The organism is Allobaileyella intestinalis, assembly GCF_009695865.1.
In the GTDB taxonomy this organism is placed as follows: Bacteria; Bacillota; Clostridia; order Peptostreptococcales; family Anaerovoracaceae; genus Allobaileyella; species Allobaileyella intestinalis.
Genome location: NZ_VUNB01000001.1, coordinates 57,672 through 288,357, shown reverse-complemented (window position 1 = coordinate 288,357; position 230,686 = coordinate 57,672). Strand labels below are relative to the sequence as shown.

Here is a 230,686-nt window from a genome sequence, read left to right as displayed (position 1 = left end):
CATGATGACCTCTCATGTACCCCGTGGAGTAAAGAGAGGTGAGTATCCACAGGCTTGATGATACACAGGCGAAAACCATTCCTGCCGGGTCCGGATTAAAGGCCAGTTCAACTCCTTTCACGATTTCCAGAATGGAAAAGCGCATTTCCTCTCCGGCAAGAACGGCCGGCACAAGGGACATGATAAGGGCGCAGTTCAGGAAGGCTGCTATGAAGGTTATGGCCTCCCTGGCATTTCTGTGAATATGATCTCCTGTTATAAAAATCAGTGCCGAGGCTGCCATAGTAACGGCAACAGCCAGGACAGGTCTGATGGCGGGATTAAAAATAATCATATGAATCATAATCCCACCTCCGAAATGCTCTGCATAAGAACATTGAAAACAGCTACATTAAATATTCCGATCAGGATTATTGCGGCGGCGCAGACAACTATGGCAATAGTCATGTTCCACGGCACCTCCCCTGCCTGTCCCGTCAGCCTGTCAGGAAGCTTTTTATCCTTTGCCATGAACATCTTCTCAAAGAGTTTGAAGAAGTACACTGCGTTAAGCAGGGAGCTGATGACCAGCACAAAAAGATATACCAGATGGTGGCTTTCTGCAGCACCAAGTCCTATATACCATTTGCTGAAAAACCCTGCCAGAGGCGGTATTCCCACCATTGAAAGTGATGCCGTCACAAGGAGAAAAGACGTAAGAGGCATTTTCCTGTAAATATATCCAAGGTCGTCCAGCTCCATAGAGCCGTATTTCTGCCTGATGGCGCCGGTTCCGAAGAACAGGCCGCTTTTCATGAAGGCATGAGCCAGCATGTGCATGAAGCCACCTGCAATTCCTGCAGGACAGCCTGTAGCAAAGCCAAGACTTATGTATCCGATCTGAGCGATACTCGAATATGCAAGCATTTTTCTCAAATCAGTCTGAGCCATTGCCCTGATTGATCCGTAGATTATTCCCGCACAGGAAAGAATACCAGTTACAAGCAGGAACTTGTCAAGAAGTCTGAACTCCGTGCCATATACGCAGAACAGATAACGGAACAAAGCATATGCCGGGATTTTTCCCATGACTCCTGCAATAAGAGGCCTTGCTCCAGCCTCTGCATGAGCATAGGCCGAGGGCTGCCATCCGTGGAATGGGAAAAGAGCCATCTTAATGCCGAAAGCGGCAATAAAGAATATCATGGCCGCTGCCTGAGCTTCCGTACTTACCCCTGCAGCCAGCAGCCTGTGCATATCTCCCATATTGAGGGTGCCCGTCTGAGAATAAAGGATGCCTGCTCCAAGAAGATAAAAAGTTGCTGCTACTGTTCCCACAAGCATGTATCTGAAAGCTGCCACCAGCCCCCGGCTTCCTCCAAGGGCGATGAGACAGTATCCTGAAAGGGAGGTTATCTCAAGGAAAACATACAGGTTGAAAATGTCACCTGTGGAAGTCATTCCTGCCATGCCTACAACAAGCAGTGCCAGCAGGGTATATCCTCCTCCGATTTTGATTCTGTTTCCGTCCTTTGCCTCGAAGCTCATGCAGAACAATGCAGTGGAAAGGCCAATGGTAAAAATCATGACAAGCATGACCGCACTTATGCTGTCAATGCGAAACTCAATTCCGTAAGGTACTGCGTATCCACCAAACCTGTAACTGACAGCACCTTTATGGATTACCTGTTTCAGCTGAATCACAGACAGCACTAAAGACGCCCCTAGGGAAAGGAGTACCAGATCCCTTCCCAGACGCCTGTGAACAAGAGTAAAAGCCATACACAGGAGAGCTGCACTGAGAGGCAACAGAACTATTAATACTGGTATGTTGCTCATCTGAATTTATTCTCCCCTCTGATAATCTCTTCCTCTTCAACTGATCCGTATTTCTCTTTTATCCTTGTGAGAAGAGCAAGGCCTACACCGGTTGTACCGAGAGACACTACAATAGCCGTAAGCATAAGTCCGTGTGGAAGAGGATTTATGTAATGTCTTGCTCCAAGGAGTCCGTTAACTTGTACAGGAATAGTCCCTCCTGTCTTCTGCCCGAAGCAGAGAAAAAAGAATATTACAGCAACCTGCATGATATTCATGCAGATCAGCTTCTTCATGTAGTTTTTGCAGCTTATCATTCCGTAAATTCCCAGAGAAAGAAGGACAGCCGTAAGGAAATAGATTCCCTTTGATGCCAGGAATGCCGTCAGGCCGGCCATGCTAAATGTCATCGTCAAACCTCACTCTCTCCATGATTCCGTTCAGGATAGTAATTATTGTTGCCATTACCCCGATAGTAACACCAATCTCCACCAGCAGAATTCCTGTGGAATGCTTTTCAGCGAAGCTCATTGGGAACGGAAGTTTCCCGTACTCCAGGAAAATTCCTCCTCCTGCCAGCGTAAGTATTCCGGTAAATGTGTAAATAAACGTTCCCGCACCTGCCAGTGCCACCGATCTCTCCTTTGGAAGTTTTATAAGAGAAACCGTTGACGGAGACACCATTGTATCCAGAATGTATACCATTCCGATCAGCGCCCCAGCCTGGAAACCTCCTCCAAGGCTTACCTCGCCGTGGAAAAGAACATAGACCGCATATATCAGTATTACAGGTTCAAGGACCTTTATCATTACATCCTTGTTAACTGACTGATATGCCGGGGTGCCCAGGTGCACTCTTCTTTCTATATACCTTCTTGGTCTGATAATCCTGGCACTTGCGTCCGGCTTACTTGCCAGAAGAACTACTACCCCCAGGCCTGCCAGGAACATTACAGTAGTCTCCAGCATTGTATCGAAGGCTCTGTAATCTACGATTACTGCGGTAACGTAGTTTGGAGAATTTGTATCTTTTACACTGTGCTCAATGTAATAATCAGATGTTCGGACATGGGCAGGATCATCTGGGTTCCCGATTTGGGGGAGAAAACTGAACTTAACAAAAACTGCCGCCAGGCCCGCAACAATAAGAATAATCGGAAGTGCCTTTTTCATGACTACCTGCACCTCCTGTCTATTGTCTTAAGAGCTATCACAAAGAAAATCGTGGAGATAACACCGATAACAGCCTCTGTAAAAGCAACGTCCGGCGCTCCCATTACGATATAAAGGAACATTGTGATAAAGCTGAATGCACAATATGTTACAACCACTGCCATCAGGTCCTTGTCAAATATTACTGTCAATGTAATGGCGATAAGAGCCAATAGCAGCACAGCCTCAAGAATAAGTGAATGCATTACTCCTCCCTGTTTCTGTTCTCTTCAGGTTCTTTCTCGTTATAGTCCAGAAAATCCCGTTTTCTGACTGCCGCAAGCATTATCATGTTGGTTCCCAGCGGGTTTGCAACCAGAAGCACAATGAAAATTATCAGCAATTTTACGGACATCAGATTCAGACCGGTCATAAACATCAGTCCTATAGTCAGCAGCATGGCCCCCAGGGTTTCTCCTACTCCTGAAGCGTGAAGCCTGCTGTAGAAATCCGGAAACTTGATTACTCCAATGGCCGCAACAATCAGAAAAATTGTTCCTGCTGCAAGAAAAACAGCAGATAATACGTGATAGATATTCATCTGCGGCCTCCTATGTATTTTGCAAGAATAACTGTTGTAACGAAACCAAGGATGCTGTAGCTCATGGCGATGTCAATATACATAGCCATTCTTCCATCAATGAAGCCAAAAATCAGTATCATGAAAACTATGTTTGTGTTCATAACGAACATAGCGTTCATCTTGTCGTAAACCAGTTTTCCCCGAAGCATGAACACCAGCATGGCAATGACTACGCAAACCAAAGCTATCAATATTACCGAAAACAATAGTGTCATTTTCATCTGGACAGCCTCCTGATACTATATTTTTCTCTTGAATATTTTTTCTGCAAGAGATGGATCCGGTTCTTTTCTTCTATTTCCTGACGGGACTCTTCCTCTGCAGCAATAACCTCATAGCTGATGTTCTCATTAAAGACTCCTGCGACCTTTTTCTGCATTTCACCGTTAAGAAGGCCCTGGGCAGCACCGTTTGTCAGGGCGTGAACAGAATATATTCCGTCATCGTAAATATCCATGGTCACTGTTCCCGGAGTCAGTGTTATGGAGTTTGCCAGCAGAGCCCTGGCAGCAGGGTTGTCGTAGTCCGCCCTGAACCAGACTATCTGCTGTTCAATTGCTCCCTTTCCGGAAAAAATCACCTTTGTAACATCAAGGGAACTGATTACTATCTGTCCAAGAAGCCAGATGAAATACCCGAGGAATTTGAAAATATTGATGTGAAGAATAAAGTATCTCTTGTTGGATTTGATTCCATCCATGGCAAGAGAATCCAGACAGAACAGGGAAATGATCAGGCTGGATAAGAAGCCGAAAATAATGAATTTTTTTTCGTGGAAAATCTGTGACATGATGAACCACATCACAAGTATAGGAATAAATAACTCCAGCCAGTTAAGATATGGATTAGAGGCAAGCCGCTTATCAGTGAAGAATTTTCTCATTTTTCTTTGGATCCACTCTGTGTCAGTTACCAGTGATAGCTTATAATTTCAACGATAAATAGACGTCTTTCCTTTAAAATCAAACTATTTTAATAAATTATACAATATCGTAATGAATAACAAAAGGTTGTAAAACCATTACTTATGGTTACGCTTGTCTATATAATATCATTCATGGACAAAAATATTACTGTAGTGATATACTAAATCACTGAAAATAAAGGAGTAATTGCCTTATATACTGAGGAGTTTTAAATAATGACAAGTTTAGATATACCAGAACGTAATGATCAGCGTGCAGCAGACAGGAAGCTTCCGCCGCTCATCAGCACAAAAGGACCTACAGTAACCATGTTTGCACCTTATGACTGTAACAACAGCTGTCCGTTTTGTGTTAACAAGAAGGAATACAGAGACACTTCCAGCTTCAGCATCAAGAGATGTTATGACGCCCTGAACATTATGGACAGAATATTTCCTGAAAATGACGTTGTGCTTACAGGCGGAGAACCTCTGGCAGACCTGGACGCTCTCCAGGGAATACTTGATCATATCAAGCCCTCACATCACGTATACATCAATACTACCCTTCCTACCAACGAGAAAAATACTGAGGAAGTAGTAGCAGCCTTTCTGAACAGAAACGCCAGCAAGATTTCGTGCGTAAACGTAAGCCGGCACCTGAAGCACTATGTAAAAGAATGTTCAGATGATATTTTCTCCATGCTCAAGGTAAGGCACAGAATAAACTGCGTGGTTTTTGATGACACCACCAAGGAGAAGCTTTCTGCATTTCTGGACAGATTCAACGGTCATGAGGTGCAGCTCCGTGCCAACTACTCAAAGCTCACTCTGGACAACGTATTCCGCACAGAAGATGACGACCTTTTTCATCTGATAGAATCGATCTGCAAGTATGAAGGTCAGCTGGAAAAGGAACTCTTCCGCACCGGCTTTGTCTTCAGTTATAAAGACAGCCGCATAACCTATCACAAGACTCTTCCATACAGCAAGATAAACGGAAGAATCGGAGATATTATAATCAGACAGACAGGATTCATTTATGATGACTGGAACGACTACGGTCAGGAACTTAATATTAATGATCTGATCAGATAATAATTTATGAATTGACCCCGGCGGATAATGAACATGCGTTCTTGATTTCCGCCGGGTTTTCCTATATACTCCTTACAAGAAGTGGATTTCAGAGGGATCTGCAAGATCCGTCCATCTTACTCTCAAGGAGAACCGACCATGAAGAAATGCGAAGACAGACAGAAGGCAATTCTCAAGTTCATGAAGAAGACCGTTCAGACAAAGGGCTTCCCGCCGACTGTCAGAGAAATATGCACTGCTTTGGGGATAAAGTCAACCTCTACAGTATACAGTGATATTAAAGCTCTGGAGGCTGCAGGCCTTGTTAAGAAAGACCCCAGCAAACCCCGGGCTCTTATGATAGTGGATAAAGACAAGGGCCGCAAGAATGCAGGATCCGACACTTCCATCCAGAGCAGCAGGAAAGGTGCAAATAATCAGAGAACATCCTCTACTGTTCCTTCCCAGCAAATCTCAGGTCAGGAGGTTGTAGAACTGCCTGTTATCGGCAGGGTTGCCGCCGGTACACCAATCCTTGCTGAACAGAATATAGAGGATTCTTTCCCTGTCCCTTCCCGTTTCATTGGAAGAGGAAATAATTTCATGCTGGTAGTTCATGGAAACAGCATGATAAATGCGGGAATTAATGACGGCGATTATATAATCGTAAACGAAGATCCTTCTCCTGCTAATGGAGAGATTGTAGTTGCCATGATTGCAGGTGAGTATGATCAGGAAACGACAGTCAAGACTTTTTACAGAGAGAATGGACACATCCGCCTTCAGCCGGAGAACGATACAATGGACCCTATTATCATCGACAGCAGCAAGGAAATTCATATCGTCGGTAAGGTCAAGGGTGTGTTCAGATATATTAACTAAGGAGAAACTATGCCAGCACATTATGCCCACTTTGTTTTCGGCTTGAAGGTAACACGCAAGCTGCCTGATCAGGCCAAGGCATTAATCGGCAGCAGCCGCGAGACACTAGATTCATATTTTCTCGGCTTTCAGGGCCCTGACCCTCTGGCTTTCTACAAGCCATGGAGACCTGGAGAGATAAACCACGAAGGAGAGATTCTCCACGCACGCTCCGGAAGATTCTTTTTCTCAAGAGCCCTGGTTTATGAGAAGGAAGAGCCGTGCGAGGCAAGAAGAGCATATCTTCTAGGCTTCATGTGTCACTACATGCTGGACTCCTCCTGCCATCCACTAGTTACTAAATACATGAAGGAAGAAGGAATAACCCATTCTCTAGTTGAAAGAGAATTCGACAGCATGCTCATCAGAAAAGACGGGAAGGACCCGATAGGTCTCAATCTTGATATGATTATTCCAGATGAGCCTTCCATGGGCGAGATTATTTCGCCTTTTTATCACTCAGCCGGTGCAGAGAAGATTCAGGAAAGCATTGTTTCCATGAAGAGAATACTGGAGCTCATGTCCTCTCCTGATCCAAAATTCAGAAAAAGAGCCTACAAGATGATGACCATGATTCCTCCAGCCAGAAGCCATGCTGACATGATAGCTAAAGAGAAGGCCTCTCCTTTTACTAGAGAGAGCAATGCAGCCCTCCTTCAACGCCTTGAAGAAACTGTCGATCCATGCGTCACAGAGATCGAGGGTCTCATGGAATCCATGGAAGAGGATAAACACCTTAGCAAACGCCTTAACCTGAACTTCATGGGAAGAACGGTGTAAGCCGGATTTCAGAGTTACAGAGTTACAAAATACAACGCCTGCTCTGCTGTCATTTGCATCTGATACACGCAAATAAAACACCTGCCATCAGTTGATTTTCGTATCATCAGCCGATGGCAGGTGTTCTTTATTTTATTTATAATTTCTGCTGTTCAAAACCTAAACCAGCAGTTCTGCTCCGTATGTAATGAAGGAAACGATTGCTCCAGCGATCAAAACCCCCAGAATCACAGCTGGAATGGATTTCTTCACATCCATCTCCAGAAGAGCAGCAACCAGGCACCCGGTCCATGCACCTGTGCCAGGAAGAGGTATTGCCACCAGCAACACCAGCCCCCAGAATTCATATTTGTCTATAACATCCTTTTTGCTCATCCCCTTCTGCTCCATCTTTACAACAAGACGGTCAAGCTTTGGGCTCTTTGTCCTGAGCCATGCAAAAACCTTTGTTGTGAAGAGAATCAGAAATGGAACAGGAAGTATATTTCCTATCAGAGCGCAGGTAAGGGCTGTTTTTACCCCTAATCCTGCAACCACTCCGTATGGTATGCCCCCTCTCAGCTCAATAACCGGAAGCATAGACACGAGTATTGTCATTAATACTGATTTCACAGTTTATCTCCTTTGAGGCTATATAAAACTTAAGCGTTTTTCAGGAATGCCTCGTATCCCTTCTCTGCCTCATACAGATCTGACTTGCTTACAGCTTCCCATGGAGCATGCATACTGAGAACAGCGATTCCGCTGTCAACTACTTCCATTCCATAGAGGGAAAGGATGTATGCAATAGTACCGCCGCCGCCTACGTCAACTTTGCCAAGTTCAGCTGACTGGAACATTACGTTGTTATCGGAAAAAATCTTTCTGAGATGGCCCAGGTATTCGGCATTTGCGTCGTTGGAACCACTCTTGCCACGTCCACCTGTATACTTGTTAAATACAATGCCCCTTCCGAACTGAGCAGCATTGGCCTTGTCGAAGCGGTCTGCATAAAGGGGATCATAGGCAGCACTTACATCTGATGAAAGCATTCTGCTTCCTCTCAGCACTCTTCTCAGATTCAGCTCAGAATAGATGCCCATGCGGTCAAGAATCTCTCTAAGAGTATCCTCAAAGAAAGCGGATCTCATGCCTGTAGCTCCTACGCTGCCGATTTCCTCTTTATCCACAAAAAGGCCGCATGCAGTCTTTAAAGGAGATTCCACATTCATCATAGCCAGGACCGAAGTATAGGCACAGCACCTGTCATCGTGACCATAGCCCAGAATCATAGAACGGTCAAAACCTGCTTCCCTGGCATTTCCTGCAGGTACTATTTCCAGCTCTGAAGACCAGAAATCGTCCTCCTCGATATCGTATTTCTCTTTCAGAAGTTTAAGCACATTTGCTTTTACGCTGTCCTTGCTGTCGCCGTCCATCGGGATGGTTCCTGCTATAATATCAAGAGCCTCTCCCTCAACTACAGATGAGGCCTTTTTTTCCATCTGGTCCTGAGCCAGATGAACCAGCAGGTCTGTCACAAAGAAAACTGGATCTCCAGGCTCCTCACCAATCCTGATCTTTACAGTGGTTCCGTCTTTCTTGGCAACGACGCCATGGATGGCAAGAGGCATAGTTACCCATTGATATTTCTTGATTCCACCGTAGTATTGAGTGTTCAGAAAAGCATATTCGTCGCTTTCATACAGAGGATTCTGCTTCAGATCCAGTCTCGGTGAGTCAATGTGGGCTCCAAGGATGTTCAGTCCGTCACGAAGAATGTCTTCTCCTATATTGAAGAGGACTACAGCCTTATGCATGTTTACTGCATATACCTTGCTGCCCTTTTCCAGCTTTTCACCAGCGGCAACGATATCCTCAAGGTTTCTGTATCCGTTTTTCTCCGCCATCTCAACGATAGCATCTGTACATTCTCTCTCGGTTTTTCCATTATCCAAAAAGTTCATATATCCAGAACTTATCTGTTCAACTGCCTCCAGGTCTTTTTCAGAATAACCTGTCCATGCATTTATTTCTTTCATTAATATCCTCCTGTTAGTAGAGTAAATAGAAACCGTGATATGCGGTTATCTCTGCCATATCATCAATGCAACGGCGTAATTCTATCATATTGCCGTGTATTATTCAAAAGCCCTCATAGACTCTTCATGTAAAAAGGAATTTTTCTTAAACAGCAAAAAAACGGGTACTCCCGTCAATTGACAGAAGCGCCCGTCTCTGCATGCTTTGATTATGATGTAATCAATCTATTATTGATTGACTCTTCTCTTTACATATGATGTGTGGAGAGCGTGGTGAGCCTTTTCACTTCCAGGTTCACCGAAGTAGTCCTCGTACATCTTAACGATAACTGGATTCTCATGAGATTTTCTGAGAGGAGCATTCTTGTCAAGAGTGTAGAGGCCCTTTGCCCTTATTGCTCTTACATCGTTGAAGTTCCTGATCTTTGCTGGAACATGAGGCTGGCCACCGCCGTTTACGCATCCGCCAGGACAAGCCATGATCTCGATAAAGGTGTAATCTCCTTCACCGGCTCTTACCATATCCATGACCTTACGGGCATTAGCAAGACCTGATGCAACAGCAACTTTTACAGTTGTTCCGTTCAGATCATAAGATGCCTCCTTGATGCCCTCTGTACCTCTTACATCCTTGAACTCCAGATCAATCAGTTCCTCACCGGTGATCTTCTCTACAGCAGTTCTGAGAGCAGCTTCCATTACTCCGCCTGTTGCTCCGAAAATAACTCCGGCTCCTGTATACTCACCCAGAGGGTTGTCATATGGTTCTTCAGGAAGATTTACGAAGTCGATTCCGGCCTCCTTAATCATCCTTGCCAGCTCTCTTGTAGTCAAAGCATAATCTACATCCTGGTAGCCTGCAGCTGCCTGATCATCTCTTCCAAGCTCAAACTTCTTGGCTGTGCAAGGCATTATGGAAACTGAAACGATCTTTTCTACAGGAATACCCATGGTTTCTGCATAGTACGTCTTTGTAACTGCGCCGAACATCTGCTGAGGGGACTTGCAGCTGGACATATGAGGCAGAAGATCCGGATAGTAATGCTCACAATACTTGACCCATCCTGGTGAGCAGGAAGTGAACATCGGCAGCACTCCGCCGTTCTGAACTCTCTCGATCAGCTCATTTGCTTCCTCAACTATAGTCAGGTCTGCAGAGAAATTGGTATCGAACACCTTGTCAAATCCAAGTCTGTGCAGTGCTGCTGACATCTGGCCTTCACACTCAGTTCCAATAGGAAGTCCGAAACATTCTCCAAGACCTACTCTTGTGGAAGGAGCTGCCTGTACGATTACAACCTTGTCTGGATCCTCTATGGCTGCTTTTACCTCAGCAGTTGAATCTTTTTCATAGAGGGCTCCAACAGGGCAGGCAACTATGCACTGTCCGCAGTTTACGCAGCTTGTTTCTGAAAGAGGCATTCCGAATGCACTTCCAACATATGTATCAAAACCTCTCTCGTTGGTGCCGATAGCAGTGATTCCCTGAAGATTAGTGCATGCTCCGATGCAGCGGCGGCAGAGTATGCATTTGTTATTGTTTCTGACAATAGATGGGGAGCTGGAATCTATTTCATATTCGTTCTTCTTGCCATCATAGTAATGGCTCTGCTCAACACCATATCTTGTACAGAGTTCCTGAAGTTCACAGCTTCCGCTTCTTCCGCATGCCAGACAGTCCTGATCATGGTCTGAAAGGATAAGCTGGAGAGTGGTTCTCCTGGACTGTACCACCTTATCTGTGTGGGTATGAGCTACCATTCCATCGGTGCACGGATATACGCAGGAAGTAACCAGACCTCTGGCGCCTTCAACTTCACAAAGGCACATCCTGCATGCACCTATTTCATTGACGCCTTTCAGGTAGCAGAGCGTCGGGATGTCGATTCCTGCCACATGGGCAGCCTCATACAGAGTGGTGCCCTCAGGAACCGTAACATCTATATTATCAATTGTTACTCTAATATCTCCCATGATCTAACCTCCACTACTTCCTAGAAATTGCGCCAAACCGGCAGCTGTCCATACATGCTCCGCACTTGATGCATACTGCTGTATTGATCACATGCGGTTTCTTTACTTCGCCTGAAATAGCGTTAACAGGGCAGTTTCTTGCGCAGAGAGTGCAGCCCTTGCACTTATCAGGATCAATCTCGTATCTCAGGAGTGCCTTACATACTCCTGCAGGACATCTCTTCTCCTTGATGTGTGCAACGTATTCATCTCTAAAGTACCGCAGAGTTGAAAGAACAGGGTTTGGTGCTGTCTGTCCCAGTCCGCACAGTGAGTTGGCCTGAATGTATTTAGCCAGGTTCTCCAGCTTGTCCAGGTCTTCCATTTCACCCTTGCCTTCTGTAATCCTTGTCAGAATCTCCAGCATTCTTCTGGTACCGATACGACATGGAGTACATTTTCCGCAGGACTCACTTACTGTAAATTCCAGGAAGAATTTGGCGATATCCACCATGCAGTTGTCTTCGTCCATTACGATCATTCCGCCTGAACCCATCATGCATCCGATGCTCTTCAGGTTCTCGTAATCGATAGGAATGTCATAGTATGTATAAGGAATGCATCCGCCAGAAGGTCCTCCAGTCTGAGCAGCCTTGAATTTCTTTCCGTTAGGAACGCCTCCGCCAATATCTTCAATAACTTCACGGAGAGTAGTTCCCATAGGGATCTCAACCAGTCCTGTGTTGTTAACCTTGCCGCCCAAGGCAAATACTTTTGTTCCCTTTGATGTCTCAGTGCCCATGCTGGCGAACCAGTCAGCACCCTTGTTAATAATCTCAGGGATGTTTGCATATGTCTCAACGTTATTCAGGATTGTAGGGCTCTGGAAAAGTCCCTTAACTGCAGGGAACGGAGGCCTTGGATGAGGTTCTCCTCTGTTTCCTTCTATTGATGTCATCAGAGCTGTCTCTTCGCCGCATACGAAGGCTCCTGCGCCAAGACGAAGCTCAATTCTGAAATTAAATCCTGAATCGAAAATGTTGTCGCCCAGGAGGCCGTATTCTTCAGCCTGCTTAATGGCAATCTGAAGTCTCTTTACAGCAATAGGATATTCAGCTCTTACGTAAATGTATCCCTGATCTGCGCCAATTGCGTATCCTGCAATTGCCATGGCTTCAAGAACTGAATGAGGATCTCCTTCGAGGACAGATCTGTCCATGAATGCACCAGGGTCTCCTTCATCGGCATTGCAGCAAACATATTTCTGGACTTTTCCTCTGTTTCCAGACGCAAACTTCCACTTCTTTCCTGTAGGGAATCCAGCTCCGCCTCTTCCTCTTAATCCGGAGTCCAGAATTACCTGGATAACCTCATCAGGAGTCATCTCTGTCAGGCACTTTCCGAGAGCCTCATATCCTCCGGTTCCAATATATTCTCTGATATCTTCAGGATTGATGAGTCCGCAGTTTCTCAGAGCAATTCTTACCTGCTGCTTATAGAAATTACTGTCGTTAATGGAAAGGGACTTTCCTTCTTCTGTTGTTTCTTCAGTAAGAAGGTATTTCTCAACAACACGTCCCTTGATGATGTGCTCATCTGCAATTACAGCAGCCTTTGCAGGAGTGACTTCCTGATAATAAACTGCTCCCGGATGAACAACTACAATAGGTCCTTTGGCGCACAGTCCCTGACAGCCTGTGGCCACAACCTGAACCTCATCTTCAAGTCCCGCATTCTTTATTTTTTCCTTGAAGGTCTCGATGACTTCACCACTGTGATTGGAATCACAACCTGTTCCGCCGCAGACCAAAACGTATGTATGAAACATCTTACGACCTCCTAAATATCAACATCGCTCAGGGTGTACTGGCTGATTGGTTTTCCACCTACGATATGCTTCTCCACAACCTCGTCCGCCTTGTCCGCAGTCATGCGCACATATGTTACTTTATTTTTTCCAGGCTCGAAAACCTCGACGATAGGCTCATATTCGCACATTCCGATACATCCGGTCTGCTCAACAACCACGTTCTTGAGTCCCTTCTCATTTACATCTTTAACCAGCTCATTCAGTACAGGTCTGGCTCCGGCTGCAATTCCGCATGTAGCCATTCCAACAACAATCTTTGTAGTGTCGTCATCCTCCGAGCGCAGCCCTATCTGTCCCTGCATGCTCTCACGGATAGCCTTCAGCTCTGCCAATGATTTCATTATCTTTCCTCCATTATTTCTCCCTTGTCGACAGCTTCCTGGTTCTCGTCAAGGAAGGATCTTATGAATGCCGATACCCGAGGCTCACTGAAAGGAACGCCTTCCAGAATTTCTCTCAACTCTCTGGTATCCAGCTGGAAACTTCTTTCATCCACTTCATAGGTATACACAAAATCCACTTTTTTCTCTTCTGAGGTGGTGATCAGCATCAAAATGCTGGAATTTATATCACCCAGGGGCATGCAGTCAATATGGTCTGTATGGAACAGCGCATCCACTACAGTACCCTTTCCCTCTTCTGACCGTATATTAAAGGTTCCGCCAGTGCATTCGGCTTCCTGCTTGAGGAATGGCACTCCCAGGCCAACCCTGCGGGTAGTTCTGGAGGTAAAAAAAGGATCTTCAACTTTCGAAAGCTGCTGGGGGTTCATTCCTGAACCATTGTCTGCTATCGTCAGCCTCAGGGTCTTTTTCTGATCATCAATTCTGACTGTGATCTGAATCAGAGAAGCGCCTGCCCTTATTGAATTCCTGGCAATATCTATTACGTTAAGTGAAATTTCGGTTAACATACCAGAAATCCTTATTTATATTTCTCGATAATGTCGTGGACCTTGTCTGGTGTGGCTTTACCGTAAACGTCTCCATTTACAATGAAAACAGGTGCAAGTCCGCAGGCTCCCACGCAGCGACAGGTATCTAAAGAGAACTTACCATCACTTGTGCACTGACCGTCCTTTATGCCCAGCTCTTTTTCCAGAGCATCAAGCACATCTGCAGCACCCTTTACATAGCAGGCAGTACCAAGGCATACAGAAACCTCATTTTCACCCTTAGGTGACATGGTAAACTGCGCATAGAAAGAAGCGACGCCATAAACCTTCTCGATTGGAATTCCCGTGCCATCTGAAATCATCTTCTGGACTTCATATGGCAGATAACCGTAGATATCCTGGGCCTTCTGCATGATAGGCATAAGCGAGCCCTTCTCATCCTTATGGGCTTCGATAACCTTCTGGAGCTTAACTTCCTGCTCACGAGTGCCCTTGAAAGGAACTGTTGAAACTTTCATGGGTTCATACCTCCTTAACTGATAGTCACTTTTGTACATAATTATACTGTCGTGCACGATGCATTTCAATACAGGAAGGTCGTTTAATACCTGTCAAACGAGGGGTGTAATGGACTTCTACTCCTTGCAATTGCAGTATTGTTAAAAGAATATTTATACGTTTTCTCCCCAGAATTTCAACTTTGATTGCACCTTTAACTTTGATCCATACCATGATAAAATAATCACGCAGGAATAATTTTTTTTGGATTTATTAACAGGGAGGCCTGTATGACTTTGAGGGAAATCCAGCAACTTCTGGATGGTCGCATTCTGACAAAAACTAAAAATCTGGACGTTGAGCTGAACAGTGCATTTTCATCGGATATGATGAGTCACGTTCTGGCATATGCCAATGACAAATCCATACTCATCACAGCTCTCTATAATCCACAGGTTTTGAGAACAGCCGATCTCATGGGTATCACCTGTGTAATTTTCATTGGAAAGAACAAACCAGAACCTGAAATAATTGCTCTTGCCAATTCTCTGGGCATAACCATACTGCAGTCTCCATATTCTATGTATGTTACCTGTGGTCTCCTCTTTTCAAACGGACTGGAAGGAACGAGTCAGGATGTGTAATCACGATCAATGTATACATCTCACATATCAGGTATCGGGAGATGATTTCACCCGGGCCGGGGAAGCCAGCAGCAGCTTCAAGAAGAAGCTCAAGGACCTTGGTGTCAGCAGAGACAGTATCCGCAGGGTGTCAATAGCTATGTATGAGGGTGAGATTAATATGGTCATCCATGCAGAGGGCGGCGTCATAGATGCGTATATCTGCTCTGACCATGTGGATCTTATTCTGGTTGACAAAGGTCCTGGAATTCCCGATATACCTCTGGCAATGCAGATGGGTTACAGCACTGCCCCTGCTCAGATTCAGGCTCTGGGCTTCGGTGCCGGAATGGGACTTCCGAACATGAAGAACAATTCTGATGAAATGAACATTGAAAGTGAAGTTGGTGTCGGAACCACTGTAAAGATGCGGATTAACATCGAGTAAAGACCTGATAAACAGTTGAAAGAGATTCAGTGGAAATGAAATAAGTATTGCGGCGGGCCTTCAATTATTGTGAAAGCCCGTTTTTGTGTGTGCAAAATCCTCCTAAAGCTAATATAATATCAGAAGGTGTATTGATGAAAATACAATGAAGCCTGATCTTCGGGAGGATGTACATGAATGTTCATGGACTTATTGAGAAGCTTGATTTTGAGATAATCAACGAAGGCAGCAATATTGACGAAGAAGTTACTTCTGTGGAATGCTGCGATCTGCTGAGCGTTGCAATGGGAAACCTTCCTTCCGGCTGTGCCTGGGTGACAGTGATGTCAAATATTAACACCCTTGCCGTCGCCTCTCTTACCGACGCAGCCTGCGTAGTCCTGGCCCTGGATACTCAGGTTACACCAGAATTTACAGAAAAAGCAATGGCAACAGGTATTACCGTGCTCAGAAGCCACGACAGTATTTTCAAAACTGCTCTCTGGATACATGAATCTCTATGAAAAGAATTACCTATGACCTTCATATTCACTCATGTCTGTCACCATGCGGAAGCGATGACAGCACACCTGCCAACATTGTAGGAATGGCAATTGTAGCTGGTCTTGACGCAATTGCAATCACTGACCACAACAGCTGCCTTAATGTTTCTGCGGCTATGGAGCTGGGAGAGGCATACGGTGTTACCGTAATTCCCGGAATGGAACTTACCACTTCTGAGGAAGTTCATGTCCTCTGCTACTTTAAGGAATTGGAAAAAGCAATGGCCTTCAGCCGCTACGTTTCCGAAAACACTCCAGCCATTCAGAACAAACCGGAATTCTTCGGCCACCAGCTTGTAGTGGATTCTGACGACAATGTAATCAGAGAAGAAGATCAGCTGCTCACAGTAGCCAGCAATATTTCATTTGACTACGTGCAGCGCATACTCAATGATTATGATGGACTGATGGTTCCAGCCCACATAAACAAAGCTACTACAAGTCTGCTCAGCAACCTTGGAATGCTTCCTGAGAATCCTGATTTTACTGCAGTTGAGATACAGACGACGGACAAGATTCCAGAACTGACCGAAAACTATCCATATCTGCAGAAATGTCACATCCTGACCAGTTCCGATGCCCACTATCTTAAGGACATTCAGAATCCGGTTCACGTTCTCCACGCAGAAGAAAATACAGCTGAAAGCATTGTAGACGCCCTCAGCTGTTGCATTCAGTAATAATATTAATTTCGAATAATTTCGGTACAAACGGCAGAATCACCTTATCTGCCGTTTATTTTGCAGATCTAGTCCAGAACCATCTCCAGACTTCCTCTTCCATCCTCCACTGTAACGGTGGCATGTGCTCCATTGATCATTGTGAAGCAAGGTTTCACGTGTCCCAGATCTGCGTTGAAAACCACAGGTACTGACAGGTGCTGACTGAGCTCCATCAGGTAATCATCATCAGAGGACATGCCCGGGAACATTACTCTTCCGATTATTATTGCTGCAGCATTCCTCAGATATCCGCAGTACTCCATTTGTGTAAGGAACCTTAGCAGTGATGGCCCGTCCATTGCGAAATCATCCAGGTACCAGATAATCTGCTCATCCCGGTATCTCTCGAGAAATTCTTTTGTTCCATCGAAAGGCGTTCCTATCAGATTTAAAATACAGTCACTGCATCCGCCAATCAGTCTGCCTGTTACAGAAAACTCTTCATCTGATTCGGTGAGAAGATCTGAACCTGCCGGTATAACAGTTTTTCCAGCCATTGACAGGCTATTTTTTCCCGGTCTCAGCAACCTCCATCTGACCGGAGAATCCAGTATAACTTCATCCGAATCAAAGGATCTTGAGCCCTGATACATCTCAAATGAATTTTGTTTTATGAGTTCCCCCTTCAGAATCCTCACTGCGTTTTCCTGAAAGGGATGAACTGGTTCCCAGTCAAAGGTTCCTGCATTAAACCCATACATGGTGGCAATATCAAGTTTTGTGGTAACGTAATAAAGAATATTTGTAGGATCGCTGGCTCCTGTTATCCACTTTGGGTTTTCAGCTAAAAGCTTCTCATCTATATACGGCAGCATCTCATTATTGTATTCTCCCCCTGAAGCTGAAATCACAGCCTTAACGCTTTTGTCAGCAACGAGCTGATTAAACTCACTTCCTCTTACATGAGCTCTGGCTGAGCGGATATCATCCTGTCTGACGCTGTTAGTCTCAATGATGTGAAAACCTTTTTTCCTGAGAAAAGAAATGGATCTGTCAAAAGATTCCAGTTTTCTGCCAACTCCGGCGCTTGGTGCGCATATTCCTATGGTGTCACCTTCACCAGGAAAATCCGGGTAAATCATCTGTTTCTCCTTATCAGTTGTATCATCCTGGCGCCCTAAGGTCAGGCCAGGTGCTTCTTGAAGTTTCCTACTACAGTCTCACCTTCGTCTACAGTCATGAAAGCATGGGGATCGATATTCTCAACGATTTCTTTCAGATGTGGAATCTCATACTTGGTTACCGCAACCATGAGAATCTGAATATCATCGCCGGTAAAGCTTCCTGTTCCCGTCCATTCAGTGACACCGCGGCCCATCTCTTTGTTTATTGACTCCGCAATGCCATTTTTCTTGGTAACTATAATTGCCTTGGCGTTAATGTTCTGTGTATGCATCCTGTCCATAAAGGTTGACCGGATGGTAGTGTATATAAATGAATATATTGCTATCTGGACGTTAAAAAGGAACAGACAGGTGAGATAAACGAAGGCATTGAACAGTATGTTGACGGTGCCCACACTGAGATTTGGGTGGGTCTTGGCCATGCAGACGCCTATGATGTCCGTGCCTCCGGTAGAGCTGCCTCCCCTGAGAATCATTCCCGAACCTACTCCGCCGATAACACCGGCAATAACGCAAGCAGACAGATAGTCATCAAACACTGGTTTTACAGGTACAGGGACTATTGTCAGGCACAGGGAGGAAATTCCTATGGAAAGAAGTGACTTTAAAGAAAATTTGATTCCAACGCTCTTGTAAGCATAGTAAAAAAGCGGGCAGTTCATCAGAAAATAGATTATTCCCGTGATGTCGAAGTTTGCCGGGAGATTGATTCCCAGTCCATTTGCAAGTCCATATCTGAAAAGCTGCGCCGTGCCGAGAAACCCTCCGTTATACAGGTTCATCGGGGTAATGAGAATATTGATGCTTATAGCATAAATAATATTTCCTGCAATGATCCAGATAAGGTTGGCAAGAGTCTTGAACTCTTCTTCGAATTTGTATAATCGACCCATTGTTATTTCCTGTTCAATTCACATGAATCAGCTTTCAGCAATAGATTCTAACACATCACAACAATGCATAACCAAAGTATACTCGCATTATTGTATACAATTTATTTTTTGTAAAAAATAACAGGAGATCCTGTAGGATCTCCTGTTAAAGTCATTATTTTCCAGGGTATGCGGCCGCTTCCGGTTCTTAATTCCCCGTTGTTCGTAAGACTACTTGTTTCTGACAGCAGCCTGTGCAGCAGCAAGTCTTGCGATTGGAACTCTGAATGGTGAGCAGGATACGTAGTTAAGTCCTGTTCTGTGGCAGAAATCAATAGTTGCAGGATCTCCGCCGTGCTCTCCGCAGATTCCCAGGTGAATGTCAGGACGTGTCTTCTTTCCACCCTCTACAGCCATCTTTACCAGCTTGCCCAGTCCGTGCTGATCGAAGCTCTGGAAAGGGTCATTCTCAAGAACACCTTTTGCGATGTACTCCTTAATGATCTTTCCAGTATCGTCTCTGGAGAATCCGAATCCCATCTGAGTCAGATCGTTTGTTCCGAATGAGAAGAACTGTGCATCTTCAGCGATTTCATCAGCAATAAGTGTTGCTCTAGGAATCTCGATCATGGTACCAACCAGGTACTCAAGTCTCTCTCCTGCTTCCTGGAAGCACTTCTCGGCAGTTTCATCAATAACCTTCTTAACACACTTCAGCTCGTTAGCAATTCCAACCAGCGGAACCATGATCTCAGGCTTGATGTTGTATCCTGTTTCCTTCTTTACTTCCAGTGCAGCGCCGATAATGGCCTCTGTCTGCATCTCAGCAATTTCAGGATATGTAACTGCCAGTCTGCATCCTCTGTGACCAAGCATCGGGTTGAACTCGTGAAGCTCGATAGTCTTGTTTACAATCCTCTCATAAGGAATGTTGAACTGCTCTGAAAGCTGTCTCATCTCTGCTTCTGTGTGAGGCAGGAACTCATGGAGAGGTGGATCCAGCAGTCTGATTGTTACTGGTTTCTCACCCATTACCTTGTAGAGTCCCTTGAAGTCAGCCTTCTGATATGGCAGCAGACCAGCAAGTGCTTCTCTTCTTTCTTCCTCAGTATCAGCAAGGATCATTCTTCTGATCTTAGGAATTCTCTCTTCTTCGAAGAACATGTGCTCTGTTCTGCAGAGGCCGATTCCCTCGGCTCCGAACTCTGCAGCCTGCTTTGCATCTCTTGGATTATCTGCGTTAGTTCTTACTCCCAGTGTTCTGATCTCATCAGCCCATTTCATGATGGTGCCGAAATCACCTGAAAGCTCTGGAGCTACTGTCTTGATGGATCCGATGTAAACGCTTCCGTCAGATCCGTTGATGGAAATGTTCTCACCTTCTCCATACTTTACTCCGGCAATCTCCATTGTCTTCTCAGCTGCATTTACAGTGATGGCGTTACATCCTGTAACACAGCACTTGCCCATTCCTCTGGCAACAACTGCGGCATGGGATGTCATTCCGCCTCTGGCAGTGAGAATACCCTGTGCAGCAACCATTCCTGCAAGGTCTTCCGGTGAAGTCTCTTCTCTTACCAGGATTACTTTCTTTCCTTCCTGAGCAGCTGCTTCAGCATCATCTGCATTGAATCTGATCTCACCTTCTGCTGCTCCAGGGGAAGCCGCAAGGCCCTTAGCTACAGGCTCAAACTTCTTCAGCTCTTCTTCATCAAATGCCGGGTGAAGCAGCTGATTGATCTGGTCTGGCTCAATCCTCATGATGGCGGTCTCTTTGTCGATAACGCCTTCGTTTACCATATCTACTGCAATCTTTACAGCTGCAGCTGCTGTTCTCTTTCCTGTTCTTGTCTGAAGCATGAACAGCTTGTTATCCTCAACGGTGAACTCCATGTCCTGCATGTCGAGATAATGGTTTTCCAGAATTCTTGCAATGTCCTCAAACTTTGCATAAACCTCTGGGAAAGCTTCCTTCATCTGGTTAATAGGCTGAGGAGTTCTGATTCCTGCAACAACATCCTCGCCCTGAGCGTTAACCAGGAACTCACCGAAGATTCTGTTCTCTCCGTTAACAGGGCTTCTTGTGAAAGCTACACCTGTACCAGAAGTCTCGCCCATGTTTCCGAATACCATCAGCTGAACGTTTACAGCTGTTCCAAGAGAAGAAGGAATATCATTCAGCTGTCTGTACAGAATCGCTCTGTCATTGTTCCAGGATCTGAATACGGCTTTAACAGCCTCCATCAGCTGATCCTTTGGCTCCTGTGGGAAGTCTCTTCCCAGCTCATCCTTTACTACCTTCTTGTATCCTTCAATGATTTTCTTCAGATCTTCAGTAGTAAGGTCAACATCGAACTCAGCGCCAACAGCTTTTTTCTGTCCGTCGAACACTTCATCGAACTTGGATTTGCTTATCTCCATTACTACATCGCCGAACATCTGGATGAATCTTCTGTAGCTGTCGTAAGCAAATCTCTCATTACCTGTACGTGCAGCAAGGCCCTTTACAGCATCATCATTAAGTCCCAGGTTCAGGATAGTGTCCATCATGCCAGGCATGGAAACAGGTGCTCCTGATCTTACTGATACCAGCAGAGGATTCTCTGTGCTTCCGAACTTCTTGCCGGACACCTGCTCCAGCTCTGCCAGGTGCTCATAAATCTCCTGGATCATTCCGTCGCTCAGCTGTCCGCCATTATCGTTGTAATACTTGCAGGCATCTGTAGTTACTGTGAAACCGAATGGAACGGGAAGACCGATCTTGGTCATTTCCGCAAGGCCGGCACCTTTGCCGCCCAGAAGGCTTCTCATATCTTTGGAGCCCTCGTTGAAAGAGTAAACAAATTTTTCCATGTTTCCTTCTCCTTGATTAGAAAATCAGCTTTTCTTCAATATATTCCCTAACGTCAGCAAGAGGCAGACGAACCTGCTCCATCGTGTCTCTGTGACGAATAGTGACTGTGTTGTCCTCCGGTGTCTGGAAGTCTACGCAGATGCAAAAAGGAGTTCCTATTTCGTCTTCTCTCCTGTATCTCTTGCCAATAGATCCGGATGTATCGTAATCAGTGCTGAAATACTGACTGATCTCTTCGTATACCTTGAAAGACTCCTCCTTCAGCTTGTTTGAAAGAGGAAGAACTGCAACCTTGTATGGTGCAAGAGCAGGGTGAAGTTTCATTACTACCCTTGTATCCTCCTTGCCCTTTGCATCTGTCACTGTCTCTTCGTGGTATGCGTCCAGCAGGAATGCCAGCGCTACTCTGTCAGCACCGAGAGATGGCTCAATGCAATACGGAATATACTTCTCATTGGTTTCAGGATCCATGTAGGACATATCCGCCCCTGAATGATCCATGTGGCTCCTAAGGTCATAATCTGTTCTATCTGCAATTCCCCAGAGCTCACCCCAACCAAATGGGAAGCGGTATTCCAGATCAGATACAGCCTTGGCGTAATGTGCCAGTTCTGCCTTTTCATGATCTCTTATTCTGATGTTATCCATGTTCATTCCAAGAGACTTGAGGAAGTTAACTGCATAGTCTTTCCAGAATCCGAACCACTCAAGATCTGTGCCCGGCTTGCAGAAAAACTCCAGCTCCATCTGCTCAAACTCTCTTGTCCTGAAGGTGAAGTTGCCAGGGGTAATTTCGTTTCTGAAGGACTTTCCTATCTGACCTATTCCGAATGGAATTTTTTTCCTTGCGGATCTCTGGACATTCTTGAAGTTTACGAAAATACCCTGGGCAGTCTCAGGCCTCAGATATATTTCTGCTGAAGAATCTTCTGTAACGCCCTGGAAAGTCTTAAACATTAGGTTGAATCTTCTGATTGGAGTGAAGTTGTGCTTTCCGCAGTCAGGGCACGGAATATTGTGCTCATCAATGTAAGCGGAAAGTTCCTGGTTGCTCATTCCCTCGCAGACTACTGGCTCAAGACCATTTGCCTCCACGAACTCCTCGATGAGCTTGTCAGCCCTGAATCTGGATTTACATTCCTTGCAGTCAACCAGCGGATCAGAGAAGTTTCCCACATGTCCGGAGGCTACCCATGTTTCAGGATTCATCAGAATTGCAGCATCAAGTCCCACGTTGTATGGACTCTGCTGAATGAACTTTTTCCACCAGGCTTTCTTGATATTGTTCTTGAACTCCACACCTAAAGGACCGTAATCCCATGTGTTGGCAAGACCGCCGTAAATCTCTGAACCTTGGAAGATATATCCTCTTCCCTTGCAGAGAGCGATCAACTTATTCATGTCAATAGTGTTCTGGTTTTCCTGGTTATTATTATCTGCCATAAAAAATATATCCTTTTTGCAATATTTACTCAGGCTTATCATAAACCTGATTTCAGCGTCCCGGACCTGCCGGGACGCCACACGTCAACAATTAGTTATCTGAACCGGAAATCTCCTGTTCAACTTCATCGAGAACCTGGCTGACCTCATCAGAAACGGGCTCTTCTTCCTGTGATGCTTCATCGCATGCGTGCATTACAGGCTCCTCACTTGCTTCATCACAGGCATGGTCGTTATCTCTCACCTTGTTAAAGAGTTCTTCTCCCTTTGCCTTAATAGAGCCCAGATTATCCTTAAGATCCACATCCTTGAATCTTCCAATGGCATCTTCACTCTTCTCTCTGATGTCGCTGTAAACGTCAGTTTCCTTAATCTTGTTCAGAGCATCTTCCCCTTTTCCCTTCAGGTTGGAATAAATATCTGAATCTTTCAGCTTACCCAGCTGATCGTCGGCCATCGTCTTGTACTCCTGGCCTTTAGCTTTGGCCTTTCCGTATCCTTCGACTACCTTGCCGTTTACATCTGTTGTCTCGCCCTTATCGTTAACGAACTCAATTCTGCAATTAAATCCAACTGCAGCAATAAGACCGAAAATAACTCCCCACGGTGCAATAACTGCACCAAGAATACTTACTGTGAGAGGGAAGTTAAGAAGCACTTCGTCTCCCTTCTTCACAACGATTCTGGACATGTTGCCCTTGCTGGCAGTTTCCTTGATCTTCTCAAAGAGTTCGTTATCCTTGAAGCTTCCCTTTCCAGATGTCTTAGGCTCCTCAGTATCGTAATCTGCCGATTCTTCAATATCAATAATGGCATCAACAACACTGCCGCCGGCAGCTTCCAGGGCCTCCTTAGCCTCTCTATAAGTAACCCCTGTCCTGTCCTTGACAAGCTCGATTTTCTCCAGTGTGATTTCCATGGTTACACCTCCTGCAATAATGCTGTCATTTCAGAGCTTCCTCATCAAGAATATCTATGCTGAGGTAATAGTTCAAATATGACGAAATGATATGTCTGATCCGGTCTCTGTATTCCGGTCTCAGACTGATTTTGGAAAAGGTCTGGAACGGCCTTTTTGCAAAATACTGCATCACCCCAACTATATCAAAATCAACGGTGAAAAGCAATTCACGGGCCTTCGGCACAGCCTTTTTTCTTCTAACTGAACCGGCCGGATAACCCTTCTGCCTCTCTGCACTCTCCACCTCCATCTGGAAGCAGTTTTTGCACAGAATTCCCCCCGCTTCAATAGAAAAGAAATGGGGCGGCTCCGGCTCCACCTCTTTGCCGCAGTTGGCACAGCACTTCAGCTCTGGCATGATTCCAAGAATGGGCAGGGTCTTTACAATAAAAGCATAAAGCATCATATTGCAGTCACCTGAAGCTGTTTCAAGGGCTTCAAAGAATTCCATAGTAAGATCGAACAGTGCCGGCTGAGGCTGCTCCTCCAGAAGGATCTTCTCCAGGTATTCAAGGGCTCTTGATCCTGCCATGAAACGGTCCAGATTCTCACCAATAGAGAAAAAACTTCTCTTTACCGACGCATTGTTTATATTGTAATAACCCCGGTTCTTGAATATCTCATACTCGGCAAAGGTAAAGGGCCTGAGAGCCAGGGCGGACCTGTTCTTCCCCCGTTCGTTCATTGCCGTTCCCGCCTGAATTCTTCCGTATCTTCTGGAAAAAATAGTTATCATCCTGCGGTTGCCTGCGATTTTGTGCTGCTTCAGGACGATGCCTTCTGTACTTATCAGCATTCTATTCGTCCTTATATCCCAGGCTTCTGATCATTCTGTCTGAATCACGCCAATTCTCTCTGACCTTAACCCAGAGCTGCAGATACACCTTGGTTCCCAGCAGATCCTGGATTTCCAGCCGGGCGCTTTTCCCAACGCCTTTCAGCTTTCTTCCGCCTTTTCCTATGATAATGCTCTTGTGTGATTTTTTCTCACAGTATATCACCGCGCTGATATCCGTAATATCTTTTTCCTCTTTAAAGGATTCTATTTCTACGAAAACTCCGTGAGGCACCTCATCATCCAGGTAGGTCAGGAGCTTCTCACGGATTATCTCGCTGACGAGAAATCTCTCCGGATCGTTTGTAACCATATCTTCAGGGAAGAACATCGGCCCCTCTGGCATAAAGCCCTTGAGACATTCAAGGAGTTCTTTGACCCCGGTTCCCTTAAGAGCTGATACTCCGTAAACATCCTGGAACAGGCCTGTCTCCATGTATTTGTTATAAAGATTCAGGTATTCCTCTGGCTTCATGAGATCCATCTTGTTTATGGCCAGGATTCTTGGAACGTCTGTCTCTTTCAGCATGTCCAGAATATACTTGTCCCCGTTGGAAAACTCCCTGCTTCCGTCTGCAATCAGAAGAATCACGTCAACTCCCTTAAAGGTATTTACAGCCGTCTCGTTAATTGCATCCCCTAATTTGTTTCTCGATTTATGAATTCCCGGAGTATCCAGGAAAACCATCTGAAGCCCCTCTCCTCCGTCGGCCTCAAGGTCTGTGTATATTCCGGTTATTCTGTTTCTGGTAGTCTGGGGTTTAGCCGATGTTATGGCTATTTTCTCCCCGAGAATTCTATTCAAAAACGTTGACTTGCCTACATTTGGCCTTCCTGCTATGCCTATGAATCCTGATTTCATCTTGTACCGTCTTTCTATGTTGTTATGTTTTCGTTTCTATTTATCACCACCATCTTCATGGGTGGAATTGTTTTTCACTGTATGCAGAGGAGCCAGAGCAAAAGAGTCAGGAAGCAGCTGATTTAGTGCTCTGACCTTTATGTGATCTTCTCCATCTCCTGTAACTACTGCCATGTCCCTGGAAAATTCAGACAGGAACTGGCGGCATATTCCGCAAGGCTCTGCAGTTCCTTTTTCAGATGCTACAGCAATTGCTGCAAACTCCCTCTCTCCCTCAGACACTGCCTTGACTGCTGCCGTTCTCTCCGCACAAACAGCACATCCGTAGGATGAATTTTCCACATTGACGCCGGTGAAGATCTTTCCTGATGTGGTCATGAGGGCTGCTCCTACCCTGAAGCCGGAGTAAGGAGCATATGCTTTTCCAATAGACTCAGATGCCCTTCTGTAAAGGCCTCTGTAATCCACCGGGGTTTTCAGCTCCTGGGGAAGACCTATTCCTGTCATAATCTGTTCCTCGTGACGGCGCATGATCTTTCGCTCTCCATCATCCATGTGATCATATCCAAGTAAGTGGAGCATGCTGTGAACAAACAGATATGCCAGTTCTCTCTCCCAGCTGTGTTCATATTCTTTGGCCTGTTCCTCAACTCTGGTCCAGCAGATTACCACGTCTCCAAGGAGGACATCCATTCTGCCGATTTCCGAGTCCTCTTCTCCTTCGGCACTTTGAAGTGCCTGTATTATGTCATACTTATCTTCGTATTGAGGGAAGGAAAGCACATCTGTAACGGAATCAACGCCTCTCATATCCCTGTTGATTTCCTGGATTTCCTCAGCCGACACGAGTGTGACACTTACCTCTACCGGAATTTCCCAGGCTTCTGCCGGTTTCATGTCGTCGCAGCTCAGTATTGGTGACAGTTCATCTCTCAGCACCTTGTCTGCTGCAGTGTTAAGAAGGTCTTTCATTTCACTGGTCAGATGACCGTGATCGTCTGAATAAATGATGTTCATTTCTTTCGCCTTTCCTGATTAACTTACTGTCATAAACTGACCGGGAACAAATTGAATTCAGCTTTATGGTTGCTTTACAGTTGCCTGATAGTATGGCGGTTTCCCTACCTCTTGTCCTCAAATTCATTGTATGCCCTGATAATAGCCTTTACCAGAGGATGTCTGACCACGTCAACCTCAGACATCTGGCAGAACTCTATGCCTTCAATACCTCTGAGCACCTTTCTGGCTTCGAGGAGGCCAGAGCCCTTGCCTTTTGGAAGGTCTATCTGTGTCACATCTCCTGTGATGACCACCTTAGAGTTGAAGCCCATTCGGGTAAGGAACATCTTCATCTGTTCCCTTGTGGTATTCTGGGCTTCGTCAAGAATAATAAAGGAGTTATCAAGGGTGCGGCCTCTCATGTAGGCAAGGGGAACCACTTCCACAGTTCCCTTTTCCTTGAGCCTTGAAGCTGTTTCCCTGCCGAGAATTTCAAACAGTGCATCGTAAAGGGGCCTGAGATACGGGTCCACCTTTTCCTGAAGATCTCCCGGGAGAAATCCAAGACTTTCACCTGCTTCTATTGCTGGTCTTGCCAGTATTATTCTTTCGACCTCTTTATTCTTCAAGGCTGTAACAGCCATTGCGCATGCCAGATATGTTTTCCCCGTCCCGGCAGGACCTACTCCGAACACCATGTCGTTCTTCCTGATCATGTCAACATAAATGCTCTGTCCCTTCGTCTTCGGTCTCAGTGGTTTTCCCTGACAGGTATAGCATATTATCTGGCTGTTAGAAGGAATAATCTCGTTCTTGTTTCCACCCTTCTCCATATCCATTATGTAGTCAAGTCTCTGACTGTCCAGTCTGGGATTGTGGCGCAGAGACTCTATCATGGAGTTCAGAATCTCCTCTGCTTCACGGCAGTTCTCCCCGCGAATAATAAGGTCTTCATCTCTGGCAATGATAGTAGTGCCAGTGGCCTTCTCAACTTTTCTGATATTGGAATCCATGGTTCCAAAAAGTTCTCTTCTGTCTGACTCCTGATCCAGGTGGAGTCTGATGACCGTCTTGTCTTCTTCCTTCATTTTCACCTCTGAATAGTTTTCTTCAGTGTTGATTATAACCTCTGAGCAGATGCAGAACAACTTAACATCCCAATATATATTAAAAGACAGGGCCTTCGCCCTGCCTTCTCAAGTCTGTTTATTACGGATCACTTATTACTTTCCTGACAGATACTCTTTCACTACCTTGGAAACTGCAGATCCATCTGCCTTGCCCTTAAGCTTGGCCATGGTTGTCTTCATCAATGTTCCCATGCTCTTCATGTTTCTGTCTATTCCAGCTTCTTCTGCAATCTTCTCTACAGCCTCCCTGATCTTGTCCTCAGACATCTCCTCAGGAAGATATCTCTTGAGAACCTCAATCTCCTTGTTGTAGCTTTCGAGCAGATCCTTCCGTCCTGCCTTCTCAAAGTCAGCAAGAGCATCGGTACGCATCTTCAGCTGTTTCTTGATTATTGGAATGATGTCCGCATCATCCTCCAGTTTAACCTGCTGGTCAATTTCATGCTGCTTGATGGCAGCTCTAACCAGATTAACGGTTTCCTTAGTGGATGTATCCCGGGCCTTCATAGCCTCTTTGTAATCCTCTAAAAGCTTTTCCTTAAGACTCAATTTCATCAACTCCTTGGGAATTAATACTTCCTGGCCTTCTTTCTGGCTGCTTCAGACTTCTTCTTGCGCTTTACGCTTGGCTTCTCGTAGTGCTCTCTCTTTCTGAGCTCAGCCATAACGCCATCTCTTGCGCAGCTTCTCTTGAATCTCTTCAGAGCGCTCTCTAAGCTTTCGTTCTCTCTAACAACGACCTGTGCCATATCGCATTTCACCTCCTGTCATATATAGAGTGATGCTTGGAACTTACGCCCATAACATTCGGTATTATATCATCTGTATATTCTTATTACAAGATATTAATTCTCAGGGGCAAAATTCACCTGATCTTTTAGAAAATATTGTCCGCAATATCTCCTGCCATCATCTTTCTCTCGCCGTTTTTTGTTCTGGCAAATCTTTCTGCTGCTCTTCCGTGAAGCATTACGCCGTACAGCAAACTGGTATTCAGGCTGTTACCCTGAGCGGCCAGGGAGGCAACTGTTCCGGTTAGCACATCTCCAGATCCTGCAGTAGCCAGTCCAGAGTTTCCAATGGTATTGATATAGAGCTGCTGGCCATCTCCGTCAATAAGTGAAACAATTGAAACATCGTTCTTCGCCACCATGCTCACCCCGTACTTCTGGGAAAATCTTTTTACAAAGCCGATTATATTCTTCTCTACTACCCCGATGTCCTCTCCGCAGAGTCTGGCAAGTTCTCCAATATGAGGTGTTATTACGCACTGGCACCTGCGCTTCCTGAAGGATTTTGAATTCCTGGAAATCAAATTCAGAGCTCCTGCATCAATAACTGCCGGTGTGGAATTGCTGAACACCACATCCAGAATCTGGCGGCCATATTGATTTTCTGCCAGCCCCGGCCCTACAACAGCTACTCCTATTTCCTTAAGGAATTTTTCAGCCATCTCCTGGGCTTCCTCAGACCTGTAAGGGATTACCACAGCCTCAGGAATGGAAATATTGAAGTATCCCATGAATTTCCTTGGGCAAAGGATCTTCACCAGCCCGCATCCTGCTCTATAGGCAGCCCTGGCCGCAAGCATGCTTGCCCCCATCATGCTGCCCTGGCCTACCAGAATTCCTACTGTACCAAAGGTACCTTTGTGAGATTTCTCCAGTCTCGGCACCAGAGCTCTGTCCGCATTCTGGCTGAAGTACTTGTTATCACAGACAATCAGCTTATCCTCAACCAGATCGTACCCAGATGACGCAAGGCCTATATCCGCTACAGTCACCTTGCCGCAGCAGGCCCTTCCATCACCCATGAGCATGCCGATCTTATAGCTTCCAAAGGTCACAGTCTCATCAGCCATGAAAAGTGCATCCATATTCTGTCCTGTGGTTGCGTTCAATCCTGACGGAATGTCTATTGCAATCTTATAAGCCTTGCGGCTGTTAATATATTCTATAAACCTTATGTAATTGAACCCCAGCCTTCTGTCCAGACCAGTTCCGAACAGGCCGTCAACAATAACGTCATAAGAGGCCTCCAGAGCATCTGCATCTCTTTCATCCCCTTCAAGGCCGCCGATAAAGGCATCAGGAAATGTTTTTGTAAAAATATTCATCTGCCTGAGGAACTCTTCTGAGGTCCTGTCAGGGTTTCCCGCAAAGTAAAGTACCGTATGGTAACCGAGATGGGTCAGCCACCTGGCCACACAAACAGCATCTCCCCCGTTATTCCCAGATCCGCAGAGTACAAGTATCCTGGTTTTTCTTTCAGGGAAGCGGCTGCAGATAAGGTCCACTACTGCTTTTGAAGCATTTTCCATGAGGACCGGCGACGGAACTCCAAGACTCATAGTATGTTTATCTATAAAACGCATGCCCTTTGCAGTTAAAGCGTACATATTTTCCACCTCTTTATCTGAATGCATAAAAATACATAATGATTTTACCACCGAATCCCCGGGGTTACAATCTCAAGCCTGCAGACAAAGACCTCCCATGATTCACATAGGTTTACATAGGTTTTTATTTGGGGTAACATATCACAGTATGATTTTATTGTTTCAGGCGGTTCCCAGCAGCGACGGTCTCAGGTCGCAACTGACAGCAGCCAGTTGAAAACAGGTAAACGAATTGCACTACACTGACGAAGAAATAATCGAAATACTGATAGCACAGAAGAAAGCCAAGCTGCGCAAAGAGCGGAGACGTAAACGGCGGAACAACCTGATCATGCTGTCAATTGTTCTTGTCCTGTTTATGGTCCTCATGGGCATACTCATAAAGGTTACAATTAACTATGTTTCCGAAAACAGAGAAAAGGCCAGAGCACAAGCAGCGGCTGAGCAAAGCGCAGAGGATGAGAGCAAAGCAGTAAAAAACGGTGGCGTCATCTTCATAGATCCAGGCCACGGCGGAAGCGATCCGGGAGCGGAAACCAGCAAGCGCCAGGAAAAGAAAGATACTCTGAAGATTGCCAGGCTGCTGAAGGAAGATCTGGAAAAGAAGGGATACAAGGTCTACATGAGCCGCTCCACTGATACAGACGTGGACAGGCAGACCCGGGGAAAGATGGCCAACAATAAGAACGCCGATCTGTTCGTTTCAATCCACAGAAACACCGGTGATGCAGGCTCTGAAACTGCAGCTACTGCTTCAGGGACTGAGGTCTGGATAAAAGCATCTAATCAGAACAAGAGCAGACTTCTTGGATCCATGCTTCTTAATGAACTGGATAAATCTGATACCATCGGAGCCCGCCAGGTTAAAGCAGGAACTCTGACTGACAGAAACGACGACTACTACGAGAACTCAGTTCCTTCAATGCCATCCTGCCTCATAGAGCTGGGATTCATGACAAACAAAAAGGATAATGAAGCCATTGACAAAAAAGCTGACCGTGTGGCTGCCGCCATGGCATCAGGAATTGATAAAACCTATAAAGCCATAAAGACAGACAAGGTAAACAGCTACAGCAAGTTAATGGATAAATACAGACCTGATGATGAGTAAACAAAAGCTCCCTTCCAGGCTGCAAAGGGCCATGCCCATGCAAGTCAGGAAGAGAGCTTTTTTATTATTCAAACATAGGGGCAATCTCAGATTGAATGCCTGCACTTACCGGTCATTGAGGAAAACAAATTTCCCGTCCTTTAGAGATAGAGGTGTTTGTCGCTGGCAAGGGCATCACAGTAAATGCACCTGTAAAGTCTTTTTTCAGGATCCACCAGGCGGAACTTCTGAGGCAGCTCTGCCTCAATAGTTGTGATACATCTTGGATTCTTGCAGTGAAGCACGTCAACAAGGGTTTCCGGAAGGGATACATGAGTTTTCTTCTCGAGTTTCCCGTCTTTTACGATATTGACCGTAATGTTAGGATCTACAAAACCTATAGCATCGAAATCCAGGTCAATAATCTGATCAATCTTGATTATATCCTTGCGGCCATACTTCTCGCTTTTTACATTCTGAATAACTGCAACGCTGCAGTTCAGCTTCTCTAATCCCAGAAGCCTGTAAATTATCATGGATCTTCCTGCATTGATATGATCAAGTACAATTCCGGTGCTCACACCATCTATGTTCATCTAGTCCTCCTTCCATCCCAGCAACGTAAGTATCAGGGCTTTACGTACATCTTTTCCGTTTCTTACCTGCTTGAAATATACGGCCCTCGGGTCATCATCCACATCTATTTCAATTTCATTCACTCTAGGAAGCGGATGCATCACAATCATATCCTGGGAAGCAGCAGACAGCTTCTCCTCGTCAAGAATATATATGTTCTTCAGCCTTATGTAATCTTCTTCGTTGAAAAATCTTTCTTTCTGAACCCTTGTCATGTAAAGCACATCCAGTTCCGGAAGTGCATCTTCCATGCTTCTGATTTCATGGAATTTGACTCCGGCAGCTTTCATCTGGTCTCTTACATAGTCTGGAAGCACCAGCTCTTCTGGTGAAATAAGCCAGTATTCAACATTTTCATATCTGAGAAGGGCTTCAATAAGAGAATGAACAGTACGGCCGAACTTCAAATCTCCGCAGAATCCTATCTTAATGGAGTCCAGTCTTCCCTTCTCCCGCCTGATAGTAAGCAGGTCTGTCAAAGTCTGTGTAGGATGGTGGTGGCCGCCGTCTCCAGCATTAACCACCGGAATGTCACAGCTCCTGGCAGCTACGTATGCAGCACCTTCCTTAGGGTGTCTTACTGCAATAATATCTGAGAAGCAGGAAATAACCTTCATTGTGTCGTGAACCGTTTCTCCCTTTGAAACAGATGTGGATTTTGCATCGGAAAAGCCTATTACGTTTCCTCCCAGTTCATACATTGCCGCCTCAAAGCTGAGCCTGGTTCTGGTTGAAGGCTCATAGAAAAGCGTTGCCAGTTTTTTGTGGGCACAGGCATCCTGGTATGCAGCCGGATCAGCTGTGATTCTGTCTGCCAGATCCAGTATTTCATCGATTTCCTGCACTGAAAGATCTGTAATACTGATCAGATCTCTTTTAGCCATCTGATTATCTCCTCTCCCTCTCCTGTTTTGATATAGTTTTCCTTCTCTGCCTCGTCAATCAGCGTTCCGATAGTACAGAGGCTTCTGTGGTCAACATCTGCATCCTTGAAGTTTTTCTCAGCCTTGTTTGTGCTGTAAGTAAAAATGCTGACTATGCCAAGCACATCTGCCCCGGCCTCTCTTAGAGCGTTAACTGCTTCTATGGAAGATCCCCCTGTTGAGAAAAGGTCCTCAATGACAACCACCTTGTCTCCCTTGTTAAGAGCTCCTTCAATCCTGTTGTTTCTGCCGTGGGACTTTGAGCTGCTTCTCACATATCCCATTGGCATTCCAAGAATATGGGCGGCAATTGCTGCATGAGCTATTCCTGCAGTTGCTGTTCCCATAAGCTTCTCACATTCCGGATAAAACTCTTTGATAGTCTCAGCCATTTCCTTTTCCACCAGATCCCTTACATCAGGAGCTGTGAGAACCAGTCTGTTATCACAGTAGATAGGGCTTTTGATTCCGCTGGCCCAGGTAAAAGGCTCATCTGGCCTGAGGAATACTGCTTTAATCTTCAGAAGTCCTCTGGCTATTTCTCTTTCCTTCATTTCATCTCTTGCCACAACGCATCCTCCATTTCTTATCTGCACCGTCTGTAAGCTTCAGACGGATCATCAGCTTTCGTTATGCTCCTTCCGATCACCATGTAATCGCTTCCGTAGTTCCTGGCATCTTCAGGAGTCGTCACTCTTTTCTGGTCTCCCTTTGAGTCTCCCGGCAGTCTTATTCCGGGAGTTACGGTCAGGAAGTCAGCTCCTGCAACACCGTGTATCATCTGGGCTTCAAGAGGAGAACAAACTACTCCGTCCAGTCCTGCTGCCTTAGCGTTTCTGGCGTATTCTGCAACAGCACTTTCAACTCTTCCCGGAATCAGGATTTCTTTGTTCATAGTTTCCTGATCTGTTGATGTGAGCTGGGTCACTGCAATGATATAAGGTCTTTTTCCACTTCTTCCAGAAGCCTTCCATCCCTCTTCAAGGCCCCTGACTGCAGCCTCCATCATCTTAATGCCTCCGGCAGCGTGAACATTGACCATATCCACTCCAAAACCGGCCAGCACCTTCATAGCATTGCCGACTGTGTTTGGAATGTCGTGTAATTTCAAGTCAAGGAAAACCGAATAACCTCTCTTCTTTACCTCTCTCACAATGTCCGGCCCTTCGCTGTAGAACAGCTCCATTCCTATTTTTACAAAAGGCTTGTCATCACCTGTGTCCAGGTTGTCCAGGAAACCCAGGGCCTCTTCTGCCCCGGGAAAGTCAAGGGCAATCATAATATCATTATACTCTCTCATCTAAATCACTCCTCTTATCTCATCCAGACTTGAAATTCCCAGTTCTTCCATTCGCTGAGGCAGCTTCTGTATGATTTCCGGGCACGCCCACGGGTCAATGAGATTAGCTGTTCCCACCTGAACTGCCGATGCACCCGCCATGACCATTTCCAGCACATCATCGGCCTTGGATATTCCGCCTATTCCGATTACAGGAATGTTCACTGCATGGTATACCTCGTTTACCATTCTAAGAGCAATAGGCTTAATTGCCGGTCCTGATAATCCCGCATACTTAACAGCAGTGACAGGCTTTCTGGCCTTGAGATCAATTTTCAGCGCCCTGAAATTGTTAATCAGGCTGATTCCATCTGCCCCTCCTGCTTCACAGGCCCTTGCTATCTCTGTAATATCTGTAACATTTGGTGTAAGTTTTACGAACACAGGAAGAGAGGTGTTCTTCTTTACTTCTTCCGTGATCTTTCTGCTCATTTCCGGGTCAGAACCGAAGGCTGATCCCCCTTCTTTTACATTAGGACAGCTTATGTTAACTTCTATAGCTGCAACCTGCTCCTGTCCATCTACGGCCGCTGCCAGTCTGCCGAATTCCTCCGGTGAAAAACCGCTGATGTTTGAGATAATCGGTCCGTAGTAACATTCTCTCAGATGAGGCAGATCTTCGTTTATGTAGTGTTTGATTCCCGGGTTCTGGAGGCCTATGGAGTTCATCATTCCCTGGCTGCATTCTGCTATCCTTGGAAGAGGGTTTCCATATCTGGGCTCCTCAGTGACGCTTTTTGTCACTATTGCCCCCAGAAGGCTCAGGTCATATACCTCTTTATACTCCTGTCCATATCCGAAAGTACCGCTGGCAGGCATAACAGGATTTCGCAGATCAATTCCTGCCAGGCTGACGCCTATATTGCATTTCATATATGATTCCTTTCATTTTCACAAACTGTTGATTACCGTCAGTCACTGATCAGATTGTCCCACTTCAGGATGTTCTTGGAAAATACCGGTCCTTCCTTGCATACTCTCATGGAGCCTTCTTCTGTATTTATGGAACATCCCATGCAGGCTCCAAATCCGCAGCCCATTCTGGCCTCCAGGCTGAACAGCCCCTGGTCTGTCTTAGGGGCCAGCGCCTTCAGCATCGGCAGAGGTCCGCAGGCACATGCAAAATCAGCATGATCAAAGGCATCTGTTACGAACCCCTTTTTTCCTGCGCTTCCGTCAGCAGTCATTACTGTTACGTCTTCTGCCAGGTCTCTGAACTGATCCAGAAGGAATATCTCTTTCTCGCTGTTGTAGCCCAGAATTACCTTGCACTTCTTTCCGTTCATTATCAACGCCCGGACAAGGCCCAGCATCGGAGGAATTCCGATTCCTCCGCCGATAATATACGCACCATCAGGTATTCTTTTTACGTCATAGCCGTTTCCCAGACCAGTGAGTGCGTCCACCTTCTGGCCTGCCTCCAGGGTGCTCATTATTCTGGTCCCTTCTCCTGCAACTCTGTAAACCAGAGTATACCGGTCCCCGTCGTAGCGGCAGACAGAAATTGGCCTTCTGAGGAATTTGCCCGGCACCTGAACCATGGCGAACTGCCCTGGATTGCTGAATTTACTGCCTTCTGTTTCAAGCATCATGCAGAATATGCCAGGAGCTATTTCCTTGTTGCTGTAAATGGTGCTGATTGTTTTCTGCATATGTTCCTCCCTGCTCATTTATCTGTGCTGTGGTCATAGACCAGCCTGTCTCCGCAAATCGTGTAAAGTATTTTTCCGTATAATTCTTGTCCGTCAAAAGGTGTTGTTTTGCCCATTGAACGGAACCGGCGGCTGTCCAGAACGAAAGGATTGTCCAGGTCTGCAACGGTCCAGCCGGAGTCTGCAGGAATGCCGAAGCGGGTGCGCGGATTAACGGCCATTATCCTGATCAAGGTATCAAATGGTATGATTCCGGTTTTGACAAGGCCTGTATATACTGCAGGAAATGCGCATTCAAGGCCTGTTATTCCGTTCATGCTCTTAAGGAAGCCTCTGGATTTTTCTTCGCTGCTGTGGGGAGCATGGTCTGTTGCCAGCATGTCCACCGTTCCGTCAAGAACTCCTTCTATCAGTGAATTCTTATCTTCTGGTTCTCTGACAGGAGGATTCATTTTGTACTTTCCGCCTTCTTCAGGGCAGGCAGAAATTTTCTCAGCTATTATCCTGCTGTCCAGAAGCAAATAGTGGGGAGCGGTCTCACAGGTTACATCTACGCCGCTTTTCTTTGCCTCGCGGATTATTTCCACACTTTCCTTTGTTGAAATGTGGCATACATGGTATGAAGCTCCTGTAATATCTGCCAGTTTCACGTCCCGCTCTATCTGGCGCCATTCGCTTTCTCTTGATTTACCCTGGGCAAGAAGTTCCTCATCCTCGCAGTGAGCGACAATTATTTTTCCAAGAGCCCTGGCAGTTTCCATGGCAGCCTTCATAAGTCCCGCATCCTGCACCCCTACTCCATCATCGGAAAAAGCGATAACATGTGGTGCCATTTCTTCCATGTCTGAAAGCTGGCCTCTTCCCTTCTGTCCACGGGTAATTGTTCCATATGGATGAACGTGTATCTTCTCTGCAGAAGGGACTTCGTTTATTGCCTTAAGCTGGACATCCAGTGACTCCATATCTGATGGTGCCGGTTTCAGGTTAGGCATGGTGCAGACATCTGTATATCCCCCTGCAGCTGCTGCTCTGCTTCCCGTTCTGATGGTCTCCTTGTACTCCTGTCCAGGTTCACGAAAATGCACGTGAACGTCGCAGAAAGATGGCAAAATAAAAGAGTTACCAACTTCGATAACTCCATCCTGTCCACCAATATCAACAAAGCCGCCATCAGCGGCATTGTTCTTTCCGCTTATCTGGAGGTTGTCTTCGAAATGGCCGTTTCTGTATATGCTTCCGCCTTTCAGAATCACTTCACTGTCCTCCGTTCAAATTACATGGCCCTCTCGGAAGGCCTTTCTTTCAACAATCTACCTTTTCATTTTACCATCAGCTGGATGGTAATTGGTGTATGAAACATGAAAAAAGCCACCGGCGATGGTGGCCTTTAATAACCGATTATTTAACAACAGTTACATTTACAGCTCTCTGCTTTGATGGATTCTTAGGATCATCCTCAACATCGAAGGTAACCTTCTCTCCATCTTTAAGAGACTTGAATCCCTCACTCTGAATTGCTGAGTAATGAACAAAAATATCTGCTCCGCCTTCGCTGTTCTCAATAAATCCGTAACCCTTGCTGTTGTTGAACCACTTTACTACACCTGTGCTCATAAATTCCTCCTGTCCAAATACCCTTAATAACCCCACGTACCTTCACGGGATTAATATTCTTTCACATTCTACGCTGTGATTTGTTTGTTGTCAATACAAAGCAGGTGCGTGTTTTGTTGGTTGAGAATAAAAAGCCCCTGTCTCACCTGGCCAAGCCCCTTGCTCTGTATAAAAAAGACGGACCAGAGCCGGTCCGTCTAGTGAAATAATCCTACAGATCGCTCTCCTCATCAGGCTTAAAGTCCTTGATTTCCGGAGGCAGCTCCTTGTTGTTCTTCTTGTAATAGTCTACCAGAGCAGCCTTGATAGCTTCCTCTGCCAGTACTGAGCAGTGAATCTTGTGTGTTGGCAGACCGTCCAGGGCTTCAACAACAGCCTTGTTGGACAGTTCCAGAGCTTCCTTTACAGTCTTGCCTTTGATCATCTCTGTTGCCATTGAGCTTGTTGCAATTGCAGATCCACATCCGAAGGTCTTGAACTTGCAATCAGTAATAACATCATTATCGATCTTGAGATACATCCTCATGATATCTCCGCAGACTGGGTTTCCTACTTCGCCAACACCGTCAGCATTCTCGATCTCGCCTACATTTCTTGGATGCTCGAAGTGATCCATAACCTTTTCGCTATATAACATGTTCTCTTACTCCTCTCTCAAGTTCATCCCAGAATGGGCTCAGCTCTCTGAAATGATTAACAACTGAATGTACCTTCTCAATAATATAGTCAACTTCTTCCTCGGTGTTGTCTGCAGACAAGCTGAATCTCAATGATCCGTGAGCCGCCTCAACAGGAAGTCCTATTCCCATAAGCACGTGGCTTGGCTCCAGTGACTGGCTTGAGCAGGCAGATCCGGAAGAAACTTCGATTCCATACATATCCAGAGCCAGCAGCAGGGACTCGCCTTCTGCGCCCTCGAATGAATAGTTAACATTTCCCGGAAGTCTTTTAGTTCTGTGACCATTCAGCTTTGAATGAGGAATGTCAGAAAGTCCCTCAATCAGTCTGTCTCTCAGCGCGATGGTCTTTGCATTGTCTTTCTCCATGTTTGCCACACCCTCTTCCAGGGCTGCTGCCATGGCTGCAGCTGCAGGGGCATTTGATGTACCTGCTCTCTTTCCTCGCTCCTGAGCTCCGCCGCAAATTACATTTACAAGCTTAACGCCCTTTCTTGCATAAAGAGCTCCGATTCCCTTAGGGCCGTGGAACTTGTGGCCGGACATTGAGAGCATGTCAATGTTCATGGCCTGTACATCTATAGGCAGATGGGCAGTTGCCTGAACTGCATCTGTGTGGAAGAGTACGCCCTTCTCATGGCACATTTTTCCGATTTCAGCTATAGGCTGGATGGATCCAATCTCGTTATTTGCAAACATGATGGACACCAGTGCTGTATCAGGTCTGATTGCGTTCTCGATATCCTTAATATCAATGATTCCATCAGGCTGAGGATCCAGGATTGTAACATCAAAGCCTTCCTTCTCCAGCTTCTTCATTGTGTTCAGAATAGCATCATGTTCAATGCTCATGGTAATCAGGTGATTCTTACCCTTAACCTTCTGTCCTCTTGCTGCAGAAATCAGTGCCTGGTTGTCAGCTTCACTTCCTCCTGATGTGAAGTAAATCTCATTAGGATTTGCTGCATTGATAGCCTTTGCAACCTTTGCTCTAGCATCTTCCAGTACTTCCTTTGCAGCCTGTCCCTCTGAATGAAGGCTGTTAGGATTACCATTGGCGTTCTTAAGGCAATCCACCATCACCTTCATCGAGGTTTCACTCATGTAAGTTGTGGCTGCGTTATCAGCATATACTCTCATGTTACCCTCCTGTTTATCAAAAGCCCGCTTCATCTCTTCACGAGCATGTTCTCATTATCTCTTGAGGCTCTTTTCATGGATTAGTTTACTCTTAATTCCTATCGTGTCAATAGGAATTATCAACTATTCATTGTGCATAAATCAGTGCAATCTGTATTCATAGGTACAGTATGATTTCCAGACTTCGTCAGTCTCTTAATGACTGTCATACAAACTGTCCCGTAAAATATTCTGTAAGCCTATCTGTTATTATCCAGGCCAGCAGCCTTTCTCTTGTGGAGACAGGTCTCCTTGTAATTAGCCATCTCAATTTCCTGAGGCAGAATCTTGTTCATATTCCCGTCAATAAGGTCCTGAAGAGAAATATTGCCAAGATAATCATCTATCACCTTGTCAAGGCCCAGCCACAGCGGCAGGGTGTAGCAGGACCCCGCTTTATCACAGGACATGTGGCCGTTTTTAAGACATTCTACTGGAGCCAGGCTTCCCTCTGTTATCTCCAGTATCTCTCCAATATTGTATTCCTCCGGCTTTCTTGCCAGGTGATATCCTCCGTTCTTTCCCCTGAGACTCTTGACGAGGCCCCCCTTGTTCAGCATAGACACCACGATCTCAAGGTATTTCATCGATAGATTCTGTCTCTCCGCAATATCACTGAGAGAAATATAACCGTCTCCCTCATTTCTGGCCAGATCGATCATTACTATAAGGGCGTAACGTCCCTTTGTTGACACCATCATAGTTCTATCCTCCTGTATATTCTGTCTGCATTGAAATTACCCTGCAGCGTAATTCCTAGTATATCACAGGGAAATAAAATGACAATGGATTTTTTCTCAGCTAACAGATTGTACAACGTCCCTGTTGTTTCAGGGTTTTCATTTTATCATCTGTTATTTTTTCCCTTCTGTCCTCTGCCCCTGAAATTTCCTGGAGATAACATCAGGTCCTGCTCGTTGCCGTACCGGTCCACCACAGCTCTTTTTCCATTACTTCCGCCGTATTTTACATCGAAGAAGCCATCGTCCCGGTACTTTATATACGTATATACTGCAGGTGCCGTCTTCGTCTTCGTACTTACCTCATATATTCCAAGACACTCCACACCGGCTTCCCTGTTATCCTCAGTATAGAACAGATATTTATCCGTATTTCCATAGATGTCTACGCCGTATATGCTCGGCCCGAAAATCGCATCGTTGTTGTAGTCCAGCACCCAGAAGTGATTATTTTTATCCATGACCAGTGCATATCCTACTTTAAGGCAGTAGAGGTCCTTATATTCGCAAGGAATAAGCTCTCTTCCCTCAGAATCGCAGGCCCCCACCTTAAGCTCTCCGTTTTTTCCAACTACGGATACCTGATATATTTCCCTGGTGTAATCAGCCAGGTGGACATATCTGTATTTTGCCGGCACTTTTACGTTCCCGGCTTCATCAGCAATACATTCCCAGGTAACTCCGTTACTGATATTTCTCAGTCTCTGTTTATAGCTCCCTCTGGTCATAGGAACTTTTTCGGAGCTCAGCACAACATAGGCGCCATTTACTATTTCTACAGGTTCTATGGAAAAAAGGAGTTTACTTTCTTTGTTGCTGTACGAAATCCGAAGGGCCTGTGCTGTAGAGGTTTTTTTCACTCCTGAACCCTGGCGATAATCTCCTGTCATTTTGTCGCCAAATAGAAACACAGCAGTTCTCGATCCGTTTCTTCCTCCAGGATAAACAGCTAGCAGAGCTTTTCCAAAAATGCCTCTGCAGCCTGCCATGAAGTTTTCTTTTCTTCCAAAAGTATCCTGGCCTCCTAAGCGCATTTTGCAGCGTCCTTCTCTGTTAAACCAGATGGATAAGCCGTTTTTCTCAAAGAACAAATTACAAAAGCCCTGGCTGCTGTCTCCACTGATGCTGGTGATCCACTGTCCCCTAAGTGTGTTCGAGTATTCTGTCAGGATCTCTCCAAACTCCCTGGCAGACTCAGATTCTCTTCCAAACCATTCATCGTAGGAAACACCATCTATGATTTTAATATTATTACCATCTGTCTTCTGAATGCTCATTTTCACTGACCGAACCTTTCCCGCCTGCTCTTTGCCGTATCCAGACTATCCTTTTAATTATAGAGCCTGTATCCAGTTAATTGCAATCGTGCCGGAAAAGGGGATGTTTTCCTGAAAATACCCTGAAAAGTCTAAAAAACCGGCAATGTCAAAAATCTTTGATGGATATTTTCTTCATTCTGGTGTTTCATAAGTGCAGGAGGTTAGAGTATGGATGCCAGGCGCCGTGGCCTGACTCATCCAAGGCTCATAGGCTTTCTAGCAAGCGGCGGCCACCAGGGAGAAGGTCTGCTGGTATGATTGCTGCTATCCGCATAGTCTGTCCATTATCATTTTTTTGTCCTGCCTTTTGGATCGAAGGCGGCGTCCATAAATGCCAGAAGATTCTTTCTCATCTGCTCATCGTCCTTCAGGCCTTCTTCTCCACAGTAGATCTTCAGCCTCTCTTTGTAATAGGGGCAGGCATATGAAAACTGAAGGGTGGTAAGCAGGTTGTCGAAGAAAAAAGCCAGATATTCAACATTCACATCTGAACGGATTTCGCCCTTCCTTGCTGCCTCTCTTATAGTTTTCTTATATGCGGAAGAACTGATGGACTCTATCTTCCGGGCCAGCGAACCTGCCATTTTATTTCCGGAGCTTGAGGTTATTTCGTTATAGAGACGGATAACCTCTATGTTTTCTCTCGAATAAGACTGCACTGCCCTGATCAGTCTGTCTGCCCTGGTCAGCAGCGGAACATCACCAGCCGAGGCTTCCATCAAGGCAGTTTCCAGGTCTTTCATGGCCTGTTCCAGGCACGCAGTGAAGAAATTCTCCTTAGTTCCAAAGTAGTTGTATATGGTACCCACACTTACTCCGGCTTTTCTTGCGATAACATTTATGTTTGCACCATCCAGTCCCTTGGAAGCAAACTCGCTGATACCAGTGTTCCTGAGGGCCTGCAGCTTTTCCTCTGGAATTTTTTTCTGCATGTTATGAGATACCTTCTCCTTTGTTCATATGTTCATATCACGGAAATTCTTCATGTTGGTCTCGTACAGCCTCTTGAACACCTGATAGTTTCTGTCGTAAATCTGCTTTTTCTCCATATCCGGGGTGAAGGAGGACCTGACTTTTATCAGTTTCCTGATCTGGTCCAGATCACTGATAAGGCCGAGGCCCAGGGCAGCAACTGCAGCTGCTCCGATGGCCCCGACATTCTGAGGATCCTCAACTATCTCGATATGGTGTCCTGTTATGTCCGCCAGAAGCTGCCCGGTTACATCTGAAAGGGCGCCGCCCCCTACAAATCTTACGGTCTGGCTTATCTGGACCTTTTCCTTCTCACACTCCAGCATCCATCTCTGGTGGTAGCAGATACCTTCCACCACAGCTCTTATCAATTCTGTCTTACCTGTTTCCAGAGTGATGTTAAAGAACATTCCAGCCGCCGCAGGATCTTCAAATGGACATCTGTTTCCGTGGAGCCACGGAGTAAAAATCACTCCTCCACACCCCGGCTCTGCCTTTTCAATGGTTTCCATCAGATAGTCGTAGAGGCTCTTATACTTTCCTTCGTATCCGCAGGTAATATCTTTTTTCTCCAGGAAAACTCCTATTTCGTCTAAGGCCAGATGATTTTTTACCCATTCAAGGCATTTTCCGGCAGTTTCCATTTCCGCAAAATAGTTGAAGCGGCCTTTCTGGGCGCCTACGATAGATGCGATCATTTTATTCACATCCAGCTTCTGGGTATCTACCACCGTTGACACCCATCCTGAGGTTCCTGTGTAAATATGGGTGCTACCCACCTCTGTTGCTCCGGCTCCCACTGCAGTCAGAGGAGCATCTCCGCCTCCGCCGAACACTTTTATTCCTTCTTCAAGCCCCAGCTGATCTGCGGCTTCCTTGCGAAGCCGGCCGGCAACGTCACTGGAAGAGATTATTTCAGGGAGATGTTCTTTTTTTACTCCATAAAGGCTGCACAGGTCACTGCTCCATCCTTCCCGTCCCGGTCTTGTATCGTACAGCATGGTGGCAAAAGCCGAATCCTCTGTCATTACGAAACTACCAGTACACCGGCATATGAGATATTCTTTTACATCCAGCCACTTATATGCCCTGGCGAAGTTATCTGGCTCATTGTTTTCAATCCATTTATACTTCCACACCGGATCTTTTGCGCTGAGAGAAGCTGCCTTGCAGATTCTCAGGCTTTTGAGGAGCTTGAAAGCATTGGCTCCGGCAATCTTTATTCCGTGGCCAAAACAGTCCTCCAGTTCCCGGCTTCCTCTCTGATCCATGTAACTCATAGGCCTGTGAACAGGTATTCCGTCCCTGTCCACAAGAACCATTCCCTGCATCTGAGAACAGAAGGACAGGCCCATTACCTGATCTGGTGCAACCCCGCTTTTATCCATTACCTCTCTGGTGGACTGGCACATGGCATCCCACCACTCATCACCATCCTGCTCAACACCGCCGTTTTCCATGGTGTAAAGCTTATATCCTCTTGTTGCGCTGGCTTTAAGACCAATGGAAGAATCAATGGAGAAGAGGCATGTCTTTACTCCTGTTGTGCCTATATCATATGCCAAAATATACATCTTCTGCCTCCCGGCATCATTTCACTTTCTTCAGTCCCTTCAGCAAAGACTTGATTTTTCCTGTCCAGTCTGAAGCTTTGTTGTTTTTATCATCCCCTGTTTTCTTCAGTCTCGAATACTTCGTAACGTATACTTCTCTTTCAAGCAGGGCATCTTTACGGCTTACAGGTTTTACATCACCGAAGCTGGCGGCCAGGTGTGCTGCGGCGCAGCCTTTTTCCAGAACAGTGGCAAGGGCCTCTGCGTCATCTGGTTCCTTTCCGGCGCATATTGCACCTGCTCCCTTTACCAGCACAGCATCACTGTTCCTGAGGGCTTTCTTAAGTTCAGAAGTACTGCCTTCAGGCATTACACATTTAATGTTTACTCCTCCAATCTGTGCAAGATCATCGATATAAGGCCTTATGGCCATTCCCTGTCTGCTTACTTTCACTGTATACGGTTTTTTTGACAGGACCACGCACTTATTACCGTTGATCATTGCTTTTCTGGCCCAGGATGGTGCAGAAGTATCTCCCTCCACATACATGCGGCTCTCACCTGCCGGTTCATCAGCCACATCTCCCAGGCAGTATCTGGAATAAAGCTTCTTTGATACTTCCTCCAGAAGCCGGGAAGCATGGAATGCCGAATCAATATCCTCTCCCACACAAACTGCACCGTGATTTCTCATCAGCACAGCTTTTGACCCGGGATTATCTGCAAAAGCTTTCCGGACATTATTTCTCAGCTTCTCCGTTGAAGAAAGGCCGTAGCCGGCGCATGGAATTCTGTCTCCCACGAGTTCACCGGCCTCACTGCTGAGTTCGGAAACATTTTCCACATCAAGTCCTATGATGCTGATTGCTGATGCGTAGAACTGATGGGTGTGTATCACCATGTTTACTTCAGGTCTGTCAAGGTATATGGATGCATGAATTCCTTTTTCGCTGGAAGGCTTAATATCTCCCATCCACGTGCAGTCACTGGCTTTCACAACTACTATCTGGTCAGGGGTCAGAGTATCATAAGCTTTCCCGCTTGGGGTGATGGCAAAAAGTTCGTCGTTTATCCTTGCGCTGATGTTTCCCCAGGTTCTTGCCACAAGGCCTTCATCAACCAGCATCTTACAGGCTTTCAGGACTTTTTCTCTTGCCTCATCCACAATTCCTTCCACAGTATCATGTTGGAGAATTCCTGTTCCTGAATCAAAAGTCATTGGAATGAACTGAGGTTCCTCATTGACGTTCTTCTTTTCTTCAGGAATGTCCAGATTGCTCAATCTGAAATCCGAATCACTCATTTCTATGCTCCTTTACAGTTTTCCGCACTTTGAGAGAACTCTGTCGAATCTGGCAATTACATCATCGATCATCTCTTCATTGTATGCGGCGCTTGTGTACAGTCTTGTTCCGGCAAGGGTGATGATTCCTTCTGCCATATATGCGGCACCCATGTGCTCCATTTCTTTCTGTCTTGCGCTGGTTTCCTTCAGGACTTTCGGAATGTTCCAAGGCTTGCTCCAGTCTATGAAGTAGTGCATGGTTCCAGCATTGTCCAGATGGCAAACTGAACCTTGATTGAAACATACGAAAGGAAGATGATATTTGTCTATTGACTTGTTGATTCCGGCCACCAGTCTGTCAGCCATTCTGCCAGCCTTTTCAATTGCATTTGTTCTTTCAATCTCGCAGATAGTGTAGTATCCGGCAACACATGAAATCGGAGTAGCCGCCATGGTTCCGCCGCACAGCGCCTTCTTTACCTTCTTTCCAGATGAATCCAGCCCTGCGCCCATGTGTGCCATTACATCTCTTCTGCCGCCAACGCCGCCGGCACCAGGATAACCTCCTGCAATAACTTTTCCGAACACAGTCAGATCAGGGTTGATTCCGTAATATCCCTGGGCTCCGCTGAGGCCGATTCTGAACCCGGAAACTACCTCATCTGCTATGAGGAGGGCTCCGTACTTGTGGGCCAGGTACTCACATCCTTTTACAAAGTCCTTAGTTACAGGCCTTGTTCCGCTTTCCGGTCCAATTGGCTCGATATATACAGCAGCCGTGCCTCCGTCCAGCTTGTTTCTCTTAAGCTTCTTCTCAAGGTCTTCCAGATCTCCCGGGAAGAATTCATCTGTATGCCTGAATACATAATTAGGAACGCCCCTTGACTGAAGTCCCTTTGTTCCCGGGATTCTGATGCCATAGGCCAGCTGATCAGACCAGCCGTGATATGCTCCTCCCATCTTCAGAATGTTCTTGTTACCTGTATAGAGACGGGCAATTCTGGCAGCCACCATATCAGCTTCAGTTCCTGAACCAAGCATTCTGAACATGTCAACAGAAGGGACCAGATCGCTTATCTTCTTGGCCAGTTTATATTCATACTCATGGAAAAGTCCTGTTGACGGGCCGCAGGTGTTCAGAAGCTGAATAACTTTCTCCCTTATCTCTACAGGATTGCTTCCAAGAACAGTTGGTCCGCCGGCCTGAAGGAGATCGTAATACTCATTTCCATCAATATCGTACAGCTTTGCTCCGGAGGCCTTCGTTATTACTATGGGGAAAGGATAATTAAATGCCAGGTTGTGTTGAACTCCTCCCGGTATTACTGTCTTGGCCTCGTCTATCATTTCCTTTGACTTAAGGCATTTCTTGTTGAAATACTGATCTTCGTATTCAGCAAGATATTCCGGAAGAATTGAGTAGATAGGACCATCTCTCAGTGCATCCAGCTTTCTGATGATCTCTTCCACATCAGGATATTTGTCAATAGCAAAACCATTATATGCCATGGGTATCCTCCTTTTGTTTACCTTAACCGCCACCGGCACCTTCATGTTGAGTGGCTACTCATCTTAGTAAAATATTATGCTCAGCCACAAATAATGTCAATGGATTCTGTTTGACCTGGCAATGTATACATGGGCGGCAAGTGAATAAGGGATGAATAATGTATTCCCCCATTAATTGAGATTATTTCTGTTTATTACTGTGTACATTTAGTAAAAAGACGTTATAATTATGTCAGACTGCGGTTCAGAAAGCAGTCTGGATTATGGTAATTGCCTGGCTGAAAGCCCGGCTCATATTTGTATCCTATAGGAGGCATTGCGATGGCTATTAAACCTAATGAGGAAAAAGTTCTGAAGTATATGGAAGAGAAGGGATACGATGCTTTTCTCGTCTCTGATCCTACCAATGTACGTTATGTAACCGGATTCACCGCCAGTGACGGAGCTCAGAAAATTCTTTTTACAAAAGGTGAAAAGATCTTCTTTATTACAGACCTCAGATACTCTGAGGACGCTGAGCTCGAGTGCCCTGAGTGCGAAGTTGCTATCTGGAGACTCCCTGGCAAGACTGTCAGCGACATGGTGGAAAAACTTCTGACTGAAACGGGATGCAAGAACGTGGCCTTCGAGTCAGACTTCATGACCCAGAACGAATTCTCTGTTATGGATAAAACCGTATCGGCTGAGAAAATTCCTACTTCCGGAGTTATTGCCGATATGAGAATGATAAAAACACCTGAAGAAATCCAGTATCAGAGGGCTGCATGCCAGATCAGCTGCAGAGCTCTTGAGAGACTTCTTGACGATATTCATGTAGGAATGACAGAAAAGGAACTGGCTGCCCTCCTGTCACTGTACATGGTACAGGAAGGTGCAGACACAATGCCTTATGGAAATATTCTGATTTCCGGAGCAAGAACATCCCTGCTTCACGGAGTGCCTAGCGAAAAAGCCGTTCAGTACGGCGACTTCGTTCTGATGGACTTCGGATGCCAGGTAAACGGATATATGTCTGATATGACACGTACAGTAGTTGTGGGAAAAGCAACTGAAGAGCAGAAGACTGTATATGGGCTGGTTCAGGAGATGTTTGACCGGTGCAACAAGATTACGAAAGCCGGCACCGTGGGCAAGGACATTTATCTTGAATCCCTGAAACCTCTTGAAGGAACACCATACAAGGGCTATGAGTACAACAACATCGGACACGGAATCGGTCTGTTTGTCCACGAAGGTCCTTTCGATTCCATTACCGACGAAACACCGTTCCCTGTTGGAAATGTTCGTACAATTGAGCCGGGTCTTTATATTCCTGGCTGGGGCGGCGTAAGGATTGAGGATCAGATCCTGATCACAGAAGATGGATTTGAGAACATGATCGACTTTACCCACGACCTCATAGAACTGTAACCTGTAATAGCTTTGATTTACTTATGAAAACACCTGCATCAGATTCTAAGTTCTGATGCAGGTGTTTTCGGTTATATTTATTGTCTGAATTTTACTGAGCTATTTTACTGGGCTTTCTTCTCTGATAGCCAGGCCGGATGGCCCTTGGACCCATCTTCGAATTCATCATGAGTGACTGGACACTTGCCGCACTGTTCTGGCATGTGCTGGCCTTTTAACGGACATTCGTTGTCATGATTGGTTCTCTTCTCTATTATCTTGTTGGTGACTACACATCTCTCGAAAGTACGCTGTCCCTTGTCTTCCTGTATTTTCTTGATGTTTCCGTGTTCATCATAAGAAATGATGCTGTCTCCGGTCTTTCTCTTCACGATTCTTGCCGGGGCCCCTACAACAGTAGTGTCATGGGGAACATCTTTAAGTACGAAACTCTCGGCACCTATCACCGCATTGTCTCCTATTTTTACCGGTCCCAAAATAGTGGCTCCTGCACAGATGGTCACGTTGTTTCCAACGGTAGGATGCCTCTTACCACTGTCTTTTCCGGTTCCCCCCAGAGTAACTCCGTGGTACATGCTGACGTTATCGCCGATCTCAGCAGTTTCTCCGATTACGACGCCGTGACCGTGGTCTATGAAAAACCCTTTTCCTATTGTTGCCCCAGGATGTATCTCTATATTAGTCTTTCTGGCAGCTCTCTGAGAAATCCACCTGGCCAGAAAATAATGACCTTTCAGATATAGTTTGTGTGCTCTTTTATACGATCTCAACGCCTGAAAATAAGGATAAAGGAGAACCTCGGCCTTTGAGTGAATGGCCGGGTCTCTCTCCTTTATCACTTCATAATTCTCGTTTAAGTCCTTGAAAAAGCCCATCTGATACCCCACTTTACATTTCGGCTGTTACGATATTTCTCCCCGGAATGGATCTTACAGTGATTTCCGAAAGAGTATACCGCCGCAGTTCTAATTCCCTCAATTCCTATAGGAATTATAACAATTGGACAGCAAATGTCAATGGATAGCAGATCTGAATTAATCCTGAAGCTGCTACAAAAGATGCAGAGAGAAGGAGCTGCCCGCTATATGGAAGGAGTCCCTGCATTACGCAGCTGAAGATGTCCAGCAGGGATGCTGTCCTTCTGCGGTCAATATTGTACTGATCGCTGATGTTCCGGGCCAGGTCTCCTGTTACCAGAATTGCCCTATCCAGAACTTCTCAAGAATCTATTCTGCCACCCTCAAATATCTATAAAATTACAAAAAAAGAGATGGCAATTCTGCCATCTCAAAACATTCCTCTAAGTCAAAATGCCCTGAAAACCTGAGTCTCACTACAACGTATGGTCTATTTTTCAAGACCTGAATATATCTTCTTATTATTCCCGTCTCTGAAAAAAATCTCTCCCGTCTCATCGTTCATGGAATCTATTATTGCCAGTGACTCCAGCTTGTATCCCATATTGCGTATGATCTGTCCTCCAGGCTGAAAGCCCTTTTCAATGGCTATTCCTATTCCTGCTACCCTGGCACCTGCTTCCTGAACTATGGATATGAGCCCCTGCAGCGCACAGCCATTGGCCAGAAAGTCATCGATCAGCAGAACATTCTCTCCTGGAGAGAGAAACTTCTTCTCTACGATCACATTATTGATAGTGCCGTGGGTGAAGGACTTAACCTGGGCAACGTAGGTCTCCCCATCCAGGTTGATGCTCTTGGATTTCTTGGCAAAAACCAAAGGAACGTGAAAATACCGGGCGGCTATGCAGGCGATGCCTATTCCAGAGGCCTCAATCGTAAGGATCTTGTCCACCCCCTGACCTTCAAACCTCCGGCTCCACTCTTTTCCCATTTCGTCAAACAAGTCAATGTCCATCTGATGGTTCAGGAAACTATCCACCTTCAGCACATTTCCAGGCTTAACCTTGCCGTCTTTAATAATCCTTTTTTCCATAAAATTCATAAAGCACACCTTCGAAACACTATAATTCCTGCAATCACTAACATCACTATTCCATCCAGTGCCAGTGGCACTGCAGCCATCTTATATGCCGTCCACTGATCCAGCCTGTAATACAGAACATACAGGACTATGTTTGAAATAAACACCCCTGTCTCAACGGCCAGTAGACCTGCTGTCATTCCCCTGGTGAAGCATTCCGTTCCGTACAGTGCATTCACCGTCACAACCTCCAGTACAAGCCATCCAGTTATGAGAAAAAGTTCCGTAGTCACCGGGCGGTGGAAGGCGAATACTGTCAGGGTCATTATTGCGAAATACAATATTATGCCAGCCATCAGAGGATGAATTCCCGGAATGAAAAATCCGTCACTCTGTACACGGCTGTTTCCAGCTACAGTGAAGACAAGACCTGATAGTCCAGAAATAACTATCAATAAAAGCAATATTCCTGCACCATCAGCAATCCAGTTGTGGGGCTGTTCAGGTTTAAACACCTTGAACCACCAGGGAATATAGATTCCGCAGCACAGAGCCATGAGAATCTGACCGGTCAATATCAGCTTCTCGCCAACTGCAAATCCTGTCATTTTTCCAGATCCTTTATTTTGCACTGTGACTGTCCATGAAGCAGATAATGCCATCTTCCACCTCATATTTCAGATCACTGTAATTGTGGATCTCATGACGGTAACCAGGATAAAGCATGGTCTCAACATCATGGCCTGAATCTATGAGCCAGTTTGCCACCTGCATAACTCCTGTGCCGAACTGTCCTACAGGATCCTGATCACCTGCAATATTGTAAATTGGCAGTGAAACCGGCACCTTTGACGCCCATTCCGGTCCTGTGATGAAGTCCATCATCTGGCAAAAATACAGAAATGCTCTGTTTGAAGTTGGGCGGGTAAACGCGTCAAATGGATCTTCTGCGTGGTCTTTCTGCACAGCTGGATCTGAACAAATCCACTCATTTCCAAGTTTCACTCCTTCTGTGCATCTAGAAAACATCCATCCCATGAGTTTTCCCGGAAGCTCAGGATCGGCTTCCTCACCTTTTCCTTCATCTACCAGTTTCTGGCATGCTGCAATTCCTTCATCAAGGCCTGGCCACACACCTGTAGTTCCGCAAATAGTTGCTCCTGCCAGCTCTTCCCCGTATTTTGAAATATAATCACGTACTATAAAGGATCCCATGCTGTGACCAAACAGGAAATATGGAAGATCCGGATACATTTTTACCGTAAGATCATGGAGCTTATGTTCGTCTTCCATCATGGTGTGAGGGCCCTTTGTTCCCCAGTCACCCCAGGTATTATTTTCGATAGCTGTCTTCCCGTGGCCCACATGGTCATCAGCAGATACTATGTATCCCGCATCAACAAATTGAGAAATCATATGCAAATATCTTCTGGAATGTTCACCAAAGCCATGGATGAGCTGAACTATTCCCCGGGGTTCCTCTGCCGGCACATAAATCCAGCCATATACCGTATCCCGCTCATTGAATGATGGAAAAGTAATTTCGTGTAACATCTTTTCACTCCTTTCTTAGAAGACAGCACGTTGTTCTTTGATAATTATACATCAAGGCCGGTGGTATAGGGGATTAATAATGGGAAGTTGAAAAAGATAAAACAAAAGACCCTGCAAGTCTTGATTGCTCAATACTTGCAGGGTCTTGATCATTGGTTGCGGGGGGAGGACTTGAACCTCCGGCCTCCGGGTTATGAGCCCGACGAGCTACCAACTGCTCTACCCCGCGATATCATATTTAATTGGTGCCGGAAACCGGGCTCGAACCGGTACGAGATAAAATCTCATGGGATTTTAAGTCCCAGGCGTCTGCCAATTCCGCCATTCCGGCAGAAAAAATAAATGGCTCCGAGGGTGGGGCTCGAACCCACAACCTACCGGTTAACAGCCGGTTGCTCTGCCATTGAGCTACCTCGGAAAAACCTGTCCCGTTTTCGCGACTTCTTTAGTATACGCTATTTCCAGGACATTGTCAACAACTTTTTTTATTTTCCTGTTGTTCATGTCTCCGGACTTAGGTCACAATAGATATGATACCACACCCCGGCCTAATTGTCTACTCCGAATCCATATTATTCTTTACGATTTCAATCTTCTTCCTGTACTTCTCCGCACTTTGAGGAAGTCCCACAGCCTCAAAGACCTGAGCCAGCTCCTCCATTACCTGAATGTTGCTAGGGCTGTACTGCAACGCTGTCTTATAATCTGTAATAGCCTCCTCGGCGTTGCCCAGGGAACTTTCTGCAACAGCCAGATAATACCAGAGAGGCCACCACTTGCTGTAAGCCCCTTCCGTATATCTGAGGAGAATGTCCCTTCCGTTCTGAAAATCTCCTCTCAAAATATCGTTGCAGGCCTCTTCAATTACCACTGGATCCTCAAGGGAATCCAGCCTTTCACTGATCTCTTCCCTCATTGATTCTGCATCCTCACCGGTCCTGGAGCCAGACAGCTCAAGTAAGGTCTGCCAAGTGAGCTGAGCTTTCTTGTAGAGGCCCAGGTTTGCATATGAATAACCAAGGAAATAGTAGCCCATATCAAAGTCCTGGTGAATCATTGTAAGCAGCTCAAATACCTCGATGGACTCAGCCTTGAAGCTTCCAACATAATCTTCATCATCGTTTTCCAGGGAATACGCATCTGTGAGAGCTCTTCCATAAAAATAAAGCGCATCCCTGTTTTCAGGTTCCATCATCAGCGCAGTTCTGAAAAACATGGCACCGATTTCGTAATTGCCTGAAGAAGACATCTTGACGCCTTCAGCGATCATTGCTTTTACAGCATTGTCACCAAACACTTTTTTAATGAACTCAAGGTACTGGCTCTTGAAAGGAAAATCCGGATCTCCTCCCAGCACTCTTCCCATATTAACTGCTATGGTCCTTGTGGTCAGTTCCTCTCCCTGGCCAGCACTAATAGGAACAGGAACATTTTTCATCACCTGTTCAAGGCCCATAGAGCTGAGAATATCATCCTTCAGCTCATCAAAAAGAGCTCCCTCGTTGAGTTTCCTCAGGAATCTGGCAACTCTGTCTTTTTCCTTTTCCGGCTTTGGGGCTTCATGTTCTGTACCTGCAGTCCCGTTCAGATTATTTGTCTTGTCAAGCTTAATAATCTCTGTCACTTAAAGCTCCCATCCTTTTCTGTCGAACTTCTTTACATCTTCAGGGCTCATGCTGTTCTCAAGATCGTCGTGGATAACATCCATGAGCACCTGTAATTTCAACGTTTCATTGCTGCTGTCATACTGACCCTGAGCATATGCATATAAGATTCTGTACAAATTTTCCTTAATACCAGTTTTCTTCATCAGGTCGTTTCTGTAAATAAATTCAGTAAGTCCCTGGAAAAAAGTGTATGGTTTTACGGAAGTGTCGCGGAAAATCCTTGGAAGAGACTGTGCGAAGTCTTCTGTTCCAGTGTATAGTCCCGTGACCCTGGCAATATCCTTGATTTTTATGAGCTCAGGTGCAGGCATAAAATCATTTGCAATCACCTGATAAGGCGCCCTGCTGTTGTAAACGTAGCCGAACTTATCAGCCTCTTCCCTGAGCAGCGTCCCCTTTCTCAGATTGAGAATTCTGATGTTCAAAGTGGCTGTCCCAAGGCCGTAAGCCTTGTTGAAAGTACGCTGGAACTGCTGAGGTGTGTCAAAAGGAAGGCCTGCTGTTATATAGGCATTAACCTTGACTTCTGACATCTGCAGAAGTTTGCTTACGTTGTACATCAGCTGGTAAATATTTGCCTTTCTCCCTGCCGCATCAAGAGCTTCCGCATTGGTGCTCTCAATATCCATATTGAATTCAAAGAGCCCTTTCCTTGCACCGGAAAGCAGGCGCACCGTCTCTTCATCCAGATAATCTCCGTTTACGTCAAATATGAATTTTGTCACACCATTGTCGTTGCTGATCAGGTAATCCCAGATTTTATAAGCCCTGTCAACATTATAGTTAAACCACTTCTCAACGAAGGTCACGGATTTAACTTCCTTTATCAGGAAATACCTTAACTCCGAACACACTCTTCCCAGCGGAAGAGCGCTAATGGATCGGTCAGGCAGAACCTGGGCATAAGCACATCTGTCTGCATCGCCTCTGAAAGACTGGTAGTAAACCTGATCTCTGGCCGTAAGTTCCTCCTGTTCATATGGAAAAGGAATTTTATCGTAGTCCATATTTTCCGGGAAGTCGTTAACATAGATTTCATCGTTCTCCCTGTATGCCAGCCCTCCGATCCTGTCGAAATCGAAGCTGTAGGTGAGAAGGGCTTTTACAAACCTGAAGAGTATCATCTCCCCATAGCCTCTGAAAACAAAATCTACCTGAGGATGATCTTCCATATACTTTCTGGTGCCGAAGCTGACTTCCCTTCCTCCCAAAATGATGTTCACCACAGGCATGGCTTTTTTTACCAGCTCCGCGATGTTGTCTATCCTGGAGGAAATAGCCATATTTGTATGGAAATAAACGATATCGTAATCGCCTCTCACAATATCGTCATAGATTTCGCTGGTGGTCATTTCCCGGGGATATTCTTTTACAGAAACGTCAGCCGGAGAACCTTCCACTGCACTGTAAAGGTTCTTCAGTGCCAGTTTGCTGTGAATACAATCATTTTCAATCGTAGTCAGAAGAAGTCTCATCGTCTTACCTACATCCTTTCAGGAGCTTCAATGCCCAGAAGTCCCAGGCAGTTCTTTATTACAATTCTGGAAGCGTCAACAAGTGCCAGCTTTGCCAGCTTCTCGTCTTCATTGTCAACCAGTATGTGTTCATCATGGTAGAACTTGTTAAAGCTCTGAGCCACATCTACAAGGTGTCTTGTCAAAATTGAAGGCTCATACTTTTCGGCTGCATCTCTGATAACCTCAGGAACTCTGGACAGATCTTTTACTAGCTGATAAGCGCTTTCAGATGTGAGATAGCCGTAATCTGCCGCACCGCCGCTTCTCATTTTTTCCAGATCAGCCTCTCCCGCCTTTCTCAGAACGCTGCAGGCTCTTGCATGAGTATACTGTACATACGGGCCTGTTTCTCCGTCGAAGTTTGTTACGTTGTTCCAGTCGAAAACGTAATCCTTGATTCTGTTGTTGGACAGTTCCTGGAAAATTACAGCTCCTATGCCTACCTGGCGGGCAACTTCATCTACGTCGATGCCTTCTGTGTTTTTCTCTGCGATTATTTCCCTGGTCTTTTCAACAGCAGTCTTTAAAACATCTTCCAGGAAAACCACCCTTCCGTTTCTGGTTGACATGGTTCCCTCAGGAAGGCTTACCAGGCCAAATGGAACGTGAACGCAGTCTTTCTGCCAGTCATATCCCATAAGCTGCAGAACAGCCTTCCACTGCTGGAAATGGAGATTCTGCTGAGATGCTACTACATATATGCACTTATAGAAATCATATGTCTGCTTCCTGTAAATGGCAGCAGCAATATCCCTTGTGGCGTAAAGGCTGGATCCGTCAGATTTCTGAATAACTGCTGGAGTGCTGATTCCCATAGATTCCAGATCCACAATTTGGGCGCCCCTTGATTCCTGAAGAAGTCCCTTTTCTTTCAGCTCCTCTATAACGGCAGGCATTTTGTCTGAATAGAAGCTTTCGCCAGCGTAGGAATCGAAGGTGATTCCCAGCATGTCGTAAACCCTGTTGAACTCCTTAAGTGACAGTTCACGGAACTTTTTCCAGAGCTGAACCTCTTCTTCATTGCCAGCTTCAAGTTTTGCAAAAGCTTCCCTTGCCTTTTCGTCCAGAGTCGGATCTTTCTCAGCTTCTTTATGGAATCTCGTATAGTAGCCCAGAAGAGTCTTTATCGGATCCTTTGCCAGTTCGTCGTGGTTGCCCCACATTCTGTATGCAACAATCATTTTACCGAACTGTGTACCATAATCTCCCAGATGGTTGATTCTTACCACATTATAGCCGGTCTCATCGTACAACTTGTAGATGGCATTTCCAATAACTGTGCTTCTTATGTGACCAATGTGGAACGGCTTGGCAATATTCGGTGATGAATACTCAACGATTACTGTCTTTCCATGACCCACATCTGAACGTCCAAAATCGTCTTTTTCCTTCAGGACTTCTGAAACCACCTGTCCGGCCACCTGTTCTCTGCTGAGGAACATGTTAACGTATGCATTGACCTGTTCCACTTTTTCGAAAAACGGTGAACCTGCAATTCTTTCTGCCACGTCAGCGGCAATGAGTGGAGGTGCCTTTCTCAGTGTTCTTGCCAGCTTGAAGCACGGAAAAGCATAGTCTCCATGACTGGTATCTGCAGGAATCTCTATCATTCCCTCGACTTCTTCATCTGTCAGTCCAAAGGCTGGATTGTTCAGCTCCCTTGCAATTTGTTTCTTGAAATCTATCATTTGTCACTCCGATACAAATCTTCTTCTGTCATCAGCGGAATTCCGGCTTTTCTAAGCTCTGCAGCAAAAATTCCGTCTCCCGGCACAGTTGCTCCTGTAAAAGTTCCATCGTATATGGCCGTAACGCCACAGGAAGGGCTTCTGGCTTTCAGTATAGCTCCCTCTATGGACTCTCCTTTAGCCTCTGCAGTCTCCATGGCCAGCTTCAAAGCTCTTTCTGCACCGGCCCTGAAGTACTCAGTCAGATCTCTGCCTGCCCTGTCAATTACTCGTCCATTTTGCTGTTCAGCCGGGTCTCTGGGAGCTTTAAGGCCTCCCTGGGTCTCCGGACAAACGGAAACGAAGCTTTTATCCCGGAGAAAATCAATGACTTCCCCGCACCGGCTGTTTCCTCCATTGTATTTGCAATTAACTCCAAGAAGGCATCTGCTTACGATATACATTTTACTCCTGTCCTCCCGGACTTTTTTCCGCCATGTAATATTTCTGAAATCTTATTTTTTCTTAAGCTCTACTATGGTCACTCCTTCTCCCCCCTGGTCATAAGGAGCAGCCTTAATGCTTTTCACCAGCTTGTTCCGCCGGAGTTCTTCTCTCAGTCCCTTCTGAAGGATGCCCTTGCCACGTCCGTGTATAATGCTGACTCTCCCAAGGCCTGACAGGCTTGCATCATCTATGTACTTTGCAACTTCTACTGATGCATCATCCAGGTTCTTTCCTATTACATTCAGCTCAGGGCTGATGCTTCTGGCCTTGCTGGATGATATTCTGGAATAGGCTTTTCTCTTCTGTCTTTCTTTATTGCCCTGAGGCATGCTTTCCAGGATTACCAGGTCTTTTGCATTTACTGTCATCTTAAGGGCTCCGGCCTTCACCGTTACGTTTCCATGACTGTCTGCTTCCGACTGAACTTCTCCGTTCTGCTGAAGGGAAAGGATTCTTACCAATGTGCCCACCTTAAGATCTTCCGGGTTTGCACCCTTCTCCCTTCTGACAGTTTTTTTAGGAGAATCATGTTTGCTGGCAGCTTCTTTCAGCTTCCTTCTGCTGTCGGCAACTGCTGCAGTTCGATGGCCCTTATCCCTGTCTTTAGAGGCTTTCAGCTCTTTGCTTACCTGTTCAACCTGATTCTGGGCGTCCTGAATGATTCTTAAAGCTTCCTTCCTTGCTTCATCAAGGATCTTTTCTTTCGAAAGCCTTATCTGGTTTGCTTCCTCGTCGGCTTCCCTGAGTCTCTCTTCTGCTCTGGCCTTTATTTTTCTTGCCTGTTCTATCTGAGACTCTGCCTCTGCCCTTCCTTCCTCAACCTTGGAAACCGCATCTTCAAAGCTCAGCTGGTTCTCATCCAGAAGCTCCGCTGCTCTTTCTATAACAGATTCCTTTAGGCCCAGCTTCCTGGAAATCTCAAAAGCATTGGATCTTCCAGGCAGCCCTGTTCTCAGCTTGTAGGTAGGAGAAAGGGTTTCAATGTCGAACTCCATGGATGCGTTTTCCACACCCGGAGTAGAAAGTGCATATTTCTTCAGCTCAGTGTAATGAGTGGTTGCAACAGTCATCACGCCCTTGCGCCTCAGCTCTTCTATAAGGGATATGGCCAGCGCTGCTCCCTCTGATGGATCTGTTCCCGAACCCAGCTCGTCCAGAAGAACCAGGGTTCCCGGTCCTGCCTGCCTGATAATCTCTGAGATGTTTTTCATGTGAGCTGAAAAAGTACTGAGGCTTTGCTCAATGCTCTGCTCGTCTCCAATATCTGCAAAAACATCCTGGAAAACCGGTATTTTGCTTTCCGGAAGACACGGAACATGAAGACCTGTTTCAGCCATCAGCACGAACAGTCCTATGGTCTTTAATGTTACGGTTTTTCCCCCAGTATTGGGGCCGGTAATCAGAAGTGTATTGTAATTTTCTCCCAGGGAAACATCTATAGGTACGACTTTTTCCGGATCAATCAGCGGATGTCTTCCTTTTACTATCGAAAGACTTCCGTCGCTGCTGAGTTCTGGCTCATATCCGTCCATTTCAACAGAAAGCCGCCCTTTTGCATTAATCACATCCAGCTCTGTCATGAGATTCTGATTGTTCAGCAGCTGGTGATAGTGCTCAGATACCTGGTCTGTAAGAACCGCCAGTATTCTGCGGATCTCCTCTTCCTCTGCCAGCTCCAGTTCCCTGAGCTGGTTGTTCATGGTAACTATTTCCTGAGGTTCGATAAAAAGCGTAGAACCGCTTTGAGACTGGTCGTGGACAAGTCCCGGAACTGAAGAAGCGTACTCCCTCTTTACCGGGACTACGTATCTGCCGTTCCTGACTGTGACTATAGAATCTTGAAGACTTTTCTGAAGAGTTCTGGAACTTGTGTATTTATAGAGTCTGCTCTTGATGGATTCGTTTTTGTTCCTTATATCTCTCCTTATCCTCTTCAGCTCAGCAGATGCATTGTCTGCCATTTCATCTTCTGAAAGGATGCACCTGTTTATCTCTGATTCCAGTTTTGGCTGGGGTTCAAGAAGATCTGATATTTCCGAGATAGAAGGTATTTCCGGAACATCTTCCGAGAGAAAGGCTTTGACTTCTCTGACTCCCGCAATACTTCTCCTGACAGCAAGAAGGTCTCTCATCGACAGGACTCTGCCTTTGCGGGCAATATTCAGGAGCTGGCTTATATCACCAAACTCGCCAACGGGAATACTTCCTTTATACACAATAACGGAAACAGCTTCCGTTGTTTCCGTTAAGGCTTCCTTTACTGACCGGACATCATTCATTATGCTCAGTCCGGCTATCCTGTCACGGCCAAGCTGGGAGCCTGCCATGGCGGACAACATTTGGATTATTCTCTTGTAGTCCAGCAGCCTGAGGGTCTTACTATTCATCGTCCCTCTTCAGTCTCTCAAGATTTCTCATCTCGTTTCTAAGACTAACGTTCTCTCTCTGGAGATCGAAGTAAGCATTCTCAAGATCGCTGCACTTGGCTTCCAGTGCCTTATAGCGCTCGCTGTCCTGAACAGCCTTGTCGTTGTCGTTTCCGATCTTCTCCTTAAGGTCAGTTACCTGCTTCTTTGCATTCTCCCAAAGAGAAATATAGTGCTTCACATCATTATCCAGCTGGTGGTTCTCAGTCTGAACCTTGAGCAGCAAATCACTGTTGTCCATCAGCTTCTCAGCCAGGTTGACAGCAGCCAGCACAGCGCACTTATAGTTTGGATTGCTGTTAAGCATCTTGCTGGTGCGGCGCAGCTCGTCATCTACATATTTACCGATCTCCTTGATCTTCTCCTCGCTCTTTTCACCAGAGAGAACATAATTGGTGCCGCAGATCGATACTTCTGCTCTGTTTCTTTCCATATAGTGCTCCTATCCTAATAGTAATAACTGATAATATCTGATGAAACGGTTGCCGCAACTCCCGTCACTTCATTTGCGTACGGTTTCGTACATAAGTATGGCTGCAGATATTCCTGCATTCAGCGACTCAACTTCCGGCGCCATAGGAATGGTGACCCTCAGATCAGCCTTTTCCATCAATTCATGGGAAATTCCTTGTCCTTCATTGCCTATGACCAGTGCCACCCCTTTATTTAAATTCCCGTCAAAGTAGGGTATTCCCTTCTCAGGGTCGGTGACCACAAGTCTTCTTCCACTTGACCGGACTATTTTCAGAAGATCTTCATTGTTCTGGGCCACGAAATAAGGCATGTGAAACACCATTCCCGCAGTGGATCTCAAAGTCTTCACAGAAAACAGGTCGGCCGTTCCCTTAAGGGCAATTACGGCACAATAACCAGCAGCAGCTGCTGTTCGAATCATGGTTCCCAGATTGCCCGGATCCTGTATCCGGTCAAGAATGAGAATATTCCTGTCAGCCTGATCCGGATCCGTGAGAATTTCCGTATTCCAGTGAGGTTTCTTTATAACCCCCATGACTCCGGCTCCCGTCTCAGCATCGCTGACTCTGTCAAATAGCCTCTCCGGAACAACGAAGGTTCTGGAAGGCCATTTTTTTACAAGGCTGCTCCGGATTCCACTCATGGACGCTGAATCTGAAACAATATAATACTCAGCATCCCATTTCATTGTGAGAGACTCAACGACAGAGTTTGTCCCTTCAATAAGGAACAAACCCTCTCTGTCTCTGTATTTCTTTTTTCTTAACCTGACCACCTGTTTAATCCGCGGATTCTGGTCAGAAGTTATTCTCAGTTCCTCTCTGGAACCAGTTTCTCCCCTTAACACCCGCTTTACCGGCTATTTCAGGAAATCTGGTACATCAAAGTTAGATGCTGTATCAGGATCCTCACTCTTCAGAAGAGTTGAAAGATCCATCTCTCTTCCATGGAGACCGTCTTCTGTCTCAATGGCCTTTACGTTTGTTCTCACAGGCTTAACCTTCTTTGTCTCCGGCTCGTCAACCAGTCCGCCCATGCTGAAATCTGTAGCAATGAGAGTGATGGAAACCTTGTCGGCCATATCCTCGCTTACTGTAGCACCAAAGATAATATTGGCATCAGGATCTGCCTCTGCCTGAATCTTCTCTGCAATCTTGCTGATGTCCAGCATTCCCATGTCAAATCCACCTGAAACATAGAGGAGAATAGACTTTGCTCCATCGATCTTTGTCTCCAGAAGAGGGCTCTCAACTGCATTTCTTACAGCATCTTCGATCTTGTTGTCGCCTGTGCCTACTCCGACGCCCATGTGAGCAATACCTCTGCCCTCCATTACGGTTCTTACATCGGCAAAGTCCACATTGACGATTCCATACTGGGAAATAAGATCTGAAATGCCCTGGACGCCCTTGCGAAGAACGTCGTCAGCCATAGCAAATGCCTCCAGCATTGAAGTGTTCTTCTCGCTGGAATCAATCAGCTTGTCGTTTGGAATAACAACCAGGGAATCAACAAAGTTCTGCAGGTACTGAATTCCCTTGGCAGCTCTGTTCCAACGTTTCTTTCCCTCGAATGAGAACGGCTTTGTAACAACAGCTACTGTAAGTGCACCGCAGTCCATTGCTGCCTTGGCGATAATAGGTGCCGCACCTGTTCCTGTGCCGCCGCCCATTCCTGCTGTTACGAATACCATGTCTGCATCCTGAAGATAGCTGGTAATCTCCTCGAGAGTCTCCTCGGCAGCTCTCTGTCCGATCTCAGGATTTGCACCTGCACCTCTGCCTCCGGTAATCTTCTCTCCAATCTGTATCTTAACCTCTGCCTTGCATCTAGCCAGAGCCTGTTTATCTGTATTTACTGCTATGAAGGTTACACCCTGCATATCAGAGTCAACCATCCGGTTAATAGCATTGCATCCGCCGCCACCAACACCTACTACTTTAATAATTGCAGCGTTGTCCTGTTCAGCGACAAAGTCAGAAACGAATTCCATCATAGAGCTCCTCCTCGTCTGTAGTTACATATATCTAAATATAGCATATTCATGAAGTGAATGCACCAGTTTGTTACATTTTTCAACCTTAAGGCGACTTTTTTTAACTAAATGTCCGGGGTAAAAGATGCATATCCGTCTTCGCTTATGGCTATTGTTCCCCTTTCTATATTCTTAGCGAAGAGCTTCTGCAGTATCTGCTGTATATGACCCTGGTCTATGGCCGATTCAATTTCTTTAATAGACCCGGATACAACCATGCTTTCATACACATATGCTTTTATATACATCTCTGACATTTCAATGCGGATGAAGTAAATTCCTCCGTCTTCCATCTTTCCAAGTAATGTCAGCGCATCTTTAAATACGTCTTCGTTACGGGCTTCCAGGGGTTCTCCCAAAGTCGCCTTCTTGATCTTGATTCCGGTGAGCATGGTAACCTTAGGCTGAGTTTCCGTTTTCCTCAGCAATGTGCCGTTCCTGTCTATAACAAGATACTCGTCGCCATACTTTATTGCAGCAATCTGAGACCTTTCTTTTACAGTGATGATCAATGTGCCCGGAAGCTTTCTGTGTATCTCCACGCTGTTGATGTAAGGATCCCTCTCAAGATAGGTTCTGATTTTTTTCTTCTCCGGTCTGTACAGAAGGTTTCCTCCTGTTTCTGCGTGGGCCATCTGTATTATTTCATTGTCAGTGTAATATCTGTTTCCGTTTACCTCGATATTCCGAATCGTAAAGAAACCGGACAAGGAAAAAATGATCAGTCCCAGAACCGCCCCAATTACTATCAGCGGCTTTATGAAAAAGCCGGGAGTTTTTTTCCTCATCTCCCGTCTGACCTTACGCTTTTTCATGTTCTCTGCAACTACTTCTTCTGCAGATAATTCCCTTCCTTTTCTTTCAGGATTATTGTCCGGATTGTTCATCTGTCCTCCCGATAATAGTCTGAAGACCCAGGCGGCTTATTTCTTCAAGTCATCCATGATATTTCTGTAAATTATCTCTGTGGCGTCCAGAGGTGCCGCTTTTCTGCTGCCTTCTTCCATGGCATCCAGGGTCTCAGGCTCTCTCATAAGCTGGTTCAATGTATTTACCACTCTTACACAGGAGTCTCCATCTTCTCTTACTATAATCGCACCGCCCTGATCAGCAACTGCCTTGGCGTTGTAGTATTGATGATCTCCTGTAACGTTAGGTGAAGGAATGAAAATCGCCGCCCTGCCGGTAGTCATAATTTCGGCTGCACTGAGAGCTCCCGATCTGGAAATAACCACATTGGAAGATCCAAGAACATCAGGCATATCCTGAATATACGGAGTAACCCGGAGGTTCTTCGCTTCAGATATTCTCAAAGCCTTCATTTTTCTCTGAACAGAATCGTAGTAATTCCGTCCTGTGCCGAAAAGAAGTGTAACTCCTTCTCTTCCTGCAAACTCAGTTGCGCACTCCACTCCTATTTCATTCAGAGTGGAAGCTCCAAGACTTCCGCCGAAGACAGTTACCACAAAGTGGCTTTCAGGAATGTCCAGCTTCTTTCTGCATTCAGTCCTGTCAAGATTGTAAAAAGCTTTTCTCACAGGATTTCCGCTGTAAATAAGCTTGCTCTTGTCCTCAAAATACGTGCCTCCTGCTTCAAATCCAAGGAATACGAGTCTGGCAAACTTAGACAGCTTCTTATTTGCAATTCCCGGAAAAGCGTTCTGCTCATGTATATATATTTTTATTCCCAGTTTTCTTGCGGCAAGAACTACAGGAGCACTGATAAAACTTCCTGTGCTTATAACTGCATCAGGCTTGTATTTCTTCATGATAGCAAGAGCTTTTCTGTATCCCAGTTCGGTATCCCAGGCTGTCTGAAACAGCTTCACCGGATTGCTTCTGTTAATTCCTCTTGCTCTCACCAGTTTTAAATCCACACCGTGTGCAGGAACGATTCGCTCCTCCATTCCACCATATGCACCAATGTACAGAATTTCGCAAGATGGATTGTATTCTTTAAATTTATCACCTATGGCAAGGGCCGGATAAATATGTCCGCCTGTGCCCCCTCCTGTAAGAACTATCTTCATTTAAGATCTTCCTTTCTGGAAATATTCAGAACGATTCCCATGGCCGCCATGAACACAATTATGGATGTTCCTCCGTAGCTCACAAAAGGCAGGGTAACTCCGGTTGCCGGCATTGATGCAGTAACAACTGCTATGTTCATCAGTACCTGTACTCCCAGCATTATTCCTACTCCGGAGGCCAGGAACATACCCAGCTTATCCGGTGCCTTCGCTGCAATGACAAAACACCTTTTTATAAGGAAAAGATATGCCAGCATCAGTAGAAATATTCCGACGAATCCCAGCTCTTCTCCGATGATAGCCAGGATAAAATCGTTCTGAGGCTCCGGCAGATAGAGGTTCTTCGTCACGCTGTTTCCAAGGCCCAGTCCCTTCAGTCCTCCGTTTCCCAGAGCTATCAGAGACTGTGATACCTGGTAGCCTTCTCCCTGACTGTTCTTAAAGGGGTCAATGAAGTTGGTCAGCCTGGAATACCAGTGGCTGTTTGGCAGGAACGCCAGGATGAAGATAATACCGGCTACGCCTGCTGCCACAACTCCTCCCACATACTTCCATGGAAATCCTCCGATAATCAGCATTCCAACTACGATGAAAACTATTACCATAGCTGTGGACAAGTTCGGCTGCTTGATGATCATAGCCGCCTGAATTCCTGTAAGTGCCAGAAGAGGCAGTATTCCTTTTGAAAAATCAGTTGCCCTGGAAGGGTCTTTTGCCAGGAAGGCCGCTGTGAAAATTATCATAGCCACCTTTGTAATCTCACTTGGCGTGATGTTTACAGGGCCTATATATATCCATCTTGTAGCACCGTTTACATTCCGCCCTACCGGGGTGAGAACCAGGATCAGCAGGAATATGGAAATGTACAGATACTGTTTATAGTATTTCGCACACTTGTGATAATCCCACCGTGCCATAAGGAACATGATGATGAACCCCATGATCGCAAACTCTCCCTCTTTTTTCAGAAAATAATAGGGGTCCGGTTTGCTCAGATTAGTTGTGGAGTAGTATCCGGCACTGAACACCATTACTACGCCGAAAAGCACCAGTCCGGTAACCAGAAGGATGGTCACAAAATCATAGGTTGTCAAAAGCCTTGCAGTTGATTCAGAAATATAATCTGCAGGGTCTGGAAGAAAGCGGACCAGGCCTTTTTTCTTCTTTTCCTTTCTGTCCCTGTCCGTATTATTCAGTTTTTCTGCTCCAGCTTTTTTCTTCATTTGTCTCCATATTCTGTTTGCAGACCGGTTTATTTCAAAAGCTGGTTAACGCAGTCTTTGAAATGGTCACCTCTCTGCTCGTAGTTATCATACATATCCCAGCTTGCACAGGCCGGTGAAAGAAGGACGTTGTCTCCAGCCTCAGCCAGTTCAACAGCTTTTCTGACACAGCAGTTCATGTCTTTCTCATAGAAGATGCTGGTGAAACCTGCCTTCTCTGCTGCATCTCCGATAATCTTCCCGTCTCTTCCCAGGAGAATGAGGTGTTTGACCGGTCCATTCAGGCGCTTTGCAAACTCTGTAAAGTCCTGGGCCTTGCCGTCGCCACCTGCAATAAGAATTATATTTTCCCTTATGGCATTGATGGCGATTATTGCTGCATCAGTATTTGTTCCTTTGGAATCGTTGTAGAACTTCACTCCGTCCACGTTTCCGCAGTATTCAATTCTGTGTTCAACTCCAGGGAAAGCCTTGATTGTTTCTCCGATGATTTCCGGAGAAATGCCGGCGCAGAATCCGATGGCTGCAGCAGCCAGGGCGTTTTCGATATTGTGGTCACCGATGATCTTCAGCTCATCTTTTCCACAGAAATCGCGGATCTTTCCGTTGCTGTCTCTGAACACCAGTCTGTCGTTGTAAAGGCAGGCTCCGTATTCCAGTTCTTTCTTGCGGCTGAATGGAACAATCTTTGCTCTGCATCCGTATTTCTCAGGAAGTTCCATGGCTTCTCTGCTGTCGCAGTTGATGACGAGGAAATCATCTTCTGTCTGGTTCTTGAAGACAGCTGCCTTTGCCTCTCCGTACCGCTCCATTGTTTTGTGGCGGTTCAGGTGATCTGGCGTTAAATTCAGAACTGCTGAAATATGAGGCCTGAAGGTTTCTGTTGTCTCCAGCTGGAAGCTGCTGACCTCTGCAATCATCCACTCATCGTCTGTGGATTCCAGGGCTCTCGACATAACTGCCACGCCTATGTTTCCTACTACAGCTGTATTTCTGTCTGCGTTGCGGAAAATATTTCCAACCAGTGTAGTTGTAGTTGTTTTACCGTTAGTTCCAGTTATGCCTACGTAGGTTCCCTTGGAAAGTCTGTAGGCCATCTCCAGCTCGCCAATGACTTCCACGCCCATGTCCCGTGCAGTGCACAGGAATTCAAGGTCTGATGCAACACCAGGGCTCAGGACTATGGTGTCATACTGTCCTACATTGTCAGGACTGGCACCGAAAATATATGGAATGTTTTCTTTCTCCAGCCAGGTCACCAGTTTCGGATCAATTTTATCCCTGGTCTTGGAGTCCTGGCAGGTTACCTTTGCTCCAAGCTCATGGAGTGTTCTGGCCGATGCAACCCCTGATCTGCCCATTCCAACAACAAGAATCTCCTTGCCTTTAACGGCTTTTCTGTTCTCTTCGGCAGCGTCCAGACCTGCCTTAGTTTCCTTGCTTATATTTTCCATACCCGTCCTCCTTTATTCCTAAACCATGGAACAGTATCCGATCAGACAGCAAAGGGCTGTGAAACCGGAAAACATAAGAACTACTTTTACCTCGCTCATTCCTCCCAGCTCGAAGTGATGGTGAAGAGGCGCCATCCGGAAAATCCTTTTTCCTCCTGTCTTCTTGAAATATGTGACCTGAATAATTACTGAAAGGGCTTCAAGCACATATATGAGACCAATAATTGGAAGAATAAATTCCTTTCCCGTCACTATGGTTACTGCTGACAGAAATCCCCCAAGGGCCATGGAGCCCGTATCTCCCATGAAGATCTTAGCCGGATGCTTGTTGAAAAGCAGAAATCCGCACAGTGATCCGGCCAGTATGATGCCAGAAGCTGAAAGGACTCTGTCACCGGTGCTGTGACCGATGGCAGCCATTCCAATGCCGGCGATTATTGTTACGGAAGATGCAAGTCCGTCAAGTCCGTCTGTCAGATTGACGCTGTTCGACATTGCAATTTCCACGAAAATTACGAACGGTATATACAGATATCCCAGGTTCACCCAAACCTTCGCAAAAGGAATGAACACCGATGTGCCGGCTTCTCCCCTGTACATCATGTACAGGGCTATGGCGCCGCCAAAGATCAGCTGAAGCACCACCTTCTGTTTCGGGTTAAGGCCCAGGTTATTCTTTTTTGCTATCTTCTCAAAATCGTCCAGGAATCCTATGAGGCCAAAGCCCAGCATGGTCAGTATGATGACAATGCTGTCCATATCTGTTCCCGCATATGCCAGAATGCCTATTGCTGTGCCGGCCACTATGGCAATGCCTCCCATAGTAGGCGTTCCCTGCTTGCTCAGATGGGCCTGTGGTCCTACTTCCCGGATGTATTGTCCAAATTGTTTTCTGTGAAAGTACGGTATCAGAAAAAATGTTCCAACGGCCGTTACCAGAAAGGCTATAACGAAATACGGTATAAGGGATTCTCTGCTCATGTAAATGTTTCCTTACTAATTAATATTGGCTGTCGTTTCCAGTGCAAAACATCATGAAAGCAGTCTTAGCCCTCATTTCCACAATCTGCAAGGTGCTTGGCCAGATGTTCAAGCTCCATGGTTCTGGAGGCCTTGACTATGACCACATCATCCTTTTGGAGAACTGATGGAAGCTCCTTCTCTGCCTCTTCTCTGTTCTTATAGCAGATCACTTCTGTTTTGCTGTTGCCGGAACCGGCTTTTTTCTGAAGTTCAGCTCCCTTTCCAATCTCTTCTCCCAACTGGCCAACTGTAACCAGAAGTTCAAGTCCTGAATCAGCTGCATATCGTCCCACCGACTGGTGCAGATCTGCAGATTTCTCTCCCAGTTCGTACATGTCGCCTAGAACTGCAACGCCCCTGCCTTTGCTTCGGTTCACAATGTCAATGGCGCCTTTCATGGATTCCGGGCTGGCATTGTAAGCATCGTTGATGACAGTGTATTTTGCAGTTCTGGTTACATCCAGCCTGTTGGCATTCAGCTCTACATTTCTCACTGCTTCTATTCCATCATGAACATCTATGCCCAGCTCTGCTCCAAGAGCAATTGCCAGGGAAGCGTTCCACAAGTTGTGAGAGCCGATTACCGGGATGGACAGGGTTTCCTGTTTCTTCTCCAGGTTATTCTGGTCGCTAAACTCCAGCGTGCATTTTACACCATCTATTCCCTCATCGCAAATGTTGGAAATCCTGTAATTCCAGTGGATTCCTGTACCTATGGTGACTATCTTGAAATTTCCTTCTGTATTTTTTCTTATCCACTGAGGATCCAGCATAGGATTGTCAGCATTTACAATCAGCTTTCCACCATTTCCCTTGAATCCCGTGGTGACAGCAAGCTTTGCTTTGGCAAGATTTTCCCTGCTGCCGAAAACCTCCATGTGAGCGGAACCGATAGTCGTAACAACTGCAGCTTCTGGTTTTACCATATCCACCAGCTCTTCCATAGGAGCTCCATGACCCAGACCTATTTCAATAACGGCCATTTCTGTCTGGGGATCCAGCCTGAAAATTGTCAGGGGTATTCCATATTCACTGTTAAGGTTTCCTGGAGTTTTTCCAGTCCTGAACTTTGAAGAGAGGACGCTGTATACAAATTCCTTTGTGCTTGTCTTTCCCACAGAGCCTGTAACTGCTACTCTTCTCAATTCAGGCCAGTCATCCATGTACCTGCGGGCAAGCCTCATGATCGCTTTGGTTGTATCATCCACCAGAATGGTGTTCACATCTCCTCTGACCACCATTTTTTCTGCCCAATCCTCATCTGAAACTACTACCGTATGGCATCCTCGTGAAACCACGTCGTTTAGATATACATGAGCATCTGTCCGGGCCCCTATTATGGCGAAAAACAGTCCGTTTTCAGCGGCATCCCGGGAATCTATGGCTACATTATCTGCGAAATCGTACTTGCCCCCTTCAGCTCTTGAAAGGAGCTTTCCTTCAGTTCCCTCTGCTATATATTCTATTGACAGTGGTTTCATCTTGTTTCCTTTCGGTAAAAATATTTTTGTAATAGCCGGCTTACTTGCTGTACAGATATACTGTGGTTCCCTTGACAGCCTTCGTTCCTGCCTTTGGATACTGATCAACAACGCTGAAGGAAGTTTTTTCCTGTCCTGCAGGTACTGATTTAACGTTCAGCCCTACAGCCTGAATCTTCTTCAAAGCTTCCTGACTGTCTGTGTTGGTAACATCTGGAACAGTTACTTCGCTTTTGCTGAGGGCAGCTTCTTCCCTGCTGTTGTACTTTCTCTCCACACCCTTATATACCAGGGTTTTTTCGAGAATATTCTTTACGATAGGTCCGGCAGTTGTGGCACCGAACTCTCCCTTTGAAGGTTTTCTGACCAGTACCAGGACAGATATCTGTGGATCATCCATTGGGGCCATGGCAACAAAGGACGTTACCCTGTCCTCGGAGTATCCGCCGTTTTCTGCAATGTTAGCAGTACCTGTTTTTCCTCCAACTCTGTATCCCGGAATGTATGCGCTTGTTCCACCTGCGTCGCTTACGTAGTACTCCATGATGTCGCGCATCTGGTCGGCCGTTTCTTTGGCAATCACCTGGCGGACAGCAACGTCCGGGAAGTTCTTTACGGTATTTCCTTTTTTGTCGACTATTTTCTGGACTACCTTTGGCTTCATCAGCACTCCGTCATTTCCCAGGGAATTTACTGCAGTCAGAAGCTGAAGAGGCGTTACTGCGATTCCCTGACCATAACCTGTGGTGGCCAGATCTACGTTGTTCATGTTCTTGGTGTTCTTGATGATGGCTGTTCCCTCTCCCGGAAGGTCAACATTTGTCTTCTGGTTGAATCCGAACAGATCTATGTACCTGTAGAGCTTTACTGCTCCCAGATCCAGGGCTACCTTGGCAAGAGCCGGGTTACATGAATTTCCTACAGCTTCTTTAATGTCCTGGAGGCCATGGTGGGAATTGTTCCAGCAGTGGAGCATCGTGCCGTCAACGTTAATGGCACCGTCACAGTAATATCTGGAATTCATGGTTGCAGAGCCTGTGTCAAGAGCTGCCGATGCTGTAATAAGCTTGAAAGTAGAACCTGGCTCGTAGACTCCGCTTACTATGGAGTTGGTCCACATCCGGCTGAGATAATCACTCTGCTCTTTGGTGCTCAGGTTTTTAAAACTGTTGTAATCATCGTCGCTTGACGGCCTGTACGGGTCATTAGGATTGTAGTTGGGAGTGCTGGCCATGGCCAGTACATCTCCAGTACGGGGATTCATTACGATACATGAAATGGACTCAGCCTCTGTATCTTTCATTCCCTGGGCAAGAGCATCTTCAACATAGTGCTGAATCACCTCGTCTATACTGGTTACAAGACTGTCTCCATCCTTGGTAGCATAATACTTGCTGCTGGATGTAGCCAGTGGATTTCCCTGACTGTCTGTATTTCTGATAACCCTTCCCTTAACTCCTGACAGGGTTGAATTATATTCATATTCCAGTCCCATAAGTCCGTTGTTGTCGGAGTTTACTCCGCCAAGAAGCTGGGCTGCAAAGGCGCCGTTCGGATATGACCTTGTCACCTTGGTTTTCACCACAATGGAGTTTCCGAATTCCTTGTTTGCCTTTTTTATCTGAGACTGTTTAAGGCCGTCGGCCAGGAGGACGGGATTTTCTTTTCCCTTGAGAGCCTTCTCTATATCAGCCTGATCTTTTCCTGTAATCTCTGCCAGCTTACGGACGTTCTCCTTTTTCTCCGACTGGCTGATTCCATCTGCTCTGTATAGTTCGTTAGTATATCCGTAAAGCTGATATTCTGTTACGGTCTGGGCAAGAGCCTTCATGTTTGAATCGTAGATGTTCCCTCTCACCGGATCCAGGGAGGTATCTACGGTCTGCATTTCAGTTGCCTTAACCTGAAGATCGTCGGCTCTCACTACCTGCCACCAGGCGTCCTTGAAAATCAGATACACCATCACTATCATGATGAGTGCGAAAACCACAGAAAGTCTCTGGCGGTTCTTCTGGTCCACCGTAACGGATCTTCGCCGTGTCCGCTTTTCCTCTCTTTTTTTCTTCTTTTTCAAATATTCTTCTATTTGCTTGTCACTATATTGTGCCATTATGCTCCCCTGTTATCAAAAGTGCCACTACCCCGTCCGGGATAAGTGGCTCAGATGATTTACCCAGTTAGTTGTAAGCCTCATCCTTTATGGTTGCTGCAAGATCGGAATTGGTGTTTTTCTGATCACCTATGGCAATGCAGTTCTGTGAATCGGGATGTACCATTCCGTACTGCTCTGTAGCTACCTTTTCAATCTGATCCACATTTGTAGATTCTCCGATCTGATCGTTCAGGGAATCTATTTCTGCCTGAAGATATTCATTATCCTTTTGCAGCTGGGTATTCTCTCTTCTGAGATTGGCGGCGAATGCAGCCATGAACACCAGCAGAAGACAGATTCCGGCAACAGCTATTATAAGGAGGAGCCCTCTGGTCCTCTTTTTCAGTTCATTCCGGCTGATACCAGCAGTTTTTCTTCTCCCGGAGGATCTGCTTATAGATCTTCCATTCAGATGGCTAGTTGCTCCTGCCGTCGTCATTTCATTCCTCCCTGCTGGCTGCATCCAGCTTTTCTATAACTCTGAGCTTTGCGCTTCTTGCTCTTGGATTAGCTTCCAGTTCCTCTTTACCGGGAACTACAGGCTTTCCTGTCACTTTTTTTACATCAGGCACCTTTCCGCATACGCACACTGGAATATTCTTAGGACAGGTGCAAGGATTGAGTCTCTTGTTAAATGCCTGCTTAACAATCCTGTCTTCCAGAGAATGGAATGTTATTATGGCAAGTCTCCCTCCTGGTGCGAGAATGTCCGGAAGGCTTTCAGCGGCTTTCCTTACGTGGTCCAGTTCGCCGTTTACCTCAATTCGTATTGCCTGAAATGTCCGTTTTGCCGGGTGGGGTCCTTCCCTCCTGGCTCTGGCAGGTATGGCTGCCTTTATCACATCTACCAGCTCTCCTGTGGACATCAGTGGGGAATTATCCCTGCTGCGTACAATAAACTGGGCAATACGGGAGGCCCATCTTTCCTCTCCATATTCCCGGATAATCCTCTCCAGCTCCTTCTGGTCATACTTGTTTACCACGTCGTATGCCGTCAGGCTGTCGTCCTCATCCATTCTCATGTCCAGAGGAGCATCATGCATGTAGGAAAATCCTCTGTCAGGATTGTCCAGCTGAAATGACGACACTCCCAGATCAAGGAGAATCCCGTCTGCTCCACGGGGTCCGCACTGGTTTTTCAATGTTTCTATGTCACTGTAATTAGTGTGCACAAATTTCTTGCTGCAGCTGTAAGGCTCCAGCCTTTTTTCCGATGCCCTCAGGGCATCCATGTCTCTGTCAACTGCCACAAGCAGGCCTTTTCCTTCCAGCCTCTGGCATATTCCTGAAGAATGACCTCCTCCACCAGTGGTTCCATCTATATATGTGCCCCCTGGAGTAACTTTCAGAGCCTCCATGGTTTCATTAAAAAGAACTGGCACATGTCTGAATTCCATTCCTGCACCTCCACACAATCTGCTCACTGCCGTACCAATGGAAAAATCCATGATTACAGGTCGTAAGATTCCAACTTTCTGACAAAATCCTCGTTATCCATGAGGTTCTCGTCTTCCGGATCGTGATAGACTTCTCTGCTCCAGACTTCGATCTTGTCCAGGGCTCCGAGAGTTATCAGATCCTTGTTGATCCCTGCATACCGAATAAGATTCTGTGGAATATGGATCCGGCCCTGGGAATCCAGATTACATTCCTCTGCATTTGAGAAGAACTGCCTGATAAACCGTCTCACGTCTCTGTCGGTTTGTCTGAGTTTGCTGATCTTCTCAACCAGAATTTCCCAATCCTCCATAGAATAGATGTAAAGACATTTATCGAATCCTGCCGCCAGCATACAAGTGCCTCCCAGCTGGTTTCTGTACTTAGCCGGGACGATCATACGATTCTTTCCGTCTATTGAGTTTTCATATGTTCCTGTGAACATTTTTCCTCCCGAGACAATCAAAGGATCCTATGAAGAGACACCTTTCCACACTGACTACAGTTTTGTTCCACCATTTTAAACCACTAAACACCACATTTCAACGCAATTACTCCACAGCCGCCTCTTTTACACCACTTTCACTCCACTTTTACAAAAATATTTTTTTTCACATTTTTGCCAGAGCAAAAAAAGCCACAACATGTTGTGACTGATTTATCAAAAATATCTATTAATTGAATTGGATTTTTGGAAAGTTTTTTCACGGGAGGTGGAGGGAAATGGTGTTATTTTTTTCTCCAGAAGCTAATGAAAGGCCCCCTTATGTGGTATTATCGAAGAGGTGCTTTTCTCCCTGGCTTCAGCCTGACCTTAAGCATGAGGGGGGTGGTCAGTACCGTCTTGATTTTTTTGAAAGGTTGCGAACAATCATGAGCCAAATTTTACAGAACAAGAGAACAACGGAGAAACTGCTGCTTACAATATTCGGGAATCTTATTTACGCAGCAGGCAACAACCTGGCAATAATGCCCCTTCACCTTTACAGCGGAGGATTTACTGGTATCGCCCAGCTTATAAGAACTGTTTTTATTCACATCATAGGCCTTCCGGTACCGAAAGATTTCGACATCTTCGGAGTAATCTATTTTCTGATTAATGTGCCCTTCTTCCTTTACGCCTACAAAATCATGGGAAAGAAGTTCTGCCTCACCACCCTTTTTTCCATTGGAATGGCATCAGTATGCCTGTCCATTATTCCAATTCCGGTTAAGCCTTTAATAGAAGACAGAATGCTGGCTGCATTTTTCGGAGGCCTTGGTTCCGGAGTTGGAGCAGGAATGGTTCTCAGAGCCGGCAGTTCTCAGGGCGGACAGGATCTTCTTGGAGTGTGCCTGGCTAAGACCCATCCTAATTTCAAGGTAGGCACTGTCGGAATAATAATCAGCGTCTGTGTATATACATTCTGCCTGTTTATGTATGACATTACCACCGTACTGTATTCCATCGTTTTCGCAGTTGTTACAGGAATGGCTGTAAACCGGGTTCACGTCCAGAATATTAAGATTCAGGCAATGATTTTTACGAAAAAAAGCGGGCTGGCTCACGCTATTATGACCGAACTCCGGAGGGGAGTAACCGTCTGGGAGGGAGAAGGGGCATACACCAACGAAGATTCCCACATTCTTGTAACGGTAATCTCAAAGTATGAGGCTCACCATCTTCAGGAAATCGTGGAAAGAATCGACCCGGACGCCTTTGTGGTTCTGGATGAAAGCGTAACCGTTCTTGGAAACTTCCAGAAGAGATTTACTGAGTAATACCTGCACAACCTTATACGCAAGATTATCAGAAATAAAATCAGAGCCGCCTTCATTTATCCACTGGATAGATGAAAGCAGCTCTTTTCTTGTGCTATTAAATATCTACTAATATACCAGGCCGTACTTGTCTGCCAGAGGTTTAAGAATTTCCTCTCCCAGGCTTCCATCGTACATGGCCCTTCCCTGATATATTCTCAGGGCACTTTCCAGAGCCTCCGGATTATCTGAAACCAGGCACAGTGGTTTTGTGATATTCATCTGGCAATCTGCCAGATTTTCAGCTTCTTCCAGAGTATTGACGGCTATGGTCACTACGGGATAATCAATATCCAGCTCTTCATCCAGGGCATCGGAAAGGTCAGACCCTGCAGCCAGAACCTTTCCCGGACTCACCTGTGGATCAAGAGGGAAAACTCTTTTCTCTGTGGCCAGAGGCAGTTTTCCACTTAAGGCCCATGGCTGTGGTTTTGCGGGCCTTAAAGATCCGCTTTTCTCTTTGATCATCCTTATGTGATCTGGTCCCGTGCCGCAGCAGCCTCCGAAATAGGCAACTCCTGCTCCTGCCAGGTCTCCCAGATATGCGGTAAACTCCTCAGGAGGACAATCATACACAGTCTTCCCATCAACAATCTGAGGCATTCCTGCATTTGGCTTCGCTATCAGAGGCACCGCCGCATAAGGTCTCATTCTCCTGAACTGGTCCACCAGCTTGTCAGGTCCTACAGAGCAGTTAAGGCCGAAAGCGTCAGCGCCCATTCCCTGGAATATGGTAACCAGGGCGGTTACGTCCGATCCCATGAGGGTCTGACCCGTTTCATCACAAGTAAAGCATACAAGAACCGGCTTTTCGCTCACTTCCTTTACGGCCAGCAGTGCAGCCCTGGCTTCTGGCACCGTCATTACCGTTTCGATCACAAAGAGGTCAACCCCTGCTTCCTCCTGTGCCTTTACCTGTTCTTTGTACACGTCCACCATTTCTTCGAAGGACATGTCGCCCAGAGGAAAAAGGAATTTTCCAAGAGGAGAAATGTCGCCGGCAACAAGAGCACTATCTCCTGCTGCCTCCTTTGCAATTTCCACCAGCCTATGGTTATACTCTGTAACCTCGTTGAATATTCCGTTTTCCTCCATCTTAACCCTGTTAGCACCAAAAGTCGGAGCGTAGATAATCTGACTTCCTGCTTCTATGTATTCACGCTCCATCTTCTTTACTACCTCAGGATGTTCAAGCACCCACTTCTCCGTACATTCTTTTCCATTGTAACCACGGTTCTGAAGTTCCGTTCCTGTGGCGCCGTCCAGAATAAAAGGACTGTATATTTCCATCTCTATCCCTCCATGAAAGCCATCTGCTTCAAATATTCATCGTTAAAAATTTTATTTCCTGACAGTTCCAGATAGTGGCATCTTTTCTGAATCGACACCATTTCCTCCCGGAATTCCCGGGACTCCAGTGCCTCTGCAGCCCCTGCCAGAGAGCCATTACCTACGTATACTATTTTACCCTTCAGCCTCTCAGGTATCATGCCGATGGCAGCTGCCGAGTCCGGATCCAGATGGCGGCCAAAGCCTCCTGCTATGTACAGCTTCTCAATGTCTTTGTCCCTGGTTCCGGCCAGCCTCATCATAACCCTTATTCCCGCCATTACTGCGGCCTTTGCCAGCTGAAGTTTTCTTATATCATCTGCTGTAATCCATACCTGGTGATCTTCCGTGAGCCACAGCCTGCCATTTCCGTTCTCATCTTCCTCCAGGAGATTCACAATGAAATCAGGCACTCCCCCTTCTCTTGCATCTTCAGGTGGAAGGAGCCGTCCTCCCCGGTTTACTTCTCCGGTTTTTACCAGAACAGCCAGCAAGTCGATAAGCCCTGAGCCGCAAATCCCCTTTGCCTCTTCATCACCTACAGTTTCAAGAACAAGGCTTTTTCCATCCTCTGCAATCTTAACGCCGCTTACTGCTCCTGGCAATCCCGCCATTCCGCAGGAAATTTCAGCACCTTCGAAAGCCGGCCCCGACGCCACTGAACAGCAGATCAGCCCGTTCCTGCTTCCCAGAACCATCTCGCCGTTAGTTCCCACATCAAGATAAATGTATTTTCCAGAACCATTCCACTGGCAGGCAGCACCTAGTCCCGCAATAATATCTCCACCTACATATCCGGCTGCGCAAGGGGCATAGAAGATTTCCAGTCCAGGCCATCTTCCTTCACCCTCCAGTCTGAAGGAAAGGTCTTCTTCCTTCTCAGGTTCATTTTCCAGGAAAAATGTTTCCGGTTTAAAGGGGGCTGCGGCTATGGAGACAGGGGACCGTCCTGCGAAGATGTGCTGCATTATTGTGTTTCCAGCCAGGCTAAGTCTTACCACCTTGTTTTCCTCTATTCCCTGTTCCCGGCACATCTCCCGGATCATGGAAAAGATCTGGCTTCTGGCGCAGAGGCAAAGTTCCTCCAGTCCACCCTGGTTTTCCATTATGTATTTAACTCTTGAAATAACATCTGCTCCATACCTGGCCTGCCTGTTCCATCCGCTTCTGATACCAGCCTCTTTCCCGTCTGAAAGGCGGCACAGTTTTGCAACAACGGTGGTAGTTCCAAGATCTACAGCTGCTCCGTACAGAGATCCACTGGATATGCCTTCCTTAACAGAAGCAGAAGCTCTGTCTCTTTCAGAAAAAAATCCGGTTTCAATTTCCATGGATGGGCCGCTGTAATCAGGAATCTGGATCCGGCAGTCCTGATCAGGAACAGGAGTCTGGCAGGCCAAAACAGTTTTCAACTCTTCTGATACTTCTGATCCTGCTGATTCGACCTGCACTTTCACCTTGCATTTTTTGCAGGTCCCATTTCCTCCGCAGGGAGCATTTACGAAAAACCCTTTCTGGCGCAGGAAATCAAGCATGTTATCTCCAGGCCTTCCATCAACTGAAACTGCCTTTTTCCCTTGAATAATCTGCACCCTTGACATAGAATTTTCCCTCTCATATAATCGAACTAATTCGTGTAATTCAAACAATTATTATATATATTATTGTATAATTGCAACATATTTATCGTTCAATTTCAACTAATATTTTAATGTTGTATCTGCTATTTTACTGATGTTTTGCCCATGAGATCAGGGAAGGGGGCTGCTGTGAGAGAGGACAGATTGCTTGAACTGGCCCAGCAGGCAGGTTTCGAGCATACTGGAATACTGAATACCGATGCCCTGGTTCTGAGGCCTGAGGTCAGGGACATGTGCGCATCAGGCACATGCAGGAGATACGGCCACTGCTGGACCTGTCCTCCGGGATGCGGGTCCCTGGAGTATCTCCAGCAGAAAATTTCAAAATTTACTGGTGGAATACTGGTGCAGACCACGGAAAAATTGAAAAACGATTTTGAAGTTAAAACCATGCTGGCCGCAGAGAAGAAGCACAAAGACCGCTTTGCCGTTCTGTCCCGACAGGCCAGAATTATTTTTCCAGAATCCATGCCTATGTCAGCCGGATCCTGTACCATCTGCCAGAAATGCACTTATCCTGACAAGCCATGCCGGTTCCCGGACAGAGCCTTTCCTTCAATGGAGGCCTGCGGTCTTGTTATCAACGATGTCTGCCGGGATTCTGGAATGAAGTATAACTACGGTGAGCAAACCATAACATATACATCCTGTGTTCTGATCTGAAGGTTACTGCTTACGGGGACAAATAAAGCAGGGCCATATAACCGGGAAGACATTTTTCACTTCACTAGAGAAAAGATAAAGAAAGGTAAGGGACTATGAAGCCAAAGGATATTTTCATTGAACTCCTGAAGAAGGACGGACGGCCGGAACGGGCACTTAAACAGTACGAAGCCCTGAACGTCGTCCTCTACGACCCAGTAAACGCATATCTTCACGGAAACAGGGTGCGTGGAAAGATGACAAAGGACCGCTGGGGCACATTAATTGATTTTCCAGAAGACGCTCCCGGCACCATTCCTTTCGTCACAGATGAAACAAAGGTAATTAAAGACATCACCCACTGGAGAGACTATGCTGTGGCACCAGACCTGGATGAATGCATAAACGGCGACTGGGAAAAATGCCGCCAGAAAGCTGCAGCCATAGACCCCCATGGGAACAGGCTCCTTACAGCCTTCATGGGAACAGGCATTTTCGAGCAATGCCATTTTCTCATACCATTCACCGATTCTCTCACCTATCTCTATGAGTATCCGGATGAGATGCACCAGCTGATAGACTACATTCTCCAGTACCGGCTGAAACAGGCAGAAATCCTGATTGACAACCTCCATCCCGACGCCATACTATCCCACGATGACTGGGGCACTAAGGATGCGCTGTTCTTCAAGCCTGAAATGTGGAGGAAATTTTTCAAAGAACCGTACCGTCAGTTTTACGGATACATTCGTTCGAGAGGAGTGATTACCATACATCACGCCGACTCTTACTTGGTTCCCATTCTTGACGATATGGCGGAAATAGGAATCCAGGTGTGGCAGGGAGCACTGCCGGAGAACAATATTCCAGAGCAGCTGCGCCGTCTTAATGGAAAAATGGTGCTGATGGGCGGAATTGGTGCGGCTGTTGACAGGGAAGACTCCACAGAAGAGGAGATTCACAAGTATGTTTCCTCTGTTCTTGAAGAGTGCTGCCCTCTTGGCCACTTTATTCCTTGTATCACCTACGGCCTGGCAGGAGCTGTATTCCATCACGTGGATCCGGTAATAGATAGAACCATAGATGAATACAACAACAAACTCCACCTGCCCCACTACTTACAGGAAGCCTCTGTAAAGAGGCAGAAGCCCAATGATGCAGCATCCGGCGGTCAGGGTGAGGCCGGTGCAGCAATTGGCAATACTGAAAGCAGCCTCCAGTCTGGGGAGGATTTTTCAGGAAAACCTGAGGAACTTCTGTCTGCCATTTCTATGGCTCTCCAGGACGGGAAAAAATCCAGGGTAACTGATCTTACCAGGAAGGCCCTTGAAAACGAACTGCCTGCAGATACTATTCTTTCAAGGGGACTGATTTCCGGAATGACCCTTGTGGGAGAAGATTTCACAGCAGGAAAGGTTTTTGTACCTGAAATGCTGATGGCTGCCCAGTGCATGAATGCTGCTACGGATATTCTGAAGCCTCTTCTCACTGCAGGTCCTTCTGACAATTCTCTGGGCACTGCGGTAATAGGCACCGTAAAGGGAGATCTTCACGACATTGGCAAAAACCTGGTGAAGATCATGCTGGAAGGTCAGGGCATTCACGTTGTAGATCTGGGAACAGATGTATCTGCAGAGGAGTTTGTGGAATCGGCCAGAGAAAACAACGCCCAGCTGATCTGTTGTTCTGCAATGCTGACCACTACAATGGACGAAATGAGAAAAGTGGTGGATCTTGTAAGGAAAAGTCCTGATATGGATCATGTGAAGGTAATGATTGGAGGGGCTCCTACCACTCAGGAATATTGTGATGAGATTGGAGCTGACCGATACACAGTTGATGCAGCCTCAGCAGCCAGAGCTGCTGCCGCAATGCTGCAATAAAGAAAAAGTGACTGTCCCTCAGCCTGCCCCCGGAATTTCCGGGCAGGCTCACACTGGACAGTCACTTTTTTACTTGTCTGTATTCTCTTGTCTGTAATAAGTCTATGCGCCGAAGCTGACCTTTACGTTCTCTCTGCTGGTCTGGTCCGTTTCGAACATAGGCTTTTTCTCATAGTGGAACATTGCAGCAATTATGTTTGTAGGGAAGGCCTGAACCTTGATGTTGTACTTCTTTACAACTGCGTTGTAGTACTTTCTTGAGTTGGCAATGTCCTCTTCCACCTTCTTCAGCTGAGCCATCAGTTCCTGGAAATTGGTGTTGGCTTTCAGATCCGGATATGCTTCTGCCACTGCAAACAAGGAACGGAGGGTTCCTGACAGGACGTTTTCGTTGGCCAGCTTTTCTTCCGTTGTTGACGAGCTGCTGACAGCAGATCTGGCGGCAACTACAGCGCTGAGAGTTTCTTTCTCGTGGGCTGCATATCCTTTTACGGTCTCAACAAGGTTAGGAATGAGATCAAATCTCTTCTTCAGATAAACATCCATTGTTGAAAAAGCTTCTTCGCAGTCGTTTCCTGCTTTTACGAAACCGTTGTACATGGTGATTATCATGATCACCAGAAGCAGGATAACCGCAATAATTATAATCAGTGTTATGTTCATAGGTGCTCCTTTCTCATAACTTAATACAGATATTTCCTATGATTAATTTATTGCCATTATGAAGGGTGTTACCAGGCGCCGCCACCGCCGCCGCCGGATCCGCCGCCAGAGAAGCCTCCGCCGGAAAATCCTCCGCCTCCGCCAAAGGATCCCCAGCCTCCGCCTCCTTTATCGCTGGAAGTAACAATGGTGGCAGCTGCAGATCTGTACATAGTGTCCATAAGGTGGTTCATTCTCATGGCATCCATTACCGCAAATGTGGTCACATCATAAGAAGTAAACCATTCCGGTCTGTTGATTTTGATCTGTTCGAACTTCTTTGCCCACACATTAGTAAGTCCCATTACATAGGCATATGGCAGAATATTGTAAAAATAATCCGGGTCTTCTTCTACCAGAGCATTGAGCTTCGGCAGTTCGGCGGATTTTATGAAGTTCCTGAATCCCAGGATCTGGGCCATGGTCTTGGCGCTCCACTTTGTCCTGGTCTTCATTCCCATTATACAAACTGGATAAACAATCAGGAAGGCAAAGATAAACCAGTTTGTTATACGGTCCAGACCTGTTTCAGCGTTGTTTCCCGCTATTGCTATGAAAACTGCGCAGGCAATTAAGTATACAACTGCCCAGATTCCAATTTTTGATGCTGTTTTGGCTCCTTTCCTGCTGAACCGGTATTCATAAACTTTCCTGAACTTCAGCATCAGTCCTGTAAGCACAACTGCTGCAAACAAGCCAATCATTCCCAGAAGCATAAATCCATCAGAGGCCGCCGTATTTCTGTACATAAACAGAATGGATACAGCTGCAGTTATCAGGAAAAACAAACCGCTTCCCAGCATTGCTGCATTCTCCGAGGACTTTGTGAACAGGGCTTTATCACCAGTATAATATGATTCTACGTGGCTTTTTATTGTCTCATAGGCATTGCCCAGTCTGTCGCCGGCCTCTTCCATGGTAACACTGTAACCTGCCGGTTTCAGGTCTGCCTTTGATGTGAACAGCCCCCGGAAAAGCCGCTGAGTGCTTTTGTCCTCTTCAGCCGGAACGTCTGCCACCTTCTCGAACATGAATTTTTTCTTAGAGACCTGATTGATCTTAATATAGCCTTTGTGGGCCATATAGAAAAACATGGCGGTTATGTCCCTGGTGTCCACATTATTATCTATAACATATCCCAGCTGAACAGGATTCATGTCCTCAGGTGGATAAAATTCCACAGTCTCGGCAAATTCCGGGCTTTTGCCTGCCTTGAGACGAAGTATCAGAATGACGGCAATTCCCAGAGCTGCCAGCCCCATAGCCAGCTTGTTCACCCAGTCTATGCTGAGAGCGTCAACCCAGTAACCATCGGGAATTCCTGCAAGGAAGGTAACTCCTGACCTTGAGGGAATATTATTCTTTTCAAAAGTTATAGTGTTGTAATACTTGTCGTAGTTCCAGTCAGCTTTCTGTTCTCTGTCGCTGCCATATCCTCCTGCGTACACCTTCACTCCCTTGAGCTTCAAGTCTGAAGGAAGGTACATCGTTACAGAGGCATGGTCTATGGGAGTGTTCCAGCCAGAAGGGAGAACGTCTGCATAAATATCCGCTGGCTTTCCGCTTCTTTCAATATTGGCCAGAGTGTACTTAATGGTATATGTCTTCCTTCCGGTAACATATCTGTCTGCATCACCAATGCGGATTATTTTATGTCCATCCTGCTTATTAACGTCAAAGTTGGCTCCCTCCACCCGGATGTCTTTGATTCTGTAACTGCCGTCCATTGGAATGTCTCTGTATATTCCGTGGCTTGCATCCGTAAAGTTTACAGTTATGGTTTCAGTATAATCGTATGTATAATCCTTATTTACCTTTACTTTTACATCGTAATTCTCAGTGGTGTAGTTGATTGAATCCCCATTTACTTTATGAGGCATGGCGAAAACCCCCGCTACCAGCATAATCGCCATTAATGCAGTAACCACCCCATGTATTCTTTTTCTTCCTGATCCCATGGCTTCTCCCTTCTTTGAAATCAGAGGATAATCGTAATCCCTCTGGTAAAGATCCAGATTGCAAGTCACAATCAGGTACAATTATCATAATATTTATATCAGATCATGTATAGTACCCGGCAGGTACTTTCAGCAGGAATTCCAGCAAGCAAAAACCGCTTCAGCCTTGATCTTTCAATGGTTAAAGCGGTTGTAAAGTCCTTTACCAGTTGCCTACTTGCTGTTCTCCCTGTCTTTTTCAATAAGTATCTTTACTGCATCAATAACGACATTAAGCGTATGCTCGTTCATCTGTCTGTACGCAAGCACAGCTCCTGCCTTTGCGCCTCTTATCATGGAAACGACAAACACTGCCGCACATTCCATTTCCGAGGCCATTACTCCAGCCTTCTCCCAGGCCTTCCACCGTGAATCCAGGTAGTCGCTGTTTGGCATGCTCTCAGGATCATGCTGACCATAGAAAGAATCCTTAGACTGAGCTATTCCCTCTGTAAAATCATATCCTCTTTCAGCAACAGCTTGAGACAAGGCGCTTGTAACATCTCTGTCCGGAATTGCTGGATATTCAACAGGAACATAGTGCAATGTAGTACCCTCCTGTCGTACTGCTCCAGTAACAACACAACCGTCGTATTTAGGGTCCCAGCTTTCCTTGCAAATAGAGCCACATGTCCCCACACGAATCAGCACCTCTGCTCCTGCGTGAATCAGCTCCTCAACTGCAATTGCTGCAGAACCTCCGCCCATTCCGGTACTTGTAACTGAAACCTTCTCTCCGTCCAGAGTTCCTGTCCAGGTTTTGTGTTCTCTGTTATGAGCCACAAGAACCGGATTGTCCAGATATTCAGCGATTATATCCGTCCGGAAAGGATCTCCTGGCAGAATCACGTACTTGCCGATTTCTCCTTTTTTCACATGAATATGATACTGTCTTCCGTCATCCGTAAGAACTTCTTTACTCTGAATTGCCATTTATCTGTTCCTTTCCTGAATAACATGCTCTCTGGTCAAAGCTGCTGCCGTCCAAATGAACTCAAACGTGATCAGACTTAAAATACTACAAGATCATAGGTATTATATTAATATAAAAGGTCTTCCTTTGCATCAATACTAATACAAAAACCATCTTCCGAAACATGGCACTGCAGGTCCAGTTTTTTCACTCCTGCCTTCACAGCTTCGTCCAGAGCAATTCCGAACTCCGGATGTGTATCCCTGTTGGGCCTGACCTCAGAGATCCCATTGGTCTGGATCACAAAAGCCACACTGCAGCGAAAACCTTTTTCCGTAAGAGCCGCCAGCTCCCGCAGATGCTTCACACCTCTCTCCGTTGGCGCATCAGGAAAATACCCCACGTTCCCTCTGATGAGCGTGCATCCCTTTACCTCCAGCAAGTAGGGCTGACCCCCTTTTTCCATATAAAAATCAAACCGGGAATCACCTATGGTATATTCCGGCCTGATTATTTCAAAACATCCAAGGCTCTGAAGCCACTCTCCCACCACCTTGTTTGGTGCCTGGCTGTCCATGTTTATCAGCCTGCCGTCCTTCCTGTATACTGCCACAAGATCATAGGCCGTCTTTCTTCCCGGATTGTCCGAATGGCTGAGAATAACCGTATTTCCCGGCTCCAGCAGCTCCCTGCACCGCCCTGTATTTTTCACATGCACGACGGTGTCCTCGCCGCCAATATCAACGTGGGCAACGAATCTGTTAGGCCTGCTGATGAATTTTCCTTTTAAAATTTCTTTGTATTTCATTGATCTTTATCGAATTCCGAAACTCCAGTATGTCTCCCGGGTGTTTCAGCGAAACAACGCTGGCGAGCCGGCAGCTCATATGACTTCAGTTTATACCATCCACTGCCTCACCAGGGCTATCTCCCTTCTGTAGCCGTCCATATCATTTGGAGTTTCAAGTATGAAGGGTTTATCCTGAAGGGCCGGATGAGTGACTACGGCCTTCAGGGTTTCCAGTCCGATTTTTCCTTCACCGAGGCGGGCGTGTCTGTCTTTATGTGCCCCCAGGTCATTCAGGGAATCGTTGAGGTGAACAGCCTTCAGCCGGTCAAGTCCTATGATTCCCTGGAATTCGTCCAGCACCCCATCAAGGTCACCGGCAATATCATATCCGCCGTCCCAAACATGGCAAGTGTCCAGACAGACTCCAAGCCTGTTTCTTACAGCAGGATCCACATAGTTGATTATCTCTGACAGTTCCCGGAAGGTTCTTCCCAGCTCTGTCCCCTTGCCTGCCATGGTTTCAAGGAGCACCGTAGTAGTCTGATCAGGTTTCATGTACCTGCTCAGAACATCTGCAATCCTCTCCATGCACTGGTCTCTGTCTTGTTTCAGGAAATTTCCCGGGTGGAAATTAAAATAATTTCCAGGAAGTCTTTCCATTTTTCCAAGGTCTTCACTGAAACACATCTCAGCAAACTCTCTGGTCTTTTCCTTGTCTGAGCAGATGTTCATGGTATATGGCGCGTGAGCCACCAGTTTTCCGATTTTCCCTTCTTTCTCAAGGGAAATCAGGCCTTCCAGGTCCTCCTGTTCCCAGGCTTTTCCACTTCCCCCACGAGGATTTCTGGTGAAGAAAGCAAAGGTATCTCCTCCCAGGTCTCTTATTCTGTCACCCATGGCCCTGAAACCATCACTTACGGAAAGGTGACATCCTATATATATCATATTGGAAATTCCTCCAGTATATCCCACAATATAACCAGGTATATGGCTGATCCCACAAAAGCATAAGGCATCATGGGCTTGTGCTCCTTAAGGCTGACCTTCCTGAAAGCCACCAGCCACAGGCCATGAACTGCCGTTACCAATGTGGTGAGAACGAATACCCACAGTATTCCCTGAGGCCCTGTAACCATTCCCATTGCCCCCAGGAACTTTATGTCTGCTCCTCCTATGGCATCCTTCTTGTAAACAAGATGTCCCAGAAGGAGTATTCCCAGTCCAAGGGCCCCTCCTGCAGCTGCTCCGGCCAGAGGGTCCCACCACTGTTTATTCATGCCTGTAAAGCCTACAGCCGATACTGCCAGCAGAAAACTCAGCTGGTCCGGAACCACCATGTACTTCCAGTCCGAAATAGCCATTTCAAGGACAATGAACAGAACAAAAATCACTGCCAGCTCATATTGCAGAGTGTCCCTGACAGCCATGTACAGGCCGCAGACTCCGAAGACTCCTGTAAAAACAAATTTCCACGGGCTGCTGGTTATGCGCTGCCTCTGGTCTATGTCTTCAGGAAGCTTTCCGTCATCCCTGAACCAGGCCGCCGGCATGTGGTTAAAAGCAACAACGCTTCCACTTCCAAGAATCACCGCAAGAGCCACAGCTGCCACAAACCTGACGGTCAGAAGAATATAATATTCTTTCATATTTATCCGATCTTATTTGATCTGCGCCAGAGCTTAAGCTCCTTTGCTCCGGCAATCAGGGACTCACGAAAATCAGGATGAGCAATGTTAATAAGAGCTTCTGCCCTCTCCCATACAGAAAGGCCGGCCAGATCTGCCATTCCATATTCAGTGACAACAGTCTTGGCCTGGCTTCTCGGATCCGTCACAATATCTCCCGGCAAAGTTGGAACTATGCGGGAATGAACCACGCCTTTTTTGTCAGTAAATGTAGATGTCATACAAATAAAACTCTGGGCAGATGGATTATCAAAAGCTCCTGTAAGGAAATCCAGCTGTCCTCCTGTTCCGCTTATCTGCCTGTGCCCTGCGCTCTCTGCACTGATCTGCCCGTAAAGATCCACAGAAATACAGCTGTTGATTGAAACGAAATTATCGATTTCTGCAATTACCTTTGGGTCGTTTACAAAAGACATTGGGGCTGTATACATTGACGGATTCTCATCCATCCAGTCGTAAAGTCTCTGATCTCCATATCCCAGGCCGAAGACCGACTTGCCCTTAAGAAATGACTTCCCTGAATTGTTCAGCTTTCCGGCCCTGTGCATCTCATAGAAGGAATTTACCAGGAGTTCAGAATGGACTCCCAGATCCTTCAGGTCGGACTCCGCTATCATTCCGCCTATTGCATCAGGCATTGCACCTACTCCCAGCTGAATGGTGGAACCATTTCTGATCTTAGGTACTATCATCGATGCGATCTTTTTGTCCAGCTCTCCCGGAATGCTCGGTGGAATCTCCAGCATTGGTTCATGATGGCCCTCAACAATCATATCTACATCTGAAATGTGAATGTTGTTATCTATTCCCTGAACTTTTGGGAGATGTTCGTTTACCTCAAGAATCACAATATCCGCTTTGTCCAGCACTGCCTTTGCGCATGCGTTGTTTACGGAAAAATTAAAGTATCCATGGCGGTCCATTGGCGGCACAGACATCATTGCTACGTTTACCGTCAGATATCTCTCATAATAGTCCGGCAGGTTCCTGAAAAGCATTGGAATAAAACTGCACAGTCCTTTGTCACACAGTTTTCTTTCATAACTTACCATGTGCCATGCATTATAAGTAAAATGCTCCCTGGCCGGATCCTCTTCTACCACATGAATCGGACCATTGCTCAGAAGGCCTCTGATTTTTACATCTTCCAGTTCATCTTTGCGCTTTGCAAGAGCCTGGTCCAGAAGGATTGGAAAACCGTAGTTGGCGCTGTAATCAATCCAGTCACCGCTTTTTACCGCTTTTACCGCTTCCTCAGGCGTTCTGAGTTTTTCTTTGTATTCACTGCTATAGTCCATTTTTCCCCCTTTCATCATTGAGGCTTTCTGCCGTGGAACTGGTAGTACTGAGTCATTATCTGGCCGTTGTACAGCTTCCTCCTGCGGTCTGCCTTCCTGCAAAAATATTTATCTTCAACTCCCTTTGCTGCTGTAATCATAAACAGAGACCAGCTTGGATCCCTGTCCAGGATCTGCGCCAGGTGGGAGTATATCTGAGGCATGTCATCATCATCACCGATTCGCCGTCCATAAGGAGGGTTGGTGATGATGATTCCATTGCTCACTTCCGGCATATATCCGGTCATATCAGCTTTTCTAAAAGTGATGTCTTCATCAACACCTGCTTCTTCGGCGTTGGCCCTGGCGGCCCGGACCGCCCGGCCGTTTATATCCATTCCCAGGATATTCAGCTTTTTTTCATAATTGATAGCACCGAAGGCTGCTGACTTTTCTTCCTTCCAGATTTCAGCGGGAATCATATCCCAGTCCTGGCTAACAAAAGTCCTGTTAAGACCTGGTGCAATGTTTCTGGCCCACAGGGCCGCTTCTATAAGTATGGTTCCTGATCCGCAGCAGGTATCAACCAGAAGTCTGTCATCCCCACGCCAGTAGCAGAGCTGCACCAGAGCTGCAGCCAAGGTCTCTTTCATAGGCGCTGCTACATCAACTACTCTGTATCCCCTCTTATGAAGAGCTGTTCCAGATGTATCCATGAGGATTTTCACCCTGTCTTTCATTATGGAAAAACGGATTTTGTACAGCAATCCGGTTTCCGGCAGCCTGGCAGAAGCATAAACTTCTCCCAGCCGCCGTGCCACAGACTTCTTGATTATGCTCTGACAGGCCGGAACACTGTGAAGCTTCGACTTAACTGAAGTTCCTTCCACGGGGAACTCTCCATCAGGTGGAATAAACTGTTCCCACGGAACAGCTCCTGTCTGCTGAAACAGCTCCTCAAAGGTTTCTGCCCTGAATTCTGCTAATTTGATATATACACGGTCAGCTGATCTGAGCCATAAGTTTGACCTGACTACTGCCCTTTCATCTCCTGTATAGGTGATTCGTCCGTCTTCAGTTTTCAGGACTTTCAGACCAAGTCCCTCCAGTTCTCTTCTGACAACAGCCTCCAGTCCGAAGGCAGATGTTGCCACCAGTTCCATTTTCATATAATATCTCCATATTCCCCATTCTTCTTAAAAAAAATGGACTCCGGCACTTGCCGGCCGTGATCTGACTTGAAAAATTATACCTTTTTTCCAAATACTTGGCAAAATAATCAGAATTTTTTCATAGATTCTATTGACTAATCTACACTCTGAGAGTATAGTTAAGTCAATCAATTGCACGCTATTGAACATTGAAAAATATTTTCAGTTCTTTAAGCAGTTGAGAGAAATTTAGTCTATAATCTAGTTGGCTGATATAAAACAGCCGGCCGGAAACAGGTTCCGGCAACTTAGATTTTACAGGTTTAGCAAAAGATGCTTTTAAAAAAGCGGAAAGACAAGAGGTGAAATTATGGCTAAGTGGGTATGTTCCGTATGTGGTTACGTTCATGAGGGAGATCAGCCACCTGAACAGTGTCCTGTATGCAAGGCTCCTGCAGAGAAGTTCATTGAGCAGGGCGAGGAGATGACATGGGCTGCTGAGCACGTTCTTGGCGTTGCACAGGGTGTAAGCGAAGATATTCTTGAGGATCTGAGAGCAAACTTCAATGGAGAGTGCTCCGAGGTTGGTATGTACCTGGCTATGTCCAGAGTTGCATTCAGAGAGGGATATCCTGAAGTTGGCCTGTATTATGAGAAGGCTGCTTACGAAGAGGCTGATCACGCTTCCAGATTTGCTGAGCTTCTGGGCGAGGTTCTTACAGACAGCACAAAGAAGAACCTGGAGATGAGAATCGAGGCTGAGAACGGCGCAACTGCAGGAAAGACAGACCTGGCTAAGAGAGCAAAGGCTGCTAACCTTGATGCTATCCATGACACAGTTCACGAGATGGCAAGAGATGAGGCCAGACACGGCAAGGCATTCAAGGCTCTTTACGACAGATATTTTAAGTAGTCAGCCACACTATGGTGTGATATGAAGGCGGGCCTTAGGGGCCCGCTTTTGTTGTATGAGTTGTTATACGAGTTGTGTATGAGTTGCAGGAGGTGGTACCAGCCTTTTTATGCTCTGAAGACAACTCCATTAACTGTATTACACACCGGCAGCGGCATATCAGTCTATATCGTTACACGCTACTACGCTACTTGACGGATATGTACCATATTATGTATTATTCACTCAATTGATTACTGTTAGATTAATGTTACTGCCATTCTGGCTGTTTATTCAAAGAATCGAGGAGAAAATGGCTGTAAGAAAATCCTATGAAGATTATCTGGAAACAATGCTCATGCTCCAGGAAGAGCATGGATATATTAGATCTGTCGATATTGCCAACCACATGGGTGTTACCAAGCCCAGTGTTACTTATGCCACAAGGAAGCTTAAAGAGCTGAATTACATCACTATGAATGAGATTGGTCTGATCCAGCTCACAGATGAAGGCAAGGAGATTGCTGACTCGGTATATGGCAGACACAAAACCATTTCCCGCTTTCTTGAAATGCTGGGCGTTAACCCTGAAACTGCCCAGGAGGACGCCTGTAAACTGGAGCACGATGTGAGCAATGAAAGTTATGCGGCCCTTTGCCGTCACATGAACGGTTTTATGGCCAACTGCCCTGTCATATCTGGGAAGGAAAAATGTCCTGAGTCTGGTGAATCCCATAATCCGGCGGAGGACGGAAACTCCGGTGAAAAAGTGAAATAGCATGTGACATTTATGGGATATTGCAGCGATTCTGACTGCGGGTACTGCAACGGTCTTTATGTACTGCTCTTGCTCACCGCTCTGAGCAGTACTATCCTGAGAACTCCACATCAGTACTGCTCATGACCTCTCACCTGAACAGTACTCTTCTTGATTTTTGCAATTTCTACTGCTCCAGCAGGCTGTTCTGAGCAGTACTATCCCGAGAACTCCACATCAGTACTGCTCATGACCTCTCACCTGAGCAGTACTCTTCTTGATTTTTGCAATTTCTACTGCTCCAGCAGACCGTTCTGAGCAGTACTATCCCGAGAGCTCCACATCAGTACTGCTCTTGCCCACCCATCTGAGCAGTACTCATCTTGATTTTTGCAGTTTCTACTGCTCTCGCAGGCTGTTCTGAGCAGTACTATCCCGAGGATTCCACATCAGTACTGCTCATACCCACTCACCTGAGCAGTACTATCCCAAGAGCTCCACATCAGTACTGCTCCTGCCCACTCATCCGAGCAGTACTCATCTTGATTTTTGCAACTTCTACTGCTCCAGCAGGCTGTTCTGAGCAGTACTATCCCGAGAGCTCCACATCAGTACTGCTCATACCCACTCACCTGAGCAGTACCCATCTTAATTTTTGCAATTTCTACTGCTCCTGACCTCTCACCCGAGCAGTACTCACACTGATAATCGCAACATCTACTGCTCCTGCCTACCCCAGTATCCCTCAATAGCATTAAAGTCACAGACATGAAAAAAGCTGCCGCATTCCATAAGAACGCGGCAGCTTCACTAGTCTATGAAGAATCTTTTTCCTGCTATATCCGGTACCTTGTTTCGTCGGACACCGATTGGTACCTTGTTTCGCCGGGCACCGGATTTTTTTGCCAACCAGTATCAACTAGCCTTCAATCTGAACCAGTTGTTTCTGTTCTCTCTCTGGCAGCTTGTCTTCCTTAGGAACTGTCAGCTGCAGAACGCCGTTTGCAAAGTTTGCTTTAACATCATCTGATGTAAGCTTGTCTCCTACGTAATAGCTTCTCTCGCAGGAACCTGTGTAACACTCCTTGCGGATGTACTTACCGTCTTCCTTGTCCTCGGTGTTCTCTGTGTGGTTAGCCCTTACTGTCAGATAACCGTTCTTGATCTCAACCTCAACATCTTCTTTATTGTAGCCTGGAAGCTGAACATCCAGTTCATAAGAATCATCCAGTTCCTTGATATCGGTGCGCATGCTGTTGCTTCCGTATGTTACACGCTTCATAGGTGCTGCAAAGAAATCATTGAAAAAGTCATCTGCAAAATCATTACTGAATACACTTGGATACAACATAATATAGCCTCCTTAAAAATTTTATCTTAATCATGCTCTTCTAGTATACCGTCAACCTTTCGTTCCGGTTTACCGAAGGCCGGATCCTGATCATCTGACCTTTTATCAGACTTAACAGATCCTTACGACCAAGCCCTGTCATCTCTCATGACCCCTTTCCTGATCGCAACTATGTTATAGTCCTTTTTGTTAGCACTGTCAAGTGGTGAGTGCTAATTTTTTTAAAAATTTTTTTATTATCTTCTCCAGATAGAACTCAATAATAAGGCCACAGAGGGTTAGTCTCTGTGGCGCTGAAAATAGTCTTTTGTAAGTTTGATTACAGTTCCTGAAAGCATGAATACTGCAATGAGGTTTGGAATCAGCATGAGTCCGTTAAAAGTATCAGATATATCCCAGATGAATCCCAGATCCATTGTTGCACCTACTATTGCTACCATGGAATAAACCAGAAGGAATGGCTTGATTATCTTAGTTCCGAAAAGGAACTCAAGGCACCTGGAACCGTAGAGTCCCCAGCCGATGGCAGTGGAAAAAGCGAAACATGCCAGAGCAACAGCAGCGAATACCGATACCCATTTTCCATATGAAACTGTAAGACCAGCGATTGTAAGCTCCGCACCGGCAGCCTGGCCGTAATTAACAGTTACTCCGCTGCAAAGGATGATTAATGCTGTAAGTGTACAGATTACTATTGTGTCTGTGAATACTTCGAAAATACCAAAGAGTCCCTGTTCTACCGGCTCATTTGTGTGAGAAGTGGCATGGGCGATTGATCCAGTTCCCAGTCCTGCCTCATTGGAGAATATTCCTCTGGACACTCCCCTTCTCATGCTCATGAACATTGAGCCTACGATTCCCCCTGTAACAGCCTTAGGTGCAAAAGCTCCCTCAAATATGGACGCAAACACCCCAGGCACATTTTTAATATTTATGATTATTACTCCCAGACCCAGAGCCACATAGAGGAGAGCCATGAAAGGAACCAGCTTCTCTGTGAAGCTTCCGATTCTCTTAATTCCTCCAAGAAGCACTAATCCAAGACAGATGGCAATGATGATTCCGGCAACAAGATTGAAAGTTCCAACCTGTCCATTGCTGATTACACCGTAGTTTAGGAAAGCTGTATTCAGTGCAGTTACTATTGTGTTTACCTGGGTGGCGTTTCCCGTACCAAAGACCGCAACAGCTCCGAAGATTGAAAACAGTACAGCCAGGAACTGCCATTTTTTCGAAAGGCCGTTCTTAATATAGTACATTGGCCCTCCAACCCAGTCGCCGTGAGCGTTTTTCTCCCTGAAATGAACTGCCAGTGTTACCTCAGCAAACTTTGTACACATGCCCAGAATGGCAGATATCCACATCCAGAAAACAGCTCCCGGGCCGCCAAGGGCAATGGCACCAGCAACACCAGCTATATTACCCGTTCCAACTGTACCGGCCAGGGCTGTACAGAGAGCCTGAAATGGAGTTATCGCTCCATCTGCCGCCTCGGTTTTGTCGAAAATCTTACCAGCCGTGTGTCTGAAAGCAAAACCGAATTTCCTTATCTGTAAAAATCCGGTACGGACGCTCAGGTATATTCCTACTCCGATGATACAAATCATTGCGGGAACACCCCAGATAAACCCGTTAACATAAGAATTAATTGTTTCAATGTAATTCATTATTCTGAATCCTCCAACCCTTGATAATTTCTGCCCTCTCCATAACCTGACCAAACCCGGGCAAAAAAACCGTACAAAAATACAGGGTGTTCACCGCCAGTAAATCTGCTGTATTTCACCGGTGGCTACAGCCTGATGTTGTGTACTATACCACGTACAATGTATACCTGTCAACAGTTTTTGTTTTATAGATATAAGTTTTTCGTATAATGTTAATGTTGTTTCACAAACATTCTGTAGGCAAAACAAAAGAGAGAGCCTTTTCAGCGCCATCTTCCGGCACCTTACAGCTCTCTCCCCTATGATTTTGCTATGATTTGGCTATGATTCTGTTATTATTTTGTCTTCCTTCTACCGGATCCCCTCCTACTGAATCACATCATCCATTTCCAGATATATTACACCCCCATTGATCAATGCCACGAATTTCCGGGCCATGTCCGGATCAAACTGGGTGCCCGCATTTCTCAAAATCTCTCCTGCCGCATATTCCACCGACAAGGCGTCTTTATAGGATCTCTTCGATGTCATGGCATCAAATGCATCTGCAATTGCCAGGCATCTGGCGCCAACAGGAATGTCCGTCCCTGCCAGTCCATTAGGATAACCTTTACCATCCCACCTTTCGTGATGACCTACTACTGACGGAATCAGATAGTCCAGGTTCGGCAGGTGCCTGATAATCTCAATGGAATGGTTGACATGGGATTTCATGGTCTCATATTCTTCATCATCCAGTTTTCCGGGTTTTCCAAGAATTCTCTCCGGGATGGCAATTTTTCCAATGTCGTGGAGCAGTCCTGCCTCATAGATCAGCTCCTGATGCTCTGCTGACAGGTTAAGATGCCTGGAGAGAGTCATGGCATAAACTGCCACGTTCCTGCTGTGGTTGAAAGTATAGTGATCCTTGGCGTCTATGGCAGCTGTGAGAGCGTAGATTGTAGGTGCAACCTCTTCATATTCTCTGGAAAAAATAATTTTCGCAGGCTGAGATTTTGCGTCAATCCCCTGAGTTTTTCCTTCTGCCAGGGAAGAATAACGCCCTCCCCTTTGACCAGGTAAAACGCCCGGTTCATCTTTTTTTACCCCGTGGTCAGGAGCGGCAGCACCATTGATTTTGCTGTTCCTGAACCAGGATTCCTCCGTGAGATCTGCCATGCCGTCACTATAGGTCATTATCCTGTTTTTACCCAGCTTCTTTCCATGATGGATCTCCATGTTAACATTTGTCTGAAGCTCCTTCATGGTAGTTGCTCCGTAAGGCATTGAACAGATTCCTGCAGTAAAGGTGATTTTTTTCCTCTTGATTCCGTCCTGCTCCGGATCACTTCTGTCCAGTTGCTCTCTTATGTTTTCAGCCAGCTTCACAGCTTCCATCTGAGGTCTGTGGGGCATGCAGATGCCGAACTCCTTCCCCGCCAGGCGGCCGCAGAATACGCCTCTTGGAACAGTTTTTTTAATAATAGTGGAAACCAGCTGAAGGACTTTGTCACCGTGGGCCATTCCGTACAGCTCATTGTAAAGGCGCAGGTCGTCAACGCTTATTTCCATGTACGACAGCTGATCTCCCCTGCACTGGGCAATGGCTTCCTCCATGTTTCGCAGGAAGGCAGTTCTGTTAAGCATGTCCAGCTGAGGATCCATGTCAGCCCGCCGCTGAGCTTCACCGTAAAGTATTGCGTTGTTCAGGGCGATGCTGGCAACTGATTGTACAGATTCTATGAATAATATGTCGTCATAGGAGTAAGGTGCTCCGTTGTTTTTCTTCCCGATCAGGATGATTCCTACCAGCTCGTCGTTGTTCCGGAGGGCTGTTATGCACTCCACACCCAGCTCCTCCAGCATTTCCTTTTCCTGTGTCCACATGGATCTGTAGGCCACAGAACGCTTGAAATCACTTAGCCTGAGGCACACGTCCCCCTTTGCAATATATTCGATATAAGGGGCGTCTGCTTCAATGGAAATGTTCCTTTTGTCCAGGGGATTTGAGGCATAGTCCATTACATACTTTCCTTCGTCGTGATCCAGGCGGAAAATAGAAACTCTCCATACCCCGAGGCTTTCCCGGAGAATATCGCAGGTCTTCTCCATTATCTTGTTAACGTCCAGGCTCCTGGAGATATCCTGGCTGAACCGGCTGAACCTTTCATTGTCTGCCTGTTCCTTTCTCAAAGTGATTTTTCTTATTGCGTGGTAAGCAATATATGACACAAGAAAGACGATTAGTACGAATATCATCCCGGTAATGGCCAGGCTTGTTTTACTGTTACCTTCAATTTTTTTCACAAATTCGAAGATGCTGTTTACCCCGCAGGACATCATGGCTGTGGACAGAATTACTGTGCCGAACATCACCACCGACGGCGACCAGAGAAGCCTCAGCTTGAAGGCTCTTCTTTTTTTCAGAGCCATGAATATCAGCGAAGCGTTAATAATTCCAGCCAATGTGTCAAAGGGGAAAATATTCCCTGGCAGTACAGACAGTACGTTTCCGATTACCAGAATGAATCCACCGGCCAGAATGAGTATTGCCTCGCTCCTCAGGTATTCCTTCCTGTATCTGGAACCCTTCCCGGATACGGATTTCAGCATAATTGCGATACTGATAATAATCAGCATCAGGGATAACACAACTGGAAATACTATTTTCCAGTCGGCATAGTATCTGAATATTATCCGGTCACCGCTGCTTACCATCTTCTCCGGAACTTTCAGGAAAAGCTGCTTGTAAGCCAGGAAAAGATAGACTGGCAATAATATCTTGAGGGCAGCGTTGAATTTTTTCAGTCCCTTTCCTGAATAATGATAAACGAAATCATAAAAGGTAAAGGGCAGCGTCAGAAGGGTAAGAAAAGATATCTGATACCAGAACAGATACCCGGGCCAGAATTCCGCTCTCATAAGAGCTGATCCGCCGGTCCACAGTATCAAAACTATCAGATACCTCATGAACGCTTTTAGTATTTTGTTTTTTTCTGCCGAGCAGAATGCGATAAAAAGATAAAGATATATAAATACCGCCATGCCCGGGATCCAGATGTATGGAACCCTTGTCATAATCTTACCTTTCTCCCATAGTGCCGAATGAAACCAGTTTGTTGATCAGATGTTTTCCCGGATTGATGGCAGGAATTTCCCTGCCTGTTTCCTTGATTATCTGATTAAAAGAGCCGCACTTGAGAAGTGTTATTTTCAGAGGATCAATTCCCAGCATTTTCTCCAGGTCGTCGTAGTCTGTGTCCATGAATTTAAAATATACCTTCAGATGCTCTCTCAGTACCTGAGCACTGATGGCAGCCGAATCCACCGAAGCCGGATCGATTTCCAGATAAAGATGAAGGAATGGCTTTTTCCCATCAACCCACTCCTTTGCTGCAGTGCAGTGGACCACAGGAAGACGGGAGAGCCTGATGGCGTCTCCAATGGAATTTTCCGTAATCCTTGTAAATCCGGCAATATCTATAACATTGTTCACCCGGTCTATGTACTGAACCAGAGGGAGTTTTGTAGTATTGTCCCCGTTCATGCGGACAGCCCTGAACATGTCCCCTACCCTGTATCTGGCGAAGGCGCCCCCCTTCAGGCTGGTAATCACCAGTTCATAGTTGTGACCTTCCTTCAGTTCACTTAGCAGAAGGGTCTCAGGCTCATAGCCGGGTTCTCTCTGTGAGCGCAGGGAATCTTCCTCTGTGATGAATTCCGGGAAGCAGCTGTCCGGGAAAAAGACCATTCCGTGGTGAGAATATGTTTCGGTGCAGAGCAGGGACATTTCCGTGCCTGCGAAGATCTCGTGAGGAGTCTTTCCCCATGTTTTTTCCAGAAACTCCTTGTAGCACCTTGTATCTGTACCTGCGCATACAAGGGCCTTCAAGTCAAAAATATCTCCAGGTACCATAGGCCTGTTTTCCTTCTGACAAACCTTCCTGGCTCTGATAAACCTGAGAGCCATGGAAGGAGACATGGAAAACAGCTTCCTGACAGCAGATGAGCCTCCGCTGCTGCCTTCAGAGGCTTTGCTGAAGGACTCCGTCATGTAGGCTATGACGCTGGTCATGCCGAAAAAACCATCAATACCAGATTCCAGCCCCATTCTGAAGCCTTCTTTATTTCTCTTTCCAAAGCTCATGGCATTTGCCGTACGAACCGGCGGAAGAAAATTAAAGTCGATTTCCTTCTCGAGAATATGAGGAAAAAGTCCTGTAACATAAGGCAGAGGAGCAAGGCCGAAAAGCATTCTGTCTCCATCCCTCAGCAGTGATTCATTTGGCTCATCAGAAGAGGCGATGGTCATTAAGGCCAGCATGTTCCTGTCAATGGACTCAATCATGTCCTTTGTATAAGGAGCAGTCTTAACGGGATGACGGCCACCTTCCCAGGTGGTTTCAAGCCATATTACAGGCGGAGCTGGCAGCATATCAGTTCTGTGATTAAGGAGAATATCTGCATAATCCTCATATCTGGTGAGAGGCACCATTTTACGGAACTCCTGAATGGTCCGGGGTTTCTTTCCCCTGAGTATGCTCTGTCCCAGTCCGCTGGCAGACCAGAGACTGATCTGTTCTTCCATCAGCCTTTCCTGGATCATCTGAAAACGGCCGGGATCCAGGTCAAGAAAACCGCAATATTCACCCCAGAGATTCAGTTCGTGCTGTTTTTCCAGTTTGTCTGCATATCTCAAGCTGGAATTGTCATCTCCTCTTCTCATTTCTTTCTCCCAAAGCTGATGTTATCTGCTATTACCGTCCTGCCTTTTGCGGCCTGTTCCTGGTATAAGGAAGGGAACAGTCTTCCTGTAATCGTCGTAACCCTCAAACAATAGAGGAAATATTTTTTTATCCTGAAACCAGGAATATGCAATGTTGCAGGCTGTGAAGATCAGTCCTGCATAAAGCACCTCTGCCGATTTAAGCCATATAGATGAAAAAAAATAAATTCCACCGAAGCCCCATACACCGGGATGACGGCATATTCCGTATAGCCCGCTGGTACACAGTTTCTGTCCGGAACCTTTCAAATACGCCTCTCCTGCCGGGATGGCGAAAAAAAGAGCGTAAATCATCAGCCCTCCTGATAACAACGCTCCAACAGCTGCCAGACCCCTTAAACTTCCAAGGCTTGCCGGGCTCCCCCAAATTATTCCTATTTTTACGGAAACATAACAAAGGCTGGCAGCTCCTGCTGGAAACAGGAGTCTGAAAACCGACTTATTATCTCTGATCTGATTGATGTCGTTTATCACAAACAAAAGGAACGAAGCCATTCCTGTCAGATAAAGATATTTCACCGCCATTCTCCCCACAGACCGCCTTTGCTTATATGAATGGAATCATTTTAAACTAAATATTCAAAATTTGAAAGATTGACATTTATAAAACTACCATTTTTATTGGTATTTATGCACATGAATCAGGCATTTTTTGTATTTTAATTAGTATTTATACATTATATGGCCTTTTTACATGCTCATCTATCTATCAGTACTTTTCGGTATACTTTCATCATGATTATTTGCAACTGAGGCCTTCTGCGGATAAAATAATATCCATGTCTGCAGCGTGCAGAAATACGTTATCATTATTTTTATAAGAACGAAACAGAGGTCAAATGGACATCAAACTGATCAGTGAAATTTCAAAAGAACTGAAGGTGCCAGAGGCTGCAGCTTCCAGCACTCTTGCTCTCCTGGAAGAGGGAAATACAGTTCCTTTCATCGCACGTTACCGTAAAGAAGCTACGGGAGGCATGGATGAAGAGCAGATTCTTTTTATAGAAAAACAATATAAATATGGAATCAACCTTCAGGAGCGAAAAGATGCGGTAATAGAGATTATCAGCCAGCAGGGAAAGCTCACTCCGGAGATTGAGGCCGATATCAGGGCCTGCTCAAAACTTTCTCAGGTGGAAGATCTTTACAGGCCATACAAAGAAAAGAAGAAAACCAGAGCCGGCATGGCTATAAAGAAGGGACTTCAGCCCCTGGCTCAGTGGCTTCTGGATCTTTCTCAAAGCAGATATGGAGACGTGAGAGCAAAAGCTGAAGAATTTCTCAGCGACCAGGTGGAAACCTGGCAGGAAGCCCTCCAGGGTGCAGAGGACATTATCGCCGAGCAGGTGTCTGATGACGCAAAACTCAGGTGGAGCTTCAAGGAACACATAAACAAACATGGCTCTCTGGTCACATCTAAGAAAAAAGACGCTGAAGATCCGAAGAAGACCTACGAAATGTACTACGACCGGACAGAGGCTGTAACATCTCTGGCAGATCACAGGATCATGGCCATCAACAGAGCTGAGAAGGAGAAGGTTATTACAGTATCCTTTTCCTATGACAGGGACAGCCTGTCTCTAAAGGCCTGCCAGTCTCTTCTCGGTCAATACACACCAGACTCCCTGGAGCTTCCTGCCTTCCCGGGAGATGAAGACACCATCTCACCGGTAACAGAGATCTCCCGGGCCGCAGCAGACGGCTGCAAGAGACTTCTTTTTCCAAGCATAGAAAACGAAATTCGAAGAGACCTGACGGACAGAGCCTGTGCCAGCTCCATCGAGGTATTTTCCTCTAACCTGGAAAGCCTCCTGTCCCAGCCGCCAATTAAGGGCCGTGTGGTTCTGGCCTTCGACCCGGGTTACGCCAACGGATGCAAGCTGGCTGTTCTGGACGAGACCGGCAAGATGCTTACAGTTGACAAGATTTTTCCTTTCAAGGGCAAGGGCGGCCTGGAATCCAGCAAGGAGAGGCTGCTTCAGCTCATCAGAAAATACGATGTAAAGATTGTTGCCATCGGAAACGGCACTGCATCCCGTGAAAGCGAGAGTCTTGTGTCCGACCTGATTAAAGAAAATGATCTGGATCTGAGCTATGCCATCGTTTCCGAGGCAGGTGCCTCTGTATGGAGTGCTCAGGAAGATGCCAGAAAGGAATTTCCGGACATGCCAGTTGAAGAGCGTTCTGCTGTCAGCATCGGCCGCCGCCTTCTGGACCCCCTGCCTGAGCTGATAAAAATCGATCCAAGGTCCATCGGCGTGGGACAGTACCAGCACGACCTGCCGGAGAAAGCTCTGACGGAAAGGCTTGATGAAGCCACCATGAAGGTGGTCAACAGAGTGGGTGCAGATCTGAACACCGCCTCCCCTGCCCTTCTGAAGCACATCTCCGGACTGAACGCGGGAATCGCCCAGGAGATCGTAAACTACAGGAACGAAAACGGAGCCTTCACCAACAGAAAGCAGCTCCTCAAGGTAAAGAAGCTTGGTCCAAAGGCGTTCACCCAGTGTGCCGGATTCCTGCGGATTATCAACGGTGACGAACCTCTTGACCAGACTTCCATCCATCCTGAAAGCTATGACGACGCCCGCAAGGTCATGAAAGCCTGCGGCATCCAGAGTCTGGGCCAGGAAGATGCGGTTTTCCCAGAGGAAGCTGTGAGCGGTCTGGGAATCGACAGCTACACACTTAAGGACATTGAAGATGCCATCCGCACCCCTCTCAGGGACTACAGAGATCAGTTTGATGGAGCCCTTCTGAAGAGCGACGTCCTGGAGATCGACGATCTTCAGATAGGAGACGAACTCTACGGCACGGTGAGGAACGTGGTGGCCTTCGGCGCCTTTGTGGACATCGGCCTTCATTCTGATGGACTGGTTCACATCACACGCATGAGCCGACAGAGAGTAGAGGATCCTTCCACCATCCTGTCTGTAGGCGACGTGATCAAGGTCTGGGTCGTTGAGATTGACAAGGAAAAGGAGCGCGTGGGCCTGAGCCTCCTTTCTCCAGAGGAGCTCACTCAGCGGGAGGCCGAGAGGAAGAATAGAAACAGAGGTCAGGGCAGAAGTCAGAACAGAGGATCCGGAAAAAGGAATAACTGCGGCCGCAGCGCTGGCGGCAATGGCGGAAACGGCCATAGGAAGAGCAATAATGACCAGGGATCTTCCAGCCTGGCAGATGCCAACGCAAAGCTTCTGGCGAAATTCGGAAAGAAACACTAGATGAATACACCAACAGCTGCTCTGAAAAGAGCCTTTCCCCTTACACTGCCGGTCATGGCGGGATATGTTTTTCTGGGCATAACCTACGGAGTCCTGATGGTCTCCAAGGGTATGCCCTCGTTTTTACCTGTTCTAACGGCAGCAGTAGTCTACACCGGCTCCATGGAGTTCCTTCTGACGGGAATACTCATTTCGTCTTTCAACCCCGCTGCAGCCTTCATCACGGCCATTGCTGTAGGATCACGCCACCTGTTTTACGGGCTGTCCATGCTGGATAAATACAAAAACACAGGATGGAAGAAGTTCTATCTCATTTTTACCACAAGCGACGAGACTTTTGCGGTGAACTACGTGGCAAAGATTCCTGAGGGTGTGGACAGAGGCTGGTTCTACTTCTGGGTCTCACTGCTGGATCAGTGCTACTGGGTGTGCGGAGCCGCTCTTGGAGCCCTTGCCGGCAATTTCATCACCTTCAACACAAAAGGACTGGACTTCGTGATGACCGCCATGTTCGTGACCATCTTCATGAACCAGTGGCTCCAGGACAGCAAGAAAAAAAAGGGATTTGTCTGCGATCACATCAGCGAGATCATCGGAATACTGGCATCTGCTGCAGCCCTTCTGGTATTCGGAGCAGATCACTTTATCGTTCCGGCTCTTTTGCTGGTCCTGCTGGCCCTGACACTGCTCAGGAGAAAACTTGAAGACAAAACAAATGGCGGAAGCCATCCGGAAACAGAACATGATGCTGTCTATGGCCCTTGGAACGATTCTCTACATGTTCCTGGTCCAGGCCGTGTTCGTCTAAAGATGACAGTTCCACGGGATTTGATATTTATTGATTATGGCCCATGGCCATCAAAAAAAAAAGGAGCTTACAGCTCCCACTGCTGCCCCGGATGTGAAACATCCAGCAGCTTTTTTTTATTTTCTTCATTTCCCTGGCGCTCCATGCGCTCCCGCAGTTTTCCGGCCATTGAGTAATCTCCGAAGCCGTGCATAGGTACCAGCACATCTCCAGTGCAGTAATCCAGGAAGTCCTCCATTCCCTTCCACCATCCGGTAATCCTCGGATCCACCGGAACGAAGGCCACATTGAAGTTTTCCCCATCTATGCGCTGCAGCTCTGCCCTGTACCGGGCTTCCAGGTCCCTGTCCTCAGGGGTGCCATCATCCCACCACCAGTTGTTCAAATCACCGGCATGGTAGATTTTCTTTCCTTCAGTCTCAACCATAAAGGCCACACCCTCGTCATTGGACTTCAAGGTGCAGATTCTCATGTCCACTGCCGGAATCTCCGGCTGAGCCTCCTGGTAAGGCCCTATGAAGATGCACCTGTCTCGAAGTTCAACAGGTACCTGGTCACTGTTGATGTCGTCGGACAAGATGTAATGCACCTGGCTTTGATTTCCGGCCAGCTGGAAGATTTCCCTGGAAAAATGATCCGGATGGCTGTGGCTTGCGAATACCACCAGTGGCTTCCGGCAGTCGTGATCAGGAAGCCTGCCTTCGTAATAGTCGAACAAGAGATTTACTTTTTCCAGTTCCAGGAAAAATCCGCTATGGTAAATATATGTCAGCTTCATTTTGTGTGCTCCGCCATATATGATCCGTCAGGAACAATCTCTATCCAGTAACCGTCCGGATCTTCAATAAAGTAAATTCCCATTGCTGGATTTTCGAAGCAAATGCAGCCCATTTTTTCGTGAAGATCGTGAGCGGCCTTCATATCACTGGCCGTAATGGCAAGGTGGTATTCCAGTTCTCCCAGATCATAGGCTTCTTCCCTGTCCTTCAGGTAAGTCAGCTCAAGGCGGAATCCTGTTTTTCCATCACCCAGATATACCAGGGTGAAATCAGGCTGATCGTTGATTTTTACAGGCTCCAGGCTAAGTGCTTCTTTATAGAATTTAAGGCTTTTCTCCAGATCCTTAACGTTGAAATTAAAATGGTTAAATGTGAACATTATTCTCTCTCTTTCATAATCACAACCGGTTTACCGGCTGCTGCAAGCAGGCGCTTAATCAGGGTCATCAATAATCTATTGGCTGGGGGCTGACGTTTTCGACGGTTTTTCCAGCCTTTTCAGGATGAAGGGCCTCCCACTCTTCCTTCAGGATTGCCATAAGCTGAAGGTCGTAGTACTGCCCGTTCTGCTTCCCGGCTCTGACCATTATTCCTTCCTTCCTGAATCCCAGTTTAGAATACAGGTGTGCTCCTATGTCATCATCCAGGAAGTAATCCAGGGACACTCTGTGCATTCCAAATCTTGTAAAGGCCAGCTCCAATACGGCCTCAATTGCTTCACTTCCCAAGCCCTTTCCTCTCATGGATTCATCTGCTATATAAATGATAGTCAGATCCATGGAATCGTTGATTTCATCAATGCTTGTGATTCCCACTCTTCCGATGGCGTTTCTGGTTTTTTTGTCCAGGATAGTCAGCCACATTCTGGAATTATCGTGGGTAACCTTGTGGAACTGGTCTATTACTGCATCCAGGTCTCTCTTGCCGTCAATGCAGAAGTGCTGGATTACATTTTCCCTGGATTCCCATCTGGCAAAATCATCACAGTCCGCAAAAGATGCCTTTCTGATTATCAGATTATCTGTTGTGATCATCTCCGCCCTCCCTTAATTTATATATCTCTTCAGCCTTATTCTGTCAGAATTGTTTCGTTTTTTCAAACAAAAAGTACTCAACTGGTCTCTTTTGTGAATTGTAAAAATTACTGTTATTCTCTGTCAGTTTCCCCTAGACAGTAAGCCCTACGCCGGGTGCCATATAAATTCTGAATGAGTCAAATCCCGGTACTGCCAGCTCATCTGCCGGCGGAAGTTGAATGTCTTTTATATCCGGTATTATCAGAGTCTGGTCACTGTGTGATCTTCTGATTATTCTGAGATCTGGAGTTTTTCTGGACCTGATAGGGGTTTTCCTTCTCAGGCCCTCTCCCTCAGCATGGTGTTCCATGGTCATCAGAGGATATGCACCCCATGATGGATTGGCATTTTCCAGTCCCGGCGCTACTTCATCCATTCCCATTTCCTTAAGGAAAAACACCTCTTCCTCATTAAATGCGTTCAGTCCGTAATCTCCGTAAATTGTAATTCCCGCTTTCTTAAAACAATCAAGCCAGCCAAGGGTTCCAATGTATATTCCGCTTTTTCTTATACGAAGGTGACCGATGATACTTTCTATATTATCTTCTACGAATTGGTTCTCTTTACCCCTTGGAACGTTTGAAATATACGGTATGATATTTCCCCAGTCAGCTTCTGTTCCCGGCAGCTGGCTGAAGTTTTCTTCCCACAGATTTACAGGAATTATGTGTCTTACGGGAAGGCCGTATTTTTCCATCACCATCCCGGTATTTTTTTCTGCATGGCTGTAGAAAGTCTCCCAGTCCCAGTAATACAGTTCTGCTGTCCCAGGAGCTTCATCAGGTTCATGATTAATATTTGATTTTATTGAAAAATTCCTGGAATTCCTGGCAATTTCTAACTGTGACCCTCTTTCATTCATTTTATCTTCAAAGGCTTTATCAAGAGCAGAGATACAGTCTCTCCTGAGACCGTTCAACAAGGACATGGGGACTTTCAGGTCATCGCTGGCAAGGCATGTGAAGTTCCCCAGTTTGTAAGGTGTTCCTCCTGTTTTCCCAAAAGCCTTTATGGATCTGGCAGCCAGATCACCTTCTTTTCCTTTTTCAAAGTTCTCCTGACCAGAAGAAACAGATGCTCGTATTCCTCTGCAGTGGATCATTTCCAGCTCCAGCACTCCATTTTTCTCTGAAAGCACCATGTCTACGGGACACTGGCGGAGATACCGGCCACTATCCAGGTCCTTGTCCTTGAAGGATCTGCCAATTACCTTAAGCTGTTCAGATGAAGAAGTTCTGTATACAGAATCTCCTTCTCTCACCGGGTCCTTTATATCTCCTATGCGGACCAGTCTCTCCTGTGAACCTGTATTTTTTCCTGACTCAGGCAGCCGGCAGTAGCTTATTACGCCGCCGGCCCTTTTGCCGTCCCTGGTGCGGATCTCAATTCCGTCTCCCACCTGAAGCGGCCATGTTACAGGATTATTTCCCTCTGACCGGCCGTTCTGTGCCTGGATATCCAGGGAATCTTTTACCTCTATTTCGACCAGTTTTTTTCCTGGAACGGTTCTCTTAACCCGGCCAATATAAATGCCCTGGTTTTTCGGAATCGTTCCGGACATCAGCTCTTCCCCCGAAGTTCCTTTCAGATATGCGTCAGTGAAGTTTCCCCTGTTGAAAATCTGCATCAATTCCATTCTGTCCTCAGGCGAAATTCCACGGCTCAAGTGCTGTCCATCCAGAGCCTTGTCCAGATACTTCCTGTATATCCTTGTAACCGTGCCAACGTATTCAGGCGACTTCATCCGGCCTTCTATCTTGAAAGAAGTGACTCCTGCCTCCACCAGTTCTCCCAGGTGGTCTGCCAGGCACAGGTCTTTTGGACTCAGGGGATAATCCATGAACTTCTTTTTTTCATCGCCATCCTGGCTGGTCAGTGTCTGATAGGCCAGTCTGCATGGCTGGGCGCAGGTGCCTCTGTTTCCGCTTCTGTCCCCGTAAAATCTGCTGAGCTGGCACTGACCTGAGTAGCATATGCAGAGAGCCCCGTGGGCAAAAACTTCTATTTCCGGCCCAACCTCACAGATTTCACGAATCTCCTCTAAGCTGAGTTCTCTGGCAAGAACCACTCTGGAATATCCCATATTCATGGCAGCTTTTACGGTTCTCAGATCTGAACAGGTGGCCTGGGTAGACATGTGAAGAGCCATTTCAGGAAGATTTTTTCTGAGGATCCCCGCCAGTCCCAGATCCTGAACAATCAGCGCGTCCACACCGGCCTCATAGAGTTTTTCTGCATAGGCCAGTGCCGGTTCCAGTTCATCGTCTTTGAGAAGGGTATTCATAGTTACGTGAATGTCCACATTTCTCTTGTGGGCAAACAGAACTGCCTTCCTTATCTGGTCCATGGAAAAATTCCCGGCGTTCATCCGGGCATTGAACAGATCTCCACCCAGGTAAACTGCATCCGCTCCATTTTCCACTGCAGCCACCAGCTGTGGAACCCCGCCAGCCGGCGCCAGAAGTTCTGTTTTTTTTGCACTCATATTTTCTTTCCTTCCCCGGTCTTCCAGTCTTTCTGAAGCTTCTTCTGATTTGCCAGATGTTCTTCATATGTAGTGGCAAAATGAAGGTTTCCATACTTGTCTGACTGGAAATAGTAATAAGTTGTATCTTTGTGGTCCAGCACTGCGTTTATGCTGTCCATTCCAGGGCAGCAGATGGGGCCAAAAGGAAGCCCCGGATTTAAATATGTATTGTACGGGGAATCGAACTGGGTGTCCTCATATGAAATGATTGTTTTTTTCATTCCCTTGGCGTATTCCACCGTAACGCAGCTTCCCAGGCGGGCCTCAGGATTTTTCAGCCTGTTCATGAACACGGCAGCCACCTTGTCCCGGTCAGATCTTGTTCGCGCCTCGCTCTCCACCATCGATGCCAGGATTACAACCTGGTCAAGAGTCAATCCCCTGGCCTGGGCCCGGCTTTTTACGGATTTTGTATTCACCTTCTGGTCAAAACGTTTCAGCATCCCGTTGATTATCACATCCGGATCAGTGTTTTTACTGAAGTAGTAAGTATCTGGAAAAAGATAGCCTTCCAGGCCGCTTATGCGCTGGTGTACGGGAAGTCCCTTGAGAAACGGGTAGTTAAAACTGTGGTTAACGCAGGCATCCAGAAAAGCTTCTCTGGTGCATATCCCCTTTTCTTCAAGGAGGGAACCGATCTGCTTCGCCTGATATCCTTCAGGGATGGTGATTTTAATACCCTCAGGACGGGCCGTGGTCAATTCCCTTATTATTCCCATGTACCCCCTGCCTGTAATGTGGTGGGAGCCATACTTCCACTTCCGGTCTGATCCCGTTACTACAGCAAGGGCTTCAAAAGCTGTTTTACTTCTTATTATGCCCTGTTTCTCAAGATTTCCGGCAACTTCCACAGTGCCCCAGCCTTTTTTCACATTTACAGTGCGGCCTTTTCCACCTGGTATGCCGAAAGCGGTCAGAAGAAAAATCACGGCCAAAAGGGCTACGATTAACCAAAGGAGCTTATTCTTCTGGAAGAAGCCCTTGGCAGTCTTTCTTGTTTTTAATGTATTTTGATCTTTATTCACTTTGATTTTCCTGTTATTTTCATTTGATTACTATATTATAGATTGGCAAAAATTCTCTGTTATTGTATCACGTTACCGGCCTTTTATGGCAAAAGGCTTCTCCGGTATTCTTTTGGATTTCGTGCATTTTTCCGGATTTAACCGTTTCTGTTACTTTTTACAATCATTAAGTGTATAATTAACGATATTGTAAAGGTTCTGTGTCAACTTCCCTGGACAAAACATCCACCCCGGTATCGGGGCATCCGACGCAGAACGAGAAGATTTTTTCCATTGAAAGGAGAATTTACTGCAATGAGATTTCTTATTATCAATCCAGGCGCAACTTCCACAAAAATCGCTGTATACGAGGATCTGAAGGAAGTAATGCGTGTTGGTATCGACCACGATGCAGCTGAGATGGATAAGTACGCCCGCATTCCTGACCAGATGCCATTCAGAAGAGATGTTATTCTGAAGACTCTGGAGGAGAAGGGATACAAGCTGGAGGACTTTGATGCTATCTGCGGAAGAGGCGGACTTCTGAAGCACATTCCATCAGGTACATACAAGGTAAACGATGCTGTAATCAGAGACATCCTGAACCCTCCTTACGGAGAGCATGCTGCTAACCTGGGTTCTTACCTGGCTAAGGAGCTGGGCGACAAGGTAGGCATTCCTGCATTCTTCGTTGACCCTGTAAGTGTTGACGAGCTGGAAGATGTTGCTCGTTACTCCGGACTGAAGGGCATGGAGAGACAGAGTTTCTTCCACCCTCTGAACCAGAAGGCTGTTGCAAGAAAGGCTGCTGAGGAGCTGGGCAAGGCTTACGAGGAGCTTAACCTGATCGTAGTTCACCTGGGCGGCGGCGTATCTGTTGGTGCTCACAAGCATGGCAGAGTAATTGACGTAAACAACGTTAAGGACGACGGTGCCATGGGAATGGACAGAGGCGGAAACCTGCCTGCAAACGCACTGGTTGACCTTTGCTTCTCTGGAAAGACAAAGGCTGAGGTTAAGAAGATCATCGGACACGAAGCCGGCGTATTCTCCTACACAGGAACAAAGGACTTCCGTACAGTTGAGAACAAGGCATTCGACGAGGGAGACAAGGAGTGCCTGGGAGCATTCAGAGCAATTGCTTATCAGCTGGCTAAGGACATCGGCGCAATGGCTGCAGTTCTTCACTATGATGTTGATGCTATTGTTTACACAGGCGGAATGGCTTACAGTGAGAGATTCTGTAATGAGATCAGCTCTTATGTAAACAAGATTGCCCCAATCATGAGATTCCCTGGTGAGGAAGAGATGGCTGCACTGGCTGCAGGCGCTTACAGAGCAATGAAGAACGGAGACTACAAGATCTACGAATAAGAGCTCGACGAGTTCAATCAGGAGACGGCCTCGGCCGTCTCCTTTTTCGTTGATTACAATAAAAGCCATGGCGTTTTCATCACTGATCCTGGGAAGTATTTCAGGGATCAGATCAACACATTCTCATCAAGTGACCATGCGCATCTCAACAAAAATACCGGCAGGCATCCCCTTCCGGAAATGTCTGCCGGTATTTATTACAGTATGCGATTCAGAGAGGATCCGACCACATCAGCTCCTCTGCATCACTGTATTCTTTATCTTCTCTATGCTGCCGGAGATGCCTCTGTTTCGTATCCTGCATCCATCCATGCGCCGATACCGCCTGCCTGACGGTAAACCTTCTTATAGCCCTTCTTTACCAGGTACTTTGCTGCGTAATGGGAACGCGGGCACTCAACGAATCCGCAGTAAACCACGATCTTCTTGTCCTTGTTCTTTCCAACCGCTTTGATCAGAGCCTTCTGCATGTCCTTTGTAACTTCCTTCTGTGTCATCGGGAATGTTACGTTGATGGCACCTGGCTCATGCTGACCGGCATAAAAGTCTGCAGGCATGGTATCGATAATGACCATCTTGTCTCCGTTGTCGACCCACTTCTTCACGGTTGTTGTAGAAACAGTCTTGTACTTTCCTTCCTCCGCCTGCTTCATGTAGTCCATGGTGGCCTTCTCGACCTTAAGCTCATTTCCATCCTGGGATGACCTTGGTGTGGCAGCGAATACACTGCTGAACATTCCCAGCGTGAAAACGATTGCTACAACCAATGCGAGAATTGATGTTTTTCTCTTCATAATCGTTCTCCTTCTACTCATCAAAAGAAACCGGTAGTATTTTGACAAGTTGATTGTAGCAACTGGACGCTCCACCCTTCAACAGAATAGAGCAAGATTGGAAATTGCAATTTTTTACTTTGCGAAATTGTATTATTGAAAGTACTAATAATCCATTTTTCCTCTTGCCAGCGGAAATTTTATACCGACTGCCATGATCCGCTGAAATGTAAGATGTTACTGTTGATCATCGATATAATCGTCATTAATATCTCTGTACAGCTCGTTGATGCTGGCCTGAGCGTGTTCTGTAACGTGCTTGCACACAAAAAAGGTGGCATCTCCCCGGCGGGGCTTTTCAGTTATGCTAAAATTCTTTTTTCTTCATTATCCTTACGCCCCACTGATAAGCAATGAACACCGCCACTGCAGAAGCCACTGCAATCATGAGAAATATCACCATATCAGAAGGACCTCCTCCACTTTGAGTCTGATAACCCCTTCCGGTTCCTGTGCCTGCTGCTTTTGAGACAACCATTCCGGCAGCAAACAGAGCGCCCATGCTGATCAGAAGGACGATTCTGCTTTTTTCCACACCGAACTTCATCTGTACAGAAGTAGAGATGGCAATCACAGCCAGCATGACCATCAGCACTGCGGCATTTTCCGGAATCTGGTCAAAGATTCCATTTTCCCTGTTTCTTATGAAGCTCATGGCTGCTGCGACCATCAGTGAAATCAGCCAGCCTGCCAGAGTGCCGGCTCCTGCGAAAAGGAATTTCTCAGTCACATACTGTTTTCTTGTAACCGGAAGGGTGAAGAGAAATGAAAAGCCGTTGTCGGCCTCGTCGCAGGTCACGGTGCCCATAGTCAGGAACCCGAAAATTGCAGTTCCGTATCCTGTAAGGAATAAACTGTCCATGGAAAGCCCCATGATGATCAATATCATGAATAAAAAAAGAACCGACATCTTTCTTCTGAGGATCAGCCTCAGATCTTTTTCAAACAATCCGTTCATATTTACCTCCCGGTCATCATTGTAATCAAATCATCTATGCCGCCCTTTTCTACAATCAGACCCGGGTAGTTTTCAGCGTAAAAAGTCTTTTCTTTTGTAAGGCACTTGTACATGGTGCCTTCCTTCCGGGTGGTGATAAGATACTGCCTGTCCAGTTTTTCGTAAGTTTCTTCATCCGCCTTGATTACACCATAGTCGGACAAAATTATGTCTGTATCCTCGTGAAGGATGATCCGCCCCTGGTGGATAAGATATATGTCATCGCAGATACCCTCCAGGTCGGTGGCGATGTGGGATGTTATCAGCATGCTTCTTCTCTCGTTCCTGGCCAGATAGTCCCGGAGAATATCCAATATCTCGTTTCTGGCCTCCACGTCAAGACCGGCGGTAGGCTCATCCAGTATCAGCAGATCAGCATCGTGAGAAAGTGCGGTCAGTACGCGGAGCTTTGCTTTCATCCCTGTGGAAAAGGTCTTGATGACTTTGTTCACAGGCAGGCCCTGATCCCGGCATGCCGCCAGAAACCACTGCTCGTCAAAATCTCTGTAAGATTTTTTCAATATTTTACCGATGTCAGATACCGACAGTCCGGAATAAAACCCTGAATCTGAAAGGGCAACACCCAGTCTGGTTCGCACTACAGGACTCATGTCTGAAGATTCCACGCCCATAACCTTAACCCTGCCATCATCAGGTCTGATAAGTCCCAGTATGGCCTTGATGACAGTGCTCTTTCCGGCTCCGTTTTTTCCGATCAGGCCTGTAACACGGCCATCTGGCACCTCCATTGAAACATCCAGCCTGAAATCCCCGTAGCATTTCACAAGCTGTTCTATTTTGATCATATTCATACCTCCAGCATGATTTTTACTATCTCCAGGATTTCCTCCGGCCTCATCCCCGCTGCGGTGGCTTTGTCCACAGCTTTTTTGAAATCATCCTCAACGGCTCTTCGCCTGGCTTCTTCAGCAAAAGACAGATCACCTGTTGAAACGTAAGTCCCCTTTCCCTGTACGGTGACCACAAAACCTTCGTCCTCCAGGCGGTCGTATGACTTTTTTACGGTTAGGGCACTAATCCTGAGCTGGCTGGACAGCGCCCTTACAGAGGGAAGAACCTGCCCTTCCTTCAGCTCCCCGGAAATGATATTTTTTTTGACCTGATCCGCAACCTGCTCATAAATTGGGACCATGGATGAGTGATTAATAAGAATATGCATATTCACAGCTCCTTTATTGTGTAAACAGTATATAACAGCATATAACAGTCGTCAACTGTTATATGCTGTTATATATGTTGTTTATTCTCACTGCATGGATTTCCAGAAGGTGATACTCTAAAATCATCAGGAAAAAATTATTGACTTTTTATAATTTTAAGTGATAAGCTTCAGAAAGTTGTGTTGCGAAAGCGTAAGTCCAAACGGGGACTTGCGCTTTTTTCTGTTTTATGAAGGTGAAAAATGTTTATTCAAGATCACAGACGCTGGCGGTTGATGCTGGCAATTCTATCGTTATCACTCCTGACAGTAATGGCGGGCGCCGCCGTCGCTCCCGCGCTGGATGTTATCCAGCAGCATTTCAGCGGCGAGCCGGTCATCCTCATCCAGCTCATCATCAGCATGCCCGCGCTGTTCATAGCGATCACAAACCTGTTTTTCGGAAAGCTGTGCGCCCTGTTCAAGGGCCGTACCCTGACTTTGACAGGCCTTATTTTTTACGTTGTATTCGGATGTGCTGCGGGCCTCTGCTCTAACATATATCTCCTGCTGATCTGCCGTGCTCTGGTGGGCGTTGGCGTGGGAATCATCATGCCTATGTCCACGGGGCTGATCACCTACTACTTCACTCGTGACAAGCAGGACACCCTCATGGGATACTCTTCTGCCATGAACATGATGGGCGGCGTGGTGGCCACGCTGATCGCCGGATTCCTGGCGATGGTCAGCTGGAGGCTCAGCTTCCTCGTTTACCTCCTCGGCCTGATCAGTATCGTGCTCGTCCTCCTGTGGATGCCGAACGAGCGCATTTTCCAGCAGAAGACGAGCAGCAAGAAAAAGCATGAAAATATTTTCGCCGGCTATTACCCGTGGATAGTGGGGATGTTCCTGCTGATGGTGAACTTCTTCAACTATCCTTCCAACTTCGCCATGGAGGTCAGCAAGAGCGGCGTCGTTTCAAGCTCCCTCGTGCCGGTCATCATGGCCGGGATGGACATCTTCGGCTTCATCGGCGGCCTTCTTTTCCCAAAATGCAAAACCGCAATGGGTAACAATTCCAAATATATGGCTCCCGTGCTTTTCATCCTGGGATATATCGCTCTCCAGTCGGCCGGCGGACTGCTGCTGACTCTGATCGGTTCATTCATGGTCGGCGCGGCAAACGGTATCGGCGTGCCTTATTTCATATCCACGGCCTCCGCAAAGGCCGGAGCCAATGCCGCGACCACCGTGATCCCGGCACTGTCCATCGCCCTGTATATCGCCCAGTTCACGGCGCCTACGATAATAACAGCGATCCAGGCGGGCTTTGGCGCGGTGTCCGGTGACGGCACATCATATCAGGCCGCCATCCTTCTCTCAGTTGTGATGTTCCTGTGGGTCGGCGTGTTCGACCGGAAAAAGAATTGACGCAACGGCCGTTTGTTTTACGGTCATTGCATCTTTGCAGGCGTTACATGAACGCCCGGGCAGACAGCGGACTCTACGATACTGGCAGGAAAATGTCCCGGATACTGGTGAAGGTTATCCAGCGGGGTCAGGAAAAAGGCGCTCTCAGCAAAGACATAAACCCGTCGGAAATTGCAGATTCCCTGATAGGCCTTTATTTCGTGTCTCAGTTCTTGTGGCCCGACACAGTGCCGGAAGGTGATGAACTGGAAAAGGAAGTTTGCCGCCGGGTGGAAAACCTTCTCAAAGGCTATACCCTGTGATTTTCTTTCCCGACGCAGCTTCAAAATGATATTCCGCTATTCCCAGGTCTACTTTTGAAAAGAACCCTGCTCCTGCCCTGGTCTTCACCCTGTCATTCTCAAGTTTGAAAAAGAACTTCTGCTGGTTAACTGCAGTAGGGGCAAGAAGAGCTGCATTAACACCCTTCCTGAACCATTCCGGACTGTCTGTCCGGAGATTGCTGACCTTTTCAATGTTCTTTGATTTATGCTGATTTCCCTGAGTTACACCAAAGCCTACAGGAATGAGGATTACCAGCTTTTCCCCTGCCCTCAGCTTGAAAGCTGAAGGTATTTTTTTAAATGTCAGTCCTACCCAGCAGGTATTCAAGCCAAGTCTCTGGCATAAAAGCACCAGATGTTCACCGTAAAACCCGCACCGTTCATGGAGGTCAGATCCCGGCTTTCCCGCCAGCACAAAGTAGTTGGATACACCAGAAAATTTCCCGTAATGGGCCAGGCCACCTGAAAAGGCCTTTGGTTCATCAGTTACCAGTTGAATATTAAGATCTCCTTTAACGTTTACTTTGTCAATTTCTTCCTTCAACCTTTGTATTATCTCAGCGGGAATGGGTCTGTCCTCATATTGCCTGACTGAATGTCTCTCCCTGATTGCTTCTTCTACTGAAATCATTTTCTTATTCTCCCGTGGTCAAAAGATCTTTGTATTCTTCTTTACCTTCCATCATCTTCTTTGCATAAGAGCAAATCGGCAGGATTTTTACCTGTCTGGAACGAGCTTCCTTAATTACACATTCCACCAGCTTTCTGGCAATTCCCTGTCCTTCGTGGCCCGGACGAACCCCGGTGTGGGAAATGATCCATTTTCCATCTAAAGGGCTGAATTCACATTCGCCAATAAGCTTGCCATCTTTGTAAGCAGCGCTTCTGCTGGCATTCTCTTCGAAAACAATCTTCACCAGGTCCTTCTCCTTGTTCTGCATGTCACTTGAGGAAAACTGGTTTTCGTATTTCGCAGCATGCTTGATAAAAGTGTGGTTTTCTATTTCGTCTACTGCCTGAATAAGTTCGTCACCAGTGTTCATGACTATGGGACCATACCATGCCACCGGCTCACCCAGGCGATCAGAACACATGAACAAGATTTCTACAGGCTGATCACCAGCTTCAATAGTTACGGTATCGCCGTTTCCAAGCTTCGCTGCAGTCTTGGCCGGAACCTCTGTTCCGCTGACCTTAGCCCCGCCTTCCAGGGTAAACACCATGGCGGACTTGTTTTCACCAGATACATCAAGAGTTACAGAACCGTGGGCATCCAGCAGAATATCATAGAAATCCAGAGGCAGATACTTGCCCTGAATGCCAGCCTGTCCTTGGTAATTTCCTGCAACAAGCCTGAGTTTTCCTCCTTCCAGAGGAAACTCCTGAATCTCGCTGTTGATTATACCATGATAAAATGGCTCTGCTGTCATCTTATACTTTGCGGGAATGTTCAGCCACAGCTGTATACCCAGCATTCTCTCTGCCGGCTGCGGCATCTCTGAATGGTAAGCGCCCGATCCGGCAGTAAGCCACTGAGCTTCACCATCGTGAATGGCAGCTTTAGTTCCCAGATGGTCTTCGTGGACGATAGTTCCCTTAGACAGGAATGTTACCGTTTCAATTCCCCTGTGAGGATGCATAGGAAAACCTGCTGTGTAATCTTGTGGATTTGTGGAATCAAAGGCATCCAGCATCAGAAATGGATCGTAATCATCCGTTGTCTGATTTCCCAGGACCCGTACCAGGCTGACACCTGCACCGTCCTGTGTTCTGAATCCCTGCACCTGTTTTTCAACTTCTCTAAGCATTTTTTATTCCTCTCCGGCCCGAAGCCTTTTATGATATTTCGACAGCAGCCTTATCAGTTCCTTCTTCTCTTCTGCTGACCATACATCAAATTTCTCTGTGTACATCTTTTCGTTCTCAGGATAGACCTTTTCAATTAGTTTCCTGCCCTTTTCTGTCAACCTGACAACACTCTTTCTATGATCTTCCGGATCCTTGTCACGCTGCACCAGTTCCTGTTTCGCAAGATTGTTAATAATTACCGGAATGGTGCCGTTGCTGCTGAGTATAGTATCCTTTATCTCACCAACGGTCATGACCCCCTTGTGGAGAAGAGCCTCCAGGACCATAAACTGCTGAAATGTCAGGCCATACCTTCCGCTGATGGTTGTGGTCTGACGGTCAAGATCTTTCACAATACGGTGAGTGGAAATCAGTATATAGGAATCCTCTAACATAATTCACCTCCTGATGGACGGATTATATCTAATTAGATACATTATGTCAACGGTACAGTTTCATCAGTTCGGTAAAAAATTTTTTCACTACAAAAGCACCTCTTTCCAGAATGTTTCCGAAAAGAAGTGCTTTTAAACCTTTTCCGTCAGTGAATTGAAGGAAGCCCTCAGAGCCAGAAGTCACCTTATGCATTAATCCTTTCCAGATCAGTGCACGAGAATCCTTTTCGGCTCCTGTCTCAAGATTTTCTTAAATCCTTATTCGTCCTCGGATTTGAGAATGGCAACAAGCTGTCCTGCCTTTACCTGCTCTCCAGCCTTGATATATACCTTCTCAATTTCTCCGTCCCTAGGAGCAATAACATTTGTTTCCATCTTCATGGCCTCAATTATTGCTACAGGCTCTCCTTTCTTCACCTTGTCACCAGATTCTACCAGAACCTTAAGGATGTTGCCCGGAATATTTGCACCAATCTCGTTAGGATCGTCGGCGCTTGCATAATGGATTGTAGAACCTGACATAACAGATTTTACCAGAGCCTGCTTGTCTTTTACGCTCACAACTCTCCTGTATCCGTTTACGCTGAAGGCCAGGTCTCTGTTTCCAGCTTCATCAGGCTTGCTGATATCCTCAAGGGTGACAACCATAGTCTGACCCTTCTTAAGAGTGATTTCTGCAGTCTGGCCCTGAGAGATTCCATGGAAGAATACGTCGCTTCCCATGTTTCTGAAATCTCCCTTCTCCCTGATATTCTTGACGTAATCCTCAAACACCTTAGGATAGATGGCATAGCTGAGCTGCTCCTGATCTGTTCCCTCAAGTTTCAGATCATTTACAAGATGCTTCTTGATTTTGTCAAAGTCTTCAGGCTCCAGAAGCTCTCCCGGCCTGCAAGTAATCGGCTTTCTTCCCTTGAGAACAACCTTCTGGAGATCCTCTGGGAATCCGCCCTCAGGCTGACCGATCATTCCTTCAAAGTATGAAACGGCAGAATCAGGGAAATCGAAGTCAACGCCTTTTTCTACGATATTATCCGGAGTAAGGTCGTTCTGTACCATGAAAATAGCCAGGTCTCCAACTACCTTTGATGAAGGTGTTACCTTGATAATATCTCCCAGCATCTGGTTGACCTTGACGTACATTTCTTTTACCTCATCGAACTTGTGGCCGATACCAAAGCTCTCTACCTGAGGCTTAAGGTTGGAGTACTGTCCTCCCGGAATCTCCAGCTTATAGATCTCAGCTGAAGTTGACTTCAGATCAGACTCGAACTGGCTGTAAACAGGTCTTACATCAGTCCAGTAATCTGAAATCTTCTGGAGTCCGTCCTCATCCATTCCTGTATCTCTGTCACTGTTCTTAAGAGCAGCTACAATAGAGTTGAGTGCAGGCTGGGAAGTCAGTCCGGACATGCTGTTGAAGGCTGCATCTGCAATATCCAGTCCTGCCTCTGCTGCCATCAGCACTGTTGCCACACCATTTCCTGATGTGTCATGAGTGTGGAGATGAATAGGAACAGCCACCTCATTCTTCAGAGCCTTGACCAGCTTATATGCAGCCATTGGCTTAAGAAGTCCGGACATATCTTTTATTCCGATAATATGCGTTCCGCGGCGCTCCAGTTCTTTTGCCATTCTCACATAGTAATCCAGGTTGTACTTCTCTCTGCTCTCATCAAGAATATCTCCTGAATAGCACATACATGCTTCTGCAATCATGCCCTGATTCAAGGTCTCATCCAAGGCAATCTCCATGCCCTTTACCCAGTTCAGAGAGTCAAAAATCCTGAATACATCTACACCAGCCTTGGCTGATTCCTTTACGAACTTCCTTATAGTGTTGTCCGGATAGTTCTTGTATCCAACTGCATTAGCTCCTCTGAGAAGCATCTGGAACAGCACATTCGGAATCTGTTTTCTCAGTGTTTCCAATCTCTCCCAAGGATTCTCTCCCAGGAACCTGTAAGCCACATCGAAGGTTGCACCGCCCCACATCTCATATGAGAACATATCATTTCCATAATATGCCATGGCCGGAGCAATCTTCTCCATGTCCTTGGTTCTGACTCTTGTAGCGAACAGGGACTGGTGAGCGTCTCTCAGCGATGTATCTGTAAGGAGCAGCTTCTTCTGATCCAGAGCCCAGTCAGCCACTGCCTTTGCGCCTTTTTCCTCAAAAAGCTGTTTCGTTCCGTGGAGTGTTCCGATCTTGTCGGTGTCCACCTTTGGAACTACAGGCACATTGAAGTCCTTTCTTTCTCCGTGAGTCTCATTTACAATCTTGTTGCCAAGGAAATCAAGGAGCTGAACCTCCCTGTTCGTAACCTTTCTGATGTTCATCAGATCAGGATTATCTGCAATGAATCCCGTGTTGCACTTGCCCTCTCTGAATTCAGGATGGTTGAGAACGTTGAGGAGGAAACCGATATTGGTCTTCACGCCCTCGATCTTCATCTCTCTCAGTGCTCTCATGGCCTTGTTGATGGTATCATCAAAAGTTCTGGCATGGGAACATACCTTTACCAGCAAGCTGTCGTAATATGGTGAAATTACGGAACCTGTAAATCCGTTTCCTCCGTCCAGACGAATTCCGAATCCGCCGGCACTTCTGTACATAGAAATAGTTCCTGTGTCAGGTGCAAAATTATTGGCCGGATCCTCTGTAGTTACACGGCACTGAATAGCGTATCCGTTCAGCGGAATATCGCTCTGGCTCTTAATGCCGATCTTGTCTGAATCAAGAGCATATCCCTCTGCAATCAGTATTGTATCCTGTACAATATCCACCCCTGTTACCAGCTCTGTAACCGTATGCTCAACCTGAACACGGGTGTTCATTTCGATGAAATAGTGATTTCCTTCTTTGTCGAAAAGGAACTCAACCGTACCTGCACTTCTGTAGTTCACAGCTCTGGCAATCTTCAGAGCGTCTTCACAGACAGACTTCCTCTGCTCATCAGTAATGCACAGGGCCGGTGTAAATTCGATAACCTTCTGGTGTCTTCTCTGGACAGAACAGTCTCTGTCATAGAGATGAACTACGTTGCCGTACTTGTCTCCCAGTACCTGAACCTCAATATGCTTAGGCTCTTCCAGATATTTTTCAATAAAAATATCGTCGTTTCCGAAAGCCTTTGCCGCCTCGCTTCTTGCGCTTCTGAACTGAGGAATCAGCTCTTCCTCTGTTCTGACAATTCGCATTCCCCGGCCGCCGCCACCTGCAGCAGCCTTCAGCATAACAGGATAACCTGCTTTCTCGGCAAACTCCACAGCTTCTTCTTCCGACCTGATAGCAGCATCTACACCAGGAATAGTAGGTACCCCGACGCTCTCTGCCACCAGCTTGGACTGGATCTTGTCTCCCAGGCTGTTCATCATATCGTGGGTAGGCCCGATGAACTCTATACCCGCATCTTCACAGGCCTGAGCAAAGTCAGGATTCTCTGAAAGGAATCCATAACCCGGATGAATGGCATCCGCTCCCTTGGACTTCGCCAGTTCTATAATCCCGGGAATGTCCAGGTACACATCTATCGGACTCTTTCCCTCTCCTATCTCATAGGCTTCATCTGCCTTTGTGCGGAAGAGGGCGTTCTTGTCTTCCTCAGAGTAGATCGCAATAGTCCTGATTCCCAGTTCCTTGCAGGCTCTGATAATCCTTATGGCGATTTCACCTCTGTTGGCGATCAGTACTTTCTTAAACTGTTTTATTCTTCCCATTTTCTCACCCCATCAAGAAATATCTAACTATGCTATTATTTCACAAATATTGTTAATAGTAAACAAACAATTAGGCCGTGCATTGTATATCATATAAAATAAGAAGCTGTACAAAGTCTGCACAGCTTCCAATATCAATTGTTCAGGCCTGAGTATTTCAATGTCAGTTTCCTGAAACCTATCTTCCGGATCTTCTTCTCTCCAGTTCGTGGAGCAGCTTTTTCCTCAGTCTGATGTCGTCTGGAGTAACCTCTACCAGTTCATCGTCATTAATAAATTCAAGAGCTTCTTCCAGTGAGAATCTTCTTGGAGGTGTGAGCTTAATGGTATCATCACTGCCGGCTGCTCTCATGTTGCTGACTCTCTTAGCCTTGCAAGGGTTAACAACCATGTCATCGCCTCTGGAGTTCATGCCTACGATCATTCCTTCATAAACCTTTGTGCCAGGTTCAACGAACATCTGAACTCTCTCCTGGATGTTGAAAATAGCATAAGGTGTGCATGAGCCCTCTTCCTGGGCGATGGCAACGCCGTTTGTCCTCTGAGGGATCTCTCCCTTCCACTCATCGAAACCTTCAAAGCGGCGGACCATTGTACCCTCTCCGTGAGTATCGTTAATGAACTCGGATCTGTAGCCCATCAGACCTCTTGTAGGAGCTACGTATTCAATTCTTGAATAACCGTTTCCCTCGCTCATCATCTGCCGCATCATTCCCTTACGGATGTTCAGCTTGGAGATAACCGTACCGGCATATTCATCAGGAACACTGATAACTACCTCTTCAACAGGCTCCAGCTTTCTGCCCTGTTCATCTCTCTTTATTACAACCTCAGGCTTCGAAACGGCCAGCTCATAGCCTTCTCTTCTCATGTTCTCAATGAGAATGGAAAGATGGAGCTCTCCTCTTCCGCTTACCTTGAAACAGTCAGTTGAATCTGTTGGTTCTACAATGAGACCTACGTTTACTTCCAGCTCCTTCTCAAGTCTTTCCTTAATGTGGCGGCTGGTCACGTATTTGCCCACCTTTCCGGCAAATGGAGATCCGTTTACCATGAAGTTCATGGAAAGTGTAGGCTCCTCAATCTGAATCTCACCCAGGGATTCAGGGTTGTTAACGTCGCAGATAGTCTCTCCAATGGAAATGTCGGAAATACCTGAAACCACTACAATATCTCCGCATTCTGCTTCCTGAACAGGCATTCTCTGAAGTCCCCTGTATACGAAGACCTGATTGATTTTGTTCTTTGAAACAGAACCGTCGGCCTTGCACACTGATACCTGCTGAGCCTCCTTGAGAGTACCTCTGGTAATCCTGCCGATACCAAGACGGCCGATGTAGTCATCATATGCCAGAGAGCAGATCTGAAGCTGAAGTGGTTCCTCTCTCTTGTCAGGGTATGGATCGCAGTGGTTAACGATGGTCTCGAGAAGGGGCTCAATATTCAGGTCCCCGTAACCCTTCGGGCTCTTCTTGATCTTATTTTCCCCGTCAGTAACAGTAACACTTGCTGCGTCCTCAGGCTCTCTTACAGCAATACCCTGTCTGGCAATACCGTACAGAATAGGGAAGTCCAGCTGTTCGTCGTTTGCGTCCAGATCCATGAACAGCTCATATACCTCATCTACTACCTCATCGATTCTTGCGTCCTTCTTGTCAATCTTGTTTATGAAGAGAATAGGATTCAGTCCCTGCTCCAGTGACTTATTCAACACGAATCTTGTCTGAGGCATCGGTCCCTCGCTGGAGTCTACAAGAAGGATTACCGTATCAACAGTCTTCATGATACGCTCAACCTCGGAGCTGAAGTCTGCATGGCCTGGGGTGTCCACAATGTTGATTTTGTAGTCCTTATACATAATGGAACAGTTTTTTGAATAGATGGTTATTCCGCGTTCTCTCTCTATGGCATCGCTGTCCATGACGCAGTCAACCACTTTCTCGTTGTCTCTGAACACATGGGACTGGGCAAGGAGTGCGTCCACCAGTGTTGACTTGCCTGCATCTACGTGGGCAATTACCGCAATGTTGATTATCTTCTGTTTTTCACTCATTAATGTTCTCTTCCTCTCTGATCTCTTCTGAATCTCTGATTATTTTATTATTTGAATATTTAAAATTTCTGAATTAAGTTCTGATTTAACAGCCTGTGGTTCTCTACCTGGTCAGAAGCGGCCCTGCCTGAATTTCAGTCTTTCTCTGTTGATCATCCCATCATATTCGCTGGCAAAGGTCCTGGCGAATGTAATCAGCGAGAAGGCAAAGGCCACTGTCCCCTTCTTCTTCATCTTATCTGTCTGGGCGTGACCTGAAAGCTGAAATTCATACCAGCTTGGAGGCTGAATGCCCATGTACTGAAACTTCTTTGCCCACTTCTCCATCTGAGAGAACTGGAAGGCGTATGGAAGAATCTGGTAATAGTAATAAGGATTATCCCTGAGAATAGAGGTGATCTCCTTCTCCTTGGCCGTTGCTATGAACCTTCTGAGCCCGTCCACTCTGTTGTTTGCCGCAGCATTTCCTCTGGCCCTGGCCTTCATTATCACTGTGAGCCACAGGCAGATAAACGAAACCACAATAATGATAACTGGAACCACTACTGCGCTGAACCGGCTCCACATCTGAACGCAGCCGTACACAACAACAGCTCCGAAAAATATCAGTGATGCTCCCATCTTCACTCTGTATTCATTCGTATCATATTCTCTTCTGTTGTCAAAAACCCAGCAGGTTGCAATTATGGATACAAAGGACAGAATCAGAGTTGCAACTGGCATCATATACTTCATCTCAGTATCTATGTACATGTTGGACAGAGTTGGAATTGATGCCACTCCCAGACTCAGCATTATGGTTGCAATCAGGCGGAATACCTTTGAAAGGATTGTGCACGGCCTCATATCTTTGCTGGTATATCCGCTGGAAACATCAAACTGCATCTGGACAAATGTGTCCTTGAGACGTGGCCCCAGGTCACTCATCTCCACCGCTCTTCCCTGATAAACATCTCTGAACACAGTATTGAACGCGTTCCGCACATACTTTTCTTCCTGAACTGGAGGTTCCTTCAGTTTGACCAGCCTGTATTTCTTAGGCGCATATTCCTGTATTCGCAGATATCCTCTTATGCCCATGTAAATGAGCAGGGTGATCATATCCTTCGTCTTGAAATGGCCGTTATCCAGATAGCTGGTTTCCATAGGAAGCATTCCCTTTGGAGGATAGAACTTTCTCGTATGCTTCATCCTCGGATCTCTTCCGCCGATCAGCCACAGAAGGAGAGTCATGATCAGAATAACCGCAAAGATGACACCGGCCATTTCCTCTCCCCAGTTATAGTTGATGGCGCCTTTCCAGTATCCGTCTGGCAGCTGAGCCTTCAGAGTTATTCCAAAGTTTGCCGGCACCTTGTCGGCAGTGATGTGAACCACGTGATCACTTACACTGAAAGAAGCCTTGTTTGTAGCATCCTGAGTGCCGAATTGTCCTGCGAACATGTTCAGGTCCTCATCCGGGAAGTCCTCTGGAAGATAAACAGTGATGTTTACTCTTCCGATAGGCACCTTCCAGGCCGCCGAAAGGGGATCGAAGTACATCCTGTCATAGGCTCCAATATTGTCCTGATATGCGGAAATCTTGTATTTCAGGGTAAAAGTATGATCTTTTCCCGAGGCAGAGGGGGGAACATTTGCTGTTACTTCCATGTCGTTATCTTTCACAGAAGCTACAGCCTTTCCTCCGTCAACCTTGATATCCGATATCGAATAATTGCCCTTCGGAATATAAAAGGTAATAGTCTTCATATCGGCCGGAACGCTTACTGTAAGTTTCTGAGTAATATCATAGCTGTGATTCTTGTTAACCACCGCCTTGTAGTCGTAGACCTTCAGCGCATATCCTTCCTGAGCGCCGTAGGATTCCACTGTACCCTGATATGTAAAACAGAGTACAAAGAAAAGTATCAGCAGTCCGGCAATTGCATATTTGATTCCACCGGCATCCCGGCTGGTCATATTATGTTTTTCTGCATTACTACTCATAAATGCCAGTCTCTCCTAATAAAAAAAATATCCCTTGATTATACAACAAAACCCGGTTCTTGAAAAACCACCATGTGTATTATAGAATAAACACGGTCTGAAGATGTGAGACCTGTGCAAATTTTCAATTTAAATTATGAATCAACAGAGGAAGAAATATGAAAAGAACAGACTATATTTCCTGGGACGAATATTTCATGGGTGTTGCCCTTCTGGCAGCAAAGAGGAGCAAAGATCCCAGCACACAGGTTGGCGCCTGCATTGTTGATGACAATAACGTAATTCTTTCAACAGGATACAACGGTTTTCCTGTGGGCTGTTCTGACGACGAATTTTCCTGGTCAAGGATTGGAGAAGACACTAAATACGCATATGTTGTGCACGCAGAGCTGAACGCCATATTAAACTCAGGTGGCAAGTCTCTGCGTGGAGCAAGGCTCTACGTTGTTCTTTTTCCTTGCAACGAATGTGCGAAAGCAATCATTCAGTCAGGTATTAAAGAAGTTATTTACCTTGACGACAAGTACTCACACGAGAAGGCGACTCTGGCTTCAAAAAGAATGCTGGCAACAGCCGGCGTAAAGACACGCCGCCTCATTCCAAGAGACGACAGCATCGTCCTGAACTTCGAGAGAGAGTAATCCCTGTGACTTTACGGCTGGAGGCCCTTAACGGCCCTCAGCCTTTTATTGTATATTATTCCCGCAGCTTATAATCAACATGGAGGAGAATGAAAATGAAACTATTGATCGTTGCTCCTAAGGGCAAGATGGGCAAACTCATAACTCTGGTAGCATCTCAGAAGGAAGACATCCAGATTGTCGGAAGTCTGGGTCCGAAAGGAAGAGACTACATCGGTACTGACACAGGAATAGCCGCAGGTATTGGCAAGGAAGTAGGTGCTCCGGTATATGACAACATTGAGGAATGCATCGACCTTTGTGACGTGATCATCGACTTCTCTATGGTGGAGGTCTCCATGGAGGTTCTGGCTGCAGCAAGAGCCCACAAGAAAGCCCTCGTCTGCGGGACCACAGGATTCTCCCCTGAACAGAGAGCCATGTTTGACCAGGCAGGAGAAGATATACCAGTAATGCAGGCTGGAAACACTTCGAAACTGGTTAATCTCCTTTATAAGCTGGTTGAGATGACCACTAAGTCAATCGGCGAGGAAACGGATATTGAAATTCTGGACCTTCACGACAGAAAGAAGCTGGATTCTCCAAGCGGAACGGCCAAGGAGATCGGTGAAGTCATCGGCGATGCTCTTGGAAAAGATGTTTTCGAAGATGCGGAGTATGGACGGGAGGGCCGCTGCCCTAGAAAAGACGGAAACATCGCTTTCCATTCCATCAGAGGCGGAGACATTTCAACAACCCACACCGTATTTTTCATTGGAACCGGCGAAAGACTGGAGCTGACCCACAGAGCCGAAAACTGGAAGTGCTTTGCGTCAGGCGCTGTTGACGCAGCAGCCTTCCTCCTTAAACAGAAACCAGGCAGCTACTCTATGGCAGACTGCCTGGGCTTCTGATGATTCCATAATCAAAAGCAGACCTCCGTTGCAGGATATAATCCTTCCTGCCACAGGCGGTCTGCTTTTTAATTTCTTATTACATAGCAGCTACATAACGACTTCCCGGCTATGTCTGATTCTACTCATTTATGGTCTTTGTAGTGAAGGCAATCTGCTGTGAATCTACAATTGGAACCTCTACCAGCTCTGTTCCGGAAGTATCGAAGTCTTTCATCCTTACGCCGGTGATCTGGTTGTTATCATAAGTAGTATAGTAATAAATCATGTCATCCAGATTGATGCAGCTTGAATAAATAGTATATTCATACTTTCCCGGTGCTACCTGACAACATCCCTTCTGCTGTTCTACAGAATGGAGAATGTGGAAAAACTGTCCAACGGCTGATGCCTCATCTTCAGCCGGAAGGACATTCATCTTCGTGAAGGTGCACTTTACAAAGCGCTCCTGAGAGGACAGTCCCCCAGGCATTCCATCTGTTCCCATGCCCCTGCTGTACTTGTCCAGCTCCACGCCTTTTCCAAATGTGTTCTCAGGATCTGCAGCCGAAAGCTTTCTGTAGTTATTCAGGTTGAACAGCTGCTTGTCAAATTCAGGGTTGTTTGTCATAACTCCTACAGGGTTTTCATATATTTTCAGTCCATCCTTCACAGACTCCAGAACCAGGGATTCATTTCCATCTGAAACCATCCAGTGAAGTGTGGAGGACGGCATGTCCGGGCTGAAATCTATATCCACTACGTTCATCTTCCCTGCCAGTTCCCTTACCTGATCCATGGTAGAACAATTGCACAGAATCCACGGAACAACCTCGAAAGAAGCAATATTATCTTTTTCTTCCATGCACTGGTGATAGAATGCGTTCCCCTGAAAGTTAAGACCGGCAACGCCAATGCCCTTGTCATTTGCAGCCTCGAAATAAAGAGGGAAACCGCCAGCAACTATACCCATTCCAATCATTGCCGGGTGGTGGTCAATCTTTCCCATCTTTCTGAACTCAAATGGATAATCGGAAGGAGTGATAACAGGATGCTGTCCGAAAGTTACTTCCAGATCCAGGTTTCTTCCAAAGTAATTCTTTCCGCTTTGATAATCAATTGCTGTACACATATCTTTGCCGTCCTTTCCTGTAAAGATTCATATACTCACACTCAACAGTGACCTATTATATTCAAAGCCGAACCCGCTTTTTTTCAATACTGTGACGTTACTATGTTCTTATCGTCACAAAACCTGCTATTTTTCTTTTCAAGCCTCTTTATTTGTAACCAGATGATATCTGGCAATTATTTTCTCTGCTACCTTGATGCCGTCACATGCGGCAGATGTAATTCCGCCGGCATAGCCAGCTCCTTCACCAGCAGGATAAATCCCTCCCACCTGGCTTTCCATAGATTTATCTCTAAGAATTCTTACTGGCGAAGAGCTCCTGGTCTCCACCGCAGTTACCACTCCGTCATCCCTGTCATAGCCTTTTATCTTCTTTGCAAAAAAAGGAACTGCTTCCCGTATTGCGTCAGCAGCGAATTCCGGAAGGGTGTTTATGACCACAGATCCAGCTCCAGTGTTCTCCAGAAATTCCTTCATAGTGGATTTCGGAGGCTTGTAATTGCCTCCTCCGTTCTGAAAACACAGCCTCTCATATTTTCTCTGAAATTCCACACCTGCCAGCACATCATCTGAACCGAAGTCTTCGGTCCTGACGTCGCACAAGATTCCGCTGTTGGCAGTGCCGCTGTCTCTTTTCCTGTTGCTCATTCCGTTTACACAGAGCATTCCAGGCTCAGAAGCGCAGGGAATAACCTGCCCTCCCGGGCACATGCAGAAAGAATAGACCCCCCTGCCATTGGAAGCTTTATAACTCAGCTTGTAATCTGCCGGCGGAAGTCTCCTTTCTTCTCCATACTGGGAGCGGTCAATCATCTCCTGGGGATGTTCCATTCTTACTCCTATGGAAAAAGGTTTCTGTTCCATTGGAAGTCCCCGGTCTCTGGCCATCTTGAAAGTATCCCTTGCACTGTGACCTATGGCCAGAACAAGAACGGTGGCAGGTATTTCAAGAGTTTCGCCTTCTTTGTTTTGAACTTTGACTGCCGAAAGCCGGCCATTCTCCGCTACAATATCCGTAAGCCTGGTGTCAAACCGGATCTCTCCGCCCAGTGAAATAATTTTTTTCCTGAGATTTACTACAACCTTTCTGAGCACATCTGTTCCAATATGAGGCTTGTTGCGGTATGTAATGTCCGGATCCGCACCTGCGTCTCTGAAGGTTTCAAGGACCTGACGCACGTGACCGTCACTGATTCCGCTGTTCAGTTTTCCATCAGAGAAGGTTCCTGCTCCTCCCTCGCCAAATAAAACATTGGATTCGGGATCGAGGCAGCCTTCTCTGTGGAAAGCTCCCACATCGGCAATTCTTTTATCCATTGCAGATCCCCGCTCTATGACGACAGGCTTATATCCGGCCCGGGCAAGCCTGAGGGCGCAGAATATCCCGCAAGGTCCGAAACCTGCAATGACTGGTCTTTCCCGGAGTTTCTCGTTTCCCGGCTTCACATCAGGGAGACCCTCTCCAGTAATCTGTCTGACTTTCTTTCTGTCAAATCTCCTGAGGGGGCTGTCTGTGGTTATGTCCAGGGCAAACACATAGTGAATGTGGCTTTTGTCTCTGGCGTCCACAGATTGTCTTCGTATTACGAAAATCCCCTTTCTTCCCGGGGACTCCTCCGGCCCCAGGTCACCTGGTTTCAGGCCTGATTTCTTCTCTGCCTTTCTGGCCAGTTCGTCTACGGAAAAATCTATTTCTGTTTTGATCTCGTTTATTCTGTATATATATTTCATTCTTTATCAGTTATTCTCTGGCTAATGTTTAATAGACCTGCCTGCACTCTCACCGGCAGCCATTCCAGTCAGCCATGCAAAATTAAGGTTGTATCCTCCGCAAGGGCCGTCGTAGTCCAGGACTTCCCCTGTCATATAAAGGCCGGGAACAAGAAGAGACTGACAGGTTTCGTCGTCTACCTCAAATCTGTCGACGCCCCCGGATGTGCACTGAGCATCTCTCCAGCCCTTCAGTTTTTCCGGCTTGAATCTCAAATCGTTAGTAGCTGCGATGATGGCGTAAAGCTCAGGAGCAGACAGATCAACAATTCTCTTGTCAGGATCCACGCCGCTTCTGGTTATTACATAGCTGGCCAGGTTCTTTTTGAGAAAAGTTCGAAGGATGTCTCTTGCCGGTTCGTCGGAACCTACGTTTCTTATGGCTTCAACTCCGGCTGTAATATAGTCGTCCATGTCAAAATCATGGCAAAGATCCAGTCCTATGCCGAAATCCTGGATGGTTTCCCCTTCGCCAAAGATCATGTGTCTGGTCATATTGAAAATGCAGATACCTGAAAGGCCTGTTTTTGTAAACTGTATTTCTCCCGGCTCTTCAAATATCTTTCTTCCCTTCTTGTACAGTTTCACACTGCCTCTGGCCCTTATTCCTGCCAGAGTTTCTATTCCTTCGTCGCTGACTTCAACTGCTGTAAGAACTGGGACCAGCTTCGTTATTCTATGTCCGAATCCGGCTGCAATTTTCGTGCCGTCTCCTGTTGTTCCAAAGGCCGGGCCTGCCTTCCCGCCGGCAGAGATAATCAGCACCTGTGCATTCACGCAGATCTTCCCCAGTTCTGCAGATTCTGCTTCAATTACCTTGTTGCTGCCACTGGTTGAAGCCCCGGTAACTCTGGTGTCCAGCAGCAGCTCCACCCCCAGGTCATCCATCCTGTTCTTAAGAACCTCTGCTACGTCAGCAGCAGATTCTGAATATGGATAAATGTATCCTTCCGGATACTCCCTGACTGCGATTCCCATATCACTCAGAAATCTCAAAGACTTCAGATACTCTCTTGCATTGCTGTTGGTCAGATTGCATCTGCCGTTTCCCGTTGCCCTCAGCTTCCTTCCCGGAATGCTGTTCTTCTCAAGAACCAGCACTCTGGCATCTCTGTTTGCCCTCTTTGCCTGAATGGCAGCAGTCATTCCGGACGCACCTGCTCCGATTATACATATATCGCAATTGAAATTCTTCAAACCTGCTCCATTTCCGGAGTTCCCGCCTCTGAGGAAGGAATCCCCTGTACGTACATGTATGCACTTATTTCGATTAATAAGTATACCATATGTCTTGCTGGTAACAACATTAATACAGCAAAAGAGCAGTCCCGTAGGAACTGCTCTTTTGCCGTTAGTCAGCCGTTATAGCGTGATGAATTCTTATTAAAGATGTGCAGCTTCTCTCAGAGTGTCTGCCATATCTGTCTCTTCCCACTTGACTCCCAGTGTAGTTCTGCCGAAGTGGCCGTAAGCTGCCAGGTTCTTGTAAATAGGCTTTCTCAGGTCCAGCTTCTCGATAATAGCTGCCGGACGCATGTCGAAGTTATCCCTTACGATCTTGACGATTTCGTCATCTGCAATCTTTCCTGTTCCGAAGGAATCAACGAATACGGAAACAGGTTCAGCAACGCCGATGGCATATGCCAGCTGAATCTCGCACTTTGTGGCAATTCCTGATGCTACGATGTTCTTGGCAATGTAACGTGCCATGTACGCTCCACTTCTGTCAACCTTCGTAGGATCTTTTCCGGAGAAGGCACCGCCACCGTGACGTGCATATCCGCCATAAGTATCTACGATGATCTTTCTTCCAGTAAGTCCGGAGTCACCCTTAGGTCCGCCGATAACGAATCTTCCTGTAGGGTTTACAAAGAATCTTGTGTTCTCATCGATCAGCTCTTCCGGAACTACAGGCTTGATGACGTACTTGATCATATCCTCTCTGATCTGTTCAAGGGATACATCAGGATCGTGCTGTGTGGAAACAACAACAGTGTCTACTCTTACTACCTTGTCATCGTCGTACTCAACTGTAACCTGAGTCTTTCCGTCAGGACGGAGATAGCTGAGAGTTCCGTCCTTTCTTACTGCAGCCAGCTTCAGTGCCATGCTGTGAGCAAGAACTATAGGCATTGGCATCAGCTCTTCAGTTTCGTCGCAGGCAAATCCGAACATCATGCCCTGGTCTCCAGCTCCGATCTCCGCAAACTTGTCGCCTTCTTTGCCTTCTTTTTTCTCAAGAGCCTCATCAACGCCCATTGCGATGTCGCCTGACTGATTCTCGATGCACACAAGAACTCCACAAGTGTTTCCATCAAAGCAAACGTCGCTGCAGTTATATCCGATATCTGTAACAACCTTTCTTACGATACCTTCAATGTCAGCTGTGCATGTTGTGGAAATCTCTCCGAAAACCATGATGTAACCTGTCTTTGTAGCTGTCTCGCATGCTACACGGCAGTTTGGATCTTCAGCAATTATGGCATCCAGAATTGCATCTGAAATCTGGTCACAGACCTTGTCAGGATGGCCTTCAGTAACCGACTCGGATGTAAATAAATGTCTCATTAAAATACCCTCCTTGAGTAAAAGAATCTGGGTCTGATTCTCTGATAAAAAAAATCTCCTCATCACAACGATGAAGAGTTCTGCTGCTGCTCCTCATCTTCCGGGATGGATACCCGTGGGAATTGGCACCTGACACCCTTTGCCGGTGTGGTTGCCGCGGGATCATCGGGCCCATTCCCTACCCCGCTCTTAATAAGGTTCGCTGGATGTAATTATAACCCAGTCTGAGGGTATGTCAATATGAATTTTGGTCAGTTTTTGTTTTATCTCTTGGTCAAGGACAGATTCCCATGGCCGCCGGTCATTGAAAAAGAGGGGCAGAGCCCCCCTTTTGTCTGCATACTTCCTAGTCTGGAAGAATGTTCTCGTCATATCCTTCTTTGATGAAAGTTTCAATTATTTTTACAGAACCCTCGATTCCTGCTCTGCTGGTGTTTATCAGAAGGTCATAGGTATCCCTTGCACCCCAGCGCATATCAGTATAGTACTCGTAGAACCGGCGGCGCTGCTTGTCTCTCTGCCTGATAGTCTTCTCCATCATGGAATCAGTAATCTCGCTTCTGGTCTTCTCGTCAAGCAGTGCCATTTTTCTCTTGATTCTGTCTTCCATTGGAGCGAACAGGAACACGCTTACATGGGTCTTATCTCTCAGAATGTAGTCTGCAGCTCTTCCCACGATTACAGCGCTCTCGTTTTCGGCAATGTCCTCGATGATCTTTCTTATTTCAACCTGGATTTTGTCATAAGGAGATGGCTGATAGTACTCCATTCCTGAGAACAGAGGACCTGCTGCAAAATCAGGAGCCTTCTCGTCATTGCTGCGGATGTAGTCTTCGTGGTATCCGGTTTTTGCTACAGCCAGCTCCAGCAGTTCAGTATCGTAGAAAGCAATTCCCAGTTCTTTGGCCAGTCTCTTGCCGATCTCGTGACCGCCGCTGCCGAACTCTCTTCCGATAGTGACGATGAATTTTACGTCTTCTGGTTTAGTTGTCATATATATCACCCTCCCCTTTTGATGCATCACAGTGCAATGCGGGTAAAAGATCTTCCGGTCTTTGTCTATATTATATCAGAATTATATCAGAAAAGAACTGCTCCCGTAATTCATTAATTTCTCACTGCCTTTTAGCCCGTAATTTCTCTGATAAACATTCTTGCAGATTTCATATCCGGAAAAATGGCCCGGGCGTTATCATCTCTTCCGCCCCCGCGTCCGCCGAAAGCTCCTGCTTTTTCCTTTACCAGTTTGCCGCATGATACTTCTCCTGAGGAAAAGAGAAGGACTGTATGGCTGCTTTCGTCAGTTAAGGTCAATAGCTTTACGGCACCACAGTCTTTGTCTTCTCCCCTTTCATTCATGACGGCAAAGCCCAGTTTTACAAGGTCACCAGCTTCCAGGCATTCATATGGAAAATCGAAGGTCTCCCGGTCTTCATCCTTCATAACGCTGAGAATCTTCTCCTTCTCCGTTTCCATCACCTTGTCCCTGAGGGAAGCGTATCTTTTTCTAAGATTTCCTTCCTTCTGCTCCTGAATATCCAGCTTGCTGATAATATCATCATCTCCAGCCGAAAACCTGTCTGTTATCTGTCTCATAAGGTCCATCTCCTGACGCATTTTCATGAGCGCCGGTTTTCCACTGTCGAAATATATCCTCGTCATACCCTTGTTGGCCTCGGCCTTGTACACTTTCACCAGGCCCACCTGCCCCGTAGAATCTGCATGTGTACCGCAGCAGGCACAGCAGTCAAGGGGATCTTCCCTGTCACCGGCAGTCACCACAGATATCATGCCATGGGCCGTAATGGGTTTACGCACCGGCATCACCGATGCAGCCTCCTTATCCGGGAAATAGTCCACATGAACAGGAACATCCATCCAGATCACCCGGTTAACTTCCAGCTCTCCCTCACGAATCATCTTATCCACTTCCGGGCTGTGAGTTACCTCCATATCGATGGTTGTGTAATCCTCGCCCATGTGAAAGCCCTTGTTCTTCCATCCGAACAGCCTGTACAGGGATCCTGTGAAGAGATGCTCTCCCAGGTGCCTCTGCATGTGGGTAAATCGACGGTCCCAGTCAAGTTCTGTTTCTACCTGGTCACCAGGAGCGAAAGTCCCCTCCGGTGCGTCTGTAACGTGGAAAACATCGCCTTCCAGGCTGTGGTCGTATACATCCACTATGGAAAAAATCTTTTTATCTCCGTCCCTCATCAGGGAGACGGTTCCCCTGTCGCAGGGCTGTCCTCCTCCTGTAGGGAAAAACACCGTTTTATCCAAAACCAGCACATCTTTTCCCTCACTATGGAAAACTTCCTCTACCCTAGATTTTATCTTGCTTTCATAAGGATTGCTTCTGTAAATTCTCTCTGTCACACTGCCCATTTTTACTTATTCTGCCTCCATAAAATAGAACAAATTGCTTTTTTGCATGTATAAAATATGTGGATAACTTCCCTTGACAACCAATTTCAAACCTGTTCAGCCTTGCAATCACTGGCATACGCGTTTTCCACTTTTCCACATAGCCGTGTTGATAAAATTGTATACGATTTTCAAAAATCCTGTGGATAAACCCCTGATAGTTGAAATCATGGGGAATAGAAACTGTTGAAAACATTTCACAAAAATCCGAACATGGGTTAACAGATAATATATTTTAGTAAATTATTTTTTTTAATAATCATCATCTGGTGATGGATCACCTGTTTCCACCATATCTTCGAAGTTGGCACCCGGCATCTGGGCAAAGGTCTGAAAGATCTGGTTAACTGATTTGTATCTTTTTACCAGTTTCATCCTGGCTGCAGCAGGAGATGAAAGTATATCCAGCTCCATCATGGAAATGTGGACCATGTCAGGACTCATGATCACCAGTTCTCCCTGTTCCGTAAACAGATAGGCTCCGTACATGTCGTTGTTCATCAGGTATTCATATGAGTCAACATAACTGTTGTCCCCATTGTATCTCACATAGAGAGTTCCATTTGGCATGAGCACAGGGAGGCAGGCATTCATCATGGGAATTTCCGGATCTTCCATTGATCCGGCTCCATCGGCAAGCCTGAAAAGAGTAATATACTCAGGCCTGTCCAGCTGCATTGCTGCTTCAAAACTGCTCATCTTCATGGCCTCTGATGACTGGCATCCCGTAATCATCCATGTCTTGTTCCGCAGCTCCAGATCAAGAGCGACCCGGTAAAGCATGTAACCATTCTCGGTGCCTGCCACAGCCTGAGTGGTGGTGGCAATAGCCTGTTTTACACTGGCCTTTACAGGCACCACCTTCTCTTCTTTTGTGCTGGCCTTCATCAGAGTCTTGATGCCGTGTTCCATCAAAGGAGATTTCTTCAGTTCCTCCAGAGGAATAGTGGTTATGGTACAGGCAGCCTCAGGGTCTCTGTCCATCATGCGCATGATGAAGTAATTGACAGTTTCCTGTTTAGAGCACCAGTCCGGGCTCACCTTCTCGGTAATTCTTTCCGGGGAGATGCTCATGTCAACACGTCCGCTGTCTTCAAGGGCTTCCAGGGTCAATTCAAGCCGCAGGCGGGCCAGTCTGTATTCATCTCCGTCAGGAGTCTTTTCCTTTTCCAGATAAGGGTTCATCTTCCCCAGAGCCTCTTTAATCAGGAAATACACATCTGTTTCATTCAGATTTACCTGGGAACCGCCCAGGGGCTCTGACATTTCCTTCCAGACCCTCATTTCACTTTTGGTGAGCCGGTGAGGTTTTTCCGGAATAACTTCATAATAGTTATCGGGCCCCAGTTCAGAAAAATCCAGATGAATAAACTGATGAACCGTTATTTTAGGATTTTCATTTTTTTTCCACTGAACGTGGAGGGCCACCACTCCCATGAGCCTGGTATTAGTACCTGTGCATCTGTAAAAATTACAATCCTTGAAGGTGTTGTAATGCTCCGAGAGTCCCCCCTCTACCACCTTGAAATTTCTTCTGTTCATATTTGCCACTTACTTGTTTCTCATAATATCAACGATTGTCTTCTCAGTTCCCGTCATTCCCGGTGATGCAACCAGCCCCATGTTCCTCATGGTTTCTTCCGGTGTTCTGCCGTTGATTCCGTGATTCCAGCTGATTGAAGCTCCATTCATGGCCAGGTCCACAGAACGCCAGATGGTTTCAACTGCTGCCACGCCTTTCATAACACAGCCCTGATTTCCTCCATCGCAGATCATTCCAGTAATGCTGGATGCCATGTTATTTATGACGTCCTTCATTTCATCAATTCCACCGCCCCTGAGCATTGTCAGCCCGCAGGCCGTTCCCGTACCTGCTGCAATAGCGCATCCGCAGAATGCAGAAAGTTTTCCTGAATACTCCTTGATGTACATGCAAACCAGGTAGCTTAAAGCCGTGGCCCTAAGAAGTGCTTCCTCACTGTAGTTCTTTACCTTGAACGCACCATAAAGAGGAAGGGTTGCTATGATCCCGTGTGCCCCTGATCCTGTAATGCTCATAGCAGGTCTGTCCAGGCCCAGAACCCTTGCCTCAATGGCTCCGTTGCACAGAAGGGAAGCTGTCCTCAGCTCATCATCTGAAAAAATTTTATTGCTGTTCATTTTGAGAAGCTGATGTGCAAAAACGGTTCTCGGGCTCTCCAGGCCGTAGTTGAACAGCTCCATGTTGACCTTAAAAGCCTCCTGAATAAATGAAATCCGGTTAATATCAACCTTCTCAGCATATTCAACCAGCTGTTTCAGACTGTATTTGTGAATCAGGGGCTCAGGCTCCTCTTCTGAAGTTCCTGTTTCATCCGGGCTTTCATTGCAGTCACCTGCTTCGGCCATCTGACTATTATCTTTTCCCGGGTCTTTGGAAAAAATTTCTTTTCCATTTTGCGTTATGGATACGATATTAGTGTGGGAATCTCTGATCGTCACTGTAACCTTTTGTTCTACGCCATCCTCATCTTCAGATACCACTGCAGCCTGAATGAAAATTCTGCTGGTGACTCCGCTCATTTCCACGGTCACCATGCCTGACTCAACCATTTCCGCTGCTCTCTGGTCATCCTCAGGGGTAACACCGGATAAGGCCATCAGACCCTTTTCCGGGTCTCCTGCCACAGCTCCAAGGGCAGCAGAATACATGTTTCCAACTCTCGTGCTGTTAGGAATTCCGCAGGTATATCCGTTCTTGTACATACCGCTGTTCAGCTTAACGTTAACTGATTTCAGCCTTCCTCCAGCATGTTTTTCAGCCGTGGCAACTGCAAATGCAATTGCTCCCGGCTCTGTAACTCCCAGGGCCGGTTTCATATCATTACGGATAAGTTCAGTTAGCTCTTCCATATCAACATGGTTCATGACGACCTCCTTGCCTGAGCTCTTATTTGGTGCCTTTCAGATATTTCACCTCGTTAGGATTAAGCTTCCTGCAGCCTCCCTCAGGAAGTCTGCTGTTAATATTTCCAATGGCAATTCTTTCCAGCTCCATAACCGGATGACCTATGGCTTTGAACATCCGCCGCACCTGGCGGTTCTTTCCTTCATGAATAGATATTTTCACGAGGGTTGAATTTTTGTTATGTCTTATGAGCTTCACCTTAGCCGGAGCTGTGGTGAATTCCTTGAGCCTGATGCCCTTTTCCATCATCTTCGCTTCTTTTATTCCCATAATGCCTTCAACTCTTGCCAGGTATGTTTTCGTCAGCTCATGGGACGGGTGTGTAAGCCTGTTTGTCAAATCTCCGTCGTTTGTAATGATCAGGAGACCGGATGTGTTGATGTCCAGCCTGCCTACTGGGAAAAGTCTTTCACCGGTGTCCGGAACAAGTTCCATAACCGTAGGTCTTCCTTCAGGGTCGCTGACAGTTGTTACATATCCCACAGGCTTGTTTACCATGTAGTAATACTTCTTCGAAGAGCTTTCAAGAACCCTTCCCTCAACTTCTACCCGGTCCCCCGGCTTCACCTCATATCCTTTTTCCATGAGAACCTGACCGTTCACCGAAACCTTGCCCTGGTCCACAAGAACATCTGCCTTTCTGCGGCTGCATATACCTGAAGCTGCTATGTACTTATTGATCCTCATAATCCTGCTGCCACTCAAAATATGTTTAAATATACTCAAACACATCGAGAATTGAAGTCCTTGCGGATACTTCTTACTGCTTCAATGTGTATGCTTTGGCGATTATAAACAATGCGCTACTCACAAGTTCTTGTACACTCCACAGTCGTTAATTCCTGCGATAGCCCGCAGTACATACTTACGTTTGCTTTCATTGTGCAACTTCGTAAGTCCAAGCATCTCTTAGATTAAGAGCAGCATTAAAATCCCTATCCTCGACATAGCCACAATCACAACGGTATATTCTATCTGAAAGCTTCAAATCTTTCTTGATAGCACCACAGCAATGACATATTTTGGATGATGGATACCATCTGTCTACGACTCTTAATTCAATACCATTTTCATCACACTTCGCTTTAAGCTTTGTTCTAAATTCATAGAACTTTTGTGCTGCAACGGCTTTTGATAGATGTCTGTTCTTCATCATTCCTGATACATTCAAATTCTCAATCGTTATATAAGATGGCTTGGTTTTCACTATCTCAGCGATTGTCTTGTTAATATAGTCAGTACGGATATTGTCTATTTTATGATGGAGTTTCTGTACCTTGAGCTTTTGTTTTTGTATATTCGTTCTTTGAGTGGGTCCTCCTTTCTTTAAATTTTCATACTTGCGTGAGAGACATCTTTGTTCTCTGCGCAGTTTCTTTTCTAATTTTTTAATTCTTGCTGACTTATTGATATTTTTATAAGTTTTACCATTGGAAACAATGGCAAAATCCTTTAATCCAAGATCGATACCAATTCCTTCATTAGAATTATTGAAGATCTTTTTATCAACAATTTCTATAAGAACCGATACATAATATCTATCCGCCTTGATTGAAACATGACCGCTTTTAATTACATACCCGTCTTTGGTGGTTGGGATATATCCTTTTTCTTTAATGCGGACCCAGCCAAGTGATGGAATATTAATTCTGTGTCTTTCGCATCGGCAATCCTTTGGATTATTCTTTACGAAGTACATTTTCACATCAGATTTGCCTTTCTTTTTAAACTTTGGAAAAGCACTCTGATGTTTAAAAAATCTTGTAAATGCAACACAACCATTTTCAATTGAGCGTTTTACAGATTTTGAACTGACTTCCTTGATCCATAATTTATCTGGATTTTTGGGAAGGTACTCATTGTTCAGCCAAACACTGAAACTTTTACCACTCATAAACTTTTCACCGTTATCGTGTAAAGTTTTGTTGTGACTGAGATAAAAGTTATAGACGTACCTACAAGTACCGATAGTCTTGTTAATTTTGATTTTTTGCTCGACTGTCGGATTTATTTCCGTCTTGAAGCTCTTTAGCAATTTCTGCATCCCCTTCTATTTGTTTTTTATACTTACGAAGACCGTACAATCTACAAGAAAAAACGTGCAGTATAGACACAATATCCTGTACAAGTTCTTCCTGCGGTGATAGTTCTTCATTATTCACTATCACTATGGCTGTATTAAACTTCATACAGAATTTTTCAAACCAATCATAACCAAATCTGGCAAATCTATCTTTATGTGTAACTATGATAGTTTTGATTTTTTGTTCCATTACTTCATCTAATAATTGATTCCACCTTTTTCGATTGTAGTTAAGTCCGCTTCCATAATCCTCAATACATTGATCTACAATGATACCTTTAGCATTGCAGAACTGACGTAAAAAAGTTACTTGGTTTTGTAAATCATCTTTTTGGTTTCTTGTAGATACTCTGGCATAAATAACAATCTGACGATTATCGTTTTCAGTAGTTATGCCCTTGAACTGAAGATACTGATCATAAGTATAATAACGCCTATTAGTCGGAGTTCGACTTGCTTTCAGAATCCCCTCTCTATCCCAACGTTGTAACGTTTTGACTGAGACACCCAATAATTCAGCAAAATCTTTTGGTTTGTAATTAGTGATATTAGATGTGTTCATAATAATATCCTCCATGAGCATATTTTAACACATTTAATCACTATTGACTATGATTTTGGTTACTTAAAGTTTCCTCCTCTGAGTATTCTTCCTGTGTCTGATGGTCTGTCTCGTGGACAGCACCTTCAAGCTGATCTGCCGTAAATCTTGTCTGCCTGTCTTCGTCAAAATTATCCAGGTCCGGAAGGTCTTTTATGGAGGAAAATCCGAATTTCATAAGGAACTGGTCGGTTGTGCCGTAGGTGTAAGGCCTGCCGATGGCGTCAGAGCGGCCGGTGACCTTGATCAGGTCTTTGTTCAGCAGATTGTCAATAACCCTCTCGCTTTTTATTCCCCTTATGGAATCTATTTCTCCTCTTGTTACCGGCTGCTGGTAGGCGATTATTGCCAGAACCTCGAGAGCTGACTGGCTAAGCCTCTTCACCCTCACCGGCGTACAAAGTTTTTCAATAAACACATTGTTCTCTGCAGGAGTTACCAGCTGGAAGGAGTCGTTGATCCGGCGGATCCTTATTCCTCCCTGTTTCTCATCGTACTCCGATTTCAGTTCCTCCAGCAGTTCCAACACATCTTTCCTGTCTGCATCCAGGGCCCCGGCAGCGCTCTTTACGTCCAGGGGTTCACCTGAAATGAACAGCATTGATTCCAGTGCTGACATTGCAGCTTTCTTATTCTGCATCATTACTTCCACCTGTATCTGTTAGTTCTATTTGCTCCTGATCTGTGTTTTCACTGTCCTCTTTTTCCCTCTGCTTCTTGCCGAAGTCAGGACCTTTTTCTACCAGGATTTCTCCAAACAGTTCACTTTGCCTGGCATCATAGCCCTGGGTCTTCATCATTTCCAGCAAAGAGGAAAAGGACAATATCATGTCGTATCTGTCCGGATGATCTGGCACCAGGTCGAAGAAGCTGACTGTGCTGGAGTCCTTCAGTTTTTCCTCAAGGAGCCGGCTCATTTTCTTTATTCTCTCTTCTATGGATTCCCTGGGACTTCTGGCCCTCTGGTACCTGGTTCGCACGTCCGTCACTCTTTTCCGCCTCTCCAGAAAATCCAGGAAGGCGCTGACGAACTTCTGGCTGCTTACATCAAGGATTTCAACCGGTGCGTTCAGGTACTGGGAAATATCCTCTCCCGGCTTGGAGAGAACGGCTTCCATGTACTCTTCTCTTTTCTGGAGCATCTCGGCAATCCGCTTCGTCCTGCGGTACTCCAGTATCCTTGCCGCAAGTTCTGCCCGGGGGTCTTCATCTATTACAGTATCCCCTTCTTTATTGACTCTAGGCAGAAGCATCCGGGACTTCAGGCGGATCAGAACTGCAGCCAGCACGATGAATTCGCTTCCCACTTCAATATCCATGCTCTCCATCTGCCTGAGATAATCTATATACTGTCTGGTTATCTCGGAAATGTTGATATCATAAATATCCATTCTGGCGTTTTCCAGCAGATACACCAGAAGGTCGAAAGGTCCTTCAAAGCTTTGAATCTTTACTTTATACAATTACTTTTCTCCCATGATCTCTCTTAGCGAAACATCATAAGGCGGACGGATCACACCTTTTTCTGTTACCACGGCAGTGATGTACTTGTGGTCTGTAACATCGAAGGCAGGGTTGAAAGTTTTAACTCCTGCCGGAGCCATAGGACGGCTGTACCATTTCTTATAGATCTCACTGCCTTCTCTTTCTTCTATTACGATTTCATCTCCTGAAGGAGTATTAAGGTCGATGGTAGATGTAGGTACGAACATATAGAAAGGAATACCGTATTCCTTTGCCAGAACAGCAAGGGCAGATGTTCCTATTTTATTTGCACCATCTCCGTTGGCAGCCATTCTGTCGCAGCCTACTACCACAGCATCCACCAGTCCCTTCTTCATCACCAGGGAGGACATGTTGTCGCAGATGAGTGTTACATCTACACCGGATTTCATAAGTTCCCATGCAGTGAGGCGGGCCCCCTGGAGAAGAGGTCTGGTCTCATCGGCATAGACTTTGAAGCCGTAACCCCTCTCCTGTCCCAGATGGAGAGGAGCAAGGGCTGTGCCATAGCCTGCCGTCGCCAGTATTCCTGCGTTGCAGTGAGTCAGGATGCCCATTCCAGGTTTGAGAAGAGACAGGCCGTTTTCTGCCAGAGCGAAGCAGCTGTCGTAATCGGTCTTTCTGATATTCTCTGCAGTCTCTCTCAGAAGATCCACAATCTGTCCGCAGGTTACTCCGGTATTCTCACCGGCTTTTTTTGCAGCCTCCAGCATTTCTGCTGTGGCCCATGAAAGATTTACTGCCGTCGGTCTTGAAGAATCCAGATAGGCCTTCGCCTCTTCCAGAGTGGTAATAAAAGACTTAATTACAGCCGGTTCTGCCTCATCTGAGATATTTTCTTTTTTTACATAATCCCTGGCCTTGATATACATTCCGTAGCCTGCTGCCACACCTATGGCCGGTGCACCTCTTACGGCCAGCATCTTTATTGCGTACCACAGTTCTTCTATGGAACCTGCCTCGTGGAATTCATCGTGGGCAGGAAGTTCTGTCTGGTCCAGCAGGAAAAGTTTGTCGTCCTGAAATCTTACGGGTATTATGTCTTCTATTGCCATTAGTGCCTCCTTGGATTTATTACTTGTGGATTACTTGATGATTATTGTTTCTCGCCCTGTTTGCTGCAAAAAACAGTTATTTCAGATACTGGTCGAATTTGTGGTCAAAATAGATTTCCTTAAGGTAGAGACCCTGGGGTGGTGCGGTGAAGCCTGCCTTTGATCTGTTTCTGCTTTCAATAATTTCCGTCATTTCCTCCGGCTGCCGTTTTCCGGCGCCGATTTCCACCAGGGTTCCGGTTATGATTCTGACCATGTTGTACAAGAAGCCATCTCCTGTTATTTCAATGGCAATGGTCCTGCCACACGAATCCCTGACTTGCTCTGGATCCGGCATTGAATTTCCCCAGTTTACTTCATTAATGGATAATTTGCTTACTGTGCGGACAGTAGTTTCCCTGGGGGTGCCTCCTGCTGTCTCAAAGCACTTGAAATCGTGGGTTCCCTGAATCAGTTCAGCCGCAGCTCTCATTCTGTCCAAATCCAGCTTTTCATTGTAAAGGAAGGCCTGATTTCTTCTGAAAAGGCTTCCGCTGGAATCTATGAGGTAACGGTATGTTTTGCCGATACAGGAGAATCTTGCGTGAAAGTCTTCAGGCATTTCTCTTGCATCTACAATCTCAATTCCTCCGTTCCTGTTGGGCCGCCCCTGTCCTGCGCTGCCAAAGCGGCGGTTAATGATCATTGGAATCTTGTCCACAGGTATCTGTTTGTTCCACCTGAAAGAGGCGCATTGCCCCAAGGCATGCACCCCGCTGTCAGTACGGCTGGTTCCTGATATTTCCACAGGTTCTCCTGCCAGGTAGCTGAGAACTTCTTCGATGCTGCCCTGAACAGTAGGATGATCAGGCTGTCTCTGCCAGCCCCGGTAATCAGTACCATCGTATCTAATCTTCAACAATATGTTGTGTTCTTTGTTATTCATGGGCCTATTATACATGAAAACATTCACACCGTAAACGAAGGCCCTCAAGGCACGTTGCATTAAAAAAGGCCTGAATCTCCAGCTGGATTCAGGCCTCGATGTTCATACACTCCAATCTTATCAGCAGATTCTCGGCAGCAGTTCTCCAGTAGGCTGAGGCAGAACTGTTTCAGTGCCAATTTCTGTAAGGAGAGTAACCACTTCAGGGTGATCTTCTGTAACTTTTCCGATGATTTTTGCCCCCCTGGTATCTTCACACTGCCGAAGAATTTCCACTACTTCTGCAGCTTCATTTTCCGGCACGAACATTACCAGCCGGCCTTCACAGGCAAGATACAGAGGATCCAGGCCCAGCATTCCGCAAACTCCTGCAACCTGCGGGTCTACTGGAATCTCTGAAGAATTAAGCCTGATTCCCACCTTGCTCTGACCAGCTATCTCGTAAAGGACTGTTCCCACTCCTCCCCTGGTAGCGTCTCTTATAACGTGGACATCCGGGCATTTTTCAAGGACCTTGTTAACAGGCGCCCACAGAGGAGCACAGTCGCTGGTGATCTCAGCTTCCATCCCATAGTCGTCTCTTTCCAGCAGAATCGTTGCTCCGTGCCTGCCCACATCTCCTGTTACAATAACTGCATCTCCAGGAGCTGCCTTTGTTCCCTCAGGTGATACTCCGGCCATTATCTCACCTACTCCTGTGGTGGTAATGAAGATTCCGTCCACCTGGCCTTTTCCTGCCACTTTTGTGTCTCCAGACACAATGTGAACACCTGCCTTGGCTGCTGTTTCAGCCATGGATTTCACGTAGCGTTCCAGAGTCTCTACAGGGAACCCTTCTTCTATTACGCAGGCACATGAAATATAAAGAGGTTTTGCACCCATACATGCCAGGTCATTGACCGTTCCGCATATGCTGAGCTTTCCAATATTCCCCCCTGGAAACTCCCTTGGAGATACTATAAATCCGTCTGTTGACATGGCCATTCTCCCTGCAGGAGGCTGGAGAACTGCTGCATCGTCTGCAGTGAGATATGGACTGTCAAAATATTTCTTGAAAATATCATGAATCAGCTCTGAGGTCTGTTTGCCCCCTGCTCCGTGGGCCATGGTAATGAATTTTTCCATTGGAATCGCCTGCTTTCTGTTTTATCTGTACGTTCTTCCGAATATCCGGCACTTCACCAGCCGCCGGCTCCGGTTTATTTAATGAAATCTAATTTGCCGTATTTGTAGTAGGCAGAGCATGTGCCCTCTCCTGAAACCATACATGCACCCACCGGATGCTCCGGAGTACATACTTTTCCATAAAGAGGACAGTCATAAGGTTTAATTTGTCCCAGAAGGATCTCTCCGCAGCGACATCCCGGACTGGTAACCCCGTTCATTTCAGGAATGGAGAACTTTTTCCTGGCATCGTAACTGCTGTACTCTTCCTTCAGTCTCATACCTGAATCGTGAATGACTCCCAGGCCTCTCCACTCAGCGTCACAAGGCTCCATCACCCTGTTTACAATTACTCTGGAAGGTCTGCTTCCCTCTTCCGTAACCACTCTCGGATAGCAGTTTTCTGCAAAAGGCTTTCCCTCTCCCAGCTTCTTGATTATTGTAGCCAGTGCGGTGATTATCTCACTTGCCGTAAAACCTGTTACTGCTCCTGAAATGCCGTAGTCCCTTGCCAGTTCCCGGTATACCCCCATTCCGGTCATTGTGCTTACATGGCCGGGATACATATAGGCGTCTGCGCTGGTTTTCAGCTGGATGTAGGCGTTTCTCATGGTTTTGTTTGCCGTCAGAAGAGAGAAGTTTGTAATTCCTTCTTTTACAGCTTTTTCAAGTGCTATGCACGCTCCTGGAGTGGTAGTCTCGAAGCCTACTGCCAGAAATACCACCTCTCTGTCTGGATTTTCCCCGGCAATCTTTACGGCATCTACGGGAGAATAGACAGTTTTAATAGTTCCACCTTTTCCTCTTGCCTGCCACATGCTCATCTCTGATCCCGGAACCCTTACAAGGTCCCCAAATGTACAGATTATGGCATTTTTTTCCAATGCAAGATACACTGCCTCATCTATATAAGACATAGGAGTGACGCACACCGGACATCCCGGTCCTGAAATAAGCTGGATGTTATCAGGCAGAATGGATCTTATCCCCAGCCTGAATATTTCGTGGGTATGAGTTCCGCACACTTCCATTATTCTTATTTCGGGCCCACTGTAATTTTCAACTATAGAGCGGGCCCTGATTACAGAACTTTTTTCGTTGTCAGTCATTTTATATCTCCGTGAGCATCTGATTCCGCGGGGCTAGTTTATTCCAGCCATTACCTGATCTGCTTCTTCTGCATCATCTGATCCTATCCTTGCTATTGCAACACCTGCATGGACCATTACGTAATCTCCCGGAACCAGATTCTCCACCAGTTCCGCTGAAACTGTACGTTTTACTCCTGAAGCGTCAACAACAGCCATGCCGTCTTTAATCTCGGCAACCTTTGCCGGCAATCCTACACACATTTCTGCACCTCTCTTTTTCTGTGATTTTAGTATTTGTTCTCACGGCCTTCACTCATCATTCTGTGCATGCCTATGGCCGCCTGTCCCAGAGAGATTCCCCCGTCATTAGGTGGAACCTGGGAGTGAAGAAGGACCCTGAAGCCTTTTTCCTCAAGGGAGTCAGAAAGCATCTCCACCAAGAGTGTATTCTGCATTACTCCCCCGCTGAGAGCCACCGTTTCCAGCTGGTACTTGCTGCGAACCTGGCAGCATCCCTCTACGGTCATATCCGCCAGCACCCGGTGAAAGACAAAGGCCAGTTTCTGGCCCCATTTTTCCAGTTCCTGAGGATTTTCCGTATCATCGGCTGTTTCGGATATTTTTTTCCCTATCCAGCGGAACAGCTGGTCTGTCCTCATTGTAAAATCCGGTTTGTACTCCCCGTCTTTGCCTTCACAGAATCTGAGAAGACCTCCTGAAAGGGAAATATCCCAGCGGCACTTCCGGGCTAACTCAGCAGCATCTTCGTCGGTCTTCATCTTTTCAGCACTGAACTGAAGCTCCATAGATGCCTGCCCTTCATATGTGGAATTGGAACGCACTCCCAGTATAGCACTTATGCTGTCAAAGAGTCTGCCGCAGCTTGTGGATCTTACTGCATTGACCCCCCTGTTCTTCATAAACTCTATAGCTCTTCTTCCCTGAGGGGTACCCAGGCCCAGTTCTTCCGCAATGGCGGAATCCATTGAAGCTGCTATTCTCCAGCCTTCCTTTGAGGCCATGTCTCCGCCGGCATGAACAAAGGGTTCTATTGAACCTTCTCTGGAATAGCCCTCTAGGTCTGCTACCAGTATTTCACCGCCCCAGATTGTGCCATCAGGGCCGTAGCCAGTTCCATCATATGACACGCCAATAACCGGATCCGTATATCCATTTTCCGCCATACATGAAGCCACATGGGCGTAGTGATGCTGGACTTTGAACAAGGGAATCCTTTTTCTCTCGGCCATCTTCTCAGCCACCTCCACTGAGTGGTAGGCTGGATGCAGGTCGCACACTACAGCCTCCGGCTCTATTTCCAAAAGCCTTTCCATCCGTTCCACAGCCTGGTTTAAAGCTTTTATTGTCCTTACGTCAGCCACATCTCCGATGTATGGAGACAGATAATACATGTCTTCCTTCCCAAGGCAAAAAGTATTTTTCAGCTCTCCCCCTACAGCCAGGATTCCGTGAGGAATTTCCACCGGCATTATTACAGGCAGCGGTGCATATCCTCTGGATCTTCTTATCATGTAAGGTCTGTCATGGAAAAAAGACATTACTGTGTCATCTGCCCTGATCCTGATTTTCCTTCCATTAGAAAGGATTCCGTCTGACAGATCACTGAGAAATTCCGCCGCTTCCAGGTCATCCATGGATATTGGGGCCCCTGATGGATTACCGCTGGTCATTACCAGCACATCAGTCATAGGCTTTCCGTCAGGATAATCAAAGAGGAGCATCTGAACCGGCGCATAGGGAAGCATCACTCCCATATTGGGATTTCCCGGCGCCACTGAAGGTGCCGCCAATGGTTCTCCACTTAATTCAGAATTTTTTCCATAAGCCTTCTTCTCCAGAAGAATTATAGGTTTCTGGGGGCCTGTCAGGAGTTTCTCCTGGGCTTCTGAATACCTGCACTCCCGGCCAACAGTTTCCATGTTCTTCATCATTACCGCAAAAGGTTTTGCATCCCTGTGCTTCAGCTGGCGAAGGCGCTGAACGGCTTCTTCATCTGAGGCATCGCAGCAAAGGTGAAAACCACCTATGCCCTTGACCGCCAGAATGCCTCCATTTCTGATTATTTCTCTGGCCTTTATTATAGACTCCCTGTTTCCTGTTACCGGGCGGCTGCCGTCCTTCTCCAGGAAGTACAGCTCCGGTCCGCAGTGGTTGCAGCACACAGGCTGGGCGTGATATCTCCTGGTCCGTGGGCTGGTGTATTCCTCCCTGCACTCCGGGCACATAGGAAACTCTCCCATGCTGGTCCTTTCCCTGTCGTAGGGCATGGAATCCAGAATGGTGAGCCGCGGGCCGCAGGAAGTGCAGTTAATAAATGGATGAAGATACCTTCTGTCCTTGGGGTCAAAAAGCTCCCTGGTGCATTCCGGGCAGGTGGCTATATCCGGGGAAACGAAGACCAGTCCCTGGTCTTTGCGGCTGGATACAATATGGAATCCCTTATCGTCGTCTTTCAGATTTTCCGGATCCTGGATTTCCGGCTCTTCATCCCATGTTTTTATCTTCAGAATCACCGATCTGTCCGGAGCCTTCTCTCTCAGATCTCTCAGAAAGTTTTCCATTTCATCTGACTTGCCTGTTCCGTGTATTTCCACGTAAGATCCTCTGTTGCAGACCCATCCTGTAATACCGTTTTCTCTGGCCGTCTTTGCCACAAAGGGCCGGAACCCGACGCCCTGGACGATACCGTAAATTTTAATCAGAAGTCCGCTGTATTCGCCTTTCATACTAATTCACCAGCTTTTTGCCAGAAATCTTCCTCTGTCCTGATTCCAGCCAGCTCCCCGGACGCTACATAATGTGGAAGGGAAAGATAAATTCCTTTATATCCTGGCAGGGCACGCCTGTATACCGGATCTCCAAGAACCATGTCGTAATTTCCACCAAAGACCATTTCTGTCAGATCTCTCTCCTGCCTCAAACTTCCGTCTCCCTGTTCCATCAGCTCTTTCCTTGTCATGAACCAGGTTGCGCACTGGATTTCCGGGAGAGAACCACCGGAGAACTTCTCATCATTCTCAAAGGCTTTTCTCAGACCGTTCCTCAGGGAATCGGCAAATACCTGCTGGTGGATGATCAGGATTTTTGATGGCATCCTGCCTTCATTGTTCCTGATGATTTTCCTGGCCAGGCCGGAAACATCTTCTCCTCCCAGGGGGTACATGGTCCTGAAGGGAATGCCGAACCTGTCGTTCATATAAAGGGCAGGTTTCATTCCTGAAGGGGAAACTACTATTATCTCATTTAACTTTCCGGCATCCTTCAGATTCTCAAATCTGTCCCCTCTGCCGAAGACTACCACCTCTGCCTCATCAGGGAGAATGCCGTTTTTTTTCAGCATCTTTTCTATCTCCAGGTGACTGTCTGAACCTAGGGTGTCAAGGGGAGTTGCTCCAAGGACGCCGGCCAGATATCTGCCGGAATTCCACTTGACAGAAGCTTCTTCTGGAACATCTTCTGCGAACTGTTTGAAAAGCTGCATATATGCTTTCTCCTGCCCTTTGTCGTAGAGCTCCAGCCCGTTAGTTTCCACAGGCACTACAGGCAGTCCGTAGTCTTTTTCCATCAGCTTCTTAAGGGCTCTGTAGTCAGTTGCAATCACCGACGGCACCGGCGTGCCGATCAGTCCCACAAAGGCCGGGCTCACGTCCTCCAGGGCCTTTCCTGTCTTTTCTATGAGCAGCTGGTCTCTTCCCAGTATGGCATCCATGTCTCTAAGGCCAGCACTGAAAATGGCACTGGTCTTTGTCATCCACCGTGGCTCATCATATCCGCAGATATTTCCTACACATCCGCCTGCATCAAGGATTTCCAGCATTCCCCCGTACTCGTAAAGGACGGAGCAGGCTCCGCTCTGGTCCGGTGTGAAAGGTGACATAAACAGCCTCATTCCCTTTGGTCCCCGGTTCTCCGGATCAGCATAGGGATTGTATTCTTCCTTTACACCAGTCTCTTTCTCTGCAGGGCAGCCCTGTATCTTCGGATCAGGGAAAGATATTTTTTCCGGAAGAGCCAATCTGTTATCCTGCTCAAAAGCCTCTCTCACAGATTTGAGAAGCTCTATGAACCCGCTGTAGCCAAATGGCTGGTCTTCCTGGTTCCAAGGCACATTGGGAACCTCCGGATAATAATAAGCTCCGTCCATTCCAAGAGTCAGATCCACATCACCTGCTTCTCTGTAATTGATCATTGACGGACTGAGGGTGGCGTAGAATTTCACCTCAGGGTCCAGCTGTGCCAGCTCCCTGATATATGGAAAATCTTCTTCCCCCTGATTGGCAAATACGGCTGTGACTTTCAAGCCCAATCTGGTGAAGGCCAGAGCCATTTCTGCAGGACTGCCGTCAACCACCTGTCCGATTGCCAGTCTCCTGCCACTGAAATCAGCCTTGAACTTCTCTGCTTCTTCAGCGGCCCGGGACTCCCACTGGTCCAGTTCAACAGATCCACCCAGAATGCCAGCCAGTCCCCTGTACTGTTTTCCTATTCTGTCAACTTCATATACCCTGGACATTTCGATAAACGGCATTCCCAGCCTTTCCTGAAGGCTCACTGCCGCCTTTCTGGCCTCCGGATGGAGGAGAATATTGAAATTGGCAGCGCCCATCTCAAGGAATTCATCCATGGTACTGCACCCGGCCACCTGTTTAACCTGGTTTATTCCAAGGCGCCCCAGTACCTGAAACAGTTCTGAGTTTTTATCAATGGAAGAGAAAAAACCGAGAATATTAGTCATTCTTGTTTTCACCGGAAGTCTCTCCAGAAGGTTGTAGATACTCTCCCTCACTGCAACCATAGGTGGATTTCTTCCTTCTCTGGTGAGAGCGTACATATAAGTAGGCACCACCTTGACGCCAGTCTCTTCCTCAGCTTTGCGGCAGACTCTTTCCAGGTCAGTACCCATAAGCGCATCTACGCAAGTGATGCAGATCACCACAGCCTTAGGATCCTGGCCCCGGCTTCTGCAGACCTTCAGAAGCTCTCTGATGACCCGTGGAATATCGGTGAGATGACGGCCAGTAACAAGGTCGTTCTCGTCCATTTCCAGGAAAAAAGTTCTGTGGCTGTAGCCTCCCATGTCTCCAAGGATGGTTGTATTCCGTCCGCAGCAGGCAGGTGCAACCAGAAGCATTACTGATTCTGGTATAACAAGGCCTGCTCTCTTCACTCCGAACCCCTGGGCTCCCGGAGAGTTGTACGACAAGGTGGCAGGTGAAGAGAAAATCAGCCCTTTACCGCTGACCATCTCATCAGGCATGGACTCAAATCCCCTGTCTGCCAGTTCTCCTGCTGTAATGTAAAAAGCTTTTCCACCCATAGTTGCTCTCCCGGCCAGAAGGCCATGTTTCTCTTTAGTTCTGTGAACTGTCGTCCAGTTCTCTCTGCTCTCTTTCTTCATGGTCTCTGATGACCCAGTCTGCCAGCTTGAAAAATGCTCCTGCAATCTCAGAATCAGGGTCTCCTTCAACTACAGTAAGGCACTTGTCCTCAAATTCCAGAATTTCCCGGCTTCTTGGAATCTCTCCTACTACAGGAATTCCCGACTGGGCAGCAAAGGCGCTGACCTTTTCTTCCTCGTTCTCCACGTTTCTGTGGTTGAAAACTATGCCCCTCACCTTGGCATATCCTCTGTCTGCAAAATTATCTACTGCAGTTTTAATGTTGTTGGCAGCATAAAGGGCCATTTTCTCCCCGGATGTGACGATCAGAATATCTTCTGCGTATCCTTCCCGTATAGGTGCGGCAAATCCTCCGCACACCACATCTCCCAGAACATCGTAAAGTACAATATCCGGCTTGAATTTTTCAAATACCCTTAAATCATCCAGCAGGTTGAAGGTAGAGATTATTCCCCTTCCTGCACAGCCGATGCCCGGTGTAGGGCCTCCTGCTTCCACGCAGTACACTCCTCCGAAGCCCTGGCGGATAATATCCTCTATTCCCGGTTCCTGGTCAAACTCCCTCATGTAATTCATGACAGGCATAACCCCGTCCCCGTGCAAAAGGTTAATAGTGGAGTCAGCCTTCGGATCGCAGCCTATCTGCATCACCTTGTATCCCTTTAATGCAAATGCCGCAGCCAGGTTGCTGGTAACAGTGGACTTTCCTATTCCTCCCTTACCGTATACAGCAAGTTTGATCATTTCATCTTCCTTTCATATTGCTTATAAGCACTTAAAAGCATAAAAAACAGCGCCGTCTCCAGGGAAACGGCGCCTATATATCTCACAAGTCTCTATATACAAATGACATACTGCACCTTCCCGCTTGGATAACCTTACAGTCAGTCTTTATTTACGGATTGTATCATCACCCATTGATGCAAGTCAACGCAGAAGAACGTTTAAAAGATAACACTGAAATACCGGAATTTCAGGTATTTTCAGCTGTTTCCGCTCATTGACAAATCATGGTCTGCTGATACAATAACCATAAATACAGATTACTGACAGGTAATGACAAGTTCAGAGCCGGAAGTGTCTTACATGAACATCAGATAAGCTGCTTTCATGAATACAGATGCTCCGCCTCAGGGCGGAGTGTTTTTATTTACTATACCGAAAGGAATTATCATGAAAAAAATCGCCATTTACGGCAAGGGTGGTATCGGCAAGTCCACCACCGTTTCAAATATGTCTGCCGCCCTGGCCGGCCAGGGTCTCACTGTAATGCAGGTGGGATGCGACCCGAAGGCTGACTCCACCATAAGCCTGAGGATGGGAAAGCCCCTTACTCCTGTGCTGGATATATACAGGAAAAAAGTCAAGGCTATAACCCTGGAAGACATGTATATCCGAGGCTATAACGGAGTTATCTGTGTGGAGGCCGGCGGTCCTACCCCTGGCATTGGCTGTGCCGGAAGAGGCGTGGCTAAGGCCCTGGAGCTTCTGAAGGAAAAAGGCGCAGGAGACATTCTGAAACCTGATGTAGTCTTCTTTGATGTTCTCGGGGACGTGGTTTGCGGCGGCTTCTCCATGCCCCTCCGCCGGGACTTTACTGATCAGGTCTTCGTTGTCTCTTCAGGAGAACAGATGGCCATTCACGCAGCAATGAACCTGGGCCTTGCAATGGACAATTTCAAGCGGAGAGGCCACAACGGCCTTGCCGGAATAATAGGCAACAAGAGAAATGTTCCTGATGAAGAGAAAAAGCTCTACCAGCTTTCGGAGGATCTGGAATGCCCTATTGTTCACATGCTTGAGTACAGCGAGACCGTGAAAAAAGCCAGCGACATGGGTCTCACAGTGAGTCAGGCCTTCCCGGGAGCTCCGGCAGCACAGGACTATCTCGCCCTGGCTTACAAGCTCATGGGAACAGCAAACGCCTGACCCCGGCTGCCTCCTGCTTATCAGCCAGAGGCCCGGCACCCACTTAAAAGGTACAAATATGAGTTTAATCACTATTGAAAATAACGGAGGCCACACATGCTTGTAGATCTTCACAATCCAGATCCTTCAGGAGCCGAAATAAAGGTAAGCCAGATAACCGAAGACGAGCCTTTCAGAGACAGCCTTGAATACACCTGCCCTTCCAGGGGAACATGGACCATCACCCATACAGCCAACCTGGTTCCCGGTGCCCACCAGATCTACGTAGGCGCTTCCGCCTGTCTTCGTGGCGTAGTCCTTTCCGCCGCAGAATATGAAGGACTGGACAGATATTCCATGGTCATGATTGAAGAGCGGGACATTCTTTCCGGAGACATGGAAGAGCTGTTCATTGAAGGAATTTCAGACATCATAGACAAACTCCCGAGAAGGCCTACTGCTGTGCTGGGATTTACAGGATGCATTCACCACTTTCTGGCCACTGACGTAGACTATATATATGACACCCTTAACGAAAGGTATCCTGACATCGATTTCATCCGGTGCTATATGATACCTACGATGCAAAAAAACGAAGTTACACCTGAAGAGTTCATCCGCAGTCAGATTTACGGCGGGCTCAGGCCCGGGGAACAGGATCCCCGTTCCGTTAACATGATTGGCAGCAACACTGCCATCACACCGAACAGCGATCACATGAAACTCCTCACAGATAATGGATACACCGTAAGGGATATATGCAAATGCATAACCTACCCAGAATACAAGGAGATGAACAAGGGATCTCTTAATATCTACTCCATGCCAGTTGCAGCCTATGGAGCGGCAGATCTGAAAAAGCGGCTGGGTCAGGACAATATATACATGCCTTATACCTGGAACATGGATGAAATCGACGAAGACATGAATAAGCTGGCCTGCAGGCTGGGAATCTCCATAAAACCCGGTTACCTGGAAGGCCGCCGGGCTCAGGCTGAAGCTGCCCTGGAGAGGGCAAGGGAGAAGCTGGACGGAGCACCTGTTGTAATCGACATGAGTTCCACCACCTGTTTCTTTTCTCTGACCAGGCTCCTTCTTTCCCATGGATTTAATGTCACCATGATTTACGGCGATGTGGTAATGCCTGATGATCACGGTGCACTGAAATGGCTTCAGGAAAACTATCCTGATCTGCCTCTCAGGGCAACAAAAAACTTCAAAAGCCGGTTCTTCCCACGGAACGCCGCCACCCTGGCAGGAGGAAGGCTGCTGGCCATAGGTCAGAAAGCAGCATATTTTTCCGGAACCACCCACATGGTCAACATGATTGAAAACAACGGCTGGTACGGATACGAAGCTATCATCCGCCTGTGCGGTGAAATGGAAGATGCCATGGACCGGGAAGACGACGTAAAATCGATTATACAGGTCAAGGGCTTCGGATGCTCTGCATAGCTGAACGTGAAAATCAGGAGCAGGCGCAACTACGCTGATTGGAGGTATATGCCGTGAAACAGGCAGTGAGAGTTCTATCTACATATTCTGCAGATTTGTTCGGAATCAATTCAGTTCTCTATGAACTGGGAGGCATGGTGGTGATGCACGACGCTTCAGGGTGCAATTCCACATACAACACCCACGACGAGCCACGCTGGTACACCATGGACAGCATGATCTACATTTCCCATATGATGGAAAACGACGTAATCCTGGGAAACGACGAGAAGCTGATAACCGACATCTGTGATGCCGCAATGGAGAAAAAGCCCCGGTTCATCGTAGTTACTGCCGGCCTCATTCCTCTGTTTCTTTCAACCGATATGAAGGGAATTGCCAGAATAATCCAGCAGCGCACAGGTATCCCCTCCTTCGGATTCACAACAAACGCCATGGACACCTATGTGCTGGGAGCCTGTGCCGCTCAGGAAATGCTTGTAAAAAACTTCTGCCATGATCCGTCTGGGTCTGATAAGAAGGAAGGAAAAATGGCTCCTGGAAAAATCAAGATCAACCTGCTGGGCGTCAACCCCCTGGATTTCTCTGTAACAGGAAATGTGGAGGCTCTGACCAGGCTCTTTGAAGAAGCGGGCTTTCAGATTATTTGCACCATGGCAATGGGTTCAACCCTGGACCATATTGGAAGAATGGGTGAAGCCGACGTTAACGTGGCCCTGTCTTCAACGGCAAGAAATGCTTCTGTTTATATGAAAAAAAAGTTTGGCATTCCCTACGTTACGGGAGTGCCCATGGGAAAATACGCCTCGGAGAAAATGATTTCCCTGATCCGGGAAGCCGCCGCAGACGGCCGGTGCCGCAGCATTTTTGACGGCCCGGACCCGTCAGCCAAAACCTCTCAGACCCACATCAGAGAAGATTTCTCATACGCAGACAACGAATATAAAAGCCGGCGGGACCCTCACAATATAAAACAGTGCGCCACCGGCGGCGCCTTCGTCATAGGCGAAGCCCTGGCTGCTGCCTCAGTCAGAACCTGCCTGGAACATGACTTTGGAATGAAAAACGTCCACCTGATATGCACAACTGAATTCACCTGCGGCCTCCTGAGAGATGGTGACCTCCACTCCCGGGAAGAAGAAGACCTGGAAAAAGCCCTGGCCGGTGCCTCCACCGTTGTGGGAGATCCTATTTTCAGCAGGATTCTTCCTGGAAACCGCAAACCGAGGAGCTGGAGCAACAGCCCCGCTTTCATCAAAGCCCGGGATGTAAAAGACCAGAACATGGATACCCTCAAGATTGCCAGCGAGGAGGATGAAAGCTTCCGTTTCGCCAACCTGCCTCACGAAGCTTATTCAGGGCGGATGTACAGAAGCAGTATTCCTGTTTTCATTGGACCGGAATTCACCGGCTGGATGAAAGAGCAGCTGGAAACTCAGCATATTATCTACAGCAACGATATTGAACAGGCCAACCATCCTTTCATAGATGTGCCGAAGTACTAGGACAAAAGGGCAAACTGTCTTACAGACATCTTTCCGGCCGGGTAAGTCCTGTGAACGTCTTTATTTTTTCCAGACATAATGATATAAGTAACTTGTAATATTTGTCCGGGGAACCGAACAACATAATCCGGCCCCAGGCCGGCTGCAGAAGGAACAGATTAACAGCAGATAAACTACAGATGAACCAGGAGGAAAAAGCATGGACAACAGAGTAGCAATTATCGGAATCATTGCAGAGAATACTGACAGTGCAGAGCAGATCAATGACCTTCTCCACCAGTATTCTCAGTATATCGTAGGAAGAATGGGCATCCCTTATAGAGAAAAGAAGATCAACATCATTTCCGTCATCATCGATGCCCCTCAGGACGACATCAGCTCACTGTCAGGAAAGATCGGCAGACTCCCTGACGTAAGCTGCAAGGTTACCTATTCCACAAACTAGAATATTTACTATTCAGAATTTAAAAGGCACTGGCTGGTCAGAACCGGTCAGTGCCAGGTTTTTATCCTACAGGCCCCTATAACCACGAAAAGAACCCGGCTCCCGCCGGGTTCTTTCAATATGCCATCAATATGCTTTCAGTTCTCACCAGGTTTTACTCGGGCTTACTTGCCGATGTATCTTGCCTCAATGTAGTATCTCTTCTCGTTGGCTTCTCCCATGGAGAAGGTTTTTCTAGGAAGAGCTCCATCTGCTGCAACTGCAGGGAAGAGCATGAACTTATCCATTGCAGGAAGCATGAATCCTGCGTTTCCATCCTCGGCAGAAAGGGACTCAACAGCCTTTGTTCCGTGGATGTAGTCTATGTCTGCATCTTCTCTTTCTTTAACAATGACGTCCAGGGCGTTCTGGAGAGCTCCTACCTCCAGCTTAGTGGAAGGACCTTCAACCAGGATAGTTCCCTTCTTCTCTCCTGTCAGGTAAGGAATTGCAAATCCGCCTTCTGGTGCAGCTGCTCCTTCCTCTGCCAGACATGCCTTGCCGTTCATTTCGTTCATGAGCTCAACGGTCTCATTTACGAGATCCATTCCGGACTGGTTCTTCTTTGCGAATACAACTCTGTGAATAGGCTCGAAGACGATTCCCTCGTCGTGGATGTTCTCAATCTCGCAGAGAGCGTATCTTGCAGGATGGTTTTCAGCCTCTTCAGGAGTGAGAGCCTTCTTCAGGTTCTCCCAGTTAGTCTTGGCTGTAGCCAGGGAATGGTTTCCGTCTCCCATGGCCTGGAAAATCACGTTTCCTTCTCCGTATTTCTCAATGGCCTTGTCGAACAGCTTTGACAGAGCTTCCTTAGCACCCTCCAGGTCCTTCTCTGCAATATATGATCCTGTAATGTGTCCGCCATTCATCATGAGATCAGTGTCGTAGATCTCCTCCTGAGGTGCATTTACCAGAGGCTCTATTACGCTCTTATCAGGATCGTCAATAAGAATCATGATGTGAGGCAGCTCCAGAGGGGCACCTGCTCTTATTCTCAGGCGAGGAGGTATTCTCTCAACAACTGTACCCTCAGTAGCTCTTGTCAGGGAGTGAGAGCCTTTGCTGAAATCATAGCTTTCAAGATCTGTGGCAATTACCAGACCCAGACGACTTCTTCCCTCTGCAGTTCTCCTGACCAGCATGCATCCTGGAGCCAGCTTTCTAAGAGTTCCGTCTTTCATGTACTTATCCATTGTCTGGCGGATAGCGGCAGTCTTCTCTGCCTCCTCAGGCTTGTTCAGGAAAATCTCAGGAAGCATCAGTCTGAGTGTTGATGGGGCATCTCCGACGATCTTCTCTACCTCTTCCCAGTACTCAGGTTCTGAAGTGTACTGATCGCAGGCTACAACTGCCCATTTCTCATAATCGGTACCCTCTGCAGGAACCATCATTTCAGGAATATGGAAACCGAATGTTCCCCAGTCATAAGTTGCCATTGCAAACTCCTCCTTCATATTTTTCTTTATTTATCAGCCCGGCAGATTTGCCGGCCTTTTCATTATAACCTATCATGCCATGGAGTGCACATATATTCGAACAACTATTCCATGTATCTTCAGACTTCTTCTAACGGCTGAAGGCTCTGGCAGATTCAACTGCATTGTGCCAGCCTTCCACAGATGCCTGTCTCTTCTCGCTGTCCATTTCAGGCTCAAATATCCTGTCAACCTGGCAGTTGTCCAGAATGTCTTCCTGAGACTTGTAGTAGCCAGTTGCCAGGCCGGCCAGGTAGGCGGCGCCCATAGAAGTCGATTCAATATTCTTGTGTCTGATAATCTTCTTGTTTGAGATGTCTGCCTGGAACTGCATGAGGAAGTTGTTTCTGCAGGCGCCGCCGTCAACTTTTACAGTCTCAATGGCAGCATCGCCTTCCTTACACTTCATATCCGATTCCATTGCCCTGAGAAGATCCTCATTCTGAAAGGCCATTGATTCCAGGGCTGCCCTGACAATGTGGTTTTTAGTAGTGCCCCTTGTGATACCGAACAGGGACCCTCTTGCTTCCGGATCCCAGTATGGTGCCCCAAGACCTACAAAGGCCGGCACAAAATAGACCCCGTCACTGTCGCAGACCTTAAGGGCCATTTTTTCCGTATCGCAGGCCTTCTTCACAATGCCCAGCTGATCCCTGAGCCACTGAATAGCTGCGCCGCAGACGAAGGCCGAGCCCTCCAGGGCGTAGTTAACCTTTCCGTTCATTCCCCAGGCTACAGTAGCCAGCAGGCCGTTTTCTGAGAAAACAGGCTCCTCGCCGGTATTCAAAAGGAGGAATGAGCCTGTGCCGTAGGTGCACTTTACGTCTCCTTTGTTGAAGCAGGTTTCCCCGAACAGGGCCGCCTGCTGATCACCGGCCAGACCGGTAATTGGAATTGGTCCGCCGAACAGCTCATTTACAGTTTCCCCGAAAACTCCCGAATTCTCTACAGGCTGCGGCAGCATTTTTTCCGGAATAGTCAGAAGCTCCAGGATATCCTTATCCCACTGGAGGGTGTGGATGTTGAAAAGCATGGTCCTTGAAGCATTGGAATAATCCGTCACGTGGTATTTTCCGCCGGTCATCTTCCACACAAGCCAGGTCTCTATTGTTCCGAAAAGAAGATCTCCTGCCTCAGCTCTTTCCCGTGCTCCCTCAACGTTGTCCAATATCCACTTAAGCTTCGTTCCGCTGAAATAAGCATCAATAATCAGGCCGGTCTTCTCCCTGATCATCTTCCCGTAACCTTCCCGGTTCAGCTCAGCAGCATAGTCAGCCGTTCTCCTGCACTGCCACACAATTGCAGGGCAAACAGGAGTTCCTGTATTCTTATCCCAGACTACAGTAGTCTCCCTCTGGTTAGTGATGCCAATGGCTTCAATGTCCCTGTAAGTCAGATTTTTCTTAAGAAGCGCCTCCTGAGCAACTCCCATCTGAGTAGACCAGATCTCCATAGCATCATGCTCAACCCAGCCTTCCCTTGGAAAATACTGCTTAAACTCTGACTGAGCCTCGCTTACGATATTACCTCTCTTGTCATAGATAATGCATCTCGAGCTGGTCGTACCTTGATCCAGCGCCATAATGAACTTGCTCAATTTCCTTCCTCCTGAATAATATGAACAAATTAAACCTATACAAAAAGTGCCATTATTTTGTTGCTGATGTCTATCCCTTTCTGAGTAAGCCTCATTCCCCGGGAATCTACGATCACAAATCCTCCGGCTGCAAAATCCTCCAGCTCACCTGTCTGTTCGTCGTAATACTTCCGGAACCACTGTTCAGCTACGGCATCAGAACAATTTTGAGTTTCATGGAAGTCCTCGCTGAGTCTGTAAATCTCCTGCCAGGTAATTCCTTCCATTCTGCGTAGCCCTGTAAAAATTCCCTCAGAAATGCTGTCTTTTTCGTTATTTCTGTGGATTTCCCCCGGTTTGTACGTATCGTTTTCTATGTTTTTGCAATATTCGTCAAGGTCAGATACGTTTGTGCTTCTGTAAAAAAAATCTTTCTCATGTCCGCCATTTTCCGGCGCTTCCCCAGACAGGCTCCTGTGGCGAGCAGGTATTTTACCTTCCTCCGAAAACACGGGCAGAAACGAACTTGCTCCCAGGCCCAGTCCGTAGTATGGCTCCATGGACCAGTACTTCAAATTGTGTCTGGACTCTCTTCCCGGTCTGGCAAAATTTGATATTTCATAGTGAATATATCCACGTTCTTTCAGAAACTCACATCCCCTGTGATACATCTGCCGGTCAATGTCATCGGGAACTTCGTGAAGCTTTCCTTCTTCGAAGGCCCTGAAAAAAGGAGTGCCTTCTTCCAGCTGCAGACTGTAGAAAGAAATGTGTTCCGGCTCCAGTGCTGTAATGTTTTCCAGGTCTTTCATAACATCTGGAATTCCAGTGCCCGGAACGGCAAAAATCAAATCCAGATTAATATTATCAAACCCCGCCTTCCGGGCCAGCCTCACATCTCCGGCAGCCTGTTCGGCGCTGTGAATCCTGCCAAGATACTTAAGGGTACTGTCTCTGGTGCTCTGGACTCCCAGGGACAGCCTGTTGACCCCTGCTTCCCTGTATCCTCTCAGCTTCTCAAAAGACAAAGTTGCAGGGTTTGCTTCCAGAGTTATCTCGCAGCCTTTCTCCAGTGAAAAATTATTTTTCACTGCCTCAATTACGGAGTTAACCTGAGATGCCGAAAGGATGGAGGGTGTTCCTCCCCCGAAGAAAACAGAATTCACTATTTCTCCCTTTCCTCTTATCTCTATTTCTTTGATGAGGCTGTTCACATACCTTTGGATTTTCCTGTTCCACAGTTCAGTGCAGTCTTCTTCGGCCACGAAGGATCCCATTGGTTCTTTCTCGTACTTTGAGTTCTCACATATTCCTTCTGACAGAAAAGCGCAGTAATTGCATTTCTTTATGCAGAAAGGAATGTGAATATAGACTCCAGTGCTGTAATTATTGTTAGTTGTCATCGTCAAACTTAAGCACCTCTGTGAAAGCCTCCTGAGGAACGTCAACCTTGCCGAACTGCCGCATACGTTTCTTTCCTTCCTTCTGCTTCTCCAGAAGCTTCTTTTTCCTGGAAATATCTCCGCCGTAGCACTTGGCGATAACGTCCTTCCTGTAGGCTCTTACGGTTTCCCTGGCAATAATCTTCTGCCCTATTGCTGCCTGAATCGGCACCTCGAACTGGTGCATAGGAATGATTTTCTTCAGCTTGGCGCACATGGCCCTGCCCTTGGCGTAGGCCTCTGACTCAGGCACGATTGTGCTGAAGGCATCTACAAGGTCTTTGTTCAGGAGTATATCCAGCTTCACCAGTTTTGCCTTCTGATACTTGAGGAACTCGTAGTCAAGGGAAGCATATCCTCTTGTCCTCGACTTCAGTGCGTCGAAAAAGTCGTAGATGACTTCATTGAGAGGCAATTCATAATCCAGCTGGACTCTGGTTTCCGTCAGGTATTCCATGTTGGTCATTTTTCCCCGCCTGTTCTGACAGAGAGTCATAATTGAACCCACGTATTCCTTAGGTGTCATTATGTCAGCCTTTACAATCGGCTCCTGGATTTCCTGAATTTCTGCGGGATCAGGAAGGTTTGTAGGATTCTGGATCATTCTGACTGAACCGTCCTTCATGATTACCTTGTAGATAACGCTTGGAAGGGTGGTTATTACATCCAGGTCGAATTCCCTCTCCAGCCTCTCCACAATTACGTCCATGTGAAGAAGGCCCAGGAAACCGCAGCGGTAGCCGAATCCAAGGGCGGTGGAATTCTCCGGTTCAAAATTAAAGGCTGCGTCGTTCACCTGGAGTTTTTCCAGGGCGTCTTTTACGTTTTCGTATTTCTCTCCTTCTGCAGGATAGATGCCGCAGTAAACCATGGACTGAGCTTTCTTATATCCCTTGAGAGGCTTCTCCGTTGGTGCTGAAGCCAGGGTGATGGTATCTCCTACCCGGGCATCGGCCACTCTCTTGATGCTTGCGCAGATATAGCCAACTTCACCGGCCTTCAGGCAGTCTGAAGGCACCATGGCCGGCAGGCTGTATCCTACTTCAGTTACCTCATATTTCTTGCCGGTGTTCATCATCAGAATGGTGTCACCCTTTCTCACCGTTCCGTCAAATATCCTGGTGTATATTACTACTCCCCTGTAGCTGTCGTAATAAGAATCAAAAATCAGGCCCTTCAGCTTTCCTTCCGGATCTCCCTGAGGCGGCGGCAAAGTCTGAACCAGCTTCTCCAGCATTTCGTCTACACCGAAACCGGTCTTGGCTGAAATCTCCGGAGCATCCTCTGCATCCAGTCCTATGATGTCTTCGATTTCTTCCTTGCACTCCTCAGGTCTGGCGCTGTCCAGATCCATTTTGTTCAGGACCGGCATGATCTCCAGATCTTCATCCATGGCCAGATATACGTTGCCCAGAGTCTGAGCCTCAACTCCCTGAGTGGCGTCTACCACCAGAACAGCCCCGTCGCAGGCGGCCAGGGATCTGGACACCTCGTAGTTAAAATCCACGTGACCTGGAGTGTCAATCAGGTTCAGAATATACTCTTCTCCGTCCTTTGCCTTGTACCTCAGCCTGGTGGTCTGAAGCTTAATGGTGATTCCACGTTCCCTCTCGATATCCATATTGTCCAGGAACTGGTCCTTCATATCGTGAGTGTCCACCATTCCGGCCTTCTCTATGAGCCGGTCCGCCAAGGTTGACTTGCCGTGGTCTATGTGGGCGATAATACTGAAATTCCTTATATTCTTGAGATATTCCTTCATTTATTCTTTACCCTTCCTGTGAGCCCTGTTTTCTGTTTCTTTCTGATTCTTTTTCGTCTTGTCTTCCCGGGCTGGCTTTTCCTTGTTTGCCTTGGCCTTTTCCCTGTCCTCTGACAAAAGCTCTGTCAGCCGTTTGCAGGCCAGTCTTTCCACATAACTGCTGACCGCCAGCTGGACAGCCAGGTTTATTATTTCTTCCTCATCGCCGCAGCCATCTATTAGTTCCCCGGTTTCTGCGCACTTCTCATCAAGGAGCTTACGATATTTTTCGTAAAAAATTTCCGTATCACTGCTGTCTCCTGCGAATTCCCTGAGAAGCTGTCCGGCGGTCTTCACCGGCAGTATCTGTTTAAGCATGCATATCACAGTGAGAAAGGCAATGTGGTTCCTGTCATATCGCTTTCCTTCCGCCCTGGGCAACAGGCCGCTTTTCGTATAATTGTTGATCATGGCCGGCGTTAAGGATTCGTCTTCATCAATGGCAAATCCGATATGCTGATCCTCCATGATCTCGATAACCTGATCTTTATACAGGTGTATATCCGGAATATCCTTCCACTCTGAAGGTCTCACAGCGCGGAACTTTTCCGCCAATTCTCTTATTTCCTTGTCTGTCTTATCTGTCATGTATTTCTCCCGGGCCTGTGCGCCTGCAAATTATCCAGTTAGTCCTTCCCAAGCTTACGTTTATAGATTATAGAAGAAAAATGGAAAAAATAACAGACCTTGCGTCTGAAGGTATGCCATATTCAGTTAAATCATATCTTTGACGTATTATTCGCACAGCATATCAGTTATTGACATTTTAAATATCTTGTAATATGATTTTCAATATCATATTACAAGATATTTGTTATCCAGATTTTACATATAAGCAGTCCTGCTGCAGGAGGCAGTCAATGAAAGGCATTTGTGTATTTGGTGATTCTGTTGCAAAAGGTGTGGTTTTCGACGAAGCCCGTCAGAAATACATCCACCTTAAAGACAACTTTATTTCACTGACTCAGAAAAAGCTCAATATTCCATTTGCAAATTATTCCGTATTCGGCGCAACAGTGTCAAAGGGCGAGCAGATAATGAAGAGAAGGGCTTCTTCCCTGGGCTCCTTCGATTACACCATACTGGAATTCGGCGGAAACGACTGTGATCTCAACTGGAAAGCCATTGCCGACACTCCCGGGGAGTTCCATTCAGCCAAAACTCCCATGGACCAGTTTGAGAACAGATACAGAGAGATGATCAGTGATGCCCGTTCCAGAGGACTTAAACCTATCCTCCTGACGTTGCCCCCTCTTGATCCTGCCCGGTTCTTCAACTGGGTGTCGAAGGATCTTAACAGAGAGAGCATTCTCCGCTACATAGAAGGAGATATTAATAATATCTACAAGTGGCATAAGGAATACAACAAGATAATCCTGAGACTGGCATCAGAAGAAAATCTCCCGGTCATCGATATCCGGTCTGCTATTGAATCCCAGGATAATTACAGTCAGTATCTCTGCATAGACGGAATGCATCCTAACGAAAAAGGCCACCAGTTCATTGCTGATTATCTGACCGGCTCCCTTCGCAACATGAAGCTGGCATAGAAAGCTGTCAGAATTAGCTGGATAGTTGATCCCTCTTCTCCATTCTCTCGTGAGAACCCTGTTTTTTCCCGGGTCAGCAGGATTGTGAAGCTTATCTACAGATCCAGTTCCAGAACTACAGGGCAGTGGTCACTGCCCAAAACCTGGGTTTCTATGGAAGCCCTGTGAATTTTGTTAGTCAGCCGTTCTGAAACTATGAAGTAGTCTATGCGCCACCCTGCATTATTGGCCCGGGCATTAAATCTGTATGACCACCAGGAATATACACCAGTTTCATCTGGATGAAGTTTACGGAAGGTATCAGTAAAACCTGAACCCAGAAGTTCAGTCATTTTTCCCCTTTCCTGGTCGGAGAATCCCGCCTTTCCTCTGTTTGGTCCCGGGTTCTTCAGATCTATCTCCTCATGAGCCACGTTTAAGTCGCCGCAGTATACTACAGGCTTTTTGCTGTCCAGCTCATTGAGATATTCTCTCATGTCATCTTCAAATTCCATTCTGTAATCTATTCTCTTCAGTTCAGGCTGAGCATTTGGAACGTAGCAGCACACAAGGTAAAATTCCGGATACTCCAGAGTAATCACTCTTCCTTCATCATTGTGCTTTCCATGGATGCCTGTTGTAAAAGACAGTGCCTCTCTCTTTGCAAACACTGCCGTTCCCGAATATCCCTTTTTCTCAGCATAGGAATAATACTCATAATAGCCTTCCGGGTGAAAATCGGCCTGTCCTTCCTGCATTTTAGTTTCCTGAAGGCAGAAAAAATCTCCGTCAGCCAGGTTGAAATAATCTTCAAAACCCTTTTTCAAAACTGCCCTGAACCCGTTAACATTCCACGATATAAATCTGATCATACTTCCTCCGTTATCTGTAGATCTCCGCTGCCCCTTAACTGCAGCAGTTGCCGCTATACTGTCTTCTTATAAACCAGAATTTTTCCTAGATGCCTTTAATGCGGAAGCTGGAAAAGCTCATATCTTTGTAATCGCCTTTTCCTGAAATCACTACATAACCTGTACCCGGCTCTGTATTCTTTACGTATGAAAGATAATAATCCTTTCCTTCCTTCAGCTTCTTCCTTCCATCATATACCTTTACTCCAGGCTCCACATTGAATCCCATGTACACTGAGGACCTGTCGCCTAGCTCCACAGTGCATTTGCTAACAGACTTCCTGTTCTTTCCATCTCCATATGATCTGTATCCGCTGTCCGGATCCACATACATAAAATCTCTGTCCACAGTGTGATTTATTCCGCTGACCCAGGCTGAATCACTGGCCTGCCAGACTGAATAGAGATAAGGATAGTTGGTGGCACTGGCATAGTGGGCCATCCAGACGTGGGTATTGCTTCCAATAACTGAAGGATCCAGGTTGTTCTGAAGGAATGAGGAATTGCCGTAGACCATGGAATCGTACCCTTTCTTCTCAACCTCACTGCAGAATGCCAGGGCGTTGCTGGTAGCCTGTTCAGCAGTCATCCCCTTGGAATAGGCCGCACTCAGCCTGCCTCCTTCCAGGAGTTCATAGTCCATGACCAGTGGCAGGTCCACCTGGTAATCTTCCGCCAGATCCACCAGATAGTCCGCCTCTTTCCGGGCTTCTTCCGTTGTTGTGGCCTGAGAGAAATAATACACCCCTGTCATGAGACCGGCTCTTTCAGCCTCCTGGATGTTATTGGCAAAACTTTCATCTGTATATTTTTTGCCCGTCCCTCCGGCGGTAAATCCTGCTCTTATAAAAACAAAATCAACTCCTGCCTTCTTTACGGCTTTCCAGTCCACGGAGCCCTGGGCATAGGAAACATCGATTCCATCAAGAATAAGGCTGTTGCTGAACCTGGAGTCATGGGTGAAACCATCTTCTGATATTCTCTGGGCAGACCTTGTGCACCCGTGGGCAATGGCAAGGATGAGGACTGCCATTATTCCTATGGAAATCACCAGAAATCTGACCCGGTGCTCATGCCACCACTTGTTGATTTTTCTTTTTATATTCTGTTTTATCCGGCGGATTTTCTTAGCTATTTCGCCTTTTACAGACCTTTTCCTCCTGTGCCTGTAGCCGGAGGGCTTTCTTCCATATTTTTTTCTTCTCATAATGTGGGTATTATATCATATATAAACACAGCACCTGTATTATATTCATCCAGAGTGTGTTATAATATTGACATAAGTAAAGTGGTTCGGGACAATTCCCCTGCCTTGATTTTTTTTGATAAAAGAAGGCATTTGTCCCGTTGTGACATTCATTGCTTTTTGTGAAAGGAGAATTTAGCAAATGGTTAATGAAAAGTATTATGGTTACGGTACCGCCCCATCTGTAATCAGAGAGCTGTTCGCTTATGGTCTTGAGCAGGCCAAGGTTGTTGGAAAAGAGAATGTGTATGACTATTCTCTGGGAAATCCAAGCATCCCTGCTCCAAAGAAAGTAAACGAGACTATCAAGAGACTGCTGGACGAGGAAGATCCAATTCTGATCCACGGATATTCAATGGCTCCTGGATTTGAGAACGTTCGTCAGCAGATTGCCGATAACCTGAATGAGCGTTTCAACATCAACGCAAAGGCAAGCGAGCTCTTCATGACTTGCGGATGCGCTCCTGCTCTGGTATCTGTTGCAAAAGCTCTGACTACATCTACTGAAGATGAGTTCGTTCTTATCGCTCCTTACTTCCCTGAATACAATGTATTCTTCGGTTGTGACGGCGCTAAGCTGAAAGTTGTTCCTGCTGATACAGAGCACTTCCAGATCAACATGGAAGAGCTGGAGAAAGCAATCGGACCTCACACAGTAGGCGTTGTTATCAACTCTCCAAACAACCCTTCCGGAGTTGTATATACAGAAGAAACTCTTAAGAAGGTTGCTGACATGCTTACAGCCAAGGGCAATGAGTACGGTCATCCGATCTACCTCATCGCCGATGAACCATACAGAGAGCTGGTTTACGGTGGAGTTAAGGTTCCATTTGTTCCATGTGTATATGACAACACTATCGTATGCTATTCATGGTCCAAGTCCCTGTCCCTGCCAGGAGAGCGTATCGGATATGTATTCATCAGCGACAGAGTTGCTAATGGCAAGGAGCTCTATGCTGCTGTTGCAGGTGCTGCTCGTGAGATCGGTTCTGTTTGCCCTCCTACACTTATCCAGAGAGTTGTTGGTGAGTGCGTTGGATGTGACCCTGACCTTAAGGCTTACGATGAAAACAGGAACCTGCTGTACAACACACTGACAGAGTACGGCTATGAGTGCGCTAAGCCAGACGGAGCATTCTACCTGTTCGTAAAGGCTCCTAACGGTGATGCTAAGGCATTCTCTGAGAAGGCTAAACTGGAGCACAACCTGCTGGTAGTTCCTGGAGACGGATTTGCCTGCCCTGGATTCTTCAGACTGTCCTACTGCGTATCCAATGACATGATCAAGAGATCTCTGCCTGCATTCAAGGCAATGATTGAGTCATACAAATAGTACGTTGGTACAATATAAGTAAAGATCATAGAGCCAGTCATGCCCTCAGCTCTCCGTAGCTGAGGCTGGTTACCAGGAAGCCCTGCTTCCGGCATTTGCCGGTGAGCAGGGTTTTTTCTGTGATTTTATATTTTCCACCATTTCACTTCATATTCTGATAGAATATTTCCACAAGGCAATCATCCTTAATGTCACAGTAAATGATCGAGCCCTCAAAGGAGAAACTGATGGTATATAACGTTTCCTTTGATATCTGTGCCGTGGTGATCACCACGCTCTGCATTTCTGTCATGGTCCTGCACAAGGACATGAAGCGATTTGAAAATAAGGTGCTTCTTGGCATCCTGGTTCTTCATTTTGCTGCAGCTGTTCTGGACATATGGAGTTCGGCAGCCAATTCCTACACAGCCCAGTATTCCTATGCTTACAGAGACTTCCTCAACCTGTCGTTTCTCCTGACCCACTGCATGGAAGCCGCGCTGTTCGCCTGGTATCTCATGCTTCTTTTCGGCCTGGACATGGTCCGCCGGAAAACAGTAAAGGCACTCCTGATTATTCCTGAACTGGCAGGTGTGATCCTGCCCCTGGCTTTGAATAACGTTTTCCGCTGGGTTTTCTACTACGATAAATACAGAGTCTATTCACACGGACCCATGATGTACCCACTCTACGGAGTATCCATATTCTACATGGTGCTCTGCTGCTTCATTGTGCTCATGAAACGGAATCTCCTGACCCGCCGCCAGTGGCGGGCTATGATAGCACTTTTGCTGACCAGCCTCATCCCCATCCTGATTCAGATGATCTTCATTCCTCATCAGCTCATCGAAATGTTCTTCCAATCCGTTGGGTTCTACATGCTGATGACCACTGTAGACAACTTTGACGATTTGAGAAACCCGGTAACAAAAGTATATAACAGGTTCGCATTTATCAAGTCCCTGTCCATTCTCATGGCATCGGGTACTACCTTCAGGCTGATAGTAGTAAAGCTTTCAAAAAGCCAGTACTTCAAGTCGGAAGGGTACGAGAATCTGAGGATAAACGCACTGCTCCATTTCGCTGCAGACTGGCTGGACTCTCTTGATCCGAGGATTAATGTTTACGACTGCGCCAGAGGATTTTTCGTTCTTCCGGTAGTCATGGGAGATGCCTTGTTTACCGCCGACCTGCGGTCAAAGATAGCAGAGCGGTTTAAGGAAAAGTGGACCTACAGCGAACTTTCACTGACATTTGCTGTGCAGCTTTGTACAATAACCCTCCCTCAAGATGATTTGGATCCGGAACAGATTCTGGAAATAATAGACATGCCATTTACCGAAAGGAATCCGGTAATCAGTTATACCACACCAACTGAGATACGAGCCTCAATGGCCGCAGCCCCCGCTGCAGTACCTGAAGCCATGGACATTCCCCAGGAACTGTCTGACACCCTGGATGCCTTTCTTGCAGGAGTCATGACTCTTACACCAGCCGAGAAAACCGTTTTCCAATGTTATACCCGGGGAATGACCCCTTCCCAGATTTCAGAAGAGATTTTCATATCGGTAAACACCGTCAAGAAACATACTAAAAGCATCTACCGAAAACTTGAAATCAATTCCCGGAACGAACTGATCATGTACGTGGATCTGTTCCGGCGATGCAGACGGATGGATGATCTGGAAAACATCTGATTTATTCAAGCCTTGAAGCCCTGTGGTTTCAAGGCTTTTTTAAAAGTACCCGCCGGGTACTATGCACGGATTTAAATACAAGGTATGCTCATCACAAGAAAAGACAGCCCCCGCAAATTAATTTCAGGAAATCACTCTCAGAAGATACAAAACACAAAAAGGAGGTAACAACATGAAGTTCGAAGTAAAAGATGCACCTTTCTCAATACTGGTGTGCCAGCTTGACGGCGGTGAGATGATGAAATGTCAGTCGGGAGCCATGGCATGGATGACACGCAGCGTGAAGATGCAGACCAAGAGCGGCGGTCTGGGCGGCATGTTCAAAAAAGCCATCTCGGGAGAATCTCTCTTCCTCAACAACTATGTTGCCGAAGCACCTGGAGAAATCGCCTTCGGAATGAGTTTTCCGGGGCACATACTGGCCGTTGATGTTACCCAGATGCCTCTTGTGGCTCAGAAAAAAGCCTTTCTTGCCAGCGAATCCACTGTCAGCATGGACGTTTTTCTGCAGAAAAAAATAGGCGCCGGATTCTTCGGAGGAGAAGGATTTATCATGGAAAAATTCAGCGGCAGCGGCTACGCCTTTCTGGAGGTAGACGGAGCAGTTGAAGAGAAAGTCCTGGGCGCCGGAGAACAATTGGTTGTAGACAGCGGATATGTAGCAGCCATGGAGCAGTCTGTAAGCATGGATATCGAAATGGTTAAAGGCCTGGGCAACATCGCCTTCGGAGGCGAAGGTCTGTTCAACACCATCCTCACCGGACCTGGAAGAGTATGGCTCCAGACCATGCCGATTTCAGCCCTTGCCAACAGCCTTGCTCCGCTTATAGCCGCAAACAACGGAAAATAAGGAGGACACCATGAAAACAACTACCCACCGGAACATTTCCAGGTTCCTGGCCCTTTCTCTTCTGATTCTGTTTTCCGTATTGTTATTCACCGCCTGCGGAACAAGTGATGCTGAGAAGAAATTCATCGGTAAATGGGATCTTACAGAAGCATCTATGGAGGGTATCACCATGACGGGAGAACAGCTGGCTTCTTACAGCGGCACGGACACTGCAGGAACTATAGAATTCAAAAGCGGCGGTAAGTGTGCATTCAAACTCCTGGGACAGGACGGAAATGTAAAATGGAAACTGAAGGACGGAGACGATAAAACAGTGTTAGTTGAAGACGGATCAGACACCTTAACCGGCTCAATTAATGACGAAGGTAAGCTTATCCTCAATATGGAAAGCTACGGAATGACCCTCACTCTGGAAAAACAGTCATAAGGGTCAATACTTGAAACAGCAGGAGGAATCTACCATGAAAAAGAAAGGAATCATCTTAGCTCTGCTGATGGGTGCTGTAATGTTTGCTATGACAGCTTGTGGCGATAAGCAGCCTGTTTCGGTTTTCAATCCCCAGGAAGATTATGACGGATTTGAAAAACTTGCAGAACAGGATCTGGAAGGCACCGGGGACATAGACAAAATAATGCTGTTCGTCCCTGCTGAAAACACCAGTCACCACTCAACCTATGTAACCGGTTCATCTTCCGACGTCAACGCCAATATCTCCCTTGTGAACAGCAATACCATAAAAGCCAACGACAAAGATCCGGAAAAGATCCTTTCAGAAATGTCGTACATCGACAGCGACTATTTCTCCGGAGCAGAAAAGAAGGCAAGCGAGATCAAAACAGCTCAGGATGGAAAAGCAGCCTATATTTCAGACTATGAAATATACAAGTACGGCTCCGAAACATTGCAGGGATACTGCAAGACAGATTTTGTCCTGAAGCTGGATGACGACAACTTCATCTATGGAAAAGTCAACATCTCCATGACTCACGTAGATAAATACGACAAAGATATAAAGGCAATTGTAAAAGAAATGGATCAGTACTACTGCGTGAAGATCTACTACGACAAGGATAAAGTTATCAAGAGAATGGACGCCATTAAAGGCGGAGAAACCAGCTAAACATTAATTCCCAATATATCCCCAATTATATTTCCAATATATTTCCCCAAATATATTCCCCATTGAAAAAGAGATGCGGCACAAAACGCCGCATCTCTTTTTAATCAGCTTTTCAAATCAGTGCTGAAACTATCTGTCCTACAGATCGTAACCAGCCTTGAATGCCTTCTTGTTAAGCTCTACGAACTTAGGCTTAACGTTCTTCTCAATCTGAGCATCCCAGTCAACATGATCAAGAGTTCCGATAGCCTTTACCAGTGCTCCCAGAAGAACTACGTTCATTGCCTTAGGATTTCCCAGCTCTGTAGCGATATCTCCTGCCTTCAGAGACAGAACCTCGCACTTTGTCTTCAGATCCTCGATGATGCCATCTGGATACTCAGCCTTGCCCAGGTTAACTGGTGCAGGGTTGATTTCAAAATCGTTTACTACGATCTTTCCGCCCTTCTTCAGGTATGGCAGCCATCTCAGAGCTTCCATTGTCTCGAATGCTACGATAACGTCAGCAGATCCCTTTCCAACAATTGGAGAAAGAACCTTGTCTCCGTATCTAACCTGAGTGCTTACGCTGCCTCCACGCTGAGACATTCCGTGAATCTCACTCATCTTTACATCGTAACCTGCTTCCATCAGACCGCTGGTCAGGATCTTACTTGCCAGGATAGTTCCCTGACCACCTACTCCAACGAGAAGGATATTCTTAACATCGCTCATTACTTTGTCACCTCCGAAATCGCATCAAATGGGCAAACCTGCTTGCAGACTGTGCAGCCTGTGCAGCTTGTGGTGTCGATGACTACCTTATCCTTTGTAGAAATAAGAGCAGGGCATCCTGTTCTTACGCAGGACTTGCAGTTTCTGCACTTGTCCTGATCGATCAGGCACTGTGTCTTGTGGAGTGTTGGGAACTCATCAAGATCCTGCTGGCTGAACTTCTTAAGAACGCATGGCCATCTTGTAATGATAACGGTTGGCTCATCCTTAGCGATGCACTCGTCAAGAGCCTTATCAACCTCGTCCAGGTGGAGTGGGTTTACTGTGTAGATGTTCTCCTTCTTAACGCCGATAGCCTGGCACAGTGCAGGGATATCAACTTCTGGAGCTGGCTTGCCCATCAGAGTGAATCCTGTACCAGGGTTCTGCTGATGACCAGTCATTCCTGTAATTCTGTTGTCCAGAATTACGCTGATGCTGCTGCTCTGGTTGTAAACAGCGTCCATCAAGCTTGTAATTCCGCTGTGGAAGAATGTGGAGTCTCCCAGAACACCAACAGCCTTTGTCTTAGCTCCTGCTACCTTGTAAGCCTGAGAAGCACCGTGTGCCATTGACAGGGATGCTCCCATGCAGATAGCTGTATCCAGAGCATTCAGAGGATCGTTTGCACCCAGTGTGTAGCATCCGATATCTCCGTTGATCATCAGGCCCTTCTTCTTCTTGATAGCCTGGAAGAATCCTCTGTGAGGACATCCTGCGCAAAGCGTTGGAGGCCTTACAACTGACTTAAGCTCTGAATCGTAGGACTCTGGCTTCTCTCCTGTAAGAGCTTCTCTTACCAGGTCTGTGTTCAGCTCGTCGAATACTGGAATAGTTGGCTTTCCTACGCACTCGATTCCATGTCTCTCCAGGAACTCCTGCAGATATGGATCCATCTCTTCAACTACGTATACCTTGTCCACCTTGGAGCAGAACTCCTTGATCAGGTTTGTAGGCAGAGGGAAAGTCATTCCCAGCTTCAGGTAAGAAGCGTTATCTCCGAATGTTTCCTTAGCATACTGATAAGAGATTCCGGAAGTAACAACACCAATCTTTGTATCGTGATACTCAGGCTGGTTGATCTCTACAGTATTTGCAAACTCTTCCATCTTAGCCAGCTTGTCTTCCAGGTTGACTCTCATCTTCTTGGCATTTGCTGGTGCAGATACGTACTTTGTGATCTGCTTCTTGTAAGGAACATATTCATGCTCAACTCTGTCACCCAGCTCTACGATTCCCTTGGAATGGCATACACGAGTTGTCAGGTGCATGAGAACAGGTGCGTCGAAACGCTCAGAAAGTTCAAAGGCCATCTTCATGAAGTCCTTGCACTCCTGGCTGCTGGATGGCTCAAGCATCAGCAGTCTTGCAGCCTTCGCATAGTTTCTGTTATCCTGCTCGTTCTGAGAACTGTGCTGTCCCGGGTCGTCTGCAGAAACGATAACGAATCCACCTGTAACGCCGGTATATGCAACAGTGAAGATAGGGTCAGCAGCAACGTTCATTCCTACGTGCTTCATAGCACAGAATGATCTGACGCCAGCCAGGGATGCTCCGATGGCAGCCTCTGCTGCTACCTTCTCGTTTGGAGCCCACTCTGAATATACGTCTTCGCTGTACTGAGGCATATTCTCCAGGATCTCAGTGCTTGGAGTACCGGGATAAGCTGAAGCGAACTGAACGCCACCTTCGTAGGCGCCGCGAGCTATGGCTTCATTGCCCGACATAATTACTTTCATCTACTTACCTCCTTAAGTTCAAGTTTCTTGAAACTTATCATACATCGAGATTATACAACTTTGTATTTTTTTCGTCAATTAAGGGCTGCAGGCCTCCTCTGTCACTTTTTATTGCCTTAATTTACAACAATAACGTCAATTGACTGTTCAAAACAGTAATATTTTCCGGTAAAAATTTTATTTTTATTGTTTTCCACATGATACACAATTGTATTTGGTCCAAAATTATAAATTAAACAGTGAATCCCCTTCTTTTGTTCTTAAGTTTGATCAATTCTCTGTTTTGTTTTCCAGTAAAAACATTAGAAAAATTATGTACATTTTTGGTTTTTGATGCACGATACATTTTCTGCCGAAGGATTTCAGGCACAAAAAAAAGCAGTGGGAGACACACCACTGCTTAAGAATACGCATTTAACTTATGCGTGTGTGGGGACGGGTGAGAATTAATTGTCAGCCTTCAGATTGTTCAGTCTTCTGTTAAGTCTGGATACAGTTCTTGCAGCTGTGTTCTTATGCATAGTTCCCTTTGCGGAAGCCTGCATAATCTTCTTCTCGGCTACTGCAAAAGTCTTCTCAGCCTCTGCAACATCTCCCTTAGCAACTGCTGTCATGAATGCCTTCTCAGCCTCCTTGACATGGTTCTTGATACGAGCGTTGCGTGCTGTCTTCTTGTCAATAACCTTGATTCTCTTCTTTGCGGATTTAATGTTTGCCATTTTTCTCCCCCACTATAATAAAAAAAGTTTTAAACTCGCACCGGTAATTCTACACTACAACACAGGTGCTTTCAAGAAAGTTTTTTCCGGATATTGTATTTATTTTCCTGCTATGCCGGTACAGGAACAGCAGAACCTTCCGGCTTAAGGTTTGCTCTCTACTTGAATCTCAATTTCTCAAACTCACGTTTTCTTGGATGTGCACCTGGTTTCAGCTTGCTGTCCATTTCCTGGATGGCCTTCTTCTCCTTGGAGCTGAGTTTTGTCGGTATCTCAACAACAACCTTTACGTACAGATCACCATATCTGCCGGTGTGTACGTTTTTCACGCCCTTTCCTTTCAGGCGGAAATTGGATCCGGACTGAGTTCCTGCCGGAATTGTGTATGAGTAAGTTTCATTGAATCCCGGAACCATGACCTTTGCTCCCAGTGCTGCCTCACTGAATGTTACAGGCATGGTGAGATAAAGGTCATCGCCTTTTCTCTTATAAGTACTGTGAGGTCTTACGCTGATAATAACGTAGAGATCTCCCTCAGGTCCTCCATTAACTCCTGGTTCGCCCTGTCCTCTTACTGGTATGATGCTGTCATTGTCTACTCCTGCTGGAATATCCAGGTTGATCTTTACCCTCTTCCTTACAGCTCCTGAACCGTGGCAGGTTGGACAAGGAGTCTCGATTATCTGACCTGTTCCTCCGCACTTGCTGCAGGTTGTCACATTCTGGAAACGTCCGAAGGCAGTATTTGAAACGTGGGAAACCTGACCAGTTCCTCCGCAGACATCGCAGGTTTTCTTGTGTGTTCCCGGCGCTGTTCCCTCACCGTTACAGGTTTTGCAGCGGACATTCTTGGTGATCTCGATTTCCTTTTTGCATCCGAAAATAGCTTCTGTGAAATCGATAGTAATATTCTTCTGCAGGTCGCTTCCCCTCTGAGGGCCATTTCTTCTGGCGCTTCTTCTGCTTCCACCGAATCCGCCGCCAAACATATCGAAGATGTCGCTGAAATCGAATCCGCCAAAGTCGCCGAAGCCTCCTGCACCGCCGAAGCCTGCATTTGGATCTACTCCTGCATGGCCGAATTTGTCGTATTTTTCTTTCTTTTCAGGATCAGAAAGAACGGCATAGGCTTCGTTTACTTCTTTGAACTTCTCTTCTGCATCTTTGTCATCCGGGTTGCGGTCCGGATGATATTTCATGGCCATTTTGCGGAAAGCCCTCTTTATTTCCTCTGCTGACGCTCCCTTCTGGAGTCCCAGCACCTCGTAATAGTCTCTCTTCTCAGCCATATTTTTTCCTTCTCTATATATTAAATAATGTTCAGATCCAGTCTGCTGACAATGGTCAGAACCTGCTGTCTCTATCATCAAATATGCTGCCGGCTGTTGACCGGCAGCAGTTAATTAATTGCTGGATTAGTTTATATGACTTATTTGTCGTCGTCAACTACTTCGTAGTCAGCATTTACTGTATCTCCTGCAGGGCCCTGTGAAGAGCTGCTGTCAGCACCTGCCTGCGGACCTGCTCCTGCTGCACCGGCACCAGCTGCGCCGGCAGCCTGCTGCTGAGCCTGTGCTTCCTGATAGATTCTGGAGCTTACCGGATAGAATGCCTGTGTCAAAGCTTCTGTCTTGGCCTTGATATCATCAGTATCATCGCCCTTCAGTGCCTCCTGGAGAGCCTCTTTTGCACTGTTAATCTTAGCCTTTTCGTCTGCTGTAACCTTATCGCCCAACTCGCCCAGCTGCTTCTCTGTCTCAAAGATCATCGCCTCAGCCTGGTTCTTTGCTTCTACGCCTTCCTTACGCTTCTTGTCTTCCTCAGCGTACATCTCGGCTTCCTTAACCTTCTGGTTGATTTCGTCTTCAGACAGCTTTGTTGAAGATGTAATAGTAATCTTCTGCTCCTTGCCTGTTCCAAGATCCTTTGCGCTTACGTTTACGATACCGTTTGCATCGATGTCGAATGTAACCTCGATCTGTGGAATTCCACGAGGTGCTGGTGCAATGCCTGTAAGCTGGAATCTGCCCAGTGTAATATTGTCTGCAGCCATCTCACGCTCACCCTGCATAACGTGAATGTCTACTGTTGTCTGATTGTCTGCAGCTGTTGAGAAGATCTGGCTCTTCTTTGTAGGAATTGTAGTATTTCTTTCGATCAGCTTTGTTGCAACTCCGCCCAGTGTCTCGATAGACAGGGACAGTGGTGTTACATCCAGAAGAAGAACGTCGTTTACTTCTCCTGTAAGAACTCCTGCCTGAATGGAAGCACCGATTGCTACGCACTCATCAGGGTTGATGCCCTTGAACGGATCCTTTCCTGTAACTCTCTTAACAGCTTCCTGAACTGCAGGAATTCTTGTAGAACCTCCTACCAGAATAACCTTGCTCAGATCTGCACTTGTAACTCCGGCGTCTCTCATTGCCTTGTTCATAGGCTCGATAGTCTTCTCAACAAGGTCGCTTGTCAGCTGATCAAAACGTGCTCTTGTCAGATCTACATCCATGTGAAGAGGTCCTTCAGCTGTTACAGTGATGAATGGCAGGTTGATCTTGGTTGTCTGTGCGCTTGACAGCTCCTTCTTAGCCTTCTCAGCTGCTTCCTTCAGTCTCTGGAGAGCCATGTTGTCCTTTCTCAGGTCAACTCCGTGCTCTTTCTGGAACTCGTCAGCCAGGTAGTTCATAATCTTGTTATCGAAGTCATCGCCGCCCAGGTGTGTGTCACCGTTTGTGGCCAGTACTTCAAATACGCCGTCACCAAGCTCAAGAACAGATACATCGAATGTACCGCCGCCCAGGTCGTACACGAGGATCTTCTGGGATCCGTCTGCCTTGTCCAGACCATATGCAAGAGAAGCTGCTGTAGGCTCGTTGATGATTCTCTTAACATCCAGTCCTGCAATCTTTCCTGCATCCTTTGTAGCCTGCTTCTGAGCATCTGAGAAGTAAGCAGGTACTGTGATAACTGCCTCTGTTACCTTGTCTCCCAGGTATGACTCAGCGTCTGCCTTCAGCTTGCTCAGGATCATTGCAGAAATGTCCTGTGGTGTGTACTTCTTTCCGTCAATATCAACGGTGTAATTTTCACCCATGTGTCTCTTAATAGATGAAATAGTTCTGTCAGGGTTTGTGATAGCCTGTCTCTTTGCTGTTTCACCTACAAGTCTCTCGCCATCCTTTGTGAACGCTACTACTGAAGGAGTAGTTCTTGCGCCTTCTGCATTTGCAATAACTACAGGATCTCCACCTTCAAGTACTGCTACGCAGCTGTTTGTTGTTCCCAAATCAATTCCTATTACTTTGCTCATTTTATTTCCTTCCTTTCAGATCGGCATGCGCCGTTATTTTCTGTTTTCTCTCCGGCCGGTGAACTTCCGGCCGGTTATATGTGATCAGCAGCCTTTATTTGGCCACTGCTACCATAGCAGCTCTGATGACCTTGTCATTCAGCTTGTATCCCTTCTGGAGGACCTTGCTTACTTTTCCGCTTTCAAGTTCATCAGATTCCTCCTGCATTACAGCGTTGTGCACTGCAGGATCAAAATCTTCTCCAAGAGCTTGAATTTCCTTGAGCCCCGCCTTTTCCATGGCTGTTTTCAGCTGCTGGAAAATCATCTCCATTCCTTTTACGTAATTCTCATCTGCATCACTGCTGTGTTCCAGAGACCTTTCAAAATTATCAAGAACCTCCAGGAGCTCGGTGATTATCTTCTCATTGGCAAATGACTGAATATCCTGCTTCTCTTTGGCTACCCTCTTCTTGTAGTTCTGGAACTCAGCCATGAGCCTCATGTACTTCTCGTCATCTTCCTTCTTCTGCTGCTCAGCAGTCTTCACTGAATCAGCTTTTTCTTCAGGGGCCTCGGAACCCTCCGGCTGGCCATCAGCTTTTTCCTCTTCAGGAGCATCCTGATCATCGCCGGTCTCTTCTGAAGCCTTGTCAGCAGAGGATTCAGCCTGATTTGTCTCAGCCTTTTCCGGCTCAGCCTTTTCCGGCTCAGCCTTATCTTCGCCAGTTCCGGTGCTAGTCTCCTGATCCTCCATCTGAGCTGTCTGCTCGTTCAATTCACTCATTTGTCTCTTTCCTTATCCTTTCCGCCTACCAGCTTAAACGATTTGCTCAAGTTGTCACTCAGATATTCCATTATTGATGTGACCTCTCCGTAATTCATCCGGGTAGGTCCGATTACTCCAAGTTTGCCCACCAGCTTTCCATCAACATGATATGTAGCAGTAATCAGAGAATAATCCTTCATGTCATCCTCAGGATTCTCCTCTCCGATGGTCACTATCATTCCATCGTCCCTCTGAAGCATGTCTCTGGTAAATTCCTCTCTTCTGCTGAGAGTCTCGATAAAGGCCTTCGCCTTGTCGATGCTGCTGTATTCCGGTATATTGAATATATTCGTAAGTCCTTCCATATACAGGTTTACGTTCAGCATGTCCTCCAGGGTCTTGATGAATCCCGGCATTACGTTCTGAGTAAGGGCGTTCATCGCCTCAATATCACTTTTGAAATCCGCAATCAAGCTGCTTCTCAGAACATCGTCGATGGTTCTTCCCTTGTAGTTGTATGTCATGGTCTTGCTGAGGATTTCCAGAGCCTCTGCAGTGTAAGGAACGCTGATCCTCAATGTGGTGTTGCTGATGTTGCCGCTGTCTGCAACTATCATCATAACCACTGCATCTTCACTAACCGGAAGGAGCTTGATGAACTTAAGAGTGTCTCTGCTTACTTCCGGCGTCATGGCAAAGGACGCCAGTTTCGTAATCTCCGACAGAAGCTCCGCCGCATGCTTGATGGTATCATCAAACTCATTGAGATCAACTGCCAGCCTTTCATTTATAGCCTGTTTCTCGTTTCTGGACAATGGCCTCTTTCCCATCAGCTCATTAACGTACAGACGATATGCCTTGTCTGAAGGCACTCTTCCTGCTGAGGTGTGAGGATGGGTGAGATAGCCCATATCCTCCAGGTCAGACATCTCATTTCTTATAGTAGCAGCACTGACACCCAGATCGTACTTTCTGGTCAGCGTCCTGGAGCCAACAGGCTCCGCTGTAGTTACATAATCGTTGATGATAGCCTGAAGGATTTTCAATTTTCTTTCACTGAGATCCATATTCTCTCCATTTCTCTGCAGCTTCCTGCAGACATCCTCCAATTCATCTATCTGTAATTCCCTGGTCTATCCGGGATCACTGTATGTATCTTTGTTAGCACTCATTATCGTGGAGTGCTAATCACTGTCATTAATATACTCTCCCCTTCCATTACTGTCAACAACCAAAAAGGTTGTTATTGTGTTTTTTCAGTGATGATACGTGAAGGAGTTTTAATATTTGTTACTGGAAAAAAATGGGAGCCGAGTCATTTTGAAACTAAAATGACTCGGCTCCCTGTTGAAATGCGAAGTTGTCCGGCGGCAGCAGGGCTGCCAGCTTCTATTCTCTCTATTCTCCCTTGACCTTCTTCCATTCGCTGCTGTAAAGTGCATCCCCTTTGTGGCTCAGAGTAGTCAGCGAATGGCATCTGGCCAGAGTTTCATCAGTAGGGAAGATTGCCGGATTGTTCAGATCTTCCGGATCAATTTTCTTGTAGGCCGCAGTGTTAGGAATTGTGTAGTACAGATACTCGAAGTTCTTATATGCAATATCTCCTCTGGAAAGGAAGTTTATCCATTTCATGGCGTTTTCCTTATTCTTCGCCTTTGCTGGAACAACCCATCCGTCGATGTAGAATTCCGTTCCTTCCTTTGGCACGGAAAATTCTGCATTCTTGTTCAAGCCTTTTACATACTTATATTCTCCGTTCCATACAACACCTGCTACTGCCGACCCGTCTGCCACCAGATCCCTTGCGGAATCGTTTGCGTATTTGTAAACCAGTGGTTTCTGAGCCATCAGATCAGCAGTGGCTTCTTTGACCTGGGCTGAATTCTCAGTATTGATGTCGTAACCCCTCCTGCTGAGGCCGATAACATAGGCATCTCTGAGGCTGTCGGGCATTACGATCTGGCCTTTCATCTCAGGATTCCACAGGGCATCCCAGGAATTAAAGTCAACATCTCCAGCTTTCTTGCTGTTGTATATTATTCCCATTGTCCCGCATGTATGAGGAACACAGTACTTATTCCCCGGGTCGAAAGCTTCAGCCTTTTTCATGTACTTGGGATCAAGGTTCTTCAAATTCGGAATTGAAGACTTGTCCAGTGGTGCAAGCATGTGCTCTTTCTCCATTTTTCCAATCATGTAGTCGGAGGTGCACACCACATCGTATCTGGACGGGTTGTTTTCAATAATAGGATAAAGCTCCTCTGCAGTGTCGTAAGTATCCTGGATAACCTGTATTCCCGTTTCTTTTTCAAACTCCTCAACAATGGCAGGATCGTAGTAATCTCCATAGCTGAACACGTACAGAACTCCTGATGACTTACTTCCGCCGTTTCTTGCAATGGTCAGCACAACCGCCATGATTCCGGCAAACACGAAAAGCATTATTCCCTTTTTCACGGCTGAAGCTCCTTTCTGCCCATCTTTCCTCTTCTATGTTTCCTCACTGTTTCTCTGCCATCTTCTTCAGGTTTCTCAAGATTGCTTACAAGAAGAACCACAAGAGCAACAGCGAAGATCACAGTGGACAGGGCGAACAGTGTAGGTCTGATTCCCACTTTCACCTGGCTGTAGATCAATGTTGAAATAGTGTTGATGCCAGCGCCCCTGGTAAAATACGTTACAATAAAATCATCTACAGACATTGTAAACGACAGGAGGAAACCGGAAATCATTCCTGGCATAAGTTCTGGCATTACTATTCTGGAAAAAGCGTACCACTTGGAGGCTCCCAGATCCTGAGCTGCTTCATACAGGGTGGCAGTTCCCTTGTTCAGTCTTGGTCTTACAGAAAGAATTACATATGGAATGCAAAACGTAATGTGGGCCAGAAGCACCGACACATATCCCAGAGGGAACTTGAACATTATAAAAGTCAGCATCAGAGAAATGCCTGTTACAATATCGGCGTTCAGCATTGGAATGCTGTTGAATGCCATGATGGTGTCCTGGCTTTTCTTCTTCATGCCGGACATTCCGAGACATGCAGCCGTTCCTATTGCCGTAGCCCCAAGAGAGGCTGTAAGAGCAATGGCAAAAGTGTTTATCACCGAGTTGATAATCAGCTTATTCTGGAACATCTCTCTGTACCACCGGAGAGAAAAGCCGGTGAAAACAGACATTGATTTGCTTTCGTTAAAAGACAGAACTGTAAGGGCCAGAATAGGCAGGTACAGAAACAGCATGATAATCACAATGTACACTGCACCAATAACGGAGGCAGATCTTTTTGTATTTTTCATATGAGACTCTCTCCTCCTGACTTATCAAACTTACCGAAAAGCAGCATGGTAATAATGATGAACACCATCATAACCAGGGACATTCCTGAACCCAAATACCAGTTTGAGCTGACGGTGAATTCCTGTTCAATAATATTCCCGATGAGGTTGATCTTTCCTCCGCCCAGCATGTTTGAAATAACGAAGGTTGTCAGTGCCGGAATGAACACCATGGTCACACCGCTGACAATGCCGGGAACCAGCAGGGGGAAAATCACCTTTCTGTAAACCGTTCCCTTATCTGCTCCCAGATCATAGGCCGCTTCAATGAGCCTGTTGTCGATTTTGCAAGCAGCGTTATATATAGGAAGAATCATGAAGGGTAAAAAATCATATACCATTCCAAGAACGATTGCGGCCGGGGTATTTATGAGATGCTGCCCCGGAAGGCCAAGGGCGTGAAGGATGGAGTTTATTACTCCTTCTCTTTCAAGAAGGACCTGCCAGGCCATTGTCCTGAGAAGAAAATTCATCCACATAGGCAATATGAAGATGAAAATCACCATTCCCGTTTTTCCATGTCTGCTGTTGCTGAGTATCATTGCCATAGGCAGAGCCAGAATAAAACATACGGCTGTGCTCACAAAAGCCAGCAGCAGGGACAGTCCCAGCGCCTCCATGTGATCAGGAGAAAATGTTGCCCCAATATTGTCAAAGGTGAAATGGCCTGCCCTGTTTGAAAAGCCGTAGTAAGCGATGGAGAAAACCGGCACAACAGTACCGATTGCAATCCATATCAAAAAGGGAGATGCCCAAGCTTTACTATATTTCATCGAGATCCATGACCTCCTGTTCCTGAGATTCCGGCTTATGCATTATCTGAATGTTCTGAGGCTGAACGTACATTCCAACCTTCTCACCAACATTATGAGATTCATAATTCTGAAGGAGCCACTCAAACTCATAGCCATCCTCACTGTAGGCCAGCATCTCATAATGAACGCCAATAAACAGATTGCTGCTTATAACCAGGTTGACAATTCCCTCTCCATAAGGGCGGATCTCAATATCCTCAGGCCGGATAACAACGTCCACCGGCTGGTTTGGAGCAAAGCCCGTATCAACACAAGGAAAATCCACTCCGTTTATGCGGACCAGTTTATCTCTTACCATAACTCCGGAAAGAATATTGCTGTCTCCAATAAAATCTGCCACAAAGGCATTCTCCGGCTCATTGTATATTTCTTCAGGAGTGCCCATCTGCTGTATCTGTCCGTTATTCATTACCACAACTCTGTCTGACATGGTCAGAGCTTCTTCCTGGTCGTGGGTAACAAAAATAAACGTAATTCCCAGCTCATGTTTCAGGCTCACCAGTTCGTACTGCATTTCCTGTCTCAGTTTCAGATCCAGGGCCCCCAGAGGTTCGTCCAGAAGAAGGAGCTTCGGCCTGTTCACTATAGCTCTTGCCATGGCCACCCTCTGCTGCTGACCTCCTGACATCTTGTCGATAGTCCTCTTCTCATATCCGGAAAGGTTTACCATCTTCAGGGCGCCCCTTACCCGCTCTTCCACTTCATCCTCAGGAGTATTGCTGACCCTGAGGCCGAAGGCAATATTATCGAAGACGTTCATGTGAGGGAACAGCGCGTAGTTCTGGAACACCGTGTTCAGCGGCCTTTTGTTTGCAGGCAGGTTCGTAATGTCACGACCCTGGAAAAGGACTTTTCCACTGTCGGGTGATTCGAATCCGCCAATGATGCGAAGCATAGTAGTTTTTCCGCACCCGGAAGGTCCGAGAATCGTTACAAATTCATTTTCGTTTATGGCAAGGTCTATACCTCTGAGAACATCTGTATCTTCAAAGGATTTTGTAATATTCTCCAGCCTGATAAGTTCCTTCAATTGGTTTCCTCCTGTATGGTCAGTAATTCTAGAATCCCGGTGGTGTGCTTACCCACAGTATTTCCGCCCCCGATGATGAGCTGATGGAATGGGGTCTGCTGCATTTCACGTAGAAGGTCTCCCCTGCAGCCAGGTCCAGGTAATCTCCTCCATAATGAAGAGTAGCGCTTCCTTTTATCACATATCCCATGGCCTCGCCTTCAAAGGGCCCTACCTCAGAGGTGAATCCCCCTGCCTTGAGAGTCAGAAGAATAGGTTCCATCTGGTTCTTCTGAGCATTAGGCACTATCCACTCAATGGTGCTTCCCTGATCTTCGTCTTCCTTCAGGAAATAATCATCTTTGCTGAACACTACCTGCCGGTCTTCATATTCAGCAAAGAACTCTTTTAAATCAGTGCCCAGGCAGATCAGGATATCCTCCAGCGTAGAAATCGAAGGAGATGTGAGATTTCTTTCCACCTGTGAAATAAACCCCTTCGATAATTCTGCCCGGTCTGCCAGCTCTTCCTGAGTAAGTCCTCTTTCGTTTCGCAGACTCTTGATTCGTTCTCCTATATCCATTTTGTCTCCTGCTTCAACGACCTCTTAATAAGATTTATGTTTAGTATTGCTAAACCAAACAATCAAAATTATACTTGACCCCCATAGGAAGTCAAGTATTTTTAAACCAAAAGTTTAGTAAAACTTAATTATTATCAGTTGTCAGTTGCAGTTCAAGTTCAAGGTCTTCTCAGTCTACAGACCCAGATCCTTCAGAACATCAAGAACCGCCTCCATAGGCTCACCTGGAACCCTGTCAATCCTTCCCTCATCAGAAAGCTCTGCAAACTGCGGATCTATAGGAAGCTGAGCCAGAACCTTTGTTCCGTTAGCCTCTGCCACTGCCTGAGCCTTGCTTTCTCCAAAGACGCTTATCTTCTCGCCGCAGTGAGGACAGTTCATATAACTCATGTTCTCAACAATTCCCAGAATCGGAATGTTCATCATGGCAGCCATCTTAACGGCCTTTTCAACGATCATGGAAACCAGCTCCTGCGGAGATGTGACAACGATGATGCCGTCTACCGGCAGTGACTGGAATACTGTAAGCGGAACATCTCCTGTTCCCGGCGGCATGTCTATGAACATAACATCCACATCGCCCCAGGCAACATCTGTCCAGAACTGAGAAACGGCACCGCCAATTACCGGGCCTCTCCAGATTACTGGATCTGTTTCATTATCTGTAAGAAGGTTCAGTGACATTACCTGAATTCCTCCGTCCGATGCTCCCGGAATGATTCCAAGCTCTGTTGCAGACGCCTTCTCGTGAATGCCGAACATCTTAGGAATTGATGGTCCTGTAATATCAGCGTCCAGAATTGCTGTCTTATAACCATTACGGCTGGCAGCTACTGCTGAAAGTGCTGTAACCAGGGATTTACCAACTCCACCCTTGCCGCTGACAACACCTATAACCTTCTTGACACTGCTGCCTTCACCAAGTTTTTCCTTCTGAATGCCTGCGCCCTCACTTCTGCTTCCGCAATCAGCTCCGCAGCTGCTGCAGTCGTGAGTGCACTCCTGGCTTACCTCTGACATAATACACCTCCGTGTAAAAAAGTTCTTCGTTAATTGCAGCTTTTACGGATCCCGGAGGCCCGGGTCCCCTAAAGCCACGTTATTATTACACAGTCGTCAGGAAAAATCAAATTCCCTTAATCCAACAGGGAATTAAACATACTCATTGCCACTGAGTCTGTCTACGTAATTGCATGCTGCTGTTCCTGCAATTGCTCCATCCGAAACTGCTGTTGTCAGCTGATTTACAGCCTTGTCTCTTCCGTCTCCTGCAACAAACAAGCCAGGTGTTCCCGTCAGACAGTCTTCCCCAGACAGGTAGTAACCCTTCTCGTCTTCCTCTGCCAGGCCTCTGAAAGCCTCTCCATTAGGAATCTTTCCAATTGCAACGAACAGGCCGTTTACCTTAAGTTCCTTCTTCTCTCCAGTAACCTTGTCTGTAATTTCAACAGACTGAAGGAGGGGATCTCCCGAAACTCCTGTAACAGTGCTGTTCATGCAGAATTTAACGTTTTCCTTTGCCTTGAGCTGGCGAACCAGAGTATCCTCACCTCTGAACCTGTCTCTTCTGTGAATAATGGTAACAGAGTTAGCCAGCTGTGTCAGATAGATAGCATCTTCCAGGGCTGTATTTCCGCCGCCGTATACAGCAACGTCCTTACCTCTGAAAAACATGCCGTCACACACTGCGCAGAAGGAAATTCCTTTTCCTATAAGCTTTTCTTCTCCCGGTACACCCATATGTCTGCTGGAAAGGCCTGTAGCCAGAATAACAGCAGATGCCTGGTAAGTGTCTTCCGTTGCCTTGATAACAAAGGCTCCCCCTTCTTCAGCAGGCTTCTCAACGGAGAGCACTTCATCCATGATAACCTCTGTTCCGAACTGCTCTGCCTGGTCCTTAAGCTTCATTGCGTACTCTGCGCCGCTGATTCCAGGGGTCCCCGGATAATTGTCTATTGAATCAGTAAAAGTGATCTGGCCACCTATTGTTTCTCTTTCGAATACTGCTGCCTTCTTTCCGGCTCTTCCTGCGTAAATACCTGCGGTAAGACCTGCAGGGCCTCCTCCGATTATTACCACATCAAATTTTTCCGACATGACTTTTCTCCTTTTATTCATCAATGCTGCAGCCTCACTTCCAGCCCGGGACAGGCGGCAGCCAGCGTTTACTTGTATCTTTCAGCTCCATTATATACAAAATTTGATTGTGTGCAACTAATTTCTTATTTCATTTTATGAATATTCTGTGATATTGTCTCTACCCTGTTGAAAAGATCATCCATATTGGCTATTATTCTTATTAGCAATCTATGGTCGTGAGTGCTAACGCAGCAGCCTCTATAACAACCTGGGGTTCACGTACCGGAGCCCGGCTGCAGCCGCCCCCGCCTCACGCTTACGAAAGAAGGTATTTTTACATGAAAAAGCAATTCAAATCTGAATCGAAAAGGCTTCTGGATCTTATGATCAACTCCATATACACAAATAAGGAGATTTTCCTGAGAGAGCTGATCAGCAACGCCAGCGACGCCATTGACAAAAGGTATTTTCTCGAGGCTTCCGGAGGAAAAACCGGAATGTCCAGAGATGATTACGAAATCAGGATCACACCTGACAAAGATGGCCGCACACTCACCATCAGCGACAACGGAATCGGAATGAGCGCCGATGAGATGGAGAACAACCTTGGCACCATTGCAGAAAGCGGATCCTTCAAGTTTAAGTCTGAGAACAAGGACAAGGAGGACGATACAGATATTATCGGCCAGTTCGGAGTCGGCTTCTATTCTGCATTCATGGTAAGCAGCAAGATAGAAGTTCTGTCCAGAAGGGTGGATTCGGAAAAGGCATATCTGTGGGTCAGCACCGGATCTGACGGATACACCATTGAGGAGGCTGACCGGCCTGAAGCAGGCACTACCATCACCCTCTACCTGAGAGAGGACACCGATGACGACAAGTACAGCGATTTTCTTCAGGAGTTCCGCATCAAGTCTCTGGTAAGGAAGTACTCAGATTACATCCGCTATCCTATTATGATGAACTGCACCAAGACCAGAGAAGTGGAAGCGACGGAGGAGCAGAAGAAAGATAAGGACTACAAGCCTGAGTACGAAACATATCAGGAAGACGAAAAGCTGAACAGCATGGTTCCTATCTGGAAGAGGAAGAAATCGGAAATCAAGGACGAAGAGTACAACGAGTTCTACAAAAGCAAGTTCGGCGACTGGCAGGATCCTCTGAAAGTCATTCACACCAATGTTGAAGGTGTTCTTTCTTACAACGCCCTGCTGTTTATTCCAAGCCAGGTTCCATTTAATTTCTATACAAAGGATTTCAAGAGAGGTCTTCAGCTTTACTCCAGCGGCGTGATGATTATGGACAGCTGCGAGGATCTTCTCCCTTCATATCTCAGTTTCGTAAAAGGCCTGGTAGACTCCCAGGATGTTTCCCTGAACATTTCGAGAGAAATGCTTCAGCAGGACAGACAGGTTAAGGCCATCGCCCAGAGAATTGAGAAAAAAGTTCTTCAGGAGCTGAAGGACATGGAGGAAAAGGACCGGGAAAACTACAAGAAGCTGTGGACAAACTTTGGAATGCAGCTGAAATACGGAATCTATGACGGTTTCGGAGTTAACAAGGACAAGCTCCAGGATCTGGTGATGTTCAAGAGCAGCACCACTGATGACTACACCACATTCAAGGAATACGTGGACAGAATGCCGGAAGATCAGAAATACATCTACTACGCTTCTGGAGAGTCTGACGAGAAGATCAAGAAAACTCCTCAGATGGATCCTTTCAAGGAAAAGGGTTACGAAGTTCTGTTCTGTACCGACGATATTGACGAGTTCGCTCTGCGAATGATGAACGAATACGACGGAAAGGAATTCAAGAACATCACAGACAAGGATCTGGGATTCAGTGAATCAGAGGACGAGAAGAAGGCCGCAGAAGAAAAGAACGAAGCAAACAAGAATGTTCTGGATGCAGTAAAGGAAGTTCTTCAGGACAAGGTCAGCTCCGTAATAATCTCCAACAGGCTTAAGGACCACCCGGTATGCTTCGCCACAGGCGACGGACTTTCCCTGGAAATGGAGAAGGTTCTGAAGGCCCAGGCAGCAATGATGGGCAGCGATGAGGGCTCTGCTCTGAAGGCTGACAAGATTCTTGAGCTGAACTCTGATCACCAGTTCTTCCAGGCTCTTAAGAACGCTGTAGAGAAGGACGATAAGGACAAGATCAGAGATTACTCACTGCTTCTCTACGATCAGGCCCTCCTTATTGAAGGAATGCCTATTGATGATCCTGTGGACTTCAGCAACAGAGTCTGCAGCCTCATGAAATAAGTGAGAAATAAATGATGAAATAAGCAGGCCATCTGCCCGGGGTTTCCTGTCCCGAAGCAGATGGCCTGCTGTTTTTTCATATTCAGATATTAAGTTTTAAAGATCCTCAGGATTTACTGCTGGCCGCTGATGGCCGCGATCTTTTCCACCATGCCTCCCATGAGGGCGTTTAGCAGATTCTGATTGGTCTGGGCATCTGTGGTCCATTCTCCATCGTCATTCTTCTTGCAGTTAATGACTACGTCTTTTGTATATTTCTTATCCTTTACTCCAAGAATGTTCTTGAACAGCAGGTCGTAAGTATACTTTGTAACATCTGTAGAAGAAGTAAGGGAGCCGCTCTTGGCGTCGTTTACTATCTGATCGTAGGTGCTCTGATATGCCTGTCCGAAGTCGTAAGTCGTAATGGTAACTGTGACCGTGGCCTTTTTACCGCTTACCTTTTCATTCTTCACCTTGTAGTCAAAGTCCTGTATTTTCTTCAGGAAGTCGCCCCACTGCTTGTCATAAGATGAATCAAGGGAGTTAGGCATGCTCTTCTTAAGGTCTTTGATTTCCTCTGTCTGGATTCCCTTCAGCTCTGCCTCCACTGCATCAGAAGGGGTTGCATTCTTGCCGCAGCTGGTTACTACAACGGCGGTAGCAACTACCAGGCAAAGTGCCAGAATTTTTTTCATGGATTTCATTTAAATCTCCTTTCATCGAAGGAAAGTTTCGATGTATTTGGCTGAAGCTGTATCAACTAATGAACTCTTCTTCTTTCTCCGTCAAAAACAGTAATTCCCGCCTTGTCCAGTCCCTGAAGGAGCACAGAAGCGAATTTTCTTGAAGTTCCCAGGCTGTCACGGAACTCTGCCAGAGTGAAGCCTTGGCCTGATTCCAGTGACAGGGCAGCTGCTTTAACCTTCTCCCACCCCTCTGAAGAGATGAAGTATTCAGGGCTCACCTTCACAATCTCTCCTGAGGAAGCCAGATCTGCCTGGAGGGCCGGAACCAGATCTCCATCTGCCTTTCCAATGACCTGAGCCAGATCTCCATCTGCCTTTCCAATGACCTGAGCCAGCTCATCGTTTTTCAGCATTTCAATACCGGCTTTTCTGTACGCCTCAAGGATTCTGGTTCTGTCAGCCTTCTGTTCTTCAGTAAGTTCTACTGCGAATCCGGCCAGGGCAGCGGATTTTTCTTTGAATTTTATGATACCCTTTTGAACCATCATGTTCAATATTGATGATACAGTCTTTTCTTTATCTATGTGCCACAGTTCTCCCAGCCTGCTGAGAAGTTCTTGTTTAGGCATTCCCGGCGAAAGAGGATTTGCGCTGTGGTACTCCTTAAGAAGGTTTTCCACTGTTTCTTCCAGATACTTCAGCCTCTGGCCTCCTACCAGCAGGCCCCCTTCCAGAACCGCAATCCTACCTTCTTGTATTTTCTCGTCAAGGTAAGGTTTCAAAGCAGAAGGAAGCATTCCCAGCTCAAAGGCCAGCTCACTGCTGCTGTAAAACCTTCTTCCACCCGTCTTCAGCTCTGCCATTTCACCAGGATCGCCCTCAGCCATTATCTCAAGAGCATTGAGAACATCTTTCCTGTTCCTCTTGTGCTTGTCCGGCAGGGAATCCAGCACCCTTCCGCCTCCAACAGTTACAATCGGCGAATAGAACCTGATGATGAACCGGTCTCCCCTTCTCACTGCTACAGGCTCTTCCAGCCTGAGCTGGGCATAAACCTTGTCTCCGGCCACTGCAGCCTCCCTGTCCAGGAGAATAATCTTGCAAAGAGCCTCCTTGCTTCCGCAGTACAAGTGGACCCGGCTGTTATTTTTGATGACCCGGTCGGTGCTCTCAAAAATCGAAACTTCCACATCTATCATGGATGTTACAGAAACTCCGTCAGCTGCAGCCAGCACATCGCCCCTGTCGACTTCATTTTTTGAAAGAGCTGCCAGGTTCACCGCCGTCCTCTGTCCGGCAACAGCCTCCTGAACATCTTTGCCGTAGGTCTGAATTCCCCTGATCTTTGTCTTCGTGTTCTCAGGAAAAATATATACTTCGTCTCCCACACGGCAGCGGCCGTCCGTCAGGGTTCCAGTAACCACAGTTCCGAAACCCGACATAGTAAACACCCTGTCTACAGGCAGGCGGAAAAGCTCCGGTGCCTCCACTCTCTTTATTTCCCGGTTGCACTTCTTGATAATCTCCTCTTTGAGGACATCAATATTCTCTCCTGTCTTTGATGAAACCGGAATGAGAGGCTTGTCCTCAAGGAAGGATCCCTTGACGTAATCCCGGATGTCTTCTGTTACCAGTTCCAGCCACTCCTTTTCCACCATGTCAGTCTTGGTAACTACAATAATTCCGTCTTCAATTCCAAGAGCCCTCAGAATCTCGAAATGCTCTCTTGTCTGAGGCATTATTCCCTCATCGGCAGCAACTACAAACAGCACGAAATCAATGCCGCCTATTCCTGCCAGCATGTTCTTAATAAATTTCTCATGGCCCGGAACATCTATTACTCCTATGTTATATCCCTGGTCATTGGGAATATGAGCAAAGCCCAGCTCGATTGTGATTCCCCTCTTTTTTTCTTCCGAAAGCCTGTCCGTATCAATATTCGAAAGAGCCTTTATCAGCTGGGTCTTTCCGTGATCAACATGTCCTGCTGTACCAATAATGATGTTTTTCATCTCTCTACCTGCCATGTTTTTTGTAAAAATTATTTTTCAAAGGCGCCGGCTACGGCATGTACGTCCTGATCTCTCATGGTGCGCACGCAAAGGAGAAGTCTGTCCTCGTTAATCCTGGCTATTACCGGAATCTTATTTTTCCTGAGCATCCTCTCCAGGCTGTCGGCAGAACAGCTGTCTGAAGTAACGGCAACTGCCCATCCCGGAAGGTAAACCATAGGTGCCGATCCTCCGCCAATCTGGTCCTTGACCTCAACAACCTCAAGTTTAAGGGAGGGATCCATTTCTCTGATTTCTCCTGCCAGCATCAGAGCCCTGGCCTTCATCTCCTCGGAAGGCTGGCTGATCATGTGAAGAACAGGAATGTCCCTGAGAGCAGTCTCTCTGTCCCTGTATTTCTTCAATGTCTCCTCCATTGCGGCAAAGGTCATTTTATCTACTCTGAGAGCCCTTGCCAGAGGGTGCTTCTTCATCTTTTCGATATATTCTTTTTTTCCGGCGATTATTCCTGCCTGAGGTCCTCCGAGGAGTTTGTCTCCTGAGAAAAGAATTACATCGATTCCTGTTGCCAGAGCGGCGGGAACGTTAGGTTCATCCAGGCCGTACTCCGACATATCTACCATAAGGCCATTTCCCATATCAAAGATAACAGGCAGGTCATGCTTCTTACCTATTTCCACCAGTTCTTCCAGAGATGCCTCTTCTGTAAATCCCATAATTTTGTAATTAGAAGTGTGGACCTTCATCAGGACACGGGTGTCCTCGTTAATGGCATTCTCGTAATCTGACGGTTTTGTTTTGTTGGTGGTTCCAACCTCACGGAGAACTGCGCCGCTCTGTTCCATAATGTCCGGTATGCGGAAGGCTCCTCCGATCTCCACCAGCTCTCCTCTTGAAACAACAGCCTCTCCTCCTGCAGCCATAGACGACAGCACCAGCATGGTAGCAGATGCATTGTTGTTCACCATCATCACATCTTCTGTTCCTGTTATCTCACACAGAATGTCCTGGAGAATTGAGTGTCTGGAACCTCTTCTTCCTTCTTTAACATCGTATTCCAGGTCCGAATATCCTTCTGACACCCGGGCAACATTTTCTACTGCATCTCTGCAAAGGGGTGCTCTTCCCAGGTTTGTGTGAAGGATGGTTCCTGTGCAGTTGATCACCGGATACAGATTGTTTCTGTCCAGTGCCTCTATCTCGTCTGCTACTGCCTTCTGAATAACTTCAGGTGTGAGGGTCTCCGGATCCAGCTCATTCAATTCCTCATCGCTCATGGAAAGGATTGCTTTTCTTCTGGCATCCACAACCTTTCTGGCCGCATCTGTAACTACTGCCTTGCCTTTTTTCTCCAGAAAATCAGAAATGAGGTGCTGCTTAAGCACCTCATCTATCTTAGGGAGCGCCCTGAGGGCCTCATTCTTCTTCATATATTCACCTCGTATCAACTTATTAAAATGGCGGGAGTATGTGGGAATCGAACCCACCCGAGAAGGTCTTAGCTCCTCATGACGGTTTTGAAGACCGCAAGGCACACCAGCACCTATCTACCCCCAAAGTCATACGTTGGGATTTTAACACAACCCGCATCAGAGTTCAAGTTTGAGTTTTCCGGCAATGTTGACTTTACCCTTTCTCTGGAATAACATCTTAGCTGCAGTAGGAATTAATACATCTGAAATGACATGATAATTAGCGCTGTATGACCTGTAAAGGAGACAATACATGATTTATCTGGACAACGGAGCAACCTCTTACCCGAAGCCTGATGTGGTGGCAGATGCGGTGTTTGACTACATAAAGAATGTAGGAAGCAACATTAACAGAGGCGGATATGCCAGTGCATACTCCGCTGCCGAAGTGGTTCTTGAGACAAGGCAACTCATAAACAAGATGATGAACGGTTACGGCCCGAGGAATACTATTTTCACTCCGGGAAATACATACAGCCTCAATTTCCTGATTAAAGGTCTGGCCCGTAAGGGAGACCGTTTTCTTGCCAGTTCAATGGAACACAATGCAGTTTACCGTCCACTGACACAGCTTGCCCAGCAGGGCATTGCAACTACAGAATACATGCCTTGTAACAGAGATGGAGAGCTTGAGCTGGACAAAGCCCTTGAGATGATCACCCCTGACCTTAGGGCGGTAATAATGGTCCACGCCTCCAACGTAAGCGGCACACTTATGCCGATTAAAGAAATAGGAGAACGTTGCAGAGAACAGGGGGTAATATTCATTGTAGACGCTGCACAGACAGCAGGAAACACACCTATAGACATGCAGGAATGCCACATTAACGGCCTGTCCATGCCGGCTCACAAGTCCATGCTCGGTCCGCAGGGACTGGGAGTTATGCTTATTGATCCTGAGATAGCAGACCAGATCATTCCTCTGGTTGCAGGTGGAACAGGCAGTCACTCCGATTTAGCCGAAATGCCTGAGGAACTTCCTGACCGGTTTGAAAGCGGAACTCTGAATCTTCCTGGAATCTACGGCCTTCACGCTTCAGCCAGCTGGATAATGGATCATTTCCAGGAAATAAGAAAGAAAGAGAGAGAACTTACCGGCAGATTCCTGGAGGGATTGAATGGTGTAGAAGGAATACGTGTTGCCGGCCCTTCCGATCTGGACAAAAGAGTATCTGTAATATCTGTGGATTTCCTGGACGGAGACAACGGCATCAACGCCTTCAGGCTGACCCAGGAATACGGAATAAGCACCAGAGTAGGTCTTCACTGCGCACCTCTTGCCCACAAATCTCTGGGGACCTTCCCTGAGGGAACGGTGAGGTTTTCAATCGGACCGTTCAACACAGAAGAAGACATTGATGCAGCCATTTCTGCAGTAAAAGAAATTGCTGCCGAAGACCATCAGTCCCTCTGATTGACTTTTGATTTTCCATTTTAGTTTAAACTTTCATAAACTAAGGATTTCCGGTGACGTATTGATATTTTCAATACGTCACTACTATTATGACTGCTATAATATTTCGGATACAATTATAGAGAATGTCAATATTAACATACAAAGAACTAATTAATAAGGAGAATGGCAATGGCAATGGATAAAGTTTCAACGGGTTCCAGCTGCTCTGTCACCATCCCGTTTAAAGACGTAAAGCTGACCCAGATGACACAGGCCGGCGGATGAGGAGCAAAGATAGGGCCGGGAGTCCTAAGCGATATTTTGAAGAGCCTTCCTAAGATAAAGGATCCAAATGTAATGGTAGGCTTTGACAGCAGCGATGATGCGTGTGTCTACAAGATAAACGATGATGTTGCAATGATCAACAGCATCGACTTTTTCCCTCCTATCGTAGATGACCCCTACGATTTCGGAAGAATAGCAGCAGCAAATTCCCTGAGCGACATTTATGCCATGGGAGGAACCCCGAAACTGGCTATGAACCTTCTTACTTTCCCAAACAGCCTTCCTCTGGAAGCTGTGGAAGCCATCCTTCAGGGCGGCAATGATATGGTAAATGAATGTGGTGCCATGATAACAGGCGGTCACAGCATTCAGGACACAGAGCCGAAATACGGTCTCAGCGTCACGGGATTTGCCCACCCTGACCATGTCTGGAGCAACAGTGCTGAAGAAGGAGATTATCTGGTCATCTCAAAGAAGATAGGTACCGGACTTCTTACAGGAGGGGCAAAGGTTGATATGCTTACTCCTGATGAGTACAAAGCTGCAGTTGAAACCATGGCTGCCCTTAACAAGTATGCCTATGAAGCAGCAGAAGGAGTAAAAGTTGACGGATGCACTGATATTACAGGCTTCGGTCTTCTCGGTCACGGTGCGGAGATGGCGAAGGCCGGCAATGTAACCCTGGAGGTTTTTGCTGAACGGGTTCCTGTTTTTCCTAAGGCTCTGGAACTTGCATCCCAGGGATTCCTTCCTGCAGGCGGCCACAACAACATTAGCTACCTGAAGGACGATGTTATTGACTATACAGTAAACGTCTCCCAGGATGTTATTGACTGTCTCTACGATCCCCAGACCTCTGGTGGTCTTCTCTTTGCCGTAAAAGAAGATCAGCTTGAAAGGCTTCAGTACCAGCTGGGAGAAAAGGGATGCGAGAACGCGGTCATCGGCCGGTTCAAGGAGAAGAAGTCCAGATATATAGAGATCGTTAACGGTTAAAAAACAAATACTGGAATAATGCAAAAGGATCTGACACATTTGCTGAAGTGTGCCGGATCCTTTTTCAGTGACTCCTCTGTAAGGAGATTCAATTCAATTCTATTCTCTTCTGTCTATTCCTGGTCGCTGCTCTTGAAAGCCAGCTCTTTGTTCTCCTTCACAAAGTTGCAGAATGCTTCCGCTACAGGGGAATGGGTTATTCCCTTCAGTGAAACCATGTAAAAATCCCTGTTCTTTTTGAATTCCTTTATAGGGAGAATCCTTATGTCGTTGCTGTGCATCTTGTCCAGGGTATGCTGGGATAACACAGATACTCCCAGGCCCTGCTCTACAGACCTGATGATGGTGTCGAGGTCGTTAAACCTGGCAACTACATCAAAGGTCGTCTTGTCATAACCAAGGTTTGCAGCAGTTTCTTCGAAGGATGTTTTAGTTGCTGATCCGTTTTCTCTCCAGATAAACGGATACTTTACAGCTTCAGAGATGGAAATATCACTGCCCTCCATGTTAAAAGAGGCAGGAACGGCCAGCACCACCTTGTCGGAGAAAATTTTCGTATATGAAAGGTTGGAATTATTTATCTTGTCACCAACGAAGGCCAGCTCCCCTCTCCTGTCAATCAGGTTCTCAATGGCTGTCCGGCTGTCTGAAGTATCCACATAAAATCTTGTCTTAAGGTGAATGTCATGAAACCTGGACAGCATTTCAGGAAGAAAGGTAAGCCCCGGGATGCTGGATGTCTGAAGTTCCAGGATACCCTCGATTTCATCGCCGCTGTCGTTAAGTGCTCCCACAGCAAGCTCTCTGGTGTTGACCATCTCAACGGCATATTTGTAAAACTTCCTTCCCTGGGGAGTCATCTCAACAGTTCTACCCCTTCTGTCAAGAAGGCGTGTTCCAAGTTCCTTCTCCAGTGTGCTTATGTGTGTACTTATGGTTGGCTGGGTGAAAAAAGTAGCATCCGCCGCACGGCTGAAACTCTTATACCTTACAACATTGACGAACGCTTCTATCTGCTTGAAATCCATAAACTCCCTCCATAAATACATTAGCATTTTATCCTATTGTTAAAAATCTTGTCAAACCGCACTGCTCCGGATAAAAAGGCCAAGAATTTGCATTTATAGTTTTTTTCAATACAATATTTTTTGATACAGTATTTATCCCGGCACCCTGGGCAGGATACCGGGACACGCCAATTCACTTATTCAATATTATTCAATTCCAAGAAGTGACACTTTTTTTACACCAGCCGTAACTCCTATCTCATCCATCATATCGTCCAGATCCCTGGTTCCGTTAACAAGATCGATGGCAATTACCACATTTGCCTGCTCATGGACAGGCGGGTTCTGGTTGATGGTCCATATGCTGTACGAAAAAGAATTAATCACCTGAATAATCCTGAGGAGCACTCCCGGTTCGTGATCCAGCATCATGGATATTATCGCCCTCTTCATCTGAGATCCGGCGTCCAGCTCCATCACATAGTCTCTGTATTTATAATAGGTGCTTCTGGAAATTCCAACCTGCTTTGCGGCCTGGCTCACGTCCTTGACCTTTCCGCTTTCCAGAAGTTTTCTGGCTTCCACAACTTTCTCATAATAGCCGGGAAGGATGCTCTTGTCTACAACAAGATACTTACTGCCCATTCCTGATTCTCCTGCCAGCCTCTGCAGCTTCTATCACATATTCTTTCATCTGGCCGGCCTCTATCACATCTTTATGAATCACTTCTTTTTCGAAAAGAGATGAAAGAGCTTCCGGTGCCTTGACTCCCGTATAATCCTGAAGTTTCTTCATATTCTCATGGTCGCTCTCTCCTCCTGTCTGGCCCAGAGCTTCCAGCATTGATCTTGAGAACTTATACGGAGATGCAGTGGAAAGCACCACCTTTGCTTCATCTTTCTTCAGTTCCCCTGATGCCACCAGCTTCTCCATAGCGCCCCAGGCAACTGCAGTATGAGGATCCATGAGATAATTATTTTCCCTGAACACCCGGTTGATTACCTCTGCAGATTCATTGCTGTTAACAGAAGCGCATCCGAAAACTCCCTGTATCTCCAGCAAATCATCTTCTTCCAGCTGGTATTCTCCCTTAGTCCTCAGCTCCTCCATGTATCTGGCCGTCTTCTCCGGTCCGCATACGAAATACAGAAGTCTTTCCAGATTGCTGGAAACCAGAATATCCATGGACGGAGATGTGGTTCTCATAAAATCTCTCTTCTTGTTGTATCTGCCTGTGTTCAGGAACTCTGTGAGCACGTCGTTCTCATTGGACGCGCAGATCAGCCGTCCCACAGGAAGGCCCATGGCTCTCGCCAGCCAGCCAGCAAAAATATCTCCGAAGTTTCCTGTTGGAACTATATATGAAACCTCCTGGCCCAGTTTGATTGCCTTTCTGTCCAGAAGGCTCTTATATGCATTAAAGTAGTACACAATCTGAGGCACAAGTCTTCCGATATTAATGGAGTTTGCACTGGACAGGGATACCCCTTCTGCAGGCTCTTCCACTTCCTGGAAAATTTCCTTTACCCCTCTCTGTGCATCATCGAAGTTGCCTTTTACTGCGCAGGCCCTGACGTTTGAGGCAGGCTGAGTTACCATCTGAAGCCTCTGGGACTGTGAAATTCCCGTCTCTGGATAGAATACCAGGGCATCTGTTCCTTCTACATTGGAAAATCCCGTAAGGGCTGCACTGCCAGTATCGCCGCTGGTTGCTACCAGAATGAGAATTCTCTTCTGAAAATTCTCGTGGCGGGCCGAGGCGGTCATCAGATTAGGAAGAGCTGATAGGGCCACATCCTTGAAGGCGCAGGTAGGTCCGTGAAAAAGTTCCAGTACGTATGAGTCACTTACCGGCACCAGAGGAGCCAGTTCGGGAACGTCGAACTTGTTCTCATAGCTTTTCTCCAGAATGGATGCCAGTGTCTTATCTCCCAGATCAGGAAAAAACAATCCGAACACAACTCTGGCCATTTCCCGGTAGCTCATGTTCATCATGGCCTGCATATTTACTTTTATTGAGTCAAGGTCATCTGGTACAAACAGTCCCCCGTCAGGTGCCAGGCCCTTCAGTACGGCCTGAGCCGGGGTAGCTTTAACTTCAGGATTTCTTGTGCTTACATAATTTTTCATGCATTTCACCTATTTTTCTTGAAAACTTTGTGGAATCATGATACATTATTTCTGGTTTAAAGACAAGTGTCTTTTATCCACGGATAAATATTGATACAAAATAAGAATGATGTTTCAAGAAGAAAATCAGGAGAAAGTAATATGAATATAGCCATTCTCGGTCTGGGCACCGTAGGCACCGGCGCATGGGAGGCAGCTGCCAGAACCCGTGACATAAAAGTTAAGTGGATTTTTGTAAGGCCTGGCAAGGAAGTTGCTCCAGAATACCAGCCCTTCGTAACATCGGATATAGATGATATCATCAAAGACCCTAAGGTAGATGTTGTATGTGAATGCATGGGCGGCCTCCATCCTGCATATGAATATGTAACTGCAGCAATGAATGCCGGCAAGAGCGTGGTCACACCTAATAAAGGACTGATCAGTGCCTTTTACAGAGAATTGACTCAGTGTGCAAGGAAGAACTGCGTTTCTATCCGCTTCACCTCTTCTGCAGGAGGCGGAATTCCATGGCTTTTCAACTTGCTCCGCACCAGGCGTTGCGACACAATCACCAGAGTCAGCGGCATCCTGAATGGAACGTGCAACTACATTCTGGATACCATGCACAGGGAAGGTTCTGATTTTTCAGAAATTCTGAAGAGCGCTCAGGATCTGGGCTACGCTGAAAAAGATCCAACCGATGATATAGAAGGCTTCGACACCATGAGAAAGTGCGTGATTTCCTCTAACCTGGCCTTCGACGCAGACATCTCCCCAGATGATGTACCTGTTTTTGGCATCAGCTCAATTACAGCCAGAGATATCAGCTGGTTCAAAACTCACGGATACGTCTGTAGGCTGATCATGAACGGATCTGTAAACGGATCATCTGACGGAAGTTCTGTATCCGCCTATGTTGAACCTGCCCTGTTTGGAAACAGCACTCTGGAGGCCGGCACCGGCGCAAACAACAACCTTGTATCATTAGAAGGAAAAGAACTGGGAGTTCAGAGCTTCTACGGACAGGGTGCAGGAAAAGCTCCTACAGGCTCCTCTGTAATTCAGGATGTTCTGGATCTCAACGGGAAAGTCGACATGCTGCCGGAGCGCCATTACACATTGCCTGAAGGGACAACTCCTGTTGACAACAGCCAGGCCTTGCACCGCTACTACATCAGAATTGATCACAGCGTTAAAGGCTTCCCTTTCCAGATTGTTGAGGAGCAGGATGAAGACAAGTACAGTTTCTATCTGATAACCAAACCGGTCTCCGTTTCAGAGGCCCATTCTATCGCTTCAGAATTCAGAAAGACCGGTGCCTTCTTCATGGCCGGGATACAGGAGTAGCAAATGTTAAAAGTAGCAAAATTCGGAGGATCCTCCCTGAGCTCCAGCGCTCAGTTTGAAAAAGTCAAGAACATCATTGATTCCGACCCTTCCAGAAGAGTGGTGGTGGTATCTGCCCCGGGCAAGCGCAGCAGTGATGACAACAAGGTTACGGACCTTCTCTACCTGTGCAATGCCCATCTTAAATACGATGTGTCTTATGATTCCATTTTCGAGATGATCGAAGAAAGATATATGGACATACGCAAGGGCTGCGGCCTTAATACCGACCTGGATTCTGAATTCGAGACCATCCGCAGCCATCTGAAGAAAGGCATGTCTGTAGAATACCTGGTTTCAAGAGGAGAATATCTGAACGCCCGCCTCATGGCCGAATACCTGGGATTCACCTTCGTAGACGCTGCCGATGTGATCTGTTTCAGATACGACGGCCACATCGACTACAACCGAACTAACAGCGGACTGGTTCAGGCCCTCGAAGCCAACGGTTCCATAGTTATTCCCGGTTTCTACGGATCTCTTCCGAACGGAGAGATCAGAACGTTTTCCAGAGGTGGATCGGATGTAACCGGAGCCATAGTCTCTGCTGCCTTAGGTGCAGATGTGTACGAAAACTGGACTGACGTCAGCGGCATTCTCATGGTGGACCCGAGGATTGTCTCCAATCCGAAAAGCATTTCCCGGGTTACCTACGATGAGCTGAGAGAGATGTCTTACATGGGTGCGGCAGTTCTCCACGAAGATACGGTTTTTCCTGTCCGCAGGAAAAACATTCCTGTGAACATCAGGAACACCAATAAGCCGGAAGATCCTGGAACCATAATCATGGAATCCTTTGAAGAAGATTGCGAAGGAGATATTTCCAGATTTATTACGGGCATAACAGGGAAAAAGAATTTCACTACTGTTGAAGTGTACTGCAATCACAACGAATCTGTTTCAAAGCTCCTTCAGTCTACACTGGGACTTTGCGACCGCTACGGAATAGAGCCGGAAATGCTGAGCTCCGGAATAGACAGTTTTTCCCTGCTCTTCCCTACAGAAAAGCTGGAACATTCCAAATATGAATTTGCCGGTGAGCTGAAGGGAACTGATGGAGTTGACAACATGAAAGTCCAGGACAACATCTCCATCATCGCCATAGTAGGCCGGCAGATGGCATACAAATCCGGAATTTCCGGCCAGATTTTCCAGGCTCTGGGCGAGGAAAACATCAGCGTCAGAATGATAAAGCAAAGCGCTGACGAGATTAATATCATGGTAGGCGTAAGCAACGACGACTTTGCCAGAGCAATAAAGACACTGTACAACAGTTTTGCGTAATTTCCCATAATACAGGAGGTAAATATTAATGAGTGAAGAAAAGCTTAAAAAATATAATGTAGGTATTCTGGGGGCCACGGGGGCCGTAGGCCAGGAAATGGTAAAGGTTCTTGGCGAAAGAGATTTTCCTGTAGCTGAGCTCCGCCTTCTTGCCAGCAGCAGAAGTGCCGGCAAGGTTGTTGACGCAGGAAAATTTGGAAAAGTAACTATCCGTGAAGCTTCCGATGATTCTTTCGAAGGTCTGGACATAGTTCTGGGTGCTGCAGAAAATGACATTTCAAAGAAATTTGTAAACAACATAAAGGCTTCCGGCGCAATATACATCGACAACTCCAGCGCCTTCCGTCTGGATCCTGATGTTCCTCTGGTGGTTCCGGAAATCAACCCGGATGATGCCTTCAAGCATCACGGCGTTATTGCCAATCCAAACTGTTCTACTATCATCACCCTGGTTGCCATTAACGGAATCAACAAGCTTTCTCCAATAGAGACTCTTTACGCTTCCACATATCAGGCCGTAAGCGGCGCCGGAGCAAAAGGTCCAGTTGAAATGTATGATCAGGCAAAAGCCGTTCTGGAAGGCGGTGAAATCAAGACAGGTGTCTTCCCTTACCAGATTGCCTTCAACCTCATTCCACAGATTGGAGGTTTCGGTGAAAACGGCTACACTTCTGAGGAAATGAAGCTTCAGAACGAAGGAAGAAAGATTCTCCACATGCCTGAAATGAAGGTGTCCTGCACCTGCGTCAGAGTTCCTGTAGAAAGATCTCATTCTATTTCTGTCATAGCCATCACTAAAGACAAACTGGACCTGGAGGATGTAGCCAAAGCTGTCTCAGAAGCACCGGGCTGCAGGCTGGTTGATGACAAGGCTTCCAATGTATATCCCATGCCTCTTGATACCAGCGATCAGGACACTGTCTTCGTAGGGCGAATCCGCAGAGACCTGGCAAATGAAAATGGCATCAACCTGTGGTGCTGCGGCGATCAGGTGCGGAAAGGCGCTGCCACAAACGCAGTCCAGATTGCAGAGCTCTTTGTAAAATAATAACAACACAAAAAAACACCTGGCTGCTGATATGCACCCAAAATCTTGGGCGAATTCATATCAGAACTGCCAGGTACTTTTATTTTAGTGAAAAGACTAGCCCGCAATATTCGCCTTATGTTCCTTCAGTGCTTTAGCCAGCTGGTCAGGACATGAGGTGCTTTTAGTTCCGCAGGTGGTTCCCTCCAGCTTCTCAATTACATCGTCAATCTTCATGCCTTTAATAAGCTGAGAAATTCCTGAAAGATTACCGTTACATCCTCCAGTGAACTGAACGTCTTTAATCACATCACCTTCAGTCTCGATTTCAATCATCATCGAGCATACCCCTTCCGGGTAATAAGTCATCTTCTCTGACATTAAACTACTTACCTTTCTGTCTGTGTATTTACTAATCTATCTGAACCTCTGCCCGCAACAGTACGCAGAGCAGCATTATATTTTTACTAGAGGCCCAGTTCCTCATGAATCTCCAGCATGGCATCCAAAGCAATCTGGCAAAACTCGTCAAAGCTGATGCCTGTTTCTTCTATTGCCATCATGTACTCTCTGTTGGCTCCCGCTGCAAAACGGTGCTCTTTAAAGCGCTTTCTGATGGACTTCACTTTAACGCTGCTCAGCTTTTTGTCCGGATAGATCTGAGCAACAGCTTTCACAAAACCGCTCATTGGATCGGCGGCCAGCACTGCATACTGAAGGGTGGTTCTGGCTACCACACCGCTTGGTGGGTTGTGGGCACAGATGGCGTCGCAAAGAACCTGATCGTCGAAGCCCTCTTTCTTAAGGATTTCAGCAGAAACCGGTCCGTGGGTGGACATGTCATTTCTCCAGTCACAGGTCTCTTCATCGAGGTCGTGGAGAAGTCCTACAATTCCCCAGTACTCCACATCATCTGGTGCAAGCCTCTTGGCCAGGGCCCGCATGATCGCCTCAACGGCGTAGCTGTGAGTAATATAATGTTCTCCTTTTACGTATTTATGAAGCAGGTCGTTGGCCTGTTCTCTTGTAATTCGTTGTGCCATGGTTTTCTCTTAAAAATTCCTTTCTCTGTTGTGAAAATACGGCGGCTCAGGCCGGCTCAGGCATTTACTGCAATATCAATAAGTTTCTGAAGATCTGCAGAAAGTCTGTTTGATGCATCGATAACGTCCTGCTCAAGGAGTGGCTGGCTTCCCATGCCTGCAGCAGGATTGGCCAGACAGGAAATTCCTATTAGTTCCAGGCCTGCGTGAGCAGCTCCGATGGCTTCCGGAACGCTGGACATGCCTACTGCATCTGCTCCAAGGGTTCTCAGCATGCGGATCTCGGCAGGCGTTTCAAAGCTCGGCCCCGGCATCATGGCGTAAACTCCCTGATACACCTGAATACCAGAAGCCTCTGCTTCCCGGAAAACCTTCTCCCTCAGCTCAGGAGTGTATGCCTTGCTCATGTCCGGGAACCGGCATCCGATTTCGTCGATATTCGGTCCTGTCAGAGGATTCTGTCCCGACATGTTGATGTGATCGGTTATGAGCATGGCATGGCCAGGCTCATAGCTCTCGTTAATCCAGCCCGAAGCATTGGTCAGGACGTACCTCGTGGCTCCAAGTCTTGCCAGAACCCTCAGCGGAAAAATAATGGTCTTCATATTGTATCCTTCATAGAAGTGCCATCTTCCGGAAAGACATGCTACTTTCTTGCCATTCTTCTCTCCGTATATCAGCTGGCCTCTGTGGCCAGGAGCTGTTGAAACAGGAAATCCCGGAATATCCTCATATGAAATTCTTACAGGGTTTACGATTGTGTCTCCGTAACTTCCACATCCACTGCCCAGAGTTACGATTACCTCCGGCCTCTGGATTCCCTTTTCCATAAGAAAATCCGCAGCCTTCTTTATGACTTCAACCTGCTCCTCCGCCGTGCCGCTTGCTACCAGGTCCGCAAGCCTTCTGGCTCTGGCCTCATTCAGCTTCTCTTCAGCAAATTCCGTGGATTCAGTTACCATTTTACCTGCAGCATCTGCAGCATGAGATAAAAAGTTCTTCATCTATGTCCTCCTTGCCTTCAAAAAGACAATTATAATCAAATCTTTCACAATTATATGATGCAACAGGAAAATTATCAACGAAAAAGGCGTGTTCGAAACAATTCCTTGAAAGGATTCGGTATGATGTGGTAAAATTTCATGGATTATTTGACACCATATGTGGAGAGGTACCCAAGAGGCTGAAGGGACTGGCTTCGAATACCAGCAGGCGGGTAACTCCCGTGCGGGGGTTCAAATCCCCCTCTCTCCGCCAACGAGAAATGAGAAAGCCGCTGAGATCAACAAAAGCGTTGATGTCAGCGGCTTTTTCAGTGTTTGAAAATGTGCAGCAATCTTCATTAGCGTGTAAAAATGCGCCACTTCTTGAGCCACTGTGTCACAGTGTTAGCCCCTGCATCAAACTCCTGTAAAATACAAAATACATGTCGTATAGTCGTCCAATTCCAAAACCATGTGGTACAACAAACAATGAATGAAGAAGGGACCTTTTCCATTCCAGTAGAGGATCTTTCCACCATAGTTTGCAGCGGGCCAAATATCAGATATGGCTGTCTCTGATTAAAAGGAAAATTGAGAATCAAAGTCGCGGACTGACTCTTCTGGGGTGCTGCGATGCAGAGAAAATCCTGCAATACACCTGTAATTTAAATATTACCAATGTAGATGTTAAGGAAGCAAATGCAGCAAAAGAATATTTCAACTATCTGCACCCCGGACTGAACAGACGAAATGACGATCCTGTCAACAGCTGCCTGAATTACGGATATGCAGTGCTGAGAAATGCAATAATCAGAACGATTATGCTTGCAGGGCTGCTGCTCCCTACCCTCCTGCCTGTGAATGTAATGGATAGAATAAAGGAATAGGAAATAATCTATGAGAATTCTCGTAATGCTTAATCCTGCAAACAAGTGGGGAACAAAAAAGGCCTACACAGATCTTCGCAACTTTCTGGTCTCAGACGGCTACCTTTGCGTAGGAACTGAGCTATACATGAGGATCACCCCAAGCCGAAAAACAGCCGAAAAACACATCCGACGATTATCCGAACACTCCCCCGGCACCGATACAGTACGTGTTCTCCGGCTCACAGAAAAACAATATGAAGGAATCTGGTATCTCACCGGCAGCGAAGACCTCCAGGAAAAAACCGCAGAGAGAAACTGCCACGTTATGCTATAATCTGCAAAACAGCTTGCACTCACTGGCTAGAAAAGATTAATAGATATTGCGGTTGATTCACGACAGCATACTAAATAACGGGTTCCAACATGGGATGAAAATGGCGTATAGTATAACAAAGAAATGCCACAGTTCGTCTTTTTTGGCTAAGTACTATGTTTAAAATGTGGATGGATGTGGCAGCCTGCCAGTCCCTTAATCCGGGAGCAGTACAAGAGCAGTAGTGAGCGCGATAAATAGGATTAATACTGCTCCTCCAGCTACACGGGAGCAGTACTGAGTATGATTTCTGCAAGTAGTACTGCTTTTCCCTGCACCAGAGAGCAGTAGTAACATCAATAAATAGGATCAGTACTGCTCCATCAGCCTCGCAGAAGCAGTAGTAACTGCGATAAACAGGATTACTACTGCTCTTCCAGCTTCTCGAGAGCAGTACTGAGCGCCGATTCCGCAAGTAGTACTGCTTTCCCCTGTACAAGAGAGCAGTAGTAAACGCGATAAACAGGATTACTACTGCTCCATCAGTCTCACGAAAGCAGTACTGAGCACAAATTCCTCAACTAGTACTGCTCCATCAGCCTCGCAGAAGCAGTAGTAAACGCAATAAACGGAGCTACTACTGCCGCCCGGCCGCCAACTGCCCCGGCCGCCCGCGTACTACCCTCGGTTCTAACATGGGATGAAAATGGCGTGTAGTATAACGAAAACCAAGGAGAATCAGCTGAAATGTGCAGTTGATATTTATGACCAAATGCTTAGTTGGTATGTGGACTTTCTCCAAACTGAGAACGGTAAGGATTGCATTGCTGAGTTTGACAGGACGTTACCAGGATATGTATGGATGAGTGATGTGAAAAAATTGATTTTTATCTTTGGAGCATTCGTGACTAAATCGGGATTTGTGGAGGTAGGATAATCGTGAAAGATAAAAAAGGCGGTGGAAACAAAGCCGCTACAGGTATGGCTTTAGGCATGGCTATAGGAATGAGTCTGGGAACAGCCTTAGGTGCAGCAACAGGAAATATTGGTATGTATATGCCGATGGGACTTTCCGCTGGCATGTGCCTTGGGCTTGCCGTAGGAAGCGCGGTAAAAAACAATGATAATGATGACGACGATGAGGGTGAGGAATAAAATGAAGAAGTGGATGCTGATAATAGTCGCTATAGTTATCGTCGGGATTATTGTATTTTCTGTTCTAACATGGGATGAAAATGGCGTGTAGTATAACTGATGCTTATAGATGGGAAAGTGGCTGCAAAATTATATGAAGAATACTACGGAAAAACAGAGAAATGATAGTGTGCATGAAGAAGCCTTTATTATCCCAGATCCACCAGATGGAAGCGGAGTGTTTACAGAACCTTGGGACAAAAACAACCCAGAATATTGTATTCCTAAACTAATGGCGTATACACGAGCACAAGGAAAAAAAGCCCCAATTGAGCTCACAGAGGAAGAGCGTAACATGTTCAGGACTAACTAAGAAGCTGGCACATGGCTTACGACGATATGGAAGTGATCGCATACAAGATTCTGAGTTACCTATATGCATGCATGAAATACGGGGTAACGCCTCGACCAGAGGATCTGGAGGCATCATCTTCGATGCTGAGTTCTAACATGGGATGAAAATGGCAAATAATATTACTTATTTTGGGAAAGTAGGCGCATCAACTTCATGTTACAATTAATCAGGTTATAACACTAGATTATGGTTTTCTATAATCCTGCTATACAACAGTATTTTCAACAATTTCGATTGATTATTTTCAATATTTATTTCCGAACAAGCTTGTTTTATACTTCTATTGGAGGTGTAGAAGTATGAAAGCTCTGTCACTTAACGCCGACTTTGCGATGCTCGTTTTGCTCGGGAAAAAAACTATTGAATGCCGCACTTGGCGCACAAACTATCGCGGTGATATCTTGGTTTGCGCCAATGCAAAAAAAATCAAAGGCACCATCCCAGGCCATGGGCTTTGTGTTGTAAAGCTTGCAGATATCAGACCCTTTAAAAGATCAGACTGCAAAGCTGCCTGCATGCATAGGTGGAAGCGTCCAGAAAAAGCATTTGCTTGGATCCTTGAAGATATCAGACCAATAGAGCCTATTCCTATAAAAGGTAGGCTTAGCCTTTTTGAAGTTGACGTAACCCCTGTTTTCTTGCCGAGAACTTGCGACATAACAGATGAAGAAGCTGATGCTATTGTCTGGAGTGAACTCCATAGAGAGGACAATTATCCTTCTTACTGGGATTAACAAAACACGTTTTTTGTCCTATAAGCCGCAAAAACTCCGGATGGACTGCCATATAAAACAGTCTCATCCGGAGTTTTCTCATGTTTGACGGGTATATGGAATGGTTTTCCAGATCAGTAATGGGCTTTTCCTGAGACGTGTTCCACTGTAATGTCCACTACCTGAACTCTTTCCAGGGATACGTCGGCGCATTTCTCTGCTGCACGGCGGGACTCCTCAGAACCCGGTGCCAGCGCAACAGTGAGATCCACCAGCAAGTTTCTTTTTTCCTCCTGATTCTGAATCGCCGAAGCCTTGCCAAAGGCTATGGCACTTTCGTAAAAAGTGGTAATGTGTGGCCCGTCGATGTTCTCACTGTTCACAACTGTAAACGATACTTGAGGGCAGTTTGCCAGGTTGTCCATCTTGTGGCCTTCTACAGCGCAGTGAAAATAGATGTGACCGTCCTTGTAAAAATAGTTTACCGGCACTCCGTATGGATATCCATCCTGGCCAAAGGTAGAGAGAACTCCGTAAGTTCCTTTCTTTAAAATGTCCTCAGCTCCATTACGGTCCAGGGCCCGGTCTTTACGCCTTATCTGGCGCCACTGATTGTTGTTTTTTTCCATATTCCTAATTTTTCTTTAATGGCTCAGCTTTGGGATATACGTCTTCAGGTATACAGAAATACCTTTTGTAAAATTTTTCTGTGGTTATTATAGCATTTTCCCTAGGAGTTCAGGATATTCATAAACTCTTCGCCTGTTATGGTTTCCTTTGTGTACAGATATCTGGCCAGCTGGTCCAATTTCTCCCTGTGCTCTACAAGGATCTCGCCGGCTTTTCTGTGCTGCCTCTTCACCAGCTCCACCACCTGTCTGTCGATTTCCTTCTGGGTCTCGCTGGAGCAGGCCAGAGATGCGTCTCCTCCCAGGTACTGGTTGTTGACTGTTTCCAGTGCAACCATGTCAAAGTCGTCGCTCATTCCGTAACGGGTTATCATGGCTCTGGCCATTCTGGTTGCCTGCTCAATATCGTTGGAGGCTCCAGTGGTAACATCTCCAAATACCACTTCCTCTGCAGCTCTTCCGCCGCAGAAAGTGGCTATGCGGTTCTCCATTTCCTTTTTCGTCATTAGGTAGTGGTTGCCTTCGTCCACCTGCATGGTATAGCCCAGGGCCCCGGAAGTTCTCGGTATGATGGTAATTTTCTGTACCGGAGCGGAATTTGTCTGATAGGCCGCAACCATTGCGTGGCCGATTTCGTGATACGAAACTGTCCACTTTTCCTGGTCTGTGAGGATTGCGTTCTTCTTCTGGTATCCTGCGATGACCACCTCGATGCTCTCTTCCAGGTCTTCCTGGGTGGCAAAATTCCTGTGATCTCTTACGGCTCTCAGTGCGGCTTCATTGATCATGTTTGCCAGCTCGGCACCTGAGGCCCCGGAAGCCATGCGCGCGATTTTGTTGTAGTCAATGTTGTCTGCCATACGGACTTTTCTGGCATGAACCTTCAAAATTGCTTCTCGGCCCTGAAGATCAGGGAGTTCAACAGGTACCCGGCGGTCGAAGCGGCCAGGTCTGGTGAGGGCCGGATCCAGGGAGTCTGGGCGGTTGGTGGCTGCAAGGATAACAACTCCGTTGTTTCCTTCGAAGCCATCCATCTCAGTAAGGAGCTGATTCAGAGTCTGCTCACGCTCGTCGTTCCCTCCGATCTGACCGTCTCTCTTTTTTCCAATAGTATCTATCTCGTCAATGAAGACTATGCACGGAGCCTTCTCCTTGGCCTGGCTGAACAGGTCTCTCACCTTGGAAGCGCCCATTCCTACGAACATCTCCACGAACTCGGAACCCGAGATGGAGAAGAACGGCACGTTGGATTCTCCTGCTACGGCCTTGGCCAGCATGGTTTTTCCGGTTCCCGGAGGCCCCACCAGGAGCACGCCCTTAGGCATGGAAGCTCCGATGGACTTGTATTTCCCAGGGTCGTGGAGATAGTCCACGATCTCCTGGAGGTTCTCCTTGGCCTCGTCCTCTCCGGCTACATCATCGAATTTTATGCCGTCGGTGGACTGGACGTAGACCTTGGCATTCGACTTGCCCATGCCGAACATCATGGACCCCGGGCCGCCACCTGCCTTGTTCATCATCTGTTTCTGCATGTATTGTCCAAGCCAGATGAAAATCAGTATTGGCAGAATCCATGTGAGGAAAAAGCTGAGAACCGGGGACATGGTCTGGTCGATCTTGCCAGTGAATGTAACTCCGGCCTTGTCAAGCCGGCTCACCAGTTCCGGATCCTCCATCTTGGCGGTCTCGTAAAGCTGCTCACTTCCCTTCAGTGTATAGGTTATCTTGTCATCGTCCACCTGGACTTTATCTACATTCTCTTTCTCCACCTGGTTCAGAAATGCGCTGTAGTTTTCTTCCTTGATCTGTGCCTTCTGCACGTATGGAACAAGCATGAAGTTGATGCCCAGAAGAATCAGCAGAGCAATTATCCAGAAGTTGATAAGAGGTTTCTTTGGTGTTTTTACTTCGTTCAAAACTGCACCTCCATTGTGATGTCTGCCTATTCAAAGAATAATTTATGTCTTATTGTAAAATAGCACTCTTCAGGTCGCATTTCCACCACTTCACCAACTCTTGACAAGGAAAACACCTGTTTGTTGTTTTCGCCAGGGATCTTATTACGGATCCGGTCATAAACAGCCTCTGGCGGATGGGGATGAGCTTTATTATGGCGTGGGGATGCCTGACATAGGTGATTCCTTGAGTCTTACAGCGGGATTATGAGCACTTCACCTTTTCCGCTGTATTTTTGCCTGATTTTACAGCGGATTTTGACGTCTTACTTAATTCCCGCTGTAAGGCTCAAGGCTCTATCATCTCACTCTTCTTCATCAGCTCTTGCTGACTATTTCCCTTACAGCGGGATTATGGGTGCTTCACTTTTTTCGCTGTATTTTTGCCTGATTTTACAGCGAATTTTGACGTCTTACTTAATTCCCGCTGTAAGGCTCAAGGCTCTATCATCTCACTCTTCTTCATAAGCTCTTGCTGACTATTTTCCTTACAGCGGGATTATAGGCGCTTCACTTTTTCCGCTGTATTTTTGCCTGATTTTACAGCGGATTTTGACGTCTTACTTAATTCCCGCTGTAAGGCCTGTAGGGCTCTGCCCATCTCCGCAATCTGAATGCCAGAGGCCGCATGCAATTCTTTCAGCCACCCTTCTTACAAACTCCAAATCTATGGGATTGTCATTGGATTCGAAGGTAACAATGAGCCTTTCCCCAAGCATTATTCCGTTACGCTGGTATTCCATGATTTTTCTTACAGCCTTTTCGTTATAGCTCCAGTCGTCCATTTTGCCAAAGTGTTCCCAATAGATTTCGGTCCTGTTCACAACATCCAGGATTGTGAAGTCCGGATAAATCGGGTTATCCGGATCTCGGGTATCCAGTATCAGTTCTTTTTCGTAAAAAAACAGAAGTCCCAGGGCAGCAAAAATCTCTGCCATCAGGCACTCAGATTTTGAACGGTAACTCACACCTGAAGAAGATAAATACCTTTTATTTTCATTTCTGAATTCATTTCCTTTAACAGGCTGTGAGATCCAGCGGGAAATGAACTCCTGGTCAGTCTCGATGGTGAAATCCAGAAGTTCACGGATTTTTACAGGCATTGATTCGTAAGTTTTTGCAAATATGTTCCCGGGATCAGGCTTGGAAAAATTTTCCAGTTTCTTCAGCTCTTCCGATGCAAGCTTCAGCACACATTGGTCGAATTCCTTTTGCGCCAGGGCCTTCACCAGCGGGAAATCAGATACTGGGATGTATTTCCCTGATTTGTCTGATGGTGATAGTCTGTGATAGTATTGATAATTTTTGTGATTGAAAATGATTCTGAGTTTTCCCGGTGGTGCATTTTCCAGAGAACGGTTCATTTCCATTATCAAAGATTTCAGATATATTTTCCTGCGATCCACCATCGTATTCATAACAGCCGAATATGCCATAACAGAACTCATAACAGTACTCCTTATTCAGCAATTTCAAGGTGTTTACGTTCATCGTCCAATCATTGAAAAATTTATATCATCGCTGAATCAGGATTACAACGGTAGAAATTTCATCCTTCTCGGCCGTAATTATATTGTTTCATTTTGTTAGTATCAGGTAATGTCATGAGATATTTTGCTAGAATATTGGCCATAGAAAAATAATATGAAAATGGCAATATGGAAGGTTTCGGCGAATGGTAAATTGGTGGTTTGATGCATTCACTCCATAAGGCGCATCCCACACAAAAACAAGGCCTCCCATGAATGCGGTGGCCTTGTTTGTTCAGATTTTTTCTAATGCCAATGGGACTCGGCGAACTTTTCTGATTATAAGTCCATATTCTAAATTATGCCTCTGCCTCCGCCTGGTCTTCTTTCTTCTCAACCAGTGATCTCAACGGCTTGTCGAGAGCCAGAAGTATGATAGTGCAGACGAATGCCAGGATTGAGACTCCAATGCAGGCATGTGCGAAAGTGAACTTTCCTCCAAATGCGAAAGCATAGGCGTTTGCATAGAGTTTTCCTGCTGCGAAAATGCCCAGGTTCCATACGGCAAACATGATGGCCAGCAGACGGCTTGGTGCGTACTCTGCGATGAATGCATTTCCCAGGGGCGAGAAGAACATTTCTCCCAGTTCAAGGAATACCAGGAAAATAGCCAGCCACAGGCAGCTTGGCTTGCTGCTGCCTCTCACGGTGTCAATGACTGCAAAGTAGATATAGCTGCATCCAAGAAGAGCCAGAGCGATGGATAGTTTTTTGAAAATACTCATGTCTCCCTGGGGACGTGCTTCAAGTCTCTGCCAGAGCAGAGCTGTGATAGGTCCAAGGATTACGCAGTACAGGGCGCTGAGAGCGTCAAACCATGTGGTTGGAACAGTGAAGTTTCCGATTTTCCATGTCATGTTCTTCGTCCAGTAATAGTACACAGGTAAGGATGCCAGGTCCCAGAAAAGCCAGAACACAATCTGGAATGCGGAAACCAGGATGATAGCCAGGATACGCTTTTTCTCATTTGTATTTAGTGTGAGTTTGACCTCTTTGTTTGCTGCTCTCTGGGCAGCCTCACGGGCCAGTTCTTCTTCTGTTTTTTCTGCCTTGAATGGTTTTTTTCCTACCTCTCCACCCTTCAGGAACATTCCAAGTGTAAACCATATGCATCCGATGAGCATAACCAGTGCGGCGAGCTTGAAACATGGACGGAATCCCTGCACGGTTCCGTGGGCAAACACCTTAGTGTACAGAATACCTACAAGGAATGGCCCGAAAAATGCGCCGATATTGGTCAGTGAGTATCTCACAGAATATGCGGACTTCAGGGTATCAGGTGTTACGCTCCTTCCGATGATTGGTCCGGTTTTATCAAGAGCAAGACCGAAGCAGACGCAGAAGATCATTACGTAAATCATGGAAGCAGAATGAGCCAGAGATCCGATATAGTAACCCACTGCAACTATAAAAATTCCAATCGGTGTGGTATACCTTGCGCCAATCCACTTGTCTACTATAACTCCGCCGAAAAGAGCAGCGAGATATGAAAATGCAGTGAGGTTTGACTGCATCTTGGCTGCAGTAACGTCTGAAAGGCCCAGACCACCGGAAGCCACTGTAGCTGTAACGAATACCAGTATCAGAGAGCGGCCCAGATAATAAGCCAGACGTTCAAAGAGTTCGGTAAACCCGCACACCCAGAAGGCAAAGGGGAACCTCATATTCCCTTTTGATTCAGGCATTTTTTCCTCCTAAAGAACAAATCATCACCATTGCTTTACCATTGCTTTTTTCACCACTTAAAACCACTTAAAGTAAATAAAGCAATCAAAAAACCCCCAATTACACTATCTTCAAGGGATTTACTGTTTTGTACCGAAGTCTAGACTCAAGTACATTCTACTCTTTGTCTGATTATTGTCAATAAAAAGTCTTTAAATTTCTATATATTTATTCATTTATTGGAATAAAAAGCCGCCACACCAGTTTGATTTCTCTGGCATGGCGGCTCACCACAGTAATACTCTGATCTGCACTCTGTGTTGATCCCCCGAAATCAACACTCACACCTGATGGTAAACCATGGATATTGCAAACATTCTTTTATCCTTTTCACCTGAAATATAATACCTGTTGCCCTCGTGTCCTGCCGAAATTCTGACATCATCGTCGAGATGGAGCTCCCCCGAATACATGGCATTAATGGTTTTGACAGCTCTTCCCTCCCTGGATGGCCGGAATTCATTTTCAGCAAGATCGTAGTAGCAGCTGTTGTTCATGTGCTGGTTCAAATCGATGTTACTGTACGGGACTTTATAAATCACCGTACTTTCTGGAGGGATGGATACCGGCACAGCAGGCAGGGGCACCTCCTTGCCCGTAACTACCTGGTCTATTGAAATTCCGCTTTCTGCCGGAGGGACTACTTCTCTCGTTTTCATATCCACATGAGTCCAGATTGAGCTTACCTTGGCCAGCTCTCTGCCACCCATGTCCGTCATTCGGTAATACCTTGGAAAAAGGGAATACATGGTTTTGCCGGGCCAGGTTTCGATGATCACTTTTTCTTCGTAGTCAGGCATCCTGGTAAACTCACCGTGATGCATGGTTACCACCCAGAGGATTCCCCGGTCCAGTGTAACTGCCCTGCCCGCTCCGAGAGCCTCACAATGGAGAACAGAAACTTTTTGCAGGAGCCTGAAAAAAGCTGAAAGTCTCATGCGGGAGAACATGTCGGTCTCCGTGCTGTCCACCTGGTGGGTCACCATAAAAACCCCAGGAACCTCCGCTTCGGTCCTCATGATTCCATGTGCCTGGCTATGGCATCTGCCGCCTCACCAAATGTCTGGATCCCCGGCCACTCCGTTTCCGGAACGTGGACTCCGGTGTTTCCTTCTATTTTGCTCAGGATCAGCATGAATCCCATGGAATCGATATTCGTATCCACGAATCTGGTGTCCCGGTCGAACCTGCTTACATCCAGATCCGGCATGCAGTTATGTACGGTTTTTAACAGATATTGAAATACCTCTTCATGCGTCATAGCACAACCTCCTCTAGAAGCTTTTCCCGTCTTATTTTGCCTGTGGCAGTCCGGGGAATGGCGCGGTCAGTCAGTATCACCCGGCTGATTCGCTGCCCTCGTGGAACGGTCTTCATGACAGGGTCCATCCTCTCCATGATCTCCCCGATGAGAGTCTCCGTCGCCTTTTCAGTTTCAGAGCCTTCAGGGTGGTATACCAGCATCAGCCGGTCATCTACAGCAACCACTGCTACGTCAGAGTTTCCAAGGGCCCCTGCCAGTCTCTCCTCGTACTCAGGCAAAAACACCTTTGTGCCGTCTTCCAGCACCAGCATTTCCTTCTTCCGCCCGCTGATGTGAAGACGTCCGTCCTCATCCAGATATCCCATGTCACCGGAGTGAAGGAACCCGTCCTTCAGGACCTTGTCCGTCTCTTCCGGCTCTTTGTAATATCCCTTCATCATGCAGGACGGGGCTTTTATCAGGATCTCTCCGTCATCGGCGATCTTTATGGTGTCGTCTGGACAGATGTCCATGGCGAAAGGATCACCACCTGTGCTTATGGCCACTCCAGAGCTTGTCTCCGTCAGACCGTACCCGAAGCTGACTCTTATTCCTTTTTCAACGGCTTTCCGGATGTATTCCTCTTTGCAGGTGCCTGCGCCAACAAGGACAAGCTTTAGCTCCTTGTTGAAAACGTTGTGGTTCAGGAAAAAAGAAAGCATGGATGGTACCAGGGAAACGGCTGTAGGCCGGAAGTATTCGAAGTCCTGGAAAATTTTCAGCTGTCCTCTGCACAGTGCTACGGGGCAACCAAAAGTCATGGGCCACAGAACACCGCATACAAAACCGAAGACATGATCTGCAGGAAGAATGCTGAGCAGCAGGTCTGTCCTGGTAAGGGGAAGCATCTCACCGCCATTCCATGCGCTGGCCATCAAAGACTCATCTGTAAGGGCCACTGCTTTTCCACTGGATGTAGTACCCGAAGTATAGAAAATAACAGGTGTTCCTTCTTCACAATGAAAACCCTCAGCACAATCACCGGTTTCCGAAAATTCTCCTGCGTCTGCAACGTCAAATTCTTCAGCCTTTAACAGGCTTTTTCCGGTCCACAGACAGTCTGCATCCACTCCGTTCAAAACCCCTTTCAGAAATTCAGGGGAAACCACGGAATTCAGCAGAACGGATCTGATCCCGGCAGCAGCGGCTGCAAAGATCTCCGTAAGGCATTCATAACTGCCATCCCACAGAATTACTTCACATTTAACCTCGTCTTCAATTCGCCGGGTATAAAGTTCCCTGCTCCGGCGAACAAAAACTCTCCTTAATTCTTTATAACTGATTAATACCTTGCTGTCTTCTGAATCATCAGAACTCATGATGAAGGCTGTACCTTCCGGATCTCTCTCGTTCCAGTACCCTATAAGGTCTCCAAATCCGGTAAATTTTCTCATGGTGTCCACCTACATTATCGGAATTCTTATGGTCAGATCGCTGAGGGGCCATGAAGAGCAGGCGTGGAACCACCCCATCTCCTTGTCCATCATGCGCCTTCCGTCTCCGATTGGCGAAACAAAAATATCTCCAGACAGCAGCTGGCTCCTGCACATTCCGCACTCTCCGTTACGGCAGTGGGTGTCAATAAGTATTGCGGACCTCTCCAGTGCAACTGCCACTGATTCGCTGCCCTTAGCTTCGATCACATCCTCCTGGAGACCCCGCATAACCTTAATCTTGAAAACTTTTGACTGGTTTTCAGCAGGATATCCCGGAATCATTTTCGCATCAGAAGGATTGTTAACCACATCGTGGCGGAATCTCCTGGCAGGAACTCCCAGTTCTTTCAAGGCTTTCTCTACAAATGTAAACATCTTGTAAGGCCCGCAGAACATGAAGGTAGGATTATCTCCAGCATATTTTTTGATAATATCTGCTCCGATGAAGCCCTTCTCCCCCTTCCAGCCGGGGTCGTCGGATATGACGTTCACGACTTTTATATCAGGGCATTCCTTCTCTAAGGCCTCCAGGTCATCCTTTAGAACGATGTCACTTTCCTTGGCAGAACCGTAGAGAATGGTGAGCTTACAGCCCTTCATCTTGCCTCTGGCGATTTCCCCTGCCATTGAACAAAATGGAGTGATGCCGGCACCTCCCGCAAGAGCCACGATGTTTTTCGTATCTCTCAGAGGCTCCCAATAGAAGCTCCCGAATGGCAGGTCGGCGCTGAGGATGTCTCCTTCTTTCACGTTATTGAAAAAGTAATCCGGCACCAGATAGGAAACGTTTCTCCTGATGGTCACTTCGAAAAAGCCGTCTTTTCCCCTGGCGTCACAAGGCGCAGAGGAGATGCTGTACGGGCGGGTCAGGATGCTTTCGCCGATCTTCAGCCTGAAACTTACGTACTGGCCGCTCTGGAAAAGAGGGATCTCACCTTCTACCGGACGGAACCGGAAGGTCAGTGATGTAGGAGAAGTGGAACGGATCTTTACCACCTTCACATCTCTGTATCCCGGATGGAGAAAATGAGCCATATCTGTGACAAAGTCCTTTGGATCCGGTTCTGCAGATGCTTTTACCCTGTTTCCTTCTCTCAGGCCCACAATGCGGTTGATGCCTTTAACATCTTTAAAGAATCCCTTTACTTTTATGCTCTTGCTCATTTCCGCCCCTCCTTAGCTCTGGCCATGTCATCCAGCACAAATTTCGCGGCTGCCCGGCCATTAGTGATCTGAGGTCCCATTCCATCTCCATCGATGGAGTGGGCTCCGGCGAACTCCAGCCCGTCTATGAACTTATCTTCATTGACCATCTGAAGCCTTGCCACAACATGGTCATCCATGGAATGAGAATAACCGTAAATACTTCCCTTCCATGCGCCTACGTAATGAGAGATGGTCATAGGAGTAGATATTTCGATTTCCGATATTCTTTCTCTGAAGTCCACATGACTTACTTCCTGGATATACCGTTCCATCATTTCGCTGGCAAGCCTGCGTTTCAGGTCAAGATAATCTTCTTTCTTCACATCCTTGAAGGCTGACACAGGCACCAGTGCTGTAATGGAAGCCTGTGTATATCCCTCAGGGATATTGTCCGGGTTGGCATAATTAAGGCAGATCGTAGTAATGTAGTTATATGGTTCCTCAAGATTGGAATAGTTTTCCCAGATCTTGTTTGTATCCATGGTTTCGCCGGAGAAGGTGGAGTAATTGTAAAATCCGTTTTCTTCCGGATCCCCCTCTATCATCATCATTACTGATACAGGGCAGACAGAAAGGCGGCGGCCGTTGATCATCTTGATGGCCCCTTCAGGCACCTCACTGAGGGGTTCTATCATCTGGGTGTATACCTTGTTCGGGTATGCTCCGGAGACCACGTAGTCGCAGTGGATCTCGTCGCCCCTCTTTGTGCGTACACCGTATACTTTTCCATTTTTTACGAGGATCTTTTCCACTTCCTGGCAATACTCGTACTGGGCGCCGTTGTCCATCACCTTTTTCTGCATCTTAAGTGACATTTCGTGGCTGAACCCCCGGCAGACATAGGAGCCGGTAAAATAGTCGGCCATGAGGAAAGCGTAGATTGTGAATGGAAGGGTGTCCATAGGATTTCCCACGTATATCCAGTAGGCTGTAAGAATGTCTACAGCTTTCTGAGGAAGGCCGAAGGTCTTTATTACTTCTGTAGCACTGTAACCCAGGGTTTTTACCAGATCCGGATGCTTTTTCAGCATTTCCAGCTTGCTCATACTGACTCCTGCCACAGCGTTGATACTGTCGTATACCCTTCGGCAGAGGAGCATCAGCTCGTGAACTTTTTCATAAGTACCAGGAACTGCGGCGTCCACCTCTCTCGCCATACGCTCATATCCTTCATGGAGTGTGATGTCTATGTCCTCTCCAGGCACAACGAGCCTGTAGCATTCTGGAACCGGGAGCCAGTCGATGTCTATGCCCATATCATCGAAAAACTTCCCCACCTTCAGGCGGTGTTCTTTCGTACCGATAGACATCATCTCGTGCAGGGTAGCTTCTATCTCTACTCCATTCCTGACATAATCGGTAGCCAGGCCTCCCGGAAGGTTGTGTTTCTCCAGGATCAGGATGTCCTTCACTCCGTTGTCCTGAAGGGCAAGAGCTGTAGCCATTCCTGCCAGGGCGCCACCGATTATGACTACATCATAATGGCTTTTGTAAAAGCTCATAATCGTCTCCTTTCTCTGGAAACAGGATAAGGAAATGGGCAGGCTGTGTTATATGCAGTCCTGCCCACCCCCGTTAATGCAGAGCGTATGCTGTCGCTGTAATGTGACTGCACTGTCCTGCATTAATGTGTTCCGTTTGTCGTATCCTTAAAAGAATCTGTCTACCAGCTCCCGGGAGTACTCGGCAGTTTCGTCCATGTCACCGAAGCTCATAACCTCTCCGGCGTAGTAAGTGTCGTACTTACCCTGCATAGCCTCAACGTCATCATACCATCCGGCTGCGTAATCTTCGCTGAAAACATGCGGGAAGTAATATGTGGACCACTCATTTACCACGCGCTCGGCCGGTGTACCGCATGTAGCCATGTCCTTCAGTACGTTTTCCCGTACCTCTCCATAAGGAAGGACCTCGCGATCTTTGTGATTCCTGAGAACGTAACTGGTCTGAACCTGATCGATCCTGTCGATCCAGCGGCGATAGAAGATCATCAGCTGTCCAACTCTGTCAGGATCAAAATTCTCCCACATATAATATGAACAATCCGGCAGGTTTTCCGAATCAGTTTCCACGGCCAGAACGTCATAGCGCTCGTAATCGATTTTCGAGAAGTACTCTTTCTCGTCTTCCCTGATATCGCAGTACTCGCCCATCTTCTGCAGTGGAGCTGTGATGATCAGCTTATCGAATTCAAGTGTCGTGTCGTTATAATGAACGATTACCTTTCCATTTTTTCTCTCAATGGATGTGATGTCGCAGTTCAGTGATGCAGGGTGTTTCAGGTGCTTGTTCAGAGAAGTCCAGATGGACTGTGTTCCGTTCTTCCATGTCCAAAGGTTGCCATGGAGGAAGTTCATGGTGGTCTGGAAATCCAGGTATTTCAGCACATATGCTGCAGGGATCTCGTCAAAGTATCCATATCCGAAGGACGTGAAAGGCCCAGCCCAGAAATCCATTACCAGCGGCACTCCGTTCATTTCAATGAAGTCTTTGAAAGGCATGGCGAGATCCTTCAGGTTAGGGTTCTCCCCTTCTACGTGTTCTCTGTCAGGTGTTACCGCGCACCCGTCGTATCTGCCCTGGGCAACTCCCCTGTGGCCGTTTACGTCGTATCCCTTGTACTTCGTCTCCAAGAGAAAAGCAAATTTCTTCAGCTGCTCAGCTCTCTCTTCGTAGTCAGGGGATCCCGGACCTATAGGATTGATGTTCTTTCCTTCGTTATCCCTGAAAGAGCTCCCCAGCTTAGGACCATCGTGAGTTATTCCACAGAATTCCTCTACGTCGTGAACTGCGTAGTATGACGGAACTCCCATGATGGCACCCATCTCGTAATTGCGGTCTTTATACTCAGGAGACCAGCACTTTCCACCGACACGGTTGGTCTTCTCCATTACCATGTAGTTCTCGTATCCCTTCTTTTCCAGATACATGGCTGCGCTGAGACCGGCAGGACCGCCACCAATAATACAGATTCTAGCGTTCTTATCCATTACAAGACCTCCAATAGATAAAAAGTGTTCGAGATGAACAGGACCGGCCGGGTTTTGAATTGCCGTTCACGCCGAACTGATCGTTAATTTATTTACATTGTATCAATGGAAATTCTTGTTTCAATAGGAATACACGGGAAATGAAAAAGTCGGAAAAAAATGGTCCATTTGTTGAAACAAAAGGGATACATGAGTTTGATATTTTTGACACAATGTAGTACTATGTACATGGATTTGGACACATGGTCCAGGAAAGGATCTATCATGAAAGAGCATCAGATAACGGAGAAACTGAAAAAAGTGGCGATTGATCTGTTCAAGGCCTATGGTTACAATAACGTATCGGTCCGTCAGATATGCAATGCCGCCGGTGTGGCCCGCTCGACTTTTTACAGCATGTACAGCAGTAAAGACGATCTGGTCGTCAGCATATATACAGTTGAGATGGATTCCCCGGAAAAATCACTTGAAGAACTTGCTCACATGAAGAATGACCTCGAACGACTCTGGGTCTTCTATTCCAAGTACGTGAACCTGGCAATAACCGTCGGACCTGAAGTAAGCGCAGCTCTGATGTGCATTGAATTGAATCACAATGTGGGGATATGTGACGCCATGAAGAAAATCCGCCGTTATACCGTAGCGCTGTGCCAGAACTGTCAGGAACAGGGTCTCGTCATGAATCCCTGGCCTGCAGAACAGCTGATTCCAATGGTATCTTCTGCGATCACCTATGAGACATACGAATGGTGCCGGTGTAAGGGAGATTATCCCTTGAAGGAAAACGCCCGGATGACCTTTGAGGCTTTGCTGAACGTGCCTGAGAAATACAGATGCAATTAAGGAATCTGTGTACCTTAAAAAGATCATCTATGATTTTGTTGAAGTTAAAACGAATACATACAACAGAACGGGAGATTTAATATGGAAAATGAGAAAAATGATAATTACGATGTCTTCAACATGTTCAAAGACCGCTGGGCTCTTGTTGCGGCCGGCGACATGGAAAACCACAATGCGTGCACTGTAGGCTGGGGCAGCATGGGAACTCTCTGGTCCCGACCTGGCCACGACGGCAGATCTGTGATCGTGTACCTCCACCCTTCCCGCTATACCCGCCAGCTGGTGCAGAACAGCGATTACTTCACAGTCAGCTTTTTTCCTGATGAATACAAAAAAGCCCTGGGATACATGGGATCTCATTCCGGCCGGAACGAAGACAAAGTAGCCGGTGCCGGCCTTACGCCTGTTGAAATGGGGGAATCCATCGGTTTCAAGGAGGCCCAGCTGACATTTGTCTGCAGAAAACTTTACCAGCACATGCTGTCCAAAGATGACCTGGCCCCTGAGATCCAAGAGTACTACAAGAATAACCAGAAGGCTTTTCCCCTTGATGAAAATGGAGACTGGCAGCCACACTGGGTATTTGTGGGAGAAGTTACGGACACTGTCAGAAAATAAGAGTTTTCAGCCCCTTACCGGGGCTTTTTCATTGCCTGTTTTTATTGAATTTCTTTGCCTTTTCCGACATCTCCGCCAGGCGCTCCGGTGGCAGCTCTTCCAGATGCATCAGATCGTCCATAAATTCTTCCATTGAATCTCTGTAGCGCATCTTTGCAGCATCCATGAAAAAACTGGTGATCACTCCTGTGAGGATCGCGAATACCAGCATGGAATAGATCGACAGAAGTATGGTCATTAGGCGGCCTATAAATGTGACGGCAACATAGTCGCCGAACCCTATGGTCATGACGCTCACGAAGGAATACCACACCCCCTCCCCAAAGGTCTTTATCGCCGGTTCACTGGCAGTGATAATCAGTGCGGATATAAAGAAAAATATCAGATAGACTCTTAGGATTCTGTCTGCATGGGTCCGGCTGTAGATGTTCCGTATCATTCTGATCTGTTTCATTTTATCTCCCTTTTGTATATGTTATATCTGAAATGCTGCTGTTTGTGTTTGTCAAATGTGATTAAATACCGATTTTATTACAGTACAGATTTCTTATTATCCGGTTGGCTTCTTTCAGGCAAGAACCGGAACCAGAGTTATTTATTATTATATCCTAGAATCAATTTACAATATCACAGAAACTCACAGAATCTTAGGATTGGACACCACACAAACTTGACAATGGTGCAGGTGACGTCCATATCATGTAAAATAGATTCAACACTTTTAGTTTATCTAGTCAAACCGCTGCTTTGAAAGGATCGTCATGAGGAATTCCAGGGTAATGCACCTTTACGCTATAGGCACCATATTGCTGTGGGCTACTGCTTTTCCAATTACCAGAATCGTGGGAAAAGCCATGGATCCCATCCCTCTTGGCACCATTCGCTGCACAGCTGCAGCTGTTTTCCTTATAATTGTTGGCATGATAAACAGAATCCGCCTTCCGAAAACCTTCAAGGACGGATGTCTCCTGGCTCTGGCCGGAGCCTGCGGCTTTGGATTCTACATGATTTTTTTCAACACGGGAATAATGACGCTGACATCAGCTACTTCCAGCATCGTAATAGCCACCACCCCTGTGATGACTGCCCTCGCTGCCAGCCGCATCTACGGCGAAAAGCTATCAGGTATCGGCTACGCCGCCATAGCATGCGCCTTCCTGGGAGTTGGCGTGCTTTTACTCTGGGACGGGACCCTATCCATAAACGTTGGGGTCCTCTGGACCCTCGTGGCTGCTGTCCTCTTCTGCTGCTACAACCTGCTGAACAGGAAGCTCCAGGCCGATGGATACTCTTCCGTGGAGATCATGACTTACGCGATGATCAGCGCTTCCATCATTCTCATCATCGCGGCTCCGCATGCCTTTTCCGATTTCGCAGGGATAGGCAATGTGGACAAGGCGCTGGCGATCTACATGGGGATCGTGGTCAGCGCCGTCGCGTATTTCCTGTGGGCAAAGGCCTTCGAGCACGCCCGCCACACCAGCGACGTGACCAACTACATGTTCCTGACGCCACTTGTGACCACGGTGCTGGGATTTGTCATGCTCAGAGAGATTCCCGACTGGGGCACAGTAGTCGGTGGAATTATGATCATCTCCAGCGTGGTCGTGTTCAACCTCAAGGGAAAAGCAAGCTGATGGTCTTTTAATGATACAACAGCACCCGTCGTTTAATGTGTATCTCCATGGTGCTATTATAGATTGACACTTTTGATGCATTTTTAATCATGGGGCTATATTATTATGAAAAAAGAAATTGTCACTGGCGCCGAGGTTGAGGATCAAAGGAACCTTTTGGTAGATCCAAAAGCACGAAAGATTCGAAGACACAAGACGGAAGGACTGGCCGCACTCATCCTGCTCCTGTCCCTGGGAACCCTGAACAGTTCTGGAGATTTTCTGGGCCCTGAACATTCGTCTGTGCTCAAGTACATTGAAGTCTACAGCTCTTTCCTGATGCTTCTCATATACATCGTGCCCTTTGTATTTTTCATGAACTGGCTCTGCAAAAAATATTCTATAAGCGGGCTGGAGCTTATGCTGGCCGCATTCTGCGGTGCCTTCATACCCTCCCCATTTGCAGGGGCACTGAATGATGGTTTCACCCACCACATGTCTCACCTTCTGGGGCATTACTACTCCGATTCGTGGATGGGTTCGCTGGAAGTCGGGATAGTGGAAGAGCTTCTTAAGCTTGGTACTGCCGCCCTCATCCTGTACGTTCTGGGGCGGAAATCACTGAAAATCTACCTTTCTATAGGAATGTGCGTGGGTATGGGCTTCCAGATAGAAGAAGATATTTCATATATAACTGAAAGCGGTTTCAAGCATGTGAACGAAAGCTTTCCGACTGCCATTAACAGGATTCAGGGGTCTATTGGCTCCCACTGGACATACACAGCAGTTGCCGCTGCCGGCCTGTATCTCATGGTCACTGCCCGGGGAAACAAAAAGAGGCGGAACAAGGGCCTGGGTCTGATTCTCCTGGCCATAGCCGACCACTTCTTGTATGATACTCCAATAGGAGATATTAACCTTTTCAGCGCCCTCCTGACCGTTGCCATACTTCTGCCGCTGGTGCTGATTTTCAAGAGCCCTGAGATGTCCTCTGAGGACAGAGATTTTGTAAATGTTGGGTAAATTCATATTACTATTAAGGAGGAATTTCTGATGATAAAGATCTACAGCATGAAAACCTGCCCTGACTGTACATTCATAGAAGAGCAGATCAAGGGCAGCCCGGATTTCCAGGTTATCGACATTGGTGAACACGTAAAGAACATGAAGGAATTCATCAAGATCAGGGATGTGGATCCTGCCTTTGACCAGATCAGGGGAACGGGGTCACTGGGAATTCCTTGTTTCGTGAGAGAAGACGGAAGCGTGACCCTGTCACCAGAAGAGGTAGGCCTGAGAAAAGCAGCTAAAAGCGCCTGCCGCATAGATGGATCTGGATGCTAAAGCCAATCACCTGAGGCAGATTCCACGATAATAATCCAGAAGCTCCTTGATCCTGGGATCATCTTTTTTATCCACGGGGCATACGGCAAACACCGTCCATGGAATAGAATCTTCTATTTCCACGGTGCGCAGATCCTGGGACCAGGGAGTTGATCTGTGAAAATCAACGTCTATTCCTGTCCCTTGTCTCTCTGCAGTGAACTTGTAAATCAGCTGGCCTTCCATTGTTTTTATGCGGATGTCCGGTATGAACCCTGTCTCACTGCATCGTTTTAATATGGCGTGATAGCTGTAGAATCTCTCATTCAGGGTAATTAATTTTCCCCCTTCCAGCTCTCTCATCTCCACAGATTCCCTGTTGTACAGTCTGTGGCCAGGATAAAATACAGCACTGAGAGGACGGCTGAATATCTTCTCTTCATAGATTCTCTCGCTGTTAATTCTGCCGATTACAAATGCAGCGTCCAGATCATTCCGAAGCACCCGTTCCTTGATCTCATCATTGTAATCTTCCGTCCACCGGGTATAATCCAGCAGATGTTTTTCCTCTGCTGCTTCACCTGCATGGCAGAACGGGCCAGCACATTTACCCGCCGTTGTACCGTTAACCCTTTGATTGGAAGAGAAGATGAAGGCCTTGGAGAAATACAGCCTGCACCAGTAAAAAGGAAGGTCCTCGTAGTGGGCGGAGGTCACCTGCTGTGCCCTGACGCAAACGTCCGTTACAGACCTCTTCTCATGAAGAAGCTGGAAGAAACGGGTGTCCACATTCATACTTCTTCCCCTTGCCAGTCCGTAAACGACGACGGTATCCTATGCAAGGATGCAAATGGTGATGAATTTCAGATCGATGGAGATTCCATCATCTGCGCCCTGGGTCTCAAGGCAAAAAAAGACGTTGTAGAAGAGCTCCGTGGTCTTACGCCTCAGTTTGCTTCAATTGGAAACTGCGTAAAGCCTGACACAATAACCTATGCTGTTTATCAGGGCTATCACGCAGCTCTGGATATTCACTAAAGATAGAAATTCTTTCATCAACCGGACAGGCCCTTACTGTCCGGTTTTTGTATGTCCCTGGATTTTCTCATTATTTAATCCCTTCTTTACAATTAATACTGTAATATAAGGAATATAAGAGAGGGATTTGCTTATGAAAACAAAATATACAAAACTTGAAAGGAACTGGGTTCTGTACGATGTGGGAAACTCCGCATTTACCATGATGGTATCCACCCTGATACCTATATATTTCAATTCTCTGGCAGAAGCAGACGGTCTCAGTTCCACAAATTACCTGGCATACTGGGGTTATTCAATCTCCATTTCCACACTAATTGTAATGATAACCGGCCCTGTGCTTGGTACAATTTCCGACAACCGGGGATACAAGAAGCCGATTTTCCTGGCTTCTGTAATCATTGGAGTCGTTTCCTGCCTTTTCCTGGGACTTCCGGGAAACTGGCTTATGTTCCTCGTTCTTTTTGTACTTGCCCGTACTGCATACGACGCAAGCCTTGTGTTTTACGACTCCATGCTCATCGATGTTACCACGGAGGAACGGATGGACCGGGTCAGCTCAAGCGGCTATGCCTGGGGATATATTGGAAGCTGTATTCCATTCATCGCATCTCTGGTTCTGGTTCTGAAGGCCGGTTCCCTTGGCCTCAGCTCAAAGAAAGCTATGATCATAGCCTTTGGAATTACAGGATTGTGGTGGCTCATCACCACAGTTCCTCTTCTTAAGACCTATGAGCAGGTGAATTATCAGGAAAAAGTAGACCATCCTTTTTCTGAAAGTTTCCGGCACCTTGGGAAGACTATCCGACAGGCGAAACATGAGAAGAAAGTCTTTATTTTCCTCCTGGCCTTTTTCTTCTACATTGATGGTGTTTATACCATAATCAGCATGGCCACTGCTTACGGAAAGGCCCTGGGTCTTGATTCTACAGGTCTTCTGCTGGCCCTTCTTGTAACACAGTTCGTTGCCTTCCCCTGTGCAATTTTTTTCGGGATCATGTCCCAGAAGCACAACGTGGAGAAGCTCATTCTCATATGCATAATCTCCTACATGTGCATATCCATATTCGCCTATTTCCTGGCTCATCAATGGCAGTTCTGGGTTCTGGCCGTCTGGGTTGGAATGTTCCAGGGCGGTATTCAGGCTCTGTCCAGATCTTATTTTACAAAAATCGTACCAAAAGACCGCACAGGAGAGTTCTTCGGTCTGTATGATATTTGCGGAAAAGGTGCTGCAATACTGGGAACTACCATCGTAAGCGTGGTTTCACAGCTGACAGGCAGCATTAACAAAGGTGTGGGAATGATATCACTTATGTTCGCAGTTAGCATTTTCCTCTTTATTAAAGCGACAAAGACACCTGGACGGAATTAAAATATAAGACGCAAAAAAAACATGCCTCAGGGGCATGTTCCTGCTTACTATTTTATATTTGGCTATTTGGCAAAGGCTTCCTTTATGTATGTGATGAGCTTCCTCGTTTCAACAGTGACGTTCTTTTTGTTGTAGACCATCTGGAGACCGGTCATGAACACCTCATCCATCTGAACGCTGTGGAACACGGATTCCTCTGTTATTTCGAATCCCGGAACGATGGCGAATCCTTTTGACAAGCTTATTACCAGCTGCTGGTTTGTTACTGAGTCGATGACTTTAATTTCCTCCGGCTCAACACCAAACTTCCGCTTCAGTCCCTCTCTGCAGTAGTCATGATACTTTCTATCATCACTTTTTGTTATCATCGGGAGATTTTTTATTACCTCTTCAACTGTTCCGTATTTCTGAAGTGCGTTGTTTGAGAAAATAAGGCACTCCTTCTCTCCCGGAAGATCTATGACCTTGAAGGGGTTTCCCAGTTCGTTCACATCCGGCTGATTTCTTATTAGCAGAAGCACATCCAGCCGCTCCAGCTCAAGGGCCTGCAGCAACGTCTCCCTGTCAGCGAAGTGGATGTCGAAGACCACTTCAGGATTGACTGTCTGGAACATCTGGAACTCAGGTATGGCGTGGTGTTCGCCTTCAATTCCCGCACGGATCAGCGGTTCTGTTCTCTCATGTATGCCAATCTTCACCTGCTCGTAGAGATATGCAATTCGCTGCATTTCATCGTAGAAATACGCTCCCTGTTTAGTCAGTTCGCAGCCCTTGTTGTTTCTGTAGAAAAGCCGGCAGTTCAGTTCTGATTCCAGGCTGTTGATGTACTTGCTCATTGCCGCCTGGGTAATCTGACATTTTTGTGCAGCCTTGGTGAAGTTGCACAGTTCAGCCGATGCAAAAAAGTATTCGATTTTGTCAATATCCATGTATTTATTCCTTTATTTTTAATAACAGCGTTTATTTTACTCAATTGTGCCCCCCTGCGCAAGTGGCAATAACATTTTGTTATCTTAACAGTCTTATTATTCATTTTTAATTTTTTACATGTCGTGATAACCTTTTGTCGTATCAATTAAATGAACGTGTAGTTTTGGAGAAAAAATATGGAAAACAACAAACCAACAGTTAGTCCCGTAAAAGCTACCATTCTCATGGGTCTGGCTCTTTTCGCAACACAGTTTGGTGCAGGAAATCTTATTTTCCCACCATTCCTGGGAAGAAACACAGGATCCGGATGGCTCATCGGATTCCTTGGATTCTTTATTATGGACGTAGGTCTTGCAGCTGCATCAGTAGCATCAGTTGTTGCAAACAGACAAGGCAACGTTGACGGAGTAGTGAACAAGATTGGTGAAAAGCCTGGAAAAATCATGCTCCTCATCATCATCCTCTGCCTGGGACCTATCGTTTGCATCCCGAGAACGGCCGCTACTACTTACGAAATGGGAATTCACACTCTTATGCCATGGTTCCCTCAGTGGTTATTCAGCGCCCTTTTCTTCGCTGTAACTCTGCTTTTCGTAATCAGACCAACTAAGGTTGTAGATATTATTGGAAATTACCTGACACCAATTCTGCTGGCAGTAATGGTTCTGCTTATAGTAATGGGTATTGTAAATCCTATCAGTGCACCTGTTCCAGTAGAAAACGTAGTTCCTGTCCACGATGGAATCCTCAACGGATATCAGACACTGGACGGACTGGGCGGTGTTCTCATGACAATGATGCTGGTTACAGCTGCAACCAGCTATGGATTCAAGAAGCAGCAGGATGTTACAAAGCTTATTTTCGGAGCTGACATTATTTCTGCCGTTCTTCTTGCTCTGGTTTACGGAGGACTTACATATCTGGGATCCACCGTTTCAGGAGAACCTGAATTTGCAGGTCTTTCCCAGGCTCCACTGCTCATTGCAATTACAAACAAGCTTCTGGGAGCATACGGAGTAGTTGCTCTTACCATAATCGTTCTTATGGCCTGCCTGACCACATCTGTTGGTCTCACATCAGTTGCAGGAGAATATCTTGAGAATGTATCTCATGGCAAAATTAAATACAAGGCCGTAGTTATTGCGATTACAGTATTCAGCTTTGCAATGTCTAATATCGGTCTGGACAAGATCATCAGTGTCGCAGCTCCTATTCTGGCAATAATGTATCCACCGCTGATCGTACTTGTAATCAGTGCGTTCTTCGACAGAAAGATTTCTAAAAACTCAATTGCAGGAACAGCAGCATACTTTGCATTTGCTGCCAGCATCCTGTCAACAGTTGCAGGCTCTACAACAATTGGCCAGCTGTTAGCTGCTCTTCCATTTGCAGAGTACGGACTTGGCTGGGTAGCACCTGCAATTCTCGGAGCTCTCATCGGTGCTGTGCTTCCTTCCAAGAGTGAGGTCAAAGTACAGGCTGAAAATGTAAGGGAGAAGCTGAACGAGGCAGATGAGGCTACAGGTCTGGAATAATACCATCTTTACGGGTGATATATAAACCTGAACAGCAAAAAAGTTCATCAGATCAAATTCAATAAGTGGATTTTAAAAGGAGATGTCGCAAAAGTGCGTCATCTCCTTTGTTTATTAACGTATTATTTGTTTTCCTGTTAATCTTCTACTTGACTCTCTTTACTTGACTCTGCCGGGTTCTACGGGGGAATAGTTGATGATTACAATAGAAAGGATTATCAGACAGATGCCCAGCACTTTTACTCCATTCAAGCCTTCGTGGAAGAGTATCAGCCCGTACAGGGCTGCCGCAACATTCTCCACAGATGAGTAAACAGGTCCAAGGGAAGGATTTTTCAAATACCTGCTGCCGTAGCCATAGGCAAAATAAGGTATGGCCGCCGAAACTATGCCTGAAAGCAGTGCAATTACCACAAGTTTCCAGTCAGGTCCGGCAACAGTTTTTTCCCAGGGCCTGGCCATGAAGAACAATCCTGCCACACCAAATATAAAAGTATAGAAGGTCAAAGCCATGGGATCATCGTACCTGGTGCCGTACGTGCTTGTAATGGACAGAGTTGAATAACAGAAACCAGCCATCACCCCCATGAGTATTCCGTAGCCCATGGCCCCTGATCCGGCAAAATGGAAATGACCTCCTGTGGCTGTCATTGCACAGCCAGCCACAGTTATGGCCATAGCCGCCATCTTTTTTCTGGTTATTTTCTCTTTGTAAATAATTCTCGATATTATTGCTGCAAAAACCGGTGAGGTATACAGGAGAACCACTGAGGATGCCATGCCCAGCCTCTCTATAGCTGTAAAATAGCACCAGGAGAACAGGCTCTGTGTCAGAAGGCCCTGTATCAATGCTATGCCGTACCCCCTCTTTGTCATGACGAAAGACTTTTTTCCCCGCAGCATCATTACAACCATCATGGCGATTGCTGCTGCAGACACGCGAAAGAGCCCTTTCATCATGGAATCCATTCCATAATAGTCAAAATAATGTGAAAATATTCCTGTAGTTCCCCACAGGCTTCCGGCTGCAAGGATACATATTCCGGCAAGATTCCGGTCATTCCTTCCGTCTTTCATAATCTGCTGGTCCTCCCCTTCCCGGATTTCCCTACCGTCCGGATCTTCCCTGTCTCCTTTTGCCTTTTCTTCTTCTTTTTCTTCTCCTGCGAGCTGAGTTTATCTTCCGGATTCGAACCAGGAGACAGATCAAAAGGAGAACAAGCATAATAATCACGAAGGCCAGGTTGGAAATATACAGTTTTGACGGGAACCAGCCTTTTCTCACATCCCTGGCAGCCTTCACTGGTGTGGAAGCTGTCAGCTTGCCGCTGGTGTAAACCTTCAAGGTTCCTACGGTCTGTCCTTTTTTAAGAGGACCTGACACGTTCTTGTTCCTTACAAGCTTGGTTTTTACAGAGGATTTTTTATTGTTTGCAGGATAACTGTATACGGACTTTTCTGCCACCACTGGTACCCTGGTAATGGCGCCGCCGGCAATCCACAGCTTCCCTTCAACCTCTCCCTTTTCAGCGGCTCTGAATCCTGGAACTACCTTGCTGCCGTATTTGAAGAGGGCCTTCATATCATTTGGCCTTTCCTTCTCAGTGTCGTCCAGAAGGATTTCTATCATCTCCAGGTTGTTTTTATCATAATAAACAGCGACAGTACAGTTTTCCTCGTCCCAGAATCCCGTCTTACCCGCAACTACTCCGGATTTCTTGTTGTTATGAAGAGGCAGATGGGTCTTGAATACTTCCTCCTCCCTCTTGTTAGTAGCAGACATGGAATATTTTCTGGTGCCGGAAATCTTCTTGACAACAGAGTTGTCCATTGCCGCCTTGGTGATCTTCAGAAAATCCGAGGCCGTAGTATAGTGGCTGCTGATGTCGTCTGTAAGACCGTTGGGATTTGCGAAGTGAGTGCTGGTACAGCCCATTTCCTTCGCCCTGTCGTTCATCATTTTTACAAAATGTTCCTCTGTTCCGCCACAGGTTTCGGCAAGAGCATATGCAGCATCGTTTCCCGACAGGATCAGCGTGCCGTAGAGCAGCTGTTTTACAGTG

General features: G+C 46.6%; 211 protein-coding genes, 5 tRNA genes and 1 riboswitch (2 of these 217 only partly in view). Of the genes, 51 read left to right on the top strand and 165 right to left on the bottom strand.

From position 1 onward, the window contains the following. The 8 genes in view from FYJ66_RS01340 to FYJ66_RS01305 are tightly spaced (at most 2 nt apart) and all read right to left on the bottom strand, a layout consistent with a single transcriptional unit that may run on beyond the window. A protein-coding gene (locus tag FYJ66_RS01340; RefSeq protein WP_206156944.1) for a monovalent cation/H+ antiporter subunit D family protein crosses the window boundary here: on the bottom strand, window positions 1–343 show its 5' portion. Its footprint begins 1,181 nt before the window's first position; only the first 343 of its 1,524 coding nucleotides appear in the window; its start codon is at window positions 341–343; its stop codon lies beyond the left edge, outside the window. Next, entirely contained in the window at window positions 340–1,818 is a 1,479-nt protein-coding gene (locus tag FYJ66_RS01335) for a complex I subunit 5 family protein (protein WP_154571720.1), read from the bottom strand. The genes FYJ66_RS01340 and FYJ66_RS01335 overlap by 4 nt, the downstream gene beginning before the upstream one ends. Further along, window positions 1,815–2,207 (bottom strand): sodium:proton antiporter, encoded by a 393-nt coding sequence (locus tag FYJ66_RS01330; RefSeq protein WP_235897302.1) that lies wholly within the window; start codon window positions 2,205–2,207, stop codon window positions 1,815–1,817. The genes FYJ66_RS01335 and FYJ66_RS01330 overlap by 4 nt, the downstream gene beginning before the upstream one ends. Then, a complete protein-coding gene (gene mbhE / locus FYJ66_RS01325; protein WP_154571719.1) occupies window positions 2,197–2,970 on the bottom strand; it encodes a hydrogen gas-evolving membrane-bound hydrogenase subunit E in 774 nt (257 codons plus the stop codon). Before mbhE ends, FYJ66_RS01330 begins: the two co-directional genes overlap by 11 nt. A gap of 2 nt (window positions 2,971–2,972) precedes the next feature. Next, the gene (locus FYJ66_RS01320) at window positions 2,973–3,215 is read right to left on the bottom strand and encodes a Na(+)/H(+) antiporter subunit B (protein ID WP_154571718.1); all 243 of its coding nucleotides are present in this window, start codon (window positions 3,213–3,215) and stop codon (window positions 2,973–2,975) included. Further along, window positions 3,215–3,550, bottom strand: coding sequence for a monovalent cation/H(+) antiporter subunit G (gene mnhG, locus FYJ66_RS01315; protein WP_154571717.1), 336 nt, complete (start codon window positions 3,548–3,550; stop codon window positions 3,215–3,217). Before mnhG ends, FYJ66_RS01320 begins: the two co-directional genes overlap by 1 nt. After that, the gene (locus tag FYJ66_RS01310; RefSeq protein WP_235897301.1) at window positions 3,547–3,813 is read right to left on the bottom strand and encodes a monovalent cation/H+ antiporter complex subunit F; all 267 of its coding nucleotides are present in this window, start codon (window positions 3,811–3,813) and stop codon (window positions 3,547–3,549) included. Before FYJ66_RS01310 ends, mnhG begins: the two co-directional genes overlap by 4 nt. Next, on the bottom strand, window positions 3,810–4,394 hold the full coding sequence (locus tag FYJ66_RS01305) for a Na+/H+ antiporter subunit E (RefSeq protein WP_268878590.1): 585 nt from the start codon (window positions 4,392–4,394) through the stop codon (window positions 3,810–3,812). The genes FYJ66_RS01310 and FYJ66_RS01305 overlap by 4 nt, the downstream gene beginning before the upstream one ends. Window positions 4,395–4,733: 339 nt before the next feature. Here FYJ66_RS01305 and FYJ66_RS01300 point away from each other — a divergent pair, with 339 nt between their 5' ends. The 3 genes from FYJ66_RS01300 to FYJ66_RS01290 all read left to right on the top strand — a co-directional run bounded on the left by FYJ66_RS01300 (window position 4,734) and on the right by FYJ66_RS01290 (window position 7,274). Next, window positions 4,734–5,594 (top strand): 4Fe-4S cluster-binding domain-containing protein, encoded by an 861-nt coding sequence (locus FYJ66_RS01300; protein ID WP_154571715.1) that lies wholly within the window; start codon window positions 4,734–4,736, stop codon window positions 5,592–5,594. A gap of 138 nt (window positions 5,595–5,732) precedes the next feature. After that, the gene (lexA, locus tag FYJ66_RS01295; protein ID WP_154571714.1) at window positions 5,733–6,455 is read left to right on the top strand and encodes a transcriptional repressor LexA; all 723 of its coding nucleotides are present in this window, start codon (window positions 5,733–5,735) and stop codon (window positions 6,453–6,455) included. A gap of 9 nt (window positions 6,456–6,464) precedes the next feature. After that, window positions 6,465–7,274: a zinc dependent phospholipase C family protein gene (locus FYJ66_RS01290; RefSeq protein ID WP_154571713.1), complete on the top strand. Its 810-nt coding sequence runs from the start codon at window positions 6,465–6,467 to the stop codon at window positions 7,272–7,274. A 159-nt stretch (window positions 7,275–7,433) separates the two neighbouring features. On the opposite strand, the gene FYJ66_RS01285 is transcribed toward FYJ66_RS01290, so the two are convergent. The 7 genes from FYJ66_RS01285 to FYJ66_RS01255 all read right to left on the bottom strand — a co-directional run bounded on the left by FYJ66_RS01285 (window position 7,434) and on the right by FYJ66_RS01255 (window position 14,531). Beyond that, window positions 7,434–7,886 carry a COG2426 family protein gene (locus tag FYJ66_RS01285; RefSeq protein WP_277006670.1) on the bottom strand — a complete coding sequence of 151 codons (453 nt, stop codon included), beginning with the start codon at window positions 7,884–7,886 and terminating at the stop codon, window positions 7,434–7,436. A 29-nt stretch (window positions 7,887–7,915) separates the two neighbouring features. Continuing rightward, window positions 7,916–9,295 carry an aminopeptidase gene (locus FYJ66_RS01280; protein WP_154571712.1) on the bottom strand — a complete coding sequence of 460 codons (1,380 nt, stop codon included), beginning with the start codon at window positions 9,293–9,295 and terminating at the stop codon, window positions 7,916–7,918. A gap of 228 nt (window positions 9,296–9,523) precedes the next feature. After that, a complete protein-coding gene (locus FYJ66_RS01275) occupies window positions 9,524–11,269 on the bottom strand; it encodes an NADH-dependent [FeFe] hydrogenase, group A6 (RefSeq protein WP_154571711.1) in 1,746 nt (581 codons plus the stop codon). Between the two features lie 13 nt (window positions 11,270–11,282). Then, window positions 11,283–13,076 (bottom strand): NADH-quinone oxidoreductase subunit NuoF, encoded by a 1,794-nt coding sequence (gene nuoF, locus FYJ66_RS01270; RefSeq protein ID WP_154571710.1) that lies wholly within the window; start codon window positions 13,074–13,076, stop codon window positions 11,283–11,285. A gap of 11 nt (window positions 13,077–13,087) precedes the next feature. After that, window positions 13,088–13,459 (bottom strand): (2Fe-2S) ferredoxin domain-containing protein, encoded by a 372-nt coding sequence (locus FYJ66_RS01265; protein ID WP_154571709.1) that lies wholly within the window; start codon window positions 13,457–13,459, stop codon window positions 13,088–13,090. After that, entirely contained in the window at window positions 13,459–14,031 is a 573-nt protein-coding gene (locus FYJ66_RS01260) for an ATP-binding protein (protein ID WP_154571708.1), read from the bottom strand. Before FYJ66_RS01260 ends, FYJ66_RS01265 begins: the two co-directional genes overlap by 1 nt. Window positions 14,032–14,042: 11 nt before the next feature. Continuing rightward, window positions 14,043–14,531 (bottom strand): NADH-quinone oxidoreductase subunit NuoE family protein, encoded by a 489-nt coding sequence (locus FYJ66_RS01255; RefSeq protein WP_154571707.1) that lies wholly within the window; start codon window positions 14,529–14,531, stop codon window positions 14,043–14,045. A gap of 270 nt (window positions 14,532–14,801) precedes the next feature. On the opposite strand from FYJ66_RS01255, the gene FYJ66_RS01250 reads away from it, so the two are divergent. From FYJ66_RS01250 to FYJ66_RS01235, 4 genes are all read left to right on the top strand, one after another. Next, window positions 14,802–15,155: a DRTGG domain-containing protein gene (locus tag FYJ66_RS01250; RefSeq protein ID WP_154571706.1), complete on the top strand. Its 354-nt coding sequence runs from the start codon at window positions 14,802–14,804 to the stop codon at window positions 15,153–15,155. Then, entirely contained in the window at window positions 15,148–15,582 is a 435-nt protein-coding gene (locus FYJ66_RS01245) for an ATP-binding protein (RefSeq protein ID WP_154571705.1), read from the top strand. Before FYJ66_RS01250 ends, FYJ66_RS01245 begins: the two co-directional genes overlap by 8 nt. A gap of 173 nt (window positions 15,583–15,755) precedes the next feature. Then, entirely contained in the window at window positions 15,756–16,085 is a 330-nt protein-coding gene (locus FYJ66_RS01240) for a hypothetical protein (RefSeq protein WP_154571704.1), read from the top strand. Next, complete coding sequence (locus FYJ66_RS01235; RefSeq protein WP_154571703.1) at window positions 16,082–16,804, top strand: PHP domain-containing protein; 723 nt, start codon at window positions 16,082–16,084, stop codon at window positions 16,802–16,804. The genes FYJ66_RS01240 and FYJ66_RS01235 overlap by 4 nt, the downstream gene beginning before the upstream one ends. Window positions 16,805–16,872: 68 nt before the next feature. On the opposite strand, the gene FYJ66_RS01230 is transcribed toward FYJ66_RS01235, so the two are convergent. The 12 genes from FYJ66_RS01230 to FYJ66_RS01175 all read right to left on the bottom strand — a co-directional run bounded on the left by FYJ66_RS01230 (window position 16,873) and on the right by FYJ66_RS01175 (window position 30,324). Next, window positions 16,873–17,928: a S66 family peptidase gene (locus tag FYJ66_RS01230; protein WP_154571702.1), complete on the bottom strand. Its 1,056-nt coding sequence runs from the start codon at window positions 17,926–17,928 to the stop codon at window positions 16,873–16,875. Window positions 17,929–17,969: 41 nt separating this feature from the next. Beyond that, complete coding sequence (locus FYJ66_RS01225; protein WP_154571701.1) at window positions 17,970–18,863, bottom strand: YitT family protein; 894 nt, start codon at window positions 18,861–18,863, stop codon at window positions 17,970–17,972. A gap of 210 nt (window positions 18,864–19,073) precedes the next feature. Continuing rightward, complete coding sequence (ppdK, locus tag FYJ66_RS01220) at window positions 19,074–21,695, bottom strand: pyruvate, phosphate dikinase (protein ID WP_154571700.1); 2,622 nt, start codon at window positions 21,693–21,695, stop codon at window positions 19,074–19,076. A 16-nt stretch (window positions 21,696–21,711) separates the two neighbouring features. Then, window positions 21,712–23,139: a glycine--tRNA ligase gene (locus FYJ66_RS01215; RefSeq protein ID WP_154571699.1), complete on the bottom strand. Its 1,428-nt coding sequence runs from the start codon at window positions 23,137–23,139 to the stop codon at window positions 21,712–21,714. A gap of 91 nt (window positions 23,140–23,230) precedes the next feature. Then, complete coding sequence (locus FYJ66_RS01210) at window positions 23,231–24,058, bottom strand: DUF4342 domain-containing protein (protein ID WP_154571698.1); 828 nt, start codon at window positions 24,056–24,058, stop codon at window positions 23,231–23,233. 25 nt (window positions 24,059–24,083) lie between these two features. Then, on the bottom strand, window positions 24,084–24,896 hold the full coding sequence (gene recO, locus FYJ66_RS01205) for a DNA repair protein RecO (RefSeq protein WP_154571697.1): 813 nt from the start codon (window positions 24,894–24,896) through the stop codon (window positions 24,084–24,086). Between the two features lies 1 nt (window position 24,897). Beyond that, a complete protein-coding gene (gene era, locus FYJ66_RS01200; RefSeq protein WP_154571696.1) occupies window positions 24,898–25,797 on the bottom strand; it encodes a GTPase Era in 900 nt (299 codons plus the stop codon). Window positions 25,798–25,833: 36 nt separating this feature from the next. Then, entirely contained in the window at window positions 25,834–26,814 is a 981-nt protein-coding gene (gene ybeY, locus FYJ66_RS09445) for an rRNA maturation RNase YbeY (RefSeq protein ID WP_154571695.1), read from the bottom strand. 104 nt (window positions 26,815–26,918) lie between these two features. Further along, window positions 26,919–27,884: a PhoH family protein gene (locus tag FYJ66_RS01190; protein ID WP_154571694.1), complete on the bottom strand. Its 966-nt coding sequence runs from the start codon at window positions 27,882–27,884 to the stop codon at window positions 26,919–26,921. A gap of 135 nt (window positions 27,885–28,019) precedes the next feature. Continuing rightward, the gene (locus FYJ66_RS01185) at window positions 28,020–28,475 is read right to left on the bottom strand and encodes a GatB/YqeY domain-containing protein (protein WP_154571693.1); all 456 of its coding nucleotides are present in this window, start codon (window positions 28,473–28,475) and stop codon (window positions 28,020–28,022) included. 20 nt (window positions 28,476–28,495) lie between these two features. Further along, a complete protein-coding gene (gene rpsU / locus FYJ66_RS01180; protein ID WP_077391048.1) occupies window positions 28,496–28,675 on the bottom strand; it encodes a 30S ribosomal protein S21 in 180 nt (59 codons plus the stop codon). Window positions 28,676–28,803: 128 nt separating this feature from the next. Then, window positions 28,804–30,324, bottom strand: a complete 1,521-nt coding sequence (locus tag FYJ66_RS01175) for an NAD(P)H-hydrate dehydratase (protein ID WP_206156942.1) — start codon at window positions 30,322–30,324, stop codon at window positions 28,804–28,806. Window positions 30,325–30,556: 232 nt separating this feature from the next. Between FYJ66_RS01175 and FYJ66_RS01170 the strand changes: the two genes are divergently transcribed. Then, a complete protein-coding gene (locus FYJ66_RS01170; protein ID WP_154571691.1) occupies window positions 30,557–31,435 on the top strand; it encodes an N-acetylmuramoyl-L-alanine amidase family protein in 879 nt (292 codons plus the stop codon). A 140-nt stretch (window positions 31,436–31,575) separates the two neighbouring features. On the opposite strand, the gene FYJ66_RS01165 is transcribed toward FYJ66_RS01170, so the two are convergent. From FYJ66_RS01165 to FYJ66_RS01090, 16 genes are all read right to left on the bottom strand, one after another. Beyond that, window positions 31,576–32,010 carry an aspartate carbamoyltransferase regulatory subunit gene (locus tag FYJ66_RS01165; RefSeq protein WP_154571690.1) on the bottom strand — a complete coding sequence of 145 codons (435 nt, stop codon included), beginning with the start codon at window positions 32,008–32,010 and terminating at the stop codon, window positions 31,576–31,578. Beyond that, window positions 32,011–32,934 carry an aspartate carbamoyltransferase gene (gene pyrB / locus FYJ66_RS01160; RefSeq protein ID WP_154571689.1) on the bottom strand — a complete coding sequence of 308 codons (924 nt, stop codon included), beginning with the start codon at window positions 32,932–32,934 and terminating at the stop codon, window positions 32,011–32,013. Continuing rightward, a complete protein-coding gene (gene pyrE, locus FYJ66_RS01155) occupies window positions 32,916–33,542 on the bottom strand; it encodes an orotate phosphoribosyltransferase (protein WP_465250552.1) in 627 nt (208 codons plus the stop codon). Before pyrE ends, pyrB begins: the two co-directional genes overlap by 19 nt. A 17-nt stretch (window positions 33,543–33,559) precedes the next feature. Then, window positions 33,560–34,273, bottom strand: a complete 714-nt coding sequence (pyrF, locus tag FYJ66_RS01150) for an orotidine-5'-phosphate decarboxylase (protein WP_154571688.1) — start codon at window positions 34,271–34,273, stop codon at window positions 33,560–33,562. Continuing rightward, a complete protein-coding gene (locus FYJ66_RS01145; protein WP_154571687.1) occupies window positions 34,274–35,185 on the bottom strand; it encodes a dihydroorotate dehydrogenase in 912 nt (303 codons plus the stop codon). 38 nt (window positions 35,186–35,223) lie between these two features. Further along, window positions 35,224–35,964, bottom strand: coding sequence for a dihydroorotate dehydrogenase electron transfer subunit (locus FYJ66_RS01140; RefSeq protein ID WP_154571686.1), 741 nt, complete (start codon window positions 35,962–35,964; stop codon window positions 35,224–35,226). A 14-nt stretch (window positions 35,965–35,978) separates the two neighbouring features. After that, entirely contained in the window at window positions 35,979–37,217 is a 1,239-nt protein-coding gene (locus FYJ66_RS01135; protein ID WP_338071069.1) for a dihydroorotase, read from the bottom strand. Window positions 37,218–37,362: 145 nt separating this feature from the next. Continuing rightward, window positions 37,363–37,578, bottom strand: coding sequence for a cold-shock protein (locus FYJ66_RS01130; RefSeq protein WP_154571685.1), 216 nt, complete (start codon window positions 37,576–37,578; stop codon window positions 37,363–37,365). A gap of 211 nt (window positions 37,579–37,789) precedes the next feature. Next, on the bottom strand, window positions 37,790–38,215 hold the full coding sequence (gene nifU / locus FYJ66_RS01125) for a Fe-S cluster assembly scaffold protein NifU (RefSeq protein WP_154571684.1): 426 nt from the start codon (window positions 38,213–38,215) through the stop codon (window positions 37,790–37,792). Beyond that, window positions 38,205–39,395 carry a cysteine desulfurase family protein gene (locus FYJ66_RS01120; protein ID WP_154571683.1) on the bottom strand — a complete coding sequence of 397 codons (1,191 nt, stop codon included), beginning with the start codon at window positions 39,393–39,395 and terminating at the stop codon, window positions 38,205–38,207. The genes nifU and FYJ66_RS01120 overlap by 11 nt, the downstream gene beginning before the upstream one ends. A gap of 239 nt (window positions 39,396–39,634) precedes the next feature. Next, a complete protein-coding gene (locus FYJ66_RS01115) occupies window positions 39,635–40,135 on the bottom strand; it encodes an RrF2 family transcriptional regulator (RefSeq protein WP_154571682.1) in 501 nt (166 codons plus the stop codon). 146 nt (window positions 40,136–40,281) lie between these two features. Then, the gene (locus FYJ66_RS01110; protein ID WP_154571681.1) at window positions 40,282–41,451 is read right to left on the bottom strand and encodes a WG repeat-containing protein; all 1,170 of its coding nucleotides are present in this window, start codon (window positions 41,449–41,451) and stop codon (window positions 40,282–40,284) included. Window positions 41,452–41,780: 329 nt separating this feature from the next. Beyond that, window positions 41,781–42,425, bottom strand: coding sequence for a TetR/AcrR family transcriptional regulator (locus FYJ66_RS01105; RefSeq protein WP_154571680.1), 645 nt, complete (start codon window positions 42,423–42,425; stop codon window positions 41,781–41,783). A 24-nt stretch (window positions 42,426–42,449) separates the two neighbouring features. Next, the gene (locus FYJ66_RS01100) at window positions 42,450–44,039 is read right to left on the bottom strand and encodes a xylulokinase (protein WP_154571679.1); all 1,590 of its coding nucleotides are present in this window, start codon (window positions 44,037–44,039) and stop codon (window positions 42,450–42,452) included. Window positions 44,040–44,055: 16 nt separating this feature from the next. Further along, entirely contained in the window at window positions 44,056–45,321 is a 1,266-nt protein-coding gene (locus FYJ66_RS01095) for a class II aldolase/adducin family protein (protein ID WP_154571678.1), read from the bottom strand. Between the two features lie 12 nt (window positions 45,322–45,333). After that, complete coding sequence (locus FYJ66_RS01090; RefSeq protein WP_154571677.1) at window positions 45,334–46,812, bottom strand: aspartate aminotransferase family protein; 1,479 nt, start codon at window positions 46,810–46,812, stop codon at window positions 45,334–45,336. A gap of 321 nt (window positions 46,813–47,133) precedes the next feature. Here FYJ66_RS01090 and FYJ66_RS01085 point away from each other — a divergent pair, with 321 nt between their 5' ends. Further along, window positions 47,134–48,222 (top strand): M24 family metallopeptidase, encoded by a 1,089-nt coding sequence (locus FYJ66_RS01085; protein WP_154571676.1) that lies wholly within the window; start codon window positions 47,134–47,136, stop codon window positions 48,220–48,222. A 104-nt stretch (window positions 48,223–48,326) separates the two neighbouring features. Here FYJ66_RS01085 and epsC read toward each other — a convergent pair whose 3' ends face one another. The 25 genes from epsC to mraZ form a co-directional block, all read right to left on the bottom strand. Further along, window positions 48,327–49,097, bottom strand: coding sequence for a serine O-acetyltransferase EpsC (gene epsC / locus FYJ66_RS01080; RefSeq protein WP_154571675.1), 771 nt, complete (start codon window positions 49,095–49,097; stop codon window positions 48,327–48,329). A gap of 472 nt (window positions 49,098–49,569) precedes the next feature. Beyond that, on the bottom strand, window positions 49,570–50,184 hold the full coding sequence (locus FYJ66_RS01075; RefSeq protein ID WP_154571674.1) for a xanthine phosphoribosyltransferase: 615 nt from the start codon (window positions 50,182–50,184) through the stop codon (window positions 49,570–49,572). Next, a complete protein-coding gene (locus FYJ66_RS01070) occupies window positions 50,181–50,771 on the bottom strand; it encodes a hypothetical protein (protein ID WP_154571673.1) in 591 nt (196 codons plus the stop codon). The genes FYJ66_RS01075 and FYJ66_RS01070 overlap by 4 nt, the downstream gene beginning before the upstream one ends. Before the next feature lie 13 nt (window positions 50,772–50,784). Then, window positions 50,785–51,717 (bottom strand): alpha/beta fold hydrolase, encoded by a 933-nt coding sequence (locus FYJ66_RS01065; RefSeq protein WP_154571672.1) that lies wholly within the window; start codon window positions 51,715–51,717, stop codon window positions 50,785–50,787. Window positions 51,718–51,870: 153 nt separating this feature from the next. Next, window positions 51,871–51,946 (bottom strand) — tRNA-Met (locus FYJ66_RS01060). A 14-nt stretch (window positions 51,947–51,960) separates the two neighbouring features. Then, window positions 51,961–52,048 (bottom strand) — tRNA-Leu (locus FYJ66_RS01055). 12 nt (window positions 52,049–52,060) lie between these two features. Next, window positions 52,061–52,135 (bottom strand) — tRNA-Asn (locus FYJ66_RS01050). A gap of 138 nt (window positions 52,136–52,273) precedes the next feature. Then, on the bottom strand, window positions 52,274–53,341 hold the full coding sequence (locus FYJ66_RS09390) for a tetratricopeptide repeat protein (RefSeq protein WP_154571671.1): 1,068 nt from the start codon (window positions 53,339–53,341) through the stop codon (window positions 52,274–52,276). Next, entirely contained in the window at window positions 53,342–54,859 is a 1,518-nt protein-coding gene (locus FYJ66_RS01040) for a B12-binding domain-containing radical SAM protein (protein WP_154571670.1), read from the bottom strand. An 8-nt stretch (window positions 54,860–54,867) separates the two neighbouring features. Beyond that, entirely contained in the window at window positions 54,868–56,589 is a 1,722-nt protein-coding gene (argS, locus tag FYJ66_RS01035) for an arginine--tRNA ligase (RefSeq protein ID WP_154571669.1), read from the bottom strand. Next, entirely contained in the window at window positions 56,586–57,032 is a 447-nt protein-coding gene (locus tag FYJ66_RS01030; RefSeq protein ID WP_154571668.1) for a 2-thiouracil desulfurase family protein, read from the bottom strand. Before FYJ66_RS01030 ends, argS begins: the two co-directional genes overlap by 4 nt. Before the next feature lie 51 nt (window positions 57,033–57,083). After that, window positions 57,084–59,462 carry an endonuclease MutS2 gene (locus tag FYJ66_RS01025; protein WP_154571667.1) on the bottom strand — a complete coding sequence of 793 codons (2,379 nt, stop codon included), beginning with the start codon at window positions 59,460–59,462 and terminating at the stop codon, window positions 57,084–57,086. Continuing rightward, a complete protein-coding gene (locus tag FYJ66_RS01020; RefSeq protein WP_154571666.1) occupies window positions 59,455–59,934 on the bottom strand; it encodes a cell division protein ZapA in 480 nt (159 codons plus the stop codon). The genes FYJ66_RS01025 and FYJ66_RS01020 overlap by 8 nt, the downstream gene beginning before the upstream one ends. A gap of 69 nt (window positions 59,935–60,003) precedes the next feature. After that, the gene (locus tag FYJ66_RS09385) at window positions 60,004–60,822 is read right to left on the bottom strand and encodes a TrmH family RNA methyltransferase (protein ID WP_154571665.1); all 819 of its coding nucleotides are present in this window, start codon (window positions 60,820–60,822) and stop codon (window positions 60,004–60,006) included. A gap of 12 nt (window positions 60,823–60,834) precedes the next feature. Further along, the gene (gene ftsZ / locus FYJ66_RS01010) at window positions 60,835–61,971 is read right to left on the bottom strand and encodes a cell division protein FtsZ (protein WP_154571664.1); all 1,137 of its coding nucleotides are present in this window, start codon (window positions 61,969–61,971) and stop codon (window positions 60,835–60,837) included. Between the two features lie 104 nt (window positions 61,972–62,075). Further along, window positions 62,076–62,897, bottom strand: coding sequence for a cell division protein FtsQ/DivIB (locus FYJ66_RS01005; RefSeq protein WP_154571663.1), 822 nt, complete (start codon window positions 62,895–62,897; stop codon window positions 62,076–62,078). A 36-nt stretch (window positions 62,898–62,933) separates the two neighbouring features. After that, a complete protein-coding gene (gene murG / locus FYJ66_RS01000; RefSeq protein WP_154571662.1) occupies window positions 62,934–64,040 on the bottom strand; it encodes an undecaprenyldiphospho-muramoylpentapeptide beta-N-acetylglucosaminyltransferase in 1,107 nt (368 codons plus the stop codon). Then, window positions 64,037–65,263: a putative lipid II flippase FtsW gene (ftsW, locus tag FYJ66_RS00995; RefSeq protein WP_154571661.1), complete on the bottom strand. Its 1,227-nt coding sequence runs from the start codon at window positions 65,261–65,263 to the stop codon at window positions 64,037–64,039. The genes murG and ftsW overlap by 4 nt, the downstream gene beginning before the upstream one ends. Window positions 65,264–65,292: 29 nt before the next feature. Further along, entirely contained in the window at window positions 65,293–66,717 is a 1,425-nt protein-coding gene (gene murD / locus FYJ66_RS00990) for a UDP-N-acetylmuramoyl-L-alanine--D-glutamate ligase (RefSeq protein WP_154571660.1), read from the bottom strand. An 18-nt stretch (window positions 66,718–66,735) separates the two neighbouring features. Continuing rightward, on the bottom strand, window positions 66,736–67,698 hold the full coding sequence (gene mraY, locus FYJ66_RS00985; RefSeq protein WP_154571659.1) for a phospho-N-acetylmuramoyl-pentapeptide-transferase: 963 nt from the start codon (window positions 67,696–67,698) through the stop codon (window positions 66,736–66,738). A 65-nt stretch (window positions 67,699–67,763) separates the two neighbouring features. Then, a complete protein-coding gene (locus FYJ66_RS00980; RefSeq protein WP_154571658.1) occupies window positions 67,764–69,221 on the bottom strand; it encodes a UDP-N-acetylmuramoyl-tripeptide--D-alanyl-D-alanine ligase in 1,458 nt (485 codons plus the stop codon). Between the two features lie 40 nt (window positions 69,222–69,261). Next, window positions 69,262–71,331 carry a penicillin-binding transpeptidase domain-containing protein gene (locus FYJ66_RS00975; protein ID WP_154571657.1) on the bottom strand — a complete coding sequence of 690 codons (2,070 nt, stop codon included), beginning with the start codon at window positions 71,329–71,331 and terminating at the stop codon, window positions 69,262–69,264. A gap of 67 nt (window positions 71,332–71,398) precedes the next feature. Beyond that, the gene (locus FYJ66_RS00970; protein WP_206156941.1) at window positions 71,399–71,812 is read right to left on the bottom strand and encodes an FtsB family cell division protein; all 414 of its coding nucleotides are present in this window, start codon (window positions 71,810–71,812) and stop codon (window positions 71,399–71,401) included. Between the two features lies 1 nt (window position 71,813). After that, complete coding sequence (gene rsmH, locus FYJ66_RS00965) at window positions 71,814–72,770, bottom strand: 16S rRNA (cytosine(1402)-N(4))-methyltransferase RsmH (RefSeq protein ID WP_154571655.1); 957 nt, start codon at window positions 72,768–72,770, stop codon at window positions 71,814–71,816. A 53-nt stretch (window positions 72,771–72,823) separates the two neighbouring features. Next, window positions 72,824–73,255: a division/cell wall cluster transcriptional repressor MraZ gene (mraZ, locus tag FYJ66_RS00960; RefSeq protein WP_154571654.1), complete on the bottom strand. Its 432-nt coding sequence runs from the start codon at window positions 73,253–73,255 to the stop codon at window positions 72,824–72,826. 428 nt (window positions 73,256–73,683) lie between these two features. On the opposite strand from mraZ, the gene FYJ66_RS00955 reads away from it, so the two are divergent. Beyond that, on the top strand, window positions 73,684–74,571 hold the full coding sequence (locus tag FYJ66_RS00955) for a YitT family protein (protein ID WP_206156940.1): 888 nt from the start codon (window positions 73,684–73,686) through the stop codon (window positions 74,569–74,571). A 108-nt stretch (window positions 74,572–74,679) separates the two neighbouring features. Here the strand turns inward: FYJ66_RS00955 and FYJ66_RS00950 are convergent, their stop codons facing one another. Then, window positions 74,680–75,900: a homocysteine S-methyltransferase family protein gene (locus FYJ66_RS00950; protein ID WP_154571652.1), complete on the bottom strand. Its 1,221-nt coding sequence runs from the start codon at window positions 75,898–75,900 to the stop codon at window positions 74,680–74,682. A 2-nt stretch (window positions 75,901–75,902) separates the two neighbouring features. Continuing rightward, window positions 75,903–77,540, bottom strand: coding sequence for an ASKHA domain-containing protein (locus FYJ66_RS00945; protein ID WP_154571651.1), 1,638 nt, complete (start codon window positions 77,538–77,540; stop codon window positions 75,903–75,905). Between the two features lie 168 nt (window positions 77,541–77,708). Between FYJ66_RS00945 and FYJ66_RS00940 the strand changes: the two genes are divergently transcribed. Further along, the gene (locus tag FYJ66_RS00940) at window positions 77,709–78,242 is read left to right on the top strand and encodes a DUF2284 domain-containing protein (RefSeq protein ID WP_206156939.1); all 534 of its coding nucleotides are present in this window, start codon (window positions 77,709–77,711) and stop codon (window positions 78,240–78,242) included. Between the two features lie 95 nt (window positions 78,243–78,337). After that, on the top strand, window positions 78,338–80,104 hold the full coding sequence (locus FYJ66_RS09380) for a cobalamin-dependent protein (protein WP_338071066.1): 1,767 nt from the start codon (window positions 78,338–78,340) through the stop codon (window positions 80,102–80,104). A 102-nt stretch (window positions 80,105–80,206) separates the two neighbouring features. Here FYJ66_RS09380 and FYJ66_RS00925 read toward each other — a convergent pair whose 3' ends face one another. The 8 genes from FYJ66_RS00925 to FYJ66_RS00890 all read right to left on the bottom strand — a co-directional run bounded on the left by FYJ66_RS00925 (window position 80,207) and on the right by FYJ66_RS00890 (window position 88,637). Beyond that, a complete protein-coding gene (locus FYJ66_RS00925) occupies window positions 80,207–80,767 on the bottom strand; it encodes a LemA family protein (RefSeq protein WP_154571649.1) in 561 nt (186 codons plus the stop codon). Window positions 80,768–80,835: 68 nt separating this feature from the next. Then, window positions 80,836–82,764 carry a DUF2207 domain-containing protein gene (locus tag FYJ66_RS00920; RefSeq protein WP_154571648.1) on the bottom strand — a complete coding sequence of 643 codons (1,929 nt, stop codon included), beginning with the start codon at window positions 82,762–82,764 and terminating at the stop codon, window positions 80,836–80,838. A 213-nt stretch (window positions 82,765–82,977) separates the two neighbouring features. After that, entirely contained in the window at window positions 82,978–83,736 is a 759-nt protein-coding gene (locus tag FYJ66_RS00915) for a nucleoside phosphorylase (RefSeq protein WP_154571647.1), read from the bottom strand. Between the two features lie 107 nt (window positions 83,737–83,843). Further along, window positions 83,844–84,524 carry a DNA/RNA nuclease SfsA gene (gene sfsA / locus FYJ66_RS00910; protein WP_154571646.1) on the bottom strand — a complete coding sequence of 227 codons (681 nt, stop codon included), beginning with the start codon at window positions 84,522–84,524 and terminating at the stop codon, window positions 83,844–83,846. A 90-nt stretch (window positions 84,525–84,614) separates the two neighbouring features. Next, window positions 84,615–85,451, bottom strand: a complete 837-nt coding sequence (locus tag FYJ66_RS00905) for a deoxyribonuclease IV (RefSeq protein WP_154571645.1) — start codon at window positions 85,449–85,451, stop codon at window positions 84,615–84,617. Then, window positions 85,448–86,152 carry a prepilin peptidase gene (locus tag FYJ66_RS00900; protein ID WP_154571644.1) on the bottom strand — a complete coding sequence of 235 codons (705 nt, stop codon included), beginning with the start codon at window positions 86,150–86,152 and terminating at the stop codon, window positions 85,448–85,450. The genes FYJ66_RS00905 and FYJ66_RS00900 overlap by 4 nt, the downstream gene beginning before the upstream one ends. Window positions 86,153–86,154: 2 nt before the next feature. Continuing rightward, window positions 86,155–87,489, bottom strand: a complete 1,335-nt coding sequence (locus tag FYJ66_RS00895) for an acetyl-CoA hydrolase/transferase family protein (RefSeq protein WP_154571643.1) — start codon at window positions 87,487–87,489, stop codon at window positions 86,155–86,157. Between the two features lie 14 nt (window positions 87,490–87,503). Continuing rightward, complete coding sequence (locus FYJ66_RS00890; RefSeq protein WP_154571642.1) at window positions 87,504–88,637, bottom strand: THUMP domain-containing class I SAM-dependent RNA methyltransferase; 1,134 nt, start codon at window positions 88,635–88,637, stop codon at window positions 87,504–87,506. Window positions 88,638–88,989: 352 nt separating this feature from the next. On the opposite strand from FYJ66_RS00890, the gene FYJ66_RS00885 reads away from it, so the two are divergent. Beyond that, on the top strand, window positions 88,990–89,532 hold the full coding sequence (locus FYJ66_RS00885; protein ID WP_154571641.1) for an NADH peroxidase: 543 nt from the start codon (window positions 88,990–88,992) through the stop codon (window positions 89,530–89,532). Between the two features lie 292 nt (window positions 89,533–89,824). Continuing rightward, a complete protein-coding gene (locus FYJ66_RS00880) occupies window positions 89,825–90,289 on the top strand; it encodes a metal-dependent transcriptional regulator (protein WP_154571640.1) in 465 nt (154 codons plus the stop codon). An 898-nt stretch (window positions 90,290–91,187) separates the two neighbouring features. On the opposite strand, the gene FYJ66_RS00875 is transcribed toward FYJ66_RS00880, so the two are convergent. The 5 genes from FYJ66_RS00875 to FYJ66_RS00855 all read right to left on the bottom strand — a co-directional run bounded on the left by FYJ66_RS00875 (window position 91,188) and on the right by FYJ66_RS00855 (window position 98,570). After that, window positions 91,188–91,619 (bottom strand): Hsp20/alpha crystallin family protein, encoded by a 432-nt coding sequence (locus FYJ66_RS00875; RefSeq protein ID WP_154571639.1) that lies wholly within the window; start codon window positions 91,617–91,619, stop codon window positions 91,188–91,190. Between the two features lie 278 nt (window positions 91,620–91,897). Then, window positions 91,898–93,286: an alanine/glycine:cation symporter family protein gene (locus FYJ66_RS00870; RefSeq protein ID WP_154571638.1), complete on the bottom strand. Its 1,389-nt coding sequence runs from the start codon at window positions 93,284–93,286 to the stop codon at window positions 91,898–91,900. Between the two features lie 366 nt (window positions 93,287–93,652). Continuing rightward, entirely contained in the window at window positions 93,653–96,343 is a 2,691-nt protein-coding gene (locus FYJ66_RS00865) for a histidine kinase N-terminal 7TM domain-containing diguanylate cyclase/phosphohydrolase (protein WP_154571637.1), read from the bottom strand. Window positions 96,344–96,347: 4 nt separating this feature from the next. Next, complete coding sequence (locus FYJ66_RS00860) at window positions 96,348–97,991, bottom strand: GH3 domain-containing protein (protein ID WP_154571636.1); 1,644 nt, start codon at window positions 97,989–97,991, stop codon at window positions 96,348–96,350. A gap of 21 nt (window positions 97,992–98,012) precedes the next feature. Continuing rightward, a complete protein-coding gene (locus FYJ66_RS00855; protein ID WP_154571635.1) occupies window positions 98,013–98,570 on the bottom strand; it encodes a hypothetical protein in 558 nt (185 codons plus the stop codon). A gap of 320 nt (window positions 98,571–98,890) precedes the next feature. On the opposite strand from FYJ66_RS00855, the gene FYJ66_RS00850 reads away from it, so the two are divergent. Both FYJ66_RS00850 and FYJ66_RS00845 read left to right on the top strand, forming a co-directional pair. Beyond that, window positions 98,891–101,275: a helix-hairpin-helix domain-containing protein gene (locus tag FYJ66_RS00850; protein WP_154571634.1), complete on the top strand. Its 2,385-nt coding sequence runs from the start codon at window positions 98,891–98,893 to the stop codon at window positions 101,273–101,275. Then, window positions 101,276–102,259, top strand: coding sequence for an AzlC family ABC transporter permease (locus tag FYJ66_RS00845; RefSeq protein ID WP_206156938.1), 984 nt, complete (start codon window positions 101,276–101,278; stop codon window positions 102,257–102,259). On the opposite strand, the gene FYJ66_RS00840 is transcribed toward FYJ66_RS00845, so the two are convergent. The 5 genes from FYJ66_RS00840 to mltG all read right to left on the bottom strand — a co-directional run bounded on the left by FYJ66_RS00840 (window position 102,151) and on the right by mltG (window position 107,490). After that, a complete protein-coding gene (locus FYJ66_RS00840; RefSeq protein WP_154571633.1) occupies window positions 102,151–102,861 on the bottom strand; it encodes an MBL fold metallo-hydrolase in 711 nt (236 codons plus the stop codon). The two genes, FYJ66_RS00845 and FYJ66_RS00840, sit on opposite strands and share 109 nt — an antisense overlap. After that, window positions 102,858–103,241 (bottom strand): VOC family protein, encoded by a 384-nt coding sequence (locus tag FYJ66_RS00835; protein ID WP_154571632.1) that lies wholly within the window; start codon window positions 103,239–103,241, stop codon window positions 102,858–102,860. Before FYJ66_RS00835 ends, FYJ66_RS00840 begins: the two co-directional genes overlap by 4 nt. A gap of 67 nt (window positions 103,242–103,308) precedes the next feature. Next, window positions 103,309–103,896, bottom strand: coding sequence for a GNAT family N-acetyltransferase (locus FYJ66_RS00830; protein WP_154571631.1), 588 nt, complete (start codon window positions 103,894–103,896; stop codon window positions 103,309–103,311). A gap of 133 nt (window positions 103,897–104,029) precedes the next feature. Continuing rightward, the gene (locus FYJ66_RS00825; RefSeq protein WP_154571630.1) at window positions 104,030–106,423 is read right to left on the bottom strand and encodes a peptidase U32 family protein; all 2,394 of its coding nucleotides are present in this window, start codon (window positions 106,421–106,423) and stop codon (window positions 104,030–104,032) included. After that, window positions 106,420–107,490, bottom strand: coding sequence for an endolytic transglycosylase MltG (gene mltG, locus FYJ66_RS00820; RefSeq protein ID WP_154571629.1), 1,071 nt, complete (start codon window positions 107,488–107,490; stop codon window positions 106,420–106,422). The genes FYJ66_RS00825 and mltG overlap by 4 nt, the downstream gene beginning before the upstream one ends. Window positions 107,491–107,784: 294 nt before the next feature. Between mltG and buk the strand changes: the two genes are divergently transcribed. Next, entirely contained in the window at window positions 107,785–108,843 is a 1,059-nt protein-coding gene (buk, locus tag FYJ66_RS00815) for a butyrate kinase (protein ID WP_154571628.1), read from the top strand. A 266-nt stretch (window positions 108,844–109,109) separates the two neighbouring features. Here buk and FYJ66_RS00810 read toward each other — a convergent pair whose 3' ends face one another. From FYJ66_RS00810 to FYJ66_RS00795, 4 genes are all read right to left on the bottom strand, one after another. Beyond that, window positions 109,110–109,637: a rhodanese-like domain-containing protein gene (locus FYJ66_RS00810; RefSeq protein ID WP_206156937.1), complete on the bottom strand. Its 528-nt coding sequence runs from the start codon at window positions 109,635–109,637 to the stop codon at window positions 109,110–109,112. Between the two features lie 346 nt (window positions 109,638–109,983). Further along, the gene (locus tag FYJ66_RS00805; protein WP_154571626.1) at window positions 109,984–110,634 is read right to left on the bottom strand and encodes an ABC-2 transporter permease; all 651 of its coding nucleotides are present in this window, start codon (window positions 110,632–110,634) and stop codon (window positions 109,984–109,986) included. Between the two features lie 2 nt (window positions 110,635–110,636). Further along, window positions 110,637–111,479, bottom strand: a complete 843-nt coding sequence (locus FYJ66_RS00800; RefSeq protein WP_154571625.1) for an ABC transporter ATP-binding protein — start codon at window positions 111,477–111,479, stop codon at window positions 110,637–110,639. Between the two features lie 2 nt (window positions 111,480–111,481). After that, window positions 111,482–111,853: a GntR family transcriptional regulator gene (locus FYJ66_RS00795; protein ID WP_154571624.1), complete on the bottom strand. Its 372-nt coding sequence runs from the start codon at window positions 111,851–111,853 to the stop codon at window positions 111,482–111,484. A 243-nt stretch (window positions 111,854–112,096) separates the two neighbouring features. Here FYJ66_RS00795 and FYJ66_RS00790 point away from each other — a divergent pair, with 243 nt between their 5' ends. Both FYJ66_RS00790 and FYJ66_RS00785 read left to right on the top strand, forming a co-directional pair. Next, entirely contained in the window at window positions 112,097–113,263 is a 1,167-nt protein-coding gene (locus tag FYJ66_RS00790; RefSeq protein ID WP_154571623.1) for an MFS transporter, read from the top strand. Between the two features lie 47 nt (window positions 113,264–113,310). After that, a complete protein-coding gene (locus tag FYJ66_RS00785; RefSeq protein WP_154571622.1) occupies window positions 113,311–113,565 on the top strand; it encodes a hypothetical protein in 255 nt (84 codons plus the stop codon). Here the strand turns inward: FYJ66_RS00785 and FYJ66_RS00780 are convergent. The 6 genes from FYJ66_RS00780 to FYJ66_RS00755 all read right to left on the bottom strand — a co-directional run bounded on the left by FYJ66_RS00780 (window position 113,546) and on the right by FYJ66_RS00755 (window position 123,588). Further along, entirely contained in the window at window positions 113,546–114,217 is a 672-nt protein-coding gene (locus FYJ66_RS00780) for a nitroreductase family protein (RefSeq protein ID WP_154571621.1), read from the bottom strand. The two genes, FYJ66_RS00785 and FYJ66_RS00780, sit on opposite strands and share 20 nt — an antisense overlap. Window positions 114,218–114,221: 4 nt before the next feature. Continuing rightward, a complete protein-coding gene (locus FYJ66_RS00775; RefSeq protein ID WP_338071065.1) occupies window positions 114,222–115,394 on the bottom strand; it encodes a bifunctional pirin family protein/GNAT family N-acetyltransferase in 1,173 nt (390 codons plus the stop codon). 3 nt (window positions 115,395–115,397) lie between these two features. After that, on the bottom strand, window positions 115,398–115,829 hold the full coding sequence (locus tag FYJ66_RS00770; RefSeq protein WP_154571620.1) for a MarR family winged helix-turn-helix transcriptional regulator: 432 nt from the start codon (window positions 115,827–115,829) through the stop codon (window positions 115,398–115,400). Between the two features lie 258 nt (window positions 115,830–116,087). Further along, window positions 116,088–119,549 (bottom strand): pyruvate carboxylase, encoded by a 3,462-nt coding sequence (locus FYJ66_RS00765; protein ID WP_154571619.1) that lies wholly within the window; start codon window positions 119,547–119,549, stop codon window positions 116,088–116,090. Between the two features lie 178 nt (window positions 119,550–119,727). Beyond that, window positions 119,728–121,602: a translational GTPase TypA gene (typA, locus tag FYJ66_RS00760; RefSeq protein ID WP_154571618.1), complete on the bottom strand. Its 1,875-nt coding sequence runs from the start codon at window positions 121,600–121,602 to the stop codon at window positions 119,728–119,730. 111 nt (window positions 121,603–121,713) lie between these two features. Continuing rightward, window positions 121,714–123,588: a DUF2207 domain-containing protein gene (locus FYJ66_RS00755; protein WP_154571617.1), complete on the bottom strand. Its 1,875-nt coding sequence runs from the start codon at window positions 123,586–123,588 to the stop codon at window positions 121,714–121,716. Between the two features lie 158 nt (window positions 123,589–123,746). On the opposite strand from FYJ66_RS00755, the gene FYJ66_RS00750 reads away from it, so the two are divergent. Then, window positions 123,747–124,229 carry a deoxycytidylate deaminase gene (locus FYJ66_RS00750; RefSeq protein WP_154571616.1) on the top strand — a complete coding sequence of 161 codons (483 nt, stop codon included), beginning with the start codon at window positions 123,747–123,749 and terminating at the stop codon, window positions 124,227–124,229. A 95-nt stretch (window positions 124,230–124,324) separates the two neighbouring features. Then, window positions 124,325–125,122 carry a 4-hydroxy-tetrahydrodipicolinate reductase gene (dapB, locus tag FYJ66_RS00745; RefSeq protein ID WP_154571615.1) on the top strand — a complete coding sequence of 266 codons (798 nt, stop codon included), beginning with the start codon at window positions 124,325–124,327 and terminating at the stop codon, window positions 125,120–125,122. A 121-nt stretch (window positions 125,123–125,243) separates the two neighbouring features. Here dapB and bsh read toward each other — a convergent pair whose 3' ends face one another. The 21 genes from bsh to FYJ66_RS00640 all read right to left on the bottom strand — a co-directional run bounded on the left by bsh (window position 125,244) and on the right by FYJ66_RS00640 (window position 150,528). After that, entirely contained in the window at window positions 125,244–126,233 is a 990-nt protein-coding gene (bsh, locus tag FYJ66_RS00740) for a choloylglycine hydrolase (protein WP_154571614.1), read from the bottom strand. A gap of 138 nt (window positions 126,234–126,371) precedes the next feature. Continuing rightward, window positions 126,372–127,964 (bottom strand): NAD(P)/FAD-dependent oxidoreductase, encoded by a 1,593-nt coding sequence (locus FYJ66_RS00735; protein WP_154571613.1) that lies wholly within the window; start codon window positions 127,962–127,964, stop codon window positions 126,372–126,374. A 21-nt stretch (window positions 127,965–127,985) separates the two neighbouring features. Beyond that, a complete protein-coding gene (locus FYJ66_RS00730) occupies window positions 127,986–129,200 on the bottom strand; it encodes a BaiN/RdsA family NAD(P)/FAD-dependent oxidoreductase (RefSeq protein WP_154571612.1) in 1,215 nt (404 codons plus the stop codon). A 186-nt stretch (window positions 129,201–129,386) separates the two neighbouring features. Then, window positions 129,387–130,571, bottom strand: coding sequence for a methionine adenosyltransferase (gene metK / locus FYJ66_RS00725; protein ID WP_154571611.1), 1,185 nt, complete (start codon window positions 130,569–130,571; stop codon window positions 129,387–129,389). Between the two features lie 90 nt (window positions 130,572–130,661). Then, a riboswitch (SAM riboswitch) is annotated at window positions 130,662–130,770 on the bottom strand. Window positions 130,771–130,917: 147 nt separating this feature from the next. Beyond that, entirely contained in the window at window positions 130,918–131,565 is a 648-nt protein-coding gene (locus FYJ66_RS00720; protein ID WP_206156936.1) for a cytidylate kinase-like family protein, read from the bottom strand. A 131-nt stretch (window positions 131,566–131,696) separates the two neighbouring features. Beyond that, window positions 131,697–132,956, bottom strand: a complete 1,260-nt coding sequence (locus tag FYJ66_RS00715) for an alanyl-tRNA editing protein (RefSeq protein ID WP_154571609.1) — start codon at window positions 132,954–132,956, stop codon at window positions 131,697–131,699. A 291-nt stretch (window positions 132,957–133,247) separates the two neighbouring features. Next, window positions 133,248–134,537: a hypothetical protein gene (locus FYJ66_RS00710; protein WP_154571608.1), complete on the bottom strand. Its 1,290-nt coding sequence runs from the start codon at window positions 134,535–134,537 to the stop codon at window positions 133,248–133,250. 9 nt (window positions 134,538–134,546) lie between these two features. Next, window positions 134,547–135,902 (bottom strand): L-cysteine desulfidase family protein, encoded by a 1,356-nt coding sequence (locus FYJ66_RS00705; RefSeq protein ID WP_338071063.1) that lies wholly within the window; start codon window positions 135,900–135,902, stop codon window positions 134,547–134,549. A gap of 22 nt (window positions 135,903–135,924) precedes the next feature. After that, on the bottom strand, window positions 135,925–136,629 hold the full coding sequence (locus tag FYJ66_RS00700; protein WP_154571607.1) for a pseudouridine synthase: 705 nt from the start codon (window positions 136,627–136,629) through the stop codon (window positions 135,925–135,927). A gap of 190 nt (window positions 136,630–136,819) precedes the next feature. Further along, window positions 136,820–137,986 (bottom strand): RNA-guided endonuclease TnpB family protein, encoded by a 1,167-nt coding sequence (locus FYJ66_RS00695; RefSeq protein ID WP_154571606.1) that lies wholly within the window; start codon window positions 137,984–137,986, stop codon window positions 136,820–136,822. After that, on the bottom strand, window positions 137,919–138,572 hold the full coding sequence (locus FYJ66_RS00690; RefSeq protein WP_338071082.1) for an IS607 family transposase: 654 nt from the start codon (window positions 138,570–138,572) through the stop codon (window positions 137,919–137,921). The genes FYJ66_RS00695 and FYJ66_RS00690 overlap by 68 nt, the downstream gene beginning before the upstream one ends. 55 nt (window positions 138,573–138,627) lie before the next feature. After that, on the bottom strand, window positions 138,628–139,269 hold the full coding sequence (scpB, locus tag FYJ66_RS00685; RefSeq protein WP_235897299.1) for an SMC-Scp complex subunit ScpB: 642 nt from the start codon (window positions 139,267–139,269) through the stop codon (window positions 138,628–138,630). Continuing rightward, a complete protein-coding gene (locus FYJ66_RS00680) occupies window positions 139,256–140,089 on the bottom strand; it encodes a segregation and condensation protein A (protein ID WP_154571604.1) in 834 nt (277 codons plus the stop codon). The genes scpB and FYJ66_RS00680 overlap by 14 nt, the downstream gene beginning before the upstream one ends. After that, window positions 140,090–141,184: an S-methyl-5-thioribose-1-phosphate isomerase gene (gene mtnA / locus FYJ66_RS00675; protein ID WP_154571603.1), complete on the bottom strand. Its 1,095-nt coding sequence runs from the start codon at window positions 141,182–141,184 to the stop codon at window positions 140,090–140,092. 76 nt (window positions 141,185–141,260) lie between these two features. Next, window positions 141,261–142,085, bottom strand: coding sequence for a tRNA pseudouridine(38-40) synthase TruA (gene truA, locus FYJ66_RS00670; RefSeq protein ID WP_206156935.1), 825 nt, complete (start codon window positions 142,083–142,085; stop codon window positions 141,261–141,263). 144 nt (window positions 142,086–142,229) lie between these two features. Further along, window positions 142,230–143,234: a hydrogenase expression/formation protein HypE gene (hypE, locus tag FYJ66_RS00665; RefSeq protein ID WP_154571601.1), complete on the bottom strand. Its 1,005-nt coding sequence runs from the start codon at window positions 143,232–143,234 to the stop codon at window positions 142,230–142,232. A 74-nt stretch (window positions 143,235–143,308) separates the two neighbouring features. Then, window positions 143,309–144,382, bottom strand: a complete 1,074-nt coding sequence (hypD, locus tag FYJ66_RS00660) for a hydrogenase formation protein HypD (protein ID WP_154571600.1) — start codon at window positions 144,380–144,382, stop codon at window positions 143,309–143,311. Between the two features lie 33 nt (window positions 144,383–144,415). After that, window positions 144,416–144,625 (bottom strand): HypC/HybG/HupF family hydrogenase formation chaperone, encoded by a 210-nt coding sequence (locus FYJ66_RS00655; RefSeq protein WP_154571599.1) that lies wholly within the window; start codon window positions 144,623–144,625, stop codon window positions 144,416–144,418. 26 nt (window positions 144,626–144,651) lie between these two features. Beyond that, on the bottom strand, window positions 144,652–147,111 hold the full coding sequence (gene hypF / locus FYJ66_RS00650; protein ID WP_154571598.1) for a carbamoyltransferase HypF: 2,460 nt from the start codon (window positions 147,109–147,111) through the stop codon (window positions 144,652–144,654). Next, window positions 147,108–149,783, bottom strand: coding sequence for a nitrogenase component 1 (locus FYJ66_RS09160; protein ID WP_206156934.1), 2,676 nt, complete (start codon window positions 149,781–149,783; stop codon window positions 147,108–147,110). The genes hypF and FYJ66_RS09160 overlap by 4 nt, the downstream gene beginning before the upstream one ends. Next, a complete protein-coding gene (locus FYJ66_RS00640) occupies window positions 149,737–150,528 on the bottom strand; it encodes a nucleotide-binding protein (RefSeq protein ID WP_154571597.1) in 792 nt (263 codons plus the stop codon). The genes FYJ66_RS09160 and FYJ66_RS00640 overlap by 47 nt, the downstream gene beginning before the upstream one ends. Before the next feature lie 429 nt (window positions 150,529–150,957). On the opposite strand from FYJ66_RS00640, the gene FYJ66_RS00635 reads away from it, so the two are divergent. The 4 genes from FYJ66_RS00635 to FYJ66_RS00620 all read left to right on the top strand — a co-directional run bounded on the left by FYJ66_RS00635 (window position 150,958) and on the right by FYJ66_RS00620 (window position 155,097). Continuing rightward, on the top strand, window positions 150,958–151,713 hold the full coding sequence (locus tag FYJ66_RS00635) for a nucleotide-binding protein (RefSeq protein ID WP_154571596.1): 756 nt from the start codon (window positions 150,958–150,960) through the stop codon (window positions 151,711–151,713). 96 nt (window positions 151,714–151,809) lie between these two features. Next, entirely contained in the window at window positions 151,810–153,147 is a 1,338-nt protein-coding gene (locus FYJ66_RS00630) for a nitrogenase component 1 (RefSeq protein WP_154571595.1), read from the top strand. A gap of 53 nt (window positions 153,148–153,200) precedes the next feature. Then, window positions 153,201–154,652, top strand: a complete 1,452-nt coding sequence (locus FYJ66_RS00625) for a nitrogenase component 1 (protein WP_154571594.1) — start codon at window positions 153,201–153,203, stop codon at window positions 154,650–154,652. Between the two features lie 199 nt (window positions 154,653–154,851). Beyond that, window positions 154,852–155,097, top strand: coding sequence for a TM1266 family iron-only hydrogenase system putative regulator (locus tag FYJ66_RS00620; RefSeq protein ID WP_154571593.1), 246 nt, complete (start codon window positions 154,852–154,854; stop codon window positions 155,095–155,097). A gap of 164 nt (window positions 155,098–155,261) precedes the next feature. On the opposite strand, the gene FYJ66_RS00615 is transcribed toward FYJ66_RS00620, so the two are convergent. The 5 genes from FYJ66_RS00615 to FYJ66_RS00595 form a co-directional block, all read right to left on the bottom strand. Further along, window positions 155,262–156,572, bottom strand: coding sequence for a DUF1015 domain-containing protein (locus FYJ66_RS00615; protein WP_154571592.1), 1,311 nt, complete (start codon window positions 156,570–156,572; stop codon window positions 155,262–155,264). A gap of 130 nt (window positions 156,573–156,702) precedes the next feature. Beyond that, window positions 156,703–158,208, bottom strand: a complete 1,506-nt coding sequence (glpK, locus tag FYJ66_RS00610) for a glycerol kinase GlpK (protein WP_154571591.1) — start codon at window positions 158,206–158,208, stop codon at window positions 156,703–156,705. Window positions 158,209–158,243: 35 nt separating this feature from the next. Then, window positions 158,244–159,590 (bottom strand): radical SAM family heme chaperone HemW, encoded by a 1,347-nt coding sequence (hemW, locus tag FYJ66_RS00605; RefSeq protein ID WP_154571590.1) that lies wholly within the window; start codon window positions 159,588–159,590, stop codon window positions 158,244–158,246. Continuing rightward, window positions 159,580–161,391, bottom strand: a complete 1,812-nt coding sequence (gene lepA / locus FYJ66_RS00600; protein WP_154571589.1) for a translation elongation factor 4 — start codon at window positions 161,389–161,391, stop codon at window positions 159,580–159,582. Before lepA ends, hemW begins: the two co-directional genes overlap by 11 nt. Next, entirely contained in the window at window positions 161,392–162,018 is a 627-nt protein-coding gene (locus FYJ66_RS00595; protein ID WP_154571588.1) for a DUF1836 domain-containing protein, read from the bottom strand. A gap of 272 nt (window positions 162,019–162,290) precedes the next feature. Here FYJ66_RS00595 and FYJ66_RS00590 point away from each other — a divergent pair, with 272 nt between their 5' ends. After that, a complete protein-coding gene (locus FYJ66_RS00590; protein ID WP_206156933.1) occupies window positions 162,291–162,980 on the top strand; it encodes an SGNH/GDSL hydrolase family protein in 690 nt (229 codons plus the stop codon). Window positions 162,981–163,075: 95 nt separating this feature from the next. Here FYJ66_RS00590 and FYJ66_RS00585 read toward each other — a convergent pair whose 3' ends face one another. Further along, window positions 163,076–163,828, bottom strand: a complete 753-nt coding sequence (locus FYJ66_RS00585) for an exodeoxyribonuclease III (protein ID WP_270302294.1) — start codon at window positions 163,826–163,828, stop codon at window positions 163,076–163,078. Between the two features lie 88 nt (window positions 163,829–163,916). Further along, window positions 163,917–165,077, bottom strand: coding sequence for a glycoside hydrolase family 25 protein (locus FYJ66_RS00580; protein WP_154571585.1), 1,161 nt, complete (start codon window positions 165,075–165,077; stop codon window positions 163,917–163,919). A gap of 181 nt (window positions 165,078–165,258) precedes the next feature. On the opposite strand from FYJ66_RS00580, the gene FYJ66_RS00575 reads away from it, so the two are divergent. The 5 genes from FYJ66_RS00575 (at window position 165,259) to FYJ66_RS00555 (ending at window position 170,096) form a co-directional block, all read left to right on the top strand. Next, a complete protein-coding gene (locus FYJ66_RS00575; protein WP_154571584.1) occupies window positions 165,259–166,449 on the top strand; it encodes a pyridoxal phosphate-dependent aminotransferase in 1,191 nt (396 codons plus the stop codon). A 227-nt stretch (window positions 166,450–166,676) separates the two neighbouring features. Next, a complete protein-coding gene (locus tag FYJ66_RS00570) occupies window positions 166,677–168,125 on the top strand; it encodes a response regulator transcription factor (RefSeq protein WP_235897298.1) in 1,449 nt (482 codons plus the stop codon). Window positions 168,126–168,297: 172 nt separating this feature from the next. Continuing rightward, a complete protein-coding gene (locus tag FYJ66_RS00565; protein ID WP_154571582.1) occupies window positions 168,298–168,975 on the top strand; it encodes a TIGR00266 family protein in 678 nt (225 codons plus the stop codon). 10 nt (window positions 168,976–168,985) lie between these two features. Beyond that, the gene (locus FYJ66_RS00560; RefSeq protein ID WP_154571581.1) at window positions 168,986–169,402 is read left to right on the top strand and encodes a hypothetical protein; all 417 of its coding nucleotides are present in this window, start codon (window positions 168,986–168,988) and stop codon (window positions 169,400–169,402) included. 34 nt (window positions 169,403–169,436) lie between these two features. Further along, entirely contained in the window at window positions 169,437–170,096 is a 660-nt protein-coding gene (locus FYJ66_RS00555; protein ID WP_077391176.1) for a hypothetical protein, read from the top strand. A 138-nt stretch (window positions 170,097–170,234) separates the two neighbouring features. On the opposite strand, the gene FYJ66_RS00550 is transcribed toward FYJ66_RS00555, so the two are convergent. The 14 genes from FYJ66_RS00550 to FYJ66_RS00485 form a co-directional block, all read right to left on the bottom strand. Beyond that, window positions 170,235–170,810 carry an indolepyruvate oxidoreductase subunit beta gene (locus FYJ66_RS00550; RefSeq protein ID WP_154571580.1) on the bottom strand — a complete coding sequence of 192 codons (576 nt, stop codon included), beginning with the start codon at window positions 170,808–170,810 and terminating at the stop codon, window positions 170,235–170,237. Further along, window positions 170,810–172,588, bottom strand: a complete 1,779-nt coding sequence (gene iorA, locus FYJ66_RS00545) for an indolepyruvate ferredoxin oxidoreductase subunit alpha (RefSeq protein WP_154571579.1) — start codon at window positions 172,586–172,588, stop codon at window positions 170,810–170,812. The genes FYJ66_RS00550 and iorA overlap by 1 nt, the downstream gene beginning before the upstream one ends. A 446-nt stretch (window positions 172,589–173,034) precedes the next feature. Beyond that, the gene (gene rpsT / locus FYJ66_RS00540) at window positions 173,035–173,307 is read right to left on the bottom strand and encodes a 30S ribosomal protein S20 (protein WP_154571578.1); all 273 of its coding nucleotides are present in this window, start codon (window positions 173,305–173,307) and stop codon (window positions 173,035–173,037) included. A gap of 158 nt (window positions 173,308–173,465) precedes the next feature. Continuing rightward, window positions 173,466–174,596 (bottom strand): molecular chaperone DnaJ, encoded by a 1,131-nt coding sequence (dnaJ, locus tag FYJ66_RS00535; protein WP_154571577.1) that lies wholly within the window; start codon window positions 174,594–174,596, stop codon window positions 173,466–173,468. Window positions 174,597–174,736: 140 nt separating this feature from the next. Continuing rightward, window positions 174,737–176,614, bottom strand: a complete 1,878-nt coding sequence (dnaK, locus tag FYJ66_RS00530; RefSeq protein WP_154571576.1) for a molecular chaperone DnaK — start codon at window positions 176,612–176,614, stop codon at window positions 174,737–174,739. Window positions 176,615–176,708: 94 nt separating this feature from the next. Further along, window positions 176,709–177,380, bottom strand: coding sequence for a nucleotide exchange factor GrpE (grpE, locus tag FYJ66_RS00525; RefSeq protein WP_154571575.1), 672 nt, complete (start codon window positions 177,378–177,380; stop codon window positions 176,709–176,711). Beyond that, window positions 177,377–178,429, bottom strand: a complete 1,053-nt coding sequence (hrcA, locus tag FYJ66_RS00520) for a heat-inducible transcriptional repressor HrcA (protein ID WP_154571574.1) — start codon at window positions 178,427–178,429, stop codon at window positions 177,377–177,379. The genes grpE and hrcA overlap by 4 nt, the downstream gene beginning before the upstream one ends. Window positions 178,430–178,760: 331 nt before the next feature. Continuing rightward, window positions 178,761–179,819, bottom strand: a complete 1,059-nt coding sequence (locus tag FYJ66_RS00515; RefSeq protein ID WP_154571573.1) for an extracellular solute-binding protein — start codon at window positions 179,817–179,819, stop codon at window positions 178,761–178,763. Then, entirely contained in the window at window positions 179,816–180,661 is an 846-nt protein-coding gene (locus FYJ66_RS00510) for an ABC transporter permease (protein WP_154571572.1), read from the bottom strand. The genes FYJ66_RS00515 and FYJ66_RS00510 overlap by 4 nt, the downstream gene beginning before the upstream one ends. Continuing rightward, on the bottom strand, window positions 180,658–181,473 hold the full coding sequence (locus FYJ66_RS00505; RefSeq protein WP_154571571.1) for an ABC transporter permease: 816 nt from the start codon (window positions 181,471–181,473) through the stop codon (window positions 180,658–180,660). The genes FYJ66_RS00510 and FYJ66_RS00505 overlap by 4 nt, the downstream gene beginning before the upstream one ends. Further along, the gene (locus FYJ66_RS00500) at window positions 181,463–182,545 is read right to left on the bottom strand and encodes an ABC transporter ATP-binding protein (protein ID WP_154571570.1); all 1,083 of its coding nucleotides are present in this window, start codon (window positions 182,543–182,545) and stop codon (window positions 181,463–181,465) included. The genes FYJ66_RS00505 and FYJ66_RS00500 overlap by 11 nt, the downstream gene beginning before the upstream one ends. A gap of 28 nt (window positions 182,546–182,573) precedes the next feature. Beyond that, a complete protein-coding gene (locus tag FYJ66_RS00495; protein WP_154571569.1) occupies window positions 182,574–183,107 on the bottom strand; it encodes a helix-turn-helix domain-containing protein in 534 nt (177 codons plus the stop codon). Window positions 183,108–183,281: 174 nt separating this feature from the next. Continuing rightward, entirely contained in the window at window positions 183,282–184,127 is an 846-nt protein-coding gene (locus tag FYJ66_RS00490) for an Mrp/NBP35 family ATP-binding protein (RefSeq protein ID WP_154571568.1), read from the bottom strand. Window positions 184,128–184,259: 132 nt separating this feature from the next. Further along, a complete protein-coding gene (locus FYJ66_RS00485; protein WP_154571567.1) occupies window positions 184,260–185,204 on the bottom strand; it encodes an NAD(P)/FAD-dependent oxidoreductase in 945 nt (314 codons plus the stop codon). 320 nt (window positions 185,205–185,524) lie between these two features. Between FYJ66_RS00485 and htpG the strand changes: the two genes are divergently transcribed. Further along, the gene (htpG, locus tag FYJ66_RS00480) at window positions 185,525–187,456 is read left to right on the top strand and encodes a molecular chaperone HtpG (RefSeq protein ID WP_154571566.1); all 1,932 of its coding nucleotides are present in this window, start codon (window positions 185,525–185,527) and stop codon (window positions 187,454–187,456) included. Window positions 187,457–187,569: 113 nt separating this feature from the next. On the opposite strand, the gene FYJ66_RS00475 is transcribed toward htpG, so the two are convergent. From FYJ66_RS00475 to FYJ66_RS00460, 4 genes are all read right to left on the bottom strand, one after another. Then, window positions 187,570–188,142: a hypothetical protein gene (locus tag FYJ66_RS00475; protein WP_154571565.1), complete on the bottom strand. Its 573-nt coding sequence runs from the start codon at window positions 188,140–188,142 to the stop codon at window positions 187,570–187,572. Window positions 188,143–188,198: 56 nt separating this feature from the next. Then, window positions 188,199–190,136 (bottom strand): selenocysteine-specific translation elongation factor, encoded by a 1,938-nt coding sequence (selB, locus tag FYJ66_RS00470; RefSeq protein WP_206156932.1) that lies wholly within the window; start codon window positions 190,134–190,136, stop codon window positions 188,199–188,201. Window positions 190,137–190,165: 29 nt separating this feature from the next. Beyond that, on the bottom strand, window positions 190,166–191,566 hold the full coding sequence (gene selA / locus FYJ66_RS00465; RefSeq protein WP_154571563.1) for an L-seryl-tRNA(Sec) selenium transferase: 1,401 nt from the start codon (window positions 191,564–191,566) through the stop codon (window positions 190,166–190,168). 28 nt (window positions 191,567–191,594) lie between these two features. Then, window positions 191,595–191,691 (bottom strand) — tRNA-Sec (locus FYJ66_RS00460). A gap of 170 nt (window positions 191,692–191,861) precedes the next feature. Here FYJ66_RS00460 and FYJ66_RS00455 point away from each other — a divergent pair. Then, window positions 191,862–193,022 (top strand): aminotransferase class V-fold PLP-dependent enzyme, encoded by a 1,161-nt coding sequence (locus FYJ66_RS00455; protein WP_154571562.1) that lies wholly within the window; start codon window positions 191,862–191,864, stop codon window positions 193,020–193,022. A gap of 246 nt (window positions 193,023–193,268) precedes the next feature. Then, window positions 193,269–194,285, top strand: a complete 1,017-nt coding sequence (selD, locus tag FYJ66_RS00450; protein WP_235897311.1) for a selenide, water dikinase SelD — start codon at window positions 193,269–193,271, stop codon at window positions 194,283–194,285. Window positions 194,286–194,398: 113 nt separating this feature from the next. Here selD and FYJ66_RS00445 read toward each other — a convergent pair whose 3' ends face one another. From FYJ66_RS00445 to thrC, 3 genes are all read right to left on the bottom strand, one after another. Further along, the gene (locus tag FYJ66_RS00445) at window positions 194,399–195,313 is read right to left on the bottom strand and encodes a selenium metabolism-associated LysR family transcriptional regulator (RefSeq protein ID WP_206156931.1); all 915 of its coding nucleotides are present in this window, start codon (window positions 195,311–195,313) and stop codon (window positions 194,399–194,401) included. A 186-nt stretch (window positions 195,314–195,499) separates the two neighbouring features. Beyond that, a complete protein-coding gene (locus FYJ66_RS00440; RefSeq protein ID WP_154571560.1) occupies window positions 195,500–195,937 on the bottom strand; it encodes an ACT domain-containing protein in 438 nt (145 codons plus the stop codon). Next, the gene (thrC, locus tag FYJ66_RS00435; protein WP_154571559.1) at window positions 195,927–197,423 is read right to left on the bottom strand and encodes a threonine synthase; all 1,497 of its coding nucleotides are present in this window, start codon (window positions 197,421–197,423) and stop codon (window positions 195,927–195,929) included. Before thrC ends, FYJ66_RS00440 begins: the two co-directional genes overlap by 11 nt. Before the next feature lie 141 nt (window positions 197,424–197,564). Between thrC and FYJ66_RS00430 the strand changes: the two genes are divergently transcribed. Genes FYJ66_RS00430 through FYJ66_RS00420 form a run of 3 tightly spaced genes read left to right on the top strand, consistent with a single transcriptional unit; the run spans window position 197,565 to window position 201,123 of the window. Further along, complete coding sequence (locus FYJ66_RS00430) at window positions 197,565–198,752, top strand: homoserine dehydrogenase (protein ID WP_154571558.1); 1,188 nt, start codon at window positions 197,565–197,567, stop codon at window positions 198,750–198,752. A 3-nt stretch (window positions 198,753–198,755) separates the two neighbouring features. Next, a complete protein-coding gene (locus tag FYJ66_RS00425) occupies window positions 198,756–200,075 on the top strand; it encodes an aspartate kinase (protein ID WP_154571557.1) in 1,320 nt (439 codons plus the stop codon). 28 nt (window positions 200,076–200,103) lie between these two features. Next, on the top strand, window positions 200,104–201,123 hold the full coding sequence (locus tag FYJ66_RS00420; protein WP_154571556.1) for an aspartate-semialdehyde dehydrogenase: 1,020 nt from the start codon (window positions 200,104–200,106) through the stop codon (window positions 201,121–201,123). Between the two features lie 96 nt (window positions 201,124–201,219). On the opposite strand, the gene FYJ66_RS00415 is transcribed toward FYJ66_RS00420, so the two are convergent. From FYJ66_RS00415 to FYJ66_RS00405, 3 genes are all read right to left on the bottom strand, one after another. Beyond that, window positions 201,220–201,483, bottom strand: coding sequence for a TIGR03905 family TSCPD domain-containing protein (locus tag FYJ66_RS00415; RefSeq protein ID WP_407707596.1), 264 nt, complete (start codon window positions 201,481–201,483; stop codon window positions 201,220–201,222). 86 nt (window positions 201,484–201,569) lie between these two features. Beyond that, window positions 201,570–202,145: an HD domain-containing protein gene (locus tag FYJ66_RS00410; RefSeq protein ID WP_154571555.1), complete on the bottom strand. Its 576-nt coding sequence runs from the start codon at window positions 202,143–202,145 to the stop codon at window positions 201,570–201,572. A gap of 56 nt (window positions 202,146–202,201) precedes the next feature. After that, window positions 202,202–203,149, bottom strand: a complete 948-nt coding sequence (locus tag FYJ66_RS00405) for a purine-nucleoside phosphorylase (RefSeq protein WP_235897297.1) — start codon at window positions 203,147–203,149, stop codon at window positions 202,202–202,204. Between the two features lie 161 nt (window positions 203,150–203,310). On the opposite strand from FYJ66_RS00405, the gene FYJ66_RS00400 reads away from it, so the two are divergent. The 6 genes from FYJ66_RS00400 to FYJ66_RS00375 all read left to right on the top strand — a co-directional run bounded on the left by FYJ66_RS00400 (window position 203,311) and on the right by FYJ66_RS00375 (window position 206,593). Next, window positions 203,311–203,402 (top strand) — tRNA-Ser (locus FYJ66_RS00400). Between the two features lie 268 nt (window positions 203,403–203,670). After that, the gene (locus FYJ66_RS00395) at window positions 203,671–204,015 is read left to right on the top strand and encodes a CRISPR-associated endonuclease Cas1 (RefSeq protein WP_154571554.1); all 345 of its coding nucleotides are present in this window, start codon (window positions 203,671–203,673) and stop codon (window positions 204,013–204,015) included. Between the two features lie 10 nt (window positions 204,016–204,025). Further along, window positions 204,026–204,331 (top strand): CRISPR-associated endonuclease Cas2, encoded by a 306-nt coding sequence (cas2, locus tag FYJ66_RS00390; RefSeq protein WP_154571553.1) that lies wholly within the window; start codon window positions 204,026–204,028, stop codon window positions 204,329–204,331. 918 nt (window positions 204,332–205,249) lie between these two features. Then, on the top strand, window positions 205,250–205,465 hold the full coding sequence (locus FYJ66_RS00385) for a hypothetical protein (protein WP_154571552.1): 216 nt from the start codon (window positions 205,250–205,252) through the stop codon (window positions 205,463–205,465). 109 nt (window positions 205,466–205,574) lie between these two features. Further along, window positions 205,575–205,817 (top strand): hypothetical protein, encoded by a 243-nt coding sequence (locus FYJ66_RS00380; RefSeq protein WP_154571551.1) that lies wholly within the window; start codon window positions 205,575–205,577, stop codon window positions 205,815–205,817. Window positions 205,818–206,158: 341 nt separating this feature from the next. Continuing rightward, window positions 206,159–206,593 (top strand): ASCH domain-containing protein, encoded by a 435-nt coding sequence (locus FYJ66_RS00375; protein ID WP_154571550.1) that lies wholly within the window; start codon window positions 206,159–206,161, stop codon window positions 206,591–206,593. A gap of 113 nt (window positions 206,594–206,706) precedes the next feature. On the opposite strand, the gene FYJ66_RS00370 is transcribed toward FYJ66_RS00375, so the two are convergent. The 10 genes from FYJ66_RS00370 to FYJ66_RS00325 all read right to left on the bottom strand — a co-directional run bounded on the left by FYJ66_RS00370 (window position 206,707) and on the right by FYJ66_RS00325 (window position 219,345). Then, the gene (locus tag FYJ66_RS00370) at window positions 206,707–207,201 is read right to left on the bottom strand and encodes a pyridoxamine 5'-phosphate oxidase family protein (RefSeq protein ID WP_154571549.1); all 495 of its coding nucleotides are present in this window, start codon (window positions 207,199–207,201) and stop codon (window positions 206,707–206,709) included. A gap of 101 nt (window positions 207,202–207,302) precedes the next feature. Then, window positions 207,303–209,117: an ATP-dependent zinc metalloprotease FtsH gene (gene ftsH, locus FYJ66_RS00365; protein ID WP_154571548.1), complete on the bottom strand. Its 1,815-nt coding sequence runs from the start codon at window positions 209,115–209,117 to the stop codon at window positions 207,303–207,305. A gap of 599 nt (window positions 209,118–209,716) precedes the next feature. Next, window positions 209,717–210,604, bottom strand: a complete 888-nt coding sequence (locus tag FYJ66_RS00360; RefSeq protein WP_154571547.1) for a hypothetical protein — start codon at window positions 210,602–210,604, stop codon at window positions 209,717–209,719. Window positions 210,605–210,984: 380 nt separating this feature from the next. After that, window positions 210,985–212,370, bottom strand: coding sequence for a peptide MFS transporter (locus tag FYJ66_RS00355; protein ID WP_235897296.1), 1,386 nt, complete (start codon window positions 212,368–212,370; stop codon window positions 210,985–210,987). 321 nt (window positions 212,371–212,691) lie between these two features. After that, window positions 212,692–213,396 carry an acyl-[acyl-carrier-protein] thioesterase gene (locus FYJ66_RS00350; protein ID WP_206156930.1) on the bottom strand — a complete coding sequence of 235 codons (705 nt, stop codon included), beginning with the start codon at window positions 213,394–213,396 and terminating at the stop codon, window positions 212,692–212,694. A gap of 29 nt (window positions 213,397–213,425) precedes the next feature. Further along, window positions 213,426–213,671 (bottom strand): acyl carrier protein, encoded by a 246-nt coding sequence (locus FYJ66_RS00345; protein WP_154571545.1) that lies wholly within the window; start codon window positions 213,669–213,671, stop codon window positions 213,426–213,428. Continuing rightward, window positions 213,668–215,107, bottom strand: coding sequence for a class I adenylate-forming enzyme family protein (locus tag FYJ66_RS00340; RefSeq protein WP_154571544.1), 1,440 nt, complete (start codon window positions 215,105–215,107; stop codon window positions 213,668–213,670). The genes FYJ66_RS00345 and FYJ66_RS00340 overlap by 4 nt, the downstream gene beginning before the upstream one ends. A gap of 9 nt (window positions 215,108–215,116) precedes the next feature. Next, window positions 215,117–216,313 (bottom strand): flavin reductase family protein, encoded by a 1,197-nt coding sequence (locus tag FYJ66_RS00335; protein ID WP_154571543.1) that lies wholly within the window; start codon window positions 216,311–216,313, stop codon window positions 215,117–215,119. Next, a complete protein-coding gene (locus tag FYJ66_RS00330; RefSeq protein ID WP_154571542.1) occupies window positions 216,310–217,857 on the bottom strand; it encodes a phytoene desaturase family protein in 1,548 nt (515 codons plus the stop codon). The genes FYJ66_RS00335 and FYJ66_RS00330 overlap by 4 nt, the downstream gene beginning before the upstream one ends. A 147-nt stretch (window positions 217,858–218,004) precedes the next feature. Further along, entirely contained in the window at window positions 218,005–219,345 is a 1,341-nt protein-coding gene (locus FYJ66_RS00325; RefSeq protein ID WP_154571541.1) for an FAD-dependent oxidoreductase, read from the bottom strand. Between the two features lie 264 nt (window positions 219,346–219,609). On the opposite strand from FYJ66_RS00325, the gene FYJ66_RS00320 reads away from it, so the two are divergent. Then, window positions 219,610–220,188: a TetR/AcrR family transcriptional regulator gene (locus FYJ66_RS00320; RefSeq protein WP_206156929.1), complete on the top strand. Its 579-nt coding sequence runs from the start codon at window positions 219,610–219,612 to the stop codon at window positions 220,186–220,188. Between the two features lie 81 nt (window positions 220,189–220,269). Continuing rightward, entirely contained in the window at window positions 220,270–220,806 is a 537-nt protein-coding gene (locus FYJ66_RS00315; protein WP_154571539.1) for a flavin reductase family protein, read from the top strand. A 28-nt stretch (window positions 220,807–220,834) separates the two neighbouring features. Here the strand turns inward: FYJ66_RS00315 and FYJ66_RS00310 are convergent, their stop codons facing one another. Further along, entirely contained in the window at window positions 220,835–221,260 is a 426-nt protein-coding gene (locus FYJ66_RS00310; RefSeq protein WP_154571538.1) for a potassium channel family protein, read from the bottom strand. A gap of 307 nt (window positions 221,261–221,567) precedes the next feature. Between FYJ66_RS00310 and FYJ66_RS00305 the strand changes: the two genes are divergently transcribed. The 3 genes from FYJ66_RS00305 (at window position 221,568) to FYJ66_RS00295 (ending at window position 223,766) form a co-directional block, all read left to right on the top strand. Beyond that, window positions 221,568–222,443 carry a DMT family transporter gene (locus tag FYJ66_RS00305; RefSeq protein WP_154571537.1) on the top strand — a complete coding sequence of 292 codons (876 nt, stop codon included), beginning with the start codon at window positions 221,568–221,570 and terminating at the stop codon, window positions 222,441–222,443. A 105-nt stretch (window positions 222,444–222,548) separates the two neighbouring features. Continuing rightward, the gene (locus FYJ66_RS00300) at window positions 222,549–223,445 is read left to right on the top strand and encodes a PrsW family intramembrane metalloprotease (protein WP_154571536.1); all 897 of its coding nucleotides are present in this window, start codon (window positions 222,549–222,551) and stop codon (window positions 223,443–223,445) included. 30 nt (window positions 223,446–223,475) lie between these two features. Then, the gene (locus FYJ66_RS00295) at window positions 223,476–223,766 is read left to right on the top strand and encodes a hypothetical protein (RefSeq protein ID WP_154571535.1); all 291 of its coding nucleotides are present in this window, start codon (window positions 223,476–223,478) and stop codon (window positions 223,764–223,766) included. Window positions 223,767–223,772: 6 nt separating this feature from the next. Here FYJ66_RS00295 and FYJ66_RS00290 read toward each other — a convergent pair whose 3' ends face one another. Beyond that, window positions 223,773–224,540 carry a LysR family transcriptional regulator substrate-binding protein gene (locus FYJ66_RS00290; RefSeq protein WP_154571534.1) on the bottom strand — a complete coding sequence of 256 codons (768 nt, stop codon included), beginning with the start codon at window positions 224,538–224,540 and terminating at the stop codon, window positions 223,773–223,775. Here FYJ66_RS00290 and FYJ66_RS00285 point away from each other — a divergent pair. Together FYJ66_RS00285 and FYJ66_RS00280 are read left to right on the top strand one after the other, a co-directional pair. Continuing rightward, window positions 224,505–224,783 (top strand): hypothetical protein, encoded by a 279-nt coding sequence (locus FYJ66_RS00285; protein WP_154571533.1) that lies wholly within the window; start codon window positions 224,505–224,507, stop codon window positions 224,781–224,783. The two genes, FYJ66_RS00290 and FYJ66_RS00285, sit on opposite strands and share 36 nt — an antisense overlap. Window positions 224,784–224,916: 133 nt before the next feature. Further along, a complete protein-coding gene (locus FYJ66_RS00280) occupies window positions 224,917–226,158 on the top strand; it encodes an MFS transporter (protein ID WP_154571532.1) in 1,242 nt (413 codons plus the stop codon). Window positions 226,159–226,220: 62 nt separating this feature from the next. Here the strand turns inward: FYJ66_RS00280 and FYJ66_RS00275 are convergent, their stop codons facing one another. Then, window positions 226,221–227,087, bottom strand: a complete 867-nt coding sequence (locus FYJ66_RS00275) for a LysR family transcriptional regulator (protein ID WP_154571531.1) — start codon at window positions 227,085–227,087, stop codon at window positions 226,221–226,223. A gap of 177 nt (window positions 227,088–227,264) precedes the next feature. Between FYJ66_RS00275 and brnQ the strand changes: the two genes are divergently transcribed. Further along, on the top strand, window positions 227,265–228,623 hold the full coding sequence (gene brnQ / locus FYJ66_RS00270; protein WP_154571530.1) for a branched-chain amino acid transport system II carrier protein: 1,359 nt from the start codon (window positions 227,265–227,267) through the stop codon (window positions 228,621–228,623). A 159-nt stretch (window positions 228,624–228,782) separates the two neighbouring features. Here the strand turns inward: brnQ and FYJ66_RS00265 are convergent, their stop codons facing one another. Further along, the gene (locus FYJ66_RS00265; protein WP_154571529.1) at window positions 228,783–229,700 is read right to left on the bottom strand and encodes a DMT family transporter; all 918 of its coding nucleotides are present in this window, start codon (window positions 229,698–229,700) and stop codon (window positions 228,783–228,785) included. A gap of 31 nt (window positions 229,701–229,731) precedes the next feature. Further along, window positions 229,732–230,686: the 3' portion of a D-alanyl-D-alanine carboxypeptidase family protein gene (locus FYJ66_RS00260; protein WP_154571528.1), read on the bottom strand. Its footprint extends 365 nt past the window's final position; 955 of the gene's 1,320 nt are visible here — the last part of the coding sequence; the start codon falls outside the window, past its right edge; it ends in the stop codon at window positions 229,732–229,734.

Excerpts from the sequence above, each read along its gene's own strand:
- FYJ66_RS01335 (WP_154571720.1), bottom strand. The coding sequence starts at position 1,818 with ATGAGCAACATACCAGTATTAATAGTTCTGTTGCCTCTCAGTGCAGCT.
- FYJ66_RS01330 (WP_235897302.1), bottom strand. The coding sequence starts at position 2,207 with ATGACATTTAGCATGGCCGGCCTGACGGCATTCCTGGCATCAAAGGGA.
- mbhE (WP_154571719.1), bottom strand. The coding sequence starts at position 2,970 with ATGAAAAAGGCACTTCCGATTATTCTTATTGTTGCGGGCCTGGCGGCA.
- FYJ66_RS01320 (WP_154571718.1), bottom strand. The coding sequence starts at position 3,215 with ATGCATTCACTTATTCTTGAGGCTGTGCTGCTATTGGCTCTTATCGCC.
- mnhG (WP_154571717.1), bottom strand. The coding sequence starts at position 3,550 with ATGAATATCTATCACGTATTATCTGCTGTTTTTCTTGCAGCAGGAACA.
- FYJ66_RS01310 (WP_235897301.1), bottom strand. The coding sequence starts at position 3,813 with ATGAAAATGACACTATTGTTTTCGGTAATATTGATAGCTTTGGTTTGC.
- FYJ66_RS01305 (WP_268878590.1), bottom strand. The coding sequence starts at position 4,394 with ATGTGGTTCATCATGTCACAGATTTTCCACGAAAAAAAATTCATTATT.
- FYJ66_RS01300 (WP_154571715.1), top strand. The coding sequence starts at position 4,734 with ATGACAAGTTTAGATATACCAGAACGTAATGATCAGCGTGCAGCAGAC.
- lexA (WP_154571714.1), top strand. The coding sequence starts at position 5,733 with ATGAAGAAATGCGAAGACAGACAGAAGGCAATTCTCAAGTTCATGAAG.
- FYJ66_RS01290 (WP_154571713.1), top strand. The coding sequence starts at position 6,465 with ATGCCAGCACATTATGCCCACTTTGTTTTCGGCTTGAAGGTAACACGC.
- FYJ66_RS01280 (WP_154571712.1), bottom strand. The coding sequence starts at position 9,295 with ATGAAAGAAATAAATGCATGGACAGGTTATTCTGAAAAAGACCTGGAG.
- FYJ66_RS01275 (WP_154571711.1), bottom strand. The coding sequence starts at position 11,269 with ATGGGAGATATTAGAGTAACAATTGATAATATAGATGTTACGGTTCCT.
- nuoF (WP_154571710.1), bottom strand. The coding sequence starts at position 13,076 with ATGTTTCATACATACGTTTTGGTCTGCGGCGGAACAGGTTGTGATTCC.
- FYJ66_RS01265 (WP_154571709.1), bottom strand. The coding sequence starts at position 13,459 with ATGAAATCATTGGCAGAGCTGAAGGCTATCCGTGAGAGCATGCAGGGA.
- FYJ66_RS01260 (WP_154571708.1), bottom strand. The coding sequence starts at position 14,031 with ATGTTAACCGAAATTTCACTTAACGTAATAGATATTGCCAGGAATTCA.
- FYJ66_RS01255 (WP_154571707.1), bottom strand. The coding sequence starts at position 14,531 with ATGAAAGTTTCAACAGTTCCTTTCAAGGGCACTCGTGAGCAGGAAGTT.
- FYJ66_RS01250 (WP_154571706.1), top strand. The coding sequence starts at position 14,802 with ATGACTTTGAGGGAAATCCAGCAACTTCTGGATGGTCGCATTCTGACA.
- FYJ66_RS01245 (WP_154571705.1), top strand. The coding sequence starts at position 15,148 with ATGTGTAATCACGATCAATGTATACATCTCACATATCAGGTATCGGGA.
- FYJ66_RS01240 (WP_154571704.1), top strand. The coding sequence starts at position 15,756 with ATGAATGTTCATGGACTTATTGAGAAGCTTGATTTTGAGATAATCAAC.
- FYJ66_RS01235 (WP_154571703.1), top strand. The coding sequence starts at position 16,082 with ATGAAAAGAATTACCTATGACCTTCATATTCACTCATGTCTGTCACCA.
- FYJ66_RS01230 (WP_154571702.1), bottom strand. The coding sequence starts at position 17,928 with ATGATTTACCCGGATTTTCCTGGTGAAGGTGACACCATAGGAATATGC.
- FYJ66_RS01225 (WP_154571701.1), bottom strand. The coding sequence starts at position 18,863 with ATGGGTCGATTATACAAATTCGAAGAAGAGTTCAAGACTCTTGCCAAC.
- ppdK (WP_154571700.1), bottom strand. The coding sequence starts at position 21,695 with ATGGAAAAATTTGTTTACTCTTTCAACGAGGGCTCCAAAGATATGAGA.
- FYJ66_RS01215 (WP_154571699.1), bottom strand. The coding sequence starts at position 23,139 with ATGGCAGATAATAATAACCAGGAAAACCAGAACACTATTGACATGAAT.
- FYJ66_RS01210 (WP_154571698.1), bottom strand. The coding sequence starts at position 24,058 with ATGGAAATCACACTGGAGAAAATCGAGCTTGTCAAGGACAGGACAGGG.
- recO (WP_154571697.1), bottom strand. The coding sequence starts at position 24,896 with ATGCTGATAAGTACAGAAGGCATCGTCCTGAAGCAGCACAAAATCGCA.
- era (WP_154571696.1), bottom strand. The coding sequence starts at position 25,797 with ATGAAATCAGGATTCATAGGCATAGCAGGAAGGCCAAATGTAGGCAAG.
- ybeY (WP_154571695.1), bottom strand. The coding sequence starts at position 26,814 with ATGAACATCATTTATTCAGACGATCACGGTCATCTGACCAGTGAAATG.
- FYJ66_RS01190 (WP_154571694.1), bottom strand. The coding sequence starts at position 27,884 with ATGAAGGAAGAAGACAAGACGGTCATCAGACTCCACCTGGATCAGGAG.
- rpsU (WP_077391048.1), bottom strand. The coding sequence starts at position 28,675 with ATGGCACAGGTCGTTGTTAGAGAGAACGAAAGCTTAGAGAGCGCTCTG.
- FYJ66_RS01175 (WP_206156942.1), bottom strand. The coding sequence starts at position 30,324 with ATGTACGCTTTAACTGCAAAGGGCATGCGTTTTATAGATAAACATACT.
- FYJ66_RS01165 (WP_154571690.1), bottom strand. The coding sequence starts at position 32,010 with ATGAACATAGATGGTGTGAGCACCGGAATTGTACTTGATCATATCAAT.
- pyrB (WP_154571689.1), bottom strand. The coding sequence starts at position 32,934 with ATGGCTAAAAGAGATCTGATCAGTATTACAGATCTTTCAGTGCAGGAA.
- pyrF (WP_154571688.1), bottom strand. The coding sequence starts at position 34,273 with ATGAGAGAGTATAATGATATTATGATTGCCCTTGACTTTCCCGGGGCA.
- FYJ66_RS01145 (WP_154571687.1), bottom strand. The coding sequence starts at position 35,185 with ATGAAATGCAATATAGGCGTCAGCCTGGCAGGAATTGATCTGCGAAAT.
- FYJ66_RS01140 (WP_154571686.1), bottom strand. The coding sequence starts at position 35,964 with ATGCAGAAAACAATCAGCACCATTTACAGCAACAAGGAAATAGCTCCT.
- FYJ66_RS01130 (WP_154571685.1), bottom strand. The coding sequence starts at position 37,578 with ATGAGCACAGGTGTAGTAAAGTGGTTCAACAACAGCAAGGGTTACGGA.
- nifU (WP_154571684.1), bottom strand. The coding sequence starts at position 38,215 with ATGTTATATAGCGAAAAGGTTATGGATCACTTCGAGCATCCAAGAAAT.
- FYJ66_RS01120 (WP_154571683.1), bottom strand. The coding sequence starts at position 39,395 with ATGAGAGTATATGCTGATAACGCAGCCACAACTTACATGAGTGAAACC.
- FYJ66_RS01115 (WP_154571682.1), bottom strand. The coding sequence starts at position 40,135 with ATGATGGTGTCAACAAAGGGACGTTACGCCCTTATAGTAATGATCGAT.
- FYJ66_RS01110 (WP_154571681.1), bottom strand. The coding sequence starts at position 41,451 with ATGAGCATTCAGAAGACAGATGGTAATAATATTAAAATCATAGATGGT.
- FYJ66_RS01105 (WP_154571680.1), bottom strand. The coding sequence starts at position 42,425 with ATGCAGAAAAAAATTCCAGAGGAAAAGCTGCAGGCCCTCAGGAACACT.
- FYJ66_RS01100 (WP_154571679.1), bottom strand. The coding sequence starts at position 44,039 with ATGTATATTTTGGCATATGATATAGGCACAACAGGAGTAAAGACATGC.
- FYJ66_RS01095 (WP_154571678.1), bottom strand. The coding sequence starts at position 45,321 with ATGAGTGATTCGGATTTCAGATTGAGCAATCTGGACATTCCTGAAGAA.
- FYJ66_RS01090 (WP_154571677.1), bottom strand. The coding sequence starts at position 46,812 with ATGGCATATAATGGTTTTGCTATTGACAAATATCCTGATGTGGAAGAG.
- FYJ66_RS01085 (WP_154571676.1), top strand. The coding sequence starts at position 47,134 with ATGGCTATTAAACCTAATGAGGAAAAAGTTCTGAAGTATATGGAAGAG.
- epsC (WP_154571675.1), bottom strand. The coding sequence starts at position 49,097 with ATGGGCTTTTTCAAGGACTTAAACGAGAATTATGAAGTGATAAAGGAG.
- FYJ66_RS01075 (WP_154571674.1), bottom strand. The coding sequence starts at position 50,184 with ATGAATTTTATGGAAAAAAGGATTATTAAAGACGGCAAGGTTAAGCCT.
- FYJ66_RS01070 (WP_154571673.1), bottom strand. The coding sequence starts at position 50,771 with ATGACAGGATTTGCAGTTGGCGAGAAGCTGATATTGACCGGTCAGATT.
- FYJ66_RS01065 (WP_154571672.1), bottom strand. The coding sequence starts at position 51,717 with ATGTTACACGAAATTACTTTTCCATCATTCAATGAGCGGGATACGGTA.
- FYJ66_RS01040 (WP_154571670.1), bottom strand. The coding sequence starts at position 54,859 with ATGAGACTTCTTCTGACTACGATTGAAAATGATTGTATTCACAGCAAA.
- argS (WP_154571669.1), bottom strand. The coding sequence starts at position 56,589 with ATGATAGATTTCAAGAAACAAATTGCAAGGGAGCTGAACAATCCAGCC.
- FYJ66_RS01030 (WP_154571668.1), bottom strand. The coding sequence starts at position 57,032 with ATGTATATCGTAAGCAGATGCCTTCTTGGAGTTAATTGCAAATACAAT.
- FYJ66_RS01025 (WP_154571667.1), bottom strand. The coding sequence starts at position 59,462 with ATGAATAGTAAGACCCTCAGGCTGCTGGACTACAAGAGAATAATCCAA.
- FYJ66_RS01020 (WP_154571666.1), bottom strand. The coding sequence starts at position 59,934 with ATGGAAAGAAACAGAGCAGAAGTATCGATCTGCGGCACCAATTATGTT.
- ftsZ (WP_154571664.1), bottom strand. The coding sequence starts at position 61,971 with ATGATGGAATTCGTTTCTGACTTTGTCGCTGAACAGGACAACGCTGCA.
- FYJ66_RS01005 (WP_154571663.1), bottom strand. The coding sequence starts at position 62,897 with ATGAACAATCCGGACAATAATCCTGAAAGAAAAGGAAGGGAATTATCT.
- murG (WP_154571662.1), bottom strand. The coding sequence starts at position 64,040 with ATGAAGATAGTTCTTACAGGAGGGGGCACAGGCGGACATATTTATCCG.
- ftsW (WP_154571661.1), bottom strand. The coding sequence starts at position 65,263 with ATGAAGAAAAAAGCTGGAGCAGAAAAACTGAATAATACGGACAGGGAC.
- murD (WP_154571660.1), bottom strand. The coding sequence starts at position 66,717 with ATGGAAAATATAAGCAAGGAAACTAAGGCAGGTCTGGACGCTGCCGAA.
- mraY (WP_154571659.1), bottom strand. The coding sequence starts at position 67,698 with ATGAGCAGAGAATCCCTTATACCGTATTTCGTTATAGCCTTTCTGGTA.
- FYJ66_RS00980 (WP_154571658.1), bottom strand. The coding sequence starts at position 69,221 with ATGAAACCACTGTCAATAGAATATATAGCAGAGGGAACTGAAGGAAAG.
- FYJ66_RS00975 (WP_154571657.1), bottom strand. The coding sequence starts at position 71,331 with ATGGCACAATATAGTGACAAGCAAATAGAAGAATATTTGAAAAAGAAG.
- FYJ66_RS00970 (WP_206156941.1), bottom strand. The coding sequence starts at position 71,812 with ATGACGACGGCAGGAGCAACTAGCCATCTGAATGGAAGATCTATAAGC.
- rsmH (WP_154571655.1), bottom strand. The coding sequence starts at position 72,770 with ATGGAATTCAGACATGTGCCAGTTCTTTTTAATGAAACCATGGAGGCT.
- mraZ (WP_154571654.1), bottom strand. The coding sequence starts at position 73,255 with ATGTTCACAGGAACATATGAAAACTCAATAGACGGAAAGAATCGTATG.
- FYJ66_RS00955 (WP_206156940.1), top strand. The coding sequence starts at position 73,684 with ATGAGCCAAATTTTACAGAACAAGAGAACAACGGAGAAACTGCTGCTT.
- FYJ66_RS00950 (WP_154571652.1), bottom strand. The coding sequence starts at position 75,900 with ATGGAAATATACAGTCCTTTTATTCTGGACGGCGCCACAGGAACGGAA.
- FYJ66_RS00945 (WP_154571651.1), bottom strand. The coding sequence starts at position 77,540 with ATGTCAAGGGTGCAGATTATTCAAGGGAAAAAGGCAGTTTCAGTTGAT.
- FYJ66_RS09380 (WP_338071066.1), top strand. The coding sequence starts at position 78,338 with ATGAAGCCAAAGGATATTTTCATTGAACTCCTGAAGAAGGACGGACGG.
- FYJ66_RS00925 (WP_154571649.1), bottom strand. The coding sequence starts at position 80,767 with ATGAACATAACACTGATTATAATTATTGCGGTTATCCTGCTTCTGGTG.
- FYJ66_RS00920 (WP_154571648.1), bottom strand. The coding sequence starts at position 82,764 with ATGGGATCAGGAAGAAAAAGAATACATGGGGTGGTTACTGCATTAATG.
- FYJ66_RS00915 (WP_154571647.1), bottom strand. The coding sequence starts at position 83,736 with ATGGCAATTCAGAGTAAAGAAGTTCTTACGGATGACGGAAGACAGTAT.
- sfsA (WP_154571646.1), bottom strand. The coding sequence starts at position 84,524 with ATGAAATACAAAGAAATTTTAAAAGGAAAATTCATCAGCAGGCCTAAC.
- FYJ66_RS00905 (WP_154571645.1), bottom strand. The coding sequence starts at position 85,451 with ATGATATATATAGGATGTCACCTTTCCGTAAGTGATGGTTTCAGGGCC.
- FYJ66_RS00900 (WP_154571644.1), bottom strand. The coding sequence starts at position 86,152 with ATGAAAGAATATTATATTCTTCTGACCGTCAGGTTTGTGGCAGCTGTG.
- FYJ66_RS00895 (WP_154571643.1), bottom strand. The coding sequence starts at position 87,489 with ATGGACTATAGCAGTGAATACAAAGAAAAACTCAGAACGCCTGAGGAA.
- FYJ66_RS00890 (WP_154571642.1), bottom strand. The coding sequence starts at position 88,637 with ATGAAAATGGAACTGGTGGCAACATCTGCCTTCGGACTGGAGGCTGTT.
- FYJ66_RS00885 (WP_154571641.1), top strand. The coding sequence starts at position 88,990 with ATGGCTAAGTGGGTATGTTCCGTATGTGGTTACGTTCATGAGGGAGAT.
- FYJ66_RS00880 (WP_154571640.1), top strand. The coding sequence starts at position 89,825 with ATGGCTGTAAGAAAATCCTATGAAGATTATCTGGAAACAATGCTCATG.
- FYJ66_RS00875 (WP_154571639.1), bottom strand. The coding sequence starts at position 91,619 with ATGTTGTATCCAAGTGTATTCAGTAATGATTTTGCAGATGACTTTTTC.
- FYJ66_RS00870 (WP_154571638.1), bottom strand. The coding sequence starts at position 93,286 with ATGAATTACATTGAAACAATTAATTCTTATGTTAACGGGTTTATCTGG.
- FYJ66_RS00865 (WP_154571637.1), bottom strand. The coding sequence starts at position 96,343 with ATGACAAGGGTTCCATACATCTGGATCCCGGGCATGGCGGTATTTATA.
- FYJ66_RS00860 (WP_154571636.1), bottom strand. The coding sequence starts at position 97,991 with ATGAGAAGAGGAGATGACAATTCCAGCTTGAGATATGCAGACAAACTG.
- FYJ66_RS00850 (WP_154571634.1), top strand. The coding sequence starts at position 98,891 with ATGGACATCAAACTGATCAGTGAAATTTCAAAAGAACTGAAGGTGCCA.
- FYJ66_RS00845 (WP_206156938.1), top strand. The coding sequence starts at position 101,276 with ATGAATACACCAACAGCTGCTCTGAAAAGAGCCTTTCCCCTTACACTG.
- FYJ66_RS00840 (WP_154571633.1), bottom strand. The coding sequence starts at position 102,861 with ATGAAGCTGACATATATTTACCATAGCGGATTTTTCCTGGAACTGGAA.
- FYJ66_RS00835 (WP_154571632.1), bottom strand. The coding sequence starts at position 103,241 with ATGTTCACATTTAACCATTTTAATTTCAACGTTAAGGATCTGGAGAAA.
- FYJ66_RS00830 (WP_154571631.1), bottom strand. The coding sequence starts at position 103,896 with ATGATCACAACAGATAATCTGATAATCAGAAAGGCATCTTTTGCGGAC.
- FYJ66_RS00825 (WP_154571630.1), bottom strand. The coding sequence starts at position 106,423 with ATGAGTGCAAAAAAAACAGAACTTCTGGCGCCGGCTGGCGGGGTTCCA.
- buk (WP_154571628.1), top strand. The coding sequence starts at position 107,785 with ATGAGATTTCTTATTATCAATCCAGGCGCAACTTCCACAAAAATCGCT.
- FYJ66_RS00810 (WP_206156937.1), bottom strand. The coding sequence starts at position 109,637 with ATGAAGAGAAAAACATCAATTCTCGCATTGGTTGTAGCAATCGTTTTC.
- FYJ66_RS00805 (WP_154571626.1), bottom strand. The coding sequence starts at position 110,634 with ATGAACGGATTGTTTGAAAAAGATCTGAGGCTGATCCTCAGAAGAAAG.
- FYJ66_RS00800 (WP_154571625.1), bottom strand. The coding sequence starts at position 111,479 with ATGATCAAAATAGAACAGCTTGTGAAATGCTACGGGGATTTCAGGCTG.
- FYJ66_RS00795 (WP_154571624.1), bottom strand. The coding sequence starts at position 111,853 with ATGCATATTCTTATTAATCACTCATCCATGGTCCCAATTTATGAGCAG.
- FYJ66_RS00790 (WP_154571623.1), top strand. The coding sequence starts at position 112,097 with ATGTTTATTCAAGATCACAGACGCTGGCGGTTGATGCTGGCAATTCTA.
- FYJ66_RS00785 (WP_154571622.1), top strand. The coding sequence starts at position 113,311 with ATGAACGCCCGGGCAGACAGCGGACTCTACGATACTGGCAGGAAAATG.
- FYJ66_RS00780 (WP_154571621.1), bottom strand. The coding sequence starts at position 114,217 with ATGATTTCAGTAGAAGAAGCAATCAGGGAGAGACATTCAGTCAGGCAA.
- FYJ66_RS00775 (WP_338071065.1), bottom strand. The coding sequence starts at position 115,394 with ATGCTTAGAGAAGTTGAAAAACAGGTGCAGGGATTCAGAACACAGGAC.
- FYJ66_RS00770 (WP_154571620.1), bottom strand. The coding sequence starts at position 115,829 with ATGTTAGAGGATTCCTATATACTGATTTCCACTCACCGTATTGTGAAA.
- FYJ66_RS00765 (WP_154571619.1), bottom strand. The coding sequence starts at position 119,549 with ATGGGAAGAATAAAACAGTTTAAGAAAGTACTGATCGCCAACAGAGGT.
- typA (WP_154571618.1), bottom strand. The coding sequence starts at position 121,602 with ATGAGTGAAAAACAGAAGATAATCAACATTGCGGTAATTGCCCACGTA.
- FYJ66_RS00755 (WP_154571617.1), bottom strand. The coding sequence starts at position 123,588 with ATGAGTAGTAATGCAGAAAAACATAATATGACCAGCCGGGATGCCGGT.
- FYJ66_RS00750 (WP_154571616.1), top strand. The coding sequence starts at position 123,747 with ATGAAAAGAACAGACTATATTTCCTGGGACGAATATTTCATGGGTGTT.
- dapB (WP_154571615.1), top strand. The coding sequence starts at position 124,325 with ATGAAACTATTGATCGTTGCTCCTAAGGGCAAGATGGGCAAACTCATA.
- bsh (WP_154571614.1), bottom strand. The coding sequence starts at position 126,233 with ATGTGTACAGCAATTGATTATCAAAGCGGAAAGAATTACTTTGGAAGA.
- FYJ66_RS00735 (WP_154571613.1), bottom strand. The coding sequence starts at position 127,964 with ATGAAATATATATACAGAATAAACGAGATCAAAACAGAAATAGATTTT.
- metK (WP_154571611.1), bottom strand. The coding sequence starts at position 130,571 with ATGAGACATTTATTTACATCCGAGTCGGTTACTGAAGGCCATCCTGAC.
- FYJ66_RS00720 (WP_206156936.1), bottom strand. The coding sequence starts at position 131,565 with ATGACAACTAAACCAGAAGACGTAAAATTCATCGTCACTATCGGAAGA.
- FYJ66_RS00715 (WP_154571609.1), bottom strand. The coding sequence starts at position 132,956 with ATGGGCAGTGTGACAGAGAGAATTTACAGAAGCAATCCTTATGAAAGC.
- FYJ66_RS00710 (WP_154571608.1), bottom strand. The coding sequence starts at position 134,537 with ATGAACAGAAGAAATTTCAAGGTGGTAGAGGGGGGACTCTCGGAGCAT.
- FYJ66_RS00705 (WP_338071063.1), bottom strand. The coding sequence starts at position 135,902 with ATGAACCATGTTGATATGGAAGAGCTAACTGAACTTATCCGTAATGAT.
- FYJ66_RS00700 (WP_154571607.1), bottom strand. The coding sequence starts at position 136,629 with ATGAGGATCAATAAGTACATAGCAGCTTCAGGTATATGCAGCCGCAGA.
- FYJ66_RS00695 (WP_154571606.1), bottom strand. The coding sequence starts at position 137,986 with ATGCAGAAATTGCTAAAGAGCTTCAAGACGGAAATAAATCCGACAGTC.
- scpB (WP_235897299.1), bottom strand. The coding sequence starts at position 139,269 with ATGATGCAGAATAAGAAAGCTGCAATGTCAGCACTGGAATCAATGCTG.
- mtnA (WP_154571603.1), bottom strand. The coding sequence starts at position 141,184 with ATGGCAATAGAAGACATAATACCCGTAAGATTTCAGGACGACAAACTT.
- hypE (WP_154571601.1), bottom strand. The coding sequence starts at position 143,234 with ATGGAAAAATTCATTACCATGGCCCACGGAGCAGGGGGCAAACAGACC.
- hypD (WP_154571600.1), bottom strand. The coding sequence starts at position 144,382 with ATGACTGACAACGAAAAAAGTTCTGTAATCAGGGCCCGCTCTATAGTT.
- FYJ66_RS00655 (WP_154571599.1), bottom strand. The coding sequence starts at position 144,625 with ATGTGTGTAGGATTGCCGGCAAAGGTTGCCGAGATTAAAGACGGCATG.
- hypF (WP_154571598.1), bottom strand. The coding sequence starts at position 147,111 with ATGAAAGGCGAATACAGCGGACTTCTGATTAAAATTTACGGTATCGTC.
- FYJ66_RS09160 (WP_206156934.1), bottom strand. The coding sequence starts at position 149,783 with ATGAAGAAAGAGAGCAGAGAGAACTGGACGACAGTTCACAGAACTAAA.
- FYJ66_RS00640 (WP_154571597.1), bottom strand. The coding sequence starts at position 150,528 with ATGATCAAACTTGCTGTATACGGTAAGGGAGGAATAGGAAAGTCCACT.
- FYJ66_RS00635 (WP_154571596.1), top strand. The coding sequence starts at position 150,958 with ATGAAAAAAATCGCCATTTACGGCAAGGGTGGTATCGGCAAGTCCACC.
- FYJ66_RS00630 (WP_154571595.1), top strand. The coding sequence starts at position 151,810 with ATGCTTGTAGATCTTCACAATCCAGATCCTTCAGGAGCCGAAATAAAG.
- FYJ66_RS00620 (WP_154571593.1), top strand. The coding sequence starts at position 154,852 with ATGGACAACAGAGTAGCAATTATCGGAATCATTGCAGAGAATACTGAC.
- FYJ66_RS00615 (WP_154571592.1), bottom strand. The coding sequence starts at position 156,572 with ATGGCAACTTATGACTGGGGAACATTCGGTTTCCATATTCCTGAAATG.
- hemW (WP_154571590.1), bottom strand. The coding sequence starts at position 159,590 with ATGACAACTAACAATAATTACAGCACTGGAGTCTATATTCACATTCCT.
- lepA (WP_154571589.1), bottom strand. The coding sequence starts at position 161,391 with ATGAAGGAATATCTCAAGAATATAAGGAATTTCAGTATTATCGCCCAC.
- FYJ66_RS00595 (WP_154571588.1), bottom strand. The coding sequence starts at position 162,018 with ATGACAGATAAGACAGACAAGGAAATAAGAGAATTGGCGGAAAAGTTC.
- FYJ66_RS00590 (WP_206156933.1), top strand. The coding sequence starts at position 162,291 with ATGAAAGGCATTTGTGTATTTGGTGATTCTGTTGCAAAAGGTGTGGTT.
- FYJ66_RS00580 (WP_154571585.1), bottom strand. The coding sequence starts at position 165,077 with ATGAGAAGAAAAAAATATGGAAGAAAGCCCTCCGGCTACAGGCACAGG.
- FYJ66_RS00575 (WP_154571584.1), top strand. The coding sequence starts at position 165,259 with ATGGTTAATGAAAAGTATTATGGTTACGGTACCGCCCCATCTGTAATC.
- FYJ66_RS00570 (WP_235897298.1), top strand. The coding sequence starts at position 166,677 with ATGGTATATAACGTTTCCTTTGATATCTGTGCCGTGGTGATCACCACG.
- FYJ66_RS00565 (WP_154571582.1), top strand. The coding sequence starts at position 168,298 with ATGAAGTTCGAAGTAAAAGATGCACCTTTCTCAATACTGGTGTGCCAG.
- FYJ66_RS00560 (WP_154571581.1), top strand. The coding sequence starts at position 168,986 with ATGAAAACAACTACCCACCGGAACATTTCCAGGTTCCTGGCCCTTTCT.
- FYJ66_RS00555 (WP_077391176.1), top strand. The coding sequence starts at position 169,437 with ATGAAAAAGAAAGGAATCATCTTAGCTCTGCTGATGGGTGCTGTAATG.
- FYJ66_RS00550 (WP_154571580.1), bottom strand. The coding sequence starts at position 170,810 with ATGAGCGATGTTAAGAATATCCTTCTCGTTGGAGTAGGTGGTCAGGGA.
- iorA (WP_154571579.1), bottom strand. The coding sequence starts at position 172,588 with ATGAAAGTAATTATGTCGGGCAATGAAGCCATAGCTCGCGGCGCCTAC.
- rpsT (WP_154571578.1), bottom strand. The coding sequence starts at position 173,307 with ATGGCAAACATTAAATCCGCAAAGAAGAGAATCAAGGTTATTGACAAG.
- dnaJ (WP_154571577.1), bottom strand. The coding sequence starts at position 174,596 with ATGGCTGAGAAGAGAGACTATTACGAGGTGCTGGGACTCCAGAAGGGA.
- dnaK (WP_154571576.1), bottom strand. The coding sequence starts at position 176,614 with ATGAGCAAAGTAATAGGAATTGATTTGGGAACAACAAACAGCTGCGTA.
- grpE (WP_154571575.1), bottom strand. The coding sequence starts at position 177,380 with ATGAGTGAATTGAACGAGCAGACAGCTCAGATGGAGGATCAGGAGACT.
- hrcA (WP_154571574.1), bottom strand. The coding sequence starts at position 178,429 with ATGGATCTCAGTGAAAGAAAATTGAAAATCCTTCAGGCTATCATCAAC.
- FYJ66_RS00510 (WP_154571572.1), bottom strand. The coding sequence starts at position 180,661 with ATGAAAAATACAAAAAGATCTGCCTCCGTTATTGGTGCAGTGTACATT.
- FYJ66_RS00505 (WP_154571571.1), bottom strand. The coding sequence starts at position 181,473 with ATGAAATATAGTAAAGCTTGGGCATCTCCCTTTTTGATATGGATTGCA.
- FYJ66_RS00495 (WP_154571569.1), bottom strand. The coding sequence starts at position 183,107 with ATGGATATAGGAGAACGAATCAAGAGTCTGCGAAACGAAAGAGGACTT.
- FYJ66_RS00490 (WP_154571568.1), bottom strand. The coding sequence starts at position 184,127 with ATGTCAGAGGTAAGCCAGGAGTGCACTCACGACTGCAGCAGCTGCGGA.
- FYJ66_RS00485 (WP_154571567.1), bottom strand. The coding sequence starts at position 185,204 with ATGTCGGAAAAATTTGATGTGGTAATAATCGGAGGAGGCCCTGCAGGT.
- htpG (WP_154571566.1), top strand. The coding sequence starts at position 185,525 with ATGAAAAAGCAATTCAAATCTGAATCGAAAAGGCTTCTGGATCTTATG.
- FYJ66_RS00475 (WP_154571565.1), bottom strand. The coding sequence starts at position 188,142 with ATGAAATCCATGAAAAAAATTCTGGCACTTTGCCTGGTAGTTGCTACC.
- selB (WP_206156932.1), bottom strand. The coding sequence starts at position 190,136 with ATGAAAAACATCATTATTGGTACAGCAGGACATGTTGATCACGGAAAG.
- selA (WP_154571563.1), bottom strand. The coding sequence starts at position 191,566 with ATGAAGAAGAATGAGGCCCTCAGGGCGCTCCCTAAGATAGATGAGGTG.
- FYJ66_RS00455 (WP_154571562.1), top strand. The coding sequence starts at position 191,862 with ATGATTTATCTGGACAACGGAGCAACCTCTTACCCGAAGCCTGATGTG.
- FYJ66_RS00445 (WP_206156931.1), bottom strand. The coding sequence starts at position 195,313 with ATGGATTTCAAGCAGATAGAAGCGTTCGTCAATGTTGTAAGGTATAAG.
- FYJ66_RS00440 (WP_154571560.1), bottom strand. The coding sequence starts at position 195,937 with ATGGGCAGTAAGTATCTTGTTGTAGACAAGAGCATCCTTCCCGGCTAT.
- thrC (WP_154571559.1), bottom strand. The coding sequence starts at position 197,423 with ATGAAAAATTATGTAAGCACAAGAAATCCTGAAGTTAAAGCTACCCCG.
- FYJ66_RS00430 (WP_154571558.1), top strand. The coding sequence starts at position 197,565 with ATGAATATAGCCATTCTCGGTCTGGGCACCGTAGGCACCGGCGCATGG.
- FYJ66_RS00425 (WP_154571557.1), top strand. The coding sequence starts at position 198,756 with ATGTTAAAAGTAGCAAAATTCGGAGGATCCTCCCTGAGCTCCAGCGCT.
- FYJ66_RS00420 (WP_154571556.1), top strand. The coding sequence starts at position 200,104 with ATGAGTGAAGAAAAGCTTAAAAAATATAATGTAGGTATTCTGGGGGCC.
- FYJ66_RS00415 (WP_407707596.1), bottom strand. The coding sequence starts at position 201,483 with ATGTCAGAGAAGATGACTTATTACCCGGAAGGGGTATGCTCGATGATG.
- FYJ66_RS00410 (WP_154571555.1), bottom strand. The coding sequence starts at position 202,145 with ATGGCACAACGAATTACAAGAGAACAGGCCAACGACCTGCTTCATAAA.
- FYJ66_RS00405 (WP_235897297.1), bottom strand. The coding sequence starts at position 203,149 with ATGAAGAACTTTTTATCTCATGCTGCAGATGCTGCAGGTAAAATGGTA.
- cas2 (WP_154571553.1), top strand. The coding sequence starts at position 204,026 with ATGAGAATTCTCGTAATGCTTAATCCTGCAAACAAGTGGGGAACAAAA.
- FYJ66_RS00380 (WP_154571551.1), top strand. The coding sequence starts at position 205,575 with ATGGGAAAGTGGCTGCAAAATTATATGAAGAATACTACGGAAAAACAG.
- FYJ66_RS00375 (WP_154571550.1), top strand. The coding sequence starts at position 206,159 with ATGAAAGCTCTGTCACTTAACGCCGACTTTGCGATGCTCGTTTTGCTC.
- FYJ66_RS00370 (WP_154571549.1), bottom strand. The coding sequence starts at position 207,201 with ATGGAAAAAAACAACAATCAGTGGCGCCAGATAAGGCGTAAAGACCGG.
- FYJ66_RS00360 (WP_154571547.1), bottom strand. The coding sequence starts at position 210,604 with ATGAGTTCTGTTATGGCATATTCGGCTGTTATGAATACGATGGTGGAT.
- FYJ66_RS00355 (WP_235897296.1), bottom strand. The coding sequence starts at position 212,370 with ATGCCTGAATCAAAAGGGAATATGAGGTTCCCCTTTGCCTTCTGGGTG.
- FYJ66_RS00350 (WP_206156930.1), bottom strand. The coding sequence starts at position 213,396 with ATGGTGACCCACCAGGTGGACAGCACGGAGACCGACATGTTCTCCCGC.
- FYJ66_RS00345 (WP_154571545.1), bottom strand. The coding sequence starts at position 213,671 with ATGACGCATGAAGAGGTATTTCAATATCTGTTAAAAACCGTACATAAC.
- FYJ66_RS00340 (WP_154571544.1), bottom strand. The coding sequence starts at position 215,107 with ATGAGAAAATTTACCGGATTTGGAGACCTTATAGGGTACTGGAACGAG.
- FYJ66_RS00335 (WP_154571543.1), bottom strand. The coding sequence starts at position 216,313 with ATGAGCAAGAGCATAAAAGTAAAGGGATTCTTTAAAGATGTTAAAGGC.
- FYJ66_RS00330 (WP_154571542.1), bottom strand. The coding sequence starts at position 217,857 with ATGAGCTTTTACAAAAGCCATTATGATGTAGTCATAATCGGTGGCGCC.
- FYJ66_RS00325 (WP_154571541.1), bottom strand. The coding sequence starts at position 219,345 with ATGGATAAGAACGCTAGAATCTGTATTATTGGTGGCGGTCCTGCCGGT.
- FYJ66_RS00320 (WP_206156929.1), top strand. The coding sequence starts at position 219,610 with ATGAAAGAGCATCAGATAACGGAGAAACTGAAAAAAGTGGCGATTGAT.
- FYJ66_RS00315 (WP_154571539.1), top strand. The coding sequence starts at position 220,270 with ATGGAAAATGAGAAAAATGATAATTACGATGTCTTCAACATGTTCAAA.
- FYJ66_RS00310 (WP_154571538.1), bottom strand. The coding sequence starts at position 221,260 with ATGAAACAGATCAGAATGATACGGAACATCTACAGCCGGACCCATGCA.
- FYJ66_RS00305 (WP_154571537.1), top strand. The coding sequence starts at position 221,568 with ATGAGGAATTCCAGGGTAATGCACCTTTACGCTATAGGCACCATATTG.
- FYJ66_RS00300 (WP_154571536.1), top strand. The coding sequence starts at position 222,549 with ATGAAAAAAGAAATTGTCACTGGCGCCGAGGTTGAGGATCAAAGGAAC.
- FYJ66_RS00295 (WP_154571535.1), top strand. The coding sequence starts at position 223,476 with ATGATAAAGATCTACAGCATGAAAACCTGCCCTGACTGTACATTCATA.
- FYJ66_RS00285 (WP_154571533.1), top strand. The coding sequence starts at position 224,505 with ATGAAGAAGCTGGAAGAAACGGGTGTCCACATTCATACTTCTTCCCCT.
- FYJ66_RS00290 (WP_154571534.1), bottom strand. The coding sequence starts at position 224,540 with ATGAATGTGGACACCCGTTTCTTCCAGCTTCTTCATGAGAAGAGGTCT.
- FYJ66_RS00280 (WP_154571532.1), top strand. The coding sequence starts at position 224,917 with ATGAAAACAAAATATACAAAACTTGAAAGGAACTGGGTTCTGTACGAT.
- FYJ66_RS00275 (WP_154571531.1), bottom strand. The coding sequence starts at position 227,087 with ATGGATATTGACAAAATCGAATACTTTTTTGCATCGGCTGAACTGTGC.
- brnQ (WP_154571530.1), top strand. The coding sequence starts at position 227,265 with ATGGAAAACAACAAACCAACAGTTAGTCCCGTAAAAGCTACCATTCTC.
- FYJ66_RS00265 (WP_154571529.1), bottom strand. The coding sequence starts at position 229,700 with ATGAAAGACGGAAGGAATGACCGGAATCTTGCCGGAATATGTATCCTT.